Source organism: Micromonospora sp. NBC_01740 (assembly GCF_035920365.1).
Taxonomy (GTDB): Bacteria; Actinomycetota; Actinomycetes; order Mycobacteriales; family Micromonosporaceae; genus Micromonospora; species Micromonospora reichwaldensis.
The window spans coordinates 7027859-7256252 of record NZ_CP109150.1; the positions used below are offsets into that span (position 1 = coordinate 7027859).

202 protein-coding genes, 3 tRNA genes, 2 pseudogenes and 2 riboswitches (2 of these 209 cut by a window edge) are annotated in these 228394 nt (G+C 73.3%); of the genes and pseudogenes, 86 read left to right on the top strand and 121 right to left on the bottom strand.

Annotated features, from left to right (window positions below):
* The 3 genes in view from OG989_RS30575 to OG989_RS30585 are tightly spaced (at most 20 nt apart) and all read right to left on the bottom strand, a layout consistent with a single transcriptional unit that may run on beyond the window.
* Window positions 1-242: the start of a ferredoxin reductase family protein gene (locus OG989_RS30575; RefSeq protein ID WP_327029222.1), read on the bottom strand. The gene continues 1180 nt to the left of window position 1, outside the view; only the first 242 of its 1422 coding nucleotides appear in the window; its start codon is at window positions 240-242; its stop codon lies beyond the left edge, outside the window.
* Window positions 239-1606: a DUF1501 domain-containing protein gene (locus OG989_RS30580; protein WP_225852252.1), complete on the bottom strand. Its 1368-nt coding sequence runs from the start codon at window positions 1604-1606 to the stop codon at window positions 239-241. The genes OG989_RS30575 and OG989_RS30580 overlap by 4 nt, the downstream gene beginning before the upstream one ends.
* Before the next feature lie 20 nt (window positions 1607-1626).
* On the bottom strand, window positions 1627-3702 hold the full coding sequence (locus OG989_RS30585; protein WP_151455178.1) for a DUF1800 domain-containing protein: 2076 nt from the start codon (window positions 3700-3702) through the stop codon (window positions 1627-1629).
* 469 nt (window positions 3703-4171) lie between these two features.
* Between OG989_RS30585 and OG989_RS30590 the strand changes: the two genes are divergently transcribed.
* The gene (locus OG989_RS30590; RefSeq protein WP_121400370.1) at window positions 4172-4429 is read left to right on the top strand and encodes a DUF3040 domain-containing protein; all 258 of its coding nucleotides are present in this window, start codon (window positions 4172-4174) and stop codon (window positions 4427-4429) included.
* Between the two features lie 31 nt (window positions 4430-4460).
* On the opposite strand, the gene OG989_RS30595 is transcribed toward OG989_RS30590, so the two are convergent.
* Together OG989_RS30595 and OG989_RS30600 are read right to left on the bottom strand one after the other, a co-directional pair.
* The gene (locus tag OG989_RS30595; RefSeq protein ID WP_327029223.1) at window positions 4461-5573 is read right to left on the bottom strand and encodes an SWIM zinc finger family protein; all 1113 of its coding nucleotides are present in this window, start codon (window positions 5571-5573) and stop codon (window positions 4461-4463) included.
* Complete coding sequence (locus OG989_RS30600) at window positions 5570-8797, bottom strand: SNF2-related protein (protein WP_327029224.1); 3228 nt, start codon at window positions 8795-8797, stop codon at window positions 5570-5572. Before OG989_RS30600 ends, OG989_RS30595 begins: the two co-directional genes overlap by 4 nt.
* A gap of 145 nt (window positions 8798-8942) precedes the next feature.
* On the opposite strand from OG989_RS30600, the gene OG989_RS30605 reads away from it, so the two are divergent.
* Window positions 8943-9815 (top strand): carbohydrate kinase family protein, encoded by an 873-nt coding sequence (locus OG989_RS30605; protein ID WP_327029225.1) that lies wholly within the window; start codon window positions 8943-8945, stop codon window positions 9813-9815.
* A gap of 63 nt (window positions 9816-9878) precedes the next feature.
* Here OG989_RS30605 and OG989_RS30610 read toward each other — a convergent pair whose 3' ends face one another.
* Complete coding sequence (locus OG989_RS30610; protein ID WP_151455182.1) at window positions 9879-10400, bottom strand: DinB family protein; 522 nt, start codon at window positions 10398-10400, stop codon at window positions 9879-9881.
* An 83-nt stretch (window positions 10401-10483) separates the two neighbouring features.
* Here OG989_RS30610 and OG989_RS30615 point away from each other — a divergent pair, with 83 nt between their 5' ends.
* Complete coding sequence (locus tag OG989_RS30615) at window positions 10484-10690, top strand: hypothetical protein (protein WP_151455183.1); 207 nt, start codon at window positions 10484-10486, stop codon at window positions 10688-10690.
* A 9-nt stretch (window positions 10691-10699) separates the two neighbouring features.
* Here the strand turns inward: OG989_RS30615 and OG989_RS30620 are convergent, their stop codons facing one another.
* From OG989_RS30620 to OG989_RS30645, 6 genes are all read right to left on the bottom strand, one after another.
* On the bottom strand, window positions 10700-11845 hold the full coding sequence (locus tag OG989_RS30620; protein WP_151455184.1) for a polysaccharide pyruvyl transferase family protein: 1146 nt from the start codon (window positions 11843-11845) through the stop codon (window positions 10700-10702).
* 67 nt (window positions 11846-11912) lie between these two features.
* A complete protein-coding gene (locus OG989_RS30625; protein ID WP_327029226.1) occupies window positions 11913-12392 on the bottom strand; it encodes a GNAT family N-acetyltransferase in 480 nt (159 codons plus the stop codon).
* A 20-nt stretch (window positions 12393-12412) separates the two neighbouring features.
* Window positions 12413-12775: a hypothetical protein gene (locus tag OG989_RS30630; protein ID WP_327031272.1), complete on the bottom strand. Its 363-nt coding sequence runs from the start codon at window positions 12773-12775 to the stop codon at window positions 12413-12415.
* Window positions 12772-13569 (bottom strand): alpha/beta fold hydrolase, encoded by a 798-nt coding sequence (locus tag OG989_RS30635; protein ID WP_327029227.1) that lies wholly within the window; start codon window positions 13567-13569, stop codon window positions 12772-12774. Before OG989_RS30635 ends, OG989_RS30630 begins: the two co-directional genes overlap by 4 nt.
* Before the next feature lie 85 nt (window positions 13570-13654).
* Complete coding sequence (locus tag OG989_RS30640; RefSeq protein WP_327031273.1) at window positions 13655-14119, bottom strand: GNAT family N-acetyltransferase; 465 nt, start codon at window positions 14117-14119, stop codon at window positions 13655-13657.
* Between the two features lie 166 nt (window positions 14120-14285).
* On the bottom strand, window positions 14286-16262 hold the full coding sequence (locus OG989_RS30645; RefSeq protein ID WP_327029228.1) for a sigma-70 family RNA polymerase sigma factor: 1977 nt from the start codon (window positions 16260-16262) through the stop codon (window positions 14286-14288).
* A gap of 132 nt (window positions 16263-16394) precedes the next feature.
* On the opposite strand from OG989_RS30645, the gene OG989_RS30650 reads away from it, so the two are divergent.
* On the top strand, window positions 16395-17267 hold the full coding sequence (locus OG989_RS30650) for a hypothetical protein (protein WP_327029229.1): 873 nt from the start codon (window positions 16395-16397) through the stop codon (window positions 17265-17267).
* 172 nt (window positions 17268-17439) lie between these two features.
* Window positions 17440-17751, top strand: a complete 312-nt coding sequence (locus OG989_RS30655) for a hypothetical protein (RefSeq protein ID WP_151455190.1) — start codon at window positions 17440-17442, stop codon at window positions 17749-17751.
* Between the two features lie 21 nt (window positions 17752-17772).
* Here the strand turns inward: OG989_RS30655 and OG989_RS30660 are convergent, their stop codons facing one another.
* The 8 genes from OG989_RS30660 to OG989_RS30700 form a co-directional block, all read right to left on the bottom strand.
* A complete protein-coding gene (locus OG989_RS30660; protein ID WP_327029230.1) occupies window positions 17773-18330 on the bottom strand; it encodes a hypothetical protein in 558 nt (185 codons plus the stop codon).
* A gap of 204 nt (window positions 18331-18534) precedes the next feature.
* Window positions 18535-18606 (bottom strand) — tRNA-Val (locus tag OG989_RS30665).
* 79 nt (window positions 18607-18685) lie between these two features.
* Window positions 18686-19153: a peroxiredoxin gene (locus OG989_RS30670; protein ID WP_121400357.1), complete on the bottom strand. Its 468-nt coding sequence runs from the start codon at window positions 19151-19153 to the stop codon at window positions 18686-18688.
* Window positions 19154-19236: 83 nt separating this feature from the next.
* The gene (locus OG989_RS30675) at window positions 19237-19674 is read right to left on the bottom strand and encodes a DUF3052 domain-containing protein (protein WP_151457486.1); all 438 of its coding nucleotides are present in this window, start codon (window positions 19672-19674) and stop codon (window positions 19237-19239) included.
* Between the two features lie 112 nt (window positions 19675-19786).
* Complete coding sequence (locus OG989_RS30680) at window positions 19787-22378, bottom strand: transketolase C-terminal domain-containing protein (protein WP_442791896.1); 2592 nt, start codon at window positions 22376-22378, stop codon at window positions 19787-19789.
* A 51-nt stretch (window positions 22379-22429) separates the two neighbouring features.
* Window positions 22430-22912, bottom strand: a complete 483-nt coding sequence (locus OG989_RS30690) for a MarR family winged helix-turn-helix transcriptional regulator (protein ID WP_327029231.1) — start codon at window positions 22910-22912, stop codon at window positions 22430-22432.
* A 68-nt stretch (window positions 22913-22980) separates the two neighbouring features.
* Window positions 22981-23385: a YjbQ family protein gene (locus tag OG989_RS30695; protein WP_327029232.1), complete on the bottom strand. Its 405-nt coding sequence runs from the start codon at window positions 23383-23385 to the stop codon at window positions 22981-22983.
* Between the two features lie 23 nt (window positions 23386-23408).
* The gene (locus OG989_RS30700; protein ID WP_327029233.1) at window positions 23409-23792 is read right to left on the bottom strand and encodes a hypothetical protein; all 384 of its coding nucleotides are present in this window, start codon (window positions 23790-23792) and stop codon (window positions 23409-23411) included.
* 196 nt (window positions 23793-23988) lie between these two features.
* Between OG989_RS30700 and aceE the strand changes: the two genes are divergently transcribed.
* Window positions 23989-26733 carry a pyruvate dehydrogenase (acetyl-transferring), homodimeric type gene (gene aceE / locus OG989_RS30705; protein WP_151456530.1) on the top strand — a complete coding sequence of 915 codons (2745 nt, stop codon included), beginning with the start codon at window positions 23989-23991 and terminating at the stop codon, window positions 26731-26733.
* Window positions 26734-26867: 134 nt separating this feature from the next.
* Here the strand turns inward: aceE and OG989_RS30710 are convergent, their stop codons facing one another.
* Window positions 26868-27314: an SRPBCC family protein gene (locus tag OG989_RS30710; protein WP_151456531.1), complete on the bottom strand. Its 447-nt coding sequence runs from the start codon at window positions 27312-27314 to the stop codon at window positions 26868-26870.
* A gap of 186 nt (window positions 27315-27500) precedes the next feature.
* Between OG989_RS30710 and OG989_RS30715 the strand changes: the two genes are divergently transcribed.
* The 3 genes from OG989_RS30715 to gltX are packed head-to-tail and all read left to right on the top strand — an operon-like array spanning window position 27501 to window position 31564.
* Entirely contained in the window at window positions 27501-28832 is a 1332-nt protein-coding gene (locus tag OG989_RS30715; protein ID WP_327029234.1) for a GH1 family beta-glucosidase, read from the top strand.
* Window positions 28829-30106, top strand: coding sequence for an MFS transporter (locus tag OG989_RS30720; RefSeq protein ID WP_327029235.1), 1278 nt, complete (start codon window positions 28829-28831; stop codon window positions 30104-30106). The genes OG989_RS30715 and OG989_RS30720 overlap by 4 nt, the downstream gene beginning before the upstream one ends.
* A gap of 48 nt (window positions 30107-30154) precedes the next feature.
* Window positions 30155-31564, top strand: a complete 1410-nt coding sequence (gltX, locus tag OG989_RS30725) for a glutamate--tRNA ligase (protein ID WP_151456533.1) — start codon at window positions 30155-30157, stop codon at window positions 31562-31564.
* A gap of 208 nt (window positions 31565-31772) precedes the next feature.
* Here gltX and OG989_RS30730 read toward each other — a convergent pair whose 3' ends face one another.
* On the bottom strand, window positions 31773-32420 hold the full coding sequence (locus OG989_RS30730) for a copper resistance CopC family protein (protein ID WP_151456534.1): 648 nt from the start codon (window positions 32418-32420) through the stop codon (window positions 31773-31775).
* A 222-nt stretch (window positions 32421-32642) separates the two neighbouring features.
* On the opposite strand from OG989_RS30730, the gene OG989_RS30735 reads away from it, so the two are divergent.
* The gene (locus OG989_RS30735; protein WP_151456535.1) at window positions 32643-33293 is read left to right on the top strand and encodes a hypothetical protein; all 651 of its coding nucleotides are present in this window, start codon (window positions 32643-32645) and stop codon (window positions 33291-33293) included.
* A 79-nt stretch (window positions 33294-33372) separates the two neighbouring features.
* Here OG989_RS30735 and OG989_RS30740 read toward each other — a convergent pair whose 3' ends face one another.
* Both OG989_RS30740 and OG989_RS30745 read right to left on the bottom strand, forming a co-directional pair.
* Window positions 33373-34299, bottom strand: coding sequence for an NADP-dependent oxidoreductase (locus OG989_RS30740; protein ID WP_327029236.1), 927 nt, complete (start codon window positions 34297-34299; stop codon window positions 33373-33375).
* Between the two features lie 36 nt (window positions 34300-34335).
* A complete protein-coding gene (locus OG989_RS30745) occupies window positions 34336-34674 on the bottom strand; it encodes a hypothetical protein (RefSeq protein ID WP_151456536.1) in 339 nt (112 codons plus the stop codon).
* A 249-nt stretch (window positions 34675-34923) separates the two neighbouring features.
* Here OG989_RS30745 and OG989_RS30750 point away from each other — a divergent pair, with 249 nt between their 5' ends.
* From OG989_RS30750 to OG989_RS30785, 8 genes are all read left to right on the top strand, one after another.
* Window positions 34924-36108, top strand: coding sequence for a sensor histidine kinase (locus tag OG989_RS30750; protein WP_327029237.1), 1185 nt, complete (start codon window positions 34924-34926; stop codon window positions 36106-36108).
* Window positions 36109-36124: 16 nt separating this feature from the next.
* Window positions 36125-36793: a response regulator transcription factor gene (locus OG989_RS30755; RefSeq protein ID WP_327029238.1), complete on the top strand. Its 669-nt coding sequence runs from the start codon at window positions 36125-36127 to the stop codon at window positions 36791-36793.
* 37 nt (window positions 36794-36830) lie between these two features.
* Window positions 36831-38087: a PucR family transcriptional regulator gene (locus OG989_RS30760; RefSeq protein WP_327029239.1), complete on the top strand. Its 1257-nt coding sequence runs from the start codon at window positions 36831-36833 to the stop codon at window positions 38085-38087.
* A gap of 78 nt (window positions 38088-38165) precedes the next feature.
* On the top strand, window positions 38166-39335 hold the full coding sequence (locus OG989_RS30765; protein ID WP_151456434.1) for an acyltransferase domain-containing protein: 1170 nt from the start codon (window positions 38166-38168) through the stop codon (window positions 39333-39335).
* 58 nt (window positions 39336-39393) lie between these two features.
* The gene (locus OG989_RS30770) at window positions 39394-40338 is read left to right on the top strand and encodes a beta-ketoacyl-ACP synthase III (protein ID WP_151456435.1); all 945 of its coding nucleotides are present in this window, start codon (window positions 39394-39396) and stop codon (window positions 40336-40338) included.
* 83 nt (window positions 40339-40421) lie between these two features.
* A complete protein-coding gene (locus tag OG989_RS30775) occupies window positions 40422-40661 on the top strand; it encodes an acyl carrier protein (protein WP_007072348.1) in 240 nt (79 codons plus the stop codon).
* A 2-nt stretch (window positions 40662-40663) separates the two neighbouring features.
* Window positions 40664-41890 carry a beta-ketoacyl-ACP synthase II gene (fabF, locus tag OG989_RS30780; protein WP_327029240.1) on the top strand — a complete coding sequence of 409 codons (1227 nt, stop codon included), beginning with the start codon at window positions 40664-40666 and terminating at the stop codon, window positions 41888-41890.
* A 10-nt stretch (window positions 41891-41900) separates the two neighbouring features.
* On the top strand, window positions 41901-43340 hold the full coding sequence (locus tag OG989_RS30785; RefSeq protein ID WP_327029241.1) for an acyl-CoA carboxylase subunit beta: 1440 nt from the start codon (window positions 41901-41903) through the stop codon (window positions 43338-43340).
* Window positions 43341-43397: 57 nt separating this feature from the next.
* Here the strand turns inward: OG989_RS30785 and OG989_RS30790 are convergent, their stop codons facing one another.
* Window positions 43398-43616 carry a hypothetical protein gene (locus OG989_RS30790; RefSeq protein WP_151456438.1) on the bottom strand — a complete coding sequence of 73 codons (219 nt, stop codon included), beginning with the start codon at window positions 43614-43616 and terminating at the stop codon, window positions 43398-43400.
* An 89-nt stretch (window positions 43617-43705) separates the two neighbouring features.
* Here OG989_RS30790 and OG989_RS30795 point away from each other — a divergent pair, with 89 nt between their 5' ends.
* Together OG989_RS30795 and OG989_RS30800 are read left to right on the top strand one after the other, a co-directional pair.
* A complete protein-coding gene (locus OG989_RS30795) occupies window positions 43706-44605 on the top strand; it encodes a helix-turn-helix domain-containing protein (protein ID WP_327029242.1) in 900 nt (299 codons plus the stop codon).
* A gap of 74 nt (window positions 44606-44679) precedes the next feature.
* Window positions 44680-45330, top strand: coding sequence for a lipoprotein (locus OG989_RS30800; protein WP_151456440.1), 651 nt, complete (start codon window positions 44680-44682; stop codon window positions 45328-45330).
* Between the two features lie 6 nt (window positions 45331-45336).
* Here OG989_RS30800 and OG989_RS30805 read toward each other — a convergent pair whose 3' ends face one another.
* Window positions 45337-47076, bottom strand: a complete 1740-nt coding sequence (locus OG989_RS30805; protein ID WP_327029243.1) for a glycoside hydrolase family 3 protein — start codon at window positions 47074-47076, stop codon at window positions 45337-45339.
* Between the two features lie 77 nt (window positions 47077-47153).
* On the bottom strand, window positions 47154-47645 hold the full coding sequence (locus tag OG989_RS30810; protein ID WP_327029244.1) for a DUF3145 domain-containing protein: 492 nt from the start codon (window positions 47643-47645) through the stop codon (window positions 47154-47156).
* A gap of 307 nt (window positions 47646-47952) precedes the next feature.
* Here OG989_RS30810 and OG989_RS30815 point away from each other — a divergent pair, with 307 nt between their 5' ends.
* Complete coding sequence (locus OG989_RS30815) at window positions 47953-48282, top strand: hypothetical protein (protein WP_074313395.1); 330 nt, start codon at window positions 47953-47955, stop codon at window positions 48280-48282.
* A gap of 156 nt (window positions 48283-48438) precedes the next feature.
* Here OG989_RS30815 and OG989_RS30820 read toward each other — a convergent pair whose 3' ends face one another.
* Window positions 48439-49026: a carbonic anhydrase gene (locus OG989_RS30820; RefSeq protein WP_327029245.1), complete on the bottom strand. Its 588-nt coding sequence runs from the start codon at window positions 49024-49026 to the stop codon at window positions 48439-48441.
* 147 nt (window positions 49027-49173) lie between these two features.
* Here OG989_RS30820 and OG989_RS30825 point away from each other — a divergent pair.
* From OG989_RS30825 to OG989_RS30840, 4 genes and pseudogenes are all read left to right on the top strand, one after another.
* A pseudogene (locus tag OG989_RS30825) lies at window positions 49174-50079 on the top strand (alpha/beta fold hydrolase); the annotation flags it as partial.
* 250 nt (window positions 50080-50329) lie between these two features.
* On the top strand, window positions 50330-52447 hold the full coding sequence (locus OG989_RS30830; RefSeq protein ID WP_327029246.1) for a HelD family protein: 2118 nt from the start codon (window positions 50330-50332) through the stop codon (window positions 52445-52447).
* A 76-nt stretch (window positions 52448-52523) separates the two neighbouring features.
* Window positions 52524-53441: a cation diffusion facilitator family transporter gene (locus OG989_RS30835; RefSeq protein ID WP_151456406.1), complete on the top strand. Its 918-nt coding sequence runs from the start codon at window positions 52524-52526 to the stop codon at window positions 53439-53441.
* Between the two features lie 153 nt (window positions 53442-53594).
* Window positions 53595-53726: riboswitch (cyclic di-AMP (ydaO/yuaA leader) on the top strand.
* A gap of 13 nt (window positions 53727-53739) precedes the next feature.
* On the top strand, window positions 53740-54825 hold the full coding sequence (locus OG989_RS30840) for a coiled-coil domain-containing protein (RefSeq protein ID WP_327029247.1): 1086 nt from the start codon (window positions 53740-53742) through the stop codon (window positions 54823-54825).
* A 76-nt stretch (window positions 54826-54901) separates the two neighbouring features.
* Here OG989_RS30840 and OG989_RS30845 read toward each other — a convergent pair whose 3' ends face one another.
* On the bottom strand, window positions 54902-55369 hold the full coding sequence (locus tag OG989_RS30845) for an SRPBCC family protein (RefSeq protein ID WP_327029248.1): 468 nt from the start codon (window positions 55367-55369) through the stop codon (window positions 54902-54904).
* Between the two features lie 178 nt (window positions 55370-55547).
* Here OG989_RS30845 and OG989_RS30850 point away from each other — a divergent pair, with 178 nt between their 5' ends.
* On the top strand, window positions 55548-56525 hold the full coding sequence (locus OG989_RS30850) for a 1-phosphofructokinase family hexose kinase (RefSeq protein WP_192581522.1): 978 nt from the start codon (window positions 55548-55550) through the stop codon (window positions 56523-56525).
* Complete coding sequence (gene surE / locus OG989_RS30855; RefSeq protein ID WP_327029249.1) at window positions 56522-57346, top strand: 5'/3'-nucleotidase SurE; 825 nt, start codon at window positions 56522-56524, stop codon at window positions 57344-57346. Before OG989_RS30850 ends, surE begins: the two co-directional genes overlap by 4 nt.
* A gap of 58 nt (window positions 57347-57404) precedes the next feature.
* On the opposite strand, the gene OG989_RS30860 is transcribed toward surE, so the two are convergent.
* Window positions 57405-57767, bottom strand: coding sequence for an STAS domain-containing protein (locus OG989_RS30860; protein WP_088998998.1), 363 nt, complete (start codon window positions 57765-57767; stop codon window positions 57405-57407).
* 328 nt (window positions 57768-58095) lie between these two features.
* Here OG989_RS30860 and OG989_RS30865 point away from each other — a divergent pair, with 328 nt between their 5' ends.
* On the top strand, window positions 58096-58248 hold the full coding sequence (locus OG989_RS30865; RefSeq protein WP_192581635.1) for a hypothetical protein: 153 nt from the start codon (window positions 58096-58098) through the stop codon (window positions 58246-58248).
* A 170-nt stretch (window positions 58249-58418) separates the two neighbouring features.
* Window positions 58419-58826: a hypothetical protein gene (locus tag OG989_RS30870; RefSeq protein ID WP_121400322.1), complete on the top strand. Its 408-nt coding sequence runs from the start codon at window positions 58419-58421 to the stop codon at window positions 58824-58826.
* A gap of 264 nt (window positions 58827-59090) precedes the next feature.
* Here the strand turns inward: OG989_RS30870 and OG989_RS30875 are convergent, their stop codons facing one another.
* Both OG989_RS30875 and OG989_RS30880 read right to left on the bottom strand, forming a co-directional pair.
* Complete coding sequence (locus OG989_RS30875; RefSeq protein ID WP_327029250.1) at window positions 59091-59729, bottom strand: maleylpyruvate isomerase N-terminal domain-containing protein; 639 nt, start codon at window positions 59727-59729, stop codon at window positions 59091-59093.
* A 244-nt stretch (window positions 59730-59973) separates the two neighbouring features.
* Window positions 59974-62715 (bottom strand): cellulose binding domain-containing protein, encoded by a 2742-nt coding sequence (locus OG989_RS30880; protein ID WP_327029251.1) that lies wholly within the window; start codon window positions 62713-62715, stop codon window positions 59974-59976.
* 280 nt (window positions 62716-62995) lie between these two features.
* Between OG989_RS30880 and OG989_RS30885 the strand changes: the two genes are divergently transcribed.
* The gene (locus OG989_RS30885; RefSeq protein WP_151457639.1) at window positions 62996-63682 is read left to right on the top strand and encodes a BON domain-containing protein; all 687 of its coding nucleotides are present in this window, start codon (window positions 62996-62998) and stop codon (window positions 63680-63682) included.
* Window positions 63683-63765: 83 nt separating this feature from the next.
* Window positions 63766-64311 carry a DsbA family protein gene (locus OG989_RS30890; RefSeq protein ID WP_327029252.1) on the top strand — a complete coding sequence of 182 codons (546 nt, stop codon included), beginning with the start codon at window positions 63766-63768 and terminating at the stop codon, window positions 64309-64311.
* Between the two features lie 135 nt (window positions 64312-64446).
* On the opposite strand, the gene OG989_RS30895 is transcribed toward OG989_RS30890, so the two are convergent.
* Complete coding sequence (locus OG989_RS30895) at window positions 64447-67425, bottom strand: LuxR C-terminal-related transcriptional regulator (protein WP_327029253.1); 2979 nt, start codon at window positions 67423-67425, stop codon at window positions 64447-64449.
* Window positions 67426-67617: 192 nt separating this feature from the next.
* Between OG989_RS30895 and OG989_RS30900 the strand changes: the two genes are divergently transcribed.
* The 5 genes from OG989_RS30900 to serS all read left to right on the top strand — a co-directional run bounded on the left by OG989_RS30900 (window position 67618) and on the right by serS (window position 73104).
* Entirely contained in the window at window positions 67618-68067 is a 450-nt protein-coding gene (locus OG989_RS30900; protein ID WP_151457413.1) for a hypothetical protein, read from the top strand.
* Window positions 68064-69242, top strand: coding sequence for a zinc-dependent alcohol dehydrogenase (locus tag OG989_RS30905; RefSeq protein ID WP_151457412.1), 1179 nt, complete (start codon window positions 68064-68066; stop codon window positions 69240-69242). The genes OG989_RS30900 and OG989_RS30905 overlap by 4 nt, the downstream gene beginning before the upstream one ends.
* A gap of 44 nt (window positions 69243-69286) precedes the next feature.
* Complete coding sequence (locus tag OG989_RS30910) at window positions 69287-70468, top strand: saccharopine dehydrogenase family protein (protein WP_327029254.1); 1182 nt, start codon at window positions 69287-69289, stop codon at window positions 70466-70468.
* A gap of 90 nt (window positions 70469-70558) precedes the next feature.
* Entirely contained in the window at window positions 70559-71635 is a 1077-nt protein-coding gene (locus OG989_RS30915) for a DNA polymerase III subunit beta family protein (protein WP_327031274.1), read from the top strand.
* Between the two features lie 185 nt (window positions 71636-71820).
* Window positions 71821-73104, top strand: coding sequence for a serine--tRNA ligase (gene serS / locus OG989_RS30920; RefSeq protein WP_132237168.1), 1284 nt, complete (start codon window positions 71821-71823; stop codon window positions 73102-73104).
* A gap of 21 nt (window positions 73105-73125) precedes the next feature.
* On the opposite strand, the gene OG989_RS30925 is transcribed toward serS, so the two are convergent.
* The 3 genes from OG989_RS30925 to OG989_RS30935 all read right to left on the bottom strand — a co-directional run bounded on the left by OG989_RS30925 (window position 73126) and on the right by OG989_RS30935 (window position 76707).
* The gene (locus OG989_RS30925) at window positions 73126-74592 is read right to left on the bottom strand and encodes an NADH-ubiquinone oxidoreductase-F iron-sulfur binding region domain-containing protein (protein WP_327029255.1); all 1467 of its coding nucleotides are present in this window, start codon (window positions 74590-74592) and stop codon (window positions 73126-73128) included.
* A complete protein-coding gene (locus tag OG989_RS30930; protein ID WP_327029256.1) occupies window positions 74589-76157 on the bottom strand; it encodes a hypothetical protein in 1569 nt (522 codons plus the stop codon). The genes OG989_RS30925 and OG989_RS30930 overlap by 4 nt, the downstream gene beginning before the upstream one ends.
* A 124-nt stretch (window positions 76158-76281) precedes the next feature.
* Complete coding sequence (locus OG989_RS30935) at window positions 76282-76707, bottom strand: NUDIX hydrolase (RefSeq protein ID WP_327029257.1); 426 nt, start codon at window positions 76705-76707, stop codon at window positions 76282-76284.
* Between the two features lie 182 nt (window positions 76708-76889).
* On the opposite strand from OG989_RS30935, the gene OG989_RS30940 reads away from it, so the two are divergent.
* The 5 genes from OG989_RS30940 (at window position 76890) to OG989_RS30960 (ending at window position 81421) form a co-directional block, all read left to right on the top strand.
* Window positions 76890-77381, top strand: coding sequence for a YfbM family protein (locus OG989_RS30940; RefSeq protein WP_327031275.1), 492 nt, complete (start codon window positions 76890-76892; stop codon window positions 77379-77381).
* A gap of 122 nt (window positions 77382-77503) precedes the next feature.
* The gene (locus tag OG989_RS30945; protein WP_327029258.1) at window positions 77504-78004 is read left to right on the top strand and encodes a YcxB family protein; all 501 of its coding nucleotides are present in this window, start codon (window positions 77504-77506) and stop codon (window positions 78002-78004) included.
* 82 nt (window positions 78005-78086) lie between these two features.
* Window positions 78087-78782, top strand: coding sequence for a hypothetical protein (locus OG989_RS30950; protein WP_327029259.1), 696 nt, complete (start codon window positions 78087-78089; stop codon window positions 78780-78782).
* A gap of 197 nt (window positions 78783-78979) precedes the next feature.
* A complete protein-coding gene (locus tag OG989_RS30955; RefSeq protein WP_151456767.1) occupies window positions 78980-80428 on the top strand; it encodes an alpha-amylase in 1449 nt (482 codons plus the stop codon).
* An 84-nt stretch (window positions 80429-80512) separates the two neighbouring features.
* Window positions 80513-81421, top strand: coding sequence for a L,D-transpeptidase (locus OG989_RS30960; protein WP_327029260.1), 909 nt, complete (start codon window positions 80513-80515; stop codon window positions 81419-81421).
* Between the two features lie 62 nt (window positions 81422-81483).
* Here the strand turns inward: OG989_RS30960 and OG989_RS30965 are convergent, their stop codons facing one another.
* From OG989_RS30965 to OG989_RS30975, 3 genes are all read right to left on the bottom strand, one after another.
* Window positions 81484-83580: a prolyl oligopeptidase family serine peptidase gene (locus OG989_RS30965; RefSeq protein ID WP_327029261.1), complete on the bottom strand. Its 2097-nt coding sequence runs from the start codon at window positions 83578-83580 to the stop codon at window positions 81484-81486.
* Window positions 83581-83701: 121 nt separating this feature from the next.
* Window positions 83702-84112 (bottom strand): type II toxin-antitoxin system VapC family toxin, encoded by a 411-nt coding sequence (locus OG989_RS30970; RefSeq protein WP_151453715.1) that lies wholly within the window; start codon window positions 84110-84112, stop codon window positions 83702-83704.
* The gene (locus tag OG989_RS30975; protein ID WP_151453714.1) at window positions 84109-84390 is read right to left on the bottom strand and encodes a hypothetical protein; all 282 of its coding nucleotides are present in this window, start codon (window positions 84388-84390) and stop codon (window positions 84109-84111) included. Before OG989_RS30975 ends, OG989_RS30970 begins: the two co-directional genes overlap by 4 nt.
* Before the next feature lie 161 nt (window positions 84391-84551).
* Here OG989_RS30975 and OG989_RS30980 point away from each other — a divergent pair, with 161 nt between their 5' ends.
* On the top strand, window positions 84552-84848 hold the full coding sequence (locus tag OG989_RS30980) for a GYD domain-containing protein (protein WP_151453713.1): 297 nt from the start codon (window positions 84552-84554) through the stop codon (window positions 84846-84848).
* Between the two features lie 132 nt (window positions 84849-84980).
* Here the strand turns inward: OG989_RS30980 and OG989_RS30985 are convergent, their stop codons facing one another.
* Together OG989_RS30985 and OG989_RS30990 are read right to left on the bottom strand one after the other, a co-directional pair.
* Complete coding sequence (locus OG989_RS30985) at window positions 84981-85619, bottom strand: N-acetylmuramoyl-L-alanine amidase family protein (RefSeq protein ID WP_305069285.1); 639 nt, start codon at window positions 85617-85619, stop codon at window positions 84981-84983.
* Between the two features lie 146 nt (window positions 85620-85765).
* Entirely contained in the window at window positions 85766-86893 is a 1128-nt protein-coding gene (locus OG989_RS30990; protein ID WP_327029262.1) for a DUF3103 family protein, read from the bottom strand.
* A gap of 948 nt (window positions 86894-87841) precedes the next feature.
* On the opposite strand from OG989_RS30990, the gene OG989_RS30995 reads away from it, so the two are divergent.
* From OG989_RS30995 to OG989_RS31005, 3 genes are all read left to right on the top strand, one after another.
* A complete protein-coding gene (locus OG989_RS30995) occupies window positions 87842-88162 on the top strand; it encodes a MerR family transcriptional regulator (protein WP_132237156.1) in 321 nt (106 codons plus the stop codon).
* Between the two features lie 305 nt (window positions 88163-88467).
* Window positions 88468-88671 carry a cold-shock protein gene (locus OG989_RS31000; RefSeq protein WP_151453711.1) on the top strand — a complete coding sequence of 68 codons (204 nt, stop codon included), beginning with the start codon at window positions 88468-88470 and terminating at the stop codon, window positions 88669-88671.
* A gap of 206 nt (window positions 88672-88877) precedes the next feature.
* Window positions 88878-90026, top strand: coding sequence for a site-2 protease family protein (locus tag OG989_RS31005; protein ID WP_151453710.1), 1149 nt, complete (start codon window positions 88878-88880; stop codon window positions 90024-90026).
* Here OG989_RS31005 and OG989_RS31010 read toward each other — a convergent pair.
* Entirely contained in the window at window positions 90023-91282 is a 1260-nt protein-coding gene (locus tag OG989_RS31010; protein ID WP_327029263.1) for an FAD-binding protein, read from the bottom strand. The genes OG989_RS31005 and OG989_RS31010 overlap by 4 nt on opposite strands.
* Window positions 91279-91833 (bottom strand): hypothetical protein, encoded by a 555-nt coding sequence (locus OG989_RS31015; protein ID WP_151453709.1) that lies wholly within the window; start codon window positions 91831-91833, stop codon window positions 91279-91281. The genes OG989_RS31010 and OG989_RS31015 overlap by 4 nt, the downstream gene beginning before the upstream one ends.
* A 74-nt stretch (window positions 91834-91907) precedes the next feature.
* Between OG989_RS31015 and OG989_RS31020 the strand changes: the two genes are divergently transcribed.
* Complete coding sequence (locus OG989_RS31020) at window positions 91908-92111, top strand: hypothetical protein (RefSeq protein WP_225852064.1); 204 nt, start codon at window positions 91908-91910, stop codon at window positions 92109-92111.
* A 96-nt stretch (window positions 92112-92207) separates the two neighbouring features.
* Here OG989_RS31020 and OG989_RS31025 read toward each other — a convergent pair whose 3' ends face one another.
* Window positions 92208-93137 carry an LLM class F420-dependent oxidoreductase gene (locus OG989_RS31025; protein ID WP_151453708.1) on the bottom strand — a complete coding sequence of 310 codons (930 nt, stop codon included), beginning with the start codon at window positions 93135-93137 and terminating at the stop codon, window positions 92208-92210.
* A 173-nt stretch (window positions 93138-93310) separates the two neighbouring features.
* Between OG989_RS31025 and OG989_RS31030 the strand changes: the two genes are divergently transcribed.
* The gene (locus OG989_RS31030) at window positions 93311-94468 is read left to right on the top strand and encodes an acyl-CoA dehydrogenase family protein (protein ID WP_151453707.1); all 1158 of its coding nucleotides are present in this window, start codon (window positions 93311-93313) and stop codon (window positions 94466-94468) included.
* A gap of 63 nt (window positions 94469-94531) precedes the next feature.
* Here OG989_RS31030 and OG989_RS31035 read toward each other — a convergent pair whose 3' ends face one another.
* From OG989_RS31035 to OG989_RS31060, 6 genes are all read right to left on the bottom strand, one after another.
* Complete coding sequence (locus tag OG989_RS31035) at window positions 94532-95209, bottom strand: hypothetical protein (RefSeq protein WP_225852063.1); 678 nt, start codon at window positions 95207-95209, stop codon at window positions 94532-94534.
* A gap of 178 nt (window positions 95210-95387) precedes the next feature.
* Window positions 95388-96425, bottom strand: a complete 1038-nt coding sequence (locus tag OG989_RS31040; RefSeq protein ID WP_327029264.1) for a hypothetical protein — start codon at window positions 96423-96425, stop codon at window positions 95388-95390.
* A complete protein-coding gene (locus OG989_RS31045; protein ID WP_151453705.1) occupies window positions 96425-96694 on the bottom strand; it encodes a hypothetical protein in 270 nt (89 codons plus the stop codon). Before OG989_RS31045 ends, OG989_RS31040 begins: the two co-directional genes overlap by 1 nt.
* 443 nt (window positions 96695-97137) lie before the next feature.
* The gene (locus tag OG989_RS31050; protein ID WP_327029265.1) at window positions 97138-100392 is read right to left on the bottom strand and encodes an ATP-binding protein; all 3255 of its coding nucleotides are present in this window, start codon (window positions 100390-100392) and stop codon (window positions 97138-97140) included.
* Entirely contained in the window at window positions 100389-101084 is a 696-nt protein-coding gene (locus OG989_RS31055) for a hypothetical protein (RefSeq protein ID WP_327029266.1), read from the bottom strand. The genes OG989_RS31050 and OG989_RS31055 overlap by 4 nt, the downstream gene beginning before the upstream one ends.
* Window positions 101081-102166, bottom strand: coding sequence for an endonuclease domain-containing protein (locus tag OG989_RS31060; protein WP_327029267.1), 1086 nt, complete (start codon window positions 102164-102166; stop codon window positions 101081-101083). The genes OG989_RS31055 and OG989_RS31060 overlap by 4 nt, the downstream gene beginning before the upstream one ends.
* A gap of 188 nt (window positions 102167-102354) precedes the next feature.
* Between OG989_RS31060 and OG989_RS31065 the strand changes: the two genes are divergently transcribed.
* Window positions 102355-104610: a DUF4153 domain-containing protein gene (locus OG989_RS31065; protein ID WP_327029268.1), complete on the top strand. Its 2256-nt coding sequence runs from the start codon at window positions 102355-102357 to the stop codon at window positions 104608-104610.
* Between the two features lie 83 nt (window positions 104611-104693).
* Here the strand turns inward: OG989_RS31065 and OG989_RS31070 are convergent, their stop codons facing one another.
* Window positions 104694-105470 carry a hypothetical protein gene (locus OG989_RS31070; RefSeq protein ID WP_327029269.1) on the bottom strand — a complete coding sequence of 259 codons (777 nt, stop codon included), beginning with the start codon at window positions 105468-105470 and terminating at the stop codon, window positions 104694-104696.
* Between the two features lie 195 nt (window positions 105471-105665).
* Window positions 105666-106460 carry a class I SAM-dependent methyltransferase gene (locus OG989_RS31075; protein WP_327029270.1) on the bottom strand — a complete coding sequence of 265 codons (795 nt, stop codon included), beginning with the start codon at window positions 106458-106460 and terminating at the stop codon, window positions 105666-105668.
* Between the two features lie 165 nt (window positions 106461-106625).
* Between OG989_RS31075 and OG989_RS31080 the strand changes: the two genes are divergently transcribed.
* From OG989_RS31080 to OG989_RS31090, 3 genes are read left to right on the top strand one after another with little or no spacing between them, the layout of a single operon-like run.
* The gene (locus tag OG989_RS31080) at window positions 106626-106931 is read left to right on the top strand and encodes a DUF6403 family protein (protein WP_151453699.1); all 306 of its coding nucleotides are present in this window, start codon (window positions 106626-106628) and stop codon (window positions 106929-106931) included.
* A complete protein-coding gene (locus OG989_RS31085) occupies window positions 106928-108298 on the top strand; it encodes a hypothetical protein (protein ID WP_327029271.1) in 1371 nt (456 codons plus the stop codon). The genes OG989_RS31080 and OG989_RS31085 overlap by 4 nt, the downstream gene beginning before the upstream one ends.
* The gene (locus OG989_RS31090) at window positions 108295-109269 is read left to right on the top strand and encodes a hypothetical protein (RefSeq protein WP_327029272.1); all 975 of its coding nucleotides are present in this window, start codon (window positions 108295-108297) and stop codon (window positions 109267-109269) included. Before OG989_RS31085 ends, OG989_RS31090 begins: the two co-directional genes overlap by 4 nt.
* A 184-nt stretch (window positions 109270-109453) precedes the next feature.
* Here the strand turns inward: OG989_RS31090 and OG989_RS31095 are convergent, their stop codons facing one another.
* A complete protein-coding gene (locus tag OG989_RS31095; RefSeq protein WP_327029273.1) occupies window positions 109454-111715 on the bottom strand; it encodes a hypothetical protein in 2262 nt (753 codons plus the stop codon).
* 190 nt (window positions 111716-111905) lie between these two features.
* Between OG989_RS31095 and OG989_RS31100 the strand changes: the two genes are divergently transcribed.
* From OG989_RS31100 to OG989_RS31110, 3 genes are read left to right on the top strand one after another with little or no spacing between them, the layout of a single operon-like run.
* The gene (locus OG989_RS31100) at window positions 111906-114023 is read left to right on the top strand and encodes an N-6 DNA methylase (RefSeq protein ID WP_327029274.1); all 2118 of its coding nucleotides are present in this window, start codon (window positions 111906-111908) and stop codon (window positions 114021-114023) included.
* A complete protein-coding gene (locus OG989_RS31105) occupies window positions 114020-116068 on the top strand; it encodes a type I restriction-modification system subunit M (protein ID WP_327029275.1) in 2049 nt (682 codons plus the stop codon). Before OG989_RS31100 ends, OG989_RS31105 begins: the two co-directional genes overlap by 4 nt.
* 29 nt (window positions 116069-116097) lie before the next feature.
* Window positions 116098-117402 (top strand): restriction endonuclease subunit S, encoded by a 1305-nt coding sequence (locus tag OG989_RS31110; RefSeq protein WP_327029276.1) that lies wholly within the window; start codon window positions 116098-116100, stop codon window positions 117400-117402.
* A gap of 142 nt (window positions 117403-117544) precedes the next feature.
* On the opposite strand, the gene OG989_RS31115 is transcribed toward OG989_RS31110, so the two are convergent.
* Window positions 117545-118324 carry a GntR family transcriptional regulator gene (locus OG989_RS31115; RefSeq protein ID WP_327029277.1) on the bottom strand — a complete coding sequence of 260 codons (780 nt, stop codon included), beginning with the start codon at window positions 118322-118324 and terminating at the stop codon, window positions 117545-117547.
* A 195-nt stretch (window positions 118325-118519) separates the two neighbouring features.
* Between OG989_RS31115 and OG989_RS31120 the strand changes: the two genes are divergently transcribed.
* Genes OG989_RS31120 through OG989_RS31130 form a run of 3 tightly spaced genes read left to right on the top strand, consistent with a single transcriptional unit; the run spans window position 118520 to window position 119889 of the window.
* Complete coding sequence (locus OG989_RS31120) at window positions 118520-118666, top strand: hypothetical protein (RefSeq protein ID WP_327029278.1); 147 nt, start codon at window positions 118520-118522, stop codon at window positions 118664-118666.
* Window positions 118663-119220 carry a helix-turn-helix domain-containing protein gene (locus tag OG989_RS31125; RefSeq protein ID WP_327029279.1) on the top strand — a complete coding sequence of 186 codons (558 nt, stop codon included), beginning with the start codon at window positions 118663-118665 and terminating at the stop codon, window positions 119218-119220. The genes OG989_RS31120 and OG989_RS31125 overlap by 4 nt, the downstream gene beginning before the upstream one ends.
* 18 nt (window positions 119221-119238) lie before the next feature.
* Window positions 119239-119889: a hypothetical protein gene (locus OG989_RS31130; protein WP_327029280.1), complete on the top strand. Its 651-nt coding sequence runs from the start codon at window positions 119239-119241 to the stop codon at window positions 119887-119889.
* 68 nt (window positions 119890-119957) lie between these two features.
* Here OG989_RS31130 and OG989_RS31135 read toward each other — a convergent pair whose 3' ends face one another.
* The 3 genes from OG989_RS31135 to OG989_RS31145 all read right to left on the bottom strand — a co-directional run bounded on the left by OG989_RS31135 (window position 119958) and on the right by OG989_RS31145 (window position 120977).
* Window positions 119958-120398: a hypothetical protein gene (locus OG989_RS31135; protein WP_327029281.1), complete on the bottom strand. Its 441-nt coding sequence runs from the start codon at window positions 120396-120398 to the stop codon at window positions 119958-119960.
* Entirely contained in the window at window positions 120376-120504 is a 129-nt protein-coding gene (locus OG989_RS31140) for a hypothetical protein (RefSeq protein ID WP_327029282.1), read from the bottom strand. The genes OG989_RS31135 and OG989_RS31140 overlap by 23 nt, the downstream gene beginning before the upstream one ends.
* 212 nt (window positions 120505-120716) lie before the next feature.
* Complete coding sequence (locus tag OG989_RS31145) at window positions 120717-120977, bottom strand: DUF6244 family protein (RefSeq protein ID WP_327029283.1); 261 nt, start codon at window positions 120975-120977, stop codon at window positions 120717-120719.
* Window positions 120978-121490: 513 nt separating this feature from the next.
* Between OG989_RS31145 and OG989_RS31150 the strand changes: the two genes are divergently transcribed.
* The 3 genes from OG989_RS31150 to OG989_RS31160 are packed head-to-tail and all read left to right on the top strand — an operon-like array spanning window position 121491 to window position 128427.
* Window positions 121491-123605 carry an AIPR family protein gene (locus OG989_RS31150; RefSeq protein WP_327029284.1) on the top strand — a complete coding sequence of 705 codons (2115 nt, stop codon included), beginning with the start codon at window positions 121491-121493 and terminating at the stop codon, window positions 123603-123605.
* On the top strand, window positions 123602-126778 hold the full coding sequence (locus OG989_RS31155) for a type I restriction endonuclease subunit R (protein ID WP_327029285.1): 3177 nt from the start codon (window positions 123602-123604) through the stop codon (window positions 126776-126778). The genes OG989_RS31150 and OG989_RS31155 overlap by 4 nt, the downstream gene beginning before the upstream one ends.
* A gap of 20 nt (window positions 126779-126798) precedes the next feature.
* Window positions 126799-128427: a serine/threonine-protein kinase gene (locus OG989_RS31160; protein WP_327029286.1), complete on the top strand. Its 1629-nt coding sequence runs from the start codon at window positions 126799-126801 to the stop codon at window positions 128425-128427.
* A gap of 492 nt (window positions 128428-128919) precedes the next feature.
* Here OG989_RS31160 and OG989_RS31165 read toward each other — a convergent pair whose 3' ends face one another.
* The 7 genes from OG989_RS31165 to OG989_RS31195 form a co-directional block, all read right to left on the bottom strand.
* Entirely contained in the window at window positions 128920-130635 is a 1716-nt protein-coding gene (locus OG989_RS31165) for a GTPase (RefSeq protein WP_327029287.1), read from the bottom strand.
* The gene (locus tag OG989_RS31170; protein ID WP_327029288.1) at window positions 130632-132812 is read right to left on the bottom strand and encodes a GTPase; all 2181 of its coding nucleotides are present in this window, start codon (window positions 132810-132812) and stop codon (window positions 130632-130634) included. Before OG989_RS31170 ends, OG989_RS31165 begins: the two co-directional genes overlap by 4 nt.
* A gap of 366 nt (window positions 132813-133178) precedes the next feature.
* Window positions 133179-133255: transfer RNA gene (locus OG989_RS31175), tRNA-Ile, on the bottom strand.
* A gap of 63 nt (window positions 133256-133318) precedes the next feature.
* Window positions 133319-135010: a M16 family metallopeptidase gene (locus OG989_RS31180; RefSeq protein WP_327029289.1), complete on the bottom strand. Its 1692-nt coding sequence runs from the start codon at window positions 135008-135010 to the stop codon at window positions 133319-133321.
* On the bottom strand, window positions 135007-135960 hold the full coding sequence (locus OG989_RS31185; protein WP_327029290.1) for a hypothetical protein: 954 nt from the start codon (window positions 135958-135960) through the stop codon (window positions 135007-135009). Before OG989_RS31185 ends, OG989_RS31180 begins: the two co-directional genes overlap by 4 nt.
* A gap of 43 nt (window positions 135961-136003) precedes the next feature.
* Entirely contained in the window at window positions 136004-137242 is a 1239-nt protein-coding gene (locus OG989_RS31190; RefSeq protein ID WP_151455395.1) for an NAD(P)/FAD-dependent oxidoreductase, read from the bottom strand.
* A 282-nt stretch (window positions 137243-137524) separates the two neighbouring features.
* Window positions 137525-137597 (bottom strand) — tRNA-Asn (locus tag OG989_RS31195).
* A 269-nt stretch (window positions 137598-137866) separates the two neighbouring features.
* Between OG989_RS31195 and OG989_RS31200 the strand changes: the two genes are divergently transcribed.
* Window positions 137867-138271, top strand: a complete 405-nt coding sequence (locus OG989_RS31200) for a hypothetical protein (RefSeq protein ID WP_151455396.1) — start codon at window positions 137867-137869, stop codon at window positions 138269-138271.
* A 93-nt stretch (window positions 138272-138364) separates the two neighbouring features.
* On the opposite strand, the gene OG989_RS31205 is transcribed toward OG989_RS31200, so the two are convergent.
* The 21 genes from OG989_RS31205 to OG989_RS31305 form a co-directional block, all read right to left on the bottom strand.
* On the bottom strand, window positions 138365-139372 hold the full coding sequence (locus OG989_RS31205) for a sugar phosphate isomerase/epimerase family protein (protein ID WP_151455397.1): 1008 nt from the start codon (window positions 139370-139372) through the stop codon (window positions 138365-138367).
* A 399-nt stretch (window positions 139373-139771) separates the two neighbouring features.
* Entirely contained in the window at window positions 139772-141898 is a 2127-nt protein-coding gene (locus OG989_RS31210) for a ThuA domain-containing protein (RefSeq protein WP_327029291.1), read from the bottom strand.
* Window positions 141899-141972: 74 nt separating this feature from the next.
* Entirely contained in the window at window positions 141973-144840 is a 2868-nt protein-coding gene (locus OG989_RS31215; RefSeq protein WP_327029292.1) for a PQQ-dependent sugar dehydrogenase, read from the bottom strand.
* Window positions 144841-145153: 313 nt separating this feature from the next.
* On the bottom strand, window positions 145154-146221 hold the full coding sequence (locus OG989_RS31220; RefSeq protein ID WP_151455400.1) for a polyprenyl synthetase family protein: 1068 nt from the start codon (window positions 146219-146221) through the stop codon (window positions 145154-145156).
* Window positions 146218-147657, bottom strand: a complete 1440-nt coding sequence (locus OG989_RS31225) for an alkaline phosphatase family protein (protein WP_327029293.1) — start codon at window positions 147655-147657, stop codon at window positions 146218-146220. The genes OG989_RS31220 and OG989_RS31225 overlap by 4 nt, the downstream gene beginning before the upstream one ends.
* Before the next feature lie 46 nt (window positions 147658-147703).
* The gene (eboE, locus tag OG989_RS31230) at window positions 147704-148906 is read right to left on the bottom strand and encodes a metabolite traffic protein EboE (protein ID WP_151455401.1); all 1203 of its coding nucleotides are present in this window, start codon (window positions 148904-148906) and stop codon (window positions 147704-147706) included.
* On the bottom strand, window positions 148906-149772 hold the full coding sequence (locus OG989_RS31235) for a TatD family hydrolase (protein WP_151455402.1): 867 nt from the start codon (window positions 149770-149772) through the stop codon (window positions 148906-148908). Before OG989_RS31235 ends, eboE begins: the two co-directional genes overlap by 1 nt.
* The gene (locus OG989_RS31240; RefSeq protein WP_151455403.1) at window positions 149772-150374 is read right to left on the bottom strand and encodes an EboA domain-containing protein; all 603 of its coding nucleotides are present in this window, start codon (window positions 150372-150374) and stop codon (window positions 149772-149774) included. Before OG989_RS31240 ends, OG989_RS31235 begins: the two co-directional genes overlap by 1 nt.
* A 35-nt stretch (window positions 150375-150409) precedes the next feature.
* A complete protein-coding gene (locus tag OG989_RS31245; RefSeq protein WP_327029294.1) occupies window positions 150410-151396 on the bottom strand; it encodes a sugar phosphate isomerase/epimerase family protein in 987 nt (328 codons plus the stop codon).
* On the bottom strand, window positions 151393-152247 hold the full coding sequence (locus tag OG989_RS31250) for an SCO3242 family prenyltransferase (RefSeq protein ID WP_327029295.1): 855 nt from the start codon (window positions 152245-152247) through the stop codon (window positions 151393-151395). The genes OG989_RS31245 and OG989_RS31250 overlap by 4 nt, the downstream gene beginning before the upstream one ends.
* Window positions 152231-153391 carry an inositol-3-phosphate synthase gene (locus tag OG989_RS31255; RefSeq protein ID WP_327029296.1) on the bottom strand — a complete coding sequence of 387 codons (1161 nt, stop codon included), beginning with the start codon at window positions 153389-153391 and terminating at the stop codon, window positions 152231-152233. Before OG989_RS31255 ends, OG989_RS31250 begins: the two co-directional genes overlap by 17 nt.
* Window positions 153392-153879: 488 nt before the next feature.
* A complete protein-coding gene (locus OG989_RS31260; RefSeq protein WP_425856445.1) occupies window positions 153880-155085 on the bottom strand; it encodes a Gfo/Idh/MocA family protein in 1206 nt (401 codons plus the stop codon).
* Window positions 155086-155138: 53 nt separating this feature from the next.
* Window positions 155139-156194, bottom strand: a complete 1056-nt coding sequence (locus tag OG989_RS31265) for a substrate-binding domain-containing protein (protein WP_151456162.1) — start codon at window positions 156192-156194, stop codon at window positions 155139-155141.
* 121 nt (window positions 156195-156315) lie between these two features.
* On the bottom strand, window positions 156316-157440 hold the full coding sequence (locus tag OG989_RS31270; protein ID WP_192581501.1) for an ABC transporter permease: 1125 nt from the start codon (window positions 157438-157440) through the stop codon (window positions 156316-156318).
* Window positions 157437-158996 carry a sugar ABC transporter ATP-binding protein gene (locus tag OG989_RS31275; RefSeq protein ID WP_327029298.1) on the bottom strand — a complete coding sequence of 520 codons (1560 nt, stop codon included), beginning with the start codon at window positions 158994-158996 and terminating at the stop codon, window positions 157437-157439. Before OG989_RS31275 ends, OG989_RS31270 begins: the two co-directional genes overlap by 4 nt.
* A complete protein-coding gene (locus OG989_RS31280; protein WP_151456164.1) occupies window positions 158993-160171 on the bottom strand; it encodes an ROK family protein in 1179 nt (392 codons plus the stop codon). The genes OG989_RS31275 and OG989_RS31280 overlap by 4 nt, the downstream gene beginning before the upstream one ends.
* Window positions 160172-160418: 247 nt before the next feature.
* A complete protein-coding gene (locus OG989_RS31285; RefSeq protein WP_151456165.1) occupies window positions 160419-161531 on the bottom strand; it encodes a YihY/virulence factor BrkB family protein in 1113 nt (370 codons plus the stop codon).
* A 64-nt stretch (window positions 161532-161595) separates the two neighbouring features.
* Window positions 161596-162396: an ABC transporter permease gene (locus tag OG989_RS31290; RefSeq protein WP_327029299.1), complete on the bottom strand. Its 801-nt coding sequence runs from the start codon at window positions 162394-162396 to the stop codon at window positions 161596-161598.
* Between the two features lie 11 nt (window positions 162397-162407).
* A complete protein-coding gene (locus OG989_RS31295; RefSeq protein ID WP_327031276.1) occupies window positions 162408-163208 on the bottom strand; it encodes an ABC transporter permease in 801 nt (266 codons plus the stop codon).
* An 86-nt stretch (window positions 163209-163294) separates the two neighbouring features.
* Window positions 163295-163837, bottom strand: a complete 543-nt coding sequence (locus OG989_RS31300; RefSeq protein WP_327029300.1) for a hypothetical protein — start codon at window positions 163835-163837, stop codon at window positions 163295-163297.
* Window positions 163838-163983: 146 nt separating this feature from the next.
* On the bottom strand, window positions 163984-164916 hold the full coding sequence (locus OG989_RS31305) for an ABC transporter ATP-binding protein (RefSeq protein ID WP_132236952.1): 933 nt from the start codon (window positions 164914-164916) through the stop codon (window positions 163984-163986).
* Window positions 164917-165346: 430 nt separating this feature from the next.
* Here OG989_RS31305 and OG989_RS31310 point away from each other — a divergent pair, with 430 nt between their 5' ends.
* The 5 genes from OG989_RS31310 (at window position 165347) to OG989_RS31330 (ending at window position 172446) form a co-directional block, all read left to right on the top strand.
* Window positions 165347-167563 (top strand): TRAP transporter permease, encoded by a 2217-nt coding sequence (locus tag OG989_RS31310; protein WP_442791897.1) that lies wholly within the window; start codon window positions 165347-165349, stop codon window positions 167561-167563.
* On the top strand, window positions 167560-168579 hold the full coding sequence (locus OG989_RS31315; protein ID WP_151456933.1) for a TAXI family TRAP transporter solute-binding subunit: 1020 nt from the start codon (window positions 167560-167562) through the stop codon (window positions 168577-168579). Before OG989_RS31310 ends, OG989_RS31315 begins: the two co-directional genes overlap by 4 nt.
* A 68-nt stretch (window positions 168580-168647) precedes the next feature.
* Window positions 168648-171092 carry a sensor histidine kinase gene (locus tag OG989_RS31320; protein WP_327029301.1) on the top strand — a complete coding sequence of 815 codons (2445 nt, stop codon included), beginning with the start codon at window positions 168648-168650 and terminating at the stop codon, window positions 171090-171092.
* On the top strand, window positions 171089-171481 hold the full coding sequence (locus tag OG989_RS31325; protein ID WP_088998933.1) for a roadblock/LC7 domain-containing protein: 393 nt from the start codon (window positions 171089-171091) through the stop codon (window positions 171479-171481). The genes OG989_RS31320 and OG989_RS31325 overlap by 4 nt, the downstream gene beginning before the upstream one ends.
* Window positions 171478-172446 (top strand): TAXI family TRAP transporter solute-binding subunit, encoded by a 969-nt coding sequence (locus tag OG989_RS31330; protein ID WP_327029302.1) that lies wholly within the window; start codon window positions 171478-171480, stop codon window positions 172444-172446. The genes OG989_RS31325 and OG989_RS31330 overlap by 4 nt, the downstream gene beginning before the upstream one ends.
* Window positions 172447-172456: 10 nt before the next feature.
* On the opposite strand, the gene OG989_RS31335 is transcribed toward OG989_RS31330, so the two are convergent.
* The 6 genes from OG989_RS31335 to OG989_RS31360 form a co-directional block, all read right to left on the bottom strand.
* A complete protein-coding gene (locus OG989_RS31335) occupies window positions 172457-172993 on the bottom strand; it encodes a hypothetical protein (protein ID WP_327029303.1) in 537 nt (178 codons plus the stop codon).
* The gene (gene dnaG, locus OG989_RS31340; RefSeq protein ID WP_327029304.1) at window positions 172994-174886 is read right to left on the bottom strand and encodes a DNA primase; all 1893 of its coding nucleotides are present in this window, start codon (window positions 174884-174886) and stop codon (window positions 172994-172996) included.
* A gap of 137 nt (window positions 174887-175023) precedes the next feature.
* Window positions 175024-176658 carry a BCCT family transporter gene (locus OG989_RS31345; RefSeq protein WP_327029305.1) on the bottom strand — a complete coding sequence of 545 codons (1635 nt, stop codon included), beginning with the start codon at window positions 176656-176658 and terminating at the stop codon, window positions 175024-175026.
* Window positions 176659-176735: 77 nt separating this feature from the next.
* On the bottom strand, window positions 176736-177572 hold the full coding sequence (locus OG989_RS31350) for a siderophore-interacting protein (protein WP_327029306.1): 837 nt from the start codon (window positions 177570-177572) through the stop codon (window positions 176736-176738).
* Window positions 177573-177587: 15 nt separating this feature from the next.
* Entirely contained in the window at window positions 177588-178889 is a 1302-nt protein-coding gene (locus tag OG989_RS31355; protein ID WP_327029307.1) for a deoxyguanosinetriphosphate triphosphohydrolase, read from the bottom strand.
* Window positions 178879-179232 carry a VOC family protein gene (locus tag OG989_RS31360; RefSeq protein ID WP_327029308.1) on the bottom strand — a complete coding sequence of 118 codons (354 nt, stop codon included), beginning with the start codon at window positions 179230-179232 and terminating at the stop codon, window positions 178879-178881. Before OG989_RS31360 ends, OG989_RS31355 begins: the two co-directional genes overlap by 11 nt.
* Window positions 179233-179425: 193 nt before the next feature.
* Between OG989_RS31360 and OG989_RS31365 the strand changes: the two genes are divergently transcribed.
* The gene (locus tag OG989_RS31365) at window positions 179426-179911 is read left to right on the top strand and encodes a roadblock/LC7 domain-containing protein (protein WP_151456293.1); all 486 of its coding nucleotides are present in this window, start codon (window positions 179426-179428) and stop codon (window positions 179909-179911) included.
* 131 nt (window positions 179912-180042) lie between these two features.
* Here OG989_RS31365 and ppdK read toward each other — a convergent pair whose 3' ends face one another.
* Window positions 180043-182775 carry a pyruvate, phosphate dikinase gene (gene ppdK, locus OG989_RS31370; protein WP_327029309.1) on the bottom strand — a complete coding sequence of 911 codons (2733 nt, stop codon included), beginning with the start codon at window positions 182773-182775 and terminating at the stop codon, window positions 180043-180045.
* 372 nt (window positions 182776-183147) lie between these two features.
* Here ppdK and OG989_RS31375 point away from each other — a divergent pair.
* Both OG989_RS31375 and OG989_RS31380 read left to right on the top strand, forming a co-directional pair.
* A pseudogene (locus OG989_RS31375) lies at window positions 183148-184920 on the top strand (beta-N-acetylhexosaminidase); the annotation flags it as partial.
* Between the two features lie 1167 nt (window positions 184921-186087).
* Window positions 186088-186738, top strand: coding sequence for a C39 family peptidase (locus tag OG989_RS31380; RefSeq protein ID WP_327029310.1), 651 nt, complete (start codon window positions 186088-186090; stop codon window positions 186736-186738).
* A gap of 204 nt (window positions 186739-186942) precedes the next feature.
* Here the strand turns inward: OG989_RS31380 and dusB are convergent, their stop codons facing one another.
* The 4 genes from dusB to OG989_RS31400 form a co-directional block, all read right to left on the bottom strand.
* Window positions 186943-188115: a tRNA dihydrouridine synthase DusB gene (gene dusB, locus OG989_RS31385; protein ID WP_151456935.1), complete on the bottom strand. Its 1173-nt coding sequence runs from the start codon at window positions 188113-188115 to the stop codon at window positions 186943-186945.
* 60 nt (window positions 188116-188175) lie between these two features.
* Window positions 188176-189555: a glycine--tRNA ligase gene (locus tag OG989_RS31390; RefSeq protein ID WP_101412337.1), complete on the bottom strand. Its 1380-nt coding sequence runs from the start codon at window positions 189553-189555 to the stop codon at window positions 188176-188178.
* A gap of 114 nt (window positions 189556-189669) precedes the next feature.
* Window positions 189670-190143 carry an Rv0361 family membrane protein gene (locus OG989_RS31395; protein ID WP_132240457.1) on the bottom strand — a complete coding sequence of 158 codons (474 nt, stop codon included), beginning with the start codon at window positions 190141-190143 and terminating at the stop codon, window positions 189670-189672.
* Between the two features lie 126 nt (window positions 190144-190269).
* Window positions 190270-190611, bottom strand: a complete 342-nt coding sequence (locus OG989_RS31400; RefSeq protein ID WP_151456936.1) for an antibiotic biosynthesis monooxygenase family protein — start codon at window positions 190609-190611, stop codon at window positions 190270-190272.
* A gap of 27 nt (window positions 190612-190638) precedes the next feature.
* Here OG989_RS31400 and OG989_RS31405 point away from each other — a divergent pair, with 27 nt between their 5' ends.
* The 7 genes from OG989_RS31405 to OG989_RS31435 all read left to right on the top strand — a co-directional run bounded on the left by OG989_RS31405 (window position 190639) and on the right by OG989_RS31435 (window position 194999).
* On the top strand, window positions 190639-190896 hold the full coding sequence (locus OG989_RS31405; RefSeq protein ID WP_151456937.1) for a hypothetical protein: 258 nt from the start codon (window positions 190639-190641) through the stop codon (window positions 190894-190896).
* A gap of 54 nt (window positions 190897-190950) precedes the next feature.
* The gene (locus OG989_RS31410) at window positions 190951-191913 is read left to right on the top strand and encodes a metal ABC transporter substrate-binding protein (protein WP_327029311.1); all 963 of its coding nucleotides are present in this window, start codon (window positions 190951-190953) and stop codon (window positions 191911-191913) included.
* On the top strand, window positions 191910-192671 hold the full coding sequence (locus OG989_RS31415) for a metal ABC transporter ATP-binding protein (RefSeq protein ID WP_327029312.1): 762 nt from the start codon (window positions 191910-191912) through the stop codon (window positions 192669-192671). The genes OG989_RS31410 and OG989_RS31415 overlap by 4 nt, the downstream gene beginning before the upstream one ends.
* Window position 192672: 1 nt before the next feature.
* Entirely contained in the window at window positions 192673-193539 is an 867-nt protein-coding gene (locus tag OG989_RS31420; protein ID WP_151456940.1) for a metal ABC transporter permease, read from the top strand.
* A gap of 43 nt (window positions 193540-193582) precedes the next feature.
* The gene (locus OG989_RS31425; protein WP_088998913.1) at window positions 193583-193882 is read left to right on the top strand and encodes an ArsR/SmtB family transcription factor; all 300 of its coding nucleotides are present in this window, start codon (window positions 193583-193585) and stop codon (window positions 193880-193882) included.
* Window positions 193883-193884: 2 nt separating this feature from the next.
* A complete protein-coding gene (locus OG989_RS31430) occupies window positions 193885-194277 on the top strand; it encodes a Fur family transcriptional regulator (RefSeq protein WP_192581556.1) in 393 nt (130 codons plus the stop codon).
* Window positions 194278-194393: 116 nt separating this feature from the next.
* Window positions 194394-194999: a hypothetical protein gene (locus OG989_RS31435; protein WP_327029313.1), complete on the top strand. Its 606-nt coding sequence runs from the start codon at window positions 194394-194396 to the stop codon at window positions 194997-194999.
* 171 nt (window positions 195000-195170) lie between these two features.
* Here OG989_RS31435 and OG989_RS31440 read toward each other — a convergent pair whose 3' ends face one another.
* The 6 genes from OG989_RS31440 to OG989_RS31465 all read right to left on the bottom strand — a co-directional run bounded on the left by OG989_RS31440 (window position 195171) and on the right by OG989_RS31465 (window position 201555).
* The gene (locus OG989_RS31440) at window positions 195171-197105 is read right to left on the bottom strand and encodes an acyl-CoA dehydrogenase family protein (RefSeq protein ID WP_327031279.1); all 1935 of its coding nucleotides are present in this window, start codon (window positions 197103-197105) and stop codon (window positions 195171-195173) included.
* 280 nt (window positions 197106-197385) lie between these two features.
* Window positions 197386-197889, bottom strand: a complete 504-nt coding sequence (locus OG989_RS31445; RefSeq protein ID WP_327029314.1) for a DUF6328 family protein — start codon at window positions 197887-197889, stop codon at window positions 197386-197388.
* Between the two features lie 153 nt (window positions 197890-198042).
* Window positions 198043-198807 (bottom strand): sugar isomerase domain-containing protein, encoded by a 765-nt coding sequence (locus tag OG989_RS31450; RefSeq protein ID WP_151457136.1) that lies wholly within the window; start codon window positions 198805-198807, stop codon window positions 198043-198045.
* Window positions 198808-198863: 56 nt separating this feature from the next.
* Entirely contained in the window at window positions 198864-199694 is an 831-nt protein-coding gene (locus OG989_RS31455) for an alpha/beta fold hydrolase (protein WP_151457137.1), read from the bottom strand.
* A gap of 56 nt (window positions 199695-199750) precedes the next feature.
* A complete protein-coding gene (locus tag OG989_RS31460) occupies window positions 199751-200557 on the bottom strand; it encodes a TIGR03943 family putative permease subunit (protein ID WP_327029315.1) in 807 nt (268 codons plus the stop codon).
* Window positions 200554-201555 carry a permease gene (locus OG989_RS31465; RefSeq protein WP_192581572.1) on the bottom strand — a complete coding sequence of 334 codons (1002 nt, stop codon included), beginning with the start codon at window positions 201553-201555 and terminating at the stop codon, window positions 200554-200556. Before OG989_RS31465 ends, OG989_RS31460 begins: the two co-directional genes overlap by 4 nt.
* 200 nt (window positions 201556-201755) lie before the next feature.
* A riboswitch (TPP riboswitch) is annotated at window positions 201756-201861 on the top strand.
* Between the two features lie 73 nt (window positions 201862-201934).
* Between OG989_RS31465 and OG989_RS31470 the strand changes: the two genes are divergently transcribed.
* From OG989_RS31470 to OG989_RS31485, 4 genes are all read left to right on the top strand, one after another.
* Entirely contained in the window at window positions 201935-202528 is a 594-nt protein-coding gene (locus tag OG989_RS31470; protein ID WP_132240395.1) for an ECF transporter S component, read from the top strand.
* A gap of 157 nt (window positions 202529-202685) precedes the next feature.
* Window positions 202686-204101 carry an ABC transporter ATP-binding protein gene (locus tag OG989_RS31475; protein ID WP_327029316.1) on the top strand — a complete coding sequence of 472 codons (1416 nt, stop codon included), beginning with the start codon at window positions 202686-202688 and terminating at the stop codon, window positions 204099-204101.
* Window positions 204098-204229, top strand: coding sequence for a hypothetical protein (locus OG989_RS31480; RefSeq protein WP_327029317.1), 132 nt, complete (start codon window positions 204098-204100; stop codon window positions 204227-204229). Before OG989_RS31475 ends, OG989_RS31480 begins: the two co-directional genes overlap by 4 nt.
* Window positions 204226-205026 carry an energy-coupling factor transporter transmembrane component T family protein gene (locus tag OG989_RS31485; protein WP_151452832.1) on the top strand — a complete coding sequence of 267 codons (801 nt, stop codon included), beginning with the start codon at window positions 204226-204228 and terminating at the stop codon, window positions 205024-205026. The genes OG989_RS31480 and OG989_RS31485 overlap by 4 nt, the downstream gene beginning before the upstream one ends.
* A 164-nt stretch (window positions 205027-205190) precedes the next feature.
* On the opposite strand, the gene OG989_RS31490 is transcribed toward OG989_RS31485, so the two are convergent.
* The gene (locus OG989_RS31490; protein WP_151452831.1) at window positions 205191-205427 is read right to left on the bottom strand and encodes a hypothetical protein; all 237 of its coding nucleotides are present in this window, start codon (window positions 205425-205427) and stop codon (window positions 205191-205193) included.
* Between the two features lie 465 nt (window positions 205428-205892).
* Between OG989_RS31490 and gndA the strand changes: the two genes are divergently transcribed.
* On the top strand, window positions 205893-207335 hold the full coding sequence (gene gndA / locus OG989_RS31495; protein WP_327029318.1) for an NADP-dependent phosphogluconate dehydrogenase: 1443 nt from the start codon (window positions 205893-205895) through the stop codon (window positions 207333-207335).
* Window positions 207336-207484: 149 nt separating this feature from the next.
* Here gndA and OG989_RS31500 read toward each other — a convergent pair whose 3' ends face one another.
* The 3 genes from OG989_RS31500 to recO form a co-directional block, all read right to left on the bottom strand.
* A complete protein-coding gene (locus OG989_RS31500; protein ID WP_311413809.1) occupies window positions 207485-207670 on the bottom strand; it encodes a hypothetical protein in 186 nt (61 codons plus the stop codon).
* A 64-nt stretch (window positions 207671-207734) separates the two neighbouring features.
* Window positions 207735-208538 carry an isoprenyl transferase gene (locus tag OG989_RS31505; protein WP_327031280.1) on the bottom strand — a complete coding sequence of 268 codons (804 nt, stop codon included), beginning with the start codon at window positions 208536-208538 and terminating at the stop codon, window positions 207735-207737.
* Window positions 208539-208546: 8 nt separating this feature from the next.
* Window positions 208547-209389 carry a DNA repair protein RecO gene (recO, locus tag OG989_RS31510; RefSeq protein WP_327029319.1) on the bottom strand — a complete coding sequence of 281 codons (843 nt, stop codon included), beginning with the start codon at window positions 209387-209389 and terminating at the stop codon, window positions 208547-208549.
* Window positions 209390-209489: 100 nt separating this feature from the next.
* Here recO and OG989_RS31515 point away from each other — a divergent pair, with 100 nt between their 5' ends.
* A complete protein-coding gene (locus OG989_RS31515; protein WP_151452827.1) occupies window positions 209490-210320 on the top strand; it encodes a DUF4097 family beta strand repeat-containing protein in 831 nt (276 codons plus the stop codon).
* Here OG989_RS31515 and OG989_RS31520 read toward each other — a convergent pair.
* From OG989_RS31520 to OG989_RS31555, 8 genes are all read right to left on the bottom strand, one after another.
* On the bottom strand, window positions 210307-211473 hold the full coding sequence (locus tag OG989_RS31520) for an acyltransferase family protein (protein ID WP_151452826.1): 1167 nt from the start codon (window positions 211471-211473) through the stop codon (window positions 210307-210309). The two genes, OG989_RS31515 and OG989_RS31520, sit on opposite strands and share 14 nt — an antisense overlap.
* A gap of 175 nt (window positions 211474-211648) precedes the next feature.
* Entirely contained in the window at window positions 211649-212545 is an 897-nt protein-coding gene (gene era, locus OG989_RS31525; RefSeq protein ID WP_151452825.1) for a GTPase Era, read from the bottom strand.
* Window positions 212542-212928, bottom strand: a complete 387-nt coding sequence (locus tag OG989_RS31530; protein ID WP_101412356.1) for a cytidine deaminase — start codon at window positions 212926-212928, stop codon at window positions 212542-212544. Before OG989_RS31530 ends, era begins: the two co-directional genes overlap by 4 nt.
* Window positions 212921-214333 carry a hemolysin family protein gene (locus OG989_RS31535; protein WP_327031282.1) on the bottom strand — a complete coding sequence of 471 codons (1413 nt, stop codon included), beginning with the start codon at window positions 214331-214333 and terminating at the stop codon, window positions 212921-212923. The genes OG989_RS31530 and OG989_RS31535 overlap by 8 nt, the downstream gene beginning before the upstream one ends.
* The gene (ybeY, locus tag OG989_RS31540; RefSeq protein ID WP_132240405.1) at window positions 214309-214782 is read right to left on the bottom strand and encodes an rRNA maturation RNase YbeY; all 474 of its coding nucleotides are present in this window, start codon (window positions 214780-214782) and stop codon (window positions 214309-214311) included. Before ybeY ends, OG989_RS31535 begins: the two co-directional genes overlap by 25 nt.
* 15 nt (window positions 214783-214797) lie before the next feature.
* Entirely contained in the window at window positions 214798-215853 is a 1056-nt protein-coding gene (locus OG989_RS31545; protein WP_151452823.1) for a PhoH family protein, read from the bottom strand.
* A gap of 207 nt (window positions 215854-216060) precedes the next feature.
* Window positions 216061-217437, bottom strand: a complete 1377-nt coding sequence (locus tag OG989_RS31550) for a serine hydrolase domain-containing protein (RefSeq protein ID WP_151452822.1) — start codon at window positions 217435-217437, stop codon at window positions 216061-216063.
* Window positions 217434-217793 carry a histidine triad nucleotide-binding protein gene (locus OG989_RS31555; RefSeq protein WP_327029320.1) on the bottom strand — a complete coding sequence of 120 codons (360 nt, stop codon included), beginning with the start codon at window positions 217791-217793 and terminating at the stop codon, window positions 217434-217436. Before OG989_RS31555 ends, OG989_RS31550 begins: the two co-directional genes overlap by 4 nt.
* A gap of 93 nt (window positions 217794-217886) precedes the next feature.
* Here OG989_RS31555 and OG989_RS31560 point away from each other — a divergent pair, with 93 nt between their 5' ends.
* Window positions 217887-218648, top strand: a complete 762-nt coding sequence (locus OG989_RS31560; RefSeq protein ID WP_327029321.1) for an SDR family NAD(P)-dependent oxidoreductase — start codon at window positions 217887-217889, stop codon at window positions 218646-218648.
* 74 nt (window positions 218649-218722) lie between these two features.
* The gene (ppk2, locus tag OG989_RS31565; RefSeq protein WP_327029322.1) at window positions 218723-219631 is read left to right on the top strand and encodes a polyphosphate kinase 2; all 909 of its coding nucleotides are present in this window, start codon (window positions 218723-218725) and stop codon (window positions 219629-219631) included.
* A gap of 193 nt (window positions 219632-219824) precedes the next feature.
* On the opposite strand, the gene OG989_RS31570 is transcribed toward ppk2, so the two are convergent.
* The 6 genes from OG989_RS31570 to hrcA form a co-directional block, all read right to left on the bottom strand.
* Window positions 219825-220790 carry a hypothetical protein gene (locus tag OG989_RS31570; protein ID WP_327029323.1) on the bottom strand — a complete coding sequence of 322 codons (966 nt, stop codon included), beginning with the start codon at window positions 220788-220790 and terminating at the stop codon, window positions 219825-219827.
* Window positions 220791-220803: 13 nt separating this feature from the next.
* Entirely contained in the window at window positions 220804-221748 is a 945-nt protein-coding gene (locus tag OG989_RS31575) for an ABC transporter ATP-binding protein (RefSeq protein ID WP_151452837.1), read from the bottom strand.
* A 29-nt stretch (window positions 221749-221777) separates the two neighbouring features.
* Window positions 221778-222167, bottom strand: a complete 390-nt coding sequence (locus tag OG989_RS31580; protein ID WP_151452817.1) for a GntR family transcriptional regulator — start codon at window positions 222165-222167, stop codon at window positions 221778-221780.
* A 285-nt stretch (window positions 222168-222452) separates the two neighbouring features.
* Window positions 222453-223187, bottom strand: coding sequence for a 16S rRNA (uracil(1498)-N(3))-methyltransferase (locus OG989_RS31585; RefSeq protein ID WP_151452816.1), 735 nt, complete (start codon window positions 223185-223187; stop codon window positions 222453-222455).
* Window positions 223188-223234: 47 nt separating this feature from the next.
* Window positions 223235-224380 carry a molecular chaperone DnaJ gene (dnaJ, locus tag OG989_RS31590; protein WP_192581261.1) on the bottom strand — a complete coding sequence of 382 codons (1146 nt, stop codon included), beginning with the start codon at window positions 224378-224380 and terminating at the stop codon, window positions 223235-223237.
* A 73-nt stretch (window positions 224381-224453) separates the two neighbouring features.
* A complete protein-coding gene (hrcA, locus tag OG989_RS31595) occupies window positions 224454-225476 on the bottom strand; it encodes a heat-inducible transcriptional repressor HrcA (protein WP_151452815.1) in 1023 nt (340 codons plus the stop codon).
* Window positions 225477-225720: 244 nt separating this feature from the next.
* On the opposite strand from hrcA, the gene OG989_RS31600 reads away from it, so the two are divergent.
* Window positions 225721-226419 carry a DUF4870 domain-containing protein gene (locus OG989_RS31600; protein ID WP_327029324.1) on the top strand — a complete coding sequence of 233 codons (699 nt, stop codon included), beginning with the start codon at window positions 225721-225723 and terminating at the stop codon, window positions 226417-226419.
* Between the two features lie 40 nt (window positions 226420-226459).
* Here the strand turns inward: OG989_RS31600 and hemW are convergent, their stop codons facing one another.
* A complete protein-coding gene (gene hemW, locus OG989_RS31605; protein ID WP_192581260.1) occupies window positions 226460-227683 on the bottom strand; it encodes a radical SAM family heme chaperone HemW in 1224 nt (407 codons plus the stop codon).
* 19 nt (window positions 227684-227702) lie between these two features.
* On the opposite strand from hemW, the gene OG989_RS31610 reads away from it, so the two are divergent.
* Window positions 227703-228394, top strand: the 5' portion of a protein-coding gene (locus tag OG989_RS31610; protein WP_327029325.1) for an enoyl-CoA hydratase-related protein. The gene runs 112 nt beyond the window's last position; 692 of the gene's 804 nt are visible here — the first part of the coding sequence; the start codon lies at window positions 227703-227705; its stop codon lies beyond the right edge, outside the window.

Genomic DNA, 228394 nt, shown 5'->3' on the forward strand with positions numbered 1-228394 from the left:
ATCCGGCCGGCGGCGGTCACGGTGGCGGCCGTCGTCCGCAGCGATCCGGGCGGGGTGTCCAGCCACCAGGGCAGCACGCTGGCGAGCAGGCCGACGACGAGCAGCGCGGCCAGCAGCCGCCGGCCGCCGGGTCCGCGTCGCGGCGGCACCAGGAGGCGTACGTCCGCAGCCGGCCGGCCGCCGCGCCGGGACGGGGTCGTCCCGGCGCGGCGGCCGGCGGCGTGGGTGCGCGGGTACGTCACGCGTACAGCTTCATCGGGCGGTACTTCTGCCGGGGGAAGATCTTGTCCACCTCCGCGTTGGTGAGCCCGAAGCGGCCCTGCGCGACGGCCCCGTAGACGTTGAACATGTTGTTGTACTCGGGCACGTCGCCGGAGTCCAGGTCGGACAGCCCGTTCCAGGTGCCCAGCAGCGAGCCGGCGAGCTTGCGGCCGGAGAGCACGGTGACCACCCCGCCGTGGCCGTGGTCGGTGCCGCCGCCGTTGGAGGCGACCCGCCGGCCGAACTCGCTGGAGACCATGATGGTCACGTCGGCCGACTTCTCCCCCAGGTCGGTGAAGAACGCCGCCATGGCGCCGGCCAGCTCGTTGAGCCGCCGGTGCAGCTGACCGCCGTCGCGGGTGCCCTGGTTCTCGTGGGTGTCGTAGCCGCCCATCCCGACGGTGGCGACCCGGACGTTCGCCCCGCCCTTGATGAGCTGGGCGAGCTGCTGGAACGCGTAGCCGACACCCTTGTACTCGACGCCCTCGGCCGCCTGGTACGGCTTCGCGGCGAGGCGCTGCGCGGTGGCCAGCGCGCCCAGGCCGTCCTGCACGGCGTCCTGCACCGGGTGGTTGATCCCGGTGAAGAGCCCCTTGATCGCCTTCTCGGTCGCGGCCCGGTACCGGTCGTCGCCGTTGAGCCGCAGCGAGCCGACGCTGTTGAGCGAGAGCGCGCCGTTGTTGCCGACCAGGGACCGGGGCAGCGTGCTGCCGATGCCGACGCTGCGGAACGCGGTGCCCGTGCCGAGCGCGTCGACCAGGCTGTCCAGCCAGCCCCGGCCGCCGGTCTCGCTGGGCAGCCCGCCGAGGTTGCAGGCGTCCGCGGCCTGGAAGTGGCTGCGGGACAGCCGCTCGTCGGAGACCGCCGGGACGAAGCCCAGGTTGCCGCTCTTCAGCCACTTCTCCAGCGGCTTGAACGCGCTGGTCAGCTTGAAGCCGCGGCCCACGGCCAGGGAGTCGTCGCCGAGCAGCAGGTCGGGGCGGGCCTTGGCGAGCACCGGGTCGTCCGCCGGGGCGACCAGGCTCAGCCCGTCCAGCCCGCCGTAGAGGAAGACGTGGATCAGGGTGCCGGTCTTGGTGGCGGCGAACGAGGCCGAGGTGGTGACGAACTGGGCGGTCGCGAGGGCGGTGGCGGTGGCGGCGGCGCCGGCCACGAACGTCCGCCGGGTCACGCCCCGACCGTCCTGCTGGGCCTCCTCGAGGTCCTCCAGCCGCCGGTAGCGGTCGGCCTCGGCGGCGTTCTCGGCGGCGACGATGTCGGCCTCCGCCCGCAGCAGCGCCTCGGCCGGGTCGTCGGCCAGCCGCCGCAGGTCGGGGCATTCGGGGTGCAGGGGGAACGTGTGCACAGTCTTCTCCATCGGGTGCCTCACCGGAGGTGGTGCTGGGGGGAAGCGAGGATCGCCCGCGCTACGGCGGTGACGGCCCCGTCGAACGTGGCGTCGACCTTGTCGCCGGCAGCCACGCCGGCCACGCCGAGGATCAGGGACCGTTCCCTGGCGCTCAGCTTCTGACCCACCAGCCGCAGGGCCAGCGCGTCCACGTACGCCCCGGCGGTGGCCGGTGGCCGGGCCACCAGCTTCTCCGGCGGGGTGTAGGTGAAGACGGTGCGTCGGCCGGCGAGCAGCTCGCCCGCCTCGTTCCAGCCGTGGACCATGGTGCCGGCGGAGGTCCAGGCCACGTAGACGTCCGGGTAGCCGTCGGGGGTGGGCTGGCCCATCGGGTACTGGCCCAGCTCGCGCATCCGGTCGTGGATCTGCCGCAGCCCCCGGGCGTACGGGGTGCGCTTGTTGTCGCCGTTGTCGTGCTTCGGCGACGCCTCCGGGGACACCCCCAGGACCCGGTACGTGGCGACCAGGTACTCCATCGGCCGGCGCACCTTCTGGCCCACCGCCGCCCAGAACTCCGAGGAGCTGAACAGCGTCATCAGCACCGGCTTGATCATGCCCTTGTTCAGGCTGTACGACTTCGCCAGCCGCTCCACGAGGGACTTCGGCGGGGTGTCCGAGACGAACCGGGTGGCCAGGCTCTGCGCCACGTACTTCGCGGTGGACGGGTGCAGCGCGATGTACGTGATGTACGCGTCGATGGCCGCCTCGGCCTTCTTCGGGTCCTTCGAGGCGTTCGCGTGGGTGAAGCCGAGCACCTTCACCTTGCCGACGTAGTGCCGCTCGGGGCGGAACACGTACTTCCCGTCGTTGACGCCCCGGCCGGTCTGCAGCAGGGCCGCCTGCCGGACGTCCTTCTCGGTGTAGCCGCCGTCGACGCCGACCGAGTACAGCTCCAGGTTCTCGCGGGCCAGGTTCTCGTTGACCGCGTCGGCGCGGGAGTCGTTCTGATTGAGGTAGAGCAGCAGCGCCGGGTGCCGGTTCGCGGCGAGCAGCATCTCGGGGTAGCTGCCGAGGGCGTGCGCCCGGACGACGTCCCGGTCGAAGGACGCCCGGTAGACCTCGCCCCCGTCGAAGTCCGCGGCGACGTGCAGGAAGTCGTTCCAGAAGTCGACCATGACCTCGAACAGCTGCCGCTGCGACCAGATCTGCCGGGCGATGGTGGCGTCCACCATCTCCTTCTCCGGCTGCGCGCCGCGCTCGTTGAGCTGCTCGCGCTGCTCGCGCAGCTGCGCGGTGCCCAGCTTCAGCGTCGGCAGGTCGGCGAGCTTCAGCTCGGCCTTCGTCGGGGCGATCTTGTCGGGGTCGAGCTGCCAGCGCAGCCAGCCGTCGATGCCCCGCTCCTTGATGTCGGCGAGGACCTGCCTGGTGGCGCCGAAGGTGGCCCGGCGGGCCAGGTGCAGGATCGGGTCCTTGGCGAGCACCGTCTTGACGGTCACCTTGGTCTCCGCGGCGGCGGCGGCCGGCCCGGAGAAGGTCCGGCCGCCGGCCGGCGCGTTCTTCTTCAGCGCCTCGCCGGCCCGGGAGCCCATGTAGCTCTCGTTCTGCTCGGTGTAGGTGCGCACCGTGCTCGGCTGCTGGCCGCTCGGCCGGGCGGGGGTGCCGTCGGTGACCGTGGTGCCGGTGGCGTCGCCGGCCACCGCCTCGTCGCCGAGGAGGCTGCGGATCTGCGGGGTCATCGCCAGGGCGGCGCCACCGGCGACCACGGCCGCGGTGCCGCCGAGGGCCACGAGGGCCTTGCGCCGGCCGACCTTGGGGCCCGGCTCGTCGCCGTCGTCCAGGTTGGGCAGTCCCGGGCCGGCCGACGGCGCGGCGGCCTGCCGCGCGAAGCCCTCCGGGCCGACCCACTGCGGCCCGCGCGCGGCCGGGTGCCCGGCGTGCGCGTACTGGCCCTGCGTGTCTTCGGGGTGTCCGCCCTGGTGCGGGGCGCGCGCGTCGTGGCCGTACGGGGTGGGGGCGTAGGTGTCGCGGTGACCGTCGCCGGCGGCGGGGTACTGACGCCCGTCCCATCCGCGATCGTCCCGCGGTCGCCGTGGTGGCACATTCTGGTCGGCCATGTACCAATCCGTTTCTGCTGCGCCGCGACGACTGGCACCGGGCACGGGGGCAGGTGCGGCGACTGGTGCCTGAGGGGGTTGTCACCGGAAGGTAATGAAGCGTTCAGGTGCCTTCAAGCAGCACCGGAAGCCCCCAGGACGGCACTTAAGGCGCCGCTCAGCGCGGGTCGGCGACACCGGAACCCGGCGCCGCCCGGCACGGACCTCGCGAGCAGGGCGTACGCGGCACGGCACGGGCCGGACCCGGCCATCGCGGCCGACCCGGCGCGGGAGGGTCATTTCATCGCCACAGGCAAATTTAAGGTTCGGCTAAGCCTGCGCTGAGGCGCTCCCCGCGCACCCGGAGGGCCGGGGCGCGGCCGGACGGGCGTGGGCCGGGCGGGGCCGCAAAGTAGCAGCAGGACGGGAGCGTGAGCCGCCGCCGCAGCGGGTATGCCGCCGAACCGCTGAACACGTGAGGGGAAGGCACATGCTCAGCAAAGAGGATCAGCGCAGGTTCGAGCAGATCACCCGTCAGCTCCGGGAGAGCGATCCGGCGTTCTTCGCCCGGCTCGACAACCGGGCCCGGGCCCGTCGCGGCCGGTGGCTGATGCTGTTGACGATCGTGCTGTGGGCCTCGCTGCCGGCGATGACCGTGCTGGCCGGGCGACTGGCCGGGGCCGTCTGCGCGGTGGTCCTGGTGGCCAACGCCGCACTCATGTGGCGGTTCCGCCGCCGCTGGCTGTGAGCCGGGGCCGCGTACCGTTCCGCCGGCGGTCTCACCCGCCGAGGAGCCGGTACGCCCGCCGCAGCCGCTCCAGGAGACCGGGCCCGCCGATGGCGGGGGCCGGCGCGCCGAGCTGCCGCAGCAGCAGGTCCGGTCCGGTCGACAGGCTGGGTGGCCGGTCGGGCAACGGGACCGGCGGCAGCCAGAACCGGTCGACCGCCTCGGCCAGCGGCGCCGGCGGCAGGCCGGCGAGCGCCCGCGACGCCCCGACCGGCGGGGCGGCCACGGCGTCCCGCCCGGCACCCAAAACAGCGCCGTCCCGCGTGGACTCCGCCGTCGGCAGCAACGCACCGTCCGGGATGGACGGCGCGGGCTGCGGTCCGGCACCGTCCGCCACGGACGGCACGGCACCGTCCGACATGGACGGCGAGGCCGGCACGGCACCGTCCGAGCTGGACGGCGTGGTCGGCACCGCACCGTTCGGCAGGGACGGCGACGCCGGTGCGGCCTCCGTCGCGGCCGGCTGGTCGTCGGCGCCTGCGGCATCGGCCCGCAGGACGCGCAGCCGGTCGAGCAGCTGCGTCCGGCTCCGACCCCGCCAGTGCAGCAACTGGAACGGGTCGGCGTCGAACGCCTCCGCGAGCAGGTAGAACGTGGCCGCGAGATGCTTGCAGGGAACGGCGAAGTCGGGGCAGCTGCACCGTTGACGCAGCTCCGCCACGCCGGCGGGGAAGAGCGGGGCGCCGGCGGCCCCGAACAGCTCCTCCAGTTCCGGGGGCAGGTCGCCGGCGAGCAGCCGGGCGCTGAAGAACGCCTGGGCGGCCAGCTCCGCCTCCACGCGGGCCCAGATCGCCTCCGGAAACGGCGGCAGCGCGATGCTCACCTCGTACGGCTGCGCGCGGGAGCCCTGCACGACGGCGCCGACGGTGCCCGGGGCGACCTCCAGCCGGACCACCTGTCCGGCCCGCGCGTACGACCGGCCACGGGTCAGCCGGGTGCCGAGGGCGAACGACTCCAGCACCTCCAGGAAGCGTTGGGACCACCAGGACCGGCCGATGGCCCCCCGGGTGCTGCGGGCCCGCAGCCCGCCGTCGACCCGGCGCGGCCGGCCGTAGTCGGCGAACCGGCCGCTGGCGCCGCCGTCGCCCTGCGCCTGCCCGCTCACTCCACCACCGCCCCGGCCTCCAGGGTGAACAACTCGCGCAGCTGCGTCGTGGACAGCTCGGTGACCCACTGCTCGCCGGTGCCGACGACCGAGGCGGCGAGGCTGCGCTTGTCGGCGATCAGCGCCGCCACCTTCTCCTCCACCGTGCCGGCGCAGACGAACTTGCGGACCTGCACCCGGCGCCGCTGACCGATGCGGAACGCCCGGTCGGTGGCCTGGTCCTCGACGGCGGGGTTCCACCACCGGTCGACGTGCACCACGTGGTTGGCCTCGGTGAGGGTGAGTCCGGTGCCGCCGGCCTTGAGCGACAGGACGAAGATCGCCGGTCCCCCCGGGGACTGGAACCGGGTCACCATGGCGTCCCGGTCGGCCTTGCCGACCCCGCCGTGCAGGAAGAGCACCTCCCGGCCGAAGCGGGCCGACAGGTGCCCGCGCAGCATGCCACCGAACTCGGCGTACTGGGTGAAGAGCAAAGCCCGCTCCCCCGCCGCGAGGACCTCGTCCAGGATCTCCTCCAGGCGGGCCAGCTTGCCGGAGCGGCCGGGCAGCGCCGAGCCGTCGCGCAGCAGTTGCGCGGGGTGGTTGCAGACCTGCTTGAGCCGGGTCATGGCGGCGAGCACCAGCCCACGGCGCTCGATGCCGTCGCTGGACTCGATCCGCGCCATCATGTCGTCGACGATCGCCCGGTAGAGCGAGGCCTGCTCGGCGGTGAGGTTGCAGAGCACCTCCATCTCCAGCTTCTCCGGCAGGTCGGAGATGATCGAGGAGTCGGTCTTGAGCCGGCGCAGCACGAACGGGCCGGTGATCCGGCGCAGCCGCTCGGCCGTCTCGGCGTCGCCGTGCCGCTCGATCGGCTCGGCGTACTTCTTGCGGAAGGTCGCCGCCGGCCCGAGCAGGCCGGGGTTGGCGAACTGCATGATCGACCAGAGGTCCGCCAGCCGGTTCTCCACGGGCGTGCCGGTGACGGCGATCCGGTGCCGGGCGGGCAGCGCGCGGACCGCCTCGGCCTGCCGGGTGGCGGCGTTCTTGATGGCCTGGGCCTCGTCGACGACCACCCGCCGCCAGTCGATCCCGGCCAGCTCGACCGCGTCGCGGGCCGCGACCGAGTAGGTGGTGAGGACCAGGTCCGCGTCGTGCACGGCCGCGCCGAACGCCTCGCCCCGCGCCCGCTCCGCGCCGTGGTGCACATGTACGCGCAGCCCCGGCGTGAACCGCGCCGCCTCGCGCTGCCAGTTGCCCACCAGCGACATCGGGCAGACCAGCAGGGTCGGGCCGGCGTCCGGCGGGTCCCCGGCGAGCAGGGCGAGCAGCTGCACCGTCTTGCCCAGCCCCATGTCGTCGGCGAGCACCGCGCCGAGCCCCAGCGACTGGAGGAACGCCAACCAGGCCAACCCCCGCCGCTGGTACGGCCGCAGCGTGCCGTGGAACCCCGGCGGCGGGTCCAGCGGGGCGAGCCGGCGCTCCACCGCCCCGGCGAGCAGGTCGCCCAGCGCGCCGTCGGCGCCGACCTCCAGCACCGGCAGCGCGTCCGGCTGCTCGGCGTCGGCCAGGCCGAGCCGGAGCAGGTCGGCGACGGTCAGCTCGCCGGAGGACCGGAGCAGCCGCAGGCCGGCGGCGAGCCGCTTCGGGTCCAGTTCCACCCACTGCCCGCGCAGCCGCACCAGCGGGGTCTTCAGCGCGGCCAGCGACGCCAGTTCCTCGGCCGTGAGCGGCTGGTCGCCGAGGGACACCTCCCAGCGGTAGTCGACGAGGGCGTCCAGCCCGACGCCCCCGACGGTGGCGGTGACGGTGCCCGGGGCGGTCCGGCTGCGGGCCTGCAACCGGGCGCCGAGCCGGGACGACGGGCGCCGCCACCAGGACGGCAGCAGCACGGCGAACCCGGCGGCGTGCAGCACCGGCGCGCCCTCGCGGAGGAACCGGTGCGCCCCCTCGACGTCCAGCTCCAGGGCCTCCGGCGTGGCCGTACGCAGGGCGGTGTCCAGCTCGGGCCAGAGCCGGCTGGCGCGCCCCAGCTCGGCGAGCAGGGTCTCCTGCGGGTCGTCGCCGCGACCGGCCAGCCCGGCGACGCTGGCCGGCGCCCGCCAGACCTGCCCGGCGTCCACGTGCAGGCTCGGCTCGTCCGCCGCCTGGAGCCCGAACTCGATGCGCCACCGCCCGGCCGGTCGCGCCGTCGCCGCCGGGTCGGCGGGCACCACGGCGACCGGCTCGGTGAGTTCCTCGGCCGGCGGCTCGACCAGGCGGAAGCTGGCCCGCACGGCGCCGCCGGCCGCGTCGCGCTGCCAGGCGTCCAGTTCGGCGCGGAGGGTGTCCAGCGCGGCCGGGTCGGCGGCGAACTCCCGCACCGGCCCGGTGAGCGCCGCCAGCCAGGCCGGCACCGCGCCGTTCGGGCGTACGCCCCGGGCCAGCGCGGTCTCCGCCAGGGTCGCCCGGACGGCGGCGTCGGTGAGCGCGTCGAGCGCGTCGGCGACCAGCGCGCCCGGCGCGTCGACGGCGGCCGGCGCGGGCCGGTGGCGTCCGGCGGGCGGGCCGGATCGCGCGCGCCGAGCGGCACCCGGTCCGGACGGGGTGCCCGCCCCGGCCGCGGCACCGGGGTCGCCCGGTTCGTCCGGCCCGGTGGCGGCGCGGGCGGCCGGGGGCAGGGCCAGCGCCAGCGCCCGGGCCCAGGCGGCGTCCGTGCCGGTCAGCAGCGGCCGCCAGACCGCCCGGGCGCCGGCCTCCGCCCGCTTCCCGCCCGCCCGGGCGCGAGCCGTCGGGGGCGCCTCGGCGAGGCCGGGCAGGACCCGGCCCCGGGCCGCCAGGTCGACCGCGAAGTCGGCCAGCTCGGCGAGGTGGCGCAGGGTCGCGCCCGGCACGGCGGCCACCGCGTCGACGCCGCGCAGCAGGGCCAGGGCGGCGTCGGGGGCGTACCAGAGGACGGGCACCCGCCAGCCGGCGAGGGTGACCGGCCCGCGGACCGGCCCGGCGACGTCGGCGCGGACGAGTTCCGGGGAGTCCAGCGGTGCGCCGGCCCGGGTGGGGAGGGTGAGCAGGGCGGTGCCGAGGTGGGCCGGCTCGGCCGTCGCGGCCAGCGCGGCGACGAGCGCGGCCTGGTCGGCGGCGAACGGGTGCGGCCGTTCCCGGGGCGCCCGGCCAGGGCGGCGCGGCGCGTCGGCCGGCAGCGCGCTGTCCTCGGCCCAGACGGCGAGCCCCACGCCGGAGCGCCAGACCCCGTGGACGACCAGCACGCGTCCCCCTCCTCGCGACGACCCCGGCGAGGATATCGGTCCGGGCCCGGCGGCCCCGGCCAGCACACCGTCGGCCGTCCGGACGAGCGGGCGGCGGGCGGCCCGGGCCCCGTGGCCGCCGGGCGGCGGGGATAGGGTCGGGCGCGTGTACGACCTTCTCGTGATCGGCGGTCTCGGCGTCGACGTGCGGGTACGGGTGCCCGCGATCCCGCTGCCGGCCGCCGACTCCGTCACCGTCGACCCGATCGACCTGCGGATCGGCAACACCGGCGCGGGGGTGGCGCTCGCCGCGCACGCGCTCGGGCTCCGGGTGGCGGTGGTGGACGTCATCGGTGTCGACCCGGCCGGCGAGGTGGTCCGCGCCGCGCTGGCCCGCACCGGAGTGCACGCCGTGCTGGGCGACGCCCCGGCCGGCACCCGGCGGTCGGTGAACATGGTCGACCCGGCCGGCCGGCGGATGTCGCTCTACGACCCGCGCCCCTGGCACGGGCCGGCCCCGTTCCCGGCGGCCGAGGTGACCGCGCTCGTCCGGCAGGCGGCCCACGTACATCTGTCGATCATGGACTGGACGCTTCCCCTGCTGACCGCCCTGCGCGCGGGGCTGGCCGACGGGGCCGTCCTCTCCACCGACCTGCACGACTGGGACGGCGGGAACGCCTACCACCGGCCCTTCGCCGAGGTGGCCGACCTGGTCTTCGTCAGCGGGGTCCGCCTGGGCGCGGGGGCCGGCGCGCTCGCCGCCACGCTGGCGCCCCGCACGGTGCTGGTGACCCGGGGCGCGGACGGCGCCGAACTGCACACCGGCGGCGGCGCACCGACGGCGGTGCCCGCCGCCGCGCCGCCCGCACCGGTCGTCGACACCAACGGCGCGGGGGACGCCTTCGCGGCGGGCGTGATCGCCGCCCGGCTGCGCGGCGCGGCGCTGACCGACGCGGCGGCGTACGCGGCCCGGGTCGCCGCGGCGGCCTGCACCCACGACGGCATGGAGTATCCGCCCGACCTGCTGCCGCGTCGCTGAGCCCGCTGTGCGTCGGCGCGCGGGCGCGCCCGGGTCAGGGTCAGGTCGCCGCGCGGCCGGCGGTCAGAGCGCGCCGGTGGCGCCGTCGGTCAGCTCGCGGAGGATGTCGGCGTGCCCGACGTGCCGGGCGGTCTCCTCGATCATGTGCACGAGGATCCAGCGCAGCGAGACCTCACCGAGCTGCGGGTGCGGCACGACGTGGTCGAGGTCGAACCGGCCGGCGACCTCCCGGGACCGGGCGCAGGCCCGCTCGTACGCGGCGGCGAGCCGTTCGACGGTGTCGTCGTCGGTGAGCGTGAAGCTCGCCGCCGCGTCCTCCTCCGAGGTGAGGTAGACGTCGCCCGGGCCGGGGGCGAGCAGGCACGGGAACCAGTTCCGCTCCACCAGCGTCAGGTGTCTGACGAGGCCGGCGACGGTGGTGGCCGAGGGCACCAGCCGGCGGGCCGCGTCGGCGTCGGAGAGCCCGCGCACCTTGCGCAGCAGCACGCCCCGGTGGAAGTCGAGGAACGATTCGAGCACGGCGCGCTCGTCGCCGGTGCGCGCCAGCACCGGGCCGAGCGTGGGATCGATTGCCATCTCCGCCATCCACCGACCCTAGTGCCGTCCGCCCAGGCCCGCTGCCCCGCTATCCGCTGCGGGGTCCCCCCGGGCGGGGCAGGATGGGGCGCATGGCATCAACGGCAGAGATCCCCCTGGCCGGCGGCGTGGCCGACGGCGAGACCGTCACCGTGGAGCTGGACCCGAACGGCCGCCCGCCGCTGACCCATCACCACCTCGGCGCGAAGGGGCTGGCCGAGGCGGAGATCTACGAGCTGGAATCCGTGGACGCCGACGCCGACCGGTGGTGCTACCGCTGGCGGGGGCCGGCGGTCTGAGCCGGCGGGTCAGACCGCCGGGGCCAGGGTGCGGGCGCGCAGGCTGTCCAGCACGGCGCGGGTGACCTGGGAGGTTCCCCGGGCCTCGTCGCACACCTCGGCCACCCGTCGGGCGGTGGCCTCGGCCCGCTGCTCCCGCTCGTCCCAGAGCCGGTCGACCTCGGCCAGGAGCGGGCCCTCGACCTCCCGCTCCACGCCGCGCAGCGCCGGCACCCCGAGCCGCTGGGCGAGGTCGAAGACCTTGCCGGCGTACGGCAGCGGCAGGAACGGCGTGCCCGCCATCGCGGCGAAGATCAGGAAGTGCAGCCGCATGCCCACGGCCAGGTCGAAGTGGCGCATCAGCCCGAGCACCTGCTGGGGCGAGTAGGTGCCGTGCAGGATCCGGCCCCGCTCGGCGGCGACCATGTGCGACAGCACGCCGTGCGAGTGCCGGATGTCGTCGCGCTCCATCGGGACGAAGAGCACGTAGGCGTCGATCCGGTGCACCAGGAAGTCGCCGATCTGGGCGAGCAGGCGGTGGTAGCCGTCGACGTCGAGGCGCTCGGCGGCCCGGCCCGGTTCCCGCACGCTCATCCCCACCAGCCGCTTGCCGGCCGGCACCCCCTCCTCGCGGAGCAGCTCCGCCGGGAAGTCCTCGGGCTCGATCAGGAACGCGGGATCGGCGGTGACGGTGATCGGGTTGAGCAGCCCCGCCTCCTCCAGCACCATCCGGGACTCCTGGTCCCGTACGGTCACCTGGGTGGCGCTGGCGAGGGTCTCCCGCACCATGCCGGTGTCCACGTCCTCGCTGAGCGGCCCGACCCCCACCGCGTACGTCAGCAGCGGCAGGCCCCGCTCCTGGGCGACCCGGACCACCCGCAGGTAGCGGCGGGCCTCCCGGTCGTAGAGGATGCCGCCGCCGCCGAGGATCAGCACGTCGAGCTGGGCCAGGACCAGCGCCGAGTCGGTCCGGCTGATCCCCTCCCAGGGCACCGCCTCCACGTCGGGATGGGCGATCCTGGTGTGCTCCGGGTTCCGGGAGAAGACGATGATCCGCCCGTTCGGCTCCTGCTCGCGCAGATCGGCCAGCAGACCGCTCAGGATCGCCTCGTCACCGAGGTTGCGACCGCCGTACGAGCCGAGCACACCGATGGTCAGTCCGCCGCCATGCCTCATCCGTCGCTCCTCCCCAGGTGCGTCCGGGGCGGGGTTCCCGCTGCGCCGGGGAACACTCCTGACGGGCTCAGCCGGCCGGGGAGATCCGCTTCGTCATCTGCTGGGCGGCCACCCGGTAGCCGAGGTCGTGGTAGAGATGGATGGCCCCGGTGTTGGAGCCGAAGACGTTCAGCCCCAGCTCGGGCACCCCGAGGGCGGCGAGTTCCGCCTCGACGAGCTGGATCATCCGCCGCCCGTACCCCTGTCTGCGATGTCCGGGATGCACCTCGACGCTGTTGAGCCACGCGGTGTGGGGCCCGGCGGGGCCGCCGGGGAGCCCCACCCAGATCCACCCCACCTCGACGTCGCCCACCCGGGCCGTGCGGAGCAGGGCGCCGGCGCTGTCGACGCCGTCGGGGAGCTGTTCGCGCAGCTGGGTGGTGGCCCGCTCCAGGGCCGCGGCCGGCGCCAGGCCGCGGTCGGTGACCATCGCCTCGGCGTACGAGCGCACGAGCGGCTCCCGCACCCGCGCGAACTCCTCGGCCGTCATCGGTACCAGTTCCACCACGCCGCCTCCCTCTGTCGGAGTCACCGGTCGACACCGCCGACCAGCCGGGACACGAATGCCACGACCACGTCGTCGGGATCGAATCCCGCCTCGATGGACGTGCCGAGCAGATCGAGCAGCAGCCCGTCCACGGCGTAGTGCAGCAGAGCGACCTCGAACGCGCCACCCGGTAATCCGGCGGCGAGGTGGAACGCGACGTCGTCGCGGTAGGCGCGCCGCAGGGTGTCGCCGAGGATCCGGGCCAGGTCGGGGCGGCGGGCGGCCTCCAGCCGCAGCTCGATCAGCGCCCGGGTGAGATCGGGCTGCCGCGTGGTCCGCTCGACGATGTAGCGCAGGTAGTCCGTGAACAGCTCCAGGGACGGCTCGCGGGCGCCCAGCGTCAGCCGGGCGGCGACACCGGATGGGTGAGGAACGGCAGGACGGCGGCGGGCAGCGCCGGCGAGACGACGATGTCGTAGTGGGTGAGTCCCGGAAGCACGGCGAGCCGGGAGGCCGGGCGGTCGGTGCCGTCCCCGCCGGCGTCCCGGTGGCCGCCGCCGAGCAGCCCGAAGAACTCCACCACGTGCGCGGCGCTGATCGAGTCGGCGTCGGCGAAGACCAGCAGGGTGGGCATGGCGAGGGCGGCCACCTCAGCCGACCAGTCGTAGTCGCGGCGCAGCAGCTCGCCCGTCTTCGCCCAGAGCCGCGACCAGTCCCCCGGCCGGGGCGCGACGCGGGTGTAGAGCGCGTGCGACGGAGTGCCCCGCATCCGCTCGCCCGCCTCCTCGTCGGGCTCGGGCATGCCCGCCAGCACCTCCGGATACCAGCCCAACCGCCGGCACGGCGCGGAGACGACGACCAGCCGGCGCACCAGCGCCGGGTGCTGGATCGCGGTACGCAGCGCCACGCCGCCGCCGAGCGAGTAGCCCAGCACGTCGGCCTCGGCCAGGCCGAGGTGCCCGATCAGCGCCGCGACGTCGTCGGCCATCGACTCGTAGCGCAGCGGGCGGTCGACGTCGGCGGTGCGCCCGTGGCCCTGGAGGTCGACCGCGATCACCCGACGACGCGCGGCCAGCACCGGCAGGATCGGCGCGAACGTCTCCACCGACCCGAAGCCGCCGTGCAACAGCAGCAGCGGGCGGCCGGCGCCGTGCTCCTCGTGCCACAGGCGCAGCCCGGCGACCTCCGCGTAACTCATCGCCCCATCCAACCCCGGCCCGCACGACGTACGCGGCCGATCGGCCGCGCTCTCCCTGGGACGGGGCGGCCGAGCTGGCCGTGGGCTACAGCCGCTTGCGCATCTGGATGGCGGTCGCCTCGAAGCCCAGCTGCTCGTAGAGCCTGCGCGCGGGGAGGTTGAAACCGAAGACGCTCAGGCCGATCGAGACGACTCCCCACTCCCGGCACCGCTGTTCGACGGCCTGGAACATGGCCCGCCCGTAGCCCCTGCGCCGCACTTCCGGTCGCACCTCGACGTCGTAGCAGAAGGCGTGCGGCCCGTCCGACTTCTGTTCGACGTGCAGCCAGAACATGCCGACCTCGTCGTCACCGTCGTGGACCGTCCAGAGATGGTGCCCCGGCGTGGCCAGACCGTCGGGCAGGAGCGTCCCGTAATCCTCCTGGGCCTTCCGTTCGGCCTCCGGCGCCGGCAGCGCGCCGGACTCGGCGATGTGCTGCGCGTAGCTCGCCTCCGCCCGCCGCCGATACCGGAGGTACTGCTCGGCGGTCATCGGCTCAAGTCTCAGCATCGCCACCCCGACACCGTATTTCAGCCGTCCGGGCCGCAGCGTCCGACGAGGACAAACAGGACGGTCCGCAACCGTCCTGCTCCACGGCCGTCCCGACCGGCCCTGCCGTCCCGGCTACCTCGGCCGTCCTGCTCCACGGCCGTCCCGGCCAGCCCTGCCGTCCCGGCTAGCCCGGTCGCACGCACGGGTCGGTGACCGTGCGGGTCGCGCTCTGCGCCGTCCGGCCGTCCGTGGCCGTCGCCCGTACCGACCAGGTCAGCGTCGGTGCGCGCAGCCGCCCGACGCTCGCCCGCGCGGTCGTTCCGTCCACCGTCATCGCCCGGGTCGACGTCCTGCCCCCGACGGGTGTCCAGCGCACCTCGGCGCCGCCGAGCGCGGCACTGCCGGTGGCCTGCACCACCAGGGTGTACGTGTCCGAGCCGCACCGCACGTGGGCGGTGGCGGAGACCGTGAACGCCGCGGCGACCTGCGGTGTGGCGGTCGGCCGGGGCGCGGTCGGAGGCCTGGACGGCGCAGCGGTCGGCGACGGCGCGGGGCCACCCGGCACGGCGTCGGGCGCGTCAGTCCGGGTAACCCCGTCGCCGTCCGCCGGCGTGACCACGGGCCCGGACGTCGGACCGACGGCGCCGGCCGACGGCGGTTCGGCGGCCCGTGTACCGGTCACCGGGGCGGTGCCCGACGGCAGCGCGGAGGCGGGCGTCACCGGATCACCGGCCGCCGGTCCGTGCGTCTCCGACACCGGCTGGCCGGCGGCGTCCTGCGCGGCGGTCGGGCGCCCGGGTGCCAGCGCCCAGGTGCCGAGTGCGGCGAGGAGGATCAGCAGAGCCACGGACGCGGCCACCTGCCGGCGGTGCCGCCTGCGGTTAGCAGGCGAGGTCGTCCGCACGGGATGCGCCGCACCGCGCGACGCCACCGCGCCGCCCGGAGCGGCTGCCACATCGTCCGAGGACGCTGCCTCACCGGCCGAGGACGCTGCCGCCACACCGCCCGAGGGCCCCGCCGCCGCACCTTCCGGGGTCACCGGCCCGTTCGCCGCGGGCGTAGGCCCGTCGACCGCGTCATCCGCTGCGGGCGCGGGCCCCTCAGTGGCCCCCTGTGCCTGTCCGGTGTCCCCCATCCCGGGAAGTGCCTCGGCCGGCGGGTCGGCGGACGACGCCGGGCCGGTCGGCGAGGCCGGATCGGCGGACAGCGCCGGATCGGCCGACGAAGCCGGACCGACGGACGGTGCCGCATCGACCGTCGACACCGGGCCCGGCGCCGCCGGATCGGCGGCGAGCGCCGGATCGGCCGGCAGCGTCGGATCGGCCGTGACCGTGCCCGCCGGATCGGTCCCCGCGCCGGCTGCCGGATCGGCCGGGGCACCGGTCGCGGCCTCGGCCAGTCGCGGCCACACCGAGTCGGCGACGACCAGGAACACCGGAGCCGTGTACGCCGACAGCAGCGCGGCCGGGCTGAGCTGTTCGCGCCGGAGCAGCCCGCACACCGCACAGCTCTCGATGTGCCGCGACACCCGCTTGCGCAGCGTCGGGGTGAGCCGGCCCTGCCACCCGTCGATCAGGTCGGCGAGACCCGGGCAGTCCCGGGCTCCGGTGCGGGCCACCAGCAGCGCCCCCAGCGCCCGTTCGAGCTGCGAGCGGGCGCGCGACAGGCGGGCGTGCGCGTGGTTCGTGGGCACCCCGAGGGCCACGCCGATGTCGGCGGACGACAGGTCGTGGCGGATGGCCAGGTGGACCACCTCACGGTCACCCGGGTTCAGCGCCGCCACCGCGGTGTGCACCAGGTCGCGTACCTGATCGGCGTTGACGCCCGTGCCGGGGTCGGCGATGTCGGCCGCCGGCTCGCCGGCCTCCTCCAGCGGCAGGGAGCGGGACCGCTCCCGCAGCTGCCGGAGGCACTCGTTGCGCACGATCGCGTACAGCCAGGAGCGCAGCCGGTCGGGCTCGCGGAGCTGGTCGATGCGCTGGCTGGCGGTGAGGAACGCGTCGTGGACGGCGTCCGCGGCGGCCTCCGGCTCGCGCAGCATGGTCCGGGCGTACGTGTAGAGCCGGTCGGCGTAGCGCCGGTACATGCCCTCCAGCCCGGCCCGCTCGCCGCGGCGCACCGCCTCGACCAGCGTGGAGTCGTCCTGTGCCGCCGTGTCCATCGTGTCCCTCGCTGCTCGTCGACGGGTCCAGTAAAGCGGCGGAATATTTTTCTCCGAAGTTTCTGTTGGCATCCCGACCCGCCCCGACTCCTACCGGTGTCATCGCGACGAACAACCCGAAGGGAAGACACCATGCGAGAAGGATCGAAGCACATCCGGTGGGCGCGTCGGACGGCCACCGTGGGCGGGGCCGCGCTGAGCGCGCTCGTACTCGGCCAGCTGGCCCTCGCCGGGCCGGTGGCGGCGGTGCCCGGCCTGAGCGTCAAGACGACGACCGGCCCCAGCAACAGCAGCGCGAAGACGCAGAACGCGACCTGCCCGACCGGCACCAAGGTCATCGGCGGCGGCGGCGCGATCACCGGTTCCGGCCTCGGGCAGGTCGGCATGGACATCATGCGTCCGCTGATCGGCGGGGACGCGTACTCGGTCACCGGCCGCGAGGACGAGAACGGCGTCGGCGGCAACTGGGCGGTCACGGCGAACGCCATCTGCGCCACGCCGCCGGCCGGTCTGGTGATGGTGTCCGGCAGTTCGGCGCCGAGCTTCGGCACGTCGAACTGGTTCGAGAAGTCCTGCCCGGCCGGCAAGCACGCCATCGGGGTCGGTGGCGCGGTCGTCGGGGCGGCGAACAGCGAGGTTGTCCTGGAGGACCTGCGCATCCACCAGAACAGCGTCGTGGTGGCCGGCGCCGAGGACGGCACCGGCTTCGCCGACAGCTGGTGGCTGGACGCGGTCGCGATCTGCGCCGACCCGCTGCCCGGCGAGCAGCGCGTGATCGACGACAGCGTCTACAGCTCCGCCGCCACCCAGTCGGTCACCGCAACCTGCCCGCCCGGGACGCGGGTGCACGGGGTGGGCGGCGAGATCCTCGGCGGCGACGGGCAGGTGCGCCTGACCCAGATGCGGGCCACCACCTCGACCGTCGTCACCGTCTCCGCCGCCGAGGACGAGAACGGTTTCAGCAGCAACTGGAAGGTGCGCGCGTACGCCGTCTGCGCGAGCTGATCCACCACGACAGCGGGCCGCCGGACCAGCCGGCGGCCCGCTTCGCGTACGGGTTCCGCGCGTTGCCGTCGGGCACCGACAATCGTCACGGGGGCCCGGTGAACGGCTCTAGAATGGGGCGACGGCCAACCGCCCGACCTGCGAACAGTCCGCACGGCAAGGATGGGTGCCCATGGACTCGGATTCAGATGACGTGACCCTCAGCCCCGCGGAACAGGAAGTACAGAACAAGCTTCTGCGGGCTCTCGAAAAGGTGCAGACGATCTCGATGGCGCTCAACCATGTCGAGCATCTCCTGAATCCCGCCAACCCGTACACGCCAGCCATGAACACACCGCCGGTGAAGGCACTGTTGGCCGAGGTCGGCCCGGGCAGCACCGCCGATTCGCGGCGGGACGCCATGCTCAGCCTTCAGGAGAAACTCACCCTGGCCAGGAACGAGTACCAGAAGGTGATGCAGGAGGCGGCGAAGTTCTCGTCATGACCGGCGCGAGCCGACGGCGGTTCAGCACCGCACCACGTAGCTGGAGCTGTAGTTCCAGGTCAGGGTGGCGTAGGAGAACCACTCCCGGTGCCAGTACCGGATCGTGGCGGTCGGGGTGGTTCCCTGGGTGGGGACCCAGCGTTGCCCGACGTACCGCTCGGTGACCGACGAGGCCGGTGGCGTCATGTCGGCGCTACTGGTGCAGTGGGCGGTGCCGGAGGCACCGGTCGTCGCGAGCGTCGTGCTCAGGACCAGGGCGATGCCGTTGCACTTGGCCACCAGGCTGTTCCGGTAGTACAGGATGGACGACCCGCTCGGCTGCTGCGCCATCCAGTACCGGTAGGTGAAGCTTCCGTTGCTCCGGCTCCCGATGAACGTCCAGGTCGTACCGATCGACGGGTTGGCGGGGTTCGGCTCGAAGAAGCCGTTGGTGGAGCAGAACGCGTCGCCAGGCCCGGCGGAGGCGGGGGCCGCTACCACCGTGGGGGCGGCCAGGCCCAGGAGCAGCCCGAGGATCAGGAGCAGGGCCGGTGGACGACGGCGGGGGCGGGAAGCGAGCGGGACCTGGCGGGGGGACATGGGACCACCTCCAAGACGGGGTCGCCGGCTCGGCTTCGGCGGTGAGGTCGCCGGCTTCGCTTCGGCGCCGGGATCGCTCCCACGAGCGTAGGACTTTCGTGTCCTGGCGGGGCCCACTGACGGTGATCCGACAGCCGGCCGGACACCGTGAAACGAAGCGGGCCGCCGGTCATCCGGCGGCCCGTTCCCGTGCTGGTCAGAGTGTGGGCGCGGCAGGTTTCGAACCTGCGACCCCTCGCTTGTAAGGCGAGTGCTCTCCCACTGAGCTACGCGCCCGGAACGCCCGTACGGCGGGCCGGAGGGTGGCAAGCTTACCCTGCCCCCACCGGCCCGGTCGTGCGGCGTGCCCGGTCGGTCAGGCTGCGACGGCCTCGGCGAGGGCCTTGCGCCAGCCCTGCTGGTCGCGCGCCTCACCCGGCATGTTCATCTCGGCGAAGCGGACCACGCCCGCCTTGTCGATCACGAAGGTGCCCCGGTTGGCGATGCCGGCGACGTCGTTGAAGACGCCGTACGACTGGGCGACCGCGCCGTGCGGCCAGAAGTCGGCCAGCAGCGGGAACTGGTAGCCCTCCTTGTCGGCCCAGATCTTGTGGGCGTAGACCGAGTCGACGCTGACGGTCAGCACCTGGACGTCGTCGTTGACGTAGTCGTTGAGGTTATCCCGCACCTCGCACAGCTCACCCTGGCAGATCCCGGTGAAGGCGAGCGGGTAGAAGACCAGCAGCACGGTGCGCTTGCCACGGAAGTCCGAGAGCCGGACCTCCTGGTTGTTCTGGTCCTTGAGCACGAAGTCCGGCGCCTCGGCGCCAACCTCGATCGGCATGCGAGCTCCTCAGGATGGGGTCGGATGGGCAACAGCCTGCCACACCCGGCAGCGGGCGCCGCCGGGTGATCGCCGACGTCGGCCTACTTCTTGCCCTTGGCCCCGCGGCGCAGGACGAGGCGGGCGCCGCTCCAGTCCCGGCCGGCGTTGACGGTGGAGGTCTGCTGGAGGCCGGCGGTGGGCGCGGACTCGGCAACCTCGCTCGGCTCGACGTGCCCCTCGCGCCCCGCCTTGGGCGTGAGCAGCCACACGACACCGTTGTCGGCCAGCGGGCCGAGGGCGTCGACGAGAAGCTCGAAGAGATCACCGTCGCCGTCGCGGTACCAGACCAGCACCGCGTCGACCACCTCGTCGGTGTCCTCGTCGACCAGATCTCCACAGCGGTCGGTCAGGGCGTCACGGAGATCCTGGTCGACGTCTTCGTCGTACCCCATCTCCATGACGACCATCCCCGGTTCGATCCCGAACCGGTCCGCCAGGCTGCGTACCCCGTCGGCGGCCTGACCAGCGGTCGCGCTCACTGTCGCGTGCCTCCTCATCTCATCCCTGCCCGCGGCGTCGCGTCGACGCCGTCAGGCAAAGTCCACACAGTTGTGGCTCCCCGCGCAAGTGGCGCACCGGGTGGAACGGAATTTACCGTGCCAGAAGCGTGCGGGCACCCTGGGTAATTGCTTCCTCGGAGACCAGAACCTGACGGGCCGCCGGACCTAATGGTACAAAAGAGTCAACTCCGGCCACCCGCCGCGCCGCTCCGACATAGCCGGCATCCACCAGGGCCGCGATGACCCCCTCGCCGACCCCGCCGGAACGCCGGGTCTCGTCCACGACCAGCACCCGGCCGGTCGCCGCCGCCTCCCGGATGACGTCGGCCACCGGCAGCGGGGAGAGCCAGCGCAGGTCCACCACCCGGGTGCCGACCCCCTCGTCGGCGAGTGTCGCCGCCGCGCGCAACGACATCGGCACCCCGTTACCGAACGTGATGATCGTGACATCCTCGGCGGAGCCGACGCCGTAGACGCGGGCCCGCCCGATCGGCACATGACCGCCGGTCCACGCGCCGGGCTCGGCGTAGTGGGACAGCCACTCACCGTCACCGTCGGCGTACAGGTCGCGGGTGTGGTAGAGCGCGATCGGCTCCAAAAAGACGCAGACGCTGCCGTCCACCGCCGCGCTGGCCAGGCAGGTGCGCAGCATGGGCGCGGCGTCGTCCGGCCGCGCCGGCACCGCGATCACCAGGCCCGGCACGTCCCGGAGTACGGCCACCGAGTTGTCGTTGTGGAAGTGCCCGCCGAAGCCCTCCTGGTACGCCAGCCCGGCCACCCGCACCACCATCGGGTTGCGGAACGCACCCTGCGAGAAGAACTGCATCGTGGCGGCCTCGCCACGCAGCTGGTCCTCGGCGTTGTGCAGGTACGCCAGGTACTGGATCTCGGGCACGGGCAGCATCCCGGCCAGCCCGGCGCCGAGCCCCAGCCCGAGGACCGAGGTCTCGTCGAGCAGCGTGTCGAAGACCCGGGCCACGCCGAAGCGGTCCCGCAGCCCCTTGGTCACCCCGTACACGCCGCCCTTGGCGCCGACGTCCTCGCCGAACACCGCCATCTGCGGATGGTCGAGCATCCCGTCGGCGAGCGCGGCGTTGATGCTCTGCGCCAGCGTCAGCGGGCCGGTCAGCTCCGGCGGCTTCCCGCCGAACGCCTCCGTACGGGCGGCGGCGCCGGGGCCGCCGGCACGCGCCGCCGCGTCCGCCACCGCCCGGGCGAGGCGTGCCGGCCGGCGCGGGGCCAGCGGGGCGACCACGTCGGCCGGTGCGGTCAGCTTCGGCTCGTCCAGCACCTCCTCGGCGATCCGCCGCACCTGCCAGCCGATCTCGTCGTACCGGGCCAGCAGCTCCTCGCCGGTGGCGAGGCCCGCCCCCACCAGCAGCCGTGCCGTGGCGGTCAGCGGGTCCCGGGCGAGGTCGGCCGCGATCTCTCCGGGGCTCCGGTACGCGGTCTCGGCATCCGCGCCGGCGTGTCCCATCAGCCGTACGGTCGACAGGTGGAGCACGGCGGGGCGTCGGTGCCGGCGCACCCAGGCCGCCGCCTCGGCGGCCGCCTCGTACGCCCGCGGCAGGTCGCCGCCGTCGGCGGAGAAGTAACGGACCCCCGGCTTCGACCGCAGGGTGGTCTCCACCCAACCCTTCGGGGAGCGGACGCTGATGCCGAGGCCGTTGTCCTCGCAGACGAAGAGCACCGGGATGCGCAGGCCCGTGTGGTCGTACCAGCCGGCGGTGTTGAACGCGGCCGTGGCGCTGGCGTGGTTGACCGACGCGTCGCCGAACGAGCAGACCACGATGGCGTCCGGCGGCCAGGAGGTGTGCGTGGCACCCCCACCGCCGCTGGTCGGCACCCGGTCCCGCCGACCGGAGGTGTCCAGCCGGCGCAGCCGTTCCACGGCCAGCCCCATCCCGACGGCGCGGGGCAGGTGCGAGGCGATCGTGGAGGTGGTCGGGACGACGGCCAGGTCGGCCCGGCCGAAGACCTTGTGCCGACCGCCGGCGAGCGGCTCGCTGCTGGAGGCGACCATGCCCCGCAGCACGTCGCGGGCCGCCTCGGCGTACCCCGGGTGGAGCGGCCGGTCCACGGCGGACCCGGCGCCGCCGGTCGGCTCCCCCGGGTCGGCGGCGTCCGGCGCGGAACCGTCGCCGGGGCCGTCCGCGTCGGCCGGCGCGGCCTCGACGGGCCCGTCGGCCGCCGCCGGCAAGTCGGTGCCGCCCCGCTCGGCGTCGAACCGCCCGGCGTCGGACCGCTCGCCCGAGGGCTGGTCGGCCTCGGGTCGCTCGGCCCCGTCCCGCTCGGCCTCGGGTTGGTCGGCCTCGGGGCGCTCGGTCGGCGTCCACCCGGCGGCCTGGGCGGCGCGGACGCAGTAGAAGGCGCCCGAGCGGTAGTGCAGTAGCGCCGGGTCGGTGGCGCGCAGCGCGGCGGCGACCGCGGCGTTGCCCTCGTGGCCGGCGGAGCCGATCGTGTAGTAGCCCTCGCCGAAGCTGCGCAGCCACCGGCCGGCCAGGTCGAGCTGGCGGCTGGTGGCCTGCGCGTCGAAGAGGTCCAGCGCCCGCGCGCCGGTCAGCGTCGTGTCGTCGGTGACCGGCCGTGCGGGGTCGCGCCGCTGCGACGGGGTGGCCAGCGCGGCCAGCGTCTCCCGGAACCGGTCGTCGAGATCTTGCGGGGTGGTCACGTCGGACAGCATTACCGACGAGCGGCCTGTGCGCCCACTCGGACACGAACGACGCGGTGTGGGTCAGTCGTCGTCGCACCGCTCGGGGCAGCCGCCGTCGGAGACCTTCCAGACCAGCTCGCGCAGGGTCGCCAGCTCCTCGACGGTGAGCCCGGCGAGCAGTCGGGAGTCCGACATGACCTGGTGCACGCGGGCCCGCACCCGCCGCCCGGGCCCGGTCACCACCAGCGTCTTCTGCCGCCGGTCGGCGGGGTCGGCGTGCCGCTCGACCAGCCCGGCCCGCTCGAGCTTGTCGACCAGGGCGGTGACGTTGGAGCGGTCGCAGCCCAGCCCTTCGGCGAGGTCGCGGGCCGGCAGCGGCAGGTCGGGGTCCAGCTCGTGCAGCGCCCGGGCGGTCGCGGGGGTCAGCCCCAGCTCGGCGATCTCCCGGTCCTGGTGGTGGCGCAGCGCGGCGGCGACGTGCGTGATGCGGCGCACGACGTCGCCGGCCAGCGCCGCGCGGTCGGCGGGATCCGGCGGGACGGAGGGGACGGGCTGCGGCGCCATGCCTCATATCCTACGCGCGTCAAAAGTTGAGCAGCTCCACCATCGGCGGTTCGCGCGGAACCCCGCCGTCAGCCGGGGAGAAACGAGAAGCGGACGGTCCGGGTGGGGTTGTCGCCGTTGGAGTCGACCAGGCAGACCGACTGCCAGGTGCCCAACGCCAGCCGGCCGTCGACGACCGGCAGCGTCGCGTACGGGGGGACGAACGCCGGCAGGACGTGGTCGCGCCCGTGGCCGGGCGAGCCGTGCCGGTGCCGCCACCGGTCGTCGGTGGGAAGCAGGTCGTCGAGCGCGGCCAGCAGGTCGTCGTCGGACCCCGAGCCGGTCTCGATGATCGCCAACCCGGCGGTGGCGTGTGGCACGAAGACGTGCAGCAGGCCGTCGCCCTGCCCGGAGACGAACCGCTCGGCCTCCGCCGTGATGTCCCGGACGGTCGGCCGGGCCCCGGTCTGGACGGTGATCACCTCACTGCGCATACGACGCATTCTGCCCGAGGGGGTCAGCAACCACCGCCGGAGTCCCCGCCGCCGCCGGAATCCCCGCCGCTGGACCAGCCGCCGCCGGAATCCCCGCCACCCCACCAGCCGGAGCCCGAAGCGGCGTCGGAGCCGCAGTCGCGGTTGTCGTAGCTGGCCCCGATGTCCCCGGCGGGCCCGACCGGCGTGAAACCGACCCCCGCGTGCCGGCCGCCCGCTCCGCCGCGACGCCGGCCACGCCGGGCGCCGCGCAGCACCGCCACGCCGAACACCGCCAGCAGGCCCCCGCTCAGGACGATCGCCAGGAGGGCGGCGCGTCCCTCGCGCATCCCGATCCCGCCGGCGACCACCCCGGCCGTTCCGGCCGCCACCATGACCGCGCCGACGCGTGCCTTCCGCCTGTCCATGCCCGGCACCGTAGAGAGGCCGGGCAAGGGCCGCTCGTCCGCCGGTAACGGATGGGACGCGTTGCCGGTTGCGCAAAGTTACCGGCGGGTACCTGTGTCGCGCGTCGCGTCTCCGGGCGGTGGGCGTGACGACAGGTGCCACCAGGGGGCAGGATGGCGCTAGAGACCTATCCCACACAGAACCGAGGGAACGCCTGTGGCTACGGAACGCAAGCGCCCGGTGATCACCGCTGGTCTGCCGAGCCAGCTTCCGGACATCGACCCTGAAGAGACCAGCGAATGGGTCGAGTCGCTCGACGGTGTCATCGACGAGCGCGGGACAAAGCGCGCCCGCTACGTCATGCTGCGCCTGCTGGAGCGGGCCCGCGAGCGCCAGGTCGGGGTGCCGTCGCTGACCACCACCGACTACATCAACACCATCCCGCCGGAGCACGAGCCGTGGTTCCCGGGTGACGAGCACGTGGAACGGCGGATCCGGGCGTACGTCCGGTGGAACGCGGCCATGCTGGTGCACCGGGCGCAGCGCCCCGAGATCGGCGTCGGTGGGCACATCTCCACCTTCGCCAGCTCGGCCTCGCTCTACGAGGTGGGCTTCAACCACTTCTTCCGGGGCAAGAACCACCCGGGCGGCGGCGACCACATCTTCTACCAGGGCCACGCCTCGCCCGGCATGTACGCGCGGGCGTTCCTGGAGGGGCGGCTGACCGAGCACCAGCTCGACGGGTTCCGCCAGGAGCTGTCGCACCCGGGCGGCGGCCTGCCGTCGTACCCGCACCCGCGGCTCATGCCGGACTTCTGGGAGTTCCCCACGGTCTCGATGGGCCTGGGCGGGCTGAACGCGATCTACCAGGCGCGGTTCAACCGCTACCTGCACCACCGGGGCATCAAGGACACCTCGGACCAGCACGTGTGGGCCTACCTGGGCGACGGCGAGATGGACGAGCCGGAGACGCTCGGCGCGATCGGCGTGGCCGCCCGCGAGGAGCTGGACAACCTCACCTTCGTGATCAACTGCAACCTCCAGCGGCTCGACGGGCCGGTGCGCGGCAACGGCAAGGTCATGCAGGAGCTGGAGGCGTTCTTCCGGGGCGCCGGCTGGAACGTCATCAAGGTGGTCTGGGGCCGGGAGTGGGACCCGCTGCTCGCCGCGGACACCGACGGCGCGCTGGTCAACCTGATGAACACCACGCCCGACGGTGACTACCAGACCTACAAGGCGGAGTCCGGGGCGTACGTCCGGGAGCACTTCTTCGGCCGCGACCAGCGGACCCGCAAGATGGTCGAGGACCTCAGCGACGACGAGATCTGGAACCTCAAGCGGGGCGGGCACGACTACCGCAAGCTCTACGCGGCCTACAAGGCGGCGATGGAGCACACCGGTCAGCCGACCGTCATCCTGGCCAAGACGATCAAGGGCTGGACGCTGGGCTCGCACTTCGAGGGCCGCAACGCCACCCACCAGATGAAGAAGCTGACGCTGGAGGACCTCAAGACCTTCCGCGACCGGCTCTACCTGGACATCCCGGACAAGGCGCTGGAGGACAACCCCTACCTGCCGCCGTACTACACGCCGGGCGAGAAGTCCGACGAGATCGCGTACCTCAAGGAGCGGCGCCAGCAGCTCGGCGGCTACCTGCCGTCGCGGCGCTCGGGCCAGAAGCGGCTGGCCATCCCCGGCCCGGAGCGCTTCGCCGACGTCAAGCGCGGCTCGGGCAAGCAGAAGGTGGCCACCACGATGGCCTTCGTCCGCCTGCTCAAGGACGTGATGAAGGACAAGGAGTTCGGCAAGCGCTGGGTGCCGATCATCCCGGACGAGGCCCGCACCTTCGGCATGGACTCGCTCTTCCCCACGCAGAAGATCTACTCGCCGCACGGCCAGCGCTACACCTCGGTCGACCGGGAGCTGTTCCTGTCGTACAAGGAGTCCACCGGCGGGCAGATCCTGCACGAGGGGATCAACGAGGCCGGCTCGGTCGCCTCGTTCACGGCGGCGGGCTCGGCGTACGCCACGCACGACGAGCCGATGATCCCGATGTACATCTTCTACTCGATGTTCGGGTTCCAGCGCACCGCCGACGGGCTGTGGGCCGCCGCGGACCAGATGGCCCGGGGCTTCCTGCTCGGCGCCACCGCCGGCCGGACCACGCTCAACGGTGAGGGGCTCCAGCACGAGGACGGCCACTCGCTGTTGATCGCCGCCACCAATCCGGCGGTGGTCGCGTACGACCCGGCGTTCGCGTTCGAGATCGCGCACATCGTGGAGAACGGCCTGCACCGGATGTACGGCGAGGCGCAGGAGAACGTCTTCTACTACCTGACGATCTACAACGAGCCGATCCTCCAGCCAGCGGAGCCGGAGGGCGTGGACGTGGAGGGGCTGCTCAAGGGCATCTACCGCTACTCCCCCGCCCCGTCGGTGGGCGACGACGCGCCGAAGGCCAACGTGCTCGCCTCGGGCACGGGCATGCAGTGGGCGATCAAGGCGCAGCAGCTGCTGGCCCAGGACTGGGGCGTGGCCGCCGACGTCTGGTCGGTGACCTCCTGGACGGAGCTGCGCCGCGACGCGGTGCAGTGCGAGGAGCACAACCTGCTCAACCCGGGCGCGGAGCAGCGGGTGCCGTACATCCAGCAGAAGCTGGCCGACGCCGAGGGCCCGAAGGTCGCGGTCAGCGACTGGATGCGCGCGGTGCCGGACCTGATCGCCCGCTGGGTGCCCGGCGACTACACCTCGCTCGGCACGGACGGGTTCGGCATGTCCGACACCCGGCACGCCCTGCGCCGGCACTTCCACGTCGACGCCGAGTCGGTGGTGGTCGCGACGCTGCGGCAGCTCGCCCTGCGCGGCGCGGTACCGGCCAGCGTGCCGGCCGAGGCGGCCAAGAAGTACGCCATCGAGGACGTGAACGCGGCCCCGGTCGGCGAGACCGGCGGCGACAGCTAGGACGTACGAGACGAGGGCCCGGCGCACCCGCGCCGGGCCCTTGGTCGTCCGACGAGCGAAGCGGCGGTGGTCCGGAGTCCCTGGCGGGGACACCGGGCCACCGCCGTCGCGGGTGGCGCCAGGACGTGCCCGGCTCAGCCGACGGCGGCCAGATCGGTCAGCCGGGCGAGCGAGTCCTCCAGGTCGGCGCCGACCCTGCGCAGGCCGAGGCGGAGCAGGGCGGCCTTGACCGGACCGGCCGGCCAGCGTACGACGATGAGCCGCACGATCGTCCCGCCCTCCTCCTCGTCCACGGTGAGCTGGACGTAGATCTCGGTGCGCGCCTCCGCCCGGGCACCGGCGCCCTTGGCGCGTTCGCGCCAGCCGATCAGGGTCGGCGCCTGATAGGCGATCACCTCGGCCTCATGCGCGGCGCCACGTCCGGCCTGGACGAGTTGTCGGCGCCCGAAGCCCTCTCCCGAGAGCACCTCGGCCGCACGGACCCCCGCCAGCCAGGCCGGCAACTGCTCGGCCCGCTGCACGACGTCCCAGACCGCTTCCACTGGCGCCATCACGTGCGCACTGCGTTCCACGAGGATCATTTCCGTCTTTCCTCCAGTGAGGACATCCCACGATATCGGCACTCTATGCGCAAATTCGGACGTATACGGACGGGTTCGGAAAAGACGCGCCGAAAACTCTTGCGCTGCGGCGACGTACGACCTATGGCGCAACGGCCGGCCGCCCCCTAGAGTCCCGAACACGATTCACGTACGACGGGAGGGCGCATGTCGACCGCAGCGATGCCCGAGTTCCCCGCCGGATTCCGCTGGGGAGTGTCCACCTCCGCCTACCAGATCGAGGGCGGCGTCGACGAGAACGGGCGGGGAGCGTCCATCTGGGACACCTTCGCCCACACCCCCGGCCGGGTCGCCGACGGCAGCAGCGGCGACGTGGCCTGCGACCACTACCACCGGCACGCCGAGGACGTCGCGCTGCTGGCCGGGCTGGGCGTCTCCGCGTACCGCTTCTCGATCGCCTGGCCCCGGGTGCGGCCCACCGGCGACGGCCCGGTCGACGCGCGCGGGCTGGACTTCTACGACCGGCTCGTCGACGACCTGCTCGCCCACGGCGTCGACCCGGTCGCCACGCTCTTCCACTGGGACCTGCCGCAGGCCCTCGAGGACGCGGGCGGCTGGCTGAACCGGGACACCGCCCACCGCTTCGCCGAGTACGCCGATGCGACCGCCGCCCGCCTCGGCGACCGGGTGAAGCTCTGGATCACCCTCAACGAGCCCTTCATCCACATGAGCCTCGGCCACGGCACGGGCGAGCACGCCCCCGGCCGGACGCTGCTCTTCGACGCCTTCCCGGTGGCCCACCACCAACTGCTCGCCCACGGCCTCGCCGTCGCCGCGCTGCGGGCACGCACGACGAGCCCGGTCGCCATCGCGAACAACTACTCGCCCGTGCGGCCGGCCGGGGACACCGACGCCGACCGGGCGGCCGTCGCGGCGTACGAGGCGCTGCACAACCGCCTCTTCACGGACCCGCTGTTCGGCCGGGGCTACCCCGCCGAGCTGGGCTTCGACACCGCCGTGGTGCGCGCCGGCGATCTCGACGTGATCGCCGCGCCGATCGACGTGCTGGGGGTCAACTACTACAACCCCACCGGCGTACGCGCCCCGCAGGAGGGCTCGCCGCTGCCGTTCGAGTTCGTGCCGCTGGACGGATACCCGCGTACCGCCTTCGACTGGCCGGTCGCCCCCGACGGGCTGCGCGAGCTGCTCGGCTGGCTGCACCGCACGTACGCCGACGACCTGCCCCCGATCCAGGTCACCGAGAGCGGCTGCGCGTACGACGACACGCCCGACGCCGACGGCCGGGTGCACGACCCGGAGCGCATCGCCTACCTCGACGGGCACCTGCGCGCGGTACGCGCCGCGATGGCCGAGGGCGTCGACGTGACCGGCTACTTCGTCTGGTCGCTGCTGGACAACTGGGAGTGGGCGGAGGGCTTCACCAAGCGCTTCGGCCTCGTGCACGTCGACTTCGACACCCAGCTCCGTACGCCCAAGTCCTCGTACGCCTGGTTCCGTGACCTGATCGCCCGGCCGTGACCACCGTCGACCCGACGCCCGCGTCGCTGCCGGCGGCGCTCGCCGAGCCGACCGCGCCGGTGCGGCGGGGCTGGATCGCGCTGATCTTCGCGGCCAACCTCGGGGTCTGGATGGCGTTCTTCACGCCGATCCAGGTGCTGCTGCCGCAGCAGCTGGAACAGATCGCCCCGGCCGACAAGGAGACGGCGCTGGCCGTGGTCACCGGCCTCGGCGCGCTCGCCGCCGTGCTCGCCAACCCCCTCGCCGGGGCGCTGTCGGACCGCACCTGCCTGCGGCTGGCCGGGCGGGAGTTCGGCCGGCGGCACGTCTGGACCGCCGGCGGCGCGCTGCTCGGCGCGGCGGCCCTGGTGCTGCTGGCGCAGCAACGCACCGTCGCCGGGGTCGCGCTCGGCTGGGTGGCCGCCCAGGTCTGCTTCAACGCGATGCTGGCCAGCCTGACCGCCGCCGTGCCGGACCGGGTGCCGGTCGCCCAGCGGGGCGGCGTCTCCGGCTGGGTCGGCATCCCCCAGGCGCTGGGGTTGGTGCTCGGGGTGGTGCTGGTCACCGCCGTGGTGAGCGGCACCGCCGCCGGCTACCTGGCGATGGCCGCGGCGGTGCTGCTGCTGGCCCTGCCGTTCGCGCTGCTCACCGCCGACGACCCGCTGCCCCGGGCGCACCGGCCGGCGCTGCGGTGGCGCGCCCTGCTCGCGTCGATGTGGATCTCGCCGCGCCGCCACCCCGACTTCGGCTGGGCCTGGATCACCCGTTTCCTGGTGCAGCTCGGCAACGCGCTCGGCACGCTCTACCTGCTCTACTTCCTCACCGACGAGGTGCGCCACCCCGACCCCGAGGGCGGCCTGCTGGTGCTGATCCTGCTCTACACGGCCGGCCTGGCGGCCACCGCCGTGGTGGCCGGGCGGCTGTCGGACCGCTCCGGCAAGCGGAAGGTCTTCGTCATCACCGCCGGCGGCATCATCGCGGTCGCCGCGCTGCTGCTGGCCGTCGCGCCGGTCTGGCCGGTGGCCGTGGCCGCCGCGCTGCTGCTCGGCGCCGGCTACGGCGTCTACCTGTCGGTGGACGCCGCGCTCATCACCCAGGTGCTGCCCGCCGCGACCGACCGGGCCAAGGACCTGGGCGTCATCAACATCGCCAACTCCGCCCCGCAGGTGCTCGGCCCGGCGCTCTCCGCCCCGCTCGTGGTGCACCTCGGCGGCTACCCGGTGCTCTACGCGGTCACCGCGGCGGTCACCGTGCTGGGCAGCGTCCTGGTGCTGAAGATCCGCTCGGTGCCCTGAGCCGCACCCCTGACGGAATCCGGTCGCGCGCCGCCGTAGGCTGGAGACGTGACGGTACGTGTGCGCTTCGCCCCCTCCCCGACCGGTATGTTCCACGTCGGCGGTGCCCGCTCGGCGCTGCAGAACTGGATCTACGCCAAGCAGCAGGGCGGGGTGTTCGTGCTCCGCATCGAGGACACCGACGCGGCCCGCAACAAGCCGGAGTGGACCGAGGGCATCCTCTCCGCGCTGGACTGGATCGGCATCGAGCGCGGCGGCTACGAGGGCCCGTACTTCCAGTCGGAGTACGCCGGCGAGCACCGGGCCGCCGCCGCGCGGCTGCACGCGTCCGGCCGCGCCTACCACTGCGACTGCACCCGCGAGGCCGTGCAGGCCCGCACCGGCTCGCAGTACCAGGGCTACGACGGCTTCTGCCGGGACCGGGGCCTGCCGGCCGGCGAGGGGCGCGCCCTGCGCTTCCGTACGCCCGACGAGGGCGAGACCGTGGTGGTCGACCTGATCCGTGGCGAGCCGACCTTCGAGAACAAGCTGATCGAGGACTTCGTCATCGCCCGGGGCGACGGCTCGCCGGTCTTCCTGCTCGCCAACGTGGTCGACGACATGACCATGGGCATCACCCACGTGATCCGGGCCGAGGAGCACCTGCCCAACACCCCGAAGCAGCAGCTGCTCTGGGAGGCTCTCGGGGTCAAGCCGCCGATCTGGGCGCACGTGCCGGTGGTGGTCAACGAGAAGCGGCAGAAGCTCTCCAAGCGCCGCGACAAGGTGGCCCTGGAGGCGTTCCGGGACGAGGGTTACCTGGCCGCCGCGATGCGCAACTACCTGATGCTGCTCGGCTGGGCGCCGTCGGGCGACCGGGAGATCGTCGAGTGGTCGGTGATCGAGCAGGAGTACCGGCTGGAGGAGGTCAACCCCTCCCCGGCGTTCTTCGACGAGAAGAAGCTCCGCGCGTTCAACGGCGAGTACATCCGGGCGCTGCCCGTCGAGGAGTTCGTCGAGGCCTGCCGGCCGTGGCTGACGGGCACCGGCACCATCGCCCCGCCGCCGTGGCAGCCGGAGGAGTTCGACGCGGACGCCTTCGCGGCCGTGGCCCCGCTGGCGCAGACCCGGATCGCGCTGCTCAGCGAGATCGTGCCGAACGTCGACTTCCTCTTCCTCGCCGCGCCCCTGATCGACGAGGCCGCCTGGGCCAAGGCGATGAAGGAGGGCTCGGCGGAGCTGCTGGACGCCGCCACGGCGGCGTTCGAGGCGCTGGAGTCGTGGGACGCCGAGACGCTGAAGTCGACGTTGGAGGCGGTCGGCGCCGAGCGCGGGCTCAAGCTCGGCAAGGCCCAGGCGCCGGTCCGCGTCGCGGTCACCGGCCGTACCGTCGGACTGCCGCTGTTCGAGTCGCTGGAGGTACTCGGCCGCGAGCGCACCCTGAGCCGGCTGCGCGCCGCCCGGGTCCGCCTGTTCTGAGCCGGGCCCGTTCCGACGGCCACGACCGCCCTGCCGGGACGGCCCACCCGCGCCGGAAGGCGGCCTGCGACACCACCGCCACGTCGGCCCGTCGCCACGTCGGTCCGCGACCGCCGGCTCCGGCTCGGGGTGGTACCTGACGGCGGCGTACCCGCTCAGCGCCCGGACCCGTGGGTCCGGGCGCTGAGGCGTCCCGGGCTCGTGCCGCTCAGCGGCGGGCGGAGCGGCGACGCAGCAGCAGGCCGGCGGCGAGGGCGGCGAGGAGAAGCACGCCGCCGAGCGCCCACAGCCAGCCGCGCCCGGCCGCGTCGTCGCTCTCCTTCGCCGCGGGCACCGCGGACCCCGGCGTGCCCGCGCCCGTCGGACCGGGCGCGGCCGAGGTCGGCGCGGCGCCGGACGGAGGCGGTACGGCCGACGCCGGGGCGCTCGGGCCGGCGGTGCCCGCGCCGGTCGGCGACTCGGCGGGGGTGCCGGTGGTCAGGGTGAACCGCACCTCGCCGGAGACCGGGTGCCCGTCGCTGGACGCCAACTGATAGCCGACGATGTAGAGCCCCGCCCGGCCGGGCTTGAACGGGACGCTCACCCGCGAGCCGGAGAAGGCCGGCGCGCCGCCGAGCGCGGCCACGTTGTCCGGACCGGTCACTGTGATCTTCGTCGTATTCGGGTCCGCCTTCGCCAGGAAACGCAGCTCGATCCGGGACGGCGCCTCGGCCACCCGCGCGCCGTTGCGCGGATCGCTGCCGGTCAGCGAGTTGTGGGCGGCCGCCGGCGCGGCCGGCAACACCAACGACACACCGATCGCCACGCCGACCACCACTGGCCAGGTGAGCGCCACACGTGGGAACCTGCCCCCCATGAACCCCTCCGTAAAGGTACGATCCGCCCGCTGATCCACGGCTACCGTTCATTGGTCGGGCCGGGATCACAGATAGTTCCAATTACTGTTCCACGAGCTGCAACCGATCGACGTTCTGCGCAGTCTTGAGGGTGGCACCCTGCACGGGTTCGGTCACCCCCGTCAGCCAACCAACGCGTGACCTGCAGCAAGCCATCCATCGAACGGGGCGAGGAGGCGGCGATGGTCCGAACGATGCGGCGGCTGGTCGCGGTGTTGGCAGGCGGGCTCGCGGCGGCGGTCCTGTCGCTCGGTTTCGCCGGGACGGCGACGGCGGCGCCGAAGACCCCACCGGCCGGAGTGGAGATCACCGGGCATGGGCTGGCGGAACCGCTGCGGCTGCGCGCGGAGGCCCAGCCCGCGCACGTGGTGGCGGTCATCGACCAGGTCAACTTCCTCGGCCGTACGGGGCAGCCCAAGGGCCCGAAGGCGGCCGATCTCGGTCCGAAGTACACCGTCGTGGTGTTCGCCGGTGACGTGCCGAAGCAGACGTACGACCTCTACCCGAAGGCGGTCGGCGGGCCGCGCGTCTTCCGTCCGGCCAAGCAGCCGGACGCCCGCAAGACCGCCGCGGGCTGGTTCCTCGGCCGGCTCAGCATGTCGGAGACCCTCCGCACGGCGGGCGTGCCGCTGGAGCGGCAGTTCGACACCGTCAGCGGGGGCGTCGGCGGCGGCGAGCGCGTCATCCCGGAGGACGCCCTCAACCCGGCGAAGGACATCGACGAGGCGCTCGGCGAGTTGCAGCGGCTGCTGCTGCTCAACGTCGCGGTGGTGCTGGTCATCACGTCGGGGCTCGCCGGGATCGCGCTGCTGGTCCGCCGCCGCACCCGCTGAGCCCACACCCGCCGAGCCCGCGCCCGCCGGTCCCACCGTCACCCGGCGCCCCGCCGCACGACCCCGTCCCGCGCGGGGGTCAGACCTCCAGGACCACCTTGCCGCGGACGTGCCCCGCCTCCACCAGGCGCTGCGCGTCCGCCGCCTGGGCCAGCGGGAACGTCCGTTCGACGTGGACGGTCAGCCGGCCGGCGTCCACCAGCCCGGCGAGCATGCCCAGGTCCACGGTCGACGGCTTGACGAACAGATAGCTGCCGCCCAGCCGGGTGACGTGCTCCGGGTCGGCCGTCGAGATGAGCCGCGCGGGACGGGTGATCAGCTCGGCCGACACGTCGAGCGCGTCGCCGCCGAACAGGTCGAGCACCACGTCCACCCCGTCGGGCGCGACCGCCCGGACCCGGTCGGCCAGCCCGTCGCCGTACGCGACCGGCTCGGCGCCCAGCGACCGGACGAAGTCGTGGTTGGCCGCGCCGGCCGTGCCGATCACGCGGTCGGCGCCGAACGCGCGGGCGATCTGCACCGCCAGGTGGCCCACCCCGCCGGACGCCCCGTGCACCAGCACCGTGTCGCCGGCGCCGGTGCGGGCCGACTGGAGCGCCTGGTACGCCGTGAGTCCCGCCAGGGGCAGGCCGCCCGCCTCGGCCCAGGACGCCCGCACCGGCTTGGCTGCCAACGTCCGCTCGGGCGCCGGGACGAGTTCGGCGTACGTGCCGTACTGGACGTGGTCGCGTCGGACGTAGCCGACGACCTCGTCGCCGACGGCGAACCCGGTCACCGCCGGCCCGACCGCCTCGATCACCCCGGCCGCGTCCCAGCCGGGAACGAGCGGGAAGTGACCCGGGATCGCACCGGCCAGGTGCCCCTCGCGCACCTTCCAGTCGACCGGGTTCACCCCGGCCGCCCGCACCCGTACGAGCACCGTGTCCGGGCCGACCGGCGGGTCGGGCAGGTCCCGGACGGTCAGCAGGTCGGCCGGGCCGTACGTGTCGATCGCGATCGCCTTCACACCGGTCACGCTAGCCGCCGGGCGGCGCCGCCGTGGTCAGCACCAGCGGCGTGGCGGCCGCTCGCGGCGGGTGACGCGCTGCCGGGGGCGGACCGGGCCGTGCCGGTGCGCGCCGGCCCAGCCGGGCAGGTCGCTGCGGCAGCCCGGGAGCGCCGCCAACTCAGCCTCGCCGGCCGGAGCCGGTTCCGCGACGCGCTGCCGGGGCACCGTGACGTCGTCCTCGGGGCGCTCGGGCGCGCGGGTCGGGTGCTCCGGCGAGTGGGCCGGGAGCCCTCCGGGCAGCCGGCGGTGCTTTGCTGCCGCCTGCTGCTCGTGGTGGCCCGGCCGGCAGGGCTCGCCCTGGGCGCAGCCGTGCTCGGCCTCCCCGTGCGCCATCGGAGTCTCCTCACGCTCGCCCCGCCCGCCGGGGTCGCTCCGACGGGCCCTGTCACCGTACTGGCCGGCACCGACGCCCCACCCGACTCCCCCACCGCGCCCGCCTCCTCCCTCGCGATCATGCAGTCGTGGTGGGAATTTCGTACGCCGGTGCAGCTTTCGTCCCCCACCACGACTGCATGATCGGCGGAAACGGGCGGGGTGGGGGTGTGGTGGGATCGGGGGGTGGGGGCGGGTGGGTGGGTGAGGGTGGCTGGGTGGGTGGGGGCCGGGACGGGCGGGCGGGACGTCATGCTGGCGTGCGCCTCCCTGGTTGGCGGGGCGGTCCTGTACGGCCTGGGCACGCAGCCGCAACTGTCCTGGCACCCGGACCTGCCGGAACCGCTGTTCCTGCTGCCGCTGGCGGTGGTCTGCACGGCGGTGGGCCTGCGCCGGGTCGCCACCCGGGCCAGCCTGGCGCTCGGCACGGTGGCGGTGGTGGCCGACCTCGCGATGGGCGGCTCGCTGGCCACCGTCCTCGTCTACACCCAGGTGCTCTACGACGCGTGCGTGTTCGGCTCGGCCCGGACCTGGCGCCGGCTGCTCCAGGTCACGATCGGATTGAGCGTCCTCGGCACGGCGGTGGGGGTGCTGCTGAGGGGCGACTGGCGGGGCGTGGGCATCGGGGCGCCCGTGGTGCTGGCCGGGGTGCTGCCGGTGCTCACCGGGGTCAGCGTGCGGCAGTACCGGGACCAGGCGGTCGCCGAACGGGCCCGGGCCGAGCAGACGGCCCGGCTGGTGGAGCTGGACCGCCGGCAGGCCGTCGGCGCGGAGCGGGCCCGGATGGCCCGGGAGCTGCACGACGTGATCGCCAACCACCTGAGCGCGGTGGCCATCCACGCCACGGCCGCGCTCTCCGTGCCCGGGCTCGACCGGTCGCAGGTCGAGTCGGCGCTGCGGGTGATCCGGGAGAGCAGCGTGCAGGGGCTGGGCGAGATGCGGCAGATGATCGGCCTGCTGCGGGAACCGGCGGAGGGCGGGGCGGCCGTCGACGCCACCGACGAGACGACCCGGGCGCGGCTCAGCGAGGTCGACGCCCTCGTGGACCGGGTGCGCGCCGCCGGGCTGACCGTCCGGGCGACCCGACGCGGCGAGCCCCGCGCGCTGCCGGTCGGGGTGGACCTGGCCGCGTACCGGATCGTGCAGGAGTCGCTGACCAACGCGCTCAAGCACGGCGCCGGCGAGGCCGACCTGCTGGTCGCGTACGAGCCGGCAGGGGTGGTGGTGGGCGTGGAGAACCCGGTCGGCGCCGGCCGGGGCACCCTGACCGGCGCGGGCGCCGGCCTGATCGGGATGCGGGAGCGGGCGGCGCTGCTGAACGGCCGGTTCGCCGCCGGCCCGGCGGAGGGCCGCTGGCGGGTACGGGTGGAGCTGCCGACGGAGGTGGCGTCGTGAGGGGACGGGGCGTGGCATGGCCGAGGTGATCCGGGTGCTGCTCGCCGACGACCAGCCGGCGGTGCGGGCCGGGCTGGCGCTGATCCTGGCCGGTGCGGCCGGCGTCGAGGTGGTGGGTGAGGCCGAGGACGGCGCCGAGGCGGTCCGGCTGTGCCGGGAGCTGCGCCCGGACGTCGCGGTGCTGGACGTGCGGATGCCCCGGCTGGACGGCATCTCGGCCACCCGGGAGATCGCCGCCGACCGGCTCGCCGACGTGCTCGTGCTCACCACCTTCGACGTCGACGAGTACGTCTTCGGGGCGCTGCGGGCCGGCGCGGCGGGCTTCGTCCTCAAGGACATCGACGCGGCGGGGCTGGTGGCGGCGGTGCGGACGGTCGCCCGGGGCGAGGGGTTCATCGCCCCGGCGGTCACCCGCCGCCTGATCACCGAGTTCGCGGCGACCGCCCCCACCACCTCCGCCGCGGCCCGGCAGGCGGTCGACGCGCTGACCCCCCGGGAGCGCGACGTGCTGGCCTGCCTCGGGCTCGGCCTGTCCAACCAGCAGGTCGCCGACCGGTTGGCGATGGCCGAGAGCACCACCAAGACCCACGTCAGCCGGATCCTCGCCAAGCTGGACCTGCGCAGCCGGGTGCAGGCCGCCATCCTGGCCCAGGAGCTGGGACTGCCCGTCCCGCCGCCGGCCTGACCCACCGCCGCAGGTCGGGGCGTGTCAGGCTGGGGCGGTGAGCGAGCCGGGCGGGACGGAACTGTCGGCCACGCTGCGCCGGATCGAGCGGGCGGCGGGGGCGCTGGCCAGCGCCAGCGTGGCCCGGATGGACGAGACGCTGCCCTGGTTCCGCGACCTGCCGCCCGACCACCGCTCGTGGGTGATGCTGGTGGCCCAGGCCGGCGCCCGGTCGCTGGTGCAGTGGCTGCGCGACGGCGGCGGCACGGCGGACAGCACCCAGGAGGTCTCGGACGAGGTCTTCGCCACCGCGCCGCAGGCGCTCGCCCGCTCGATCAGCCTCCAGCAGACCGTCGCGCTGGTGAAGGTGATGATCGACGTCGTCGAGGAGCAGGTCTCGCACCTGGCGGCGAAGGGCGAGGAACAGCAGTTGCGCGAGGCGGTGCTGCGGTTCTCCCGGGAGATCGCCTTCGCCGCCGCCCGGGTGTACGCCCGGGCCGCCGAGTCGCGCGGCTCCTGGGACGCCCGGTTGCAGGCGTTGCTGGTGGACGCGCTGCTGCGGGGCGACTCGCCGGACGTGCTGGCGAGCCGGGCGGCGGCGCTCGGCTGGGCGGACGCCCCGCCGGTGGCGGTGGCGGTCGGCCGCTCCCCCGGCGGGGAGGTCTCCGCCGTGCTGCACACCGTCCACCGGCAGGCCCGGCGCATCGGCACGGAGGTGATCGGCGGGGTGCACGGCGATCGGCTGGTCATCGTGCTGGGCGGCGCCGCCGACCCGGTCGCGGCCACCGGCAAGCTGCTCGGCGCCTTCGGGGACGGGCCGGTGGTGGTCGGTCCGGCCGTGCCGAGCCTGGACGAGGCGACCGAGTCGGCGCGCGCCGCGCTGGCCGGCTTCCGGGCCGCACCGGCCTGGCCGACCGCGCCCCGGCCGGTGCCGGCGGACGACCTGCTGCCGGAGCGGGCGCTGGCCGGGGACGCGGAGGCGCGCCGGCGGCTGCGGCACGACGTCTACGCCGCGCTGGTGCGGGCCGGCGGGGAACTGCTGGAGACCCTCGACGCCTTCTTCGCGGCCGGCGGCACGCTGGAGAGCGCCGCGCGCTCCCTCTTCGTGCACCCGAACACCGTGCGCTACCGGCTGCGGCGGATCTCGGACGTCACCGGCTTCTCGCCGCTCGCCGCGCGGGACGCCTTCGCGCTCCAGGTGGCCCTCACCGTCGGTCGGCTCGACCCGGTGGTCCCGGTGGTACCAACTCAGACAATGACCCCGAACGCCAGCAAAACTCCACACACAGGTGATGATCGCCGCCGATTTTTGTAGGAACCCTCCAAAGGTTCTAGTGCGGTTTGGTCGAGGGCGGCACAGCGCTACCCGCGCGTATCCGGGAGAGTCATAGGAGTGCTCGCCGTACTCTCGCCCGGCCAGGGTTCCCAGAAACCCGGCTTCCTGACTCCCTGGCTGGACCTCACCGGCGCCGAAGCACGTCTGCGCTGGTGGTCGGCGCTGGCCGGGGTCGACCTGGTGCACCTCGGCACCGCCGCCGACGCGGACGAGATCAGGGACACCGCGCGGACCCAGCCGCTGCTGGTCGCCGCCGCGCTGCTGGCCGCCGAGCACCTGCCGATGTACGACGTCACGCTCACCGTCGGCCACAGCGTCGGCGAGCTGGGCGCGGCGGCGCTCGCCGGGGTGCTCCCGGCGGAGGCGGCGATCACCCTGGCCGGCGTACGCGGGCGGGAGATGGCCGCGGCCTGCGCCCTGGAGCCGACCGGGATGGCCGCCGTGCTGGGCGGGGACCCCGACGAGGTGCTCGCCTCGATCGTCGCGCACGGGCTGCACCCGGCCAACCGCAACGGCGCCGGCCAGTTCGTCGCCGCCGGCTCCGTCGAGGGGCTGGAGAAGCTCGCCGCCGAGCCGCCGGCCAAGGCCCGGGTGATCCGCCTGAAGGTGGCCGGCGCCTTCCACACGCCGTACATGGCCCCCGCCGAGACGGCGCTGGCCGCCGTGGCCGCCGGGATCACCCCGAGCGACCCGGCCCGGATCCTGCTGTCGAATCTCGACGGGGCCGCGGTCAACCACGGGCGCGACATGGTGCAGCGCCTGGTCCGCCAGGTCACCGCGCCGGTGCGCTGGGACCTCTGCATGCGCACCCTGGCCGACCTCGGGGTGACCGGCGTGATCGAGCTGCCCCCGGCCGGCACCCTCGCAGGCCTGGTCAAGCGGGAGCTGAAGGGGGCCGGGGCCCCCGAGGTGGTCACCCTGAACACCCCGGACGACCTGCCCGCCGCCCGGGACCTGATCGCCCGGCACGGCATGGCGCCGGGCCACGAGCCGACCATGCACTTCCGCGTGGTGGTGGCCCCGTCGGCCGGCACCTTCGAGCCGGCACGGGAGCTCACCGAGGGCGACACGCTCCGCGCCGGCCAGGTCGTCGGCCACGTGGCCACCCGGCAGGGCCCGGTCGAGGTGACCGCCCACGGCAGCGGTGTGCTCACCGAGTGGCTCGCCCACCACGACGACCCGGTCGCGCCGGGCCAACCGCTCGTCCGCATCGGAGGTCACGTGTGAGCGCGAGGAATGAGCCGGTCCTGCGAGTCCCGCAGTCGCGAACGGAAGGACAGCTCTGATGACCGGCAGTCGGATCGTCGCGATGGGGCACTACCAGCCCTCCCGCGTGGTCACCAACGACGACATCGCCCAACTGGTCGAGACCAGCGACGAGTGGATCCGGGACCGGGTCGGCATCGTCACCCGGCGGATCGCCGACGGTGAGACGGTCGCCGACATGGCCGCCGCCGCCGCCGGCAAGGCACTGGCCAACTCCGGGCTCACCGCCGCCGACATCGACCTGGTCGTGGTGGCGACGTGCAGCTCCGCCGATCGCAGCCCGAACGTGGCCTGCCGGGTCGCCGCCAAGCTCGGCATCACCGCGCCCGGGGCGTTCGACCTCAACACGGCCTGCTCCGGCTTCGCGTACGCGCTGGGCACCGTGGACCACGCCATCCGGGCCGGCGCCTCGCGCAACGCCCTGGTCATCGGCGCGGAGAAGCTGTCCGACATCGTCGACTGGACGGACCGCTCCACCTGCATCATCTTCGCCGACGGCGCCGGGGCCGCCGTGGTGTCGGCCGTCGGCGAGGGCGAGCCCGCCGGCGTCGGCCCGGTGGTCTGGGGCTCGGTGCCGGAAAAGGGCGACGCGGTACGCATCGAGGGCTGGCGCCCGTCCATCCAGCAGGAGGGGCAGTCGGTCTTCCGCTGGGCCACGACGGAGCTGGCGCCGCTGGCCCGGCAGGCGTGCGAGCGCGCCGGGGTGGACCCGTCGGAGCTGGCGGCCTTCGTGCCGCACCAGGCCAACGCCCGGATCATCGACGGCATCGCGAAGCGGCTCGGCATCCCGAACGCGATCATCGCCAAGGACATCGTCGAGTCCGGCAACACCTCGGCGGCGAGCGTGCCGCTGGCCCTGTCCAAGCTGGTCGAGCGGCGGGAGGTGCCCTCCGGCGCCCCGGTGCTGCTCTTCGGCTTCGGCGGTGGCCTGACCTATGCCGGTCAGGTCGTCCGCTGCCCCTGAAAGCCCCTCCGGCCGCTGCGCCGGGGAGTGACGGTCGGCGTCGTCGGCCGTCGAATGATCCACGATGAGAGGAACCAACCGCAATGACCCGTGACGAGATCACCGCCGGCCTCGCCGAGATCCTCGAAGAGGTTGCCGGGGTGAACCCGGACGACGTGGCCGAGGGGAAGTCCTTCACCGACGACCTGGACGTCGACTCGCTCTCCATGGTGGAGGTCGTGGTGGCGGCCGAGGAGAAGTTCGGCGTCAAGATCCCGGACAACGAGGTGCAGAACCTGAAGACCGTCGGGGACGCCGTCAGCTACATCGAGGCGCAGTCCTGATCATGGCTCACACCGACGTCGTCGTCACCGGGCTCGGCGCGACCACCCCGCTGGGCGGGGACGTCGCGTCGACCTGGGACGCCATGCTCGCCGGCCGCTCCGGGGTGGGTCCGCTCACCCAGGAGTGGGCCGAGCAACTGCCGGTCCGGATCGCCGCCCGGCTCGCGGTCGAGCCGACCGGCCTGATCGACCGGGTCAAGCTCCGCCGGCTCGACCGGTCCGAGGCGATCGCGATCATCGCGGCGCAGCAGGCCTGGGCGGACTCCGGCCTGGCCGACTCCGGGCTGGACCCGGAGCGGCTGGGCGTCAGCGTCGGCTCCGGCATCGGCGGCGCGCTGACGCTGCTCGCCCAGGACGACATCCTGGAGGCGTCGGGCCCGCGGCGGGTCTCCCCGCACACGATCCCGATGCTGATGCCGAACGGCCCCGCCGCCTGGGTGGGGCTGGAGCTGGGCGCGAAGGCCGGGGTGCACTCGGTGGCCAGCGCCTGCGCGACCGGCGCCGAGGCGATCGCGCTCGGCATGGACATGATCCGTGCCGGCCGGGCCGACGTCGTGGTGGCCGGCGGCACCGAGGCGGTCATCCACCAGCTGCCGATCGCCGGGTTCAGTTCGATGCGGGCGATGTCGACCCGCAACGACGAGCCGGAGCGGGCCTCCCGGCCGTGGGACAAGGGCCGCGACGGCTTCGTGCTGGGTGAGGGCGCGGGCATCGTGGTGCTGGAGCGGGCGGAGCACGCCGCCGCCCGGGGCGCCCGGGTCTACGCCCGGCTGGCCGGCGCCGGACTCACCTCCGACGGCTACGACATCGTCCAGCCGCACCCGGAGGGCGAGGGCGCGATCCGGGCGATCGCGAAGGCGATCGCGGACGCGGGCGTCGCCAGGGCGGACATCGTGCACGTCAACGCGCACGCCACGTCGACCCCGGTCGGGGACGTCGCGGAGATCACCGCGCTGCGCGCGGCGCTGGGTGACCACCCGGTGCTGACCTCGACCAAGTCGATGTCCGGTCACCTGCTGGGCGCGGCGGGCGCGCTGGAGTCGATCGCCACCATCCTGGCGATCCGCGACAGTGTCGTACCGCCGACGATCAACCTGGAGGACCCCGACGACGGGCTCACCCTGGACGTGGCCGCCAACGAGGCGCGCCACATGGACATCCCCGCCGCGCTGAACAACTCGTTCGGCTTCGGCGGGCACAACGTGGCTCTCGTCTTCACGCGGGCCTGAGACCACAGCCATGGAGGCTCACGTGACCACCACCGCCGTTGGCGTGGACACCTCGTCCGTCGCGGACCATCGGGATCCGGAGGTTCGGCTCCGGGCGTTGTTCGACGCCGGTTCGTTGCGGCTGTCGGTGCCACGGGACACCTCGGGTGTGCTGTGGGCGCGCGGTGAGGTCGAGGGCTCGCCGGTCGTCGCGTACGCCACGGACGCGACGCGGATGGGCGGGGCGATGGGCACCGAGGGGTGCCGGCACGTCGTGGACGCGATCGACACCGCGGTGCGGGAGCGGGTGCCGGTGATCGGGTTGTGGCACTCGGGTGGTGCGCGGTTGGCCGAGGGCGTGGTCGCCCTGGACGCGGTGGGTCAGGTGTTCGCGGCGATGGTGCGGGCCTCGGGGCGGGTGCCGCAGATCTCCACGGTGCTGGGCCCGGCGGCCGGTGGCGCCGCGTACGGGCCGGCGCTGACCGACATCGTGGTGATGAGCGGTGCGGGTCGGATCTTCGTGACCGGCCCGGAGGTGGTCCGCAGCGTCACCGGAGAGCAGGTCGACATGGCCCGCCTCGGTGGGCCCGAGCCGCACGGCCGCCGCTCCGGGGTGGTCCACGTGACCTGCGCCGACGACGAGACGGCGCTGGCCGAGACGCGCAAGCTCGCCGCGCTGCTCGGCCGGCAGGGGCGCCTGTCGCCCGACGACGTGTCCGCCCAGGACGAGGGGGGACACGACCTGACGGCGAAGATGCCGGTCGAGACGAACCGGGCGTACGACGTGAAGCCGGTGGTGAAGGCGCTGCTGGACGCCCCCGGGGTGGAACTGCACGCCAAGTGGGCGCCGAACGTCGTGACCACCCTGGGTCGCTTCGCCGGGCGTACCGTCGGGGTGATCGCGAACAACCCGCTGCGCCTGGGCGGCTGTCTGGACGCCTCCAGCGCCGAGAAGGCCGCCCGGTTCGTGCGCATGTGCGATTCCCTCGGCGTACCGCTGATCGTCCTGGTCGACGTCCCCGGCTACCTGCCCGGCCTGGGTCAGGAGTGGGACGGCGTCGTCCGCCGGGGCGCGAAGCTCCTGCACGCCTTCGCCGAGGCCGTCGTGCCCCGGGTCACCCTGGTCACCCGCAAGGCCTACGGCGGGGCGTACATCGCGATGAACTCCCGCTCCCTGGGTGCCACCGCGGTGTTCGCCTGGCCCAACGCGGAGGTCGCGGTGATGGGCGCCGGCGCCGCCGTCAACATCCTGCACCGCAAGAAGCTCGCCGCCGCCCCGGCCGAGGAGCGCGAGGCGCTGCGCGCGCAGCTCGTCGAGGAGCAGACCCGTATCGCCGGCGGCGTCAACCGGGCCCTCGAGATCGGCGTCGTCGACGACGTGATCACCCCGGCCGAGACCCGCCGCCGCATCGCCGAAGCCCTCGCCGCCGCCCCGGCGGCCCGGGGCGCGCACGGCAACATCCCGCTGTAGCCGCACAGACCGTCGTGGGGCCCGCGCTCAGCACGAGCGCGGGCCCTTGCGCGTCGTTCAGCCCCGGTTGCGGGGGTGCTGACGGGCGGTCCGCTCGTTGCCCCGGCGGTAGTTGCCGGTCCACCGGGCCATCACGAGCTGCGGGTCGCCGTCGACCTCGGCGAGGAACTCCGCCGCCCGGCCGCCGCGCAGGGTGCCCGCCGCCCGGCCGTGGTGGGTGATCACGACCGTGCCGTCCGGCCGCTCGACGTACGCGAAACCCTCTGCTGTCCCCATGGGCGCACAGGGTGCCAGGTGGGACGGCCGAGGGCGACCCGGTTTTCCCGCTTGACCCTCCAGCGGCTGGAGACAGGAGGCTTGTCGACGTGGCCGACCGCACCGACCTGTTCACCATCGGGCAACTCGCCCGCCGGACCGGCCTGTCCGTCCGGACGATCCGCTTCTGGTCCGACCTCGACCTGCTCCCGCCCACCGCCCGGTCCACCGGCGGCTACCGCCTCTACGACGCGGCGGCCGTGGCCCGGCTGGACCTCGTCCGGAGCCTGCGGGAGCTGGGGATCGGCCTGGACGACGTCCGCCGGATCCTCCAGCGGCGGACGAGCGTCCGGGAGGTGGCCCTGGCGCACAGCCGCGCCCTGGACGCGGAGATCCGCACCCTGCGGCTGCGCCGGGCGGTGTTGCGGTCGGTCGCCCGACGTGGCAGCACGACCGAGGAGTTGAGACTGATGAACGACCTGGCCCGCCTCTCCGCCCGCGAGCGGCAACGGATCATCGACGAGTTCGTCGCCGAGGTCTTCGGTGGCGTGGAGCCCGGTCCCGGCGGCGACGGGCTGGCCCGGGCGATGCGGACGCTCCCCGCCGACCTGCCCGACGAGCCCACCGACGAGGAGGTGGACGCCTGGGTCGAGCTGGCCGGGCTGGTCGCCGACCCCGCCTTCCGGCTTCGGGTACGGGCGATGGCGGTGGCCGGGGCGGCGGCGACGTCCCCGCCGCCGGCGATGCCCTCCGTCGAGCCGGCACGCGCCGCGCTCGCCGCCGGGATCGCCCCGGACTCCGGGCGGGCGCGGACGGTGCTCGACGAGATGGTGGACCCGGGGCTGTCCCGCGCCGAACGGCTCGCGCTCGCCGACGGCATCGCGACCTTCACCGACCGGCAGGTGGAGCGGTACTGGCAGCTGATCGGGGTGCTCAACCGGCGGCCCCCGTTCCCGCCCGCGGTGCCCGCCGTGGAGTGGCTGGTGGCCGCCCTGCGCGCGGCACCGTAGATCAACCGGATTGACGCCGCCGCCCCGCGCCGCTTTGATGAGCCGGCTCTCGTCGTCAACGGGGAATGGACACCATGCAACGTCGTACCCGCGCCGCCGTGCTCGCGGTGCTCACCATCGGACTGACCGGCGGCTGCGCCGACGGGAAGGAGGCGCCGTCGGCCGGTGGTTCCCCGTCGGCCTCGCCGAGCGTCACCGCCTCGACGGTGACCCCCGGCCCGCCCTGGCACGACGAGGTGGTGGCGGCTCCCGCCGGGACCACGGTGGGCGGCAAGGGTACGCCCTGCGAGCTGCCGGTCACCTTCTCGGTGCCGGCGAGGTGGAAGGTCGAGGCGGTGAAGGGCTCGGCGAAGTTCGGCGAGCCCCGCCTCGGCAAGGCCCTCATGCTGTGCGAGATCAACGCCCGGCCGACCGGCTCCACCGGGTTCCTGCGGGTGTGGCGGGTCGACGGGGTCGCCGGCGGCGCACAGGAGCACCTCAAGTACTTCCTCGACGCCTACTCGCCGGAGGCCGCGGACGCGGAGTACCGGCGGGTGAAGGCCGGCACCGTCGACGCCGTCGAGGCGAGCTACCCCAAGGAGGACGGCGGCACGGTCCACGACCGGGCCATCGCGATCTCCTCCCTCTACGGTCCGATCGTGCTGAGCCTGGACACCTCGGACCCCGTGGAGCTGCTGCCGGCGTACCAGCTGGTCAAGCAGTCGGCCCGGATCAACCGGGACTGACGCGGCTCAGGCGCCGCAGGTCGTGGCGGACAGGCCGGTCACCGGCACCGGGGACCGGCCGCCCGGTCGGGTCTTGCCGGCCAGCACCCCGGCGAGGGCGGTCATCGACACCCGGCTGGAGGAGTAGGTCGCCAGGAGGGTCGGCGACTTGGCCTTCGCCAGCACGTACGGGGTGTCCATGGCGACCGTGACGGCGGCGTCGGCGCGCAGGTCGCCGGCGCCGTCGCCGTACCCGACGAGGTGCACCACCGTGCCGCCGCCGGCCACCACCTTGACCCCGGCCGCCTTGAGCGCCTCGGTCAGCGCCGCCCGCGTGTGCTCGCGCCCGCCGGAGGCGGTCACGGTCACCGGCCCCCGTACGCCGCCGCCGCAGGCGCCCCGCAGCACCGTCACCGCCGCCGCGGCCAGGTCCTCCGCCGCCTTGCGGTGCGCCGGGCCGGCCAGCGTGGACAGCTCGGGCGTGGGCCGGTCGGCCAGCTTGAACTTCATCGTCAGCACCCGGGTCGCGGCCTCGACGAGGCGGGTCCGGGGCAGCGACTTGTCGCGGAGCGCGGCGAGCAGCCCGTCGTACGCCTGACGGACGTTCGGCGGCATGAGGATGAGGTCGTTGCCCGCCTTCAGCGCGCGCACGGCGGCCTCACCCGGCGACCAGCGCTTGGCCGGCGGCATGTTCATCCCGTCGGTGATCACCACGCCCTGGAAGCCCAGCTGGCCACGGAGCACGTCGGTGAGCAGCTTGTGCGAGAAGGTCGCCGCGGTGCCCGGGTCCACCGACCGCGCGTCGAGGTGGGCGGACATCACGGCCATCGTGCCCGCGTCGATGGCGGCGGAGAAGGGCGGCCACGCCCCGGTCTCCAGCGTCCGGCGGGGCTGGTCGAGCACCGGCAGTCCCTCGTGGGAGTCGGCGGCGCTGTGCCCGTGCCCCGGGAAGTGCTTGACGGTGGCCGCGACGCCCGCGGCCTGCAGGCCCCGGACCGCGCCCGCGACCTGCCCCGCCGTCACCTTCGGGTCCGCACCGTACGACCGGGAACCGATCACCGTGCTGCGGGTGGCGAGCACGTCGGCGACGGGGGCGAAGTCGAGGTTGATCCCCATCGCGGCGAGTTCGGTGCCGGCCGCCCGCCAGGCGGCCTCGGTCAGCTCCGGTCGTCCGGCGGCGCCGGCGGCGAGGGCGCTGGGCAGCAGGGTCACACCGTCGGTGATCCGGGTGACCACGCCGTGCTCCTGGTCGGTGCCGATCAGGAAGGGCGCCGGCCCGGCGGGCAGCCGACCGGCGGCCGCGCGCAGGCCGTCGGTGAGCGCGCGAACCTGCTTCGGGTTGTCGACGTTTGTCGTCTCCTGGTTGCCCTTGGTCGGGTCGTCGGCGCTGAAGCCGACCAGGATCAGCCCGCCGAGCCGGTACTTCTCGACCATCTGGGCGGGGGTGTCCACCCCGGCCAGTGCCTGGTTGCCGGCCGCCGAGCCGGGCGAGACCCGGGTGGCCGCGTCGCCGTAGGCGTACGGCATCAGCACCTGGCCGACGAGGTCCTCGTCGGCGAGCGAGGCCACGAGGGCGGCGGCGCGGGCGGCGGGGTCGGTGCCGGGGACGCTCGCGGCGGGTGTCGGGGTGGCCGTCGGGGCGGCGGCGCTCGTCGGTGCCGGGTCGGGGCGGCGGTCCGCCGGCCCGGAGCACCCGGAGACGAGCAGTGCGGTCAGAGCGGCGAACGCGACGCCGGCACGTCGCGGGGTAGTCGACACGCGGCCCATCCCACCAGTTCACCCCTTATCGGGGCAACTTGACCTTCACCCGCCAGGATGAGTCGGCCCCGGTCCGGGCCCCGGCGTCAGCCGACGCGGGTGAGCAGGGTCACCGGCGCGCCGTCGCCGGCGTACCGGTAGGGCTCCAGCTCGGCGTCCCACGCCGTGCCGAGCGCCTTGTCGAGGGCGTGCGCGAGGGCCTCGGGGGCCCGCGCGCCCGCCATGATGCTGCGCAGCCGGTCCTCGCCGAGCTGGATGTCGCCGGCCGCGCCGACGCCCGCCCGGAACAGGCCCCGTCCGGGCACGTACATGAAGCGCTCGCCGTCGGCGCCGGGGCTCGGTTCCTCGGTGACCTCGAAACGGATCATGGGCCACTGCCGGAGGGCAGCAGCCAGCTCGGCGCCCGTCCCCGGGCGACCGGTCCACCCGCACTCGGCCCGGCGTGCGCCGGGGTCGACGGGCTGAGCCGTCCACTGCAGGTTGACCGGCGCGGCGAGGACGCGCGCGATCGCCCACTCGACGTGTGAGCACACGGCGAGCGGGGTCGAGTGGACGTATACGACGCCACGCGTTGGCACGGTGACCTCCCGGAGAGCGAGGTGCGTCTTCCCCTACGACCTCGACCACCCGAGTGGTTGCTGGAACACATGATGACTGGTGTGACGGATGATGCGCCAGGGAATCGGAAAATTCGCGGGTCGGAATAGTCGGACGGGTACCCCGGTTGACCCCTCACGACGCGGTGACCAGCCAGGGACCGCGGTCGTGTACAGTTCCATCGGCGGCCTGTGCCGCGCACATCTTCCGCGGGCCCACCCACCAGGGTGTCGTCCGCACAGCCCCCGGACGTTCCGTCCTCCCGTACGTCTTGCAAGGAGTACCTCCGTGGCGAGCAACACCTCTAAGACCGCGCGCGCGTCAGTCCGGGCCGGCCAGGCTGGCCAGGGTGGCGCCCTCAGCGTGCTGGGCGAGTTCAAGTACCTCATCCCGCTCAACGGCGGCAAGCACGCCTACGTGCGGAACCTGACCAACGGCAAGACCGCGCACCTGCGCACCGACTCCGAGGCCTTCGTCGAGGAGATCCGGGTGCTGGCCGCCGCCGGCCACGCCGCGAAGATCCGCGCCGAGATCAACAACCTCAACACCACCCACCCGGGTGACGGCTGGGACGCCACCGAGAAGCGCCTCGTCGAGGCCGGCGTCTTCGAGGGCTGACCCTCCCCACCCACGCGACACCAGAACCGCCCGCCGGCACCCCCGGCGGGCGGTTCCGCGTTCCCGCCCCCTCCACCCTCGTTGATCATGAAGTTGTTGCGCTCCGCCCCGGCGTGTCGCGACAACAACTTCATGATCAACCGGGGTGGGGGGCTTCTACGGCTCCAGCAGGGTCACCTCGCCGGTGGTCAGGTCGTAGAGGGCGCCGACCACCGTCAGGCGGCCGGCGGCGACCGGGACGGCGAGCCGGCCGTCGGCGCGCAGGGCGGCGACCGTACGGAGCACGTGCCGGCGGACCGCCATCGGGTGCACCCGGGGGTCGTCGACGCCCACCTCGGTCACCGCCGGGGCGATCTGGTCGACGAGGTGGGCCAGCGCGCCGCCCGGCGACCGCCCGCCACGCAACGCGTCCACGGCGGAGGCCACCGCGCCGCACCGTTCGTGCCCGAGCACCATCACCAGCGGCACGCCCAGCTCACCGACCACGTACTCGATGGAGCCGAGCACCGCCCGGTCCAGTACGTGCCCACCGGTGCGGATCACGCAGATCGAGCCGAAGGTCTGGTCGAAGATCGCCTCCAGCGGCACCCGCGAGTCGATGCAGCCGAGCAGTACCGCGTACGGCTGCTGGTCGCCCGAGGCCGCCGCGGCGGCGGTGACGTCGTGGCCGTGCACCGGCTGGCCGCTGACGAAGCGGCGGTTGCCGGCGAGCAGCTCGGCCAGCGCGGCCCGGGGCGACCCCATGCCCTCAGCTTGGCGGGCCCGCCGGCCGCCCGGAGCGGGTTGCGAACCTTCTCACCGACACGGTTGCCGTGGTCTCATGACGGGTAGCCGGTGTTACCACCGGGTATCCCCGGTGTTGCGGATCCGTGCGGCCCTGGGGAGGTGACGATGCCGGAACACGTCGAGGTACGTCTTCCCGATGACGTACGCCTGCACGTCGAGGCGGTTGGACCGGCCGACGCCGAGGTTACCGTCGTGCTGCTGCACGGCTGGACGCTGGACGGGCGGGCCTGGCACCGGCAGCTCGCCGACCTGCGGCAACGCTTCGGCGACGCGGTGCGGGTGGTGACCTACGACGCCCGCGGCCACGGCCGGTCGAGCTGCATGGCGCTGCCCACCGCCACCGTGGCCCAGCTCGGCGACGACCTCGCCGCGGTGCTGGACGAGGTGGCCCCGGCCGGTCGTGTCGTGCTGGTCGGCCACTCGATGGGCGGCATGACGATCATGGAGTACGCGCACCGCCACCCCGCGCACTTCGCCGCCCGGACGGCCGGGCTGGTCTTCGTCTCCACCACCGCCGAGGGCCACACGCACACCGCGTACGGCCTCTCGCCCCGGATCGCCCGGCTGATCCGGCTCGCCGAGACCACCGGGGCCGGCGTGCTGGCCCGGTGCGGGGCCTGGCGACCGCCCCGGGCGCTGCTGCGCGCGCTGCGTCCCAGCATCCGCTGGATGCTCTTCGGCGACCGCTGCGACCCGCACGACATCCGCCTGGTCACCTCGGCGGTGGCCCGCGCCACCCTCCGCTCGATCGGCGGGTTCCGCGCGTCCATCGGGGCGCAGCACCGGCTGGACACCCTCGCCGGGCTGGCCCACCTGCCGGCCGCCGCCCTGGTCGGCGACCGGGACCGGCTCACCCCGCCGCCCTGCGCCGAGTCGATCGCCGGCGCGCTGCCGGCGACCGAGCTGACCGTCTGCCCGGGTGCCGGACACATGCTGATGATGGAACGCCCCGACGAGGTCAACGCGGCGCTCGGCGGCGTGCTCCGTCGCGTGCTCACCGCCCCCGGGGCCGGTGCCACCGCCGCCGCCCGGGCGGACTGGACCGGGCCCGGCGGAGAGCGCGGCACGGGCTGGACCGGGCCCGGCGGAGAGCGCGACACGGGCTGAACCGGGCCCGGTGGGGCCCCTGCGGGCGTGACGCGGGTTCCTTTCCCGCACCGGTGGCGCCGCTGGTTGCGTGCGGGCCGTACCCTCTTGCGGTTGGCCTGGCGCGGTTCGCACGGTTCGCGCCGCCCGCCGCCGACGTCAGGAGGAGCGAGCGGTGACCGACCAGACCACCCTGGAACAGGAGATCGCCGTCGAGCAGCGGCATCTCGACCGGGTGTACGCCCGACTGGCCGAGCTGCGCCGGTCGGCGGTCAGCGCCGAGAAGGAGGGCTACCGGCTCGCCCGGGTGGGCAACTTCGGGGCGCTGGTCGAACGGGACGCGATGGTGTTCCACGCCGCACGGCGGCGGCACATGCTGGACGCCGAGCACGAGGGCCTGGTCTTCGGCCGGCTGGACCTGCTCGACCGGCAGGTGCTGCACGTCGGGCGGCTCGGCATCCGCGACGACGACGCCTCCACCCTGGTGGTCGACTGGCGGGCCCCGGCCGCCGCCGCCTTCTACCAGGCCACTCCCGCGCAGCCGCTGGGCGTGGTGCGGCGACGCACGATCCAGTCCTCCGCCGAGCGGGTCACCCGGATCGAGGACGACCTGCTCGATCCGGTCGCCGCGCCCGCCGACATGGCGGTGGTCGGCGACGGCGCGCTGCTGGCCACGCTGTCGAAGGCCACCGGCCGGGGCATGCGGGACATCGTCGCCACCATCCAGCGGGAGCAGGACGAGGCCATCCGCTCCCCCGGCTCGGGCGTGACGATCGTGTCCGGCGGCCCGGGCACCGGGAAGACGGCCGTCGCCCTGCACCGGGCCGCGTACCTGCTCTATTCCGACCGCAGCCGGTTCGCCGGCGGCGGCATCCTGGTGGTGGGCCCGTCCTCGGTCTTCGTCGAGTACATCGCCTCGGTGCTGCCCTCGCTCGGCGAGGACACCGCCACCCTGCACTCGCTGGGCACGCTCTTCGCGGGCCTGACCGCCACCCGCACCGATCCGCCGGCGGTGGCGGCGGTGAAGGGCTCGCTGCGGATGCGGCGGGTGCTGGAGCGGGCGGCCCGGGACGCGGTGCCGGGCGGCCCGACCGAGCTGCGCCTGCTCTACCGGGGCGAGCTGCTCCGGCTGGAGCGCCGCGAGCTGGACGGCATCCGGGACCGGGCGATGCCCCGGGGCGCCCGCCGCAACGAGGTGCGCCGGGCCGGCTTCGACGGGGTCTTCGCGGCGCTGTGGGCGCAGGCCCGCAGGTTGGGCGTGGGCCGGCTGCCCGAGCAGCGCGCGTTCGAGGACGAGATCGCCGAGCGGCCGGAGTTCCGGGAGTTCCTGAAGGCGTGGTGGCCCCGGCTGCACCCCCGGCACGTGCTGGGCTGGCTGGCCCGTCCGGACCGGCTGCACCGCTACGCCGAGGGGATCCTCTCCCGCGCCGAGATCCGGCTGCTGACCGACGCGTACGGCAGCCTCGACGCCGCCGGGCTGACGATCGCCGACATCGCGCTGCTCGACGAGCTGGACGCGCTGCTCGGCAAGCCGATGAAGCCCGCCCGGGCGAAGCGGGACCCGTTCCAGCTGGCCGGCGGGGTCCGCGAGCTGAGCACCTTCGCCGACCGGCAGCGCGCCGCCCGCGAGGCGGCGCGGGAACGCCCGGACGACTACCGGGAGTACGCGCACGTGGTGGTCGACGAGTCGCAGGACGTCTCGCCGATGCAGTGGCGCATGATCGGCCGGCGGGGCCGGCTGGCCTCGTGGACGGTGGTGGGCGATCCGGCGCAGACGGCGTGGACGGGGGATCCGGAGGAGCTGAACCGGGCCCGGGACCAGGCGTTGGGCCGGCGCAAGCGGCACCACTTCACCCTCACCACGAACTACCGCAACTCGGCGGAGATCTTCGCGGTGGCGGCGGCCGAGATCCGCCGGCTGCACCCGGACCTGCCGCTGCCCCGGGCGGTGCGCTCCACCGGCGTCGACCCGGTCGCGCTGTCGGTGCCGCCGGCGGAGCTGGAGAGCGCCGTCGTGGCGGCGGCCGACGCGCTGCTCGCCGAGGTCGAGGGCACGGTCGGGGTGATCACGCCGGTGCCGCGCCGCGACGAGGTGGCCGGCTGGCTGGGCGGGCTCGGCGCGCCGCGTTTGCAGGTGGTGACCAGCCTGGAGGCCAAGGGCATGGAGTACGACGGGGTCGTCCTCGTCGCTCCGGGCGAGATCCGGGCCGACCCGGGGTCGGGGGTGCGGACGCTCTACGTGGCGCTGTCCCGGGCCACCCAGCGGCTGACCACCGTCGACCCGATCGGCTGAGCCGCCGTTACTTGCATACATAGCGATGTGAGCATAGATTGAACGCGAATCCGGACGCCTGACGGAGGGTGGGCGCGTGGGCGCAGGTCATGACCACCATCACGGGTCGGTGGCGAATGCCGCGCACCGCCACCGGGGCCGGCTCTGGGCGGCGTTCGGGCTGCTCGCCGGCCTCATGGTGGTGGAGGCGGTGGCGGCCTTCCGCACGGGCTCGCTGGCCCTGCTGAGCGATGCCGGGCACATGTTCACCGACGTGCTCGGGATCGGCATGGCGCTCGCGGCGATCGCCGCCACCCGGCGGGCGGGCGCCGACCCGCAGCGCACCTTCGGCCTCTACCGGCTGGAGGTGCTGGCCGCACTGGCCAACGCCATGCTGCTCTCCGGCGTCGCGGTCTACGTCGTGATCGAGGCGGTGCGCCGCTTCGGCGACCCGCCGGAGGTGCTGGCCGGCCCGATGCTGGTGGTCGCCGTGCTCGGCCTGCTCGCCAACATCGGCGCCTTCGCGCTGCTGCGCTCCGGGGCGAAGGAGAGCATCAACGTCCACGGCGCGTACCTGGAGGTGCTCGGCGACCTGCTGGGGTCACTCGGCGTGATCGGGGCCGCGCTGCTGATCGCCACCACCGGCTGGTGGTGGGCGGACCCGCTGGTGGCGGTCGCGATCGGGGTGTTCATCCTGCCGCGCACCTGGCGGCTCGGGCGGGCCGCGCTGCGCATCCTGGTGCAGGCCGCGCCGGAGCACCTCCAGGTGACCGCGGTGCACGACCGGCTGGCCGCCGTGCCCGGCGTCGCCGAGGTGCACGACCTGCACGTCTGGACGCTCACCTCCGGCATGGAGGTGGCCTCGGCCCACCTGACCATGGCACCCGGCGCGGAGGTCGGCGCGGTGCTGGGCGCCGCCCGGGCCGCGCTGCACGACGACTTCCACATCGAGCACGCCACGTTGCAGATCGAGCCCGGAGCGTCGCGCGGGGCCTGCGGGTCGGTTGAGTGGTAATGAGGACAACCTTAAATCTGGGAGAGTATTGTGCGCTTATGCCGGATTTGACTGCTAGTGGACGTACACCCTCCGTCACCTGCGCTGCATCAGTCACACCGGCACCGGTAGGCTCGGCTTCGGCCTCCGCCAGGCGGCACCCACCGGTGCCGGCGGTGGCCGCCGCCTAATCGCCCGGCGGGGCGAACCGGGGAACCATGTTCGTGGGGTGCATCCGCGTCAGCGGTAGGGATCTTCCGTCCCGAACCCGTCAGCTAACCCGGTCGGCGGCTGACGGAAGGACACGTGAATGCCAGTGATGGCACCTGTACGACGACGTGCCGCCCGGACGGCGGCCCTGATCGCCACGATGCTCGCCCTCGGCGCCGCGGTGGCCCCGGTCACCGCCGCCCCGGCGGCGGCCGCCACCCGGGCCGGCCTGCTCGCCGCGGCCCCCGGCCAGGACGAGGAGGGCGGCACCCCCGCCCTGCGGGCCCAGTTGGAGGCCGCCAGCAAGGGCTACCTCGACGCCAAGCGCGCCCTCGACACGTCGGCCAAGCGGCAACAGCAGCTCGCCGCGCAGCTCAAGACCACCGAGGTCGAGCTGGCCGCGCACACCGCCAAGGTCGGCGAGATCGCGGGGGCGGCCTACCGCACCGGCCGGCTCAGCGTGGCGTCCGCCCTGCTCAACAGCAGCTCGCCGGACGGCTTCATGGACCGCGCCGCCGCCCTCGACGCGGTGGCCGCCAAGGAGGACCGGGCCCTGCGCGAACTCCAGGAGACCCGGGACCAGGCCACCCGCACCAAGCTCGCCCTGGACGGCGAGATCCGGGAGCAGCGCAAGCAGGTCACCGTGATGGCCAAGCGCAAGGAACAGGCCGAGCGGGCGCTGACGGTCGCCAACCGCGAGCAGCAGCAACAGCGGCAGCAGTCCACGGGGGCGGGCACCTCGCCGGGCGGCACCTCCAGCAAGACGGCGAAGGCGGCCCCGCGCAACTCCGACGGCTCCTGGCCGCGCGAGTCGTGCAGCGTCAACGACCCCACCCCCGCCAACGGCTGCATCACCCCGCGCACCCTGCACGCGCTCAACCAGGCCAAGGCGGCGGGCTTCACCCGCTACGTCTCCTGCTACCGCCCCGGCGGCTCGGGCGAACACCCGAAGGGCCGGGCCTGCGACTTCGCGGCCCAGAAGGGCGGCTTCGGCGGCGACGCCACCGGCGGCGACCGGACGTACGGCAACAACGTGTCGGCGTACTTCGTGCGCAACGCCGACCGGCTCGCCGTGCTCTACGTGATCTGGTACAGGCAGATCTGGCTGCCCAGCAGCGGATGGAAGTCGTACAGCGGGGCCAACGGCGACCCGTCCAGCGACCACACCAACCACGTGCACCTGTCGGTCTACTGACGCCCGCGCCCCGGTGCCCCGCCCGTCGCGGGTCACCGGGGGCGCGACGGCCACCGCGGCCGGGACCGTCCGGCGGTCAGTCGGCCGGCGACCCGGGCGGGCCCGTGTCGAGGGCCGTGGCGAGGCGGGCGGCCAGCCCGAGGTGGGCGGCGCGGGCCTGGCGGAACGCGTAGCCGAAGAGCGGCGCAGGCGCGGCGAGGGTGATCTCGACCTCGATGCGGACCACGCCGTCGGGCTCCGCCCGCAGCCGGGTGTGGTTGCGCACCGTGGTGGCAGGCCACTGCCGGGCCACGGTGACGATCTCGTCGGCATCGTCGACGAGGACGTCGGCCCGGTAGGTGATCGGCAGGCGCACCGGCCCGGCGGCCAGTCGATCGGTGATGTCGTAGCTGGCCCGCGCGCCAGGACGGGGCGGCACCCGGCGGACCCGGACGATCAGCGGGTGCAGGTCCTCCTGCCGGGTGGGGTCGGCGAGCAGCGCCGCGGCGTCCGGGAGGGAGCAGCGCGCCTGGACGGTGTAGCTGAAGGAACTTCGCCTGAGCACGCCGTCTCCCCAGCGTCGGTGGTCGCCCGATCGTCGCGCATGCCGGGCGCCCTGGCAACGCCGCGCCGATCCCGCCCGGAGTCCGGACGCCCGGCCGCCGACCACACTACGGTCAGCTGGTGGATGGTCACGGCACGTGTCGACCGGCGGAGGATGGGCGCATGAACGGGTACGACGGATGAGCGGGCACGTGATGGTCTTCGCGCCCACGCCCCGGCTGACGGTGACCGTCGACCAGCCCAGCGAGGCGCCGGAGCTGCACCTGCACCCCGGCGGGCAGGGCGTCTGGCAGGCCCGGATGGTGATGTCGCTCGGGGTCGACGTGGTGCTCTGCGCCGCCCTCGGCGGCGAGATCGGCCAGGTGCTGGAGCCGCTGCTGGTCAGCGAGGGGGTGCACCTGAAGGTGGTGGTCCGCGACTCCGGCAGCGGCGGGTACGTGCACGATCGGCGCGAGGGCTCCCGGCAGGAGATCGTGGACGTGCCCGGCCAGCCGCTCAGCCGGCACGAGCTGGACGAGCTCTACAACCTGGCGCTCGGCGAGGGGCTGCGCGCCTCGGTCAGCGTGCTGAGCGGGCCGAACGAGCCGTCCCTGGTCCCGGCCGACCTCTACCGGCGGTTCGCCGCCGACCTGGGGGCCAACGGCAGCCGGGTGGTGGTCGACCTCTGCGGCGAGCACCTCGACGCCGTGCTGGACAGCGGCGTCTTCTTCCTCAAGGTCAGCCACGAGGAGCTGATCGCCGACGGCCGCGCCGACGGCGAGGACGAGGAGCAGCTCACCCGGGCCCTGTACGACCTGCACGCCGGCGGCGCCGAGAACGTGGTGGTGAGCCGGGCCGACAAGCCCGCCCTCGCCCTGGTCGACGGCGAGGTCTTCGAGGTCGAGATGCCCCGGCTGGAGGCGGCCGACCCGCGCGGGGCCGGCGACTCGATGACCGCCGGGGTGGCGGCAGTGGTGGCGCGCGGCGGCGACGTGCGCACCGCGATCCGTACCGGCGCGGCGGCCGGCGCGCTGAACGTGACCCGGCACGGCCTGGGCACCGGCCGGCTCGACTCGATCACCGGCCTGGTCGACCGGGTGCGTCTCGTACCGGCCGGCAGCCGGCCGCAGGAGCGGACCAGCCCCGACGAGCTGGCCGAACGGGCGGCCGAGCGATGACGCTGCGGATACTGGTCACCAACGACGACGGGATCGCCGCGCCCGGCATCCAGGCGCTGGCGCGGGCGGCGGCGGACCGGGGCCTGGACGTGGTCGTCGCCGCGCCGCTGGAGGAGGCGAGCGGCACCAGCGCCGCGATGACCGCCGTGGAGCGCGACGGGCGCGTGGTGGTCCACGAGCACCCGCTGCCGGAGGTGCCGGGGGTGCCGGCGTTCGCGGTCGGCGGCTCCCCCGGCTTCATCGCGCTGATCGCCGTGCACGGCGCCTTCGGGCCGCCGCCGGCGGTGGTGCTCTCCGGCATCAACCGGGGCGCGAACGCCGGACGCGCGGTGCTGCACTCGGGCACGGTGGGTGCGGCCTTCACCGCCGCCGCGAACGGCTGCCGGGCGATGGCCGTCTCGCTCGACGTGCTCTCGGCCGGGGAGGCCACGGCTGCCAGCGGGGGTGCCGCGGTGGCCGCCGCCGCCCGGGTACGCGACGCCGAGCGACACTGGCCGACCGCCGCCCGGGTCGCCCTGGACCTGCTGCCCCGGCTCACCGCCGGGCCGGTGGAGAGCGTGCTCAACGTGAACGCTCCGGACCTGCCGCACGGCCGGCTGCGCGGGGTGCGCCGGGGCACGCTGGCCACCTTCGGCCAGGTGCAGATGACGGTGGCGGAGGCCGGGCACGGCTTCGTCCGCACGTCGCTGGAGGAGCCGGGGCAGGCCGTGCAGCCCGGCACCGACCTGGCGCTGCTGGCCGAGGGGTACGCCTCGGTGACGGCGATCCGCGCGGTCACCGAGGTGGCGGACGTCGACCTGTCGGGCCTCGGCGACACCTGAGCGGCCCGCCTCCGACCTAGCGGCCGGAGCGGAACCGTCGACGACGGCGGGGGCGGGGTCAGGCGCCCGGGAGGACCTCGGGGGTGGGTGCGCCGGCGTAGTAGGGCTCGGGGGCGCCGAAGAGGCCGAGCAGGCCGGTCACCCAGAGCTGCCGGTGCACGAAGCGGCTCGGCTCGGTGACGACGAGCTTGACGCCGCTCACCTCGGCGGTCTGGAAGCCGGCGACCATCGCGCTGATGCCGACCGAGTCGATGAAGGTGACGAGCCGCATGTTCAGCTCGATCCGACCGGGGCGCCCCTTGGTCAGGACCTCGGCGATCGCCTCGCGCACCTCGTACGCGGTGTCGACGTCGATCTCACCCCGTGGGGCGATCTCGATGACACCACCGGGCAGGACCGACTTCACGATCGACAGGCTCACGCGAGCACCTCCACTCGCCCGTCCGACGGGCGCCTCATCAGTACGCGGGCCGCGACCGAGAGTATTCCTCTGACGGCCTCGGTCGCCACCCCTCGGGATGAGCAATTCGCGGATCAGGGCACAGCAAGTCGCCCTTATCCGAACTATTGACGTTTTGTCCGACCGACGATCAGCTGCCGCTGACACGTCGCGCCCCAGGGTAGCCGGCTCCCGCCGGCACCGCCCAACAGCCGGTCCCCCGGCGTGGCCCGTACCGCTTCGGCCCCGGGCCTTGCCCGTTCTGCCTAGCATCGGCTCGGAGACACGACTGCGACCGGGAGGACGATCGATGCTCAGGAGACTTGCCGCACTGGCCGGCGTCAGCGCGCTGTTGGCCCTCGTACTGGCCTGCGGGTTCGGCGGTGGCGGGGGCGACGATGACGACGACGACGGCGACGACGACTTCGCGCGGGGCGTGACCGTGGCGGTCGCCGTCCGCTGACACCGAGCCCGTGCGCCGCCCGCCGGCGTCACCTGGGCCGCCGCACCCGCAGCACGGGGGTTTGCGGAGCAGCCCCACGGGGCACAGGCGGAAACGAGCGAACCGTCACACGCCGGTGCGACGCCGAAGTCGAAATGGCCGCCGGCTTCGGCCCCGAGGAGGTAACCACCATGTTCGGAAGCAACCTGCTGGACCGCCGCAGCAAGCCCGAGCGGATCACGGACCAGGCGTGGCAGCACCTGGTCTCGGCGGTCAGCTCCGCCAGCGACAGCGTCCGGGACACCGCCCGTTCGGCCCGCCGAGGCGGCTCCGGTCTCGCCGACGAGGCCGGCGACCTGGTGGGCTCGGCGGCGGACGAGGCCCGGCGCCGGGCCACCCAGGCCTTCGACGCGCTGGCCGGCCGCCGGCCGGCGCTGCCCTGGACGCTGCTGATCGGCGCCACGCTGGTCGGCGCGGCGATCGGCTGGGCCGCCGGCACCGCCGCGCGGGCCGCCGGCAGCCGGGGCGACCGGGCGATGGACGACATCGAGTTCGTCGACGTCGACCGACCCAACTCCCCCGTCGGCCTCGACGGCTGACCGGTCCGGCACACGCTCGCGACGAACGGGCCCCGGTCGACCATCGAGGTCGGCCGGGGCCCGCGCCTGTCTCAGGTGACGTGCCGCGACAGGCGGCCCGCCGTCGAGCGGCCCACCGTCCCGCGGCCAGTCGTCGAGCGGCCCACCGACCTGCGGCTCACAGCCCTGATCAGAGGCTCGCGGCTCAACGGCCCGCGGCCGGCGGCTCACGGCCCGCGGCGAGCGGCCCTGCTTTGAAGGCTCGCGGCCCTTCGAAGAGCGGCTTCAGAGGGCGGCGACGCTCGCCGGAGCCCGCTCCGCCCGGCTCAGGGCGCGCAGCACCGCCGGTTGCCCGTGCCGGCGTACGGCGAGACGGGCCAGCAGCGTCAGCACCGGGTCAACCGTCTCGGCCGGCAGTTCCGGGGTGGGCACGCCGACGCTGACCGCGAGGTCGTCCGCGTGCACGACGAGTTCCATCAGCCGGGTGGCCAGGTAGTCGTCCAGGGTGAGCGACCACGGGCCACGGGCGACGTGCACCACCCGATCGGACGGCTCCGCCGCCAGCACGTCCGTCAACTCGTGCAGCGTGGCGGCGCACCGGTCGACCAGAGCGGCCGGGCCGTCGGCGGCGAGGCCGTCACCGGCGCGGCGGATGGCGACGTTCACCGTGGCGTCGACCGGGGCGCCGAGCCAGGTGCCGCGCGCGTAGTGGTCGAGCAGCCCCACGGGGTCGCCGGCGGGGACGGTTGCGGCCAGCACGGCGGGGACGCCGAGCACCTGGCTGGCGAGGTGGCCGGCCAGGCCCCCCACGCCGAACGCGGGCAGGGCGCTCGGTTCGTTCCAGCGGGTTGCTACGGCGGGGTCGGCGAGCAGGTCCACCGCCGAACGCGCGGCGGTGAGGTAGGCCGTCCTGATCGGACTCACGGAGGATCCCTCCTTCGACGGGCGAAGCTCCGAGCCTATGGCTTGCGGGGACACCGGCCCTCTCGGTGCGTGCCGGGTAACCCGCCTCCCCTCCCGGCCACGAACCGGAGGCGGTGCCGACCGGACCCGGGCAGCCGGAGCCCGTCCGCGCCGGTAGGAGACCCGGGCCGCCGGCCGCTCCGCACGACCGCGCACGTCCCGCCCCTGGTGGGGACGGGGGTGCGCGGTCGGCGGAGCGCGGCGGTCAGCGGGCGGTGCAGGTGACGGTGGCCGGGGCGGTGTTCGCGCCGGTCGTACTGCCCAGGAAGCCGGCGGTGGCGGTGGCGCCCGCACCGAGGGCGCCGTTCCAGCCGGCGTTCCGGACGGAGACGGTCGCCCCGGTCTGGGTGTGGGTGCCGCCCCAGAGCTGGGTGATCTGCTGACCGTCGGGGAAGGTCCAGCCCACCGTCCAGCCGGCGATCGCCGCGCTGCCGGCGTTGCGGACCACCAGCTCGCCCTGGAAGCCGCCCTGCCAGGAGCCGGTGACCCGGTACGTCGCCGTGCAACCGCTGGTCGGCGGCGGCGTCGTGGGAGGCGGGGTCGTGGGCGGCGGCGTCGTGGGAGGCGGGGTGGTCGGGGGTGGGCTGGTCGGAGGTGGCGTCGTCGGGGGCGGGGTGGAGGTGGTCGGCGTCGGGTCGGGCGTGCCGCCGAGCCGGTCCGCCACCAGGATGCCGCGGCCGTTGGTGCCGAGATAGACCCGGCCGTAGACCCGGGGGTCGCCGGTCAGTGCCTCGCCCGCGTTGCCGTACTGGTGCTGGTCGTCGTTGATCCGCACCCAGGTCGCGCCGGTGTCGTCCGAGCGGTGCACGCCGGGCCGGCCGTCGACGGTGCCGAACAGGTACAGCGCCGGGTACGTCCGGCCGGGCGCGGCCTTGCCGAAGCCGACGTTGCCGGCGGTGCTCACCCCGGCCTGCTTGGTGAAGGTGGCCCCGGAGTCGGTGGAGCGCCACAGCCCGCCCTCGCCGGCCAGCCACAGCTCGCCCTCCCTGCCGGGCAGTGCCTTGAACTTGACGTTTCCGGTGCTGGGCAGGCCGGCGGCGGCCGAGGCGGTGAAGCTCGCCCCGCCGTTGGTGCTGACGTAGAGCTTGCCGCCGCTGAAGCCGTAGAACTTGTTGGGGTCGACGCGGTCGGACTCGATCGTCGCGTTGGCCGGGATGCCCGTCGACGCGGTCCACGAGTTGCCGAACCCGACCGAGTGCACCACCTGCTGGCCGGCGTCTCCCGGCGCCCAGACGAAGCGGCTGCCGTCGGCCGACGCGGCGACCGTGCCGCCGCTGTTGACGCCGGACGGCTCGCTGCCCTGGAACCAGTTGGCGCCGCCGTCGGTGGAGAACGCGACGTGGCTGTCGTTGGGGCGGTCCGCGTCGGTGAAGTTGCCGGCGCGCACCATCACGGCCGGCTTCGTTTCGGCGTAGTCCAGGCTGGTGGTGCTGGTGAAGGTGGGCTGGGTGAACAGCATCGGCGGCACGGCGTCCAGGTCGGTGTGCCGGAAGCCGCCGATGTCGCCGAGCGCGCTGACCAGCGGCGCCCCGGAGGGCGGGCTGACCAGGTCGAGCACCGCGGTCTCCTCCAGGCCCCTGACCATGGGCTTGATGGTGAACTGGCCGCCGGTGTCCCACTTGGTGAGGTCGGTGCTGCCGTAGATGGTGGCGCCGGTGCCGTACATGAAGCGGTTGCTGTCGTGCGGGTCGATCTCGACCGACTCGTTCATCCAGCCCAGCTTCGGGGTCTCCTCCGGCGGGGCGGGGTTGCTGCCGAAGGTCAGCCACGGCACCGAGCTGACGTCCATGGTGTAGCGCTTGGACCTGTTGGGGTAGCTGGTGAAGTCCCAGATCCGGGTCCAGGTGGCTCCCCCGTCGGTGCTGCGCCAGAAGATCGCGTCCGGCCACCAGGAGATCTGGGTGGCCACCATGAGGGTGTTCGGCTTCTGCCGGTCGATGGTGAGGCCGCTGTAGCCGAAGTACGCGTCGGTGCTGGTGGACGGGACCGGGCTGATCCGCGTCCACGCGCCGGTGGCGCGGCTGAACTTCCAGACGTCGCCCTTACCGCCGTCGTACGGGCCGCCGGTGTCGCTGGTGGCGATGTAGAGGAAGCCGCCCACCGGGTCGACGACGCCCTTGTGCGCCAGGTAGCCGGTCGGCTGCCCCGCGATCCGCTCCCAGGTGGCGCCGCCGTTCGTGCTGCGGTAGACCGGGTTCTCCTTATCGGCCACACCGACGTAGATCGTCTGCGTGGCGGTGCTGGCCGTACCGGTGCTCTTGTCGAAGCTGACCCAGGTCAGGCCCTGGTTCTGGCCGTTGTAGCCGTTCGGGTCGCTCGGGTCGGCCCGGTAGTTGCCGACGTTGGGGAAGTTGGTCACCTTCGCCCAGGTCGCCCCGAAGTCGGTGCTGCGCCACAGGCCGTTGCCGCCCTCGGCGCCGTAGTACAGGATGCTGTTCCGGTTGGGGTCGACGGCGAGCCGCTCGCCCATGCCCCGGCCGGGCATGTTCCCGCCGTTCTTGAACGGCAGCTCGGTGACCTGCCAGGTGGCGCCCTTGTCGGCCGAGCGGAGGATGGCGCCGTTGTTCGGGTCCCAGTCGTTGGTGTACATCCCGACGGCCGCGTAGACGCGGTTGGTCTGCACCGGGTCCGTGGCGACGCTGACCACGCCGTTCCAGCCCCACTTGTCCTCGCCGACCCAGTCCAGCAGCGGCGTCCAGGACTGCGTGGCCTGCGTCCACCGGTACATCCCGCCGATGTCCGTGCGGGCGTAGATCAGGTTCTTCTCGGTGGGGTTGAAGACGATGCCGGGGACGAAGCCGCCGCCGTCGATCCGGACGTTCTTCCAGGTGTACGGCTCGGCGGCGGCTGCGGCGGTGGGCGCGCCGGCCGCGGTGAACGGTGCCGCCACGACGGCCGCGGCGACGATCAGCGCGGACACGACCGCGCCGGCGTAACTTCTGCGCATCTGCGGTTCCTTCCGGGTTCGGACGCCGGGAGCCGACGTGGAGACGGCCGGACCCGGCAACGGGTACGTGCGGAATCGCGCCGGAGCTGCCCTGGCTCCGGTCATCGGCGCGACGGCTCCCGCACCCGAGGAACGCGCTTACCCTAACCGATCCGACCGGCCGCCTGGAAGCGCTCCCAAGGGTCACCCGGGCGGGGTGAGGGGCCCTCACCCCGCCCGGCGCCAGGATCGGTCCCGGCGAACCCGTGCGCACCGGCAGCTATCCCGTGAGGAGTGACAGATGGCCATCGAAACGATCAGCCGTACCGACCAGGACATCCAGTCGGCCGTCCTCGACGAGCTGACCTGGGAACCCCGGGTACGGCCGCACGAGATCGGCGTGACGGTCGCCGAGGGCGTGGTCACCCTGACCGGCCGGGTGGACAGCTACGCCAAGAAGTGGGCCGCCGAGCGGGCGGCGCACCGGGTGGCGCGCGTCCGGGCGGTCGCCAACGACCTGGCGGTACGCCTGGGCACCGGCGCGGAACGCGCCGACCCGGACATCGCCGCCGCGGCCGGGCACACGCTGGAGTGGGACGCGTTCGTGCCCCTGGAGCAGCTCGACGTGACCGTCTCGCACGGCTGGGTCACGCTGCACGGCGAGGTGGACTGGGAGTACCAGCGTCGCGCCGCCGAGCGCGCCGTGGCCCGGCTGACCGGCGTACGCGGGGTCAGCAACGGCATCACCGTCCGCCCGGACACCCGGCCGGACGGGCACGACCTGGCGGTACGGATCGTCGACGCGCTGGCCCGCAACGGGGCCACCGAGGCGGAGCGGATCACCGTCCGGGTGCACGGCGACACCGTGCTGCTCGGCGGGCTGGTCCACTCGATGCCGGAGCGGGCCGAGGTGGAACGGACCGTCTGGTGCGCGCCGGGCATCCGCGAGGTGCAGAACCACATCGCGGTCGCCCCGGTGCTGGGCTGAGCCGGGCGCCGGACCACCCGGACGGGGTGAGCCACCCTCACCCCGTCACGGAGCAGGCTGGGAGACATGACTGAGGTGACCCGATGACCACTCCACTCCAGGTCACCGCCCGCCTGCGGACCCCGGTGACCGGGCACGACAACGTCCGCGGGCCGGTGGACGCGCCGGTGACCATCGTCGAGTACGCCGACTTCCAGTGCCGGTTCTGCGGAGCCGCGTACGCGAACCTGCGGGAGCTGCTGCGACAGCGGGCCGACACGGTGCGGCTGGTGTACCGGCACTTCCCCATCACCAACATGCACCCGTACGCGGAGCAGGCCGCCGAGGCGGCCGAGGCGGCCGGCCGGCGCGGGCAGTTCTGGGCGATGCACGACTGGCTCTACGAGCACCAGGACCAGCTCGACCCCGTGCACCTGTCGCTCGGCGTGGAGCAGCTCGGCCTGCCCGCCGACGAGGTCGCCGCGGAGGTGAAGCGGCAGGCGCACGGCGACCGGGTGCGGCGGGACTTCGTGGGCGGCATCCGCAGCGGCGTCCACGCCACCCCGACCCTGTTCGTCAACGGCACCCGCCACGACGGCGACTACGACCTGGCGGACCTCCTGACGGCCGTCGACGCCGCCACCCCGTAACCCCCCTCCCCGCCCGCTCCCGTCGATCATGCAGTTCTGGTGCCCCGCAAATGGGGCGGCAGAGGGCAGTTCGCCCACCACAACTGCATGATCGACGCGGTGGAGGGGCGGAGGGACGGGGCGAGGTGGGGTGGGTTAGATGAGGTGGAGGGCGCGGGCTCGGCGGACGGCCTCGCGGCGGCGGGTGGCGTCGAGCTTGCGGTAGATGTTGCGCACGTGGGTCTTGACCGTGTTGACCGACAGGGACAGCTCGGCCGCGATCTCCACGTTGGACAGGATGCTCTGCAGGTAGCGCAGGATCGTCAGTTCCCGCTCGGTCAGCGGCTCGTCCAGCGCCCCCGTGCCCCGCTCCGCCGGGGCCCGCTCGGCCGGCGCGTCGGCGCCCCGGACGAGGTCGCTGACCGTCGGCCAGTGCGCGGTACCGGCGTCCAGGTGCGCGGCGAGCAGGTCACGGACCCCGGGCTCGGCGCGGGTGAACGCCCGCCGGAACCCCTCCGGCCCGGCCAGGTCGAGAGCCCGCTCCAGCAGCCGTCCGGCCCGCCGGTCGTCGCCCGCGCGCCCGGCCAGCACCGCGTCGAGCACGGCGGCGTCCAGGCGTACGGGCAGCGGCCAGCCGGCCGCCTCCGGCGCCTCCCAGTCCGGCAGCGCGTACCCGGCGGCGCGCGGGTCGCCGGCACGCAACTCCACCCGGGCGAGGGCGACGGCCAGCGGCGGGGCGGCCGCGTCGGGTGCCCGCCCGAGCAGTTCCCGGGCGGCGCCCAGGTCACCTCGTGCCCCGCGTACGTCCGACTCGGCGGCCAGCAGCCAGTGCGTCAGCTCGCCGGCACGGGGGCGGTCGGCCAGCCGCTCCCGTGCCTCGGCCAGCACCCGGTGGCCCTCGGGCAGGTCACCGGCGTCCCGCAGCAGGTACGCCCGGCACAGCGCCGCCACCGCCCCCACCACGGGCTCGCCGGTGGCCGGCGCGGCCAGCGCCAGGTTCGCCTCCGCCTCCTCGGGCTGGTCCCGGTGCAGCGCGACCAGGGCCAGGGCCAGGTACGCGTGGGCGCAGTCCTCCCGGCAGGACCAGCCGTGGCAGGGCGGCATGGCGAGGGCGTCCCTGGCGAGGGTCTCGGCGGCCCGCAGCTCGCCCCGGACGGCGTGCAACAGGGCCGCCCGGCTGGCGCAGACCAGCTCCGTACGCGGTCGCCCCGCCTCTCGGGCCGCCGACAGCGACCGGGCGAAGGCGAGGCCGGCGGCGGGCAGGTCCCCGTCCGCGAGGTCGGCCAGACCCAGCGCGGTGCCGGCCACCGCCCGCACGTCGGCGTCCTCGGCGGCGCCGCGCGGCTCGGCAGGCATCGGCTCAGCGGGCATCGGCGCGGCGAGCAGCCCGTCGACGGCGCTCCCCGACGGCGCCGCGTCCCCCGCTGGCCCATCGGTCGCCGGGAACACGGACGGGTCGGGCGACGCCGGGGACACGGACGGGTCGGGGGACGCCGGGGACGGTGCGGGGCGGGTGGCGAGCAGCCGGGCTGCGGCGGCGCGTACCGCTTCGGGATCGTCGGCCAGCCGGGCCAGGGTGAGTTCCAGCGCGGTGACCAGCCGCCGGAACCGGTCCCGGCGCGGCGCCGGCAGCGTCCGGGCGGCCTCGACGGCGTCGCGCAGGTGCCCGGCGGCGGCGGTGGCGTCGCCGGCCCGGGCCCGCTCGGCGGCGCAGGCCAGCCCGAGCTCCGGATCGCGGCGCACGGCCTCCGGCGGCGGGGGCGCGGGCGGACGGCCGGCGGGCGTCTCGCCGTCGTACGGGACCAGCTCCGGCCAGCGGGCCACGAAGAGCGCGGCGGCCCGGTCGTGGTCGCCGCCGGCGAGCGCGTGCCGCAGCGCCTCGGCGGGCCGCCCGTTGTCGGCGTACCAGCCGGCCGCACGCAGGTGCAGGTCGCGCAGTTCGTCGGCGGGCAGCCGGCCCAGCTCGGCGTGCAGCAGGTCGGCCAGCAGCGGGGGGCAGCGGTACCAGGGCGGGCGGCTGTCGTCGCGGCGCAGCAGCCCACCGTCGCCGGCCAGGCCGGCCAGCGCCTGCTCGGCGTCGGTCCGGCCGGTCAGCGCGTCGGCGAGGCCGGCGCAGACCGCGTCGGCGACGGCGGAGCGGCGCAGCACGTCCCGCGCATCCGGGTCGAGCCCCGCGAGCACCTCCTCGCGCAGGTAGCCGGCCACGTCCGGCTGGTCGCCGCCGAACTGCTCGGCCCAGCGGGCCGGGTCCGGCTGCCCGCGTAGCGCCAGCGCGGCGAAGCGGAGCGCCGCCGGCCAGCCGCCGGTGCGTTCCCGCAGCCGGCGTACCCCGGCCGCCGGCAGCGCCACCCCGTGCGCGGTCAGCAGGTCGGCGACCTCGTCGTCGCCGAAGGCCAGTTCGTCGGGGCCGACCTCGGTCAGCTCGCCGGCCAGCCGCAGCCGGTGCACGGCCAGCGGCAGCCCGGCGCGGGCGCCGACCACCAGCCGCAGCCGCTGCTCGGCGTGGCGGAGCAGGAACTCCAGTCCGGCCAGTGCCTCGGGATCGGTGATCCGGTGCAGGTCGTCCAGGACCAGCAGCACCGGCCGTTCCCGGGCGGCGAGGGCCGCGGCCAGCACCTCCAACTGGTCGGGGCGGGGCGGCCGGTCGGGCACGGGGCCCGGTACGTCGTCGGCGGGATCCGTGGCCGCGCGCAGCGCCGCCGCGAGGTAGGACCAGAGCCGGTCCCCGTCGTCGCCGGTCTCCACCGAGACCCAGGCCGCCCGGGACCGGCCGGGTTCCGCCGGTACGCCCGCCGCCGCGCCGAAGTCGCCCGGCGCGGCACCGGTCGGCCCGTCGTCCCGGCGCCCCCGGGCGGCGTCGGTCACCGGCCCCTGCCCCACCCGGCCCCCGGGCGCGCCGGCCTCCCCGGCGGCCCGGAACCAGGAGGCGAGCAGCGTCGTCTTGCCCCACCCCGCGGGGGCGCGGACCAGGGTGACCGGCCCGGCGGTCCCCTCGTCGAGCGCCCGCAGCAGCCGGGGCCGCAGCACCAGCGGCTCCGGCGGCGGGGCGGGGCACAGCCGCGACGCCAGCAGCGGTGTGCCGGCCGGCCCGGGTGCGACCGCGACGACTCCCGTGTCCCGTACGTCCTCCGGCATCCGGCCCCGCCCTCCACCGACGCGTCCACTCCCCCAGGTCCCGCCGGCCGCGGTTACCCGGCGCGGGCCCGTTCACCCCTTCGGGGGGAGCCGGCTTCACCCCGCCCCGGCCGACCCTGGTCCTACGCGGGCGACCGGCCGCGCGCGCCGGTGCGCGTCCGGCGTGGGAGGGGACCGGGAGGCGGGGCCGAGGTGGATCGGAGACGACGGCTGGCGGGCGCGACCGCGGTGGCGCTCGCCGTCGCGGCGGCGGGCCGGGCGCTGGCCGTACGGCGGCGCGGGTCGGCCTGGCCACGCGCGGCCGGCGCCGACCCGCGACCCGCGCGCTGGCAGGTGGTGACCGTCGACCGCCCGCCCGGCGAGGTGCTGCCCGGCGGCCGCTGGCCGGAGCCCCTGCGCCGGCTCGGCGGCGCGGTGCAGGTCGAGCTGCGGCCGGCCCCCGGCTGCCGGGGCACGGAGCTGGCGGCCCGGCCGGTGCCCGGCGCGGCGGCCCCGGCGGGGCTCGCCGCCCACCTGGTCGGCGACGATCCCGGCCTGCTGGTCCGGCGGGCGTTGTGGGAGGTCAAGCAGCTCGCCGAGACCGGCGAGGTGCTCCGCGCGGACCGCTGGCCGGCCGACCGTCCGCCGGGACCGCCGCGGTGAGGGCGCTGTGCTGGGTGGGCGCGGGCGAGCTGGCGGTACGGCAGGTGCCCGACCCGGAGCTGCGCAACGGCCACGACGTCATCGTCCGGGTCCGGCAGAGCGCCACCTGCGGCGGGGACCTGCCGCTGCTGGCCGGTCGGGTGCCGTTCCTCGCCGTCGGGGACGTGCTCGGGCACGAGTTCCTCGGCGAGGTGGTGGAGGCCGGGCCGGAGGTACGCCGGCACCGGGTCGGCGACCGGGTGGTGGTCTGCTCGTCGGTGGCCTGCGGCAGCTGCTGGTACTGCCGGCGTGACCTGCCCTCCTGCTGCGACAACGGCAGCGCCGACCCGGCCGTCACCGAGGCGGCCTGGGGCCATCCCACCGGCGGGGCGTTCGGCCAGCCCCGGGCGATGGGCGGCTTCGCCGGCAGCCACGCGGAGTACGTCCGGGTGCCGTACGCGGACGTCGGCGCGTTCACCGTGCCGGAGGCGGTCAGCGACGACCGCGCCCTGTTCGCCTCCGACGCCGCGCCGGCCGGCTGGATGGGCGCGGACCTCGGCCAGGTGCGCCCCGGCGACGTGGTGGCGGTCTGGGGCGCGGGCGCGGTCGGGCAGCTCGCGGCCCGGGCGGCGTGGCTGCTCGGCGCGGAACGGGTGGTCGTCGTCGACGCGGAGGAGGAGCGGCTGCGGATGGCCGAACGGCACGCCGGCGCGGAGACGATCGACCACCGGCTCGCCGACGTCGTCGCCGAGCTGCGCGAGCGCACCGGCGGGCGGGGCCCGGACGTGTGCGTCGAGGCGGTCGGGGCGGCCTGGAACGGGCACGGCCCACGGTCGCTGGCCGAGCGGTTCACCGGCGGCGCCGAGCGACCGGCCGCCGTCCGCGAGGCCGTGCACGCCTGCCGCAAGGGCGGCTCGGTCTTCCTGCTCGGCGAGTTCACCGGCTTCGTCGACACCTTCCCGCTCGGGGCGGTCACCCAGAAGGGGCTGACGGTGCGGGGTGCGCGGCAGCACGGGCAGCGCTACATCCCGATGCTGCTGGAGCGGATGGCCCGCGACGAGCTGCGTACCGAGCACCTGGCCACCCACCGGCTGCCGTTGGAGCGGGGAGCGCAGGGGTACGCGCTGTTCCGGGACAGGGCCGACGGCTGCGTCCGCGCCGTACTCAGCCCCGATCTTCCGGCCGCCGCCGGCTGAGGCGGAACGCTGCGGCCCGCCGTGCCGGGTGGCAGACTCGGCGGATGCGTGAGCAGCGGACGTACGACGTCGTCCTCTTCGGGGCCACCGGCTTCACCGGGGGGCTGACCGCCGAGTACCTGGCCCGCAACGCCCCGCCGGGGCTGCGTTGGGCGCTCGCGGGGCGCAATCCCGGCAGGCTGGCCGCCGTACGGGACCGGCTGGCCGCCATCGACCCGGCGCTGGCCGGGCTGCCCCTGCTCACCGCCGACGTCACCGATGCGGAGTCGCTGCGGGCGGTCGCCGAGAGCGCCCGGGTGGTGGCCACCACCGTCGGCCCGTACGTGCACCACGGGGAGCCGCTGGTCGCCGCCTGCGCCCGCGCCGGCACCGACTACCTCGACATCACCGGCGAGCCCGAGTTCGTCGACCTGATGTACGTGCGCCACCACGCCGAGGCGGAGCGCACCGGGGCGCGGCTCGTGCACGCCTGCGGGTTCGACTCGATCCCCCACGACCTGGGCGTCTGGTTCACGCTCAAGCACCTGCCGGACGACGTACCGATCACCGTCGACGGCTTCGTCCGGGCCGGCGGGCGGTTCTCCGCCGGCACGTACCACTCGGCGCTCACCGCCTTCTCCCGTACCGCCGAGGCGTCCCGGGCGGCCCGCGAGCGGCGGCAGGTCGAGCCGCGACCGACCGGGCGGCGGGTCCGCGCGGTGCCCGGCCGCCTCGCCCGCTCGAAGGAGCTGGGCATGTGGATCGTGCCGCTGCCGACCATCGACCCGCAGGTGGTCCGCCGCTCGGCCGCCGCCCGCCCGGAGTACGGGCCGGACTTCCGCTACCGGCACTTCGCGGCCGTGAAGCGGCTGCCCACGGTGCTGGCCGGCGGCGTCGGGCTGGGCGGGCTGGTGGCGCTGGTGAAGCTGCCGCCGACCCGGCGCTGGCTGCTCGGCCGGCTCGCCTCCGGGCAGGGGCCGACGCCGCAGCAGAGAGCGAAGTCCTGGTTCCGGGTCCGGTTCGTCGCCACGGGCGGCGGGCGGCGGGTGCTGACCGAGGTGGCCGGCGGCGACCCCGGCTACGACGAGACGGCGAAGATGCTCGGCGAGTCGGCGCTCTGCCTGGCCGGCGACGAACTGCCGGCCACGGCGGGGCAGGTCACCCCGGTGACCGCGATGGGCGACGCGCTGCTGGACCGGCTGGTGCGGGCGGGGATGACCTTCCGGGTGCTGGACCGGCCCCGCTGAGCGCAGGGCCCGACCGTCGGGCCGCCCGGCCCGGCGCGGGTTGACCCTCGACCAGGTTGAGACGACAGGATCGGCGCCGTGGAGAGCGACCTGCGCAGCATCGGCGAGCTGGCCCGGGCCAGCGGGTTGACCGTGAGCGCCCTGCGGTTCTACGACTCGGCCGGGGTGCTGGCCCCGGCCCTGGTCGACCCGGTGACCGGCTACCGCTGGTACACGGGCGACCAGGTGGGCCCCGCCCGGCTGGTGGCCGGGCTGCGCCGGGTCGGCATGCCGGTCGCCGAGATCGCCGCCGCGCTGCGGTCCGAGCCGGCCCAGATCCACCGCCTGCTCGACGCGCACCTGCGCCGGTTGGAGGACGGTCTCGCCGACGCCCGTAGGGAGCTCTCCCGGATCCGTACGCTGATCGATCCCGGGGAGCCCGCCATGATCACCCGTCTCGTCCTGTCCCGCGCCGACCTGGCCGCCGCCGTGGACGCGGTCCGCTTCGCCGTCGGCGCCGACCCCGACCTGCCGGTGCTGGCCGGCGTGCTGTTCGAGTCCGACGTCGACGGCGTACGGCTGGTGGCGACCGACCGGCACCGGCTGGCCGTCGCGCGGGCGGACGCCCGGGTCGACGGGCCGGCGGTGCGGGTGCTCGCCCCGGTCGCCTTCGTCGACGAGGTGCGGGCCCTGCTCGACACCGGCGCGGGGAGCACCCCCGAGGCCCGGCTGACGGTGGCCGCCGGCACGATCTCCGTCTCCGTCGCCGGCCGCACGGTCGACGCCGCCGTCCTGCCGTACGACTTCCCGGACCACCGCCGGCTGCTCCGCCCGACGCCCGACGACGGGCCGGCGCACCGGCTGGCGGTCGACGCCGACGCCCTGCGGGCGGCCCTGACCAGCGCCGACGCCCCCGTCGTCACCCGGCGGCACGACGGCCTCCCGCTCGCGGTGACCGTGCTCGGCCCGGACGGCCGGGGCGGGGTGCGGCTGCTCGGGGCGGACGAGCTGGCCGGGGAGTCCGACGCGTTCCGCGTCGGGGTGAACGGCGGTTACCTGCTGGAGGCCCTCGACGCGGCCGGCCGGGGCCAGTTGCTGCTGGAGCTGGACGGGCCGATCGCTCCGCTGGCCGTGCGCCGGGCGGACGACGTCGAGGCGTTCTCCATCCTGATGCCCATCCGGCTCTGACCGCCGCGCCGGCTCCGACCCGCCGGCCGGCTCTGACCGCCGCGCCGGCCGTGGGCCGAGTGCCCGGCGTCGCGGGGGCGCGACGCCGGCCGGGCGGGGTCGTCGAGACCGGGCCGGGCGCGACCGGGCCGCGACGGTAGCATCGGTGGGTCCACCCGACGTCCGGACGGAGCGTACGGAGCAGCATGCTCGACATGGAGTTGATCCGGAAGGATCGCGAGGCGGTGGCGACCGCGCTGGCGAAGCGACTGGATCCCGCCGAGGTCAACCGCGCCCTGGACGAGATCCAGCGGCTCGACCAGGAACGCCGCGCCCTGATCAGTGGCATCGACGGCGAGCGGCAGCGCCGCAAGGCCGAGGCGCGCGCCTACGCGGCGGCGAAGCGCGCCGGCACCGAGCCGGAGGTCTCCACGCCGGAGGCGGGGCGCAAGCAGCTCGCCGAGCTGGAGTCCGAGCTGGACGAGGTGCAGGCGCGGCTGCGCACCGCGATGAGCGAGCTGCCCAACCTGCCGGCCGACGACGTGCTGCCGGGCGGCAAGGAGGCCAACCGGGTCGTCCGGGCCTTCGGCGAGCCGCCGGCGATCGAGAAGGTCCGCGACCACATCGAGCTGAGCCGGATGCTGGGCCTGGTCGACCACGAGCGCGGGGTCAAGCTCGGCGGCTCGGGCTTCTGGATGTACACGGGCATGGGCGCCCGGCTGGAGTGGGCGCTGCTCAACTTCTTCGTCGACGAGCACATCAGCGCCGGCTACGAGTTCCTGCTCCCGCCGCACCTGCTGCTGGACACCGCCGGCTTCGCCGCCGGGCAGTTCCCGAAGTTCTACGACGACGTCTACCACCTGGACCGGGAGTCCGCCCCGCGCGGGCAGTTCCTGCTGCCCACCTCGGAGACGGCGATCCTCGGGGCGTACCAGGACGAGATCCTGGAGACGGCGAAGCTGCCGCTGAAGGCGTTCGCGTACACCCCCTGCTACCGCCGCGAGGCGGCCGGGTCGCACTCCGACGAGCGGGGCACCGTCCGGGGCCACCAGTTCAACAAGGTGGAGATCTTCCAGTTCTGCCTGCCGGAGCAGGCCGACGCCGCGCTGGAGGAGATGCTCCTGCACGCGGAGAGCCTGGTCGAGAAGCTGGGCCTGCACTACCAGCGCACCCTGCTGTCGGCGGGCGACGCCAGCGCGTCGATGAAGAAGACCCTCGACATCGAGGTGTGGATGCCGAGCACCGGCAAGTACAAGGAGGTGTCGTCGGTCTCCTGGGCCGGCGACTACCAGGCGCGCCGGGCGGCCATCCGCTACCGCGAGCCGGGCGGCAAGCAGACCCGCTTCGTGCACACCCTCAACGGGTCGGCGCTGGCCACCAGCCGGCTCTTCCCGGCCATCCTGGAGCAGTTCCAGCAGCCCGACGGCTCGGTGCTGGTCCCCGAGGTCCTCCAGGCCCGCCTGGGCACCGACCGCCTCACCCCCCGCTGACCCGCCGGCCACCCCCGCCCCTCAGGGGGCGGGGGTGAGTCGCAGCGCGAGTTCGGGGCAGACCTTGACCGCCTTGCGCGCGCCCTCGCGCAGCCAGGTCGGCACGGGGGTGGGCGGGAAGGCGGGGTAGCCGTTCCCGTCGAGCCGGATGAAGTCCGGCACCACGTGCGCGCACAGCCCGTGCCCGTCGCAGCGGGACCAGTCCAGCGTGAGCCGCTGCGGGTTCGGGTCGGGGGCGCCCGGCAGGCCCATCACCGCCCGGACCCGCCGGCCACAACCCTCGCCGGTGGTGTGCAGCCGCAGGTCCTCGGCGAACACCTCCATCGCGGAGAGCGCGAACCGGGCCGTACCGTCGGGGTGGCTGCACGCCCCGCGGCCCTTCACGTCGCCGGCGGCGGCGCGGACCACCTCCACCGGGGCGCTGCCGGAGACCGCCAGGTCGACGGCGCGGGCCAGGTCGGGCAGGCCCATCCGGCACGGGCCGCACTGCCCCGCGGACTCGCCGGCCAGGTAGCGCACCACCTGGGCGGCCTCGCCGAGCGGGCAGGTGTCCGCGCCGAGCGGGACGAGGATGCCCGCGCCGAGGGTGCCGCCCACGGCGGCCAGCCCCTTGCGGGAGATCTCCGCCCGGTCGGCCGCCTCCCGGGTGATCCACCTGCCGTGGTAGCCGCCCGTCAGAATGCCCGGCCCGTCCGGCACCTCGCACAGGTCGAGGATCTCGCGCAGCGCGGTGCCGGCCGCGCACTCCACCACCGCCGGGCGTCCCGCCGCGCCGGTGACGGTGAGCAGCACGGTGCCCGGCTCGTCGTCGGTGCCGAGCGCCGCGTACTCGTACGGGCCGAGCCGGGCGGCGACCGCGAGTTGGGCGTACGTCTCGGCGTTGGAGAGCAGGGTGGGCAGGCCGCCGACGCCGGAGTCGCTGGAGCGGCGCTTGGTGCCCGGTGGGATGTGCGGCAGGCCGTTGATGCCGTTGACCAGGGCTCCGCCCTCGCCGGAGATGAACCGGTGCGGCACGGTGACGATGCTGGTCGGCGCCGGCATCCGGCGTTCCTCCAGCGCCTCGGTCAGGGAGTCGCGGCCCACCCCGTCGTCGGCCACCCCGACGACGATCTCCTCGGCGTCCAGCGCGTACGCGGCCAGCGCGGCGCCGTCGAGGACCAGGTGCGGGGCCCGGGTGAGCAGCACCTTGTCCTTCCAACTCGCCGGCTCTCCCTCGGTGGCGTTGACCACCACCGCCGCCGGGAGGTCCCGCCGCTCGCAGGACTCCAGCACCGCGCGGAGCTTCCTCGCGAACGGGAAGCCCGCGCCGCCCTTGCCCTTGAGCTGTACGCCCTCGGCGAGCCGGAGCAGGGTGGCCGGTTCCATCGGCCCGACCGGCCCGTGCACCTCCTCGTGGGCGGGCAGGTCGAGCCGGCCGAACTCGGCGAAGCCGGCGGTGAGCCGGGGCTCGCCGACGCAGGCCACCGGGGGCACGGTCGTCCGGATCACTTCGCCTCACCCCGCAGCCCGGCCCAGTACGCCCCGTCGACGGCGTCGGCGTTGACCCGGCGGCGGCGCACGGACCTGCTCTCGCCGGCGGCCCGGCGTGCCCGCCGGGACGCGAGGTCGACCAGGGTCGGCGTGTCGTCGGCCGGCAGCGGGACCTCCTCGGGGACGTACCGGACCGGGGGCCGCCAGTAGTCCGGTTCGAGGTCCCGGTCGTCCTCGACGCTGTGCCGACCGCCGCCGCTGCGCGGCCCCGCGGACACCGGACCCGCGGACACGGGCCCGGCGGAGATCGGGTCGCTCGGCTCCCAGCGGCGGGGGCTGTCCCAGGGTTCCTCGGCCTCCTCCCGGCGGCGGGGCGGCGCGGAGGGGCGCCGCACCCCGTCCCGCTCCGCCCGGTCCCGGCGAGTGCTCTCGCCGGCGCGGCGGCGGCCGGTGGGGACGGGTTCCTCCTCGCCCCGCCGCCGGCCGGTCGACGCAGGCTCCTCCTCGCGCCGGCGGCGGGTCGACGTGGGCGCCTCCTCGACTTGGCGCCGACCGGCCGGGGCGAGTTCCGCCGCACGTCGGCGCGGGCGTGCCGGGTCGTGGAGCGTGCCGGGCTCGGGCACGGCCGGCACGGTGAACCGCTCCGGGTCGCGGCGCCGCGCGGCGGGGGCGGACCAGGTGCCGGTGACCGTGGTACCGGCGATCGTGGTGCCGGCCCAGGTCCCCGCGCGCCTTTCCGGCTCCGCCGCCCGGTCGGCGCTTCGGGTCCGGCCCCGCAACAGCGACCGGCGCGGGGCGTCCTCGGCCGGCCGCCCGGCCAGGGCCTGGTTCATCGCGGCGGCCTGGTGCTGCTCCCGGCGGCGCCGTCCGAGGCTGACGGAGAGGCGGACCAGCAGCGCCAGCACGACCAGCAGGACGCAGGCGAGGTAGCTCAGCAGCACCCAGGGCTTCGCGGGCCGCCCGGCGTTGAGCCCGTGCACGATGGCGAACGGCCAGGAGAGGTACGCGGCCGAGTGCAGGGTCCGCCAGAGCCACTTCGGACCGACCCCGGCGAAGCGGGCCCGGACGACACCGGTCCAGAGCACGCTCACCATCAGCAGGGCGGCCACCGTGCCGAGGCCGACGTAGAGGCCCCGTCCACCGACGAAGGGGACCACCGCGTCGGTGCTCGCCGCCCGGCCGGTGGCGATCTTCGTGAGCACGTGGAAGACCAGCCCGGCGACGCCGAGGATGCCGGTGGCCCGGTGCGCGGACTGGAGCAGCACCCGGTGCCGGATCAGCAGCACCAGCCGGTCGGTGGCGAGCAGCCCCATCATCACGGTGAGGCTCAACGCCACGAGGGCGACGACCCCGGCGAAGAACTCGGTGAAGAAGAAGCCGTACGCGTACGCGGCCGAGCCGGCGCCGGTCAGCATGGTGGCGGCCCACAGCGCGGCGAGCGCCGAGAGGGTCAGCAGGGCCACCGCGGGCCGGGACCGGGTGCGGGCCCCCCGGCTGGTGCTGGTGGTCCGGACGGTGGGCGGCTTCTGGTTCCGTTGTGCCCGGGCCATCTGCTCCTCGATCGTCTCGCGGCGGCGCACCACCGGCCGGCCCTGTTCCCCATCGAGTACGGACGGGCAGGGCGGGCGGATCACCGGCGCGCGGAAATTCCGCGTACCGGCGCCGAAGCGGGGGCCCGCGTGTGATCTTCAGAGGGTCCGGTCGTGGTCAGGCTCGATGCTCGCCAAGGACCTTGCTGAACAAGGCGAGGTAACTGTCATGAGCCAGGGACAGTTCTCCGAGCGCGTCCCCGGTGAACCACGCGATGGCGTCGTGTTCGTCCGGCGCGGCGTTGACCGGAGACCCCGTCCACGCTTCGATCAGCCAGATCTGCATGTCGAACGTGTCGGCATGAACTTCGTGCACGGGCGGACCCGACGGCGCCGCGATGTCGATGCCCAGCTCCTCTCGAAGCTCCCGGGCAAGTGCCGCGCCGGGCAGTTCCCCGGGATCCACGTGCCCACCGGGCATGTCCCAGACGTCGGGATACCAACGGCGCCGGGGAGATCGGTGGCACAACAGCACCCGGTTGCCGTCCCGCAGCAACCCCGTGACGATGCGAGCCTTGGGAGAGCCTTTCGCGGAGATCGACACAGGCGCATTGTGCCACCCGTCGTGAGCCGATCCTGCTGCGACGAGGCAGGCGAGAAGGTCATTGCGAGTGCGGCCTGCTTTTCTTCTCAACGCTGATGGAGGCTGCGGTACGGTGCCGCCTGAGATCTGTCGGTCAGCGTGACAGCCCGCCGACGACAACGGGAAGGGGCCGGTCCTTGGGCATGGTGTTCATCGGGCGCCGGTTGTCGGTCGAAGAGATGGCTGCGGTGCTCGCCGACCCGACGGCGGTCGACGAACTGATCTACGGCGACCTCGACGACGAGGCCGAAATGCCCGAGCCGGAACTCGATCTGGACAAGTCGTGGCACGGCATCCATTACCTGCTCACCGGCACCGCCTGGGAGATCGGCGAGGGTGCCGGCGCGGCGATTCTCGGCGGCGACGAGATCGGTCAGGATGGCGGCTACGGTCCCGCCCGGCTGCTGGACCCGTACACCGTCCGGGTCATCGCCACCGGGCTCGACGCCGTGGACGTGGAGACGCTGCGCGCCCGCTTCGACCCGAGCGCCATGGCAGCCGCCGACATCTACCCGGCCATCTGGACCAACGGCATTGACGAGTTCGACCACCTCATGTTGCAGTTCACCGAACTGCGCCGCTTCTATCGCGCCGCAGCCGTGAACGGCCAGGCCGTGCTGTTGGCCATCACCTGACGCAGCCGCCCGGCTGTCTCCGGTTGCCAGCGTTCCAGGGACGAGGTGCCTCCTACCGCTGACGGCCAGCCGGTGCGAGTCAGGCGCTGCCGACGGACGGTAGGGGGCACTATCGTTCTGGCGTGCACATCCGTTTCGACGTCCCAGCTGATCCCGCCTACCCGGGCCGCGTGGCCGCTGCGCTCGGCAGTGTCCGGTTGCGCAAGTTCGGCTACATCGGTGCGGTACTGGCGGTGGTCGGGGCGATCGGGTTTGCCGTCTCGCGGGGGTTCTCGTGGGGTGACCGGGTCTCGTCGCTGTGCATGGCGATGGTCCTGGGTGGTTTGCTGTCGATGTTGTACTCGCCGTGGGTGCAGTGGCGGGCCCGTCGGCGCTCCGGTCGCTACGCCGTCGAGGGCGCCTACGACATCACCGACGACAACATCATGATGCGCAGCGGCTCGGAGTCCGGCGGTATCGCCTGGGACGGGGTGGCTCGGGTGCGGGACACCCCTGAGTTCTGGATCGTGTACGTCGGCCGGATGCCGGCGACCGTGATCCCACGCCGCTTGATGTCCGCTGAGGACGCGGAGACGTTGCGAGCCTTCATGGCCGATCGCGGGCTGCTCGTCGGCTCCGCCTGACGAGTTCTCAGGCGGAGCCGACACCTCTGCTGACGCCTGTCGGTGCCGCTGCTTCCTGGTTGGGCGGGGATGGCAAGCTGCCATGGTGTCTGCGGAGCCGCGCGGCGACTACTCCTGGCTGTTCGACCTGGTGGCGGTCGATCCGGTCGTGCGTCACCATGCGCTGGCTCGGCATCAGGCACTGCTCGCCGCGGCGAGTGAAGCGTTGCACCTGTCGAACGGTCTGTGGGCAGCGCACCACCGGTCGAGGTCCGGTCAGGCTCGGCTCGCCGCGAGGTTGGACCAGGCGCGCGCCGACTTCCGGTGGCATCAGGCGCAGACGATCCACGGACCTCTCGATGCCTTCCGGGACGCTTCGGACGACGACCGCGCCGGCCGCACACGGTGGGCGCCGATCGTGGCCCTCTACCTGCGGTGGGAGGCGGAGCATCCCGACGAGTGGGGAGCGCCGGAGTCGTGGATGTGGTCCCGCTGGGGAACGAAGGAGATGCTCCTTCGCCGGCTCGGTCGGGGCGGTCTCCCTGCGGCCATCAGGCCACAGATCGCTGAGCTGATCCTCGCGGCACTGAGGCGACCGTACCGGTGCAAGGACTGGCTGTACGCAAGCCTGGTCCGTCAGCTCCACGACTCGCCGTTCCTCCATGAGGTGGAGACGCTGACGTCCGCCGACGATCCCCTGGTCCGGCTCCGGGCACAGTTCGTCCTCCATGTGGCCGCGCATCCCGAGCAGACTCCCACCCGCACGAGCTGGCGACGCTGGCTCGACGCGGCCACCTGACCGCTCGATCGCAGGCGCCTGTCCGTCGCACGAGGCCGGCAGCGCGAAGACATCCATACATGGCCATGCATTGACAGCGCTTGCAATGCGCTTGTAACCTTTCGGAAATTTTCAAGCCGTACTGCAAGATCCCGGCACCACCGGGGCCTCCCGGCCTCGCCACCGTCCCGTCCCCCATCCCCCGTCAGGAGTCCTCCATGCAGAGACGTCGACGGTTGTCGGCGATCGTCGCCCTCGGCGTGATCGCCGGCCTGATCGTCCCCACCGCCGCGACCACTCCCCCGGCCGGCGCGGCCCCGGCAGGTGGCAAGAAGGTCATCGCCAACCTCTTCGAGTGGAACTGGTCGTCGGTGGCCACCGAGTGCCGCACCAATCTCGGCCCGAAGGGCTACGGCTGGGTGCAGGTCTCGCCGCCCCAGGAACACGTGCGGGGCTCGCAGTGGTGGCTGGCGTACCAGCCGGTCAGCTACCGGATCGAGTCCCGCAAGGGCACCCGCGCGCAGTTCAAGTCCATGGTCGACACCTGCCACGCCGCCGGGGTGAAGGTGGTCGTCGACGCGGTCGTCAACCACATGTCCGGGCAGGACAACGGCGGCACCGGCTGGGCCGGCTCGTCGTACGGGCACTACGACTACCCGGGGATCTACCAGACGCAGGACTTCCACCACTGCGGCCGCAACGGCGGCGACGACATCGCCAACTACAACGACCGGTGGGAGGTGCAGAACTGCGAGCTGGTCAACCTCGCCGACCTGAAGACCGAGTCGGACTACGTCCGGACGAAGATCGCCGGCTACCTCAACGACCTGCTCTCGCTGGGCGTCGACGGCTTCCGGATGGACGCCAGCAAGCACATGCCGGCCGCCGACATCGCCGCCATCAGGGGCAAGCTGTCCCGCTCGGCGTACATCGTGCAGGAGGTGATCCACGGCGCCGGCGAGCCCATCCAGCCGGGTGAGTACACCGGCAACGGCGACGTGCACGAGTTCCGCTACGGCAAGGACCTGGCCCGGGTCTTCCGCTCCGAGAAGCTGGCCTACCTGCGCAACTTCGGCGAGGGCTGGGGGCACCTGCCCAGCGGGTCGGCGGCCGTCTTCGTGGACAACCACGACACCCAGCGCGACGTCGGCGGGGTGTTGACGTACCGCGACCGGGGCATCTACGCGCTGGCCAACGCGTTCATGCTCGCCTGGCCGTACGGCTCCCCGACGGTGATGTCGAGCTACACGTTCAGCCAGCGCGACCAGGGCCCGCCCTCGGACAGCTCCGGACGGACCCTGAACGCCACCTGCTACTCCGGCTGGGAGTGCGAGCACCGCTGGCCGGTCATCGCCAACATGGTCGGCTTCCGCAACGCCACCGAGGGCGCCGGCGTCGTCAACTGGTACGACAACGGCAACAACCACATCGCCTTCGGCCGGTCCGGCAAGGGCTTCGTCACGATCAACGACGAGGACTCCGCGGTCAACGGCCGGTCATACCAGAGCGGGCTGCCGGCCGGTCGCTACTGCGACGTCGTCCACGGCACCTTCAGCAACGGCACGTGCAGCGGGCCGGTGATCACCGTGGACGGCGGCGGCTGGTTCGCCGCGAACGTGCCCGCCCACGACGCGATCGCCATCCACGTGGGCGCGCGGCTGAGCTGAGGCTCCACCCCTGCGAAACCCCGTCCCGACCGGCATTCCGGCCGGGACGGGGTTTCGCCGTCGTTCACCCGTTACAGTTAGTTTGTGCGTTTTGACCGAATGAACCGGCGACACGTCCGCGCGCTGGCCGCCGCCGTCGGCGTACCCCTGCTCCTGCTGGCCGGCGGGGCCACCGGCTGGGTGCTGACCCCCGGAGCCGAGCCCACCGCGCCGCCGGTCGTCGTCGGGCCGCCCGCGCCGACCGGCGCGGCCCCGACCAGCGCCGCGCCGGAGCGGGTGCCCGTCGCCGCGCCCGCGCCGGACGACCTGCCGGTGGTCGACTACGGCCCGGCGCCCACCGGCTTCCCGGCCGACCCGGACACGATGGACACCACGCCGCTGACCGAGGGCCTGCACCCGACCCGCCGCATCGCCGCCTACACCGCCCCCGGCGGCCGGCCGCTGGCGTTCCTCGACCCCACCATCAGCGGCGTCGAGCTGACCATGCCGATCGCCCAGCGGCGGGCCGGCTGGACGGCGGTGCTGCTCCCGTCGGCCAACCGCACGCTCGCCTGGCTGCCGCCCGGCGGCCACACCACCGTGGCGCTGACCGACCAGATCGTGATCGAACGCAAGCACCACCGCCTCACCTGGTACCGCGCCGGCCGGGCCGTGCGCAGCTGGGAGGTCAGCCTCGGCCAGCGCGGCCAGGAGACCCCGCTGGGCCGGACCTTCATCCTGGGCCGCACCCCGCCGCCGCAGAGCGTGTACGGGGGCGTCGACATCTACGCCCTCGGCTCGGTGCCCGACGACCCCGACTCGGTGCCGGCCGGCCTGCGCGGGGCGCACATCGGCATCCACAGCTGGTACCACGACGGCGAACTGGGCCGGAACACCACCAACGGCTGCGTCCGGCTGACGAAGAGCGGGCAGCGGGAACTGCTGGCGAAGGTCCGCCCCGGCACCGAGGTCGTGGTGGTCGACGAGCTACCCGCCCCGCCCCCGACGGCCTGACGGTTCCGTTCGCCGGCACCCACGGCCGGCCGGCAGCGTCCCCGGATCGCGTCGCGTCCGGGTCAGGGAGCGATCCGCTCGTCCAGGGCGGCCGGCGAGGGCCGGCGCGGCAGGGGCGGGCGCGTCTGCCCGGCCAGCTTTCGCCACAGGAACTCCAGCGTCAGCGCCCAGACGAACGCGCGCTGCTCGTTGTTGGCCGCCGCGCCGTGCCCGCCCTCGACGTTCTCGTAGTAGGCCACGTCGTGGCCGTGCGCGCGCAGCCGGGCCGCCATCTTGCGGGCGTGCCCGGGATGCACCCGGTCGTCGCGGGTCGAGGTGACGAGCAGGACCGGCGGGTACGCCCGGTCGCCGTCGACGTTGTGGTACGGCGAGTAGCCGCGCAGGAACTCCCAGTCGGCCGCCACGTCCGGGTCGCCGTACTCGGCCATCCACGAGGCGCCGGCCAGCATCCGATGGTAGCGCCGCATGTCCAGCAGCGGCACGTGCGCGACGACCGCCCCGAAGAGCGACGGGTGGCGGGTGAGCATCACCCCCGTCAGGAGGCCGCCGTTGCTGCCGCCCTCGACCCCGAGCCGCTGCGGCGTGGTGACGCCCCGGGTCACGAGGTCCGCCGCCACCGCCGCGAAGTCCTCGTACGCGCGGGGCCGGTCCTCCCGCAGCGCGGCGCGGTGCCACCCGGGGCCGTACTCCCCGCCGCCCCGGATGTTCGCCACCACGTAGGTGCCGCCCCGGGCCAGCCACCCCCGGCCGATCACCCCGCTGTAGTGCGGGGTCAGGGGGATCTCGAACCCGCCGTAGCCGGTGAGCAGCGTCGGACCGGCGGGCGCGTCCGGGTCTCCGACCACGAAGTACGGCACCCGCGTGCCGTCGGCCGAGGTGGCGAAGAACTGGCGTACCGCCAGGCCGTCCGCGTCGAAGGACGCCGGTGCCCGCTTGAGCGTCCCGACCGCGCCGCCGACCTGCCCGAGGCGCAGCGTCGCCGGCTGGAGGAACCCCTCCGAGGCGAGCAGGTAGGCGTCGTCGTTGTCCGGGTCGGTGTCCACGACCTCGCTGTGGTCGAACTCCGGCACCCCGGGCAGCGCCTCCCGCCGCCAACCCTCCCCGTCGGGCGTCAGCACCTCCAGCCGGCTCTTCACGTCGACGAGGGTGGCCAGCATCAGCCGGTTACGGGTCCAGGACCAGCCGCTGAGCGCCGTACGGTCGTCGGGGCGGAAGAGCACCGTCATCGCCCGCTCCCCGGCGAGGAACGCGGCGAACCGGGTCGCCAGCAGGGCGCCCGCGGGGTGGGTCACGCCGCCGGCCGCCCACGGCGAGCGCGGCCGGACGAGCAGCCACTCCCGGTGCACGTCCCACCCGGCGTCCTCCGGCACGGCCACAGGGATCCGCTCCCCCGTCGCGGTCAGCAGGTGCTGCTCCGAGCGGAAGAAGTCCAGCCGGCGGCCCACGAAGTCGCGCTCGAAGCCGGGCGTCGGGTCGTGCGAGGCCCAGACGGCGACGTCGTCGGCGTGCCCCTCGTGGACGGTCTCGGCCTCGGCCAGCGGCGTGCCCCGCCGCCACCGCTTGACCACGCGGGGATAGCCGGAGGAGGTCAGCGAGCCGGGCCCGAAGTCGGTGGCGACGTAGATCTGGTCGGCGTCGATCCAGCCCACGTCGCTCTTCGCCTCGGGCAGCGTGAAGCCGTCCTCGACGAAGACGCGGCGGTCGAGGTCGAACTCCCGCACCACGACCGCGTCGCCCCCGCCCCGGGAGAGGCTCACCAGGGCGCGCCCGTAGCCGGGCCGCAGCACTGTCGCCCCGCCCCAGACCCAGTTCTCGCCCTCCTCGGCGGCCAGCGCGTCCAGGTCGAGCAGCACGTCCCACTCCGGCTCCGGCCGGCGGTACTGCTCGAGCGTCGTCCGTCGCCAGACCCCGCGCGGGCGCGCCGCGTCGGTCCAGAAGTTGTAGTAGAGGTGGTCGCCGCGCCACCCGGGGTAGGGGATGCGGTCGTCCGCGTCGAGCACCTGGCGGAGCTCGGCGCGCAGGGCCTCGAACGCCTCTCCGCCGGTCAGGGCGGCCACGGTCTCCGCGTTGCGGTCCCGCACCCACCGCGCGGCGTCCGCGCCATCAAGATCTTCCAGCCAGAGGTACGCGTCGTCGCTCTCCACGGTCAACCCAGCCACCTCGCCACTATCCCCGACGGGGCGGACAGACTCGGACCCGGCCGGCTGTCGGCATGGCGACGAGAAGCGGCGGCAGTTCGCCGACTGGCTCAAGAGCGGAGGACCACCCGACCTGTGCGCGTCAGTCCCAGGTCTCGCCGATGTCGAAGACGTCCAAGCCGGGCGGCGCCGCCGCCTCGATGGACTTCCGGTCCCGGGTCACCAGATAACACCGGTAGAGGATCGCCGTGGCGATCGCGTGCGCGACGTCCAGTGACACGGTGAACGCGGCCGCGATACGGGCCACCCGCCGACTCGTCGCAGCGTCGTAGACCGCCACCTGGATGTCGCGGTCCTCCGTGAACAGCAGATCGAGCATGGCGGCGGCGGGCGTGCCCGCGAGTTCGAGCTGCGCCTGCCCGAGACAGAGCGCCGGAATCCACACCTGCTGGTCGGGATCCTCCTCGGCCAGGGTCAGCATGGCACCGGGCTCGACGCTCGTGCCCGACGCGTACGCCAGCAGGGCGGAGGTGTCGAGGACGAGACCGTTCACGCGGCGGCGGTCCCCTCGTTGTCGAACTGGCTGAGCCACTCGACGTTGCGGGCGTGCTGCTCGTCGCTGACGGGCGCGAGGGCCGCCAAGCGGTCGCGGGTCTGCTCGACGTCCTCGTCGGTGACCACGTAGCCGAGCTGCGCCCACTTCGCACGAAGACTGTCGGCACGCATCTTCCGCCGAAGGATCCCGGCGATGAAACCGGACGTGGTGCCCTGCGTGCGCTCGACGTACGCGGCCACGTCGTCGGGCAGGCTGATCGTGATGCGGCGAGTCATACTCCGACCATACCCGCTGCATACTGACGGAATGCCATCAGCTCGTCACGCCACACCGGTCGCGCTCCAGTCCACCACCGGCGCCGACTGGCTGGTCACTTTCGACCATTATGCCCCAGAAATTGCCTTACGATGAGATCTCTTCGTGGAGGTGGAGGGCCATGCCGACGTATGTCGCGTTGCTGAACTGGACCGATCAGGGGATCCAAGGCTTCAAGGACACCGCGAAGCGCGCCGAGGCCTTCGCCGCAGCGACACAGAAGCTCGGGGCGAATCTCCTGAACATCTGGTGGACCGCCGGCCCGTACGACCTCGTGGCCATCGTCGAGGCGCCGGACGACGAAACCGCCTCCGCGGCGCTCCTGCGGCTCGGCGGGGCGGGCAACGTCCGCACCACGACCATGCGGGCCTTCGGTCAGGAGGAGATCAGTCGCATCGTCGCCAAAGCCGCTGGCTGACTCCGTCACGGCCAGACATGGGGTGGCTGCCGACCTGAACGAGCAGCCACCCCCGTACGCACGGCCAGGACCACGGACGGGCGTCCTCGCCGGACCCGCCGCGGCGGGCAGGCGATTCAGCGACGCAGCACCCTAGAGGCCGAGGTAGGCGGCGATGCCGTTGGCATGCCCTCGGGCGGTGGCGGTGATGAAGGCGGCGCGCTTGAGCAGGTTCGCGTCGGCCACGGTGTCGATGAACAGGTTCTCGGTCAGGACGGCGGGCATGGCGGTCTCGCGCAGCACATGGAAGTTGGCGGTCTTCAGGCCGCGGTCGGTGACCGAGCCGACGGTGCGCATGCCCGACAGGACCCGGGAGTGCACCGGACTGTGCAGGGCGCTGGAGGTGCCCGGGTACCGGTAGCTCTCGAAACCCGTACCGCCGCCGGAGTTGATGTGGATGCTGACGAAGATCGTGGCGCCCCACGCGTTGGCGTCGCTCGTACGGTACGTGAGACTGCGGGTGATGTCCGAGGTGCGGGACATCCGTACGTCGACGCTGTAATTGGCCTTGAGGATGTCGCGGGTCTGAAGCGCGATGCTCAGGGTCAGGGCCTTCTCGGTCAGGCCGTTGCCGACGGCGCCGGGGTCGGTGCCGCCATGCCCGGGGTCGAGGTAGACCTTCGGGACCGCCGCGTGCGCAACGCCGGTCGCCGCCCACGGAGCCACGACGAAACCAGCGGCGGCAGCCAGCAGGGTGCGGCGGCGCGCTGAGGAGTTACTGATCACGAGCACCTCTCCACGGAAAGTAGGGGGTGCCGGGAGGCCGTCGTAGGCCGCCTGTACCCGTACGGGCTGGCACGGCGTCACTGTAATGCATGGAAATACGTAGATGGAAAGACCCGCTGCTCGAAGACGTCCAACGGGGTCGAGCGGGCCGGTCAGAACTGCGCGACCCAGTACGGGGTGACGTCCATCCAGCCGTTGGCGCCCGCGCCGTGCTTCCGGCCGCTGCTGGCGGTGCTCAGGGTGTACCAGGCGTCCACGAAGTCCGGGTCGTCGGTGTACCAGGAGGTGGGGATGGCGTCAAGGATCGCGTTGACCACCGGGGTGTACACGCCACCGTCCACGATCACCAGCAGGGCGCCCGCGATGGCCTTGACCAGGGCCGCGTAGTTGGTGTCCCCGTCGTCCTCCATCATCACCACGTCGGCCAGGTTGTACTTGTACGACGAGAAGTGCACCAGCAGCTGGTTCGGGTAGTAGGTGGTGCCGTCGTGGTCCAGGTACGGCATCTGCACGAGGTCGACCTTGACCTTGCCGTCCAACCCGAACCCGGCCACGAGGTTGTAGATCTCGGCGTCCCCCTTGATCCAGGGCTCCTCGTCGTCGCTCAGCCGGACGGCGTCGACCTTGGTGGCCCAGTAACCGGCCGACGCGGTCACCCCGGAGGCGCGGGTCGCCGGACGCGCCGGAGCCGCCCGGCCGATGCCCCTCTCGCCCAACTCCTGGCGCATCATCGCCAGTCCCGCGGTGAGCGCCCGCTCGGTGTCCACGTCCACCACGAGCACCGGCTGCCGCGGCACCCGCGTGGCATCCAGCACCACCGTGCCGCCGGAGCGGTCGTAGGCGGTCACGCTCGTCGCCGAGTCGTCGGGCGGGGTGGCGGCCACCAGCGGCGCTTCGCCGCGGGCGATCGCCGCGCGCATGTCCGGGTGGGCCAGCCGCAACCGCAACAGCGAGCCGGTGCCGCCCGGCAGGCCCTTGGCGACCAGCAGCCGCTGGTTGGCGGCGCGGAGGTCACCGGCGAGCCGGGCGTCGACGCCGGCGGCGAGCAGGTCGACCGGGCCGTTCACGGCGGAGCCGCCCAACCGGGTCAGCTCGGACCGACCGGTGAGGGCCACCTGACGGGCCACGCCGTCGGTGATGGCGAACACCGGGCTGGCGACCACTGGGGCCGGTGCGGGGTGGTCGGGCCGGGCGTACGCCGGGGTGCCGATCGCTGCGACCAGGGTGGTCGTCGCGATGCCGAGTGACAGGACGGCGCGGCGGAAGGTACGTCGGTTCACATGGACTCCTCTGCGTCTCCCGGCCATCGGCTCGTGGCGGCGACCGGGAAATTGACGACGATGACTACATAGGTATACGTCCACGGGGAAGCCGTCAACGTCGCCGTAAGCGGTTGATTACGTACCGCAGCTCAGACAGCCCCGAACCGGACCGGCCCGCCGAGCACTGTGGCGGCCCGGTCCAGACCCGCCAGGCGAGCGGCGAGTGTGGCCGATGCCAGACGCCCCCAGCAGGACCTCGCGTACCGCGCGGGTCACCTCGAAGCGCTGGCTGACCTGCGCGTCGCCGGGCGCACATCGCCACGGGCCGGCGGCACGGTGGGGAAACCCGCGATCAGCGGCCGAGAAAATCTGGTCTCCCGAGACTAGACATTCTTGGTGGGGCTGGGTAATGTTGCCTCCGTTGACGACAGAGATCGGTTAAAGACGCTGACGAGAGCAGGAGCGTCGAAGCAGGGCCCGGAACTTCTCGCGGCTCGCTCGGCAACTGCGGTGAAACCACATCACCGCACGCAACACGGCAAGTGCAGGACAAGACCTTGACGTAACTCCAGGTCAGGGCAGACCGCAGGCAGGGCCGATGCAAGGTTCGGGGCTCCGCCTGATGCAGCAAGGATCCGCCGCACATGTGCGGGGCCATGAAGTCGCGTGGGGCTCCGGCATCGGCGGATAGCAACCGTAGGCAATGCAAGAAGAGGAAAGGGAGGGCTGGACGCCGTTGGATCGCCCGCCGTCAGGACGTAGTGCAAGTTCTGAGGCGGACGCCGTAGTCCCATCGAACGTGAGGTGGTCTCCGGTCACGCTTATGCGATCCTCGCACCGCCTGCTGATAGCGGCACGGTGCGGAAACGAGAACCCGACGAACCTGTCGGTAGATGGTGTATTCAACCCGTAACCCTGGGCCCCGGCGCAACACGCGCCGGGGCCCTCGTTCACGAAGAGGAATGCATGGCCCAACCCGACGACATGCTCAACGACGACGACTACCCCGCCTACACCATGGGCCGCGCCGCCGAGATCGTGGGCGCCTCGCAGGATTTCCTGCGCCGCCTCGACGAGGCGAAGCTGATCATCCCGTTCCGCTCCGCCGGCGGACATCGCCGCTACTCCCGCTACCAGCTGCGCCTGGCCGCACGGGCCCGGGAGATGGTCGACCAGGGCACCGCCCTCGAAGCCGCCTGCCGGATCATCATTCTCGAAGACCAGCTGGAAGAAGCCCTCCAGCACAACCGCGACCACCAGTGCCGCCAGCAGGCCGGCGCTACCTGACCCCGCGCCGCACGGTCCTTCTCCACCACGAGAAGGACCGTCTGCCGCACCCCGAAGAACCTGCGGATGTCGCGCCGCCAGGACAGGGACACACGCAGGGAGACGAAGGGCTGTTACCCGCCTGTGCTACGGTCTCCTTGTTGCAGTTTTGATTTCCGTAGACGTTTCCGGCGCCTGATGGGGTTATCTGAAACCTCATCCAGGCGCTCTTTTCGTTTGTCGTGTCGGTTCGGCGCGGGCGATCAACGCGGCGGCGTAAGAGTCCGCACACCGTGCGGTCTCCAACAGCCTGCGAAGGAGCAGACATGGCTACAGGTACCGTGAAGTGGTTCAACGCCGACAAGGGCTTCGGCTTCATCGCCCAGGACGGCGGCGGCCCCGACGTCTTCGCCCACTTCTCCGCGATCGCATCGAGCGGCTTCCGCAGCCTCGATGAGAACCAGCGGGTGGAGTTCGACATCACCCAGGGCCAGAAGGGCCCGCAGGCGGAGAACATCCGCCCGCTCTGATCTCCATTCTGCGAACGGCGGCCCGACTGGTTCAGCGGGTCGCCGTCCGTCATTTCCGCTGGCGGTGGGCCTGAGCGCCGACCACGCCGGGTCCCGGCGCGGCTACCGGCCAGAACCTCGTCATCGACGGTCCGCCCGTCGCGGCATCGGCCAGCATGCCCCGCCGAACTGGCATGGGCGCGACGATCGCGGGTAGTACCCGAAACATGAGGGCGAGTTTCCGGCTCGGCCGGATCGCGGGCGTGCCGGTCGGGGTCAACTGGAGCGTCCTGGTCATCTTCGCGCTGATCGCCTGGGGGCTGTCGGCCAACCAGTTCCCCCGGGCCTACCCGGACCGGCCCGTCGCCGCGTACGTCCTGGCGGGGCTCGCGGCGGCGGTGGTCTTCTTCCTCGGCCTGCTCGCCCACGAGGTGTCGCACGCGATCGTCGCCAAGCGCAACGGGCTGGAGGTCGGCGGGATCACCCTCTGGCTCTTCGGCGGGGTGGCCGAGCTGCGCGGCGAGGCGCGCGACCCGGGCGCGGAGCTGCGCATCGCCGGCGTCGGCCCGCTGGTGAGCCTGCTGATCGGGCTCTTCTTCGGCGCGATCGCGGTGGTGCTCGCCGTGGCCGGGGTGGAGGGGCTACTGCTGGGCTCGCTGGCCTGGCTGGCCGGCATCAACGTGCTGCTGGCGGTCTTCAACGCGCTGCCGGCCGCCCCGCTCGACGGCGGGCGGCTGCTGCGCGCCGCCGTGTGGAAGGCGACCGGCGACCGGACGAAGGCGTCGGTCGTCGCCGCCCGGGCCGGCTGGGTGCTCGGCGCGGTGCTGATCGGGCTGGGACTGTGGCAGTTCCTGGCCGGCGTCGGCTTCGGCGGGCTGTGGCTTGCCCTGATCGGTTGGTTCCTGATCGGCGCCGCCGGCATGGAGGAGCGGCAGGCCCGGATGGGCAGCGCGCTTCAGGGCATCCGGGTGGCCGACGTGATGACGCCGCAGCCGCAGACCGCGTCGGGACAGATGACGGTGGGCGACTTCGTCGACCACTACCTCTTCGCGTACCGGCACACGGCGCTGCCGCTGACCGAGGACGACCGGCCCGTCGGCCTGGTCACCCTCGACCGGGTGCGCGGCATCCCGGCGGACCGTCGGGCCGGCACCACGCTGGCCGAGGTGGCCTGCCGCGCCGACGAGCTGGTGCTCGCCCGGCCGGACGAGCCGCTGAACGAGCTGCTCCCCCGGCTCAGCGAGTGCGCCGACGGCCGTGCGCTGGTGGTGGCCGACGGCCGCCTCGTCGGGATCGTCTCGCCGAGCGACATCAGCCGGGCGGTGCAGCGCGGCAGCCTCCGCGATCAGATGCAGGGCAGCCGGCCCGGTCGCTAGTCGCGGGGAAGGTAGTGGTCGAGCAGGTCGGTGCGGAACGTGCCGGCCGGGTCGAGCCGGCGCGCCAGGTCGAGGAAGTCGGCGTACCGGGGCAGGGCCGCGGCGACCGCCGCCGGGGCGAGGCCGAAGACCTTCCCCCAGTGCGGGCGCGGCGCGAACGGCGCGAGCCGCTCCTCCACCGCCGCCACCACCGGCAGCACCGCCGCCGCGTCGGCGGTCCAGGTGAAGTGGATGGCCAGGCTGTCCCGCCCGTGGTTCGGGCTGAGCCACAGCCCGTCGGCCGCCACCGTCCGCAGCTCGCAGACCTGGAGCACCGGCGCGATCAGGTGCGCCACCGGATCGAGCGCGGCCAGCGCCGCCGACGCCGAGCCGCGCGGCACGTGGTACTCCGACTGCAACTCCGCCCCGCTGCTGGGCGTGAACTCCAGCCGGAAGTGCGGCAGCCGTTCGTGCCACGGGCCCGGCTCGCCGAGCTGCGGGGTGCAGTTCCGCGCGGGCATGCCCGGCACCGGGTGCCGCGGCGCGTCGGCCGCCGTCGTGCCGAGCCAGTCCGCCGGGAGCGGGGCCGCGTCCGCGCGCTGCTTGACCCACACCTCCCGCAGCCGCGGCGACCGCCAGTCGGTGAAGACGCTGACGCTGTACGCCGAGGCGAACGCCGCGTCCAGCGCCGCGCGGGACAGGCCGAGGCGGACGTGCTGGCGGATCTCGAAGGTCGGCACCACGTCCAGGGTGACCCGGGTGACGACGCCCAGCGCGCCCAGCGACACGACCATCCCGGCGAAGGTGTCCCCGTCGGCCGCCCGGTCCACGGTCAGCAGGTCGCCGCCGGCGGTGACCAGTTCCAGCCCGGCGACCGCGCTGGCCAGGTTGCCGATCGTCTCCCCCGAGCCGTGGGTGCCGGTGGCGACCGCCCCGGCGACCGAGATGTGCGGCAGCGAGGCGAGGTTGGCCAGGGCGTACCCGCGCGCGTGCAGCCAGGACGCGAGGTCTCCGTACCGCATGGCGGCCGGCACGGTGACGGCCCGGCGGTCCGGGTCGAGCACGACGGTCGCGGGCAGCCCGGCCAGCGAGACCAGGTCGCCGGTGGTGTCGCCGAGGCGGTTGAACGAGTGCCCCGTGCCCACCACCCGGAGCCGGTCGCTGCCCGCCACCAGCCGGCGCAGCTCGTCGAGCGAGGAGGGGCGGTGGTGGCGGCGGGCGGCGTAGCGGACGTTGCCCGCCCAGTTGTGCCGCGGCCCGGCCCCGGCGGTGGTCACGGGGTGCGGTGGCGGTCGGCGGCAGGAGCCCCGCCGAGCGCGTCGACGAAACGGTCCCCGGCGTGCCGGGTCAGCGCCGCCGCCACCTCGGCGGGCCTCTCCCGGACCCGCGCCAGGTCCAGCAGTTCCACCGCGGCCCGGCCGTCGACCGGGTGGTGCGCGTCGGCCGGCAGGTCGGCCAGCGCGCCCGGCGCGGGGACCAGCAGCAGTCGCGGCGTCGACGGCAGCCCCTGCCGGGCGGGCGGCCGGGCCAGCGCCAGCGCCGCGACCTCCGCCCACGCGATCGTGCGGCGCAGCCCGGGGCGGCGGACGCTCAGGCCGTCGGCGCCGATGACGAACCGGAACGGGCGCAGCAGGCCGACCAGCACGCCCCCGCCCAGCAGCACGGCGCCGACGGCGACCAGCCGGCGCAGCAGCACGTGCTCCCCCGGCAGCGCCAGCAGCACCCCGCCCCCGATCACGCAGGCCAGGGGCAGCACCAACGCCCCCCGGTTGCGGTGCAGTTCCATGTCGTACCCCCGTTCGACACCGTGGTCGTCGGGACGCATCATCCGACGAGCAGGGCGGGACGGAAACCGGTCGATCGGGCACGGTTACGGCGCCCTCGGCGGGGAACCCTACGCCGATGAGCAGCTACCGCGATCCCGCCCCGCGGGGCGACGTGTTCCCCTCCGAGGAGGAGATCGACCCGACCGGCATCGGAGCGGTGTCGCCGGCCGGGGCGTACCCGGCGGGCACCACGCCCCGCCCCAAGCCGGCGCCGCCGCCGACGCCCCCGCCGCACCCGGTGCCCCATCCGGGGCCGGCGCCCCGGGTGGGCCGCGCCTGACGGCCGGCACGACGGGGCCGCCGCCCCGCGCGCGACTTGCCGCCGTCGCCGGCGCAGGACGTCGACGCGGTGCTGGGGCGGCGGTTGCCCGCCGGCTCAGAGCTGGGGCTTCACCTCGGCGGCGACCAGCTCCAGGTGGTCGAGGTCGGCCAGGTCGAGCACCTGGAGGTAGAGCCGCTCGCTGCCGATCTCGGCGTACCGGCCGATCTTGTCGACCACCTCGGCGGGGGTGCCCGCGAGGCCGTTCTCGCGCAGCTCGTCCGGCTCCCGGCCGATCGCGGCGGCCCGCCGGGCCACCTCGGCGTCGTCCCGCCCGCAGCAGAGCACCAGGGCGTTGGACCAGCGCAGCTCGCCCGGGTCGCGGCCGGTCTCGGCGCAGGCGGCCCGGACCCGGTCGAACTGGGCGGCGGAGTCCTCGACCGAGGCGAACGGCAGGTTGAACTCGTCGGCGTAGCGGGCGGCCAGGCGGGGCGTGCGCTTCGGGCCCATGCCGCCGAGCAGGATCGGCGGGCGCGGGTCCTGCACCGGCTTCGGCAGGGCGGGCGAGTCGCTGACCGGGTAGTACGTCCCGGCAAAGTCGAAGGTCGCGCCGGGCGGCGTCGCCCAGAGCCCCGTGACGACCGCGAGCTGTTCCTCCAGCCGGTCGAAGCGCTCCCCCAGCGACGGGAAGGGAATCCCGTACGCGGTGTGCTCCTCGGCGTACCAGCCGGTGCCGATGCCCAGCTCGACCCGGCCGCCGCTCATCTGGTCGACCTGCGCGACGGTGATGGCCAGCGGGCCGGGCAGCCGGAAGGTGGCAGCGGTCATCAGCGTGCCCAGCCGGATCCGCCGGGTGTCCCGGGCCAGGCCGGCGAGGGTCGTCCACGCGTCCGTCGGGCCGGGGTCACCGCTCACCGCGCCCATCTTCAGGTAGTGGTCGGAGCGGAAGAAGGCGCCGTAGCCGGTTTCCTCCGCGCAGCGGGCCACGGCGAGCAGGTCGTCGTACGTCGCGCCCTGCTGGGGTTCGGTGAAGATCCGCAGTTCCATGCTTCGAGCATAGGGAGCGGGCCGGGTCGGCGTGCCGTTCCGGCCCCTCCCCGGGCGGCGGCTCGGGCGGGCGCCCACCGCGCGAAGTGGCGGGCATCCGATAGCGGCGAGCCTGGCCCCGGGTCGTCCGCCGGTCCAGAGTGGAGGCCGAGCGACGAGGCGAGGAGGAACCCATGGAGGACCAGCACCGGGACGGGCTGACGGGGGCGGTGGACGCGCTGCTCCCGGAGGTGTCCCGCCGGGCCGGGGAGATCGAGGCGGCCCGGGGGCTGCCCGCCGATCTGCTCGACTCGCTGCGGGCGGCCGGCTGCTTCCGGATGTTCGTCCCCCGCAGCCACGGCGGGTACGAGGCGGACCTGCACACCGGGCTGCGGGTGCTGGAGTCGCTGGCCCGGGCCGACGGCTCCACCGGGTGGACGGTGATGATCGGCGCCGAGACGCCGCACCTGGTGGCGATGCTCTCCCGCGACCGGTTCGACAAGTTCTACGCCGACGGGCCGGACGTGGTCGTCGGGGGCGGGTTCGCCCCGCAGGGGCGCGCCGAGCCCGTCGACGGCGGCTTCCGGGTCACCGGCCGGTGGGCGTTCGCGAGCGGCGCCCGGCACGCCGACTGGATCTTCGGCAACTGCGTGCTGACCGGGGACGGCGGGCCGGCGGGGGCACCGCCGGCGATGCGCTCCATGCTCTTCCCGGCCTCCCGGGTCACCGTGCACGACACCTGGCACGTGCTCGGCCTGCGGGGCACCGGCAGCCACGACATCGAGGTGGCGGACGCCTTCTGCCCCACGGAGGAGAGCTTCGACCTGTTCACCGGCGTGCCCTGCGTACCGGGGCCGGGCTTCGTGGCGCCGCTGGTCCACTTCGTCCTGCACCTCGGCGCGGTGGCGGTCGGCATCGCGCAGGGCGCGCTGGACGACATGGTCGCGCTGCTCGAGGGCGGCCGGCAGCGGCTCTACGCCCGGCAGTCGCTCGCCGACTCGCCGGCCTTCCGCCTCCAGCTCGGCCGTGCCGACCTGGACGTACGGGCCGCCCGGGCGCTGCTGCGGGACCTGGCCGACGAGCTCTGGTCGGCCTGCGCCACCGATCCGGCGGCGATCCCCGCGCTGCACCCACGGATCTCCGCCGCGCTGCCCTGGGTGACGGAGCGGGCAGCCGCCGCGGTCGACACCTGCTACCGGGCGGCCGGCGGCGGGGCGGCCCGGGACTCGTCGCCGTTGCAGCGCCGGTTCCGCGACATCCACACGTTCAGCCAGCACGCGGCGGCGGCCGAGGGCTGGCTCGCCAACAACGGCGCGCGGGTGCTCGGCCGGCCGGTGGAGCTGGCCTACTGACCCCGGGCGGGTGTCCCGGCTTCCGACCGGAGCCGGGGCACCCGCCCGCCGTCCATCGACGGATCAGCAGCGCTGCCGCTGGCCCGTGTGGTGCACGCCGACCTTGCCCACCACGGTCAGGTCGGTCAGGGCGGTGTTCGCACCGCGGGACACGTAGCACGAGTAGCGGTGCTGGTTGATCACTTCGAGGTGGATGTGGGCCCCGCTGTCACCGTTGACCTGGTAGCAGCTGGACCAGCGGAAGCGGCCCGTCTCGCCGAGCTTGGTCCAGGGACCGACCGAGGCGCCGACGACGATGCCACCGGGCTTGTTGTTCACGTGCATCACGTCCGCGCGGCCGAGGATCTGCCCGGTCGTGGTGTCCCGGGCCTCGAGCCCGATGCGGTAACCGCCGTCGGCGAGATTGCGGGTCGCACAGCCGGCCTGGACGGTGACCACCTTGACGGCGACCGGGTGCCCGGAAGCGGTCTTGGTGCCGAACGGCGAGACGATCGTGGCACCCGGATTGCGGTAGATGTCGACGGCCCAGTCGTTCGGGTAGCCCCAGTGGCCGAAGACGATGTGGTGCGAGGTCGGACCGGAGAGACCGAAGCGGTCCCAGGTGGACGAACCCTGGATCGGCGGATAGACGTTTACCGTGTCCGCTGCCGGATGCGCCTGCGCGGCGCCGGCCGGGGCGACCACGGCGCCGACCGCGAGCACGAGGGCGGCCATCGCAGGGGCGAGACGACTGAACTTCACATGATCTCCATGGCTGTCCTGGCGCAGCGGGGCTCGGTGGACATCGCACCGGGAGGCGCACGAGCGGGCCTGCGCACGATCCGGCGGATCTTATACCACCATCGATGGATCTCATGATCGACGTCTATCCTTCGCCGACGGCTCTCCGGCCCCTCCTGGCGGACCTCCGGCCGGCCGCTCAGACGTACGGCCGGGTGGCGTACGCCGACTTCAGCGCGGCCAGCCCCGTCGACTTCGGCGACAGGGTGCCCCAGCCCGAGTTGAAGTAGTTGGTCCGCGCGATCCGCGGTCCCCGCTCGGCGTTGAGCTGGGCGATGGCGGCCGGGACGGTGGCGATCCAGCCCGCCTGGTCCGGCACCTCCGCCACCCGTACGCCCCACTCGGCGATGATCACCGGGCGGGAGAGGGCGACCGGGCCGAGGTCGGCCACCGCCCAGTCCTTCGCCCGGCGGAACCGGGCCAGCGCCGTGTGGGTGGGGCTGGTGGCGTAGGCGTTCCACTGGAGGAAGTCGAGCCTGGCCATCAGCGCCTCCGGATGGGTGCGCTGGAAACAGGCCCGGTCGAAGCCGCCCACCCCGACCGAGAACGTCGTGCCGGCGGGCAGTTGACGGGCCTTGAACCAGTTCACGATGTACGTCACCGCCTGCACCGCGCGGGCGTCGGACTGCCCCCAGTTGTAGCTGACGCCGGACTCCGTGGTGCCGAACTCGTGGTCCGTGTCGAGTTCCGAGGCGAGCTGGATGTTCACCCCGAAGCCCATGGTCCGGTACTGGGACAGGGCGCGGGCGAAGAGCCCGTCGCAGTGCCCGGCCAGGACCTGGCTGTAGCCGTACGCCCGGGGCCAGGTCGTGCCCGGGCGCTGCTGGATGGTCATCGCGGGCGCCGGGACGGTGTAGGTCACGCCGTCCACGGTGAACGTCTGCGGCCCGGCGTCGGGCGCGCCGTAGTGCTTCAGCTCCAGCACCATGTTCATCTGCACCCCGGCCCTGCCGAGCGTGATCAGCCACGGCCGTTGGTAGCCGGGGAAGATGTAGCCGTCGGCGAAGCTGCGGTACTGGGTCAGCGAGCGGAAGTTGCCGCCGGCCATGTCGGCCGTCGGGTCGGCGCCGCCGGAGAGGTAGTAGCCGCCCAGCACCGGCGGCGCGATCGTGTAGTCGGCGGTCGCGGTGGCGGTACGCCCGCCGTTGTCGCGCACCGTGACGGTGACCCGGGGCATCACGCCACCGCCCGGTAGACGGCGACGGACCCGTTGTCCGACGCCCTGGTCCAGGTGCGGCCGGAGTCGTCGGTGACGGTGAGGGTGAGCGGGTCGATGACGGCGGTGACCTTGACCGGCGCGCTGCTGTTGCCCTGCGCGTCGGTCACCACGATCGTGACGGTCACCGGCTTGGTGTCGGCGTCGCCGTAGGTGACCGTCAGGATCATCTGGTCGCCGGGTGAGTAGGTGGAGGCGTTCAGGGAGGCGGTGGCGGTGGGAGCGGCCATTGCCGGCTCCTCTCGTGCTCGGTGACCGGACCGACCGGCGCGTGGCCAGGGCCGGTTCCGGTGGGCAGGGTGGGACGGGCGACGACCGGCCGCCGGGCACGCGCCTGCGCGTGCCCGGGACGGCTCGTGGGTACGGCTCGCCGGCCGCGCTCGTCCCGGGGATGGCGCGCGGCTCCGGTGGCTGCCGGAATGGGGACGTCTGTGTCGGTGCGGCGGCTTCCGCCCGGGTACCCGGGACGTGACTGCCGGAGCGCGACCTCGCGCTGCGTGGGCGGCCGGCGCTGCGCTACGCCGTGGCCGTCGCGGGGTCGGGTTCGGTGATGGCGGTGTCGGCGGGGACGATGCTGTCCCCGCCGGGCCCGAGGAATGGGTTGTGGCCCGCCATCCTCACGCCTCTGACCTGCTACAACAGTGCGCCGGAAAGGCGATCGGCGTCCTGTCCGCTATCGGACGGCCGGCGCGTCCGGCAGGTGACTGCGCTCCGGCCGGAATTGTGCCGAAGCTGCCCTGGCGACGACCTCCTCCGGGCTGAGCGGCGCCTTCGGGTGGTGGGACAGGCAGATCGGCGTGTCCACCTTGACGAACGCGAAGCCCTCCCCGGCCACGTAGAACTGGCCGCTCTGCATGAGGCCGATGTCGGGCAGCCGCCCGCCCTTGGCCTCCGCCAACTGACGGGCCGCGTCGATCTGCGCGGGAGCGTTGAGCAGCCCGAAGAACTGCGTGGTGGCGTTGCCGGAGATCTGGTTGTGCAGCCCCTTCGGCGCCTGGGTGGCGAAGACCAACCCGAGCCCGTACTTGCGGGCCTGAGAGGCGAGGGCGATCGTGCTGGCCGTGCAGGCCGTCTGCCCGGACGACGGGGCGAGAGTCTGCGCCTCGTCCATCACGAAGAGCCCGCCCAGCGGTCGCTCGCCCGCCGGGTGCCGCTTGATCCAGGCGAACAGGGCCATCTGGAGCTGATTGACGAAGCCCTGCCGTTCCTGGTCCGACGTGAGCCCCACAAAGCTGATCACCGAAATGCGTGCGCGCCGGCCCGGCGAGGGGGTGAGCAGCAGGCCCGGATCGGCCGGGGCGCCGACGCCGCCGAACAACGGATCGGTGACCATGGCGGCCTTCAGAGTCTCGGCCAGATCCTGGGCCAGCTTGTCCGCCCGGCTCAGCCGGCTCACCCCGTCGGGCAGTTCGGCGAGGAACTCGGTGAAGCCGGGCAGGCCCACCATTCCGCTCCTCGCGTACGCCTGGAGGGCCTCGGTCAGCACGGCCTTGCCCTGCTGGGCCACCTTCGTCGGCCGGTCCACACCGGCGCGCGGGGCGAGTGCCTCCACCGCCGAGCGGATCGCCTGGTCGAACTCGTCCGGCGAGTCGCGTACGGGGGTGAAGTCCGGCAGCGGCTGGAAGCTCAGCGGTCGACCGGCGTTGACCCGGGGCGTCCAGACCACCACCTCGGTGTGTTCGAGGTGGTCGCGGGCCCGCTCGGCGTCACCGGGGCCCCATCCGGCCGGCGGCTGCGGCCAGGGATCGCCCAGGCGGGCGAGGTCGTTGTTGGGATCGAGCACGATCGCGGAGACGCCCTCTCGAGCGCACTCCTCGACCAGCCGCCGGATCAGCACGGTCTTGCCGGAGCCGGAGCCGGCGAAGATCACCGTGTGACGGCGCAGCGACTCCAGGTCCACCGCGAACGGCCGCGCCCCGTCGGTGGTCCGCCCCAACAGGATCGAAGTTCCGTCGACGGTGGCCCTCCCGCCGCCGACCCGCGCGTCGTCCTCGCCGCCCACCTCGGCGGTCGGCCCGACTGACCGGGCGACCGGTCCGGCCTCCGCATTGGCCGCCCCGGCGGAGTCGCCGAGGATCGTGGCGAACAGCTGCGTGGAGCCGGCCGGTCGGCGCGCGACCAGCCACTCCTGGAGAACCGAGGCCGGTTCGCCACTCAGCTCACGAAGCGCGGCGAACACCCGCAGGTCCGCCTCCGGGACGCCGCAGCGGACTCCGCCGGCCGCGTCGAAGGCCGCCAACACCTCGGCCGTACGCTTCCCGGTCGGCCACGGGCCGTTGCGCAACAGCACCAGCCGCCGCTGCGGCAGCGCACGGTCGAGGCCCGCCATGGTGCAGGCCGCCTTCACCCTGGCGGTCGCCGCGATCGCGTTCGGATGGGAGATCCCGCGGAAGCACCAGTGCGCCTCGTTCTCGGTGGCCTCGTCCAGCACCTCGATCAGCCGCCCGTGCAGCGCCGGTTTGCGGCCCGGCAGCGGGTCGTACCTGTAGCTGGCGCCGGTCGGGGACCGCTCGGCGATCCAGGCCGCCAGACCGGCGGCGAGGAGCGCCGGCATGTGCTCGTCCTCGGTCCGCGGATCGAGCGCACCCGCCACGTCCGCCCCCGCCACCAGCTCGGCGAAGCGGGCGTCGAGCTGCCGCAGGCGCACGTCGTCACCGGTGTCCGTGTCGCGGCACGACTTCGGGCCGACGGCGGCACTCCGGTCCGGCGGCTCGGACCCGCCGATGACGTGGTCGACGACCTCGATGAGACGGTCGAGCTCGGTCACCTCGTCCCGGTCCCGGCACCAGGCGACGTGACGATCCACCCGGCGCAGCAGCGCCCGGGGCGTCAACGCCGGGGCGTCCACGAACGCCTCGGGGCTGATCGGCCAGGTCGGGTACGGCGGTGCGAAACGCGGCCCGGCGAAGGCGGCGGTGAACCGCTTCGCGACGATGGCCCGCCCGATCTCGGGGGTGGGAATCCGGTCGGGGAGGATCGCCTGCCGGAACCGGTCGCCGACCGGAGTGGGCGCACTCCTGGTCAACAGCTCCCAGGTGTCCGGCAGGCACGACACCACGATCAGCGTCCGGCGGGTGACGTCACGCAGCTTCAGCAGCCCGTCGGCGATGGGCCCGATGACCTTCGCCTGGGCGTCCTCCAGCCCGGCGTACTGGTCGAACATGGCGGTGCTGGTCTGGGCGAAGAGCGTGTCGAGCTGGTCGACGGCTATCACCGTGGGGTCGAGCGTCAGCGCCATCAGCCGCGAGACGTCCTGGACGATCTGCTGCGGGGTACGGATCGCCGGGGTCAGCCCCCACGCCGCGCGACCGTCCGGGTCACCTGGCTCGGAGATCAGATGGGCGTAGCCGACGTCCTGTGCCTCGAAGTCCAGCGCGCCGTGCAGGACGAGTGCCCGGGCGGTGTCCTGGCAGTCCCGGCCGATCTCGCGATGGCGCGTCCGCAGGGCCCGCACGAAGGTGTCCAGGTGCTCCCGGGTGACCGGCTTCGTCCCGGCGACCGCGTCGCGTACCTCCGCCGGGATGCCGAGCTGGGCGGTGAGCCGACGCAGGAACGTGCGCAGCTGGGTGCCCCAGCCGATCGCGTCCCGTCCCATGCCTTCGACCAGGGCCAGCGCCACGCTCTCCCAGAACGTCTTCCCGCTGACCATGTCGACCAGGAAGAAGTAGCCGCCCTCACGCTGGATCCGATCCCGCACCGCCCCGAGCAGGTGGGTCTTGCCGGCGCCGGCCCGCCCCTGCATGGCCACGCCGAGGGGCACCGTGGTGTCGTCGGTGCGGGCCCTGCCCACGCCGCGCAGGATCTCCGCGACCACCTTCTCGTGCAGCTCCGGCACGTCGTGCGGGCTGGGCCGCCACACGTCGTCGGGAGTGACCGCAGGGTTGAGACTGACCGCCTCGAGCGCGGCCCGTACGTCCTCCGGGATCATGCCGAGCCGATCGCCAGGGTGTGGTTCTCCTCGTCCCCGATGCGCACCGCGGCCGCCCGGTCCCGCGCGGTCAACGACTTGGTGTTGGCGACCGGGATGATTCGGACGCCGTCCCGCTGGACCATCGCGCGCAACGTCGCGTCGACGGTAGCGCGGTCCTGCCTGCCGAGGCGTTCGCGCAGGTCGGCGAGCCCCACCCAGGCTCCCGGCTCCCGGGCCAGCTCGTGATAGGCGGCGCGGATCAGGGCCTCCACGGCGTCCGGCTCGGTGGCCGCCGGCGCTGGCGCGGCGCCGGGAGGCGTCGGGCCGGCCGCCGGACCTGAGGTGGCCGACGGCGGCGTGAAGAAGTCGGCGTGGCTGAGCCCCAACCGGCTCAGCGAGCGGTGCAGGTTGGCCAGCAGGGTGAAGAGCGAACGGGTGGCTGAGCCACTACGTGCGGGCGGGGCGCCGACGTGCAGCTGCCGCACCACCCGCCACCCCTCGTCGGTCAGCTCGTGGGAGAAGGGCCGGTGGGACCGGTCGGTCTCGACCAGGCCGAGCTTGACGAGTTTGGCGTTGTCGACGCCGGTGAGGCTGAACCCGGCCAACTCCTTCAGCTCGTTGTTGGTCAGTTCGCGGGCCTCGACCATGAGCACCACAAGCGCGTTGATCTGGTTGGGCGTCAGGTGGGGAAGGTCCGCCGTGCTCGTCATGGTGCCTCTTCTTCGTGGGGGTGCGCGCCGGCCAGGCGACGACGGGTCAGCAGTTGCCGGATCATGCCGACCACGGCCTGGACGTCGGACAGCACCTGCTCGTTGGTGAACCGGAGCACGTCCAGCCCGAGGAGTTGCAGCCGCACGTCACGCCGCCGGTCGTTGGCGAATCTGATTCGTCCCCGATGTTCCGGGCCGTCCACCTCGACCGCAAGTCCCTCGGCCGGCCAGAAGAGGTCCAGGCGGTAGGTCTCGCCGAGCAGGTGCCAGTCGTACGTGTGGTTCCAGCGCCTCCCCCGGGCCCACTCGTGTGGCGTCAGTGCCAGCTCCAGTGCCTGCTCGGCGGCGCTGTCGCCGCGTGGGACACCGGACAGCGGCGGAAACGTCAGTGCCGGCGGAGGCTCGCGGACGGTGTCGGGAACCCGACCCGCCTGCACCGCCAACTCGGTCAGGCTCGACGGCAGCGAAACCTGAACCGACCGGATCCGGTCGACCGTCCGCAGTTCCCGCCCGGCCAGCCAGACGGTGAGGCGGCCGTGCCGCACCAGCCATTCGGCGACGGCGACCAACGCGCGCTCGGTCTCCGTGGGCAGCTCGTCGGTCAGGCCGACCAGCAGGACGCACCCGTCACGGTCGTACGCGGAGGCCATGACCCGGGCCAGGCCGGCAGCCCGTACCTCTGCCGGAAAGCGCGGCCGGTGCTGCCGGTCCTCTCCGCGCAGCGCGCGCTCGGCGAGGTCGGCCAGGAACGGGCCGAAGTGCTCGGAGTGCGCAGCGGCCCGCATGGCAAGGGACCGCACCGCAGCGACGCCCAGCGTGCCGGAACCGTCGAGCCGTTCGGCACCGGGCAACCAGCGGGGGAACAGCGTGAGGGCTGCGCCGTCCAACTCGTCGAGGACGGCGGCGAGCAACTCGGTGAAGCCCCGTCGGGCCGGCACGCGGTACCGAACGACGACCGGGGCGGCGGCCGGTGCCGGATCGAGTCCCACATGGAGCAACTCGGCGTCGATGCCGGGCAGGTGGCTGACCTGCTGCGGAGGAAGGGCCTCCCACCACTCGGCGGGAGGTACGCCACTGGCCACGGCCGAGCACGTTACCGAGGATCGATCGAGCGCGCCGCCCGCCCGATCCGCTGGCCCGTGCCTGCACCGCTGTGACCGGGTACGGCCATCCGGCTGCGGCTGTCCAGCCCTTCTGCCGGTGTCGGGGGCGGCGGCGGGCCCGGAGTCGGCCGTACAGTGTGCCGACCGTTCTAACGAGGAGGGGTTCCTTGACCCAGCCACCACCGGTGTCGGGCCCCCCGGGTTCCGGCGAGGCGCCCGGCAGCACCGCCGGTGACGACCCCGGAAACGCGCCGCCGCACCTGCTCGTCATGCCGTCCATCGAGGGCGCGCCGCCCCCGATGGTGTGGCCCGGGGCGGAGGGCGCACCCGCCTGGGCGATCCCCGTCAGCATCCCGCCCGGGACGCGCGGTTACGCCGTGTTCATCCCGCTGGTGCCAACCACCGCCGCGGCGGCTCCGGTCGCCGCGGGCCCGCCGGCCCCGGCCTCGGTCGTCCCCGCCCCCAGGCCGGCCGAGGCGACCGCCGCGCCAGCCCCGACGGCCGTCGTCGAGCCGGGAGAGAGCATCCCGACGCGGACCGCCGCGGTGACGGCGGCGGACTCCGCGGCACCGGCTGCCGCGCCGTCACCGGACGCCGTCGGCGCGCCGCCGCGCGGCACCGACGCGGCACCTACCGCCTCCGCCCCCGCTACGCCCACCACGAGCGGACCCGCCGAGGCGGCGCCCAGCACGAAGGGACCCGCCGCCGAAGCGGCGCCCAGCACCGGGACGCCCGCGACCGCCGCGCCGGCCACCGGTGGTGCGCCGGCCGCCCCGTCGGCGGGCACCGGCGCATCCGCTGCCCGCCCGCCGGCGACCAACGTCCAACAGCCCGCCGCCGCGCCGCTGCCGGCGCCGTACCGGATCGGAGTGCCGTCCGGCGCGCCGGCGCCGTACCGCGGCTACCAGCCGGTCCCGCGCCCGCCGTCGTTCCTCGACACGCGCTGGCCGGGGCCGGCGCCCACCCAGGACCGGGCCGTACCGCTCGCGGTCCTCGCCGGAGCGCTGGGCCTGGCCTTCTTCGTACCGCTCACCCGCACCGGCATCGGCTGGTTCCTCGGCTGGCTCGCCCTGACCGTCGCGGTGGTCCTCGCGGTCCGGCGGACGGGCGCGGAACTGCCGCGCGCCGACCGGCGGATCCGCGCCGGCTGGGCGGTGGCGGCCCTGGCGCTGCTGTCGGTCCTGGCCTTCCGCAACGCCTGGTGGCTGGTGACGTTCTGCGTGCTCGGCGCGCTCTGCTGCGCGACCCTCGCGATCGTGGGCGGCCGGCTCGTCCGCTCCATCCTGTTCAGCCTGGTGGCGGCCCCCTTCGCGGCGTTGCGAGGGCTGCCGTGGGTGCGTGGGCACCTGCACGCCCCGGTGAACCCGCATCTGGCCCGCCGGGTCGTCGGGTCGGCCGCGGCCACCGTGGCCGCGCTGATCGTCTTCGGCGCGCTCCTGTCCTCGGCCGACGGCGCCTTCTCCGTGATGCTCGGCGAGCTGGTTCCCGAGGTCAACGGCGGCGCGACGTTCCGCTGGATCCTCCTCGCCGCCGTGGGCGGGCTCTGCGCCGTCGCCGCCCTCTACACGCTGGCCGCGCCGCCCGACCTGTCGACGATGGACCGGCCCGGCACGCGCCGCTTCGGCCTCGTGGAGTGGGCGCCGGTCATCAGCGCCCTGACGCTGCTCTTCGGCGGCTTCGTGGCGGTGCAGTTCACCGTCCTGTTCGGTGGGCAGCGGCACGTGCTGCGCACCGCCGGCCTCAGCTACGCGGAGTACGCGCGCAGCGGGTTCTGGCAGCTCGTCGTCGTCACCATGCTGACGCTGGCGGTGCTCGGCGGGGTGGCCCGCTGGGCGCGACGGGACCGGGCCGTCGAGCGCCACCTGCTGCGGGTCCTGCTGGGCCTGCTCAGCGTGCTCAGCTTCGTCATCGTGGGGTCGGCGCTGTCCCGGATGTACACGTACCAGAAGGCGTACAGCTTCACCGGCGAGCGGCTCTTCGTGATGGCGTTCGAGCTGCTGCTCGGCACCGTGTTCCTGATGATCCTGGTGGCCGGGCTCCGCTGGCGCGGTGCCTGGATCCCCGGCACGACGGTGGCGCTCGCCGTGGTGATGCTGCTGGGCCTGGCCGTGCTCAACCCGGAGGACTACGCCGCCCGCCGCAACATCGCCCGGTACGAGCAGACGGGGAAGATCGACGCCTGGTACCTGCGGGCGCTCTCCGCAGACGCGACGCCGGCGCTGGCGGGCCTGCCCGATCCGGTGCGCCGCTGCACGCTGAGCTGGGTCGCCAAGGACCTCGACGAGTCGGACCCCTGGTACGCCTGGAACCTGGGCCGGATCCGGGCGCGCGCGGCGCTCGACCGGGCCGGGCCGGGCGCGGTCGGCGGTCCACGCGACTGCCGGGCCGCCGACCAGTTCGACCTGCCGAAGCGCCGCCGCTGACGGATCCGCCGTCCCCGGGTCGGTCCGGGGACGGCGGGACCGCCGGGTCGGCGGGCCGGTGCGTCCAGCGGGTGCCGGTCGGGTCACCAGGGCTCGGGGATGCCCACCGCGAGGCAGCGCCGGGTGCCGGGGACCGGCTGGTAGCAGGCGGACGCCTCCAGGTTGTTGGTCAGGTCGGCGCGGGAGAAGGACGTGCTGCCGCCGTTGACGCAGGTGCCGCCGCTGGTGGACACACCGCCGGTGACCTTGGCCGTGGCGCAGCCGACCGTGGCGGCGGTCTTCTCCACCGTGTTCAGCGAGGAGCGCTGGTCCGCGTACTGGTGTGCGCCGTAGCCGGTCAGCCGCACGCCGGGACGGGTGACCGTGTACTGGAACGCCGCCGACGTGTAGTACGACCAGCTGGCGCCCGTACCCACGGTGCGCAGCTCCGGATCGGCGGACGAACCGGGAACGAACATGGCGAAGCCCTTGTCGTGGGTGGTGGTGCCCGAGACCATCCGGTAGACGATCACCAGCAGGCCCTGGCTGTAGCTGCCGGTGGAGTAGGTCAGGTAGCTGCCGCTGCCGCAGGTGGTCCGGTCGGCGACGTAGCCGACGCCGTTGGCGTAGAGCATCACCCTGGCGCAGCGGCCGTCGTCGGCGGTGTCCTCGATCGTGCCGACCGTGGTGCTGGTGCCGGAGTTGTCGGTGGCGTAGCCGGTCAGCCGGACGCCCGGCAGCGTGCCGGCGTACTGGTAGGCGGTGGGATGGTAGTAGCTCCACGAGGCCGACCAGCCGCTACCGGAGGGCAGCGCGAGCGCCGGCGAGGCGGGCAGCAGTGCGGCGACCAGCGCGGCGGCCAGGGCCGCGAACAGCGTCATCCGGGTCGACCGCCGTCGGAAACGGGCCTTCATCGGTCCTCCGATCTCCACGACGGGCGGGACACCCGGCGTCACGGATCAGGTTGACCGAGGACGTCGGCGGCGGGTACCGCTGGGTCTCGAAGCGGACAGCCGGACGGCCTCACCCGGCTGCGCGCCTCCGACCGCGAAGGCCCGGCGGGCGCCTGCGGGCGGTCAGGCCGGCGCCGCGCCCCGGACGGCCCAGGCCCGGGCGGTGAGCCGGATCGAGCCGTCCGGCGCCACGGGCAGGCGGGCCGCGAGCAGGTCACGCAGGCGGGTGCGCTGCGGCGCCGTCAGGGAGGCGACGTACGAGGGGGCGGGGCCCTGCCCGCCCAGGAACGGCGTCCAGTAGTCGTCGACGTCCGCGAACACCATGGGCACGTCGACGGGCCGGAGCGCCACCGCCGTCAGGCCCGCGTCGGTCCACATCCCGCGCAGGGAGTCCGGGTCGCACCCCGCGAACCGGCGCCCCTCGTCCCGTTCGGCCACGGCCGGGTCGAGCAGGGCGGCGGCGTCCCAGAAGTGCCGCAGCAGCGCCATGCCGCCGGCGTAGTCCCAGACGTAGGCGGCGGCCACCCCGCCGGGGCGGACGACCCGGGCGAACTCGGCGACGGCGCGCGCCGGCTCGGGCACGAAGTTGACCGCGAGTCCGCTGACGACGACGTCGACGCAGCGGTCGGGCAGGGGCAGCGCCCGGGCGTCGCCGACCTGGAAGGCCGCCCGTCCGTCGCGGACGGCCGCGCGGGCGTACGCGACGAAGCCCGGCGAACTGTCGACGCCCGAGACGTGCCTCGGGTCCCCCAGTGCCAGCACGGTCGACGTGAGCGCGCCCGTGCCGCAGCCCACGTCGAGCCAGCGGCGGCCCGGTGGCACGGCCAGCCACCGCAGGAACTCCCCCGCGACGGGGCGGCTCCACCGGCCCACGTACGCCTCGTAGGCCCTGCCGTCCGCCCAGACCGGGTGCGCCATGCGGAGACGATACGACGCCCCGGCGTGCCGGGCCGACCGCAGGCCAGAGCCGGTGAGGGCTGGTGCGCACCGATTCGCCTCGATGAGCCAGACTCGGTCGTACCCCTGCCTGCCCCGACAGCTCCCGAGCGCACCCCCGTACCCCTCGCCCGATGGTTGGAGCGCATGTCCCACACCCTCCTCGCCTGGTTGGTCGGCGGCGTCCTGCTCGTGGGCGCGGGCTTCGCGACGACCCTGCTGCCCCGGTGGCGGGCGCGGGGGCGGGAGCGCCGGACCGCCTGGTCCGCCGCCCGCGCGGCCATCGACAGCGCGGCCGTCAGCCGGGACGCGGCGGTGACCCGGGTGCCGCAGGCCGAGCAGTTGCTGGCCCGCGCCGAATCCATCGCCGCCGGGCGCGGCGGGGCGTCCGCCGCCCGGCAGGCGGCGCAACACGCGAGAGAGGCCGACCGGCTGTGGCGCACGCACCAGTGAAATCGCGCAGGCGATACCGGTACGAGCTGCTGCGCTGGGCGCTGCTCGGCGTCGCCGTGGTCGTCCTGGTCGTCTTCCTGCTCGCCCAGCGGCAGAGCGTCGACGTCAGCTACGGCCGGTCGCCGGCCGCCCCGGCGAAGATCGACGAGGGCTCGGCGGGTGAGCTGAGCGACGCGAGCGTGCCCTCGGTGGACGAGATGACCGCGCTGATGGCCGCCGAACCCGTGGTGCGGCTCCCCGGCGCGACCGCACGCTGGAACGAGCAGCGGGTCCGCGAGGCCGCCGGCGCCGAACCCGTCCGCATCCTGGTCGCGCCGCCCGGGCTCGACGAGGACGAACGCAAACGGGTACGGGACGTGAAGAACGCGACCGTCCGGGTGATCGGCACCGAGGTCAGCGGCGGCATCTACCAGGCCGTACCCGACACCCTGCCCGGCTGGCGCGCCCAGTTCGCCACCGCCGACGTGACAGGCCTGCTGGTGGCGTTGATCGCCGCGCTGCGGGAGGCGCCCGACCCGCCCGAGCACGACGAGCTGCGGTGGCGTGACCCGACCGACCGGGAGCTGGCCGCCGTCGCCGCCGACCTGCGGGCCACCGGCCTGCACCTCGGGGCCGGGGCCACACTGACCGGCATCCCCGACAAGGCCGCGCGCAACGCCTTCCCGGACGGCGCCCGGTACGTGGCGCTGCCCGCGCAGCCGTTCGGCGAGCCGGTGCCCCGGTACGGTCCGGCGCTGGCCGAGCTGTTCCCGGGCACGCCGATCGTCGTGATGTACGGCCTCTGGATCGAGTACCACGGCCCGGCGGCCGACGACTTCGCGGAGCTGGCCGGGGCGAGTTTCTACGGCCAGTTCGGCGGCCGGCTGAGCCGGTACGACTACCCCCAGGGCAACATCCTGACGGCGTACCTGAACCGGGTCACCGACCTGCGCTACTCGGGGCTGTTCGACCGCCCGCTGCCGTACCAGCCGGTCGACCCGCTGCGGGTGGCGCTGCCCGCCCTGCCGTGGCTCTTCGCGGGCTGCGTGGCGACGTTCCTGATCCTCTCGGTCCGGTCGCTGCGCCGGTCGGACGCCCTGGTGGTCCGGCGGGGCGACCCCGGGCGGGGTGGCACGCCCGCCCGGTTGGCCGGTCTCACCGCGCTCGCCGTCGAGATGTCCCTGCTCACCGACGCCCGCAGCGATCCGGCGCTGACCCGGGGCATCGTCAAGCTCCAGGCCGCCCGCGCCGCGCTGGACGAGGGGCTGCCGGACCGCCACGTGCGGACGTTGCTGGACGAGGCGGCCGACGAGCTGGACGACGGCGCCCGGACGTTGGGAGTCGCCAGCTACCGCCCGCACCTCTACCTCCGGGGCAGGTTGTCGTGAGCCAGTCCGTACGACGTCGGCTCGCCGACCTGTTCGGCACGCCCTTCGGCGTCGCCGTCCTGGCCTGCCTGGCGCTGGCCGGCTGGGCGTTGTGGACCGGCGGGGCGCTGGACGGCCCGGTCGCCCGCCACGTGCGCGCCTCCTCCGTGTACGTCGCGCCGGGCGTCGAGCTGGACCGCGCGGCGGCCGAACGGATCATCGGCAACCGCCGGCTGGTCGTGCTGATGTTGGCGCCGGGCGCCGACCTCAGGCAGGGCTGCCGCCAGGTCGAGCGCGCCGCCGACGGGACCGTCGTGCTGGTGATGAGCCGCGACGGCGACGAGTACGACACCTACGGGTGCGCGCTGCTGCCCGGGCGCGACGACGGGAACTTCGGCCGGGCCTTCGTGGCGGAGATGGCCGTCAGCCGGGGCGTCGACACCTTCGCCGACCGCCCCCTGGAGGCGCTGAAGGTCGTCACCGTCAACTACGACCTGCTGGTGAAGGCCGGCACCGTTCCCGACGGCGCGCGGACGATCAGCCCGTCGCTGCCCCGCTTCCTGCTCGCGGCCGCGGCCATCGTGGCCGTCGTCGCCGGGGCGACGGTGCTCTACGTCGGTGGCCGCCGCGCGGGCCGGCTCGCGGACGCCCGTCGCCGCCGCCGCGACGACAGCGCCGACGCCCGCAGCGCGCTCAGCGCCGCCGCCGCCGTGCTCGCCCAGCAGATCATCGACCTCGACCGGTGGTACGCCATGGCGGAGCGCCAGGCCCACGTCGACGGCGCCAAGGAGACGTTCGGCAGGAAGTACCTGACGCTGACGTCGGACTACGCCGCGCTGCTCGAACGCGTGACGGCCGTGGACGCGGACGACGAGGACGCCGTACGCCGACTCGTCGAACGCGTCGACGCGTTGAGCGGGCGCGCGTCGGCGCTCACCGAGGACGGGGCAGGGCCGAAGGCCGCCTGGAGTCGCAGCGCACGTGGTGACTGATTAGTGTCAGGGGACGGACGGGCTGGTGGCGACCCGCACCCCGGCAGAACTGCCGTCAGGTCGAGCGCGCACGGAGGGACCGTGGTGCTGGTGATGAGCCGCGACGGCGACGAGCACGACTGCACGGGTGCGCGCCGCTCGTCTCGACGACGTGCGGCAAGCACAACCCACTACGGTCAGACTCTCACTCCAGCACGATGTCGAATTCCTCGGTGGCCTCCGAAACGATCTCCGCGACATCCTTCAGGAAGCGGTTCTGGTCCGGCGATGCGCTGACAGTCGGCACCGGGGCGCCCTTGTCGTAGATGTCGGAGGCGATGATGCGGGCGCGGACGAACGTGGATCCCTTGCCGCTCTGGTTGTAGGCCGTCTGCCAGCTGCGCTGCACTTCGTGCTGGAGCCTGCGCCGGGCCAGATCGATCAGCTCCCCGGTCACGGCATTCGATACCTCGTCGATGATCGTCTGCCTCTCGTCGTCGCTCGGCTGGCCCCCGTCCCAGCGCACCGGCTGCTGCAGCATGAGATATACCTGCGCTTGCAGCGCATAGCGGAGATCAGCGACCGGCTTGAGGTTGTCGTATTCGTCCACCCACCCTTCCGCCAGGCGGCGACTCAACGCCTTGACGCGGGTCCAGTGCTCCTTCCGCGCGTCCGGGTTGAACTCGAACCCGAGCAGTCCCCGCCACCGCAGGTGGAAGCTCTTTGCCGCTTCGGTCACCGCGAGGGAGAGATTCATCCGGTCGTAGACCGGCCGGCTGGGGCCAGCTTCGACAGCCTGCTCCGGGTGGGCCAGGGCGTCGACCAGCCGTTGGAGCTCCTCGATCGACCGTCCTCCCATTCTCTTCTTCGCGTTGAGCGGCTCGTGGATCCCGCCGACGAAGAACCGTGCGCAGTCGAGGCGGCGACGCAGGACGCGCTCGGCGGCCGGGCCGAGTTCGTCGCCGATCGCCTTGAGCACGTTCTCCACGGAGGCGAGCACGTGCTCCTCCCGGGCGGAGAATGTCGGCAGGTTGTCGCCCTTGACCTGGTCGAAGTGAGTGAAGAGGAAGTGCAGTTTCATCGCGTTGCCCGAGACGGCGATGCCCTTGAGCGCCGCCACCGGGGCCGCCTGCATCGGCTGGGCCGCGTTGTCGACCAGGAGCACGGCGTCGACTTTCTCGAGCTGCAGGGCGACCCTGGTCGAGAGGGTGGCAACCGACTTCGGGGTGTGGCCGAGACCTTCGCCGTCGACCAGGACGAGCTTGGCCGGCTGGGCGGCCCACTGCGGTACGAACGGGCCACTGACGCGGATGCCGTTGACGAGCGGCGTGAGCAGGCGACCGAACAGCGGGGCGTAGTTGCTGGAGAATCTGGTGACGTTCTTGATGAACGCCGTTCTGTCGTCGGTGCTCCAGAACCAGCTGACCGGCCAGTCCTGCCGGTTCCGCCGTAGGTCACCGACTTCCAGCGTGGTGAAGCGCTTCTCGATCTCGTCGATCAGGGAATCCACGATGCCGTGGAACTCGTCGGACTGCCGCAACGCGGTGTCGAGGTTCTCCTCGATGTATTCGGCGACGGCCCGTTCGTCTTCCTCGCTGGGATCGAACGCGTCCCGGGTGTCGCTGGCATATCGCTCGACGATCGCCCGGACCGAGCGCACCGCCTTCTGGATCACCTGCTGGGTGAACTCGATGTCGACCTGGCCGTACTCGGTCGGGTCGACCTCCTCGCCGTCGTCGACGTCATCGTCCACAAGGTCGTCGGCGGCCGGCGCGGTGGCACGGCCCAATACGTAGCTGAAACGGAACCGCTGGTTGACGTGATCGAGAAGCTGCCGGACGACCTCGGCGTCGCCCTTGCCGTTGAAGGCGGCCAGCGCGGCGGCTGACACGTTGTCACTCAGGTAGTCGATCACTTCGTCGCGAGGCGTGAACGTCACGGCGGCGTGGTATGTCTCGTCCGTACTGGTGATCAGCTCCGTATCGGCGACGGTCGTCTTCGCCGTCGACGTGGACGGGAAACGCTCGGTCTCCGGATCGGTGCCGAGGAGCTGCCGCACCACCGTCGTCTTGCCTGCCCCGGTCGTGCCGAGCATCATCACGGTCTCGTAGCCGTCCGCCGCGGTGGGGAGCGGAAGAAGCTCTTCGCGTACGCCTGCGAAGTCGAGCTGCACAGCCTCCCCGTCCTCGTAGAAGATCTCCACGATCCGGGCGTCGAATCGCGCTTCGGCGCTCGCCCGTGCGGTCGGCTCCCAGAGGTCCGGGGTGCGCAGGATCTCGTTGAGCTGTTCGACCATCCGGGCGGCCTCGGCGTCATCGGCCGTCCCGAGCGCCCGACGAACCCGGCGGCCGGGCTCACCCGTACCCGCATCGATCCTGCTGGGGTGCCGAAAGATGACCGACCAGCTCTCCCGGCTCTGGTTTCGGCTCTTGGCGGCGGTGTAGGAACTCTGCACGGCGATGGACACGGAGGGTCCTCCTGGAGGGGGGTGGCAGGCCCGGGGGGGTCGAACGCGGGCAGGGGGAGATGAACGACCGGCCGCGCCTTGATGAAAGCGACCCTAGCACACTTTTCGCTGAAAGCGCCGTCAAACAGCCTAGGCGCGATCGGGCCCGTGTAGGGTGACGGCGAGACGCAGGACCACTGACAGGACGCCCATGCCGCAGCCCACCCAGGTGACCGCCGCCGAGATCTCCCGGCTGGCCGGGGTCACGCGCGCCACCGTGAGCAACTGGCGTCGGCGTCATCCCGACTTCCCCGCCCCGTCGGGCGGGACGGAGACCAGCCCGGCGTACGACCTGGACGCCGTCCGGGCCTGGCTTTCCGCGCGCGGGCAACTGCCTGCCAGCTCCCCCACCGACGATCTGCGCACGGCCCTACGGACCAGCGCAACCGACCTCGCCCACCGAAGCAGACTGTTGCCGCTCGTCGTCGCGGCGAGTCGCGTAGCCGACAGCGAGGTGGAAAAAGCCGTCGGGCTGCCCGATGACCAACTGTCCGCATGGGCTGCGAAGACAAGCCGGTCGTACGCGGTCGACATCCCCGGCGTCGGCAGTCTCACGGGTCAGCCCGACGCGGCCGAGGTGCTTCGTGCCGTGCTGCGTTGCGTCAACGAGGTGGGCGCGGCGCAGACGCTGGAGGTATTGGCCGAGGGCGACATCGGGGACGGCAAGGCCGGGGGCGCCTATCGCACGCCACCGCCCGTCGCCGATCTGATGGCGGAGCTTCTCGCCGGCCCGGGTGAGCCGTACCCGGATCGGGTCTTCGACCCGGCCTGCGGGGTGGGTGGGCTGCTGCTGGCCGCCGCCGGGCGGGGGGCACACGAGTTGTACGGCCAGGACGCGGTGGGGGTGTTCGCCGCGCAGGCTGCCGCCCGCCTCGCCGTGCAGGCTGGCGGGACGAAGGCACAGGTCCAGGTCGGTGACAGCATGCGCGACGACGCGTTCCCGACGTTGGCCGCTGACGCGGTGCTCTGCACCCCGCCCTACGGCCACCGCGAGTGGGGCCACGAGGACCTGGCGTACGACCCTCGGTGGCTGTTCGGGCTGCCGCCGAAGGGCGAGTCGGAACTGGCATGGCTGCAACACTGTCTCGCGCACCTGACCCCGGGTGGCCGTGCTGTCCTGCTGATGCCGCCGGGAGCCGCCTTCCGGCCGTCGGGGCGACGGATCAGGGCCGAGATGGTCCGCAGCGGTGCGCTACGTGCCGTCGTCGCCCTGCCTGTCGGGGTGGCCCAGCCGCTGCACATCGGCCTCCAGTTGTGGCTGCTCGAACGGCCGCACCCGCAGGCGACCCTGCCGCCGACGGTCCTGATGGTCGACAGCGCCGGCACCGGAACCACTGACACCCGCGACACGCCGGACAGGCGCTCCACGTTGGACTGGCCGGCGATCCGCAGCGCGGCGCTCGACGCCTGGCACGAATTCGACCGACACCCCGACAACTACGATCCCGTTGCGGGCGTGGCACGGGCCGTCCCGGTCGTCGACCTGCTCGACGAGGCGGTGGACCTGAGCCCGGCGCGTCACGTACGTGCCGCCCCGGTCGCGGCGAAGCCCGACGAACTCGCCGAGATGGCGTACGAGCTGAGGAGCCGGCTGCGGCTGGCGGCCAGCGGGCTGGTGGCCCTCAGCGGCGGTCACACCTGGCCTCCTGCCGGCGCCGATCCCCGATCCTGGCGGACCGCCACCGTCGCCGACCTGCTGCGGGGTGCCGCCCTCACGCTGCTCCGCGCGCCAGCGGCGATCCGCGGTTCGAGCCCTGCCCTACAGGACTCCGAGCTGCCCCGGACACTCACCGCGCGGGACGTGGTGTCCCGCCGCCCGGCCTCGGGTGCCGGCGAGGAGGAACGCTCGGACGAGGACGTCACCATCGAGGCGGGGGATGTCATCCTCCCCGAGATGCTGCACGAAGGCGTGAGCACCGCGCGCGTCGCCGACGCCCGCGACGCCGGCCACCTCCTCGGCCGGCACCTCCACCTCCTGCGTCCCGACCCGGCCCGCCTGGACCCGTGGTTCCTGGCCGGGTTCCTGGCCGCGGAGGACAATCTCAGCGCCGCGTCGTCCGGCACCACCGTGGTCCGGGTCGACCCCAGACGCCTGCGGATCCCCCTGCTCCCCCTCGACGAACAACAGCGGTACGGCAAGGCGTTCCGCCAGCTCCACGCGCTCCGAGTCGCGGCGGACATCGCCAACCGCCTCGCCGACGAGACCGCCCGCACCCTGGCCGCCGGCCTCACCGGCGGTGCACTGCTCCCACCGGAAGGATCACGTTGAACAGCAGTAAGCACACCGAGCTGGCGAATCACGCCTGGTCGGTCGCCGACCTCCTGCGCGGCGACTACAAGCAGTCCGACTACGGCAAGGTGATCCTGCCGTTCACGGTGCTGCGCCGGCTGGAGTGCGTCCTCGACCTCACCCGGGACAAGGTCCTGACGGAACACGACCGCTTCAGGGGCCAGGACGTGGACGTCTCCCGGTTCCTGCGCCGCGCGTCCGGGCACCGCTTCTACAACGTGAGCGGCTACACGCTGAAGTCGATCGCCAACGACTCCGGCCAGACGGCGAAGCACCTGCTCGCCTACATCGGCGCGTTCTCCGAGAACGCGCAGGAGGTGATGGAGCGCTACGAGTTCGCCCAGCAGGTCCGGCGGCTGGACAGCGCGAACCTGCTCTACCAGGTGGTCGGCCGTTTCGCGGACCTCGACCTGCATCCTCACCAGCGCGACAAGAAGACCGGGAAGGTGATTCTCGGCGAGGACGGCAAGCCGGTCCCGAACGTCACGAACCACCAGATGGGGTACGTCTTCGAGGAGCTGATCCGGCGCTTCGCCGAGCAGTCCAACGAGACCGCCGGTGAGCACTTCACCCCGCGCGAGGTCATCGAGCTGATGGTGAACCTGCTGGTCGCGCCCGACGACGACGCGCTCAGCATCCCGGGCACCTCGCGCACCGTCATGGACCCGGCGTGCGGCACCGGCGGCATGCTGTCCGCCGCCGAGGAGCACATCACCAGGCTCAACCCGTCCGCCACCGTCACTGTCTTCGGCCAGGAACTCAACCCGGAGTCCTGGGCGATCTGCCGGTCCGACATGATGATCAAGGATCAGGACCCGGACAACATCAAGTTCGGCAACTCGTTCAGCGACGACGGCCACCGCGGCGAACACTTCGACTACCTGCTGGCCAACCCGCCGTTCGGCGTGGAGTGGAAGAAGGTCAAGGACGAGGTCGAGAACGAGTACGAGACGCTCGGCGAGAGCGGTCGGTTCGGTGCCGGCCTGCCCCGGATCAACGACGGCTCGCTGCTCTTCCTCCAGCACATGATCTCGAAGATGAAGCCGGTCACCCTCGACGGCAAGGGCGGCAGCCGGATCGCCATCGTCTTCAACGGCTCCCCCCTCTTCACCGGGGCGGCCGAGTCGGGCGAGTCACGGATCCGGCAGTGGATCCTGGAGAACGACTGGCTCGAAGGCATCGTCGCTCTGCCCGACCAGCTCTTCTACAACACCGGCATCTCCACCTACTTCTGGATCCTGACCAATCGCAAGGCCAGGGGCCACCGGGGCAAGGTCGTCCTGCTCGACGCCCGCGACCAGTTCGCCAAGATGCGCAAGTCGCTCGGCGACAAGCGCAAGTACGTCACCCCGGACCAGATCAAGGACATCACCCGGCTGTACGCGGAGGCACTCGACGTCGCCCAGGACGGCGAGCACCCGCAGCACGGCAAGGTGAAGGTCTTCGCGAACGAGGACTTCGGCTACCGCCGGATCACCGTCGAACGCCCGTTGAAGCTCCGCTTCGAGGTCACCGACGAGACGCTGACCGCGCTGGCCGTCTCGAAGCCGATCCAGAAGGTGCCGGACGTCGAGGCGCTGACCACCGCGCTGAAGCCGCTGATCGGGCAGGTGTGGACGACGAAGCGGGCCGCATGGGACGCGCTGCGGAAGGCGATGGCCGAGGGCGGCGTGCCCTGGCCCACCGGCACGCCGTTCCAAAAGGCGATGCGGGACATCATCGGGGTACGCGACCCCGAGGGCGAGGTGCAGCTCGTCAAGGGCGAAACGGAGCCGGACACGGAGCTGCGCGACTACGAGAACGTGCCGCTGCACGAGGACGTCGAGGAGTACCTGCGCCGCGAGGTGCTCCCCCACGTCCCGGACGCCTGGATCGACCACGAGAAAACCAAGATCGGGTACGAGATCCCCTTCACCCGCCACTTCTACGTCTACAAGCCCCCGAGGCCGCTGGCGGAAATCGACGCGGAACTGAAGGCACTGGAGGCCGAGATCCAGGCGCTGCTGGGCGAGGTGACCGAGTGACTGCAACAGCGCCTACAACATACCCCCAGGTGCCACTTCGGCGCTTCATCAACGAGATCGTCGACGGCCCGTTTGGCAGCTCCTTGACAAGTAGCCATTATTCTGACGAGGGCGCACGCGTCGTCAGACTCGGGAACATTGGGTCCGCCTACTTCCGCAACACCGACGCCGCTTACATCCCGTTGGACTACTACACACACTTGCAGCGTCACACAGTAATTCCTGGCGACTTGCTCATAGCCGGCCTCGGCGACGAACGCCATCCGGTCGGGCGCGGTTGTATAGCCCCAGACAACATCGGCCCCGCGATAGTTAAGGCTGACTGCTTCCGCGCACGGCTAGACGAAAAGCGACTAACGCATCGGTTCGCCGCCTGGGCACTCAGCTCATCATTCGTTACCGATCAGGTAATTGCACTAACACGCGGCTCCACACGGTCTCGGATCAACCTCGATGTGGCGCGTGATATACGGCTCCCAATTCCCCCACCTCTGGAGCAACACCGCATTGCCGACTTCCTCGACGCCGAGACCGCGCACATTGACAGACTTGCGGCGGATCGGATGCGACAGCGCGCCATCCTGGAAGAGCGCTCGTATGCCGAAGTTTCCGAGACACTGATACCTGGTGTACTCACTGCAGGGAGGGGGACGTCGCCGTGGCCTTGGTTGCCCAACATGCCCGAAGACGTCCCCCTGGTGCGACTCGGTTACGTGTGTCGGTTGCAGAATGGTTTGACCGTAGACGGCAACCGCGACGTGAGCGGCGACGCCGTGACTCGTCCGTACCTACGGGTGGCGAACGTGCAAGCCGGTTACGTGGACCTTGCGAACGTCACTGAAGTGACTGTGCCGCGCGAGACTGCGAAGCGGTGCACGCTGCGCACTGGCGATGTTCTGATGACGGAGGGCGGAGATCTAGATAAGCTCGGCCGAGGCACCGTATGGAATGGCGAACTGCCCAACTGCCTGCACCAGAATCATGTCTTCGCACTTCGTCCTGAGTTGGACCGACTCGATGGCGACTACCTGGCGCTCATGACCCAGACGATGCACGGACGCTGCTATTTCGAGAGCACGGGTTCAAGAACAACCAACCTGGCCTCGACGAACAGCAGCAAGATCCTTAGTTTCCCCATTCCGCTGCCGCGTGTCATACGCCAACGCGAACTAGTGCGAAGTGTCCGCAACCGGCTCGACGCCATCGCCCGCCTGAGACGGGAACTGGATCAACAGCTTGCGCTACTCACCGAGCGTCGCCAAGCACTGATCACTGCCGCTGTCACTGGCCAGATCGATATCTCCACCGCCAGCGGACGAGGAATCGAGGCCTGAGCCGGCTGCTGGGACTGCATTTACGCGTTCTCGCCGTGCGACGGGGTTGCGAAAGGGGATTCATTTGGATTTGCGAGGAGAGCGCCCCATCGAAGCTTAGGAACTGAATCCGCCCAGCCCTCCGTCCGGAAACGAGGGATTCCTACCCGCCGGATGGCGTCCACGGGTCGATGGGCATCTCGTAGACGAGCCGGTACCTGCCGCCAGGGAACACGATGTCGGCGGTCTCGACGGCGGTTTGGCCGGCGTAGTACGTGCGCTCGACAGAGATCACCCACATGCCGCCGCGTCTGTCGAGTTCGAGGGCTTCGGCCTCGTCGGGCATCGCCGGTCGGGTGATGACCTCCTCGACGAAGCGGTCGATGGCCACGCCGATGGAGTCCATGCGGGCGACCACGCCGATAATCGGCCCTTGCTCGGGGTACTCAACGGGGGTGCCGCCCGTGATGGTCAACGGCTCGTACGAGTCAGCGAGTTGGATTGGGGTGTCGTCGGCGAGGTACCGGTACTTGGTGTGCATGACCATGTCGCCGGGCTGGATGCCGAGTCGTTCCGCGAGAGGGGCCGACGCCGGAATCTTCCGGCTGTCGGCCTCCCAACTCGGTTGTTTGCCTGCGGCTTCGCTGTCTCGGGCGAACGGCGACGTGCTGCCGATGCGCTTGCGCATGTCCCGGGAGTGGGCGCGGCGGACGAGCCTCGTCCGGTTGCGGACATAGTTCCCGGACCCGCGTCGACCCTCGATGAGCCCTTCGCTGCGAAGCAGCGTGAGGGCATGCTTGATGATCGTGGTGGAGAAGCCCCACCGCTTCTGGAGTTCCTTCTCTGTGGGGAGCTTGTCGCCGGGACCCAGTTCACCGGAGAGGATCCGCGCGCGCAGGTCGTCCACGACGCGCTGGTAGTTCGGCGGTTCCTTGCTGGTCATGGGTGACCCCTTCAACCCGACGCACTTGCTCACGTCAAGTCGACCACGCAGCTGTGGGCGCAGCAAACGGGATGCCTTCATCGGAACCGATGTTAGTGCATGTTCATGCTTCCGATCTTCTAAGTAAGTGCGCTAACTTTCCTCCAGCGCCACAGGCCCAGGTCGGCGATCGATCCAGGAAGGAGAAGGTTGCTCGTGATTCCCAAGGTCCTGTCCATCGTGTTCGGTGGCCTGATGCCTGGTTTCCTGCTCGGGCTGGTTGCGTTCAAGGTGAAGTCGCGGTGGTGTCCGCGCTGCGGCGAGTCCACCGAGGCCATGCGGCCGGCGGAGCGGGAGCGTTGACCGGGCCGGGCCGGCGTAACGGCTACGAGCAGCCGATCGGGCGGCGGGTGGCGGAGCTGCGGACGCGTCGGGGAATGACTCAGCAGGTCTTCGCCGACCGGATCCGCAAGTCGAAGAGCTGGGTGGACAAGGTGGAGCGCGGGGTACGTACCCTCGATCGCCTTTCGGTGATCGAGACGGTCGCCGGGGCCCTCGGCGTCGCCCCGACCGTCCTGCTGGCCGGCAAGGCCCAGCGGGCGCCGGCCGCCGACACCGGCGGCGTCGTGGAGCGGGTGCGGGCGGCGCTGGCCCGCTACGACACACCCGGCTCCGGCAACGACAGCCAGCCCCCACCATCGCTGCGGGAGCTTGACCACCAGGCGGGGTACGCGTGGACGGCGTACCGCAACGGCCACCTTCCCCAGGTGTTGCGGATGCTGCCCGACCTGCTCGACGGCAGTCGCCGGGCCTGCCATCCACAGCCGTGGGACGCGTCCGCCGCCGACCTGCTGGTGCGGGTGTACCGGCTCGCCGCCCAGGTGCTGGTCAAGCTCGGCGAGGCGGACCTGGCCTGACTGGCGGCCGACCGGGCGATGAGCGCCGCCACCGGCGACCCACGGCGTGCTGGCCTCGCGGCGGTCTCCCTCGCGCAGGCGCTGCGGGCCCTGCGGCGGGGCCGGCTGGCGATGACCGCCGCCCTCGACGCCGTACCCCATCTCGGCCTGGCAGCATCACCCGACTCCCTGCCGGAGGAGCCCGCTCTGACCGGAACCCTGCTGGTAGAAGCCGCTCTCGCGGCCGCCGCGTGCGGGGACGCCGCCGCTGCGGGCGATCTCACCGAGCGCGCGGCCCGCCTCGCCACCGCCCACGACGAACGGCACCATCGCGACCACGACGGCATCGGGTTCGGCCCCACCACCGTCGAACTCGCCCGCGCCCTGATCGCCATGCGCCTCGGCGACCACAGTCAGGCCGTCGCCATCCACCAGCGGGCCACCAGCGACGACGCCTGGCACCTGCTCCCCGCCGAACACCGGGCCGCCCACCTGATCGACATCACCCGCGCCCACCTCGACCTCGGCGACCCCCACGCCGCCGGCCGCGCCCTGGCCGCCGCCGATGCCATCGCCCCTGCCGAAACCCGCATCCGCCCCGCCGCCCGCACCGCACTGACCGCCGTGCTCCGCGCCGGCTTTCCCGCCGCCGACGTGACCCGCCTGGCCGCCACCGTCGGACTGACCTAGCCGAACCTGAACGGGGAGCGCCCCGCCAGTCGGCAGACGCCCCCGTCAGTACCGCACCGCGAGGCGGCTCATGCGCTCTCTAGTGCCGCTTCCAGCCGGTCCAGATGGTTCCACCACTCCTCATCATCGCGCCGGCACGACGACAGCAGGTTGGCTGCTGAGACGATCGCCAGGACGACGACGTTCTCCGTAGGTACCGCACCCGCGAAGGGCTCACCGTTGACAAGGCGCAAGAGGAAGGCGGAGACCTGCTCTTCAGTCGCACGTGCCCAAGCCTCGGCCCGCGCGATCTCGGCAGCGACGGCGAGGGTTTCCTCGTCGCTCGGCCTACCCTGATGGATCTCCCACATCGCAAGCTGCGTAACGGCGAGGGCAAGCTCGACTGTCTCTCGCGCCGCCTGGTCGTCGGGCAGCGCCTGCAATGCCGTCTCCAGCTTGGAGAGATCCTGCTGCACTGCCGCATGGATGGCGTTGCGTGTCAGCGGCTCAACTCGACTGCTGATCTTCATCCTTGCCCTTCTTCTCATCGAGCTTCGCCAGCCAGGCCCTGAGCGCGCCGCCCGCCGCACCGAGGGCGAGGAAGGTTCCAACGAGTGCCTTGGCAGTGATCGGCATAATTTCAGACACGCTAGCCCATAGCGCTGATCCGACTGCAGCACCAGCGCTGAGCGCCTCCGGGCTGACAAGCTCACGCCGCGGGTCGGGCCTGCCCTTGCCCTTGTCCGCTGCACGTCGCGCTCTCGCTGCCGTCGAGGCGTTGCGGGCAGGCGGCTTCCCTTGTGCCGATGTCGCGGGTGGCTGGCCTGATTTGCTGCCACCACCCCCGTCTAGTTTCCCAGCGCTTGTACCTTCGCGATCGTCTGCTTCACCTGTTCCCTGGTCGCTGCCGGACGGCTGGCGACCTGACCGAGCACCTCCACGAGGCCATCAATCTGCCCGACCAACTGCCCCGAACTGCCCTGCAACGCGCCGGCCACGAGCGTCCGCGCCTGGCTTGCGTCCTCCCTCGCCGCAAGCAACTTGGCCTGCGCTTCATCCAACTTCTGCGATGCAGCGGCCAACTGCGCGATGATCTGCGCCGCGCTCACATTCCCTCCCCTGGTGCCAACGTCCAGCACTCACCAGGCGTGATCAGTCGGAAGCAGCTTACGCAAGGTGGCCTCATGCATGCATGCCCGTGACTGCCTCCAGCGGCCAAGATCGAGCAGTGCAGCCCCACGCCTGACCGCCGAACCCCGACAGCGGTCACCGTGTGGGCGAGTAGCCATGGCGGTCCGGCCGACCCGATAGTCACCATGACGCAAGACAATCGGCCAATTCCCGACAGGGCCTTTCTGACGCGCAGGGAAATTGCCCCGGCCGCTACCATGGGTGGCGCACGCGCGCCAAGATCAGTTGTTTCGGTGATCGACGCGCAACACGCTGCGTGGGGCAGCCCAGCTTGACTGAAAAGGCCAGACTCATCCGCCCCACCGCAGTCCCGGCGCGCTCGGGCACGTCCAACGCGACGTGTGGCAATGACGGTGACCGGTCGGCAGTTAGGTAATCGAGTGAGCGGGAAGCCCGCGACGCCTGGCGCGTCGCCCTACGACACGGCCCCGATGACCCAGGTCCGGCAGGTGCGGGATGCGCTGCTACGAGAATTCGGCGGTCTGATAGACCTCGAGGATCTCGCCAACAAGTCAGTTGCGGATCGCGAGCAGGCATTTCTGTCGAGGGCCCTGGCCGCCCTGACGGTTCGCGACCTGACGGGCTGCGACTCGGCAGCCGCCGCCGAGGCGGTGATCGACGGCCGGGACGACATCGGCATCGACGCGGTGGCCATCGACAAGAACGCGTCGCATCTCTGGTTGGTGCAGTCGAAGTGGAGTGACAGCGGCAAGGGGAAGTTCGCCGTTGCCGACGCGCTCAAGTTCATTGAGGGGCTTCGCCTCATCGATGCGCGGAAGTTCGACCGCTTCAACGTCCGATTCCAGAACCTCGCGGACCAGGTCGCCGCCGTGCTCAGCAACCGAGGGTCGAGGATCACCCTGGTGCCGACCGTGATGCGGGCCGAGCCACTCGCGGACGATGTCGTGCAGCGGCTCTCCGACGCGCAGGACGAGTTCAACCAGTTCGGCAACATGCTCGACCAGCGCACCTACCTGGCCCGCGACATCTGGGGGGTGGTCTACAACGACTTCGCCGAACCGCCGATCCCGCTGACCGCCAGGATGCACGACTGGATCAGGGTCACCGAGCCCTACGAGGCATTCCAGGGGATCGTGTCGGTCGCCGACATCGCTGAGTGGTACGGCACTCACGAGGACCGCCTCTTCGACCGCAACATTCGCAAGCCGCTGGGCATCACGCAGGTCAACCAAGGCCTGATCGACACGCTGACCGCCGACCCGCACAACTTCTGGTTCTTCAACAACGGCATCACCGTGCTATGCGACACGGTGGATCCCGAGTACTTCCAGCGTGCGGCAAAGCGGGCGCCGGTCACGCTCAAGCTGGACGGGGCCAGCGTGGTGAACGGTGCGCAGACCGTCCACGCGATCCACCGGGCGTTCCGCAAGGATCCCGAGGCGATCACCGACGGCTATGTGACCGTCCGGGTCATCTCGCTCAAGAACTGCCCGCCGGGCTTCGCCGACGCGGTGACCACGGCCACGAACACCCAGAACCGCGTGGAGCGACGAGACTTCGTCGCGCTCGATGCCGTGCAGCGGCGCATCAAACAGGACTTCCTTCTCTCGCTCCAGAAGACCTACGCGGTGAAGCGCGGTGAGGAGCCCGCAGCCGAAAGCGGCTGCTCGGTGGAGGTCGCCGCCGTCGCGCTCGCCTGCGCGCACCGGAACTCCGATCTCGCGGTCCGCGCCAAACTCGGCGCGGAGCTACTGTGGGAGGAAGGCTCCCAGGGCGCCTACCACCTGCTGTTCAACGCCCAGGATCAACCTTCCGCCTACCAGATCTGGCGCAGCGTCCTCGTTCTGCGGGAGGTCGACGCCACGCTCTACCGCACAGCGAAGAACCGGCAGGCGCGGGCCGAGGCGATCGTGGAGCGCGGGAACCGGCTGATTGCACACATCGTCTTCCAACACTTGGACCTCGACGGCATCGACGAACCCGACACCGACTGGGACGCGATCCTGGCTCAGGTGCCGAGGGTGGTCGAGCGCGCCACGGACTGGCTCGTTCACCACGTCGACGCCGAATTCAAGAAGCAGCTGGTGTCCAGTACGCTTGCCGAGCCCGAGCCCTGTCGCACCCTCGCCGGCCTGGTGCTGAGAGATCTGCAGAGCGGCGCTTCGGTTCCCGACCTGCCACAGGAATACCGGCCGGTGAGGAGCATCCCCAGACAGCGCCGACGCAATGCCGTCCCCACCCTGGTCGATGCCAACCGACTTGCTGAGGGCACGCCACTGACGTTCCGGGCAATCGGGCAGCCCGAGCGGGACGCACTGGCCGCCTGGCTCGCGGCCGACTCGAATCGGGGGGCCGCGACCTGGGTCAACCAGCGGGTGCGACCGCTCCTTTGGGCCGCCGACGGGAAGCGCTACTCCCCATCCGGGCTGGTGCAGAAGATGTGGCGGTTGGCGGAGTGGAGCAAGGCGCCCGTCGCTGCCCAGGGAACTGCCCGATGGTGCGACGCGGAGGGGAGGTCCCTGTCGAGGCTGGCACTGGACACCCGGAACGACGACGACCTCGGCGACCTTGACGAGGACGCATGAGCCCCATCCATCACGAGTCCGCCTTCGGGGACGCGATCGTCGCCGCGCTCCTCGCCAACGGCTGGGAACGCGGCGACAACGCCGACTACCGCCCCGAACTCGGCCTCGACACCGCCCAGCTCCTCACCTTCATCGGCGCCACCCAGGCCGCCGAGTGGAAGGAACTGATCGCCTTCTACGGCGACGACCAGGCCGCCGCACAGCGCGGGTTCGTCAAGCGCCTCGACCAGGCCATCGCCACCGACGGGCTGCTCGACGTGCTCCGCAAGGGCGTGAAGGACCACGGGGTACGCATCCGGGTCGCCTACTTCAAGCCGTCCTTTGTCGAGTCCGACGCGATCCTCGCCGACTACCGGCACAACCGGCTCACCGTCGTGCGGGAGCTGGCGTACGCGACCAAGCAGGCCGACCGGGGCAACCGGCTGGACCTCGCGCTGTTCCTCAACGGCATCCCGGTGGCTACCGCGGAGCTGAAGAACCCACTGACCGGCTCGGGCGTCGAACACGCGAAGGAGCAGTACCGCACCGATCGCGACCCGACCGAGCTGATCTTCTCGCGTCGGGTGATCGCCAACTTCGCCGTCGACCCCGACCGGGTCTTCGTCACCACCCAGCTGCGCGACAAGTCGACCCGGTTCCTGCCCTTCGACACCGGCTCGGCGGGGCCGGGTCGGCCCGGCGGCAGGGGCAACCCGCCCGCCACGGAGCACGGGAAGTACGCCACCTCCTACCTGTGGGAGCAGATCTGGCAGCGGGACAACTGGCTCGAACTGCTGGAACGCTTCGTGCACCTGCACAAGGAGAAGGGCGCCGACGGGCGTACCCGAAAGTCTCTGATCTTCCCCCGCTACCACCAGTGGCACGCGGTGCGGAAGCTGGCGGCGCACGCGGCGCGGCACGGTGCCGGCCACAACTACCTGATCATGGCCTCGGCGGGCTCGGGCAAGTCGAACACCATCGCCTGGCTCAGCCACCGCCTGTCGTCCCTGCACGCCCACCGTGACGTGGCCGAACTGGACCCTGGCGCGGTCGCCGCCGGCCTCAAGCCGGGCTCCCCCGTCTTCGACAAGGTCGTCATCATCACCGACCGGCGGAACCTCGACGCCCAACTGCGCGCGACGGTCGGCAGCTTCGAGCAGACCGCCGGCCTGGTGGTGAAGATCGACGAGAGGCAGGGCTCGAAATCCGAGCAGCTCGCCAGGGCGCTCTCCCGCGGGACGGGCAAGATCGTCACCGTCACGCTGCACACCTTCCCGGCCCTGGTGGACTACCTCAAGCGCAACCCCACCGAGATCCAGGGCCGGCGCTTCGCGATCGTCATCGACGAGGCGCACTCCTCCCAGTCCGGCGAAGCGGCCGGCTCCGTCCGGGAAGTGCTGCGTGACCTGGGCCTCGACGCCGACTCCGACGACCCGGGAGCAACCAGTGTTCCCGCGCCGGCCGGCACCGAGGCCAAGCTGAAGGCCAAGGCGCGCAGGCGGCACCGGGCCGCCAACCTCTCCTACTTCGCGTTCACCGCCACGCCGAAGCACAAGACCCTCCTGGACTTCGGCACGCTGGGCGAGGACGGGATGTACCACCCGTTCCACACGTACTCGATGCGGCAGGCCATCGAGGAGAAGTTCATCCTCGACCCGCTGCGCAACTACGTCACCTACGACACCTACTGGAAGCTCGTCAACGGCAACCCCGACGAGCGGAAGGTCGACCGGGCCAAGGCAAACCCGCTGCTGGCCCGGTTCGCGCTCACCCACGACTCGACCGTCGCCCAGCACGCGCAGGTCATCGTCGAGCACTTCCGCACGCACACCGCCGGCAGGCTCGGCGGGCGGGCGAAGGCGATGGTGGTCACCGCAGGCAGGCAACAGGCCGTGCAGATGGCCCGCTCGATCAGGAAGTACCTCGGCGACCTCCGCTACCCCGACCCGGGCGTCCTGGTCGCGTTCTCGGGCACCCTGAAATACGACGGGGAGGAGCTCACCGAGGCGAAGGAGAACGGCGGGCTGGCCGAAAGCGCGCTCGAAAAGGCGTTCGCGTACACCCGGGCCGACGACAAGGCCGCCCAGGCCGGCGGCGCCGGGCAGCGCGAATACCGGATCCTGGTGGTCGCGGAGAAATACCAGACCGGCTTCGACCAGCCACTGCTCACCACGATGTACGTCAACAAGACGCTGACCGGCATCGCCGCCGTACAGACCCTGTCCCGGCTCAACCGCACCCACGAGCGCAAGAGCCAGTCCGACCTGGCGGTGCTGGACTTCGTCAACGACGCGGAGGACATCAAGGAAGCCTTCCGCCCGTACTTCGAGGAAGCCGCCACCCTGCCCTCGGACCCCAACCTGCTCTACACCGCGCAAAGCAGGGTGATGTCCGCGGCGCTCCTCGTCGACGACGAGATGCTCGCCTTCGCGGCGGCCTGGCTGGCCGCCGACGAGCAGGCCGCCGGCAACACGGCGAAGTGGGAGAAGCTGCACGCCGAGCTGTACCGGCACCTCGACCCGGCGGTCGCCCGCTTCACCGAGCTGCTCGACAGCGACGACGAGGAAGAGCAGGCCACGGCCGAGACCTTCCGCGCCGACCTGAACGACTACGCGCGCAAATACAGCTTCCTCTCCGGGATCGTCCCCTACGCCGACGCGGAGCTGGAACGCCTCTACCTCTACGGGCGGCACCTGCTCAACCGGCTGCCCCGCCGCGACGACGGCGGCGTGGACATCGGCGAGGTCGACCTCAGCCACCTGCGGGTCGAGAAGACCGGCGAGCACGACGTCAGCCTCGTACCGGAGGGGCCGGCCGACATGAAGGGCTTCGGCGACGGATCCGGCGGCGCGAAGGAGTCGGAGAAGTCGCTGCTGTCGGAACTCATCGACCGGTTCAACGCGAAGTACGGCACGGAGTTCACCGAGCAGGACGTCATCAAGCCCTTCCACGAGGCGCTCGCCGACCCGAAGGTGCGGCTGGCCGCCGTCGCCAACGACGAGGAGAACTTCGGCCACGTCTTCGACCCGGTCTTCGAGGACAAGATGATGGACCACTTCGACACCACCGCCGACCTGGGCCGCAAGTACTTCGACCCGCAGCAGAACTTCCGCAGCTCGCTAAACCGCAGCGCCCGCAGCGCCGCATGGCAGATGATCCGCCGCCAGGAAGGCGTCGTGGACGACGCCGCCTGAAAAGCCACTACCGTGCGGGGGTGACAGTGCGGGCAGAGCCGATCGCCGGCCGGTACGAACTGGTCGACGAAATCAACTCCGGCGGGATGGGGCAGGTCTGGCGCGGCTACGACGCCGTCCTCGACCGTGAGGTCGCCGTCAAGCTGATCCGCGCGGACGTCATCGCCTCCGCCGAGCAGGCCGAGGAGTTCGCCAGGCGCTTCCGCCGCGAGGCCCGCGTCACCGCCCGCATCCAACACCACGGCGTCCCCCAGGTGTACGACGCCGTGCTCGACAGCACCTACGACCAGGTCTACCTGGTCATGGAGCACGTGCGCGGCACCTCGCTGCGCGCCTACATCGACCCACTCCGACCGTTGCCCATCGACTGGGCGGCGGCGGTCGCGGCGCAGATCTGCACGGTCCTCTCCCACGCCCACGCCGTCCCTGTCGTACATCGGGACCTGAAGCCGGACAACGTCCTGGTGTCCGACGCCGGCGCGGTCAAGGTGCTCGACTTCGGCATCGCCGCCATGCTCCGCACCGACGTCACCCGCCTCACCGTCACCGGCAGTGTCATCGGAACGCACCACTACATGCCGCCGGAGCAGATCCAGGGCGCGCGGATCACCCCGCAGAGCGACCTGTACGCCCTCGGCTGCGTGCTCCACGAGTTGCTCGTCGGCAGGACCGTCTTCGCCGGCGGTAACGAGTTCGAGCTGATGCGGCAGCACGTCTCCGAGACGCCTCTGCCACTGCGCAAGCTGCGACCGGACGTACCGGAAGCCCTGGACGAGTTGGTTCTCCAGCTCACCGCCAAGGCGCCCGAGCACCGCCCCCGGGACGCGTACGACGTCTACGAACGGTTGCTGCCGTTCCTCCCCGCCCCGGGGTCCCATCCTCCGTCGGCCGGACACTGCCCGACCGGCGTGCCGGACCCCACGCTGCTGTACCGCCGCCCCAACGCGCCACGGCTGCGGCCGGAAGCCCCGTCCGTGCCAGACCCGCGTGAGCGCCCCGTCCCGTCGCAACCGTCCGCCGGTGGCCCTCCGACGGACCTGCGGGGAGCGATCCACGGCGCGGTGTCCCGCTCCAACGACCTGCTCGCCGAGGAGCGGTACACGCAGGCGGCGGAAGCGCTGCAACAGGTCATCGAACCGGCGGCAGCCGTGCTCGGCGTCGAGAGTCCCCGGGTCCTCGCCCTCCGTCAGCGGCGAGCGGCCATCCTCGTCATCGGCGGTGACTTCCGCCAGGCCCTGCCGGAGTTCGATGCCCTGTACTCGGCTTTCGCACGCACCGGAGGGCCGACCGGTGACGACGCGCTGGCCTGCCTACGCCAGGCCGCGCACTGCCGGGCGGAGCTGGGCCAGTCCACCGCCGCGCTGCGCCGGTTCCGGCAGGTGCTCACCCACGTCCGTGCCGCCGAGGGTGACGTGTCCTCCGACGCCCTGGAACTACGCCGCAACATCGGCATGCTGCTGCTCGCCGAGGGCAGCGTCGAACAGGCGGTGGCCGAGCTGGTGCCACTGCACGAGGACCTTTCGCTGGTCTACGGGCCGGACCACGAGGAGACCCAGGAGATCTCCGACCTTCTCACCCGGCTACGCCGCACCGGCGGTACGCGTCGGCGGACCCCTGACGACATCGGGCCAAGCGGGCTTAGCTGTTAGCTGAGCTGGGAGGTCGCGTCATGTCGGCGGCGGTTCCAACCGCTCGAAGCTCTCCATGCCGGCGAGTTCGAGCACCTTGGTCCGGGTCGCCGGGCAACCCTGCCAATCTGGTCGTCGATCTGACGGCCGGTCGGCACGGCACCCTGCTTCTCATACCAGGAGTAGAGGTTCACGGTGAGGTTGGCCATCGTGCCCGTCACGGAGCCGATCCCCTCAGCGTCGGCAACTGGCCGTCCAGGTAGGCACACACCTCCTTCGCCGACACCGGCGTCGAGCCACCGGCGTGCGGTGCTGCGCCGAGCAACGCCGCGGACATCCACGGGTTGACGCTGCCGTCGCGGAAGACGGTCGCGGCGAGGCTCCTCCCGGGCGCAGCGACCGCCGGATCGTGGTGCAGCCGGCGACCGGATCCGCCAACAGCACCATAGAAGGGCGTGTGGCGCGACGCATGATGGCATGCCGATCAGATGATGGCATCCGGGTGCGTCGCGGCTACCTGCCGCCTCCAGAACTTTCGGCGAGGAGGCGATCCGCTTCTGATGCGATCGCACTCAATTCGCGAGCGGCATTTCCGCGCGCGAGGTCAGCGCCGAGAACCTCGTCCTGCGCCGCTTCGACCCCGGCGAGGAACACATCCATGGGCGGGTCGATGATCTCCCAGAGCTGCCGGCGCGCATCGGCCGCGATCTTGTCAGCGTGCCCCATGATCTCAGTGACGAACGCCGCGTGCTGACGCTCGCTCTCGAGCTGAGCCCTACGCACTTCGCGTTCGCCTTTCCAGACCTCGTAGCCCGCCAGGCCGATCTGTATCGCGAAACCGCCGATCTTGGCGGCCTTGCCGATGTTGTCAGCGACCTTCAGCGCTTCCCAGGGCTTGAACTTCTTCCCGAACAGGTGGCCGACGTTCTTGACGACGTTGTGGCCGACCGACCCCGACGCGTTCTTGAGGCCGTCGCCTGCCCCCCACCAATTCTGACCCTTCGTGATCTGATCGGCGACCCCACGCCAGTCCACTGTCGACGTCAGTCGGTCCCGCGTGGCCTGGTCCGAGGGCATGACCCCCAGGCCGTCCGGCGTTCCCAGCGCGACGTTGCCCGAGGGATGAAGAAGGTGCTGAGCTCGATTGCTGTCGCCGATCTCCAGCAGCCGTTCCGACAACTTGTCGAGCTGCATCTCGGTCAGCCTGTTGATCGCGTGAGCGAATTGCTCGGCATGACGGTCGAGTGCCTCCACAAGCCTCGCCTCCGCCGCGTCGAGAGCATCTCCCGCCCGTGAGCCGTCAGCGGGAAGACTCGTCGCCGTATCGACGAACGCCGTCACGTTGACCAGGCACGCTGATTTGAACTCCGCCTCGGCCGCGAGGAAAGACCTCTCGATCATGTAGCGACGGTCGGAAACCGCGGAACGCTGCGCGGCGAGCAGGCCGAGCGCGTCCTGCGATTGGGGGTCTTCCGCGAACATCTGTTGTGCCTCGTCACACAGCTGGCGAATAAGGTGCAGTGGCTGCCGGAGCTGAGCGAGCTGCCCCCGGTCCTCACTGATCTTGTTGACCTGCAAGCGCAACTCGTCGATGCCGGAACGCGTTCGAAGCGCGTCGGCCCGGGGACCGCCATCCAGACTCCGCAGGTAATAGACGGAGTCCACTTCCGCGATCGGGAGATTGAACGCCGAGGTGCCGAGCGCGTCCTGTACAGCCTTGTCGCGCACGCCCTCAGCCGCCGCCTGCTTGCCGGCCTGCGTGATCACCACGATCATCTGCCCGAACAACTGGAGATCGTTCGCCAGGTGCCGCAGGTAGTCCCTGGATGCGTCGTCGAAGAGGTTCACGGTGATGACGAACAGGATGAAATCCGCCTCACCGATCGCACCGACGGCCAACTCGTCGTGGCTCCGCAGACCCGACTGGACACCTGGCGTGTCGACGAGCGCCACCGCGCCGTCCCACTCGTACTCGGTGACGGCGTCGGTAGCTATGTCCGCGTCAATGACGGGTTCCACATCCCCGTCGGTCAACGCTTTGATCAGGCTCGACTTACCACTGCTGAATTGACCGGTGAGAACCATCCGCGGCTTCTGCCGGGATTGCATGCGTGCGCGGGTGAGAAGCTCCCCAGCGAGCACGCCGGAATTAGATCTCAACACGTGCTGCAAGCGTGACATCAGCTCCTGCGCACGCGATGGCAGTTCATGCACGAGAACGTTCGTCACGAGGTGCCTCCTTCGTCCGTTTCCTTGATTCGCACGTCGACCCCGGTGTGCACGCGTGCAAGAGCGCGCCATGCTTCCCAGACACCCGGGGCGACGGGCTCGTTCAGGGCTATGTCCAGGCTGTCCGGGCCCGTCTCGTGGACAGTCACCTCGCGATCCGCCAGGTGCCGGATGATCTGGAGCGCGTTGGCGCTCGCCGATGAGTGCGCCGACGTGGGCACGATTCGTTCCACGCACTCCGCCGCCGGGGAGAGCGTGAGCTCACTGAGATTTGGCTCCGAGACCTCGACCGCGATGCCCGCACCCCGCCAGCGGGTCGCACGGACGACGGCCGACGCCACCCGCTCCCGGCCCGTGCAGCGCAGCAGCTCACGACCGAGTTCGGTGTCGATCCGGGTGATCGCCGGCTCGACCTCGTCCGACGCGACACGCTGCAGCACCGCGATGGACCGCTCGAGCACGGCACAGGCCGCGTACTGCCGGGCGACTTCGTCCTCGACCGCATCGAGCCAGTCTCGCCGCACCCGGTCGCCCTCCGGCACGAGATCCTCCCGGAGCTTCATGAGCAGCTCCGACATCTGGTCGCGGACCTTCCGGCGGCGGCGCTCACGAACTTCCGCGGCGCTTCGGAACACTTCGTCACCGATCCAGTCGATGAACCGGTCGAGCCCGAGGAAACTGACGGCGAGTCCGATGACGCCGCCGGCGACCATACCGATCGCGGTCCCGAGACCAGGCGTCAGAAAGGTGCCGGCGACCGCGCCGGCCTTCGCGCCGAGTGCGAGCCCGCCCAGTCCCACGGCGAGACGCCCACCAGCCTTGACCGCGCGATTGCCCCAGACCGCGCCTCTTCCCTCGAGGTCACGGAAGCCACTGACGCCGAGCCCCGCCCAGTCGTCGGCCACATCGATCGCGACGCCATTCAGGTCGGCATTCAGTCGCTGCCCGGCGTCAGCGACGGACCGCTCGACTTCCTTGCGGAGGACGGCGATCTCGCGGTTCAGCCGTTCGTTGATCTCGTCGAGATCCTGGTCGACGTCGACGCTCTCGGCCCAGCGCTCACGGGCGGTGATGGCTGCCGCGAAGGCCGCTTTGATCTCCTCGTGCGCATCGTCCACCCGCCGGAAGGCGCGCTTACGGAATTCGAGCTGCATCCCCATGCTCGCCGTGAGCGCCGAGGACGCCGTGACGTGTGCGTCCGCCAGGGCGCTGGCGGCGTCCAGGAGCGCGAGACGCAGGCTGTCGCAGATACTGACGATGCGCCGCTGTTCGACGGTGCGGTCCGATTGGAAGCGGAGCGCGCTGATCAGGGAGTCGATCCGGCTGTTGGCGTGCAGGGTGTGGGATTCGTCGGCGCCCAGCGAACCCGAGCGTGCCAGTTGGGCCGCCTGGGCGTGAATCGCCACCGCGTCGATGTAACGCCCACCGGCGCGCAGAAGGTGACGGCGGATCGGCGCCAGGTTCCCTTCCGCGTCACCTCCGAACACAAGTCCGGGTTCTTCGAGCATGTCCAGCAGCCCGATCTCTTTCGTGACGTCGGTGAGACAGTTCAGAGCCACGAGGATCGGCTTGCCAAGGTCCGACAGCCGTTCCAGCGCACGCCCGGTCTGTTCCTGCGTCGCTTGATCGGTGGCCACCCAGAGGATCAGATCCGCGTCGGCAACCTGACCGAACGCAACCTCGTAGTCCTCTCCTCCGTCCATGGCGCCGACACCCGGGGTATCGACGATCTCGACGCCGATCTCTTTCGCGACCCGGACACAGGAATCTCGGGAGTATCGCTGCCTACCATCGCCGACGCGCTCCCCATCGCCGGCCGACAGATACTCGAACAGAGTGCTCTTGCCGGCCATCGTCCGGCCCATCAGGACGACGCGGAACGGCCGTTCGACATCACGGTCCGCAAGGGACTCACAGACAGCTTCAAGGCGTACCGCGCTGTGGCGCAGAAACCCGACGGCATCCCCGAGCGACCGGCGATGTTCACTGGCGCCGAGCCACACATCGATCTCCTGCGATGCCCGTGTCAGCTCGCGAGACACCTCTCGCCCGCCGGTGACCAGGAACGCCCGGAACGCAGCGGGCACGGTCGACGACGACTCATCCGCCCCGAAGATCCGCTCTCGTGCCGAATCCTGACCCGACGTACTGGGCTGGCCGGAAATCCGCCAGGTCACGGGTAGACCTCCGCCTTGATGGACATTTGGGGCAGCGAGCGCAAGGTGCGAGCCTGCACCTCCCGCTGTGACCATGCAACCGCTGCGCGCAGGCCGGCTGTCGTCATTTCACGCAGCCGCCCGCGCTCCCGACTCCCAAAGAGCATGAGCTCCGAAATTGCGCACACCGACATGCGGGGTTCCAGGGGGTAAGGCACTGCCGGACCAGGCAAGCCAGAGGTAGCACCCTACGGATCCTCCCGCTGTCATTGTCGGCTCCGCCTGAAGACTGGTTCAGGCACAGATTCTGTGAGTTGTGCTCGCGGGTAGTTCGGGTTGGGTGCCGGGGTGGAGATCATCGTGGCGTTGCTGCCGCATCTGGTTGCCTGGTGGGGCGGGCGGGACTCGAACCCGCGACCGAGGGATTATGAGTCCCCTGCTCTAACCGGCTGAGCTACCGCCCCAATACCGCGCCGGATCTTATCCCGCCCGGTGGATCACCGGCCAGCACGAAACGGCGCCGTCGCTCATCGGCGTCGCCGGCGTAGCAGCACGATGGGCAACGCGAGGATAACAGTGAGCAGCCATCCCACCGCGATGACGCCCCACAGCCAGCCCTCGTCGCTCTCGGCCGTCTCGGTGATGAACATGCCGAGGGTCAGCAGGAAGGTCCCCCCGCCGATCGCCAGCGCGGCGAGGCCGCTGACGACCATCAGCGGGATCTCCCACCAGGAGCGCTTCGCCGGCTCCCGCCGTTCGGTGCCGGCAGCGGCCTGCGGCTGCGGGATGCGGTCCGGGTCGCGGGCCGGCATGGCCACCTGCCGGTCGGCCGGCACCTGGGAGTCGATCACCCGGATCGCCCCGGGGTGCAGGTCGAACATGGTCGGTTCGATCCGCATCGAGATGGCGTCGTCGCCGATGAGCTGCCGGGCGCCGTCGGGCCAGGTGAGCATGAGGGCGCATTCGGCGTACCGCACGGTGAGCGGGCCACCGCGGCCGAGCCAGCTCACCCCGTCCACGCCGACGTGCAGCTCGCCGTCGCCTTCCTTCTCCCGGTAGGGGGTGCCGGCGACCGTGTCGGGCGAGCGGGTGGGCGCTGCGACGAAGCCGGCCCAGTCGGCCCGGTGCCCCTCGGGAACCATCAGCAGCGCTCCGGCCAGCACCTCGCGGGCCACCTCGTGCACGTCGTCCGTGCTGACGTCCTTCAGCTCGGCGCGGTGCTCGTCGACCGTGAGGTTGCGCTCCCCGGTGAGCACGTTGAAGGCGTACGACGGCAGCCGCGCCGCGTCCACCTCGGCGGTGCCGAGGAAGTCCTGCCGCTTCGCCACGACGGCGTCGAGGTCGGCCTGTTCGATCCGGCCGACCCGGAGCTTGGCGAGCGTGTCGACGAAGCCGCCGAGCACGGCGTCCTGCTTCTCCGGCAGCGCGTCGGCCAGCGCCCGCAGCGTCGCGTGGCCGTCGCCGCGCGGCTCGTAGCCCGCCGTCGTCTGGTAGGAGAGCCCGGCGTCCTGGCGCAGCGCCCGGTACAGCTCGCGCTCCAGCACCCCGGCGAAGACGCTCGCGGCGGTCCGGCGCCGCACGACGGCGTCCAGCACCACCGCCCGCGAGCCGCCGACGAAGTACGCGGGGGTCTGCGGCAGCGCCGACGACGCCGCCGGCACCGGCTGCCGTACGCCCTGGGGCAGCGTCAGGCGCAGCCCGGCGGGGACGGCCTTCCCCGCGATCCAGAGCACCGCGTTCTCCCGGGTGAACCAGCGGGCCGCCCACTGCCGCAGGTCGTCGGCGGTCAGCGCGGAGAGCCCCCACTCCGGGTAGCTGGTGATGCCGAAGTCGCGGGCGCCGTGCCGCCACAGCGGGATGTCGTCGACGGCGGCCGTGCCCCGGCTGCTGTACTCGGTGCGCAGGATCTCCTTCTCCACGTCGAGCCGACCGGTCGGCAGCTCGGTCAGGTTGGCGCAGACCGAGGTGAGGAAGGTGGCGATGTCCTGCGCGGAGCCCTGCATGTGGAACGTGGTGAACACCGGCGCGGTGGCACCGTTGACGTGGTAGTCGGCCAGCCCGAGGGGGGCCAGCGCGAGGTGTTCCAGCAGGTGGGTGATGCCGCTGCGGGCGAGCGTCTCGTCGGCGGTGCCGACCCGGAAGGTCAGCCCGGCGCGCATCGGCCCGCCGGTGGGGGCGAGCAGCGTGGGCACCCCGTCCACGTCCAGTTCCTGGATCATGACCGCCCACCCTTCGCGTACGCCTTGTCGCGGAACCGCTGGAACTGCTTGGTCGCGTCGCCGTCGATGTAGCCGAACATCGCCTCGTCGCCGAGCGGCCCCATGGCCGCGAACTGCTGTGCCGCCGCCTGGTACTCGTCCAGCAGGCAGAAGGCCATCGCGAAGACGCTGCGCACCCAGACCCAGCCCCAGTCGTTGCGGAACTCGGGGTGCCAGACCGACTGCTGCGCCGCCTGGTGGATCTCGCGCTGCACGTGCGCGCCGCGCAGGTGGGCGCTCGCCTCGCGGAGGTCGTCGTGGTCGAGCGCCTCCTCCAGGTGGGCCTCGACCACCAGCACCGCGTTCGGGGCGCCGGGCGGGGCGGCGTCGGCGCACTCCCGGGCGAAGCCGTGCGCCCGCTCCCAGGTGCCACTCCACTTGGGACAGAACTGTTGCAGCAGCGAGGCCTGGGCCGGCAGGTGGTGCGGGTGGTGCTTGGCGAGCTGGTCGTAGCGGCGGCGGGCCTCCGCCTGGCCGAGCTCCAGCCCGCGCGCGTTGGTGATCCGCTGCGTCCAGGCCGCCGCGTCGTCCGGGTACCGGGCGGTGACGTCGATCAGCACCTGCTCGGCGCGCCGCAGGTGGGCGTGGAACTGGGCGAACTGGTCCCGGCTGACGTGCTGCGCCCGGTAGGACGAGCGGATCCGCCAGCCGGCGCGGATCAGGTGCGACCCCAGCAGGGCGCCGGCGAGCGCGTCGTCGGGCCGCTGCGCCAGCACCTCACGCAGGAACTCCTCGATGTCCTCGGCCTCGCCGGCCTCGCCGACGAGGAAGGTCCGGCCGTGCGGGTCCTGCCCGTCGACGAGCGCGCGCAGGGCCGGCCAGTCGCGCGCCGCGAGGGCCGCGCGCACCTGACCGACCTGGGGGTACGCCGCCGCAGCGTCGAAGTCGGGCGGCGGAAGGGGTGCGGGCATGGCGAGGAGCATAAGTGATCTTCAACGGGACGTGACCCTCCGTTCAGCCGGTACGCAGCTCCGACAGGACGGCCCCGGCGGCCCGCCAGCCGCTGGCGAGAGCGCCCTGGATGGAGGGGCTGTCCCGGTGGTCCCCGGCCACGAACAGGCCCTCCCCCAGCGCCACCGGCTTGCGCAGCCGCCCCTGCGGCGGGGGCGCGGCGGGCAGCGCGTCGGGGATGGACACCGTGGTCAGGTGGGTCCAGTCCGCCGTGGACCGGCCGTAGAGCCGGGTGAGTTCCGCCCGTACCGTCGGCTCGGGCGGGGCCGACGGGCCGACCACCGAGGTGGCGACCAGGTGCCGCCCTGCCGGCGCGTACGTGGGCGCGGCCCTGCTGACCACCACCGTGTTGGCGACGATCTCGCGCCGGTCGCCGTCGAGGAGCAGGATCGGCTCGTCAAGCGGCGGCTCCGGCGCGCTGTGGTAGTAGGTCGTGTAGGCGTGCGTGCGTACCGCCGGCAGACCCGGCAGCAGCGTGGCCGCCGCCGGCGGGTCCACGGCGACCACGACGGCGCGGCAGCGGAGGTCGCCGGCCTGGGTGCGGACCCGGCCGGGCGCGACCTCGGCGACCGGGGTGTCGAGGTCGATCAGCTCCGCCGGGAGCGGGTCGGCGACGGCGCGGGGCAGCGCGGCCATCCCCTCGGCGGGCAGGCCGATCCGGCCCCGGGCGAAGGAGCGCAGCACCATGGCGAGCACGTGGCTGGAGGTCTCCAGTTCGCGGTCGATGAGGACCCCGGACAGGAACGGCCGCAGCAGCTCCTCGACGATCGTGTCGGAGAGGCCGGCGCGGCGCAGCGCGGCCTCGGTGGTGGTCTCCTGGGCGGCGAGCAGCCGTTCCTTCGGCAGGGTGGCGCAGCCCGTGGCGAGCGCGGCGAACCGTAGCCGGTCGAGCAGGGAGCCCACGCCGGCCAGCGCGGTGCCGGGCGCGCCGGTGGGTTCGCGCAGCGGGTTCACCAGACGGGCCAACCGGTCGCCCCTGCGCACCAGCACGCCGGACGTGAAGTGTCCGAGGCGCAGCCGGTCGACGTCGAGCAGGGCGCCGATCCGGGGGTACGCGGTGTTGAGCACCTGGAAGCCCCGGTCCAGCAGGTAGCCGTCTACGGCGTCGGTGGCGACCCGGCCGCCGAGCCGGCCGCCGGCCTCCAGCAGCCGCCACGGCACACCCGCGCGGTGCAGCCGCCGGGCCGCGGCGAGCCCGGCCAGGCCGCCGCCGACCACGACGACATCGGTCTCGGCGAGCATCGCGCACCTCCCGCTCTCCGCCAGTCCGGGACAGCCGGCCCGGCCACTCACCTACCCACGAGTCGACGCACCGATCGACGCAGCGGGAGTCCAGGTCGACAGCGACCATCCTGCCGGGCGAGCGGCCCGGGGGTGGGCGAAACAGGTCGTCCCGCACCTGGCGGGCACGATCTTCGCCACGACGGATCCGGGCGACGGCCGGCAGGCGCGCGACGACCGGCAGACACGGGGCGGGAACGGCGAACGCCCGCCGGCGTGGCCGACGGGCGTCTGGTGTGGAAGCTCCCCCGTTTGGACTCGAACCAAAAACCTGCCGGTTAACAGCCGGCTGCTCTGCCAATTGAGCTACGGGGGACCGCTGTGTCGTCCGGTGCCGATCTCGCTGCGCCGTGCGACGGCACAAGAGTACAGGATTCCGGGGGGTGTTGGTCCAGGGGGTTACCGCTTCGATCGGCGCCCGCGCACACGACAATAAACCCGGACAAATCGTCATCCCGGCACAAGGAGGTATGAGCGGAGAGCAGGATGGGTAGTTAGCTGCAGACAGAGAAGGCAGGCGCGATTTGGTCGCCTCCGGCGGGGTAACCGTCGGTCGACGGCGCGTCAGGTACGGAAGGAGCCGCCATGCGCGGAAAGATGATGTTCCTTGGCGGGCTGGCTGCGGGATTCGTCCTGGGCGCCCGTGCCGGTCGGGAGAAGTACGAGGAGCTGGTGATCCGGGGCCGCAAGGTGCTCGACCACCCGACCGTCCAGGAGGCGGCCGGTGTCGCGCAGGCCCAGGCGACCCGCCTCTACAGCGAGGGCAAGGACAAGCTCGGCCAGTCGAAGCTGGGCGAGAAGCTCAACAGCAACGGCCACAAGCAGGAGCTGACCGCCGCCGACGACGCGTTCGCCGGCACGCCGGCCACGGTCGGCGCGAAGAGCTCCACCGGGTCGTCGAGCACGGCCTCGGCCTCCGGGTCGACGTCGACCACCGCCACGCCCCGTAGCAAGCCGTCCAGCTCGGGCACCAACGGCAGCACCCTCTGATCGCACCTTCGCGCGGGCCGGTCGCCTCCGGGCGACCGGCCCGTTCGTGTGCGGGCCCCGACTTCGGCCCGCCCGGGTGCTACCCCGGGGCGGTCAGTCCTTGCTGGTGAACGCGGCGTCGAAGGCCGCGGCCGGGGCGTCGAAGGCGAGCCGGCGGACGAACTGCAACGCCTCCGGGGCGCCGACGAGGCGGTCCATCCCGGCGTCCTCCCACTCGATCGAGATCGGGCCGGCGTAGCCGATCGCGTTCAGGGCCCGGAAGCAGTCCTCCCAGGGCACGTCGCCGTGGCCGGTGGAGACGAAGTCCCAGCCGCGCCGCATGTCCGCCCACGGCAGGTGCGAGGCGAGCCGGCCCCGCCGCCCGTCCCCGGTGCGCACCTTCGCGTCCTTGCAGTCGACGTGGTAGATCCGGTCGGCGAAGTCGAAGATGAAGTTCACCGGGTCCAGCTCCTGCCAGACGAAGTGCGACGGGTCCCAGTTCAGCCCGAACGCGGGCCGGTGCCCGACCGCCTCCAGCGCCCGCTTCGTCGTCCAGTAGTCGTACGCGATCTCGCTCGGGTGCACCTCGTGGGCGAAGCGCACGCCCACCTCGTCGAAGACGTCCAGGATCGGGTTCCACCGGTCGGCGAAGTCCTGGTAGCCGCGCTCGATCATCGACGGCGGCACCGGCGGGAACATCGCCAGCGTGTGCCAGATCGACGAGCCGGTGAAGCCGACGACGGTGTCCACCCCGAGCTTCGCCGCCGCCCGCGCGGTGTCCTTGATCTCCTCGGCGGCGCGGCGGCGTACGCCCTCGGGCTCGCCGTCGCCCCAGATCCGGGCGGGCAGGATGCCCTGGTGCCGCTCGTCGATCGGGTGGTCGCAGACGGCCTGGCCGACCAGGTGGTTGGAGATCGCGAAGACCTTCAGGTTGTGCTTCGCCAGGGTCTCGCGCTTCCGCTCGACGTACGAGTCGTCCGCGAGTGCCCTGTCGACCTCGAAGTGGTCGCCCCAGCAGGCGATCTCCAGCCCGTCGTAGCCCCACTCGGAGGCGAGGCGGCAGACCTCGTCGAACGGAAGATCGGCCCACTGGCCGGTGAAGAGCGTGATGGGTCGCGCCATGGTGCTTCTCCCCTGTGGTGATGGGGATTCCGTGGGTATGTGACCGGGGCGAGGGTGACCGGGCAGGGCCGGTGCGCGGCGGGCCACGGCGGGACACCGGTGGGTACGCGTGCGCACCTGGACCCGCCGGGTTGCGCCTCCCGCCGGTCACCGGCAACCGCCACGGTCGCCGCCCCCCACTCTAGTGCCTCGTCACGCAGCCTTGAACGGGTGATCCATGGCTCCGTGGGCGGTGGTGGCCGCCGGCGGTCCGCGGGCGAAGGAGTCGTACGGACGCTGTCGAGCTGAGTCGTCTGTGACGTCAGGTGGGGTGACGTCCGGGCCGCGCTGTGCACCGGACGGCGATGAATCGTCTACGACATCAGCTCGACAGCGTTCCGCGTGTGGATCCTCCGCTCGTCAGCGGATGCGGATGCCGACGGGCGGCAGGGTCCACTTCTGGTTGGCGTTGGTGTGACAGGTCCACAGGTGCACGGCCTGACCGTCCGCCGGGTTGTTGCCCGAGACGTCCAGGCACTTGCCGGTCTGCGGGTTCTTCAGGGTGCCGTCCGCCTGGGCCGACCAGTTCTGCGCCCCCGTGCCGTTGCACGTCCACAACTGGATCTTCGTACCGTCGGCCGACGCGCCGCCGGAGACGTCCAGGCACTTGCCCAGCGCCTTCACCGTCGAGTTCGGCGTCACCGTCCACGTCTGCGCGGCGGACCCGTTGCAGCCGTGGATCTGGATCTGGGTGCCGTCGGCCGTGGCGCCGTTGCGCACGTCCAGGCACTTGCCGCCCAGGCCACGGATCGGGCCGGTGCCGGTGCCGCCGCTCCCCTTGACCAGGGTGAAGTCGTCCACGTCGAAGAGCCCCGTGCCCGAGCCGGTGAAGGTCAGGTAGAGCGTGCCGGTGCCGGACGGCACACCGGAGAGGGCGGCCGTGACGTCGGCGAAGGTGTTCCAGCCGCCGGTGTTCGGCACCGCCACCGAGCCGAGGACGGTGCCGGTCGCGGAGCCCGTACGCACCTGGATGGTGCCGCCCGGCCCGCCGGAGACGACCCGCGCCCGCAGCGACGTCGTGCCGGTCAGGTCGAGCCCGGCGTACGCGGCCCAGTCCCCGGGGTCGATGTGGCCGAGGGTCTGCCCGCCGTTCGCGCCGGCCTTGGTGAACGGCGAGACCCCGGAGGCGGAGCTGAACGCCTCGGCCTGGACGGTGTTCCCGACCGGCGGGTTGACGCCGAGTTCCTTGATCCGGATGTTGCGGAACGAGGCGTCGTCGCCGGTGCCGTGGTTCTGGAGCCCGATGTGGCCGGCGAGCGAGCGGACCGGGTCGGTGTTGGTGAAGTCGTTGATCTTCACGCTGTTCAGGAAGACCTGGAGGCGCTCGCCCTCGACGAGCAGCTCGTAGGTGTTCCACTCCCCCGGCGGGTTCAGCGCCGCGTCCCGGGCGGCGATGTCGGCGGACTTGAAGGTGTAGACGGCGCCGGTCGTGCGGTCGGCCGCGTCCGTGGCGTCGATCTGCGCCTCGTAGCCGTTGTTCACGGCCGACCAGGGGTCGCTCGACGGCGGAAAGCCGATGAAGACGCCGGAGTTGTCGTCGCCGGCGAGCCGCCAGTCCAGCTTCAGCGAGTAGTTGGTGAACTGCTTCGCGCTGTACCAGTACAGGCCCATCCCGCCGACCGAGGTGAGGGTGGCGTCGGCGTTGCTGAAGCTGCCCGGCCCGGCCTGGGACCAGCCGGTGGTGGAGCCGTTGTAGAGCGGCGTGTAGCCGGTCTCGGGCCGGCAGTCGGCCTTGGCCCGGCCGGCCGCGTACCGGATGCCGCCGAGCAGGTGGGCACGGAAGGCCGGCTCGGCGTACGACGCCTGGGTGTGCCCGCCGCCCGTGTAGAAGGACCGGCCGCCGCTGTAGGTCTTGCACCAGGAGTGCGGGTGGTCGGCGCCCATCGAGCCGCCCGAGTAGGAGGACTCGTCGAGGGTGGCCAGCACCCGGGCCGTGGACCGGGCGTTGGTCTGGTAGTTGTACCACTCGTCGGTGCGGGGCCAGGTCTGCGGCAGGTGCGCGGTCGCCGGGTGCGCCCGGTTCTCCGCCTTCACGTTGGCCTGCTGGATGGCCGGGTGCGAGGCGAAGTACGCCCCGACGAGGTTGCCGTAGAAGGACCAGCCGTACTCGGTGTCGGCGGCGGCGTGCACGCCGACGTACCCGCCGCCGGCGCCGATGTAGGACTCGAAGGCGCTCTGCTGCGTGCCGTCGAGCACGTCGCCGGTGGTGTTGAGGAAGACCACCGCCTCGAAGCGGGACAGGTTGGCGGTCGTGAACTGGGCGGCGTCCTCGGTGGCGGTGACAGTGAAGTTGTTGGCCGCGCCGAGGTCGCGGATCGCCTGGGTGCCGACCGCGATGGAGTCGTGCCGGAAGCCGGCCGTCTTGGAGAAGACCAGCACGTCGTACGGGGCGTCGGCGGCGCTGGCCGGCGTGGCCGGGGTGGTGCAGGCGAGGACGGCGAGGACGGCGGTGGCCGCGCCGAGGAGGGGTCGGAGGAGTCTGCGCATGTCGCTCTCCAATGCCGGGGCTGTCAAGGGCCTGCCGGGGCGGGGAGGGGCGTCGTGCCCCTCCCCGCCTCAGGTCAGGGCAGGGTCCACTTCTGGTTGGCGCCGGTGTGGCAGGTCCACAGGTGCACGGCCTGGCCGTCGGTCGGGGTGTTGCCCGAGACGTCCAGGCACTTGCCGGTCTGCGGGTTCTTCAGGGTCCCGTCCGCCTGGGCCGACCAGTTCTGGGCGCCGGTGCCGTTGCAGCCGTACAGCTGGATCTTCGTGCCGTCGGCGGACCCGCCGCCGGAGATGTCCAGGCACTTGCCCAGCGCCTTCACCGTCGAGTTCGGCGTCACCGTCCACGTCTGCGCGGCGCTGCCGTTGCAGCCGTAGATCTGGATCTGGGTGCCGTCGGCGGTGGCCGCGTTGCGTACGTCCAGGCACTTGCCGCCGAGCCCGACGACCGGGCCGGTGCGGGCCCCCGCCGAGCCGGTGGTGAAGGCGAACGTGTCCACGTCGTAGAGCGCGCCGGTGCCCGTGCCGGCGAACGTGAGGTAGAGCGTGCCGGTGCTGGCCGGCGCCCCGGAGATGCTGCCGCTGACCGTGGTGAACGCGTCCCAGGCGCCGGTGACCGGCACGGTCGCGGAGCCGAGCACGGTGCCCGTCGGCGAGCCGAGCCGCACCTGGAGGGTGCCGCCGGCGCCGGCCGAGGAGACCCGGGCGCTGAACGAGGTCGCGTTGTCGATCCGGTACGGCTCGAACGCGATCCAGTCGCCGTTGTTGATGTCGCCGACGGTCCTGCCGCCCTCGGCGGTGCCCTTGTCGAAGGTGCCGACGCCGGAGGAGGTCTTGAAGTGCTCCGCCTGGCGCTTGCGCGGCTGGAGGGTGTGCTGCTTGTGCGTGGTCAGCCCGCCCGCGTCGGTGTACTCGGCGTCGAAGACGGCGAAGATGTTCGCCGCGTCGTCGTGTTCACCGTCGACGGGGATGGTGATCGAGCCGGAGCAGCCGTTCTTCGAGGTGATCTGGTGGCCGTGGTTGTCGTGGCCCAGCACGTACGTCATCTTGACCTTGGTGCAGTCGATGGCGGCGTCCTCGGGGTCGGTCACCGTGATGCTGAACGGCACGGTGTCGCCGTAGCTGAACAGCTTGCCGTTGGCCGGGCTGTTGATGGTGACCGTGGGCGCGGTGTTGCCGACGCCGATCTGCACGTTCGCCGTGCCGGTCGCGCCCTGGGGGTCGCGTACGGTCAGGGTGACCTGGTAGGTGCCGTTGGCGGTGTACGTCTTGCTGGGGTTGGCCGCCGTCGAACTGGTGCCGTCGCCGAACGCCCAGGAGTAGGTGAGCGCCCCGCCCTCCGGGTCGCTGGACCCGGCCGAGGAGAAGTTCACGGTCAGCGGGGCCGCGCCGGAGGTCTTGTCGGCCGCGGCGACGGCGGTCGGCGCCCGGTTGCCGCCGGCGATGTAGTCGTAGCGGTAGAGCGCCGAGTTGGCGTCGCCGTTGAAGTAGCCGGTGCCGTAGTCGAGGATGTAGAGCGCGCCCTCGGGCCCGAACGCCATGTCCATGATCTGCTTGCCGTTCCACGGGAACGTGTCGATGCCGCCCGGGCTGCCGTCGGCGTTGAGGTGGATCGGCTTGACCCAGCCCCGGCCGAGTTCGCCGGCGAAGAACTGCCCGTCGAAGGACTGCGGGAACTTGGTGGTGGAGTTCAGCGCGGCGTCGTAGCGGTAGACGGGGCCGCCCATCGGCGACTCGGAGCCGCCGCCGAACTCGGGCGGGGTGCCGGCGTCGCCGGCGTACCGGATCCAGGCCGGCTTCGCCCCCGGCAGGGTGGGCAGGCCGGTGTTGCGGAACGAGTTGTTGGTCGGCCCGCCGGAGCAGTTGTACTTCGCCCCGGCGGTCCCGGCGGCGAAGTCCCACTCGGCGTACGTCTCGGTGGCGGTGTTGGTGCCGGTGCAGTACGGCCAGCCGTAGTTGCCGGGCCCGGTGACCCGGTTGAACTCCACCTGGCCACTCGGCCCCCGGGCGCTGGTGGTGCCGGCGTCCGGGCCGTAGTCGCCCACGTAGACGATGCCGGTGGCCCGGTCCACGCTCATCCGGAACGGGTTGCGGAAGCCCATGGCGTAGATCTCGGGGCGGGTCCGTGCGTCCGAGTCGACGAACATGTTGCCCGCCGGGATCGAGTACGTGCCGTTGGCGTTCACCTTGATCCGCAGGATCTTGCCGCGCAGGTCGTTGGTGTTGGCCGCGCTGCGCTGCGCGTCGTACGCGGGGTTGCGGTTGGTGCGCTCGTCGATGGGCGCGTACCCGGCCGAGTCGAACGGGTTGGTGTCGTCGCCGGTGGAGAGGTAGAGGTTGCCGGCGGCGTCGAAGTCGATGTCGCCGCCGACGTGGCAGCACATGCCCCGGTCGGCGGGCACGTCGAGGATGTCGACCTTGCTGCCGGTGTTGATCGTGAAGTCGGCGTTGAGGGTGAACCGGGAGAGGCGGTTGACGCCCTGCCAGGCCGAGAAGTCGGTGCCGGTCGCCGGCGCGTCGCCGGCCGGTGTGGACAGCGGCGGGGCGTAGTAGAGGTAGATGTGCCGGTTGCTGGCGAAGTTCGGGTCGGCCCCGACGCCCTGCAACCCCTCCTCGTCGTGGGTGTAGACCGGCAGCGTGCCGATCACGGAGGTGGTGCCGGCGGAGTCCGTACGCCGGACGGTGCCGTTGCGGGCGGTGTGCAGGACCGACCGGTCGGGCAGCACCGCGATCGTCATGGGCTCGCCCACCTCGGCGACGCCCTTGGCGAGGGTGACCTGCTGGAAGTCGGTACCGACGATGGGGTGGGCCTGGGCCGGGCCGGGGCCGCCCAGCGTGGCCGGGCCGGCGCCGAGGGCGACCGTGCCGGCGGTGGCGGCCAGCAGCAGCGCCGAGGCGGCGGAGAACCGTCGTCGGAGCCGTGGGGTGGGGGCGTCCTGGGTGGACATGGGTGTGCCGTCCCTTCCTGACGAGTGACTGCCAGGGCGGGCGCGCGCCGTCGCGCCGGATGCCGTAGCGGGGGATGCGGTCGGCCCGCCGGGGTGCCGTGCCCGGCCGGCCGCGACCTGCGAGGGATGGAGTGGACCCCATCGATCGGAGGTCACCAGTCGATGGGTTCCCGCGCCGCCGGTTCACCTCGACGAAACAGATTCGTGATGGCCCGACATTAAATGGCGAGCATCGATGTGTCCATACCTTCCGCCGATTCGGCACCAACTTTCGTCGATCCCGTCAAAAGTCGCCGCCTGCCGGAGCCGCGACTCAATGGGGACGGTCGACGGCCTGGGCGGCGAGGGCGGTCAGGGCGGCACGGGCCTCGGCGGTCACCGGGGTGGACCCCAGGGCCGCCAGGGCGGCCTCCGCGCGTACCCGGATCATCTCCTCGATCCGCTCGCGGGCCCCGGTGCCTTCGATGATCTTCCGCAGCTCGCCGGCGCCGTCACTGTCGAGCGCCGGGTTGCCGAACAGCTCCCGCAGCCGCGCGGCCTGCGCCCGGTCGGCGGCGCCCCGGGCCAGCGCCATCATCACCGTCGGCTTGCCCTCCCGCAGGTCGTCCAGGATCGACTTGCCGGTGACCGTCGGGTCGCCGAAGACCCCCAGCACGTCGTCGCGCAGTTGGAACGCGTCGCCCAGCGGGTCGCCGAACTCGGCCAGCGCGGCCAGCAGCTCCGGCCCGGCCCCGGCCAGCGTCGCCCCGATCTGCAACGGCCGGGTGACCGTGTAGCGGGCCGCCTTCATCCGGACGACGGTCAGCGCGCTCGCCACCGACCCGTCGCCCACCCCGGAGACCAGGTCCAGGTACTCCCCCGCGATCACCTCGGTGCGCATCAGCGCGTAGACCGCGTACCCCCGGTGCACCCGCCCCGCGTCCAGGCCGCACTCGTGGAACATCTGGTCGGACCAGGCGGCGCAGAGGTCGCCGCAGAGCAGCGCGGTGTTGCGCCCGTACGCCTCGGGGTCGCCGCGCCAGGACGAGCGGGCGTGCAGGTCGGCGAAGAGCCGGTGCACCGACGGCCCGCCCCGGCGGCGGTCGCTGCCGTCCAGGATGTCGTCGTGGATCAGCGCGAACGCGTGGAACAGCTCCAACGCGGCGGCGGCCGTCACGATCGGGGCGCCGTCGGGGCCGCCCGCGCCCCGCCATCCCCAGTAGCAGAAGAGCGGGCGCAGCCGCTTGCCGCCGGCCAGCACGAACCGGTGCAGCGCGGTGAAGACGCCCCGGGGCGCGCCGTCCGGCCAGTCCCGGCCCTGCCGGTCGAGGAAGGCGGCGAGCGCGGCGTCGAACCGCGCCCGCAGCCCGCTCGTGTCGGTCGGGGCGACGACGGCGGTCACGCCTCCTCCCCGGACGGTCCCGCCGACGCCGGGGTGGGCGACCCGGCCGACGCCGGTGCCAGCCCCGCCAGCTCCAGCAGGAGTGCCTTGACCTCGGTCGCGGCGACCCGGTCCCGCGCGGCGGACGGATCGGAGCAGAGCAGCACCGGCCCGTCCGCCGGATCGGCCGGGAGCCGGCCGTGCGACCCGCGCACCGCCCGGGCGCCGGCGTCCAGCCCCACCACGCTCATCAGGTAGCGCATCCCGAGCTTCTTGCGCGCCAGCGCCACGGCGGCCCGCCGCTTCGCCGCCAACGGTGCGGCCGGGTCGAGAAACAGCTCCGCCGGGTCGTAACCCGGCTTGCGATGAATGTCCACCAGCCGGGCGAAGTCGGGCGCGCGGGCGTCGTCGAGCCAGTAGTAGTAGGTGAACCAGGCGTCCGGCTCGGCGACGAGCACCAGCTCCCCGGCGCGCGGGTGGTCCAGCCCGTGCGCGGCCCGGCCGTCGGCGTCGAGCACCTCGGCCACCCCGGGCAGCCCCGCGCAGAGCGCCGCCACCGCCGGCACGTCGGCCGGGTCGCGGACGTGGACGTGCGCCACCTGGTGGTCGGCCACCGCGAAGGCCCGCGAGGTCCACGGGTCGAGGTACTCCATGCCGGCCTGGGTGTGCACCCGCAGCAGCCCCTCGGCGCGCAGCAGCCGGTTGACGTCGACCGGCCGGGAGACGTCGGTGATGCCGTACTCGGAGAGCACCACCACGGTCGCGTCCCGGGCGCGGGCGGCGTCCAGCAGCGGCCCGAGCACCCCGTCCAGCTCGGCCGCCGCCGCGGCGGCCCGGGGCGACGACGGGCCAAAGCGTTGCAGGTCGTAGTCGAGGTGCGGGACGTAGACCAGGGTCAGGTCCGGCGCGTGGTCGGCGAGGATCCGCTCGGCGGCCCGGCAGATCCACGCCGACGACGCCAGCCCCGCGCCCGGCCCCCAGTAGCTGAACAGCGGGAAGGTGCCGAGCCGGTCGGTGAGGGCGTCGTGCAGCTCCGGCGGGTCGGTGTAGCAGTCCGGCTCCTTGCGCCCGTCCGCCCGGTAGACGGGGCGAGGGGTGACCGTCCAGTCCACGTCGGCGCCCATGGCGTACCACCAGCAGACGTTGGCCACAGTGAAGCCCGGCTCGACCCGGCGGGCCGCCTGCCACAGCTTCTCGCCGCCGACCAGGGCGTGGTGCTGGCGCCAGAGCAGCACCTCGCCGAGGTCCCGGAAGTACCAGCCGTTGCCGACGATCCCGTGCCCGGCCGGGAGCTCCCCGGTGAGGAACGTCGACTGCACCGGGCAGGTCAGCGCGGGCAGCACGGTGCCCAGCTCCGCGCGGAAGCCGGCGTCGGCGACCGCGCGCAGCCGGGGCATGTGCGCCAGCAGGCGCGGGGTCAGCCCCACCACGTCCAGCACCACCAGCCGCCGACTCATGCCGGCACCCCCGCGCCGTGTCGACGGTTCGCTCGCTGGCGCCCGCTCATCGCCGTACCTCCGCCGTCGCCGGGGCCGCCCGGCCCGCCGGCGCCAGGCCCAGGGCGACCAGCTCGGCGCGGGCGAAGGCCAGCTCCGCGGCGATGCCGGCGGCCAGCTCCGCGTCGGTGCGCGGGCGCCGCGCGGCCGGCAGCACCCCCCAGGTGTACGTCTCGACGTCGAGGTGGTCGCAGCCCGCCTCCGGCCCGGCGTAGAGCGTGGCCAGCGCGGCGCGCAGCACCGGCAGGGTCGAGCCCAGCGGCGGCTCGGGCGGGGCGTGCAGCGGCACGTGGTAGTGCACCCGCCACGGGCCGGGCAGCCGCGCGGCCAGGGCGGCGTCCAGGTCGTCGGCGGCGTGGGCGGGGTCGGCAGGGTCGGCCGCCCCCGCGCAGCCTGCCGCCCGGGTCTGGTGCAGGAAGCGCGGCTCCACCCAGCGTCGCAGCGCCGGCGTCGCCTCGGCGGGCGCCTCGATGGCGGCCGAGACCTGCACCTTCACCACCGGCAGCCCGGCCGTGCGCAGCCGGCCCAGCGCCTCGGCCGGCGCCTCCCAGGCGCAGGCGAGGTGGGCGAGGTCCAGGCAGACGCCGAGCCGGTCGGTGTCCACGCCGGCCAGGGCCGCGACGGCCTGCCCGGTGCTCTCCACCACGCAGCCCGGCTCCGGCTCGAACCCGACCCGCACGCTCCGGCCGGTCGCCCGCTCGACGGCCGCGAGACCGGCCGCGAGCTGGTCGAGCCGGTGGCGGGCGGCGTCCACGCGGGCGGCGTCCCAGGGCCGCCGCCAGGCCAGCGGCAGGGTGGAGACCGAGCCCCGGGCCGCGTCGTCGGGCAGCAGGTCGGCGAGCACCCGCGCCAGATCCAGGGTGTACGCGAGCCGCGCGGGCGTGGTCCAGTCCGGGTGGTAGACGTCGCCCTTGACCACGGGCGCCTGGAAGGCCGCGTACGGGAAGCCGTTGAGCGTGACCACCTCCAGCCCCCGGGCGGTCAGCGCGGCCCGCAGCCGGCGACGGGCGGCCGGGTCGGCGGCCAGCTCGGCGGCGACCGGGGCGGCCAGCCACAGCCCGAGGCCGAGCAGGTCGGCGCCGAGCGCCTCGCGTACGGGCACGGCGTGGGTGTCCAGCTGGCGCAGGATGCCGGCGAGGTCCTCGGCGGGGTGCACGTTGGTGCAGTAGCCGAGGTGGACGGTGTCGCCGCCGGCGTGCCGCAGCCGCATCAGCTGCCGCCGCGCAGGATCGAGTTGCCCGCCCAGGTGCCGATCGGCGGGTCGGCGGCGGCGTGCTCCAGGTCCGTCAGGTCGAGCCGACCGGACCGGCCGTAGAACTCGACCGGGTTGCGCCACAGCACCCGGTCCACGTCGTCGTCGGTGAAGCCGGCCAGCAGCATCGCCTCCCCGGTGGCCCGGGTGAGCAGCGGATCCGAGCGCCCCCAGTCGGCCGCCGAGTTGACCAGCACCCGCTCCGTCCCGTACGCCCGCAGCAGCTCCACCATGCGCGGCGGCGACATCTTGGTGTCGGGATAGATGGAGAAGCCCAGCCAGCAGCCGGTGTCCCGGACCAGCCCCACCGTCACCTCGTTGAGGTGGTCGAGCACCACCCGGCCCGGCTCGACGCCGGACTCGGCGACCACGGCGAGGCTGCGTTCGACGCCCCGCGCCTTGTCCCGGTGCGGGGTGTGCACCAGGGCCGGCAGGTCGTGGGCCACGGCCAGGGCGAGCTGGGCGGCGAACGCCTCGTCCTCCGCCGGCGTCATCGAGTCGTAGCCGATCTCGCCGACCGCCACCACGGCGTCCTTGTCGAGATAGCGCGGCAGCAGGTCGAGCACCGGGCGGCAGCGCGGGTCGTTGGCCTCCTTCGGGTTCAGCGCGACCGTGGCGTGGTGGCGGATCCCGAACTGCCCGGCCCGGAACGGCTCCCAGCCGACCAGCGAGTCGAAGTAGTCGGCGAAGGAGGCGGGGCTGGTGCGGGGCTGGCCGAGCCAGAACGCCGGCTCCACCACCGCCCGGACCCCGGCGGCGGCCATCCGCTCGTAGTCGTCGGTGGTCCGCGAGGTCATGTGGATGTGCGGGTCGAAGATGCGCATCAGGCCTCCTGGATTTCGCGCAGCCGGGTGAGCAGGTCGGTCGCGTCCGCCGGCATGGCGCGCCCGGCGGCCTGCCGCTCGGCGGCCAGCGACGCGAGCATCGCGGCGAGTTCGCCGTCGGCGCGGGCGTCGAGGTCGTGCACCACGGCCAGCGGCACGCCGGTGAAGACGCACTTGAGCACCGCCTGCCGCCAGGCGTCCGGGTCGAGGTGCCGGGCGTACGGGCCGAGGGCGGCGGCCAGCAGCCGGGTGTCGTTGGTGCGGATCGCGTCGTGCAGCAGTGGCGTCCCGGCCGCACCGACCGGCAGCAGCGGCAGCGCCTTGAGCACGGCCCGCTTCTCGGCGGCGTCGCCCTGCCGGTAGCGGGTCTCGGCGTGGGTCGCGTGGTCGGTCGGCAGCGCGGCCAGCAGCAGGGCCCGGGCCGCCTCGTCGGCGCTCCAGCCGGGTGCCCCGGGCAGCGGTGCCCGGCCGCAGCGCCGCCCGGCGGCAGCGAAGAACCGGTCGATCGTCGCCGGTTCGGCCGCCACCCGCCGCAGCGCCGTGTCGAGCCAGTCGGGTTCGGGTACGCCCCGCAGCGCGGCCCGCAGTGAATCCGGTGTCATCCCGTCTCCTCCCTCGTGCTGCCGACGTGGCCCCGTCACCGTTGCTGGCGTGCCGCCTCCTTCGCGGTGGCACCCGGTCCCGGGCGTGCCGCCTCCTTCGCGGCGGCACTCGTTTCGGGGCGTGCCGCCTCCTTCGCGGCGGCGCGCAGGAAGTCGAGCGAGCGGGCCGCGACGGCGGGGGCGGCGTGCGAGTGCCGGGGCAGCTCCACGGCGACCAGGCCCCGGTAGCCGGCGTCGCCCAGGGCCCGCAGCACGGGCGGGAAGTCGATCTCCCCCGCGCCGAACTCCAGGTGCTCGTGCACGCCCCGGCGCATGTCGTCGATCTGCACGTTGACCAGGTACGCGCCGACCTCGCGTACGCACTCGGGGACCGGCCGCGGCTCCAGGCAGCGGCAGTGCCCGATGTCGAGGGTGATGCCGAAGCGGTCCGGATCGCCGAGCGCGCCGCGCAGCCGGCGCCAGCCGGCGATGTCCTCGACCAGCATGCCCGGCTCCGGCTCGAAGCCGAGCGTCGTGCCGGCCGCCTCGGCGGCGTCGACCACCGTCGCGCAGCCGGCGACCAGCCGGTCCCAGGCGGTCTCCGGTGCGACAGCGTCGGGGCGTACGCCGGACCAGAGGGAGACGGCCTCCGCGCCCAGGTCGGCGCCGATCCGCACGGCCCGGCGCAGGAACTCGACGCGCCGCGCCGGGTCGTCGTGCAGCAGCGTCGGGGCGTGCTTGTGCCACGGGTCGAGCAGGTAACGGGCGCCGGTCTCGACGACCACGGCGAGGTCGAGCGCCGCGAGCCGGCGGGCCACGGCGGCCACCCGGCGGGCCAGCGCGGGCGCGAACGGGTCGAGGTGGTCGTGGTCCAGGGTGAGCGCGACGCCCCGGTAACCCAGGTCGGCGACGACGGCGAGCGCGTCGGTCAGCCGGTGGTTGGCGAACCCGTTGGTGCCGTAGCCGAACCGGAGCCCGCCGTCGGCCGCGCCGGCCACCACCGTGCCCCGGGGGCCCGGCGCGGGGCGGGTCGGGGCGGTCATGTCGGGGAGATCCTTCGGGCGAGCCGGCCGCCGAGCGGCGCGGCCGCCGCCACCGCCAGCCCCAGCAGCCCGGCCCCGGCGCGCGCGGTGAGGGCGCCCTGCAACGCGGGCAGCCCGGTGATGCCGGCTCCCACCGCCGCCCGCACCCGGCCGGCGCGGGGGTCGGCTACCGCCCGGGCCTGGGCCGCGCCGTAGCGGGCCACGTACCAGCCGGCCAGCAGCGCCGGCAGCGCGGCCCGCTCGGGGCGGGGTCGGACGACGGCGCCCGCCGCGACCAGGGCGGTGCCGGCGAGGGTACGCAGCGGCAGCGCGGCGTCGGCGCCGGTGACCTCGCGGCGGGAGAGCGCGGTGACCGTCCACGTGTGCGCGGCCACGGTGACCGCCGCCGGCACCGCCCGCAGCGCCCGTCCGCCGGTGGCGCCGAGCAGCACGTCCAGCCCTCGGCAGGCGGCCATCACGGCCGGCCCGGCGGCCGTCGACTTCGCCGCCAGGTCGTACCCCCAGACGGCGGCGGCGAGCGGGACCGCGACCGTCGCGGCGCGCCGGCCACCGGCGGCGGTGGCCAGCGCGACCCCGGCGGCGGTGAGCCCGGCGGCGAGGCCGAGCGCGGCCCCGGGGGCCACCCGGCCGCTGGGGATGGGCCGCTCGGGGCGTTCGACGGCGTCCAGCCGGCGGTCGGCCCAGTCGTTGGCGGCCATCCCCGCCCAGTAGAGCAGGACGGACGCGGCGGCCAGCGCGGGCGTACGCCGCCCGAGCGTGCCGGCGGCCGCCGCCCCGGCGACGACGTCCCCGGGCACCGAGAGCGCGGCCGGCGCCCGGACCAGTTCGGCGAGGTCAGCGAGGCGCGGCATCGGTGCCTCCCGCGTGCAGCCGGTGGGCGAAGCCGCACAGTCGGGTCCACTGGTCGGCCAGCGAGTGGGTGGGCGTGCCGAGCGGGTCCTTGAAGAAGAAGGCGAGGTCGGTCAGGGGGCCGGCGTGGCCGGCGGCGTGCGCGGCGGCGGTGAGCCGGGCCAGGTCGAGCACGAGGGGCGCGGCCAGGGCGGAGTCGCAGCCGTGCCAGGTGAACTCCATCCGCATCCCGGTGCCGAGGAACCCGGCGAACGTGATCAGGTCCCAGGCGGTCTTGAAGTCGCCCAGCGCCTCGACGTACTCGATGCGGGTGCCGCCCTGCGGCAGGTGGCCGAGGGTCTCGCCGAGCACGCGCTGCTTGCTCTCCACCTTGGCCGCGTTGGCCGCCGGGTCGGCGAGGGTGGCGCCGTCGCCGCCGCCGAGCAGGTTGACCCCGGACCAGGAGCGCACCGCCAGGTGCCGCATCGCGAACATCGGCGCGAGCACGGACTTGACCAGCGTCTCCCCCGTCTTGCCGTCGTGCCCGGCGTACGGGATCCCGCGCTCGGCGGCCAGCGCCACCAGGGCCGGCAGCCGCAGCCCGGTGGACGGGGTGAAGTCGACGTACGGGCAGCCCGCCCGCACCGCCGCGTACGCGTAGAGGGAGCTGGGTGGCAGCACCTCGTCGGGGCCGGCGAGCGCGGCGGCCAGCGCGCCCGGGTCGGCGTGGCCCGGGTGCGGGCGGGCGGCGGGTTCGGTGGCCGAGACGTTGACCACCACCACCCGGTCCAGCCCGTGCCGGCGGCGGAAGTCGGTGAGGTCGCGTACGGTCGCGGCGGCCCGGTCCGCCTGGCTGCCGCCGGCGGGGGCCGGACGCAGCTCGCGTTCGACGGCGGCCAGCTCGTCGGGGAGGGTGGCGACCAGCCGGCCGGGCAGCACGCCGGCGGCGGCCAGGGTCTCGGCCCGCTTCGCCAGCGGAGTGGTGACGACGTCGTGCCCGCCGAGGAACAGGTCGGTGAAGGCCGGCAGGGCGGGCCCGCGCAGGTCGGGCAGCTCGGTGACGCAGCCGGTCGGGCCGGTGAGCCCGGACCGCAGGGCGAGCGCCCCCACGATGCTGGTGGTCGCGACCGAGCCGCGTGCTCCCACCAGCCAGACACCCGTACGCATGGTGCTCCTTCCCGATCAGGAGGAACCAGCCGTGCATTGAGGTATATAGATATCAGAAGTTTGTTCAGAAAGATACGCATCTATGCGGATGGGCCCCGTCCGCCGGCCGCCCCGGGAGGAGCCCACCGGTCCGGTGTCGACGTCGGCGGCGACGACCCCGGTCCGGTTCCCGGCGCGGACACGGACGGACGGGGCTGGCAGGCAGGGCCGGTCGGCGTCCCGTCCCTGCCTCCCCCGCATCCGCCGGTCGGGACGACGGCGCGCGCCGACCGGACGTCGTGGGGGTGACACGGCCCCGGCAACGGTCGCCGGGTGGTGACGGTCCTCCGGTGCGACCGGGGAATCCCGGTCCGGCCGCACCGGACGACCGTTCTGCTCGTGCGTCACCGGGCCACGCCGGCCCGGCCGCACGTCCTCCGGCTCCGACCTCGTCCCGGCCGCGGGGCGCAACCGCGGCCGGTCCCTCGCCGGTCGGCGCCGGAGTCGGCTCAGGCGGCGACCGTGGCCAGGGCCGGCTCCACCTCGGTCCACGAGGAGCCGAGCTCCGCCGACCGGGTCACCGCGTCCAGCACCAGCTGGACCTGCAACCCGTCGACGAAGGAGGGCGCCGGGTCGACTCCGGTGGCGACCGCCTCGACGAAGTCCCGCGCCTGGTGGGTGAAGGAGTGCTCGTAGCCGATGAGGTGGCCGGGCGGCCACCACGCGGACATGTACGGGTGCTCCCCCTCGGTCACCAGGATGCGGCTGAAACCCTGCTCGGCGGCGGGTCGCGTCGCGTCGTAGAACTCCAGCTCGTTGAGGCGCTCCAGGTCGAAGGCCACCGTGCCCAGCGAGCCGTTGATCTCCACCCGGAGGGCGTTCTTGCGTCCCGTGGCGAAGCGGCTCGCCTCGTACGTCGCCAGCACGCCGCCGTCGAGGCGGGCCACGAAGACCGCCGCGTCGTCGACGGTGACCGCCCCGGTGGCCGGGCGGTGGCCGTCGGCGCCGTTGCCGTCGGCCGCCGCCCCGTCCACCGTCGCCGCCAGCCCGCTCGACCCGGCCGGCAGCGGCCGTTCCTTGACGAACGTCTCGGTGACCGCGCTGACCCCGGTGATCCGCCGGCCGGTGACGTACTGGGTCAGGTCGATGATGTGCGCGCCGATGTCGCCGAGCGCGCCGGAGCCGGCCTTGTCCCGCTGCAACCGCCACACCAGGGGGAACTGCGGGTCCACGATCCAGTCCTGCAGGTACGTCGCCCGGACGTGCCGGATCACCCCGAGCCGCCCGTCGGCGACGAGCTGGCGCATCATCGCGACCGCCGGCACCCGCCGGTAGTTGAACCCGCACATCGACCGCACCCCGGCGGCCTGCGCGGTGACCGCCGCGGCGGCCATCGCCCGGGCCTCGGAGACCGTGTTGGCCAACGGCTTCTCGCACAGCACGTGCTTGCCGGCGGCCAGCGCGGCGAGGGCGATCTCGGCGTGGCTGTCCCCGGGCGTGCAGACGTCGACCACGTCGATGTCGTCCCGGGCGATCAGGTCGCGCCAGTCGGTCGTGTGCGCGTCCCAGCCGAGCCGGTCGGCAGCGTCGGCCACCTTCCCGGCGTCCCGGCCGCAGATCAGCGACATCCGGGCCCGCGCCGGCAGGTCGAACACCCGGTTCACGGTGCGCCACGCCTGCGAGTGCGCGGCGCCCATGAACGCGTAGCCGACCATGCCGACCCGCAGTTCTCTGTCTGTCGTGGACAAGGTGGGTCTCCCCCCGTGTATCAGAACCCGAGCTTGAGGTAGCTGCCCGCGTTCTCCTTGGTGATCGTCTCGGAGGCGAGGATGATCTCCTTGGGCACCTGGAGTTCCACCAGGTCGGACATGCCCTTGCCCTGGCCGATCAGCCGGGCCAGGGAGATGGCCGAGGAGGCCATCGAGGGGCTGTAGGTCACCGTCGCCTTCAGCACCGTGTTGTCCGCCTGGATGTCCTCCATCGCCTTCTTCGAGCCGGCGCCCCCGACCATGAAGAACTCCTTGCGGCCGCTCTGGTTGACCGCGGCCAGCACGCCGATGCCCTGGTCGTCGTCGTGGTTCCAGAGCGCGTCGATCTTCGGCAGGGCCTGGAGCAGCTGCGCCGCCTCCTGCTGCCCCGAGTCGGCCGTGAACCGGGCCGCCCGGCGGTTGGCGACCTTGAAGCCGCTCGCCGTCAGGGTGTCGACGAAGCCCTTCGACCGCTCCTGGGTCAGCTCCAGCTCGTCCATGCCGGCGATCTCGCCGATCACCGGGTTGCTGACGCCCTTGGCCTTGAACTGCTCGATCATGTAGGTGGCGGCGGCCACGCCCATGCCGTAGTTGTCACCCTTGATCTGGAGCCGGTAGGCCCGCGCGTCGGGGAACGCCCGGTCCAGGTTGACCACCGGGACGCCGGCCTTCATCGCCTCCAGCCCGAACGCGTTGAGCTCCTTGCCGTCGTGCGGCAGCAGCACGATCACGTCCGGCTTCTGCGAGATCAGCGTGGACAGCGCCGCCCGCTGGGCCGCCGCGTCCGCGCCGGCCTCGACCGACTTGAACTCCACGTCGGAGTACGCCCCGGCCTGCGCCTTGGCGTTGTTGGTGATGGCGGCGATCCAGCCGTGGTCGGCGGCCGGCGCGGAGAAGCCGATGACGACCCGTTTGCCGGGCTCATTGTTGCCGCCCGGCGCGGCCGCCGCCTTGGTCTGCGCCTCGGTCGGCTTGGTCTCGTTGCTGGTGCAGCCGGCGAGCAGCACGCCGGCGCCGACGGCGGCCCCGCCGAAGAGCAGCCGGCGGCGCGACATGTCGCGACTGTGCTGGGTCATGACGACCTCCTGGGTTGACGGTGGTGGAGGAAATCTCGCGGTGCGGGACGGAAGAGCGCGTGCGGTGCCCGGCCACCCTCGCTCAGGTGGCCCGGATGCCGCGCGGTCGGTGCGGTGCGGGTCAGGTGCTGGTGAGCCGGTTGCGGCTCAGGAACTGGGTGAGGCTGCGGAACTGGACCTGCTGGACCAGGACGGCTGCGACGATGATGCCGCCCTTGACCATGTTCTGGGCCTCCGTGGAGAGGCCGTTGATGGCGAAGAGGTTGGTGATGGTGGCGAAGATGACCACGCCGAGCAGGGAGCCGATGATGGTGCCCCGCCCGCCGCTGAGCAGCGTGCCGCCGATGATCGCGGCGGCGATCGCGTCCAGCTCGTAGAGGTTCGCCATCGCCGCCTGCGCCGAGTTGGCCTGGGCGGTGAGCATGATGGCGGCGATCCCGCAGCAGAGCCCGGAGAGCGCGTAGAGCAGCACGGTGTGCCGCCGGACGTTGATGCCGGCGAGCCGGGCGGCCTCCGGGTTGCCGCCGACGGCGACCGTACGCCGGCCGAAGGTGGTGCGGTTGAGCAGCACCCAGCCGGCGGCCACCACGGCGGCGAGGATGTAGACCAGCAGCGGGATGCCCAGCAGGCTGTTGCTGGCGAGGCCGTTGATGAAGCCGTTGTCCGACACCTGGGTCTGCTTGTCGGAGATCTCGGCGGCCAGGCCCCGGGCCGCCACCAGCATCGCGAGGGTCGCGATGAACGGCACCAGCCGGCCGTACGAGATGAGCAGCCCGTTGACCAGGCCGACCGCCAGCCCGACGGTGAGCGCGCTGAAGATCATGCCGCCGGCGCCGTAGCTCTGGGTGGCCACCGTGGTGCACCAGACGCCGGCCAGCGCGACGATCGCGCCGACGGAGAGGTCGATGCCGCCGCCGATGATCACGAAGGTCATGCCGACGGTGACCACGCCGACCACGGCCGCCAGCTTGAGGATGCTCAGGACGTTGTCCCACACCCAGTCCGGGTTGGAGTAGAGGTCGGAGCGGGTGAGGGCGCCGATCACGACGAGCACCGCCAGCACCCCGATCAGGCCGAGGTTGCGGCGGGCGCCCTCGCCGCCGTCCCCCCGCCACCAGGAGATCCGGCCCGGTGCCGCCACCTTGTCGACGGCCGCCCCGGTCTGCGCCGGGTCCACCGGCGGCGACTGCGCCGGCAACTGCGCCGCCCGCTGGGGCGCCACGGTGGGAGTAGGACCCTCGGTCATGCCGGTGCGCCTTCCATCAGGGACCCCGCCATGACGAGGTCGAGCACGGTGTTCTCGTCGAGTTCGCGGGCCGGGGCCTCGTGGACGACCCGCCCCTCCCGCATCACCAGCACCCGGTCGGCCAGGCCGAGCACCTCGGGGACCTCGCTGGAGACCAGCAGCACCCCGACGCCGCGTGCGGCCAGCCCCCGGATCACCTGGTAGAGCTCCGCCCGGGCGCCGACGTCAACGCCCCGGGTCGGCTCGTCGAGCAGCAGCAGCCGGGTGTCGCCGAGCAGCCAGCGGCCGACCACCACCTTCTGCTGGTTGCCGCCGGAGAGGGTGCGCACCGGCCGGCGTACGTCGCGGGGGCGCAGCTCCAGGCTCTCGGCGATCCGGTCCGCCTCGTCCCGTTCCCGGCCGGCGTCGGTGAACCCGGCGCGGGCGTAGCGGGCGAAGGTCGCCAGGGTCACGTTGCGGTAGATCGGCTCGCCCAGCAGCAGCGCCTGGCTCTTGCGCTCCTCGGGGGCCATCCCCATCCCGGCCCGCACCGCCGCGCCGACGCTGCCGGGGCGCAGCGCCCGGCCGGCCATCCGCACCGAGCCGGCATCGGCACGGCGCGCGCCGTAGATGGTCTCCAGCAGCTCGGAACGACCCGAGCCGACCAGCCCGGCGATGCCGACGATCTCGCCGGCCCGGACGCCGAGCGAGACGTCGGCGAACTCGCCGGCCCGGGTCAGCCCCTCGACCGTGAGCAGCTCCGCGCCGCTGGCCACGCCGGCCGGGCGGTCCGGGAAGACGTACTCGATGGTGCGGCCGGTCATGCGGCTGACCAGGTCGCGGGTCGGGGTGTCGCGGGCCGACAGGTTCGCCGCGGTGGTCCGGCCGTCCTTGAGTACGGTGACCCGGTCGCCGATCTCGCGGATCTCCTCCAGCCGGTGCGAGATGTAGATGACGGCGATGCCCTGTGCGGTCAGCTCCCGGATGATCCGGAACAGGTTGCCCACCTCGTCGTGGGCCAGCACGGCGCTCGGCTCGTCCATGATGATCAGCCGTGCCTCGTGGGAGAGCGCGCGGGCCATGCTGACGATCTGCTTGCCGGCGGCGGGCAACGCGCGCACCATCCGCCCGGGCGGGATCTCGGCGTGGCCGAGCCGGCCGAGGATCTGCCGGGTGTGCCGGGCCATGGCGCCCCGCCGGACGAAACCGAGCCGGCGCGGCTCGTGGCCGAGGAAGGCGTTCTCCGCGACCGAGAGGTCCTCGACCAGGTCGAGTTCCTGGTAGATGGTGGCGATGCCGGCGCGCATGGCGGCCTGCGGGTTGGCGAAGGTGGTCGGCTCGCCCCGCCACTCGACGAGCCCCGAGTCGGGCCGGTGCACCCCGGCCAGCACCTTGATCAGGGTGGACTTGCCGGCGCCGTTCTGCCCGAGCAGGCAGTGCACCTCGCCGGCGCGCACCTCCAGCTGCACCCCGTCCAGGGCCCGTACGCCCGGGAAGGTCTTGACCACGTCGGTGAGGCGCAGCACCACCTCGCCCGCGACGGCGTCGGCGGGCGACTCGACCAGTTGCTCACTCATGATGCCTCCGCGAAGGCCACGTCGCTGGCCAGCACGGCGGCACCGGCGACGCCGGCGCGCGGGCCCAGCTCGGACAGGACGACGGGCAGGTTGCCGGTGGCCAGCGGCAGCGACCGGCGGTAGACGACGCTGCGGATCTCGGCGAGGAGGATGTGCCCGAGCTGGGCGAGCCCGCCGCCGATCACGATCATCGACGGATTGGTGAAGCTGACCAGCCCGGCCAGGACCCCACCCACCCGCCGACCCCCGTCGCGGATCAGCTGGATGCACGTCACGTCCCCCTCGACGGCGCCCCCGGCGACGTCCAGCGCGGTCACCGCGCCGCGTGCGGCGAGCCGTTCGGCCAGCGCCGGCGACACCCCGCTGCGCGCGGCGGCGGTCGCGTCCTTGGCCAGCGCGGCCCCACTGAACAGGGCCTCCAGGCAGCCGATGTTGCCGCAGGAACACATCGGGCCCTGCGCGTCGACCTGGATGTGGCCGATGTCCCCGGCGCAGCCGTCGGTGCCCCGGTAGACCTCGCCGCTGAGGTAGATCCCGCACCCTATTCCGGTGCCGATCTTCACGAAGAGGAAGTCGTCCACGGAGTGGGCGACCCCGCCGTGCCGCTCTCCGATGGCCATGATGTTGACGTCGTTGTCGACCACCGCCGGGCAGCCGTGCTCGCGGGTGAGCAGCTCGCGCACCGGGAACCGGTCCCACCCGGGCATGATCGGCGGGGAGACCGGCACGCCGTCGCGGAAGCTGACCGGGCCGGGCACCCCGATGCCGACGGCGTCGAGCCGCTCGTAGGCGCCGTCCACCCGGGCCTTGTGCAGCAGCTCGTTGACCCGCTGGAGGATCACCTTCGGGCCGGTGCGGATGTCGGCCGCCTCGGCGTACGCGGCGACCGGCTCCAGCCGGCCGTTGACCACCTCGACGTCGATGGAGCTGGCGCCGAGGTCGACGGCGGCGAAGCGCAGGCGCGGGCTCAGCTCGACCAGGGTGGAACGGCGACCGCCCCGGGAGGCCGCCAGCCCCGCCTCGGCGACGTAGCCGAGGGCGACGAGCCGTTCCAGCTCCGCCAGCAGCCGGGGACGGGGCATCTGCAACCGGTCGCCCAGCTCGGCCCGGGACACCGCGCCCTCGTCACGGAGCAGCCGCAGCAGCCGTACGTGCAGGGGGTCGACCGTCCGCACCGGACTCACCTCTTCGCGGGCTCGTTCACATCGACGCGATGCCGAGGTGTCGTGCCGACACAGTAGGAGTGTTCCGTGTCACGTGTCCAGAGCTTCGGCCGATTTGACGCGAACTTTTGTCCGATCGAACAAAAGCATCGGAAGGATCAGGAAAAGCGCGGGGCCCCGGAGCTGGCGGGAGCACGCCGCCGCCCCGCCACCGGGGACGGTGGCGGGGCGGCGGCGGGTGCGGACGGGCGACGCGCGGTCAGCTGCGGTTGGCGGCGTTGCGCTTCTTCTTGAGCTTGCGGTCGTCGCGCAGCTCGACGTACGGCTCCTCGTCCGGGGAGTGGCCCGCCTCGATGGCGCGGCTGCGCTCCAGCTCGGCGTCGAACTCCGCGCCGAGGAGGATCGCGATGTTGCTCAGCCACAGCCAGATCAGGAAGACGATCACACCGGCGAGCGCCCCGTACGTCTTGTTGTACGAGCCGAAGTTGCTGACGTAGAGCGCGAACAGGCCCGAGATCACCAACCAGATGACCACCGCCAGCACGCCTCCGGGGCTGACCCAGCGGAAGCCGCCGTGCCGCGCGTTCGGCGACGCCCAGTAGAGGATTGCGAACATCAGGCTCACCAGGAGCAGCAGCACCGGCCACTTGGCGATGTTCCACACGGTCACCGCCGTGGAGCCCAGCCCGATCGCCTCCCCGACCTGCTCGGCGAGGCCGCCGGTGAAGACCACGATCACCGCGCTGGCCAGCAGCATCACGCCGATCACCGCGGTCACCCCGACGCGGATCGGCAGCGTCTTCCAGATCGGCCGCCCCTCCGGCACGTCGTAGATGGTGTTGGAGGCGCGCATGAACGCGGCGACGTAACCCGACGCCGACCAGAACGCGGCGAGCAGACCGAGGATCGCGGCGAAGCCGGCGAAGCCGCCGCTCTGCTGCGCCTGGTCGATCGCCCCCTCGACGATCTGCCGGATGCTGTCCTGCGGGACGACGTCGTTGACCGTCTCCTTGACGCCCTCCGTGGCCCGTGGGCCGAGCAGGCCGAGGATCGAGACCAGCACCAGCAGGCCGGGGAAGATGGAGAGCACCCCGTAGTACGTCAGCGCCGCCGCCCAGTCGGTCAGGCTGTCGTCCTGGAACTCCCGCACCGTGCGGCGCAGCGCGGCCTTCCAACCGGCGCCCGGCAGCCCGGTCGGGCTGTCGGGACCCTCGTCGGGCCCGACCGGGCCGCGACCCGGGCGGTGCCGCTCGGCACGAACGGGGTCGGATCCCCGGTCCGCGCGGCCCGTCCGGCGGTCGCCCACCCGGCCGGCCGCCCCGGAATCGTCGCGGTCGCGTCCGCTGCGGGTGGAGGACTCGTCGGAGGCCATCGCCCCTCCTCGTGGTCGGTGTCAGTCCCCCTCGACATGCCCAGGCAGCGGCCACCGTTAACCACTAGCCGTAGAGCAACCTGCCCATCCGGCGCGAGGCGACCAGCAGCCCCAGGACCATCGCCGCGACCAGGTAGAGCACGTCGAGCACCCACTCCCAGCCGGCCGCGCCCACCGAGACGCCGCGGATGAGGTGCACCGCGCGGTAGAGCGGCGTCACCTCCACCGCCCAGCGCAGCGCGGCCGGGTAGGCCTCGGCGGGGACGAACGTGCCGGAGAAGAGGAAGAGGGTGAACTGGGCCGCCGACATCAGGTCGAAGTCGTGCCAGCTGCGCATGAAGGTGGTGATCGCCATGCCCAGCGCGCCGAAGGCGAAGCCGACCAGCACGGCCGCCGGGAAGGCGACCAGCGCCCGTGCCGCGGTGGTCAACTCCATCACCACCATCACCACCAGGAAGGCGGCCGAGTAAGCGCTGCCGCGCAGCATCGCCCAGAGCAGCTCCCCCAGCGCGATCTCGAACGGCTGCACCGGGGTGGCGATCACCCCGTCGTACAGCTTCATCTGCTTCATCTTGCCGAAGAAGTTGAAGGTCGTCTCCGACAGCGCGCCGGACATGGCCGACGACGCGAGCATGGCCGGCGCGACGAACGCCGCGTAGGTGACGACCTCGCCGCCGGGCAGCGTGAGGTCGCCGACCAGCGCGCCGACCCCGACGCCGATGGAGAGCAGGTAGAGCAGCGGCTCCACGAACCCGGAGACGAGCAGCAGCCAGTAGACGGCCTTCAGGGCCGCGACGTTGCGCTCGGCCACGGAGACCGACCGGCGGGACGCGGCGGCCAGCCGGGGCAGGACGAGAGCGACCACTGCGACTCCTCCTAGACGACCAGCCTGCGACGGAACGCGCGCCGGGCCAGCAGCCAGCCGCCGACCGCCCAGGCCGCGAGGTAGAGCAGGTGACCGGCGACCGACCACTGCGGAGCGACGCCGAGCGCCGCCGCCCGGCACAGGTCGACGCCGTGCCAGAGCGGGGTCGCGTACGCCAGCCAGCGCAGCGCCAGGGGCAGCGACTCGACGGGGAAGAACACGCCGGCGAAGAGCGTCATCGGGATCACCGCGAAGCGGAGCAGCATCGCGAGCCAACTGTCGACGGAGACCACCGACGCGTACGCGAAGGTCGGCGCGGCGACCGCCAGCCCGAGCAGCGCCGTCGCCGGCAGCGCGGCGAGCGCCCACGGAGAGCGCAGCGCCCCGAACAGGGCTGTCACCAGCAAAAACGCCGCGACGGTGGTGACCACCCGGAACACCACGAAGGCCAGGTGCCCGCCAAGGATGTCGCCCACCCGCAGCGGCGCCGCGCTCTGCGCGAAGTAGGTCCTGACCCACTGGAAGTTGCCGAACACGGGCCACGTCGACTCGCTGACGGCCGTCTGCAACGCGGTCGACGCGATCAGGCCGGGCACGATCCAGTCGAGGTAGCTCACCCCGTCGATGCCCTGGTCGATGTAGGAGCCGACGCCGACGCCGAAGCCGAGGACGGTCAGCACCGGCAACAGGAACGACGAGAAGATCCCCGCCCGCCAGGTGCGCCGGTAGCCGACGAGGTGGTGCGCCAGCACCGCGAGCGCCGGCACCCGCGGCAACCTCGGGCGCGCGCGTTCCCGCGCCGACTGCGCCACGCTCACGCGACCACCCCGTCTCGCTCCGCGTCCACCACGGCCTTCCTACCTCGCGGGTACGACAGGCCGGCGACTCCGTCGCCCTGTCAGCGCTTACGGGCCGCGCGCAGCAGCGCCTGCACCGCGTAGGCGAGCAGCAGCAGCCCGGTGCCGGTGCCGACGACGAGCCCCGCCGGCACCGCCGAGACGAGCGCGGTGACCAGCCCGGCCACGGCGACGGCGCACACCGCCACCCCGAGCGGCCACAGCAGCGGGTCGCGCAGCACCGGGACGAGGGGGAAGAAGTGCAGCCCCACGACGGCGCCGACCAGCACCGGGATGAACTCCGACCAGCCGACGAGGGCGAGCACGACGGCGCCGAGCCCGGCGGCGGCGAACTCGGCCAGGACGATCAGGAGGTAGCGGCGGTCGGCGGCAGAGTCGTGGGTGACGCCCCCTGCTCCCCGGCTGCGGGCCACGACGACGGCGCCGATCACCGCCGTGACCAGGGCCGCGCCGCTCGCGACCACCAGCAGGGCGCGCAGCGGCTGCTCGGCGGCCGGCACGCTGAACCAGATCGTCGCGAAGACGCCCAGGTAGAGCGCGGCGAGCCCGGCCTGGCGGCGGGACTGGAACTCCAACTCCGACATGACACCCCCGTGTGCGTCGCCGAGCGGTCGACGTGGCGCCGGCCCGCCGATGCTACGTAACGGCCGGCCCGCCGCACCCACCCGGTCGCGCCGGACGACCGGCACCGGATCGCGAACCACCGACGACGAGCGACCGGACGCCCCTGTCAGTCGACCAGGGTGCGGCCGGTGAGGTGGAGGAAGACGTCCTCCAGGCTGCTGCGCCGGACCAGCACGTTGGCCGGGTGCAGCCCCCGCTCGCCGACCTCGGCGACGGCCGCGTCGCCGTCGGGCACGTAGAGCAGGATCCGGTCGGGCAGCACCTCGACCCGCTCCCCCAGCCCGTCGAGCTTGCCGGCGAACGCCTCCTGTGACTCGGCGGCGAACCGCAGCTCGACGACCTCCCGGGTGGAGTGCCGGTCGATCAGCGCCCGGGGCGAGCCCTCGGCGACGATCCGCCCGCCGTCCATGACGACCAGGCGGTCGCAGAGCTGCTCCGCCTCGTCCATGTAGTGCGTGGTGAGGACCAACGTGACGCCCTGCTGCTTGAGCCGGAACAGCCGCTCCCACACCAGGTGCCGGGCCTGCGGGTCGAGGCCGGTCGTCGGCTCGTCGAGCAGGACGATCTCGGGCTCGTTGACCAGCGCGCGGGCGATGGTCAGCCGCCGCTTCATGCCGCCGGAGAGCGGCTCCACCCTGCTGTCGGCCCGCTCGGTGAGCTGGACGAAGTCGAGCAGCTCGGCGGCGCGCGCCCGGGCCACCCGGCGGGAGATGCCGAAGTAGCGCGCGTAGGTGGTCAGGTTCTCCTGGACGGTCAGCTCGGGATCCAGGTTGTCGAGCTGCGGGCAGACGCCGAGGCGGGCCCGGATCGCCGGCCCGTCGCGCACCGGATCCATGCCGAGGATGCGCAGCTCGCCGCCGCTGGGCGGGGAGGTGCAGCCGATCATCCGCATGGTGGAGGACTTGCCGGCGCCATTGGGCCCGAGGAAGCCGAACGCCTCGCCGGCCCGCACCTCGACGTCGATGCCGTCGACGGCGGTGAAGTCGCCGAACCGCTTCACCAGCGCCCGCGCCTGGATGAGTGGTGGAGCCGTGGTCATCGCCCGACCCTAACCTCCGGATCCGACACCTCCCACCGGGCCGGTTCCGACACCCCACCGGGTCCGGGCGGGTCCGTCGCCGGGGTGATAGGGGCCGGGGCGGTAGGGGTACAGGCGCCCTGGTCAGGGCCCATCCGGCAACGGAGAGCGACGAAAACTACCCTGCGTCATGGCCTGGTGCGGCGCCGACGGCACGGCGACGGCCGCACGCGGGCGGGACGGAAACGCGTTGCTACCGGACCAGAGTGGACGCATCGGATACGACCCGCTCCCGGCTTGCCGCATTCTTACCAATCAGGGCGCGCATCCTTCCGCATATCCGGACCCAATTACAGTCTCTCTGCGTAATCGCGAGTCCCAATTAATTACTGGCTGCAATCATGATCAGCAATGTTCCGCCCGGTATCTAATTCGCGTATCGTGCCCCCTCGTGCCACCAGTGCGTTCCTCCGGCGAACCCGCCCCGCAGCCGTCCACCGTGGGCCCCGAGTCCACCCCGGATGGCGGTCCGGTCCCGTTGCCGCCCGAGACCGACAATCGGTCCGATCCGGACGGTGCCGCGCCCGATCCACGGGAACTCGCCGCGCAGTTCGAGGACGAAAAGCCCGGGCGGGAACTCTCCGGGCCGATCGGCGTGCTGGTCACCGGAACGACGTTGGCGATCGCGCTGCTCGCCCTCTGGCAGGTGTTCTACCCGCTGCCGCAGGGGAGCAAGTTCTACCTGGTCATCTTCCTGGCCGGCATCCTGCCGATGGTCTTCCTGGCGTACCCGGCGGATCTGCGCCTGCCCCGGCGGCTGCGCCGCACCGGCGCGACCGGGCCGGACGACGCGGTCCCGGCGGAGCGCCCCGGGCGCCGGCGCCCCACCCTGCCGGACTGGATCCTGGCCGGCGCGGCGCTGGTCAGCTGCCTCTACCCGGTGCTGCCCGTCGACCTGGGCGACGGCGGCGGCGGGTACGACGCCTTCCTCGACCGGCAGGGCCTGCTCGTCGGCGTGGACGTGGCGATGGGCACCGTCCTGCTGCTCCTGCTGCTGGAGGCGTGCCGGCGCACCACCGGCTGGATCCTGCCGGCCGTCTGCGTGGTCTTCCTCGGCTACGGCTACTACGGCGGGCTGCTGCCCCAGTCCTGGCCGGTGGCCCACGCCGGCCTCGACTTCGGGCAGATCGTCGACGGCCTCTACAACTCCGACAGCGGCTTCTACGGCACCCCGCTCGACGTCGCGGCGACGTACATCGTGCTGTTCACCATCTACGGCGCGGTGCTGGACCTCTCCGGGGCCGGCCGGTTCTTCGTGGAGCTCTCCGCCGCCGCCTTCCGGCGCTCGCGCACGGCCGCCGGGCGCACCGCCGTCGCCTCCGGGTTCCTGCTCGGCACCGTCTCCGGCTCCGGCGCGGCGACGACCGTCAGCATCGGCGCGGTCACCTGGCCCGTGCTGCGCCGCGCCGGCTACCCGCCGGAGCGGGCGGGCGGCATGCTCGCCGCGGCCGGCGTCGGGGCGATCCTCTCCCCGCCCACCCTCGGCGCGGCAGCCTTCATCATCGCCGAGTACCTCGGTGTGTCGTACCTCCAGGTGCTCGGCTGGGCGACCGTCCCGACGGTGCTCTACTACCTCGGCATCCTCCTCGCGGTCGAGATCGACGCCCGCCGCTCGGGCGTGCGGCCGGTGGTCATCGACACGACCTCCGCCGGCCGGCTGCTGGCCCGGTTCGGCTACCACTTCCTCTCGCTCTTCGCGATCGTCGGGCTGCTGGCCGTCGGCTTCTCCGCGACGAAGGCCGTGGTGCTGGCCACCATCCTGGCCGCCGTGCTGTCCTTCCTCGACCGTCGGCACCGGCTCACCCCGCCCCGCCTGCTCGCCGCGCTCAGCGCCGGGGTGCGCGGGGTCCTCGCGGTGAGCGCGGTCTGCGCCGCCGCGGGCATCATCACCGCCACCACCACCAAGACCGGCCTCGGCCCCCAGGCGGCGGCGCTGCTGGTCAGCGGGGCCCAGGCCGTCAGCTCGGAGCCGGCCGTGGTGCTGGCGCTCACCGCGCTGCTCGCCGCCGTCGCCCTCACCCTCCTCGGGCTGGCCGTGCCGGTCACCGCGTCGTTCGTGATCGGCTGGGTGATCATCGGCCCGGCCCTGCTGGACCTGGGCGTCACCGCGCCCGCCGCGGCGATGTTCGTCTTCTACTTCGCGGTGCTGTCCGAGGCGTCCCCGCCGACCGCGCTCGCCGCGGTCGCCGCCGCCGCGGTGACCGGCGGCCGGCTGGTGCCGACCATGTGGCAGACCCTGCGGTACGCCCTGCCGGCCTACCTCATCCCGCTCGCCTTCGTGGTCACCCCGACCGGGCTCGGGCTGCTCGGCATCGGGGGCCCGCAGCGGATAGCCGTCGCCGCGACGGTCGCCGCCCTCAGCGTCGCCGTGCTCGCGGTCGCGGCGGGCGGCTGGCTGCCCGGCGTCGGCCCGGCCGGCGCGCCGGAGCGGATCGTCGGCGCGCTCGCCGGGCTCACGCTGCTCTGGCTCGAACCCGTGCCCGTCGCGATCGGCGCCGCCCTGGCTGCCGTCATGGTGGCGGGCGTGCTCGTCAGACGCGGATCCGCCGGCCGGAACGGCGGGCCGTCAGCAGTACCAACGGTGAACCATGGGGAGGAAAAACAGTGAGACGGATCAACATGCGGCTCGCCGCGGGGGTTGGCGCGCTGGCCCTCGTCGCCGCGGGCACCGCCGGCTGCGGAGGCCGTCAGGACGGCGCGACCAAGGACGACGCCGCCAGTGAGATCACCTGCAAGGTCACCGACAGCACCCGCGTCGGCATCGCCACCGGCAACGCCACCGGGGTCTACTACGTGGTCGGCAACGCCCTGGCCGGTCAGCTCTCCGGGGCGACCGAGGGCAAGCTGACCGGCACCGCCGCCGAGACCGGCGCCTCGGTGCAGAACATCGAACAGCTCGTCGGCGGGCAGTACGACGTCGCCTTCTCGCTGTTCGACACGGCGGTCAACGCGGTGCAGGGCAAGGGCAGCTTCACGGCCCCGCAGCCCGTCGAGGCGCTCGCCCGGATCTACGACAACTACACGCAGGTCGTCGTCCGGGCCGACTCGGGAATCAACTCGGTCGCCGACATGAAGGGCAAGAAGATCTCCACCGGCTCCCCGAAGTCCGGCACCGAGGTCATCGCCAACCGGCTGCTGGAGGCCGCCGGCCTCGACGCGGCCAAGGACGTCCAGGCGCAGCGGCTCGACCTGACCAAGAGCGTCGAGGGCGTCAAGGACGGCAGCGTCGACGGGCTGTTCTGGTCGGGCGGGGTGCCCACGGGCGGGCTGACCGACCTGTTCACCACCGCCGGGGACAAGGTGAAGTTCATCGACATCACCCCGCTGCTGCCCAAGATGACCGAGCTCAACCCGGCGTACCAGGCCGGGACCATCGGCGCGGACGTCTACAAGACCGCCGCGGACACCCCGACCATCGTGGTGCCGAACGTGCTGCTGGTCCGCAAGGACCTCAACGCGAACGTGGCCTGCGCGATCACCCGGACGGTGTTCGACAAGAAGGACGCCCTGGCCCAGGCGAACCCGGCCGCCAAGGGCATCAGCCTGGACAACGCCCGCAAGACCGACCCCGTACCGCTGCACCGCGGCGCGGACAAGGCGTTGCAGGACCTCGGCGCACGCTGATCCCCGGTGCCGGGTCCGGGCCTCGCGCCCGGGCCCGGCGCCTCCGACCCCCACCCCGGAGGGCCCGAGTGTCGCTCCCCACCCCCGGCCGCGTACGCCGGCACCACCGGCCCGCCGACCACACCGACCGGCTGTGGTCGGTACGCACCCAGCTGCTCGCGCCCATCCTGGTGGCCACGGTCGGCCTGGTGGTGCTGGGGGCGGCCCAGACCGCCACCGCCCTGGACGCCTCCGACGACGCGGACCGCGCCCGGGTGCTGGCCGGCACCGCGACGGCCACCGTGCGCCTGGTGCACGAGCTGGAACGGGAACTCGGCGAGACGGCGGCCCTCCGCCAGCGGGGCGGCAGCAGCGGACGGCCCCTCGTCGACGCGCAGCGGCGACGGGTCGACGCGTCCGTCGAGCGCTACCGCGGCGCCAGCCGGGACGCCCGCCGCGCCGCCCCCGACCTGCGCCAGGTGCTCGACGGCGCGGACGCGCAGCTCGGCCAGCTCGAACCGGCCCGCGGATCCGCGCTGGGCGGCACCACCGCCGACCCGGCCTACCTCTCGCTTGTCGAGTCGCTGCTCGCCGTCGCCGACGCGCTGCCGGCCCAGCTACGCGACCGCGAGCTGGCCAACGGGGCCCGGGAGGTGGCGGCCGTGGCCGCCCAGGAACACCTCGCCGCCGTGGAACGCGACCTGCTCCGCGCCGTCTTCGTGCGGGGCACGCTGGTGAACGGGGAACTGGTCCGCCTCGGCCAGTTGCGGGGCGCGCAGGAGCAGCGTCAGGCCGAGTTCTCCCGGATCGCCGGCCGGCCGGCGGCGGACGCGTACACCCGGCTGGTGGCCGGGACCGACGTCTCCACCGCCCGCCGGATGCGCGACAGCGCGCTCAACGTGGAGTCCGAGCCCGCCGGGCTGAGGACCGACGGCGACGCCTGGTACGTGGCCCAGAGCGGGGCCATCCGGCGGTACAACCTGCTCGGCCGGGAACTCTCCGAGGAGCTCGACCGCAAGGCCGCCGGGCTGGCCCGCGACGCCCAGCGGCGGGCCCTGGTCACCGGAGGCGCGACCACCGCCGTCGCGCTGGCGTCGTTGACCGCCGCCGTGCTGCTCGCCGTCCGCACCAGCCGTCGCCTGCGCCGGCTGCGGGTCGCGGCGCTCACCATGGCGCACCGCGAGCTGCCGGACCGGATCACCGCCATCGCCTCCGGTGACGGCGCGCCGACCGACGGCGCGGCCACCCGGCTGACCGCCGGCATCGGGCAGGGCCGGGACGAGATCGCGCAGGTCGCCCAGGCCTTCGACACGGTGAACCGGGCCGCCCTGCGCCTGGCCGGCGAACAGGCCGAGGTGCGGATGGACGTGACCCGGATGGCCGAGGCCCTGGCCCGGCGCATCCGTACCCTGATCACCCGGCAGCTGCGGCTGCTCGACGAGTTCGAACGCGAGGAGACCGACCCGGACGCGCTGGCCCGGCTCTTCGCGCTGGACCACCTCGCCGCCCGCATGCGGCGCAACGGCGAGAACCTCCTCGTCCTCGCCGGCGGGGAGCCCGGCCGTACGCACGACGGCGCCCACCTGCTCGCCGACGTGGTGCGGGCGGCCGCCTCGGAGATCGAGGACTACCCGCGGGTGGAGGTCGACGTGCCGACCGCCGCGGTGCACGGGGCCGCCGTGGGCAACCTGGTCCACCTCCTCGCCGAGCTGCTGGAGAACGCCACCGTCTACTCCCCGCCGAACTCCCCGGTGCACGTCGACGGCCGGCGCACGATCGACGGCCTCACGTTGCGCGTACACGACCAGGGCATCGGCATCAGCGACAGCCGCCTCGCCTCGATCAACGAGCGGCTGCTCGCCCCCGCGATGCTCTCCAGCGCCTCCGCCGGCAGCATGGGCCTGCACGTGGTGGCCCACCTGGCGGCCCGGCACGGGGTGCGGGTGCAGCTGCACAACAGCGGCGCGGGCACCGTCGCGCAGGTGGAGATCCCGGAGTCGGCGCTGACCCGCGTCGAGGACGTCGCCCCGCGCTCCGCCCCGGAGGGACGTGCTCCCGCGCAGGCTGCCCCGCAGGTGCGCGCACCTGCGCCGCCCGTGCGGACGGTGCCCGCGCCGGCGCCGCCCGTGCGTACGCACGCGCCGGTCGTCCCCGCCCAGACCGCCTGGTTCCGGCCCCGGACCGGGACCGGTGGTCCCGCCACCCTGCCCGACCTGACCAGCGTCCACCACGCGCCGACGATCACGCTCCCGGTGCTCGGCGCGCGCCCGACCGGGTCGGGTGGCGGGCCCGCGATGCCGCCGTCCCGTCCCGCGTCGGCCCCGCCCGCACCGCCTCCGCTCACCGGGGCCGGGCTGCCGCGCCGCACCCGGGGCGGCCAACTGCCGGCCGCGCTGCACGAGGCCCCGACGGCGCGGCCGGCGGGCGACCTGCTCGACCCCGAGGTCGTGCGGTCCCGGCTGTCCTCGCTCGCCGAGGGAGTGGCCGCGGCGACCCGACGTACCCAGACGACACCCCCCAGGAGAATCCCATGACCCCATCCGAGAGCGCCGGCCTGGACTGGCTCCTGGCCAACTTCGCCGAACAGGTGCCGGACGTGTCGCACGCCCTCGCGGTCTCCGGCGACGGGCTGCGGCTGGCGGCCTCGCCCCACCTCGCGCCCGACCAGGTGGACCAGCTCTCCGCCGTGATCAGCGGCCTGGCCAGCCTGACCGTCGGTGCCGCCCGGCTGATGTCGGCCGGCCGCGTACGCCAGCAGATCGTCGACATGGACGGCGGGGTGATGCTGGTGATGGCGGTCGGCGAGCGCGCGCTCGTCGGGGTGCTCGCCGCGCCCGGCTGCGACCTCGGCCAGATCGGCTACGAGACCGCCATGCTGGTCCAGCGGGTGGCGGAGGCCCTGGAGCCGGCGGTCCGGGCGTGATCGGACGGTCCTCCCGGTTGCTGGCGGCCCTGCTGGCGACCGTGCTCGCCACCGGTTGCGGCGCGGCCGAGGCCGGGCCGCAACCCTGGCACGGTGGCCGGATCTTCCTCGCCACCGGCAACACCACAGGCGTCTACTACCAGCTCGGCGGCGGCTACGCGGACGTGATCAGCCGGCACCTGCCCGGCTACGAGGCACGGGCCGAGCCGACCGGCGCGTCGGTGGAGAACGTCAACCGGCTGGCCAGCGGCGACATGGAGATCGCCTTCAGCCTCGCCGACACGGCGGCCGACGCCGTCGCGGGGCGCGGGGCCTTCGAGGGCCAGCCACAGCCGGTGCGGGCGTTGGCCCGGGTCTACAGCAACTACACCCACGTCATCGTCCGCGCCGACGCGAAGGTCACCAAGCTGTCGGGCCTGCGCGGGAAGCGGGTCTCCACCGGCTCGCCGAGGTCCGGCACGGACATCATCGCCGGGCGTCTGCTGACCGCCGCCGGCCTAGACCCGGACCGGGACGTCGTCCGGGCCACGCTCTCCCTGCCGGAGACCGTGAAGCGGATGCGGGCCGGCACGCTCGACGCGATGTTCTTCTCCGGCGGCCTGCCCACGCCGGGCATCGCCGACCTGCTGGCCAGCGCGCCCGGCAGATACGCGCTGCTGCCGATCGTCGACCTGATGGAGCCGCTCACCGCGCGCCACGGCTCGGTCTACACCACGGCGGAGCTGCCGAAGGAGGCCTACAAGACGAGGAGCGGCACGCCGACGGTCACGGTGGCGAACGTCATCCTGGTCAGCGCCGACATGCCCGACCAGCTGGCGTACGACCTGACCCGGCTGCTCTTCGCCTACCAGGCCGACCTGGTGAAGGTGCACCCCGAGGCCGGCAACTTCACCCAGCAGAGCGCCTCGGGCACCGACCCGATCCCGCTGCACCCCGGGGCCGCGCGGTTCTACCAGCGCGGGTGACCCGCGCCGGTCAGACGTCCGCCGGGGCGGTGGCGGCGCGGGCCTCCGCCACGAGGCGGTCGGTCTCGGCGAGCACCTCGGGGTCGTCGGCCGGGGTGCCGGGGTCGAGACGGACCGTCCACGTGAGGCCGTCCACCCCCGGCACCCGGCGCGCCGCGACCCGGCCGGCGCCGCCGGGCACCGGGCGGTGCTGCGTGTACGCCACCGACCGGGTGACCCGCTCCCGCACCTGGTGCGGCAGCTCCCCGGGGTCGAGCAGCAGGTGGCTCTCGGCGGGGCCGTCGGCCACCACCAGGTAACCGTCGCGCTCGGCGGACGACTCGGCCGGGGTCACCGTGAGCTGCCGGCCGGACCAGACCGCCTTGAGGATGTCGTGCCAGCCCAGCCTCTCCGCCCGGCCGGGCAGCCAGAGGCCGAGGTTGCTGGCCACGACGACCCCGTCGCCCTGACCGTCGCCGACGGCGGCCCAGGCGAGCACCCGCTCCTCGGCGGCGAGCGGCGGCCGCTGGGCCGCGGGCAGCTTCGGCTTGCGGCGGAACAGTCCCATCTACAGCCCTCCCGCGGCCTGCTCGCGCAACGCCCGGGCGTGCTGTTCCAGCGACAGCAGCTCCCCGAAGGCGGCGAAGTACTCGTCCTTGTTGTTGACCGGGTTGATCCGCTGGATCCGGGACTTGAGATCCCTGATCCGGCTGGTCACCGAGCCGAACTGCAACCGGGCCATGGTGACCGAGACGTAGCGCGGGTCGGGCTCGCCGTCGATGCGCAGCGGCTCCACCGCCAGTTCACCGACGAGCGCCCGGGCGGCCAGGTCCTCGCAGGCGTCGCGGACCGACTCGATCCAGACCGCACCGCCGGTGGCCGTGGCGACCCCGCCGACCGCCGCGACGGCCGCCCGCACCGCGACGTGCACGGGGTGCCGGTACTCCGACGCCTCGACCGCGTCGAACATCGGCCCGGCCAGCACCGGCTCCTGGAGGGCGAGCTTCAGCGCCTCCCGCTCGACCATCGACTGCGGGTTGTCGACGATCGGCTCCGCCGGGGCGGGCCGGGGCGCGGGCGGGGCGTCCCGGCCGGGTGCGGCCGAGGCGGCGGCGAGCACGGCCCGCTGCACCGGCTCGATCTCCATGCCGAGGTCGCCGGCGAGCTTGCGCACGTACTCCGGACGCTTCTCCCGGTCCTTGAGCTTGGCGACCAGCGGCGCGGCCCGGCGCATCGCCTCGACCCGGCCGTCGACGGTGTCGAGGTCGAAGCGGTTGATCACGTGCCGCAGCGCGAAGTCGACAAGCGGCTCGCGGCGGGCGACCAGGTCGCGAACGGCCAGGTCGCCCTTTGCCAGGCGCAGGTCGCAGGGATCCATGTTGTCGGGGCTGACCGCGATGAACGTACGCCCGACGAAGCGCTGGTCGTCCTCGAAGGCACGCAGGGCGGCCTTCTGGCCGGCGGCGTCCCCGTCGAAGGTGAAGATGATCTCGCCGGCCACGTCGTCGGTGTCCATCAGCAGCCGGCGCAGCACCCCGATGTGGTCCCCGCCGAACGCCGTGCCGCAGGTCGCCACGGCCGTCGGGACCCCGGCCAGGTGGCAGGCCATCACGTCGGTGTAGCCCTCGACCACGACCACCTTGCCCTGCTTGGCGATCTCCCGCTTGGCCTGGTCGATCCCGTAGAGGACGTGCGACTTCTTGTAGATCGGCGTCTCGGGGGTGTTCAGGTACTTCGGGCCGTCGTCGTCGTCGAAGAGCTTGCGGGCGCCGAAGCCGATCACGTCGCCGGTCAGGTCGCGGATCGGCCACATCAGCCGGCGGCGGAACCGGTCGATCAGCGTGCCGGAACGCGACGGGCGGGACAGCCCGGCGGTGACCAGCTCGTCGTGGCTGAAGCCCTGCTGGCGCAGGTGCTTGGTGAGCAGGTCCCAGGCGTCGGGCGCGAAGCCGCAGCCGTAGCGCTCGGCGGCGGCCCGGTCGAAGCCGCGCCGGGCCAGGAACTCCCGGGCCGGACGCGCGCCGGCGGTGGTGAGCTGGCCGCGGTAGAACTCCACGGCGGCGGCGTGCGCGGCGACGAGGCGCTGCCGCTGCCCCTGCTGGGGGCGCGGGCGCGGCGCGGCCGAGTCGTTCTCGACGTAGCGCAACTGGAGGCCGGCGCGGTCGGCGAGCCGCTCGACCGACTCGACGAAGCTGAGGTGCTCGGCGTCCATCAGGAACTTGATCGCGTCGCCGCCGGCGCCGCAGCCGAAGCAGTACCAGACGTTACGGGCGGGCGAGACGTTGAACGACGGGCTCTTCTCGTCGTGGAACGGGCACAGCCCCTTGAGGTTGCCGCTGCCGGCCGACCTCAGGGTCACCGTCTCGGAGATGACGTCGGCGATCGAGCTGCGTTCCCGGACCAGCGCGATGTCCTCGTCCCGGATCCGCCCAGCCATGTCCGCCACCCCCTCGGCGTACATCCTGCCCTGCCGCACCGACGCCGCGCCGCCGGGGGACGCCGCGTGTGGCGACCACCGCCGTCACCTCGGCGCTCGCGCCCGCGACGGCCGCCCCCGCCCGGCCGGGTCACGGCCACCCGGCGCGGTGCCACGCCGGGTCAGCGCGGGCGCCGCAGGTAGCGCCGCACCGGCGGCGGGTCCTCCTCGTCGTACGACCGGGCCGCCCGGACGGCGGCGGCCAGGCCGGAGCGGCGGACCCGCGGCGGCGGGTTGACCGCCGGGTCCCGGGCCATGTCCCGGACCAGCGCGACGGCCAGGCCGAGCATCACCACCACGAAGGGCAGGGCGACGAGGATGGTCGCCTGTTGCAGCGCGTCCAGCCCGCCCACCAGCAGCAGTACGGCGGCGACCGCGCCGATCAGCACGCCCCAGACCACCACCAGCGCGCGGTGCGGGCGCAGCGCGCCCCGGGAGGTCAGCGAGCCGAGCACCAGGGACGCCGAGTCGGCGCTGGTGACGAAGTACAGCGCGATCAGCACCATGGCCAGCACGCTGGTCAGCGTCGCCAGCGGCAGTGCCCCCAGCAGGCCGAAGAGGGCCTGCTCGGTGCCCGCCCCGACGTCGGCGACCAGGTCCCGGGCGCCGGTGGCCTGCGCCCGCAGCCCGCTTCCGCCCATCACCGCGAACCAGACCGCGCTGGCTCCGCTCGGCACCAGCAGCACCCCGACGACGAACTGCCGGACCGTGCGGCCCCGGGAGATGCGGGCGATGAAGGTGCCCACGAAGGGCGCCCAGGAGATCCACCACGCCCAGTAGAAGATCGTCCAGGAGCCGAGCCAGGACGGATCGGAGAAGGCGCCCGTGCGGGTCGACATGAAGACCAGGTTGCTGAGATAGTCGCCCACCGCGGCCGGCAGGACCTCCAGCGTGTAGATGGTCGGCCCGACCACGAAGACGAAGAGCATCAGCAGCACCGCCAGCAGCACGTTGGTGGTGGAGAGCCACTTGATGCCCCGGTGCAGCCCGGAGAAGGCGGAGATGACGAACGCCAGGGTGAGCGCGCCGATCACCACCAGTTCCACCGCGGTCGTGTCCGGAACACCCGCCACCAGGTCGAGACCGGCGGCGACCTGGAGCGCGCCGAGGCCGAGGCTCGTCGCCGAGCCGAACACGGTGGCGAAGACGGCCAGCAGGTCGATCGCCCGCCCGGCCGCGCCGTCGGCACGGTCCCCGAGCAGGGGGTGGAAGGCCGCCGAGATCCGGTTCTCCCGGCCCCTGCGGAAGGTCGAGTACGCCAGCGCGAGCGCGACGACGGCGTAGATCCCCCAGGGGTGCAGCGTCCAGTGGAAGAGGGTGTACTGCATCGCCGTGGCACCGGCCGCGCCGGTCTGCGGTGCGACGCCGGTGGCCGGCGGAGGCACGGCGTAGTGCTGGATGGGCTCGGCGACGGCGAAGAAGACCAGGCCGATCCCCATCCCGGCGCTGAACATCATGGCCACCCAGGCCAGCGTGCTGAACTCCGGTTCGTCGTCGTCGGCACCGAGCCGGATCCGGCCGAACCTCGTCGTCGCGATGATCACCGAGAGCACCAGGAAGGCGTCGGCGGCCACCACGAAGAACCAGCCGAAGGTGTCGATGACCCAGGCCAGGCCCGACTCGCCGAAGCCGGCCAGGGAGCCCCGGGCCAGCACGCCCCACGCCACCACGGCCAGTACGCCGCCGACGCTGAGCGCCAACACCGTCCGGTCGATCCGGCCCACGGCCTGCGCCCGGTCCCGTACCTGCCCGCTCATGGCCACCCCCTGCCCATCCTGCTGGGCAGGAGGGCGGCACACGGCGATATCGGGCGAACCTGCCCGGCAGTGGTTGGTCAGGCGGGGACGGCGGCGGCCTCCTCGGCCTCCACCTGCCGCTTCCAGTCGGACTTGCTGGCCCGCCAGCCCTCGTCGTCCATGCCCCGGCGCCAGTAGCCGGAGATGGAGAGCCGCTCGCGGGGAACGGCGTGCTCGACGCGGAGCAGGCGCCGCAGCTCCTTGACGAAGGTGGCCTCGCCGTGCACGAAGGCCTGCACGTCCCCGGGCGGGAACTCCAGGGCGCGGACGGCCGCGACCAGGGCCTCCCCGACCGGGCGGTCGCCCCGGTGCAGCCAGGTCAGGCGCACCGCGCCCGGGCTGGCCAGCGGCTGCTCCTCGGTCGGGTCGGCGACCTCGACGAAGACGGTGGCCGGGGCGCCGGCGGGCAGCCGCTCCAGGGCGGCGGCGATGGCCGGCAGCGCGCTCTCGTCGCCCACCAGCAGGTGCCAGTCGGCGTCGGGGCTGGGGGCGTACTCCCCGCCGGGGCCGACGAAGGGCACCGGGTCGCCGGGGCGCAGCGCGGCCGCCCACGGCCCGCCCAGCCCCACGTCACCGTGGTGCACGATGTCGACGGTCAGCTCGCCGGCCGACGCGTCCCAGGCCCGCACGGTGTACGCGCGCAGCCGGGGCCACTGCTCCCGGGGCAGGTCGCGGCGGAGCGCGTTGAGATCCGCCGGGATCGGGTACCGCGTCCCCGGCGCCGGGAAGACGATCTTGATGTAGTGGTCGGTGAACTCGCCCACCGGCAGGCCGGCCAGCTCCTCACCCCCGAGCACCAGCCGGACGACGTGGGGGGTGGGCCGCTCGGTGCGCAGTACCCGGGCGGTGGTGACCTTGATGGGGCGCTCCGTCATGCCGGTTAGGCTAGCCTAAGTTCGCGCGCCTGCCCATCCCTGATCCCCCGTCGGCGGGTGCCCGCGCCCACCGCGCACCACCCGCGCGTGCCAGGCGACAGCCGCCGGGTCGGTCAGCGAGGCCACCTGGTCGACCACCACCCGGAGCCGGGCCGCGTCGTCCGGCGCGGCCGACCAGAGCGGGGCGAAGACGGGATCCAGCCCGTCCGGTGCCCGGTCGGCCAGGGCGTGCACCAACTCCGCCAGCACCTCCCGCTGCCGCCGGTAGCGGTCCGCCGCGCCGGGGCGACGCATCACGTACCGCAGGGCGATGCCCTTGAGCAGCGCGCACTGCGCCCGGATCCGCCGGGGCACCACCAGGTCGGCGGCGTAGCGGCGGTGCGGCCGGGGACCGTACCGCGCCTGCGTGGCCGCCACCACCGTCGAGACGAAGCGGCCGGTCAGCACGCTGGTGGTGGCCTTCAGCGCCGCCTGCGCGCGGTGGCTGCCGTCGTAACCGGCCAGTGGGGCGAGCGCCGGGTCGTCGAGCAGCTCCAGCAGCACGTCGCCGAGGTCGGCCGGGGACTCGCCGGAGTACGCGGCGGCGACGTCGGCGCAGAGCGCGGCCCGCTCGTCGGGGTCGCGCAGCAGCGTACGCAGCGCCACGTACCCGCCGTGGATGCCGTCCTCGACGTCGTGCACCGAGTACGCGACGTCGTCGGCCCAGTCCATCACCTGCGCCTCCAGGCAGCGCCGGTCGTCACCCGGGCCGCCCGTACGCAGCCAGGCAAAGAGCGGGAGGTCGTCGTCGTACACCCCGAACTTGCGCTGCTCTTGGCGGCGGGGCCACGGGTACTTGCTGACCGCGTCGAGCGATGCCCGGGTCAGGTTGAGGCCGGCGGACCGCCCGCCCGGGGCCACCACCTTGGCCTCCAGGCGGGTCAGCACCCGCAGCGTCTGCGCGTTGCCCTCGAAGCCGCCGCACCCGGCCGCGAGGTCGTCCAGCGCGTCCTCGCCGTTGTGCCCGAACGGCGGGTGACCGAGATCGTGGGCGAGCCCCGCGGTGTCGACCACGTCCGGGTCGCAGCCCAGCCGGGCCCCCATCTCGCGGGCGATCTGCGCGACCTCCAGCGAGTGGGTCAGCCGGGTACGCAGGAAGTCGTCGGTGCCGGCCGTGTGCACCTGGGTCTTCGCGGCCAGCCGCCGGAACGCCGCCGAGTGCAGCACCCGGGCGCGGTCCCGCTCGTACGCCGACCGCCCGTGACCGGTGTCCTTCGGCGGCTCGGCGACCCAGCGGGCGACGTCCGGATCGTCCGGCCCGGGAGGCTCAGTCCTCACGCTGCCGCAGCACGCAGAACTCGTTGCCCTCCGGATCGGCCAGCACGGTCCACCCGCCGTCGCCCTGCCCCACGTCGACGTGCCGGGCCCCCATGTCGACCAGCCGCTCGACCTCGGCCTCCTGGTCGTCGGGACGCAGGTCGATGTGCAGCCGGTTCTTGGTCGTCTTGTCGTCGGTCACCGGCACGAAGACGATGCCCGGCAGCCGGTCGGCGGACCGGCGGATCTCCACCTCGTCCGGCTGCTCGGTGACCACCTGGTAGCCCAGCGCCTCGGCCCACCAGCGGGCGAGCCGGGCGGGGTCCCGGGCGTCGACGGTCAGGCTCTCCCAGGCGCTGCTCATGTCGATCAGGTTACGCCCGCGCGCCGCGAACGGCGCGCCGCCGGCGCGCGCCCGACGGCTACGCAACCTCCGAACAGTCGAGAGTTGTCGACCGATCGCCGTCGGTTACGGGATCGCGGTCCGGCATGGCCGCCGGTAGCGTTCCCAGCGCGGAACGTGACCAGACTGAGGGCCCGACGGTGGGGAGACGCCCGTGAACGCGGACACGATGATGGGAACGGAACTGTCGGAGCTGCGCCGGCGCCGCCCGGAGGTGGCGGGCACGGTGCTGGCCGGGACCGACGGCCTGCTGATCTCCAGCGACCTGCCGACGACGGACGCCACCCACCTGGCGGCGCTCGCGGCGGCGAGCTTCGGCCTCGGTCACCGGGTGGCCGACACCGTGCGGCACGGCGAGTTCCGGGAATCGGTGGTCCGCACCTCGACCGGCGCCGTCGTCACCTATCCCGCCGGGCGCAACGCCCTGTTGACGCTGGTCGCCGACGCCAGCGCCGACCTGGACGAGCTGCACGCCGACGCGCGGGCGGTGGCCCGGCGCACCGGCTCGGTGCTGGACACCAGCCGCCTGATCGGGGCGGCGACGGTGCCCGAGGCACACGCCCGGCTCGCGGCCCGCACCTCGGGCGGCAGGCTGCCCCGGCGCGTCACCCCCCACGCCTGGCGCCGCCCGCCGGTCTGAGCAACCCCCGGGAGTCGGTCCGCGACCGACTCCCGGCCCACGGTGCGGTCGCGCCGGCACGGGCCGCCCGCACGGCAGCGGCGGCGGATTCCGCTCCCCCGGGTCCGCCGCCGGCCTGTCGTCCTCGCGCGTCAGCGGCTGTCGGAGCCGTCCGTCTCCACCGCCGCGCGGCCGGCCTCCAGCCGGGCGACGGGCACCCGGAAGGGGGAGCAGGACACGTAGTCCAGGCCGACCTCGTGGAAGAAGTGCACCGACTCCGGGTCGCCCCCGTGCTCGCCGCAGACGCCGAGCTTCAGCTCCGGCCGGGCCGCCCGGCCCTCCTCCGCGGCGATGCGCACCAGCCGGCCCACGCCGTCGCGGTCGATCGACTCGAACGGCGAGATGCCGAAGATGCCCAGCTCCAGGTAGCGCCAGAAGAACGCGCCCTCGACGTCGTCGCGGGAGAACCCCCAGCCCATCTGGGTCAGGTCGTTGGTGCCGAAGGAGAAGAACTGCGCCGCCTCGGCGATCTGGCCGGCGGTCAGCGCCGCCCGGGGCACCTCGATCATCGTGCCGATCAGCACCTCGACGCCGCTGTCCCCGACCACCTCGGCGATGATCTTCTCGGCCTCGGCGCGGACCGTCTCCAGCTCCTGCACCGCGCCGACCAGGGGGACCATGATCTCCGGCCTGGCCACCGCGCCGCTGCGGGTGACGGTGACCGCGGCCTCCGCGATCGCCCGGACCTGCATGGCGAACAGACCGGGGATGACCAGGCCGAGGCGGACGCCACGCAGGCCCAGCATCGGGTTCTCCTCGTGCATCCGCCGGACGGCGGCGAGCAGCGCCTCCTCCTGCGCCACGTCCTCGCCGCGCTCCTGGGCGACCGCCACGTTGACCGCGAGCTGCTCCAGCGGGGGCAGGAACTCGTGCAGCGGCGGGTCGATCAGCCGGACGGTGACGGGCATCCCGTCCATCTCCCGGAAGATCTCCTCGAAGTCGGCCCGCTGCAACGGGAGCAGCGCCGCCAGCGCGGCCTCGCGCTCGGTGTTGTCGCGGGCCAGGATCAGCCGCTCGACCAGCTCGCGCCGGTCGCCGAGGAACATGTGCTCGGTGCGGCACAGCCCGATGCCCTCCGCGCCGAAGCGCCGGGCCCGGGCGGCGTCCGCGCCGGTGTCGGCGTTCGTGCGGACGGCCAGCCGCCGCCTGGCGTCGGCGTGCGACATGATCCGGTGTACGGCCCGGACCAGCGGATTGTCGACGTGCTCGGGGTCGAGGCTGCCCTCGAAGTACTGCACCACCTCCGACGGCATGACCGGCACCTCGCCGAGGTAGACCTTGCCGGTGGTGCCGTCGATGGAGACGACATCGCCCTCGACGACGGTCTGCCCGCCGACGACGAACCGGCGCTGCGGGACGTTGACCTCGATCTCGTCGGCGCCGGAGACGCAGGTCTTGCCCATCCCCCGCGCCACCACGGCGGCGTGGCTGGTCTTGCCGCCGCGCGAGGTGAGGATGCCCTGGGCGGCGATCATGCCGTTGAGGTCGTCGGGGTTGGTCTCGCGCCGGACCAGGATCACCGACTCCCCCTCGGCGGCCAGTTCGACCGCGCGGGCGGAGGTGAAGACCACCTTGCCCGACGCCGCGCCCGGCGACGCCCCGATGCCCTTCGCCACCGGCTGGAACTCGTGGTCGAGCCGGAACCGGGGGAACATCAGCTGGGCGAGCTGCGCGCCGTTGACCCGGTGCAGCGCCTCGTCGAGGTCGATCAGGCCCTCGTCGACGAGCTGCCCGGCGATGACGAACGCCGCGGCGGCGGTGCGCTTGCCGACGCGGGTCTGGAGCATCCAGAGCTTGCCGCGCTCGATGGTGAACTCGATGTCGCAGAGGTCCCTGTAGTGACCCTCCAGCCGGGCCATGATGCCGAGCAGTTCGTCGTAGGACTTCTTGTCCAGCCGCTCCAGCTCCTGCAACGGCACGGTGTTGCGGATGCCCGCGACCACGTCCTCGCCCTGGGCGTTGGCCAGGTAGTCGCCGTAGATGCCCTGGGCGCCGCTGGCGGGGTCGCGGGTGAACGCGACGCCGGTGCCGGAGTCCGGGCCGAGGTTGCCGAAGACCATCGCCACCACGTTGACCGCCGTGCCCAGGTCGGCCGGGATCCGCTCCTGGCGGCGGTAGAGCACCGCGCGCTCGGCGTTCCACGACTCGAAGACCGCGCGGATGGCGAGGTCGAGCTGCTCGCGCGGCTCCTGCGGGAACTCCCGGCCGGTGTGCTTGAAGAAGATCTTCTTGTACGCGTCGACCAGCCCCCGCAGGTCGTCGGCGTCGAGGTCGAGGTCGTCGTGGGTGCCCTTGGCCCGCTTGGCGTCGTCGAGCGCGTGCTCGAACTCCTCGCCCGGCACCTCGCACACCGTCTTGCCGAACATCTGGATCAGGCGGCGGTAGGAGTCCCAGGCGAACCGGTCCGCGCCGCCGGAGGTCTGCGCGTCCGCGCCGCTGGCCTGTCGCGCGAGCCCCTGGACGCTGCGGTCGTTGAGGCCGACGTTGAGGACGGTCTCCATCATGCCGGGCATGGAGAACTTGGCGCCGGAGCGGACGGACACCAGCAGCGGGTCCTCCGGGTCACCGAGGCGCTTGCCCATCGCCTGCTCCAGCGACGCGAGGTGCGCGGCGATCTGGTCGGCCAGGCCGTCCGGTTCCTCCCCGGTCGCGAGGTACGCCTTGCAGGCCTCCGTGGTGATCGTGAAGCCCGGTGGGACCGGCAGGCCGAGATTGGTCATCTCGGCCAGGTTGGCCCCCTTGCCACCGAGCAGTTCCTTGAGATCCTTGTTGCCCTCGGCGAAGGCGTACACGTACTTGTGTTCCACCGTCTCCTGCTTTGCCACCAGAGCCCTCCCACGCGCGCCGGTCCGACACTTAACGAAGGTTCAGTCGCTCTCATACCCCGGGACGGACCACCGGCAATCCCGGTGCCAAGCCGGCCGGTGGGCGAAGGCTAAGCGAACTTCGCGTGGCCCGGGACCGTTCGGTGACAATAGGCACAGCTATCACGACTATCCGCGTTCGTACCGGTTTTTGGGAACGCTTCCACGCGCACGATCACGCATTTCCGGCTCCGCCTCGTATTCTTGGCCGCACGCTTTTCGGTGAACCTCACCTTTGCCATAACCGCCGCAAATACACCCCTCGGAGCCGACGCCGTGCCAGCCGTTCCCACCGCCGCCCCGGAGCCGCTCGACCCGTCCCGCGCCGCCGGGGTGGACGAGCGGGAGCCCGGCCACCGCGCCCTACCGGTCCACGAACCGGCCGCCGCCGAGCTGGCCCGGGCGGCGACCCGGGCCGCCGACGACCTGCTCACCCCGCCGCCCGGGACCGCCGACGACCTGCCCGTCACGCCGCCCGCAACCACCGACGACCTACTCACCCCGCCGCCCGGGACCGCCGACGACCTGCCCGTCACGCCGGCCCGGGTCCGGCTGGGCGACGTCGTGCCCGCCCCGGAGCGGGTCACGCCGGTCCCGGGCGCCGACTTCGTCCTCACGCCCGACGCGGCGATCCGGGTGAACGGCGACGACGACGCCCGCGCCGTCGCCGGACAGCTGGCCGCCCTGCTCCGGCCGGCCACCGGCTACCCGCTGCCGGTGACCGACGCCACCCGACCGGAGCCGGCCGGCGGCATCACCCTGACGCTGGCCGTCTCCGCCGACCTCGGCCCGGAGGGCTACCGGCTCGACGTGACGCCCGACGGCGTACGGATCGAGGCCGCCACCCCGGCCGGGCTCTTCCACGGCGTGCAGACGCTGCGGCAACTCCTGCCCGCCGCCATCGAGAGCGCGGTGCCGGTCGCCGAGCACTGGGCGCTGCCCGGCGGTTCGATCACCGACCGGCCCCGGTTCCCCTACCGGGGGGCGATGCTCGACGTGGCCCGGCACTTCTTCGGCGTACCGGACGTGCTGCGGGTGATCGACCACCTGGCCCGCTACAAGCTCAACCACCTGCACCTGCACCTCACCGACGACCAGGGCTGGCGGATCGCGATCGACTCCTGGCCCCGGCTGGCGGAGGTCGGCGGGGCGGGCGAGGTGGGCGGCGGCCCGGGCGGGCACTACACGCGCGACGACTACCGGCGGATCGTCGCCTACGCCGCCGAGCGGCACGTCACCGTGGTGCCGGAGATCGACCTGCCGGGCCACACCAACGCCGCGCTGACCGCGTACGGCGAGTTGGCCCCGGACGGCACCGCGCCGCCGCCGTACACCGGCACCGAGGTCGGCTTCAGCTACGTCGACCCCACCAACGAGCGGACGTACGAGTTCGTCGCCGACGTGCTGGGCGAGATCGCGGCGCTCACCCCCGGGCCGTGGCTGCACATCGGGGGCGACGAGGCGTTCAAGGTACGTCCCGACGCGTACGCGGCCTTCGTCGAGCGGACCCAGCGCATCGTCGCCGGAACCGGCAAGACGGCGGTGGGCTGGCACCAGATCGCGCCCGTCGCGCACGCCGAGGGGCGGGTGCTCCAGTGGTGGGGCACCAAGGGCGAGGACCCGGTCACGGCGGACGCCGTCCACCGGGGGGCGCGGCTCGTCCTCTCCCCCGGCAACCACGCCTACCTCGACATGAAGTACGCCCCGGACACCCCCATCGGGCACGACTGGGCCGGCCTGATCGACGTGCGGCGGGCGTACGACTGGGATCCCGGCACCCACGTGGCCGGCGTGCCGGCCGACGCGGTGCTGGGCGTGGAGGCGCCGCTGTGGACCGAGTCGGTCACCTCGCGGGCCGAGGTCGAGTTCATGCTCTTCCCGCGCCTGCCCGCGATCGCCGAGCTGGGCTGGTCGCCCCGCGCGACGCACGACTGGGCCGGGTTCCGCGACCGGCTGGCAGGGCACGGCCCGCGCTGGGCCGCGGCCGGCATGGCCTTCCACCGCTCACCGGAGATCCCCTGGCCCGCCGAGCGGCCAGCTCCCGCCGAGCGGCAGGCGGCGATCCCCACCCAAGCCGCGCATCCGACTCCCACCGGGCCGCGCACGGCGGTCCCCACCCAGACCGACCAGCCAACTCCCACCAGGCCGCGCACGGCGGCCCCCATCCAAACCAACCCCGAGGAGGCCTCCGCGCCAGGCCCGTCCGCCTGACGCCCGCGCCCAACGCCCCCATCCCCGCCGCGGTGGCGGTCGCCGCCGCCATCGCGGTCGTCACCGGGTCACCTGGCTCACCCCGGTTACCGGATCACCCGGGTTCACGGGTCACCCAGGTCCACCGGATCAACGGATCAACGGATCAACGGATCACCGGTGGAGATCTTGGTACGAGATGGCCCCTGGAGGGGCGGTTTCTAACCAAGATCTCCGGTAGAAGCCCAGCGGACGGACGCGAGAGTGGGCACCGACGGGGTGTGGCCCGCCGTGCCCGGCGCAGGGACGGGGCGGTGGCGGTCGCCGCTGCCGTCGCGGTCGCGGTCACCGTGACGGTCACGGGTGCCGTGGCGGTCACGGGCGCCGCGACGGTCACGGGTGCCGTCGCCATCGCCGTCGCGGATGCCTCTCGATCTCGGGGTCAGGGCGGTTTCGCCTGACGCGTCACGCAGGGCACGTACCGCCGGTTGCCGGGGTGCCCATTGCTGGCGGGCGCGCGGACAGGCGGCACGGATGCGCTCCTCGGGGCGCTGTCGAGCTGATGTCGTAGACGATTCAGCGGTGCCGTCCGTTCCGGGCCGGAGAGGCGTGGGGATTGGGCGCGGAAAGAAGTCGCGGTTCGTGCCGTCGGGGCAGCGTGAGTCGTTTACGACATCAGCTCGACAGCGCGCTCGCCGCCCCATGCTGCACCCGACGACCGACGGCGGCAGACTGCGACGGGCTGCGACGGGCTGTGGAGTCGTGGGAGTTTTGTCCGCTTCGAAGTGTCCGAGTCCGTGCCTGGATGTCCGTCGCCGTCCGGTGCGTCCCGTGGCCGGCGCCACCTCAGCGGCGGAATCGTGGGCCGGTGCGGGCCGTTGAACATGGCATACCCACGGCGCCTCCCCCGCGCGCCACGGTGGCCCGACCGGCCGGCGGAATGACTGGCCGACCCGGGTCGTTGAGACATCCCGGACGCCCGAGCAGGCCCCCCACCGCCGGAGCGATCCGTTCTGACTTCCCCCTCGCGGCACGCCGCTCCCCCGCGCGTCCGCGTACCCCCGATCGAAAGGTGCTGCCATCATGCGTACCGACATCCTGCGTAAGACCGCTCTGACCGCTGCCGGGCTCGCCTTCACCGGCGGCGCCATCGCCGGCCCCGTCACCACCGCCCTCGCCGCCCCCACCACCCCCGTGTCGGCCTCGGTCGCACAGGACCGCAAGGGTGGCGAGCGCGAACTCGGCGTGCGCTACGAGGCACAGCCCAACTTCTACTACTGCGGCCCCGCCGCCGCCCGCAACGCCCTCAGCGTGCAGGGCAAGAACATCGACGTCGACGGCATGGCCCAGCGCATGGGCACCACCGAAGCCGGCACCAACTCCATCAACGACATCACCCCCGTCCTCAACAAGGAGACCGGCAAGGACGCCTACCAGTCGGTGGAGATCCCCGGCGCCAAGGCCGACGACAAGCAGACCGACAAGCTACGCGGCGACATCGTCACCGCCATCGACGAAGGCCACGCCATCGTCGCCAACATCGCCGGCACCGCCACCGACACCGACGGCACCACCCACTCCTTCGAGGGCGGGCACTACATCAGCGTCGTCGGCTACCGCGACAACGGCAACACCGTCACCATCGCCGACTCCGCCAACCCCAACCAGGCCTCCTACCGCATGAGCGTCGACAACCTCGCCGACTGGATCGCCACCCGCGGCTACACCGCCTGACCCCACAGCGACACACCAACACACCACCCAGCACCGCGCACCACCCAGCGACAGGCGCACCACACAGCGACAAGGGCCGACCCCCACAAGGGGCCGGCCCTTTCGTCGTCTTCACCTTCACCCAGCATCCGCAGCCGGGCAGGCCGGGGCCGAGCCGCAGCCGGGAGCGCCGAGGCAGCCGAGGCCCGGGTGGCGGCCGAGGGCTCAGCCGCCCGAGTCAGCCAGTTCGGCGCCCTCCGGGACGGTGTCGTCGTCGCGGCTGGCCAGCCAGCCGTCCGGCAGGAAGACCTTGCCGGGCGAGTTGGTGCGGCCGCGCGGCTGGCCCAAGGTGGCCACGGGAAAGGGCTCGGTCGGGTCCAGCTTGCCGAGCAGGTCGTCGAGCTGGGCCAGGCTCTCGATCATGGCCAGCTCGCGGCGCAGCTCGCTGCCGACCGGGAAGCCCTTGAGGTACCAGGCGACGTGCTTGCGGAAGTCGGTGCAGCCGTCCCGCTCGCCCCGGGCGGGGGTACGGGAGCCGGCGGTGAACTGGTCGACCAGCAGTTCGGCGTGACGGCGCATCGTCCGCGCCACCTCGCCGAGGGTGGGCAGGCGGCGTTCCGGGCGGCCGTCGAACGCGGCCTCCAGGTCGGCGAAGAGCCACGGTCGACCCAGGCAGCCCCGGCCGATCACCACCCCGTCGACGCCCGTGTGCGCCACCATCCGCAGCGCGTCGTCGGCCTCCCAGATGTCGCCGTTGCCGAGCACCGGCACGTCGAGGGCCTGCTTGAGCGTCGCGATGGCGTCCCAGTCCGCCGTGCCGGAGTAGCGCTGCGCGGCCGTACGCCCGTGCAGGGCGACCGACGCCACGCCCGCGTCCTGGGCGGCGAGGCCCGCTTCGACGTACGTCAGGTGGTCGTCGTCGATGCCCTTGCGCATCTTGACCGTGACCGGCACCCCGGCGGGCGACGCGGCGTCCACCGCGGCCCTGACCAGCCGCGCGAAGAGCCGGCGGCGCCACGGCAGCGCCGAGCCGCCGCCCTTGCGGGTGACCTTGGGAACCGGGCAGCCGAAGTTGAGGTCGATGTGGTCGGCGAGGTCCTTCTCCACCACGATCCGCACGGCGGCGGCGGTGATCTCGGGGTCGGTGCCGTAGAGCTGGAGGCTGCGGGGCCGCTCGTCGTCGCCGAACGCGATCATGCGCAGCGTCTTCGGGTTCCGCTCGACCAGCGCGACGGTGGTGATCATCTCGCAGACGTAGATGCCGCCGCCCTGCTCCCGGCAGAGCTGCCGGAAGCCGACGTTGGTGATGCCGGCCATCGGCGCGAGCACCACCGGCGGCCACACCTCGTGCCGCCCGATGGTCAACGGGCGCAGTGCGGGAACGGTCGGCGCGGTCACCGGACAAGTGTACGGGCCCCAGCCGGCGCAACTTCCGCACCGGCCGGGGCCCGCCGCAGCTCAGCAGCCGGGGAGGCGCTCGATCAGGTAGCGCTCGACCTGGTCCAGCGCGATGCGCTCCTGGGCCATGGTGTCCCGGTTCCGGACGGTCACCGCGTTGTCGTCCAGGGTGTCGAAGTCGACAGTCACGCAGAACGGGGTGCCGATCTCGTCCTGGCGGCGGTAGCGGCGGCCGATCGCCTGCGAGTCGTCGAACTCCACCACCCAGCGCTTGCGCAGGTCGGCGGCGAGGCCCTTCGCCTTCGGCGAGAGCGCCTCGTTGCGCGACAGCGGCAGCACGGCCACCTTGACGGGGGCCAGCCGCGGGTCGAAGCGCATCACCGTGCGCTTGTCCACGCCGCCCTTGGTGTTCGGCGCCTCGTCCTCGTCGTACGCCTCGAGCAGGAACGCGAGCACCGCGCGGGTGAGGCCGGCGGCCGGCTCGATGACGTACGGCATCCAGCGCTCGCCCTTGGCCTGGTCGAAGTAGGACAGGTCGACGCCGGAGTGCTTGCTGTGCGTGGTGAGGTCGAAGTCGGTGCGGTTGGCGATGCCCTCCAGCTCCGCGAACTCGGTCCCGCCGAACTGGAAGCGGTACTCGATGTCGACGGTGCGCTTCGAGTAGTGGGAGAGCTTCTCCTTCGGGTGCTCGTAGAAGCGCAGGTTGCTCTCCGACAGGCCCAGGTCGAGGTACCAGTTCCAGCGCTCGGAGAGCCAGTACTCGTGCCACTGCTCGTCCGAGCCCGGCTCGACGAAGAACTCCATCTCCATCTGCTCGAACTCGCGGGTGCGGAAGATGAAGTTGCCCGGGGTGATCTCGTTGCGGAACGACTTGCCGGTCTGGGCGATGCCGAACGGCGGCTTCTTGCGGGCGACCGTCTCCACGTTCTTGTAGTTCACGAAGATGCCCTGGGCGGTCTCGGGCCGCAGGTAGTGCATGCCCTCCTCGCTCTCGACCGGGCCGAGGAAGGTCTTCATCAGGCCGTTGAACATCTTCGGCTCGGTGAAGGTGCCCTTGTTGCCGCAGTTCGGGCAGTTCAGCTCGGTCAGCGAGGCCGGCGGCTTGCCGTGCTTGGCCTCGTACGCCTCCTCGAGGTGGTCGGCCCGGAACCGCTTGTGGCACGACTGGCACTCGGTCAGCGGGTCGACGAAGGCGTCCAGGTGGCCGGAGGCGGCCCAGACGTCGCGGGCCAGGATGACGGCGGAGTCGAGGCCGACCACGTCGTCGCGCTGCTGGACCATCGTCTTCCACCACTGCCGGCGGACGTTCTCCTTGAGCTCCACGCCGAGCGGACCGTAGTCCCACGCCGACCGGGTGCCTCCGTAGATCTCGCTGGAGGGGAAGACGAAGCCTCGGCGCTTGGCGAGGCTGACGACGGCGTCGATACGGTCGGCTGGCATGTTTCCTCCTACGCCGACTGGCGGTCGGCGGGGACGCGGTAAGGACGGAAGGAACAGTTCGGGACAACGGTACGACCCGTGCCGTCCCGGGCCCAGCAGAATACCGGGGGCGGGTCAGCTCACCCCGCACACCTCCATGCCGCCGGTCTGCTGGTCCTGCCCGAGGGTGACCTCCTGCCGGTCCTGCCGGCCGCCCGTGTAGGTGACGTCGACGGGCACGGTGAGGGAGACGGCGTCCACGTCGCCCACCCGGAAGGTCGCGATCTGCGGCTCGGCGGCCACCCGGCGCTCGAACTCGCGGCGTGACTCGCGCCGCTGCGCGTCGTCGCAGAGCTGGTCGTACGCCGCGCCGTACTTCCGCTCCACCAGTGCGCGGTAGTAGTCGGTGGAGACGGTGCGTCCCTGCTCGCGCACGGCCTGCACCCCGGTCACGGCCAGGCCCACCACGGCCGCGCCGCCACCGCCGCAGCAGAGCAGCACGGCGAGCGCCCCGGCGCCCAGCCCGAGCCAGAGCCGGGTGTTGCGCCCCTCGGTGGGGGGCGCCGCGAACGGCGGGGTGACCCCCGGCCCGGCCGGCGGGGCGGGCACGCCCGGGTCCGCCGGCGGGCCGGGCACGGCGGGCGGCTGCGCCCCCTGCTGGCCGGGCGACGGAGGGTACGCCGGCGGGGTCGCCGGTCCGGGAGCGGTCATGCAAGCAATGTAGTGCCCACGGGCTCAGCGGTAAGGACCAGCGGCCCGATCGCTGGCGGCCGCGACGACGTCCCCGCCCGGGGCGGCGGTGGCGAGCGCCTCGTACGCCGACGGTTCGTCGAGCGACTCGGCGAGCAGCGGCACAGCGGTGATCTTGACGTCGAAGCCGCCCAGGGCCCGCCGGTAGGTGCCGACCGACTCCCACTCGGTGACCAGGCACCAGTGCCGGGGGTCGTCCAGCGCCCGGACCAGTTGGCCGCGCAGGTAACCGGGGCGGGCCGCGAGGGCGGCGAGGGCGGCGTGCGCCCGCTCGGTGAACTCGTCGGCGACATCGACGTCCACCACGAACCGGTTCGTCACCAGCACGGGGTTCCTCCTCGTAGAGTCTGTGGGATGCAGCGTACGCAGAGCCGGATGCCGGCCCGGTTGGCCCGGGCGAACCCGACGACGGTGTTCCTGGTCACCCTCGTGCTGGTGCTTGTCGCGTTCTTCACCCCCGGCGTGGTCGGCGGGTTGTTGACCCTGCTGCTCGCCGCGGCCGTGGCCGCGCTGCTGGTCACCACCTGGTCGGTGCAGACGGCGCCGACCCGGGTGATCCGGCTGGTGGCGCTCACCCTGCTGGTCACCGCGGGCCTGGTGAAGCTGCTCTGACATGCAAGCATGCGTTTTTGACAATCATTATCGTTGTCGCGGAGAGTTCATGGCATGAACATCCGCTCCGCCCCGCGCACCCTGGCCGTCGCCGCCACCGCCCTGCTCGCCCTGGGTGGCGTCACGGCCTGTTCCGACGACGGCACGACCGGCGCCGATCCGCAGCGGGTCGACGTGGTGGCCGCCTTCTACCCGTTGCAGTTCCTCGCCGAGCGCATCGGCGGCGACGCGGTGAAGGTGAGCAACCTGGTCAAGCCCGGGGCGGAGCCGCACGACCTGGAACTGAACCCGGGCCAGGTCGGCCAGGTCGCCGAGGCGGAGCTGGTCGTGCTCCTCAAGGGCTTCCAGCCGGCGCTGGACGAGGCCGTCGAGCAGAACGCCAAGGAGCGCGCGTTCGACGTGTCGACCGTGCAGCCGCTGCTTGACGCCGCCGCGGGCGGCCACGACCACGAGGGCGGGGAGCACGCCCACCCCGAGGAGCCCGGCCACGAGGAGGGCGGCGCCAAGGACCCGCACCTCTGGCTGGACCCGACCCGCCTCGCCACGGTCGGCGACAAGCTCGCCGAGCGGCTCGGCCGGGCCGACCCGGACCGCGCCGCCGACTACACGGCCCGCGCCAAGGCGCTGCGCGTCGAGCTGGAGAAGCTGGACGCCGAGTTCACGGCCGGGCTGAAGACCTGCCAGCGGCGGGAGATCGTGGTGAGCCACACCGCCTTCGGCTACCTGACCGGGCGCTACCAGCTGGAGCAGATCGGTATCACCGGGCTCAGCCCCGACAACGAGCCGTCCCCGCAGCGCCTGGCCCAGGTCGCCCAGGAGGCCCGGGAGCACAAGGCCACCACGATCTTCTTCGAGACGCTGGTCAGCCCGAAGGTGGCCGAGACCATCGCCGCCGAGGTCGGCGCGAAGACCGCGGTGCTGGACCCCCTGGAGGGGCTGTCCACCGGCGGCGGCGACTACCTTTCGGTCATGCGCACCAACCTTGCCACCCTGCGAACGGCGCTGAGCTGCTCGTGACATCCCCAGTCATCACCGTCGCGCACGGAGTGGTCGGCTACGACGGCCGCCCCGTGCTGCGCGACGTCTCGCTGACCGTGACCGCCGGCGAGGTGGTCGCGGTGCTCGGCGCCAACGGCTCCGGCAAGTCCACCCTGATCCGCGCCGCGCTCGGCCTGGTGCCGCTCAGCTCCGGGTCGGTCACCCTCTTCGACCGTCCGTTGCGCCGCTTCCGGCAGTGGCACCGGATCGGGTACGTCCCGCAGCGCCTCGGCGCCGGCAGCGGCGTACCGGCCACCGTCCGCGAGGTGGTGGCCTCCGGCCGGCTCGCCCGGCGCGGGGTGCTGCGCCCGGCCGGGGCGGCGGACCGGGCGGCGGTGACCGCCGCGCTGGAGGCCGTCGGGCTCGCCGACCGGGCCCGCGATCCCGTGGCCACCCTCTCCGGCGGGCAGCAGCAGCGCACCCTGATCGCCCGGGCGCTGGCCGGCCAGCCGGAGCTGCTGGTCCTCGACGAGCCGACCGCCGGGGTCGACGCCGCCAGCCAGGAGGCGTTCGCCGGCGCGCTGCACGCCTTCGTCGCCGGTGGCGGCACGGTGCTGCTGGTGGCCCACGAGCTCGGGCCGCTGCGGCCGCTGATCAGCCGGGCGGTCGTCGTACACCAGGGTGGGATCTGCCACGACGGCGCGGTGCCCGAGCCCGCCGGCCACCACGCGGAGCCCGACCACGACCACGTGCACCCGCACGGTCCCGACGAGCCCGCCGGGCTGTGGAGCAGCTGAGATGGAACTCTTCCAGTACCCCTACATGCAGCGGGCCCTGATCGGCGCGCTGATCATCGGCCTGGCCGCCCCGGCGCTCGGCATCTACCTGGTGCAGCGGAAGCTCGCCCTGATCGGCGACGGGGTCGGGCACGTGGCGCTCACCGGCGTCGGCGCGGGCCTGCTGCTCAACCGCTCCCCCGTGCTCGTCGCGGTGGCCGTGGCGACCGCTGGCGCGATCACCATCGAGCTGGTCCGCGCCCGCGGGCGCACCTCCGGCGACCTGGCTCTGGCCCTGCTCTTCTACGGCGGCATCGCCGGCGGCGTGACGCTGGTCGGGCTCTCCGACAGCACCAGCGCCAACCTCAACGCCTACCTGTTCGGGTCGCTGACCACGATCTCCCCGCAGGACCTGACCACCATCGCGGTGCTCGGCATCGCGATCGGGGTGACCATGCTGGCGCTGCGCCCGGCCCTCTTCGCGGTCTGCCACGACGAGGAGTACGCCCGCGTCTCCGGCCTGCCGGTGCGCACGCTCAACCTGCTGCTCGCCGTGGCCACCGCCGTCACGGTGACGATCGCCATGCGGGCCGTCGGGGTGCTGCTGATCAGCGCGCTGATGGTGGTGCCGGTGGCCACCGCGCAGCAGGTGACCCGGGGGTTCCGCAGCACGATGGCGGCGGCGATGGCGCTCGGGCTCTTCGCCGCCGGCTCCGGGGTCTGGGTGGCCGCGAACGCCGACACCGCCCCCGGCGCCTCGGTGGTGCTGATGGCGATCGCCTCGTTCGGGGTGGTCGCGGTCCTCGGCGCGGCGTGGCGGATGCTGCGCCGGCGGCGCACCCCCGCCGCCGCGCCCACGCCGGAGCCGCACGAGGTCGTGCTCCACTGATCCTGGTCAGCGCCGTGTCAGTGGGATTGGTTACCGTTACACGGTGACCGACGGATCAGGCTACGACGCCTTCGAGGGCGCGAGCGAGCTGCTGCGTGCCCTCTCGGCACCGATCCGGCTGGCCATCGTCAGCGAGCTCGCCGAGGGCGAGCGCTGCGTGCACGAGCTGGTCGACAAGCTCGGCGCCGCCCAGCCGCTGGTCTCCCAGCACCTGCGGGTGCTGCGGGGCGCCGGCGTGGTGCGCGGTTCCCGGCGGGGTCGCGAGATCGCGTACGCGCTGGTCGACGAGCACGTCGCACACATCGTGGCCGACGCGGTGAGCCACGCCGGGGAGGGATCATGATCATGGCGGGTTCCACGGTCCGCAACACCCGGCAGCGCTCGGCGGTGAGCGCGCTGCTCGGCGAGCTGGAGGGCTTCCACAGCGCGCAGGAGCTGCACGCGATGCTGCGCGAGCGCGGCGAGCGGGTCGGGCTGACCACCGTCTACCGCACGCTCCAGGGGCTCGCCGACACGGGCGAGATCGACGTGATGCGCCCGCCGGGCGGCGAGCACCTCTACCGCCGGTGCAGCGAGGGCCACCACCACCACCTGGTCTGCCGGACCTGCGGCCGCACCGTGGAGGTGGCGGGGCCGACGGTGGAGAGCTGGGCCGAGCGGGTGGCGGCGAAGCACGGCTACGCCGACGTCAGCCACACCCTGGAGATCTTCGGCACCTGCCCGGCCTGCGCGAGCTGACCCCGCCCGTAGCGCCGTCCGCCGGGCCCCCGTTGCGTCGGCGCCCGCCGTCCGCCGGGCTGAGTGCCGTCGTTCGCGCCGTGCCAGGGGCCCGCGCACGTGGCACGCTGTCCGGCGTGAAGATCTACGCCGATCGTTTCCCGACCGCCGTCCGACAGTTGATCACCGACCTGCTCGTCGTCGCCTGGGTGTACGGCGCGATCCGTGGCGCGCTGTGGCTGCACGACCTGGTCCAGAAGCTCGCCGTACCCGGGCAGAAGCTGGAGGGGGCCGGCGGCGGCCTGGCCGACAACCTGGCCGACGCCGGCGGCAAGGTCGGCCGGGTGCCGCTGGTCGGTGACGAGCTGACCGCGCCGTTCGAGCGGGCCGCCACCGCCGCCCGCTCGCTGGCCGAGGCGGGGCGCGACCAGCAGGAACTGGTCGACCAGCTCGCCCTCGCGCTGGCCGTCGCCGTGCTGGTCTTCCCGCTCGGCCTGGTGCTCTTCGGCTGGCTGCCGCTACGGGTGCGCTGGATGCGCCGGGCCGGCTCGGCCGCGAAGCTGGCCGCCGCGCCCGCCGGCCGGGACCTGCTCGCCCTGCGCGCGCTGGCCACCCAGCCGCTGGGGCGACTGACCCGGATCGCCCCCGACGTGGCCGAGTCGTGGCGGCGCGGCGACGACGCCACCGTCGACGCCCTCGCCGCCCTGGAACTACGCCACCTCGGCCTACGCCCCGGTCGCTGACCCCCTGCCTCACCTCCCCCACCCCACCCCGGCCCCGCCCGCCCGGCCCGGCCCGCCCGGCCCGGCGATCATGCAGTTATGGTGACCGGAACGGCCGCTTTAGCCCCTTTTGTCAGGCACCACAACTGCATGATCGACGCCAGGGTGAGAGGGCGGGGCGGGGAGGGCTGGTCAGGAGGAGGGTGGGGGCGGGGGTGGGATGCGGCGGCGGGTGTCGGCGGCGGTGGACGGGCCGGGCGACCAAGGGGCCACCCAGGGGAGGTCGTCGGCGGGGGTGATCACGCCGTCCTCCAGGGCGGCGTAGCGCCCGGCCAGGATCCGCTTCGCGGCGGCCGTGTCGACGGAGTCGGTGTTGTCCCACAGGGCGGTGAAGAGCGCGTCGACGCGGACCCGGGCCTGCCGGCAGAACAGGTCGGCCAGCTCGACGTTCTCGGGGCGGGTGTCCCGCTCGGCGTAGGCGCGCACGCAGACCGCGGACATCGCGAACAGCTCCGCGCCGATGTCCACCACCCGGCCGAGGAACGCCTGCTTGCGCTCCATCTTGCCCTGCCAGCGGGACATCGCGTAGAACGTCGAGCGGGCCAGCTTGCGCGAGGCGCGCTCCACCTGCCGCAGGTGGCCGGCGAGCGGGCCGAACTCGGCGTACGCCGACGGGCGCTGTCCCCTGCCGACGGCGAGGGTCGGCAGCCACTTCGCGTAGAAGGCGCCGGCCCGCGCCCCGGCCTTCGCCTTGCGGCCGAGCCCGGCGTCCGGGTCGATGATGTCACCGGCGACGGACAGGTGCGCGTCGACCGCCTCCCGGGCGATGAGCAGGTGCATGATCTCGGTGGAGCCCTCGAAGATGCGGTTGATCCGCAGGTCGCGCAGCAGTTGCTCGACGGCGGCCGGTCGCTCGCCCCGCGCGGCGAGGGAGTCGGCCGTCTCGTAGCCGCGACCGCCCCGGATCTGCACCAGTTCGTCGGCGATCTTCCAGGCCATCTCACTGGCGTAGAGCTTGACCAGCGCCGCCTCGATCCGGATGTCGTTACGGTCGTCGTCGGCGAGCAGGCAGCAGAGGTCCAGCATGGTCTCCATGCCGTACGTCGTCGCGGCGATGAAGGACAGCTTCTGGGCCACCGCCTCGTGCTCGCCCACGGGCCGGCCCCACTGCACCCGGTCGACGGCCCACTCCCGGGCCACGTTCAGCGCCCACTTGCCGGCGCCGACACACATCGCCGGCAGCGACAGCCGCCCGGTGTTCAGGGTGGTCAGCGCGATCTTCAGGCCCTTGCCCTCGCCACCGATGACGTTCTCCTTCGGTACGAAGACGTCGTGGAAGCGGGTCAGGCTGTTCTCCAGGCCACGCAGGCCGATGAAGGCGTTGCGCCGTTCGACCGTGATGCCCTCGGTGTCGCCCTCGACGACGAAGGCGGTGATCCCGCCGCGCCGCCCCTCGGCGGCGGGCACCCGGGCCATCACCACGAGCAGGGAGGCGACGGTGCCGTTGGTGGCCCACAGCTTCACGCCGTTGAGGCGGTAGCCGGTGCCGTCGGGCGTGGGCTCGGCGGTGGTGGCCAGTCGGGCCGGGTCGGAGCCGACGTCCGGCTCGGTGAGCAGGAACGCGGAGACCTCACCGGCGGCGAGCCGGGGCAGGAAGCGCTGCTTCTGCTCGGCGGTGCCGAACATCTTCAGCGGTTGCGGCACCCCGATCGACTGGTGCGCCGAGAGCAGCGCGCCGATCGCCGGGCTGACCGAGCCGGCCAGCATGAGCGCCCGGCAGTAGTGCAGGTTGCTGAGCCCGAGCCCGCCGTACGACCGGTCGATCTTCATGCCGAACGCGCCGAGCCGGGCCATTCCTTGGAACACCTCGTCCGGGATGGACGCGTCCCGCTCGATCGCGGCACCGTCCACGTCGGAGGTGAGGAATTCTCGGAACCGGCCGAGGAACTCGTCGGCGCGGGCGACGTCCGCCGGGTCGGAGCGCGGCCAAGGGTTGATCAGGTCGAGCCGGAACCGGCCGAGGAAGAGTTCCTTGCCGAAGCTGGGACGATCCCAGGTGGACTCCCGGGCCGCCTCGGCGACCTGTCGGGCCTCCTTCTCGGAGACCTGACCGGCCTCGGTCGGCAGGGGCCCGGCCGCACCGGCCGCGGGCGGGGCGTCGGCGGCCGCAGGCGCATTGCCGGCGGTCGCGGGCGGGGTGTCGGCGGCGGCAGGCGGGGCGTCGGCCGACGGCGGCGGCTGGTCGGCGCCTGATCCGTCGGGCGCGGGTCGGCTGTTGTGTGTCGCGGTCACGGCGGCCCCCTCGAACCTCGGTCCGGATGCGTCAACGTGCTCGACGAACAGCACGCTACCCCCGGGTGTTACCCAGGGGTAGCGATTGGTAAATATCGAGCCGTGTCGACCTTCGTCAGTCGCTGAGGGACCGTGGCTCATTCTCGTCGTCGTCGTCGGTGTCGTCGTCGCCCCAGTTGCGGCGGGAGAACGGCAGGAACGCCCAGAAGGTGAGGAACCAGAGGCCGGTGAGGCCGCTGAGCACCAGGGCGATGCTCCGGTCCAGCACGAAGTCGGTGATCAGCAGCACCGCGCTGACCATCGAGATCAGCATGAAGGCGAGCCCGCCGCTGGCCATCCGGTGGGCGAACCGGACCAGCTCCGGCTTGCGGCCCTGCCGGAACAGCGCGCGGTGGAACGCCACCGGAGAGATGATCATCGCGGTGGCCGCGGCCGCGGCCAGCAACGCGACGATGTAGACGTCCTTCTGGAAGCCACTCGTACGGGTGAAGCCATTGCTGAACGGCAGGGTGAGCAGGAACGCGAAGAGGATCTGCACGCCGGTCTGGGCGACCCGAAGCTCCTGGAGCAGGTCGGCGAAGTTGCGCTGCCAGCGCTGCTTCTCGGTTTCCTTGGACACACGCTACCTCCGGTCAGACGGTACTGCCGGCGGGGGCGGCCGGCGGCAGCATCGCTGATGCCCCACCCGTCGACGCGCGAAACCGACTCACGTCACTGTCTGACGCGCCGGTTCCGTATCGACCATGATGCGGCCGACCGTAGCCACAACCCGTCAGGAGCCGCGGCGGATCCGGCCCGCGTACCGGGCCTCGAGGGCGTTGTTGTGCTCGTCGCCCCCGGCGATGTTGGCCGACAGGTAGACCGGGGGCCGCTCCCCCGCCGCCAGCAGCCGCGCCACCACCTCGACGGTGATCTGCTGCGCCAGTAGCGCCGCGGTGATCGACGAGACCGCGCCGACCGCACCGCCCCCGGGCAGTGGCAGCGTCGCGTCGCCGTACGGGGCGCCGTTGTCGAGCACCACGTCGGCGAAGTCGGCGAGCTTGCGTCCCGACGGGTGGCGCGAGGTCATCTGCCCGGAGTGCTGCGCCGAGGTGATCGCGACCAGCCCGTGGCCCTTCTCCCTGACCAGCGACGCGAACTCCACCATGGCGCCGTTCACGCCGGAGTTGGAGGCGAGCACGAAGACGTCCCGGGGGCTGACGGGAGCCAGCTCGTAGAGACGGTGCGCCACCGACGGGTCGCGCTCCAGCAGCGGCCCGAGCACGTCGGCCGGGGCGCCACCGCGCAGCACCAGGTCCCGCAGGGCGATGCGGTTCGTCGGGACCAGCCCGCCGGCCCGCCCGGCGATCTCCATGGCCAGCGCCTCGGAGTGGCCGGTGCCGAACGCGTGGACCACGCCGTCGGCGCGTACCGCCTCGGCGATCAGGTCGGCGGCCCGCCCCACCGCCTCGCGCTGGCTCTCGGCGACCCGGTGCATCGTGTCGGTCACCACGGCCAGGAAGTCCTCGGCCTTCACCGTCGTGTCTGCTCGGTCCATGTCGTACCTCCGTCAGGGGTGGGCCCGGCGTCCGCCGGCCGGTGTCGCGGGGAAGGTCAGACCGGGTCGTGCACCCGGGCCAGGATCGCCTCGGCCAGCGCGGCGGGCGCCTCGTCGGGGATCCAGTGGCTCACCCGGGGCAGCTCGACGAAGCGGTAGTCGGCGGTCACGTGCTCGGCGCACGCCTCGGCGGCGGTCCGGCCGATCGCGATGTCGCGACCGCTCCACACGTACGTGGTCGGCACCGCCACCGGCCCGGTGGCGGCCAGGTCCCGGCGGGACATCGCGCGGTACCAGTTCAGGGCGGCGGTCAGCGCGCCCGGCTCGCGCATCGGGTCCGCGTACGCGGCCACCCGCGCGTCGTCGCCGACCCCGTGCAGCATCCGGCGCAGCCCGGTCGCGCCCAGCACCAGCAGCGCCTTCTCCGCCGTGCCCGGCTTGCGGAACACCGTCATGTACGCCGAGCGCGCCTTCTGCCCCGCGTCCTCGGCCAGCGCCCACGCCATGGCGGCGGGGTGCGGCACGGAGACCGCGGTCAGCGTGCGGACCCGCTCGGGATGGTGGGCCGCGACGGCCCAGGCGACGACCGCGCCCCAGTCGTGCCCCACCAGGTGCGCCGCGTCGACGCCCAACGCGTCGAGTACGCCCACCGCGTCGGCGACCAGTTCCGGCAGCCGGTACGCCTCGACCGCCTCGGGCCGCGCGCCCGGCGAGTAGCCGCGCTGGTCCGGCGCGTACGTGCGCAGGCCCGCGGCGTGCAGCGCGGGCACCACGTCGTCGAACTCCCCGCCGTGCTGGGGGAAGCCGTGCAGCAGCAGGACGGGCGTGCCGCCCTCCGGTCCGCCGACACGGACGTCGAACGTGAACCCCCGGGCCTCGATCCGCATGATCGTGAGCCTACCCAGCGCCGCACCTGGCCGCCCGGGACTGCCGGGCCCACCTGTCACTCGTACTGTTGCCGGGGGACGGGCACCTGCCGCCAGGACTCCACGTCCAGGTAGGGAATCTCGGCGTCGTTGACCGGGTCGCGGGCGATGCGGTCGCTGTAGCGGCCCGTCACCTCGATCCAGGTGTCGTCGGCGAGCCCGTCGGGGGCCGCGCCGGTCAGGCCCAGCTTGACCGGCCGCCCGTCGGCGGCGCAGCAGGAGAGCACCATCCGGGCCAGCAGCGGCCGGCCGTCGGGGCCGGTGGTGACGAAGCCGGTCAGCTGGACCCGGCGCTCGCCGATCGAGGTGCCCCGGTCGAACAGGGCCCGGGAGGCGTAGTCGAGCACGGTCACCCGCACCGGGTCGCCGGCGGGCAGCGGCGGATAGTCGGACGGCTGCTGCCGGGTGGTGACGGCGGTGCCGGCCTGCCCGGCCGCGTACGAGCCCAGGGCCGGCGGGGCGACCAGCAGCAGGCCCAGCACGGGCAGGATCAGCAGCCAGCCGACCCGCGGCTCGTGGTGGCCGTGCCCGTCGTCACCGCCGTGCCCGTCGTAGCCGTCGCCGTGAGCCTCGGGGCCGGGTGTGCGCCGGGGCCGCCACCCACCGGCCGGGCCGTCGTGGTGGCCGGCGGGCGTGCGCCGCAGGAGCGGGCGCAGCTCGTAGAAGAGGGTCATGACCGCAGCGGCCACCAGCAGCAGGCCGGCGGCGATCAGGAAGGGCCGCAGCCCCTCCTTGACGTAGCGCAGGTGCAGGTCGGTGAGGCTGGCCCGGACCACCGCGCCGCCGAGCAGCAGCAGGACGACGGCCTGCGCCTGCCGGTTCACAGCAGCACCGCCCCGGTCACGGCGGCCACCGCGACGGCCACCGCGAAGGTGGTCGGGGCGAACCGCAGCGCGAACCGCCGGCCGAAGACTCCGGCCTGCATCGAGATGAGCTTGAGGTCGACCATCGGCCCCACCACCAGGAAGACCAGTCGGGAGGTCAGCGAGAACTGCGACAGCGAGGCGGCGACGAAGGCGTCCGCCTCGGAGCAGAGGGAGAGCAGCACGGCGAGCGCGGCCAGCGCGAGCACCGACAGCACCGGCTCGTCGGCGAGGGTCTGCAACCAGCGCTCCGGCACCACGACGTTGATCGTGGCGGCAGCCGCCGCGCCGATCACCAGGAACCCGCCGGCGTGCGTGACGTCGTGCCGGACCGCCCCCCAGAACGCCCGCCCGCGCGGGCCGCCGTCCAGCTCCGGCCGGCGCGGCAGCCGGATCCAGTCGGCCCGGCCGAGGCGCAGCCACAGCCAGCCCATGACCATCGCCACGAGCAGGCTCGCGACGGCCCGGCCGAGGACCATCGCCGGGTCGTCGGGGAAGGCCACGGCGGTGGCGGTCAGCACGATCGGGTTGATCGCCGGGGCGGCGAGCAGGAACGCCAACGCGGCGGCCGGGGTGACCCCGCGCCGGATCAGCGACCCGGCGATCGGCACCGCCCCGCACTCGCAGCCGGGCAGCACCACGCCGGCCGCGCTGGCCACCGGCACCGCGAGCGCGGGGTGACGCGGCAGCGCCCGGGCCCAGAACGACCGGGGCACGAAGACGGCGATCACCGCGGAGAGCAGCACCCCGAAGACCAGGAACGGCACCGCCTGCACCATGACCGAGACGAAGACGGTGGTCCAGGTCTGCAAGCGGGGCGCGGAGAGGGCCCGGGCGAGCGGCTCGCGGAAGACGACCAGCAGGATCAGCAGGCCGGCGAGGACCTCCACCGACCCGACCCGCCGGTCCGGGCCGCGGGGCGCCGCCGGCTTCTCCTCGCGTACGCCCGGGGCGGCCACGCCCACCGCGCCCGGGTGCGACCCGTCCGGCGCGCGGCGGTCAGCCTCGGATGTCACGTACGTGTCCCTCTGCCGGATTCCCAGTGGCCGCCCGAGAGTACCGGGCCGGAATCGACGCCGTCGATCGACTGCGCTGGTGAGCTGCGGAAAGATCACTTTGCCCGATGATCTTCAAAGGTGTTAGCGTCGGGCCACAACTTCACATCCGACAGGGGAGCGCACAGCGCTGAGAGTGCGGGCACCGCCCGCAGACCCTCGAACCTGATCTGGGTAATGCCAGCGCAGGGAGTTCGGTCGACCTCCAGCCGCGTCGACGTCCGGCACGTTCCGGGCGCGGCGTGCGTCTTCTCCTGGTTCTCGTTAGGGACTGGGAGCAATCATGCGAGACAACAACACCGCCACCCGGTGGCGTACCGTCGATGTCGTCGTCGCGGCCGTGATCGCGGTGGCCTTCGGCGTCATCTTCTGGGCCTGGGGCCTGCTGTGGCGGGCCGTCGACCCGGCGTTCGCGTTCTTCCCCGCCAGCCAGGCGATCATGTACGGCGTGTGGCTGGTCCCGGCCGTCCTCGGCGGTCTGGTGATCCGCAAGCCCGGCGCGGCGCTCTTCTGCGAGGCGGTGGCGGCGACGGTCTCCGCGCTGCTCGGCTCGGAGTGGGGCGGCGTCACCATCGTCCAGGGCCTGATCCAGGGGCTCGGCGCCGAGTTGGCCTTCGCCGCGTTCCGGTACCGCTCGTTCCGGCTGCCCACCGCGCTGATCGCGGGCGCGCTGACCGGCCTCGGCGCGGCCCTGTTCGACTTCTTCGTCTGGAACAGCGAGTACGCCCTGGGCAGCTACCGCATCCCGTACGCCCTCCTCACCATCGTCAGCGCCACGATCGTCGCGGGTGCCGGCGGCTGGGCCCTGACCCGCGCCCTGGCCACCACGGGCGCCCTGGACCGCTTCCCCGCCGCCCGAGACCGCACCCCAATCTGACCCACCCCCTCTCCCCACCCACCCCCCTCTCCCCACCCACCCACCCACCCCCACGACCCGGCGCGTTGATCATGAAGTTGTTGCCACGACACGCCGTGCCGAACGACAACAACCTCATGATCAACGCCCGCGGGCGGGCAGGAAGGAAGGGGGCGGCGTGGGGGCGGTGACGTTGCGGGGGTTCGGGTGGCGGCATGCCGGACGGCGGGCCTGGGCCGTGCGCGGGGTGGACCTGCGCGTCGAGGTTGGCGAGCGGGTGCTGCTGCTGGGGCCCTCCGGGGCCGGCAAGAGCACGCTGCTCGCCGCGCTGGCCGGGCTGCTGCCCGAGGACTCGGGCGAGCAGGAGGGCACCGTCGAGATCGACGGGCTCGACCCTCGCAAGGGCCGGGAGCGGGTCGGCATCGTCTTTCAGGACCCGCAGACCCAGCTCGTGATGGCCCGCAGCGGCGACGACGTGGCGTTCGGGTTGGAGAACCGCGGCACCCCCGCCGGGGAGATCTGGCCCCGCGTCGACGAGGCGCTGGCTCGGGTCGGTTTCCCGTACCCCCGGGACCGCCACACGGCCGCGCTCTCCGGCGGCGAGCAGCAGCGGCTCGCCCTGGCCGGGGTGCTGGCCCTGCGCCCCGGCCTGCTGCTGCTCGACGAGCCGACCGCCAACCTCGACCCGACCGGCGCGGCGCTGATCCGGGCGGCGGTGGCCGGCGCGCTCGACGCCGACACCACGCTGATCCTGGTCGAACACCGCGTCGCCGAGTCGTTGCCCCTGGTCGACCGGGTGGTCGTGCTCGAACCCGGCGGCGGCGTCCGCGCCGACGGCACGCCCGAGGCCGTCTTCGGTACGCACGGCGACGCGCTCGCCGACGAGGGCGTCTGGGTGCCCGGCCGCCCGGTACCGCCCCGCCACGCGACCGCGCCGCCCGGCGACGTGTTGCTCACCGCCGACCGGCTCGGCCTGCCGCCCCGGCTGGCCCCCGTCGACCTGGCGGTACGCGCCGGCGAGGCGCTCGCCGTCGTCGGGCCCAACGGGGCCGGCAAGTCGACCCTCGCCCTGCTGCTGGGCGGCCTGCTCAAGCCCGGGGCCGGCCGGATCGCGGCGACGACGGCACTGGCCGGTGGCGACGCCCGCACGCCCCCGCACCGCTGGCGCGCCCCGGCACTGGCCCGCCGGATCGGCTCGGTCTTCCAGGACCCGGAGCACCAGTTCGTCACCAACACCGTCTTCGACGAGCTGGCGCTCGGCCCGCGCCGCACCGGCCAGCCCGAGACGGCGGTCCGGACCACCGTCGACACCCTGCTGTCCCGGCTGCGGTTGACGAAACTCGCCGCCGCCAACCCGTACACCCTCTCCGGCGGGGAGGCGCGGCGGCTGAGCGTGGCGACCGCCCTGGCCACCGCGCCCCGCCTGCTCGTCTGCGACGAACCGACCTTCGGCCAGGACCGGCGGACCTGGCTGGAGCTGGTGGACCTCTTCGCCGAGCTGCGCGACGCCGGGCACGGCCTGGTCGCCGTCACCCACGACCCGGAGTTCGTCGCCGCCCTGGCAGATCGCCGCCTCACCCTGGAGCGCCCGTGACCAGCGACCGAACCGCCGCACCGGTCACCCACCCGGACCGTCGCCCCGCCCTGGGGGCGGGCGTGACCAGCCCGAACGCCGCACCGGTCACCCACCCGGATCGCCGCCGCGCCCTGGGGCGGGCGTGATCAGTTTCGAGCCGGTCGCCGCGCCGGAGGCGTTGCTGGCCCGGCGCAACCCGGTGGCCAAGCTCGCCGCGGCGCTGGTGTTCTCGTTCATCCTGATCGCCACCCTGGACCCGGTGGCCCCGGCCATCGCGATCGCCGTCGAGTTGGCCCTGCTGCCGCTGTTCGGGGTCCGTTTCCGGGTGTTGGCGCGGCGGGCCTGGCCGCTGCTCGTCGGCGCGGTCGGCGTGGTGGTGACGCTGGTGCTCTTCGCCGCCGAGCGCTCCGGCCGGGTCCTGGTCGAGGCCGGCCCGGTGGTGGTCACCTCCGGGGTGCTGCTCACCGCGCTCGGCCTGGTGCTGCGCATGTTCGCGGTGGCGCTGCCCGGCGTGATCGTCTTCGCCACCACCGACCCGACCGACCTGGCGGACGCGCTGATCCAGAACGCGAAGGCACCGGCCCGGTTCGCCATCGGGGCGCTGGCCGCGTTCCGGCTCGTGCCGCTGCTGGGGCAGGAGTGGCAGATGATCTCCATGGCGCGTCGCGCCCGGGGGGTCGAGGCCGGCCGCAACCCGCTGGCGAAACTTCGGCTGTTCGTGTCGACGGCCTTCGCGCTGCTCGTCGGGGCGATCCGCCGGGGCACCCGGCTGGCCGTGGCGATGGACGCCCGGGGCTTCGACGCCGGGGTCCCGCGCACCGTCGCCCGGCGACAGCGCTTCGTCGCCGCCGACGGCCTGCTGATCGCCGGCGCGGCGGTGCTCGCCGGGGCCGCGCTGACCGTCAGCGTGCTGCTCGGCACCTTCCGCCCGCTGATCGGCTGACGCCGCCCGTTGATCGGCGGGCGGGCCCGGGTGGAGGCGCCGACCGGGCGCGCAGCGGGCTGGTCGTCCGGCGAGCGGGCCGGGCGGAGGCGCATGCCCGGGTGGTCGGGCGCGGGCGGGCCGGGTGGAGTCGCCGGTGACGACGCTCCACCCGGCCGGCACCGTCAGCTGCGCCGGAAGGCGTACCGGCGGGCCTGCCCGGCCTTCTGGCCGCGCAGCGGGCCGGAGCGGCCGGCGCCGGAGACCGGCGGACCGGCCTTCGGCGCCGTCGGTCGGTCGACCGGCAGCGCCGGCACGACCGGCGCGACCGCCACCTCGTCGAGGTTGACGGGCGTCAGGTCCGCGACGGACGGCGTGGGGACGGTGGTACGGGACTTCTTCGGGTTGCGCCTGGCGGGCATCCGGTGCCTCCTCGGTCTGCGGGCCCTGCCGCACCGGAACGACGTCCGGTGACCGGGGCCCGCCTCGTTCGGCGACCGTCGCGCGACGGTCGGGCGGGATCGGGACAGCTGCCCGGGATCGGCCACGAGGAGCACCGCCGTTCGACGGCAGGTGCGGAATGCGGACGCCCGGGAGCACGCGGACCCGCGGCGATGCGGCGGCGGGTCGGCTCGGAAGTGGGGCGTCAGTTGCGCATGCCCACACGCTAGCCGCCCGACCGGTCGCGCGCACCCGAATTACCGGCGGGGATCCGCAGCCGGTCGGTAGGGCCCCGCGGAGGCCGCCCGGCGCCGGATCGTCGGCCGGCCCCCGCGCCCTTCAGGACGACAGCCACGTGGCGGTGACGGGGTGCCCGACACGCTCTCCGGGCCGCCCCGCAGGCGATACGGTCGCACCGGCGGGTGTCGACGGCGGAGGGTGGACGGATGGCCGGGCGGGCGACGGCACGGATCGGCGTGACCGGGCTGGCGGTGATGGGCCGGAACCTGGCCCGCAACCTGGCCCGCAACGGTTTCGCCGTGGCGGTGCACAACCGGTCGCCGGAGCGCACCCGCAGCCTCGTCGCGGAGCACGGGGACGAGGGGACGTTCCTGCCCGCCGAGTCGATGGCCGACTTCGTCGCGTCGCTGGAGCGGCCCCGGGCGGTCATCGTGATGGTCAAGGCGGGCGGCCCCACCGACGCCGTGGTCGACGAACTGGTCCCGCTGCTCGACGCGGGCGACATCGTCGTGGACTGCGGCAACGCGCACTTCGCCGACACCCGCCGGCGGGAGGAGGCGCTACGGGCCCACGGCCTGCACTTCGTCGGCACCGGCGTCTCCGGTGGCGAGGAGGGCGCCCTGCGCGGCCCGAGCATCATGCCGGGCGGATCCGCGGAGTCGTACCGCACGCTCGGGCCGATCTTCGAGCGGATCGCCGCCCAGGTGGACGGGGTGCCGTGCTGCCGGCACATCGGGCCGGACGGCGCCGGGCACTTCGTCAAGATGGTGCACAACGGCATCGAGTACGCCGACATGCAGCTCATCGCGGAGGCGTACGACCTGCTGCGGGCCGGACTGGGCGCGCAGCCGGCGGAGATCGCGGAAATCTTCCGTGGCTGGAACTCCGGCGAGCTGGAGTCCTTCCTGATCGAGATCACCGCCGACGTGCTGGCGCACACCGACGCGGCCACCGGGCGGGCGTTCGTGGACGTCGTGCTGGACCGCGCCGAGCAGAAGGGCACCGGCCGCTGGACGGTGCAGAGCGCGCTCGACCTGGGCATCCCCATCACCGGCATCGCCGAGGCGACCTTCGCCCGCTCGCTCTCCGGGCACGCCGACCAGCGCGAGGCGGCCCGGCGGGCGTTTCCGGACGCGGACGCGACCTGGCGGGTCGAGGACCCCGACGGCTTCGTCGAGGACGTCCGCCGCGCCCTGCTCGCCTCGAAGATCGTCGCGTACGCGCAGGGCTTCGACCACATCCGCGCCGGCTCCCGCGAGTACGACTGGGGCATCGACCTGGGCGGCACCGCGACGATCTGGCGGGGCGGCTGCATCATCCGGGCCCGCTTCCTCGACCGCATCCGCCAGGCGTACGACGAGCGGCCCGACCTGCCGACGCTGCTGGTGGCGCCGTGGTTCGCGGACACCGTGAACGACGGCGTGCCGAGCTGGCGGCGGGTGGTGGCCGACGCGGCGCGGGCGGGCGTGCCGGCTCCGGCGTTCGCCTCGTCGCTGGCGTACTTCGACGCGCTGCGCGCCCAGCGGCTGCCGGCCGCCCTGATCCAGGCGCTGCGGGACAACTTCGGGGCGCACACCTACCAGCGCGTGGACCACGAGGGCACCTTCCACACCCGCTGGCCCACCGACCGCACCGAAACCAAAACCTGACCCCCACCCAAACCCAAACCCCCGACCCGCGAGCCGATCATGCACTTCTGGTGGTCGGAACGCCCCGGTGTGGGGCTTTCGCGGGGCACCACGACTGCATGATCGACGAACGGGTCGGGGGTGGGGTCAGGTCACGACTGGGTTTTGGGTCAGAAGAAGCGGCGGCGCTTCGCCTTCTGGGGGCGGAGCATGTCGGCGCCCTTGGTGAGCAGGCGGCTCACCCCGGTCGGGCCGCGGCGGGCCTCCAGCGTGTGGCTGAGCCGGCGCGCGCCCGCCGCCGCCAACGGCACGGCGACGGCCATCATCGCCCACTGGGCAATACGCTTCTGGATCATGTGGGTTCACCTCCGTCGGTGGCTGCTGACCACCGTGGTACCCCGTACGACCGGGCGGTAAGCCTCAGGCGGGCGGCGGGGCGACCGGGTTGGGCAGCGCGCCGCCGAAGCGACGGTCCCGCTGCGCGTACAGCTCGCAGGCGTACCAGAGGTGGCGGCGGTCGAAGTCGGGCCAGAGCGTGTCGAGGAAGATCAGCTCGGCGTACGCGGTCTGCCAGAGCAGGAAGTTCGAGATCCGCTCCTCGCCGGAGGGACGCAGAAACAGGTCCACCTCGGGAATCTCCGGGTGGTAGAGGTACTTCGCGACGGTCTTCTCGTTGACCTTCCCGGGGTCCAGCCGGCCCGCCGCCACGTCGCGGGCGATGGCGGCGGCGGCATCGGCGATCTCGGCCTGACCGCCGTAGTTGACGCAGAACTGGAGGGTCAGCGTCGAGTTGCCCCGGGACATCTCCTCCGCCGTCTGCAACTCGGAGATGACGCTCTTCCAGAGCCGGCCGGCCCGGCCGGACCAGACCACCCGCACCCCCAGGTCGACCAGCTGGTCACGGCGGCGGCGGATGACGTCGCGGTTGAAGCCCATCAGGAACCGGACCTCGTCCGGCGAGCGCCGCCAGTTCTCGGTGGAGAAGGCGTACGCCGACAGGTAGGGGATGCCCAGCTCGATGGCGCCCTCGACCGTGTCGAAGAGGGAGAACTCCCCCGCCTCGTGGCCCTTGGTGCGGGGCAGCCCGCGATCCTTGGCCCACCGGCCGTTGCCGTCCATCACCACGGCGACGTGCTTCGGCACCGCGTCGGCGGGCAGCGCCGGCGGCCGGGCGCCCGACGGGTGCGGAGTCGGCGGCACCGGCTCGCGACGGCCGGCCCTCATCGATCGGATCACTCGGTTCTCCCCCTGTTCACGCCGTCCGCACCGGACCCGGCGCCAGGCGACGGCGGGACCGGGCCGGCCCCCGGGGCGCCCCGGTCGACCAGCGGCAGCGAGCGTAGCGCGCGCTCCAGGTGCCACTGCAGGTGTGCCGCGACCAGCCCGCTGCACTCCCGGCGTACGCCGGTCTCGGTGGCGTCGGCGACCCGCCAGTCGCCGCTGGTCAGCGCGGACATCAGGTCGATGGTGGCCGGGGCGGGATGGGCCGCGCCGGGCGGCCGGCAGTCCGGGCAGACCGCGCCACCCGCCGGTACGGAGAACGCCCGGTGCCGCCCCGGCGTGCCGCAGACGGCGCAGGCGGTCAGCGCCGGCGCCCAGCCGGCGAGCGTCATGCCCCGCAGCAGGTACGCGTCGAGCACCAGGGTGGTGGCGTGGCTGCCCTCGGCGAGCGCCCGCAGCGCGCCCAGGGTGAGCTGGAACAGCCGCAGCGAGGGCTCCCGTTCGACGGGGGTGAGCCGCTCGGCGGTCTCGGCGATCGCGTTGGCCGCCGTGTAGCGGGGATAGTCGCCGAGGAACCGCTTGCCGTAGAGGTCGATGCCCTCGACCTGGCTGACCGTGTGCAGCGAGCTGCCCAGGTTGCCCTTCGGGTCGCCGGCGAGCTGGAGGTCGACGTGACCGAACGGCTCCAGCCGGGCCCCGAACTTGCTGGTGGTGCGGCGGATCCCCCGGGCCACCGCGCGGAGCCGACCGTGCCGGCGGGTGAGCAGGGTGATGATCCGGTCGGACTCGCCGAGCTTCTGCGCACGCAGGACCACCGCGTCGTCGCGGTAGAGCTGTCGGCGGTACCCGGCCATCGGACCATTCTCTCTCGGGGTGCGGAATCAGGGTCAGCTCGGGGTGTCCGCGCGCGGAACCCCGATGCGCGGGGGCCGTCACGCCTCGTAGCGTGCTCGCATGGCTCTGCACCGCACCGCCGCCGCGCTCGCTGCGGCCACCACCCTGATCGTCGCCGCCGGGTGCGACAACCTGTCCTTCCGCCGGCTCGACTACGACAACACCGAGGCGGTCCGGATCAGCAGCATCCGGGTGCTCCCGGGGGCCGGCGACGTGACCGTCCGCGCCATCGGCGCGCAGGACGAGGTGCGGATCAAGCGGGTGGTGCGCTACCAGGGCGGTCAGCCCGACGCGACGTACGAGATCAAGGGCGGCGAACTGGTGCTGGACACCGACTGCGGTTCCCGGTGCAGCATCTCCTACGAGGTCACCGCCCCGGACGGGGTGAGCGTGAAGGGCGAGACCGGCTCCGGTGACGTCGACCTGAGCAGGGTGGGCCCGGTGGAGATGCGGCTCGGCTCGGGCAACATCCGGGTGACCGCCTCCAGCGGCCCCGTACGCGCGGAGACCGGCTCCGGCAACATCCAGGTGGCCGGCGCCGGCGGGCCCGTACGCGCCCAGACCGGCTCCGGCAACGTCGAGGTCGACGAGGTCGCCGCCGCGGTCACGCTGCGTACCTCGTCGGGCGACATCACCGGCCACCGCCTCGGCGGCGGGGTGGACGCGGAGACGGGCTCGGGGGACATCGCCGTCGACCTCACGACGCCCGCCTCGGCGCGGGTGCACGCCTCCAGCGGGAGCGTCGATCTGGTCGTGCCGGCGGGCCGCTACCGGGTCCGCTCCAACACCGACGGCGGCGACGCCGAACTGGGCGTCACCGACGACCCGTCCGCCACGCTGGTGCTCGACCTCTCCACCGGCAGCGGCGACATCAGGGTCACCCAGCGTTGATCTCGACGGTCTCCGGCTCCCGCGCGGCCCGGGGCGCCGGCACCACCGCCCGCCCGCTGACCGGTCCACCGGCCCTGCCGTCGACCCCGTGCCGGGTGGCCGGTCCGCCGGTCCTGCCGTCGGCGGCCGCGTCGACGGTGGCCGGGCCGGGGCGGGCACGGCCCGGGACCAGCTCCGGCGGCCTGCGGGCGGCCACGTCCTCCACCCAGCCGACGAGGGCGGTCACCGCCGCGACCAGCGCGAAGACCAGCGCCACCCGGATCGCCAGGCCGAGCGGGTCCTGGTGCGACCAGCCCACCACGTCGACCAGCGGGGTGAGCGCCACCACGAACGGCATGTGCCACAGGTAGACGGTGAGCGCCCGCCGGTTGAACATGGTCACCACCCGGCCGAACGCGGCGCTGCGGTCCACCCAGGGTGCGCTCGCCGGACCCCGACCGAGCAGCACGAGGACGAAGGCCGCCGACCAGAGGGCGTTGCCCAGGGGGTTGTCGTTCAGGTCGTACCCGCGCGGTCCGGGGTGGGTGACGATCCAGGCGGCCCCGGCGGCGGCGAGGGCCAGCGCGACCGGGACCAGCACCCGGTTGGCGAGGCGGCGCAGCATGCCGGCCTGGTGGGCGAAGCCGAGCAGCCAGGCCCCGAAGTAGAGCCCGAACTGGTGCAGCGCCACCGGCAGCGCCGGGAGCAGGCCCAGTTCGGCCGCCGCGAGCAGGGCGTACGGGGCGATCAGGGTGGGCACCGGGGCCCGCCGGAACAGCCAGAGGGCCACCGGCGAGGCGAGCACGAACCAGAGGTAGTCGCGCAGGTACCAGATCACGCTGAGTGCGATCGCGCCCCAGCCGTTGGCGGGCGGGTCGGCGATGGGGAAGAGCCAGAGCAGCACCTTAGGGCTCAGCGGCAACCCGGTGAGCAGCATGGCCGGCACGAAGACGGCGGCGAGCACCCACAGCGACGGCAGCAGGCGCCGCAGCCGGCGCACGACCGCTCCCGGCCCCCACCGGTGCAGTGAGGCCGCCATCAGCGAGCCGGCGAGCGCGAACATCACCGACATCGCCGGGAAGACGAGGGTCAGCGTGGCCCAACCGGTGACGTGGTAGACGACGACTCGAACGATGGCCAGGAAGCGGAGCAGGTCCAGGTATCGGTTTCGCATCAGCCTGCATCTATGTCCGGGGATACGGGGGCTGTCTTACCCCCTACCCTCCGGGCCGAGCACGCCAAACAGAAGAGAACCCACCAGAAGGTGACATCTTCCATACGTCCGACCGATACCGATCATGCGTCGGACGGGCTCTGGGCCGGGACGCGGCGCGTCCCGGCCCCTGGCGTCAGAAGCCCAGCTTGCGCAGCTGCTTCGGATCCCGCTGCCAGTCCTTCGCCACCCGGACGTGCAGGTCGAGGTAGACCCGGGTGCCGAGCAGCTCCTCGATCTGCCGGCGGGCGGTGGTGCCGACGTGCTTGAGCCGGCTCGCCCGGTGGCCGATCACGATCGCCTTCTGGCTGGGGCGCTCGACGTAGACATCGGCGTAGATCTTCATGAGCCGGCCCTCGGGGACCATCTCCTCGACGACCACCGCGATGGAGTGCGGCAGCTCGTCGCGGACGCCCTCCAGGGCGGCCTCCCGGATCAGCTCGGCGACCAGCACCTGCTCCGGGTCGTCGGTGAGCATGTCGTCGGGGTAGAGCTGCGGCGACTCGGGCAGGTAGCCGGTCATCACGTCGACCAGGGTGTCCACCTGGTGCCCGGAGACCGCGCTGACCGGCACCACCTCGGCGAACTCACCCAGCTCGCTGACCGCGAGCAGTTGCTCGGCCAGCCGCTTGCGGTCCACCAGGTCGGTCTTCGTGACCACCGCCAGCACGGTGGCCTTCAACTCGGCCAGCTCGCCGGTGATGAACCGGTCGCCCCGCCCGATCGGCTCGTCCGCCGGAATGCAGAGGCCGATCACGTCGACCTCGCTCCAGGTCTGCCGGACCAGGTCGTTGAGGCGCTCGCCGAGCAGCGTACGGGGGCGGTGCAGGCCCGGGGTGTCGACCAGCACGAGCTGGGACTCCGGGCGGTGCAGGACGGCCCGGATGATGTGCCTGGTCGTCTGCGGCTTGTTCGAGGTGATGGCGATCTTCTGCCCGACGATCGCGTTGGTCAGCGTCGACTTGCCGGCGTTCGGCCGGCCGACGAAACAGGCGAACCCGGCCCGGTAGGGGCGCGGCTGGAGATCGCTCACTCGACCACCGTGCCGAGGACGGACCCGTCCGGGGCGGCCACGTGGATCGGCGCGTCCGCGGCGAGGTCGCGTACCGCCGCGTGCCCCGCGCCGTCCAGCGTCGACGCCTCGGTGACCACCACGGCCGCCTCCAGCCGGGTCGCGCCGGCCGCCACCGCCGAGGCCACCGCGAGCTGGAGCGCGGTGATCGTCAACGACGGCAGCGACACGCTGGCCGCCGCGTACGTCCGACCGTCCTGGTCGCGGACCGCCGCGCCCTCCACGGCGCCCACCCGGCCACGCGCGCCCCGCGCCAGGACGACCAGCTTGCCGTCCTCGGCGCTCAGCTCGACCGGGTCGGACGGGGTGGGCCGGGCGGCCGGTACGGCGGGTGACTCAGGCATCGGCGGGTTGCCTCTCCTCGGATCGGTTCGTGTCGTCCCGGGGCTCGGCGTGCTCGCCACGCCCCGGGCCGTTCTGCGTGTCGGTCGACTCCGCCCGGTTCACCAGCACGGTGTCGATCCGGTTGCGTCGGCCGGTGGTGCCCTCGGCGACCAGCTGGAGCCCGGCGACCTCGACATGCGCCCCGGGGATCGGGACCCGGCCCAGGGACTGGGCCAGCAGGCCGCCGACGGTCTCCACCTCGTCGGTGGGGAGGTCGGTGTCGAACAGCTCGCCCAGATCCTCCACCGGGAGCCGCGCGGTCACCCGCACCGCCCCGTCGTCGAGGTGCTCGACCGGCGGGCGCTCGACATCGTACTCGTCGGTGATCTCACCGACGATCTCCTCCAGGATGTCCTCGATGGTGACCAGCCCGCCGGTGCCGCCGTACTCGTCGACGACGATGACCAGGTGGTTGCGGGCGGCCTGCATCTCCGAGAGCAGGTCGTCGACCGGCTTGGACTCGGGCACGAAGGTGGCGGGGCGCATCAGCTCGGCGACCGGGAGCTGCCGGTCCTCCGGGGCACCGCCCTGGGTCCGCCGGATCAGGTCCTTGAGGTAGAGCACGCCGAGCACGTCGTCGACGCTCTCGCCGATGACCGGGATGCGGGAGAAACCGGAGCGCAGGAAGAGCGCCAACGCCTGGGAGAGCGTCTTGCGCTCCTCGATCCACACCATCTCGGTACGCGGCACCATCACCTCCCGGGCGATGGTGTCGCCGAGCGCGAAGACCGAGTGGATCATCTGCCGCTCGCCGTGCTCCACGACACCGCGCTGCTCGGCCAGGTCGACCAGCTCGCGCAGCTCCACCTGGGTGGCGAACGGGCCCTCCCGGAAGCCCCGGCCCGGCGTGACCGCGTTGCCGATCAGGATCAGCAGCGAGGCGAGCGGGTTGAGCGCCCGGCCCAGCCAGCGGACCAGCGGGGCGACGGACCGCCCGACCACGTACGCGTGCTGCCGGCCGATGGTCCGGGGACCGACCCCGACCACCACGAAGCTGATCACGGTCATCGCGCCGGCGGTGACCAGCGCCGCGCGCCAGCCCGCGCCGAAGGTGTCGACCGCGACCAGCGCCACCAGGGTGGTGGCGGTCAGCTCGGCGAGCAGCCGCAGCAGGAGCAGGAGGTTGAGGTGGCGGACCACGTCCCCGGCGACGGCCTGGAGCGTGCGTGCGCCCCGCGCGCCGTCGCGGGCCAGCTCGGCGGCACGGGCGGGCGAGACCGCGGCGAGGGCCGCCTCGGTCATGGCGATGAGGCCGGCCAGCACCACCAGGCCGGCCGCGAAGACCAGCAGTTGCAGGTCGGGCAGGCCGGTGGCGGCGGCCGCCAGTGTCGGGGTGGCCATCACCGGGACCGGGTCGACCGCCAGCTCGCCAGCAGCCGGGCCTGGAGAGCGAACATCTCCCGTTCCTCCTCCGGCTCGGCGTGGTCGTAGCCGAGCAGGTGCAGCACCCCGTGCACGGTGAGCAGGTGCAGCTCGTCGGCGGCGGCGTGACCGGCGGTGGCCGCCTGCTTGGCCGCCACCTCCGGGCAGAGCACGATGTCGCCGAGCAGTGCGGGCTCGCCGCCGGCGGCGGACGTCTCACCGGGCCCGTGGTCGACGCTGCCCTCGTCCATGGGGAAGGCGAGCACGTCGGTGGGGCCGTCGCCGCCCATCCAGCGGTGGTTGAGCTCGGTCATGTAGTCGATGTCGACCAGCAGCACGGACAGCTCGGCGAGGGGGTTGACCCCCATCTCGTCGAGGGCGTGCCGGGCCACGGCGAGCACGGCGTCGGTGTCGACGTCGACACCCGACTCGTTGGCGATCTCGATGGACAACAGTCTTCCCTCGGTCTAGCGGCGCCGGCCGGCCCGGCCGCCCTGGGCGGACCGCCCCGGCACGGCGTGCACGCTCTGCGCCTGCTGGTTCTCCCGCTCGTCCCAGCGGGCGTACGCGTCGACGATCTCCCCGACCAGCCGGTGGCGGACCACGTCGGAGCTGGAGAGCTCGGCGAAGTGCACGTCCTCCACGTTCTCCAGGATCTCCCGGACCACCCGCAGGCCGCTGGTCGTGCCACCCGGGAGGTCCACCTGGGTGACGTCACCGGTGACGACGATCTTGGAATTGAAGCCGAGCCGGGTGAGGAACATCTTCATCTGCTCGGGCGTGGTGTTCTGCGCCTCGTCGAGGATGATGAACGCGTCATTTAGGGTTCTTCCCCGCATGTATGCCAGCGGCGCGACCTCGATCGTGCCCGCCGCCATCAGCTTGGGGATGGAGTCGGGGTCGAGCATGTCGTGCAGCGCGTCGTAGAGCGGGCGCAGGTAGGGGTCGATCTTCTCGTTGAGCGTGCCGGGCAGGAAGCCGAGCCGCTCGCCCGCTTCGACCGCCGGCCGGGTGAGAATGATCCGGCTGACCTGCTTGGCCTGCAACGCCTGGACGGCCTTCGCCATCGCCAGGTAGGTCTTGCCGGTGCCGGCGGGGCCGATGCCGAAGACGATGGTGTGCGCGTCGATCGCGTCGACGTAGCGCTTCTGCCCCAGCGTCTTGGGACGGATGGTGCGGCCGCGCCGGGAGAGGATGTTGAGCGTCAGGACCTCGGCGGGCCGCTCGGCGCCGCCCTGCTCGAGCATGCCGACGGTACGCCGCACGGCGTCAGTGGTCAGGGTCTCGCCTTTCTCGATGAGTTCCAGCAGCTCGCTGAAGATCCGCTCGGCGAGGGCGTTGTCGGCGGGGGCGCCGGTGATGGTGATCTCGTTGCCCCGGACGTGCACGTCGCTGTCGACCGAGCGCTCGACCAGTCGCAGGATCTCGTCACCCGCGCCGAGCAGGTTGACCATGATCTTGGAATCCGGGACGGTGATCCTGGTCTGCACCCGGGGCGGGCCGGGAGGTGGGGTGCCGGTCATAGGTCGGGCCGAGGGGCCCTGCGCACCTGCTCTCGATCTCGGCGCCGGCCTGCTGGCGCGACGCGCTGACGTTACTGCCATCTTATCTTTCCAACAGCGGTGGCACCCTGCCCATTTCCGCGCGTGGGGCACGAGCGGACCGGTCACCTCTTCCGCGGCCGGGGCGGACCGGACGGGGCGGGTCCTCGGCCCGTCCGGTCGCGCGCGTCAGGAGCCGGCTCGGAAGTCGTACCGCTCGAAGGTCTCCTGGTGCCGGGTGAACCGGTAGGTCGCCCAGTGCATCCGCACCACCGTGCCGTGCTCGTCCCGGGTCAGCCGGAGCAGCTCCCCCGCCTCCCGGCCGGAGACCGTGCGGAACACGTCCGGCCGGTCCGGCAGCGCGACGAAGACCGACGGCGGCTTGCCGGCCGGATCGTCCGCGCCCCGGGCCCGCAGCTCGCCGTCGTGCCAGGAGAAGACGTACTCGAAACCCTCCCCCCACCAGCGGCCGAGCAGCCCGCGTACGCCCTCGGGGGCGGGCGGGCCCGGCTGCCACGGTGTGACGTCGGCGGGGTCGTGCTCGACCGCAGCGGCCAGCAGCCGGTGCGGCAGGTCGAGGACCTCGCCGGCGGTGCCGGAGGAGCCCAGCACCGCGACGCCCATCGCGCCGGGGGTGCCTTCCCCGCCCCGCCGTCCGTAGACGCTGGCCAGGAAGCCGGGCATCGCGCCGTAGTGCCCGACGTGCATGATCCGTTCGCCCTGCGGCACCAGGATCAGGCCGAGCCCGAAGCCGTCGGCCCAGAGCGTCTCGTCGGTGACCGTCGCCGGCCAGCGCATCTCCTCCAGCGTGGCCGGGGCCAGCACCGCGCCGGCCGGGTCCAGCGCCGCCGGGTCGGCGAGGAAGGCCGCCCAGCGGGCCATGTCGGAGGCGGTGCTCCAGAGCTGCGCCGCCGGGCCGACCGCCCCGAAGTCGGTCGGCGGCTCGGGGCGTGCCTCGTCGGAGTAGGCGTCGACCAGGAACCCCGTCGCGGCGTGCGGCCCGGGTTCCGTCGAGGTCCCGGCCAGCCCCAGCGGGGTCAGCACCCGCTCGGCGAGCACCTCCGCCCAGGTGCCGCCCCGCAGGTGGCCGACGAGCCGGCCGAGCAGCGCCATGCCGAGGTTCGAGTAGTGGTAGCGGCGGCCCGGGGGCAGCACCCGCTCGGCCCGGGCCAGGTCGGCGACCAGCCCGTCGGCGTCCGGCATGCGCAGGGTGTCCCAGACGTCGCCGTACGGCTCGCGTTGCAGGCCGGCGGTGTGCGACAGCAGCCGGCGCACCGTCAGCTCGCCGTGAGCCGGCGGGTCCAGGTGCCGGCCCAGGGGGTCGTCGAGGTCCAGCAGGCCGTCGTCGCGGCACTGGAGGGTCAGCACGGCGGTGAGCGTCTTCGTGACCGACCCGATCCGGAACCGGGTGCCCGGCCCCAGCTCGGTGTCGTTGCCGGTCCCGCCGACGGCGCACGTCCAGAGCGGGCGGTCCGCCCGGTGCAGGGCCGCCGACACCGCCGGCACCCGGGCCTGCGCCTGGACCGTCCGGACCATCCGCGACAGGCGGTCGTCGACCACCGTCACGCGAGGTTCCGGGCCAGCATCGGGCCCAGTGGCGCCCCGCCGAGCACGTGCGCGTGCACGTGGAAGACCTCCTGGCCGCCGTACGCGCCGGTGTTGAACATCAGCCGGAAGCCGTCGCCGAGCAGTCCCTCGTCCTCGGCCACGGCGGCGGCCGTGGCGAGCACCTCCCCGGCCAGCGCCGGATCGCCCTGGGCGAGCGCCGCCACGTCGGCGTAGTGCTCCTTCGGGATGACCAGCACGTGCACCGGCGCCTTCGGGTCGATGTCGCGGAAGGCGAGCGTGGTGGCGGTTTCCCGGACGATCGTGGCCGGGATCTCCCCGGCGACGATGCGGCAGAAGAGGCAGTCGGTTCCCATGCGGGGCAGTGTAAGGAAGGGCACCTGTCAACGCCTTCGGTAGCGGAAGGGTCCCTTCCTCGCACCGGGGGTGGGCCAGGCATGATGGCCGGCGTGACTTCACGGGCGGTACTGGTGACGGGAGCCTCGCGCGGCATCGGGCGGGCGGTGGCGACCGCGTTCGCGGCAGGCGGCGACCGGGTGGCGATCCACCACCGGGACTCGGCGGAACTGGCCGGGGGGCTGCGCGCCGAACTGCCCGGCGAGGGGCACGTCGTGGTCCGCGCCGACCTCACCGACCCGGACGCCGTACGGGCCATGGTCGACGAGGCGGCCGGCCTGCTCGGCGGGCTCGACGTGCTGGTCAACAACGCCGGCGTGTACGGCGAGCGGGACGCCCCGCACCCGGTCTTCGGCGCCTCCTACGAGCAGTGGCGCGCGCAGTGGCGGCAGGTGCTGGAGACCAACCTGACCGGCGCGGGCAACGTCATCTGGTGCGCCGCGCAGCACATGCGCGACCGGGGCGGCCGGATCGTCAACGTCTCCTCCCGGGGTGCCTTCCGGGGCGAGCCGGAGCAGCCGGCGTACGGGGCGAGCAAGGCGGGGCTGAACGCGCTGGGGCAGTCGCTGGCGGTGGCCCTCGCCCCGTACGGCATCACGATCGCGACGGTCGCCCCGGGCTTCGTGGAGACCGACATGACCACCGGACACCTGAGCGGGGAGCGGGGCGCCGCGATCCGGGCGCAGAGCCCGTTCAACCGGGTGGCCCGCCCCGAGGAGATCGCCGCCGCCGTGCACTGGCTCGCCTCCCCGCAGGCGGAGTGGGCCTCCGGCACCATCGTCGACCTCAACGGCGCCTCCTACCTGCGCAGCTGACCGGCTTCGTTCCTCAACAAACTCCCAGCGTGGCGGGGGTGACGGTGGGCAGTGCCGGGGTAAGGGTTGCCGGCATGACGGACAGCGTGCTGGACCTCACCGACGACTACCAGGTGGTCGACGGTCACGACGACGATCCCGTACTGCTGCGCCCGGACGGCAGCCCGGTGGACACCTGGCGGGAGGACTACCCGTACGACGAGCGCATGGAGCGCACGGAGTACGACCACCACAAGCGGCTGCTCCAGATCGAGCTGCTGAAGCTCCAGGACTGGATCCGGGAGTCCGGCGAGCGGCTCGTGATCCTCTTCGAGGGGCGCGACGCGGCCGGCAAGGGCGGGACGATCAAGCGCTTCATGGAGCACCTCAATCCGCGCGGCGCGTCGGTGGTGGCCCTCGCCAAGCCGAACGAGCGGGAGTCCACCCAGTGGTACTTCCAGCGGTGGCTCGGGCACCTGCCGGCGGCCGGCGAGATCGTGCTGTTCGACCGGTCCTGGTACAACCGCGCCGGGGTGGAGCGGGTGATGGGCTTCTGCACCCGCAAGGAGTACCTCGAGTTCCTCCGCCAGGCCCCCGAACTGGAGAGGATGCTGGTGCGCTCGGGCATCCGCCTGGTCAAGTTCTGGTTCTCGGTGTCCCAGAACGAACAGCGCACCCGGTTCGCCGTCCGCCAGGTGGACCCGGTGCGGCAGTGGAAGCTCTCCGACATGGACATCGCCTCGCTCGACAAGTGGGACGAGTACACCGAGGCCAAGGAGGCGATGTTCTTCTACACGGACACCGCCGACGCACCGTGGACGGTGCTGAAGAGCAACGACAAGAAGCGGGCCCGGATCGAGGCGATGCGCCACGTGCTGAGCCGCTTCGACTACCACGACAAGGACCACGAGGTGGTCGGCGTACCGGACCCGCTGATCATCGGCCCGGCCGGGCTGGACCTGGACCCGGAGGAGCAGACGGTGCACGTCTTTCCCAGGCTCTGACCCCCGCCGGACGCGCGCCCCGACCACGCTGGCCGAGATGCCCTGGCCAGCGACGGTCAAGGACGAGGCCCGCACCGCTGGTGACCGACCCGTCGGGCCGCGGCCTCCGGGCCGGAGGTCACCGTCGTCGCGGTCAGCCCACAGCAGGGTACGAAAGGATCTGTCCTGTATCGAATACAGGCTGGCTCACGATTCAGTGCAGCCGGAGTGTCCGGCGCACCGTGACGACGAGCAGGACGACAGCGCCGCCGACCAGCAGGAGGGCCTGGAGCGACTGGAACAACCAGAATCGACTGGCTGGATGGACGTCGAAGGCCGCCTGGTATCCCTTGGCGAGCAGGCAGTCTTGTTCGGCGAGTTCGGCCCGGCTCGACGACGGGTCGACGCCGGCGGCGGGTGGGCACACGCTGGACAGCGAGCCGTCCGCCACCCGGCCGTCCGGGGCCACCCGCATCTCGGCGACGATGACGTCCCCGTTGGCGATGAGAGCGTCCCGGCTCACGCCGACCTGCCGGTCCGGCTTGGCGTAGAGGTCGTGACTGACGATGACCGCAGGGATGGCAACGGCGATCACCGCCACGGTGACCGCCATGGCCGGCACGGTGCGGCGCAGGATGGCGCTGGCGGCGGCGCCGACTGCGAATGCGAAGAGCCACCACGCGGCAGGCGCGAGGCCGACGATGTTGAACTTGCCGGGGTTGGTGAAGGAGGAGTCAGGGAAGGCACCCTCGAACACCGCGTTCCACCGACCGACCATCACCGCCAGGGCTGCCCCGGCGACCACGACGGCCACGCACAGCAGGCCGAGCTTGGCGAGGATCCAGCGTAGCGTCGTCACGGACTGGGTCCAGGCCATGCGGAACGTGCCGCGCTCCATCTCCCGAGCCACGAGGGGCGCACCCCAGAAGGCACCGATCAGTGCCGGTCCCACCAGGGGCAGGTAGCCGAAGACCTGGTAGACGGCGTGGTAACGGTCGAACATCCCGCGGTTGAAGTCGTGACACACCGGCGACGATCCCGGGCAGCCGTCGGGAGCGTGGCCTGCCGCCCACGAGGTGGCTTCGAGGGCGGAGACCAGGAGTATCCCGCCGAGCAGAATCAACGCCCCGAACGTGACCAGCAGCTGGGCGCGGTGCTGACGGTAGGTCAGCCAGACCATCTTGCTCTCCTTCTCAGTTCGCCCGGACGATGTTGGGGCGGGGCAGCGCTGCGGCGTCGGGGTCACGCAGGTAGGTCAGGACGAGGTCCTCGAGGGACAGGGGACGTTCGGTCCACCGCTGGTCCGCAACGGCACCGGCGCCGCGGACCAGCATCGTGGCCTGCCGGCCGGTGCTGCTACGGGCGACGACGGGCAACTGGGCGGCCACCGCCTCGGCGCTGTCCGCCGGACCGGTCAGTAGCCGGTGCTCGGAGAGCAGGTCGTCGATGTCCCCGCTGACCTGCACACGGCCGCCGTTGAGAACGACCAACCAGTCGCAGGTGCCCGCAAGGTCGGGCACCACGTGCGAGGAGAGCAGGACGGTCATGCCCGTCTCCGCCACGGCGGACATCAGGCTGCTCGTCACGTCGTGTCGGGCCAGGGGGTCCAGGTCGGCGAGCGGCTCGTCCAGCACCAGCAGGTCGGGCCGCTTGGCGATCGCCAGGGTGAGCGCCACCTGGGTCTGCTGGCCGCCGGAGAGCCTCGCCACCCGCCGGTCGAGCGGGATCCTCAACTCGTCGAGCCTGCCGCGGGCCAGGTCGTCGTCCCAGTTCGGATTCATCACCCGGCCGAACCGCATCATCTCCGCGACGGTGAAACCGTCGTAGAGAGGCTTCTCCTGGGCCAGGAACGCGATCCGGGACAGCGCGGCGCCGTCGCGTCCCACCGTCGTGCCGAAGACGCGGACCGACCCCCGAGTGGGTTGCAGCAATCCGACGATCATGTGGAGGAAGGTCGTCTTGCCCGCTCCGTTGGGGCCGACCAGCGCGGCGACCCGACCGGCCGGTACGGCCACCGAACACTCGCGCAGCGCCCAGGTACGGCGGTACTGCTTGCCGAGCCCGGTCGCCTCCAGCGCATTGCCCTCCCGTCGCGCATGGGCCGGATGCTCCTCCGGAGACCTGCCCAGTCCTGGCATGTTCACGACCACCGCATCCTCACTCGTCCTCACGCCGACCGCCGGAACGAATCCATCAACACCGACGCGAACAGCGCCTCCACGTCCTCCTGGTCCAGGCCGGCGCGGCGGGCCTGGCCGACCCAGGCGGACAGCTGGGCGGCGAGTCGGGCCTGCTCACCCGCGTCGGCGGTCCGCAGCGACCGACGGACGAACGTGCCCTGCCCCGGGCGGCCGATGGCGAGGCCCTCCCGCTCGAGCTCCCGGTATGCCTTGAGCACCGTGTTGGGGTTGATCGCCAACCGCGCCACCACCTCCTTGGCGGTGGGAAGCTTGTCGCCGGGTTGAAGAACCCCTAGCCGGAGCGCGTGTTTCACCTGGTGGACGAGCTGTAGATAGGTGGAGACCCCGGACCCACGATCCAGATGGAACTCGATCAACTCCGCCCCCTTTCACTATTTCAATAGTGAAAGGGTGAAGGGGTGAGGGGGCCCTGTCAAGCCACTCCGACGGATCGGCAGTGACTCGCCGCGATCACGCGGGCGTGACGCCTCCGCCGACCACCGGAATGCGCGACAGCCCTGGCACGATGGCGGTGCTGCGGCGCTGAGCCCCCGAGGCGTTCACGTCGCCGCCGAGAGCGGCCCGGCGCACGGGGATGAGCGCAGATCCGAGACAAGATGGGGCCGGCCGGCGCCCCCGATGCGGCTGCGGCGTACCGACGGTCACCAGTGGCCGAGGCGGGTGGCCAGGACACTGAGGGCGGCCACCCCGGCGGTGGACGTACGCAGCACCGAGGGCCCCAGCCGCACCGGCCGGGCGCCGGCCTCGGCGAAGGCGGTCAGCTCGGCCGGGGCGATGCCGCCCTCCGGGCCGACGACCAGCACGATCTCACCGGCGGCGGGCAGCTCGACGGTGGTCAGCCGCTCCCGCGCCTCCTCGTGCAGGACGAACGTCGCGGCGGCGCCCGCGATCCGGCGGGCCACCGTCGCGGTGGACTCGTCGGGGGCGCCGGCCACCACCGGCAGCCACGACCGGCGGGCCTGCTTCGCCGCCTCGCGGGCCGTCGCCACCCACTTCTCCCGGGCCCGGGCGCCCCGGTCGCCGCGCCACTGCGCCACCGAGCGTGACGCAGCCCAGGGCACGATCTCGTCCACCCCGACCTCGGTCATCGCCTGCACGGCCAGCTCGCCCCGGTCGCCCTTGGCGATGCCCTGCACCACGACGAGCCGGGGGACGGCCGCGTCGACGTACCCCCGGGAGATGACGTCGAGTTCGAGGCTGCCCCGGCCGACGGCCGTGACCACCGCGGACGCGGTGCCGCCCCGGCCGTCGGCGAGCAGGAGTTCCTCGCCGACGCGCAGTCGTTGCACCGTGGCGGCGTGGTGCCCCTCGGGGCCGCCCAGGGTGAGCTGGTCGGCGGTGGGCAGCGACTCGACCAGGAACAGCGGCGCGGACACGACGATCAGGCTAGCCGCCCCGGCGGACGCCGGGGCGGTCAGGCCGCTCAGGCGTGGCCGTTGAAGGCGTCGCGCATCCGGGAGAAGAAGCCGCCCTGCTTGGTGAGCTCGGCGACCTCCTCGCCCCGGGTCTTGGCGAAGTCGCGCAGCATCTTCTCCTGGTCGGCGTCGAGCTTGGTGGGGGTGCGCACGTCGAGGTGGACGTAGAGGTCGCCTCGGCCGGTGCCACGCAGGTGCGGCACGCCCCGGGCGCGCAGCCGCAGCGTGCTGCCCGGCTGGGTGCCGGCCTTGACGTCGACCGTCTCCTCGCTGTCCAGCGTCTTGATGGTCAGCCGGGTGCCGAGGGCCGCCGCGGTCATCGGCACCGTGACCCGGCAGTGCAGGTCGTCGCCCTTGCGGGAGTAGACGTCGTGCGGCCGCTCGTGGATCTCCACGTAGAGGTCGCCGGCCGTGCCGCCGCCCGGGCCGACCTCACCCTGCTGGGCGAGGCGGATGCGCATGCCGTCCTCGACACCGGCCGGGATCTTGACGGTCAGCGAACGGCGGGTGCGGACGCGGCCGTCGCCGGCGCAGGTCGGGCACGGGTGCGGGATGGTGGTGCCGTAGCCCTGGCAGACCGTGCACGGCCGGGCGGAGACCACCTGGCCGAGGAAGGTGCGCTGCACGGACTGCACCTCGCCCCGGCCGGCGCACGCCTCACAGGTGGCCAGGTGGGTGCCGGCCGCCGTGCCGGCGCCGGAGCAGGTGGTGCAGAGCACGGCGGTGTCGACGGTGATCGGCGCCTCGACGCCGAACGCGGTCTCGTGCAGGTCCAGCTCCAGCCGCAGGATGGCGTCGGCGCCGGGCCGGGTACGCGGTCGCGGACCCCGCGAACCGCCGGCCGCGCCGCCGAAGAACGCGTCCATGATGTCCTGGAAGCCGACGAACGGCCCGGCGCCGCCGGGGCCGCCCGGGCCACCCGCACCCCCGCCCCCGGGGGCGAGCGGGTCACCGCCCAGGTCGACGATCTGCCGTTTCCGGTCGTCCGAGAGGACCTCGTACGCGGCGTTGATGTCCTTGAACTTCTCCTGGGCCTCCGGATCCGGATTCACGTCCGGGTGGAACTGCCGCGCCAGCTTGCGGTAGGCGCGCTTGATCTCGTCGTCGGAGGCTTCCCGGCTCACGCCGAGAATGCCGTAGTAGTCCCTGGCCACTGCGTTCCGTGTCCTCATGTTCGTCTCGCGTTGCGCCGGTCGGCGGCCGGAGCCGGCCGTCGGCCCTGACTGGTCAGTTCTGGGCCAGCAGCTCGCCCACGTAGCGTGCCACGGCCCGCACCGTGGCGATGGTGCCGGGGTAGTCCATCCGGGTCGGCCCCAGCACGCCGAGGCCGCCGACGCTGGTCGCGCCCGGCCCGTAGCCGGTGCTGACCACCGAGGCGGCGCGCAGGTTGTCGATCTCGTTCTCGTCGCCGATCAGCACCCGCGTCGTGCTCGGCTCCGCCTCGCCGATGAGCTTGAGCATGACGACCTCCTCCTCCAGCGCCTCCAGGATGGGGCGCAGGGAGCCCTGGAAGTCGAGCAGGCCGCCGCGGGTGAGGTTGGCCGTCCCGGCCAGCGCGATCCGCTCCTCGTGCCGCTCGATCAGCGTCTCCAGCAGCACGGTGGAGAGGGTGGTCATGGCCGGGCGCAGGTGGGGCACCGACTCCTCGACGAGCGCCTGCACCAGCGGCGGGGTCTCCGACAGTCGGGTGCCGACCAGCTTCTCGTTGACCAGCCGGCGCAGGTCCGTGACGTCGTCGGCGGGGATCGGCGCGGGCAGCTCGACCAGCCGCTGCTCGACCCGGCCGGTGTCGGCGATCATGACCAGCATCAGCCGGGTGGTGGAGATCGGCACCAGCTCCAGGTGACGCACCGAGGAACGGGCCAGGCTCGGGTACTGCACGACGGCGACCTGCCGGGTGAGTTGCGCCAGCAGCCGGACGGTGCGGTGCACCACGTCGTCGAGGTCGACGGCGCCGACCAGGAAACGCTCGATCGCCCGGCGCTCGGCCGGGCTGAGCGGCTTCACCCGGGACAGCCGGTCCACGAAGAGCCGGTAGCCCCGGTCGGTGGGCACCCGGCCGGCACTGGTGTGCGGCTGGCGGATGTAGCCCTCCTCCTCCAGCACGGCCATGTCGTTGCGGACGGTCGCCGGTGAGACCCCCAGCTGGTGCCGCTCGACAAGCGCCTTGCTGCCGACGGGCTCCTGCGTGGCGACGTAGTCCTCGACGATCGCGCGCAGCACGGCGAGCTTGCGGTCGTCGAGACCCATCCTCCCCACCTCCTGTCGCACGTCGGCCCCGGCACGCGGGGGGCCGGGGCGGGCTGCTGGCACTCGACTGTAGCGAGTGCCAGTCTACGTCGGCGGGGCCGCCCGCGCGATGATCGACCTGGGGTGATCAGTCCGATCGGCGACCGCGCGGGCCCACCCGACGCCCCCGTGGGGCCGGTGTTCCGGGCGTCCCGGCCGGTGTCGCGCTGGTGCCGCCTTGCCGGCTGCCCCTACCGTGACCTTCATGACTGAACCACCTCGCCCTCCCGGAGCGGGGGACCCCGGCTTCCCGCCGGACCCGACCGCCCCGTCGGGGGTTCCCGGCCCCGCCGGCTCCGGCGACCCCACCGCACCACTGTCCGGGGCACCGGGCCCGGGCAGCCATCCTCCACCCGGTGGCTATCCGCCGCCCACCGGTGACCAGCCGCCGTCGGGCGGCTACCCTCCGCCCGGCGACTACCCACCGCCCGGTGGCTATCCCCCGCCCGGCGACTACCCGCCGCCCGGGGGCTACGGACCGCCCGGCGGCTACGGAGCGCCGGGGGCCGGCTATCCGACCGGTGGCGGCTACGGACCGCCGACGGGCGGCTACGCCAGCAACGAGGACAAGAACTGGGCCCTGATCGCCCACTTCGGCGGCGCGGCCGGCGTGATCGTCGGCGGCGGCATGCTCGGCTGGCTGGCGCCGCTCATCGCGCTGATGGTCCGGGGGCAGCAGTCGCCGACCGCCCGGGCGCACGCCGCCGCGGCGCTGAACTTCCAGCTCACCTGGACGATCGTCGGGGTGCTGAGCTGGGTGGTCACGCTGATCACCTGCGGGGTGCTGTTCTTCGTCCCCATGCTCGTCTGGCTGGTGCCGCTGATCTTCGGCATCATCGGCGGGCTCAAGGCCAACGAGGGCGTGCTCTACCGCTACCCGCTGACCTACACCTTCACCAAGTGACCCGGGTCGGCCGCTCCCCCGGCCGGCCCCGGCACGCGGCTCAGGGCAGCAGGTCGCGGACGACCGCGTCGGCGAGCAGCCGGCCCCGCAGGGTCAGCACGGCCCGGCCGGCCGCGTGCTCGTCGGCGGCCAGCAGCCCGTCGGCGAGGGCCCGCGCGGCGCCGGCCCGACCGGCGTCGTCGAGGGCGTCCAGGGGCAGCCCGGAGGCGAGGCGCAGTCGGAGCATGACGTCCTCCATGTGCGCCTCGTCGGCCGTGAGCACCTCGCGGGCCAGGCCGGGCGACTCGCCGCCGGCGAGCCGCTTCGCGTACGTCGTGGGGTGCTTGACGTTCCACCAGCGCACGCCGCCGACGTGGCTGTGCGCCCCCGGGCCGAGGCCCCACCAGTCGGCGCCGGTCCAGTAGAGCAGGTTGTGCCGGCACCGGGCCGCCTCGTCGCGGGCCCAGTTCGACACCTCGTACCAGGAGAGGCCGGCCGCGCCGAGGGCGGCCTCCGCGGCGAGGTAGCGGTCCGCGGCGACGTCGTCGGAGGGGTACGGCAGCTCGCCGCGCCGCATCCGGGCGGCCAGCCGCGTGCCGTCCTCCACGATCAGGGCGTACGCGCTGACGTGGTCCACCCCGGCGGCGACGACCTGGTCGAGGGAGGCGGCGAAGTCCGCCTCGGTCTCCCCCGGCGTGCCGTAGATCAGGTCCAGGTTGACGTGGTCGAACCCGGCGTCGCGGGCCTCGCGGGCGGCGGCGACGGCCCGGCCGGCGCTGTGCGTGCGGTCGAGGATCGCCAGCACCCCCGGCGCGGCGGACTGCATGCCCAGCGAGATCCGGGTGTAGCCGGCGGCCCGCAGCGCCTTCAGCGACTCGGGCGTGACCGATTCCGGATTGGCCTCGGTGGTCACCTCGGCGCCGGGCGCGAGCCCCCAGGTGCGGTCGATGCCGTCGAGGATCCGCGCCAGGTCGTCGGCGGGGAGCAGGGTCGGGGTGCCGCCGCCGACGAAGACCGTGTCCACCCGGGGCGGGGGCGCGTCGCCCAGCACCCGGCGGGCGAGCGCCAGCTCGGCCAGCACGGTGTCGGCGTAGTCCTCCCGGCCCGCCCCGCCGCCCAGTTCGGCGGCCGTGTACGTGTTGAAGTCGCAGTAGCCGCAGCGGCTGGCGCAGAACGGCACGTGCACGTACACGCCGAAGCCGCGCGCGCCGACGGCTCGGGTGGCGGTGGCGGGCAGCGAGCCGTCGACGGGGACGGTTTCGCCTTCTGGAAGGACGCCGGGCATGGCCACTAGTGTGCCCGGCATGACCTCTCCAGACGTGCTCGTGCGGGTCGCCACGGCCCGTGGGGTGACCACCCTCACCCTGGACAGCCCGCACAATCGCAACGCGCTCTCCACGCCGCTGATGACCCAGCTGCTGGCCGGCCTCGCCGAGGCGGTCGCCGACGACGCCGTACGCGTGGTCGTGCTCGACCACGCGGGCCCGGTCTTCTGTTCCGGCGCCGACCTGAAGGAGACGGCCGCCGCGTACGCCAGCGGGAGCGTGCCGGCCGGGATGCTCGGCGACGTGCTCGCGGCGGTCTGGGAGTGCCCGAAGCCGGTGGTGGCGAAGGTGGCCGGCCCGGCCCGGGCGGGCGGCCTCGGTCTCATCGCGGCGGCCGACCTGGCGGTGTGCGCGCGGGAGGCGACGTTCGCCTTCACCGAGGTGCGGATCGGCGTGGTGCCGGCGGTCATCTCCGCGACCGTGCTGCCCCGCCTGCACCCCCGCGCGGCGGCCGAGCTCTACCTGACCGGCGACACCTTCGACGGCCGGCGGGCGGCCGAGATCGGCCTGGTCACCGTCGCCGTGCCGGCGGACGGACTGGACGCGGCGGTTGCGGGGTACTGCGACTCTCTGGTGCGGGGGGCACCGGGCGCGCTGGCCGGGGCGAAGCAGCTGTTGCGCCGGCCGCCCGCCACGGACCTGCGGGCGGAGATCGCCGACCTGTCCACCCT

Excerpts from the sequence above, each read along its gene's own strand:
- OG989_RS30640 (WP_327031273.1), bottom strand. The coding sequence starts at position 14,119 with ATGCTGAGACTTGAGCCGATGACCGCCGAGCAGTACCTCCGGTATCGG.
- OG989_RS30890 (WP_327029252.1), top strand. The coding sequence starts at position 63,766 with ATGACCACTCCACTCCAGGTCACCGCCCGCCTGCGGACCCCGGTGACC.
- OG989_RS31265 (WP_151456162.1), bottom strand. The coding sequence starts at position 156,194 with ATGACCCAGCACAGTCGCGACATGTCGCGCCGCCGGCTGCTCTTCGGC.
- OG989_RS31100 (WP_327029274.1), top strand. The coding sequence starts at position 111,906 with ATGCCGCAGCCCACCCAGGTGACCGCCGCCGAGATCTCCCGGCTGGCC.
- OG989_RS30745 (WP_151456536.1), bottom strand. The coding sequence starts at position 34,674 with ATGGCGCACGGGGAGGCCGAGCACGGCTGCGCCCAGGGCGAGCCCTGC.
- OG989_RS30610 (WP_151455182.1), bottom strand. The coding sequence starts at position 10,400 with ATGGCGGAGATGGCAATCGATCCCACGCTCGGCCCGGTGCTGGCGCGC.
- OG989_RS30670 (WP_121400357.1), bottom strand. The coding sequence starts at position 19,153 with ATGCCGATCGAGGTTGGCGCCGAGGCGCCGGACTTCGTGCTCAAGGAC.
- OG989_RS30950 (WP_327029259.1), top strand. The coding sequence starts at position 78,087 with ATGGTGTCTGCGGAGCCGCGCGGCGACTACTCCTGGCTGTTCGACCTG.
- OG989_RS30735 (WP_151456535.1), top strand. The coding sequence starts at position 32,643 with ATGGTCCGAACGATGCGGCGGCTGGTCGCGGTGTTGGCAGGCGGGCTC.
- OG989_RS31130 (WP_327029280.1), top strand. The coding sequence starts at position 119,239 with ATGAGCGCCGCCACCGGCGACCCACGGCGTGCTGGCCTCGCGGCGGTC.
- OG989_RS30940 (WP_327031275.1), top strand. The coding sequence starts at position 76,890 with ATGGTGTTCATCGGGCGCCGGTTGTCGGTCGAAGAGATGGCTGCGGTG.
- OG989_RS31505 (WP_327031280.1), bottom strand. The coding sequence starts at position 208,538 with ATGAGGGCCGGCCGTCGCGAGCCGGTGCCGCCGACTCCGCACCCGTCG.
- OG989_RS31200 (WP_151455396.1), top strand. The coding sequence starts at position 137,867 with ATGCGCGGAAAGATGATGTTCCTTGGCGGGCTGGCTGCGGGATTCGTC.
- OG989_RS31115 (WP_327029277.1), bottom strand. The coding sequence starts at position 118,324 with ATGACCAGCAAGGAACCGCCGAACTACCAGCGCGTCGTGGACGACCTG.
- OG989_RS30785 (WP_327029241.1), top strand. The coding sequence starts at position 41,901 with ATGGAGGCTCACGTGACCACCACCGCCGTTGGCGTGGACACCTCGTCC.
- OG989_RS30650 (WP_327029229.1), top strand. The coding sequence starts at position 16,395 with ATGCGAGAAGGATCGAAGCACATCCGGTGGGCGCGTCGGACGGCCACC.
- OG989_RS31005 (WP_151453710.1), top strand. The coding sequence starts at position 88,878 with ATGAGGGCGAGTTTCCGGCTCGGCCGGATCGCGGGCGTGCCGGTCGGG.
- OG989_RS30695 (WP_327029232.1), bottom strand. The coding sequence starts at position 23,385 with ATGCGCAGTGAGGTGATCACCGTCCAGACCGGGGCCCGGCCGACCGTC.
- OG989_RS30615 (WP_151455183.1), top strand. The coding sequence starts at position 10,484 with ATGGCATCAACGGCAGAGATCCCCCTGGCCGGCGGCGTGGCCGACGGC.
- OG989_RS30645 (WP_327029228.1), bottom strand. The coding sequence starts at position 16,262 with ATGGACACGGCGGCACAGGACGACTCCACGCTGGTCGAGGCGGTGCGC.
- OG989_RS30800 (WP_151456440.1), top strand. The coding sequence starts at position 44,680 with ATGCAACGTCGTACCCGCGCCGCCGTGCTCGCGGTGCTCACCATCGGA.
- OG989_RS31500 (WP_311413809.1), bottom strand. The coding sequence starts at position 207,670 with ATGATCCAGAAGCGTATTGCCCAGTGGGCGATGATGGCCGTCGCCGTG.
- OG989_RS31450 (WP_151457136.1), bottom strand. The coding sequence starts at position 198,807 with ATGGACCGAGCAGACACGACGGTGAAGGCCGAGGACTTCCTGGCCGTG.
- OG989_RS31070 (WP_327029269.1), bottom strand. The coding sequence starts at position 105,470 with ATGACGCTGTTCGCGGCCCTGGCCGCCGCGCTGGTCGCCGCACTGCTG.
- OG989_RS31180 (WP_327029289.1), bottom strand. The coding sequence starts at position 135,010 with ATGATCCAGGAACTGGACGTGGACGGGGTGCCCACGCTGCTCGCCCCC.
- OG989_RS31210 (WP_327029291.1), bottom strand. The coding sequence starts at position 141,898 with ATGCGCAGACTCCTCCGACCCCTCCTCGGCGCGGCCACCGCCGTCCTC.
- OG989_RS31185 (WP_327029290.1), bottom strand. The coding sequence starts at position 135,960 with ATGCCCGCACCCCTTCCGCCGCCCGACTTCGACGCTGCGGCGGCGTAC.
- OG989_RS31575 (WP_151452837.1), bottom strand. The coding sequence starts at position 221,748 with ATGCCAGGACTGGGCAGGTCTCCGGAGGAGCATCCGGCCCATGCGCGA.
- OG989_RS30660 (WP_327029230.1), bottom strand. The coding sequence starts at position 18,330 with ATGTCCCCCCGCCAGGTCCCGCTCGCTTCCCGCCCCCGCCGTCGTCCA.
- OG989_RS30755 (WP_327029238.1), top strand. The coding sequence starts at position 36,125 with ATGGCCGAGGTGATCCGGGTGCTGCTCGCCGACGACCAGCCGGCGGTG.
- OG989_RS31215 (WP_327029292.1), bottom strand. The coding sequence starts at position 144,840 with ATGTCCACCCAGGACGCCCCCACCCCACGGCTCCGACGACGGTTCTCC.
- OG989_RS31455 (WP_151457137.1), bottom strand. The coding sequence starts at position 199,694 with ATGCGGATCGAGGCCCGGGGGTTCACGTTCGACGTCCGTGTCGGCGGA.
- OG989_RS30715 (WP_327029234.1), top strand. The coding sequence starts at position 27,501 with ATGTCGACCGCAGCGATGCCCGAGTTCCCCGCCGGATTCCGCTGGGGA.
- gndA (WP_327029318.1), top strand. The coding sequence starts at position 205,893 with ATGGCCGGGCGGGCGACGGCACGGATCGGCGTGACCGGGCTGGCGGTG.
- OG989_RS31555 (WP_327029320.1), bottom strand. The coding sequence starts at position 217,793 with ATGGGAACCGACTGCCTCTTCTGCCGCATCGTCGCCGGGGAGATCCCG.
- OG989_RS31600 (WP_327029324.1), top strand. The coding sequence starts at position 225,721 with ATGACTGAACCACCTCGCCCTCCCGGAGCGGGGGACCCCGGCTTCCCG.
- OG989_RS31285 (WP_151456165.1), bottom strand. The coding sequence starts at position 161,531 with ATGGCCTCCGACGAGTCCTCCACCCGCAGCGGACGCGACCGCGACGAT.
- OG989_RS31235 (WP_151455402.1), bottom strand. The coding sequence starts at position 149,772 with ATGCGCATCTTCGACCCGCACATCCACATGACCTCGCGGACCACCGAC.
- OG989_RS30955 (WP_151456767.1), top strand. The coding sequence starts at position 78,980 with ATGCAGAGACGTCGACGGTTGTCGGCGATCGTCGCCCTCGGCGTGATC.
- OG989_RS31430 (WP_192581556.1), top strand. The coding sequence starts at position 193,885 with ATGGCGGGTTCCACGGTCCGCAACACCCGGCAGCGCTCGGCGGTGAGC.
- OG989_RS31020 (WP_225852064.1), top strand. The coding sequence starts at position 91,908 with ATGAGCAGCTACCGCGATCCCGCCCCGCGGGGCGACGTGTTCCCCTCC.
- OG989_RS31245 (WP_327029294.1), bottom strand. The coding sequence starts at position 151,396 with ATGACCGCCCCGACCCGCCCCGCGCCGGGCCCCCGGGGCACGGTGGTG.
- OG989_RS31135 (WP_327029281.1), bottom strand. The coding sequence starts at position 120,398 with ATGAAGATCAGCAGTCGAGTTGAGCCGCTGACACGCAACGCCATCCAT.
- OG989_RS31040 (WP_327029264.1), bottom strand. The coding sequence starts at position 96,425 with ATGCCCCGGGTCACCGTCACGGTGCGCGACAACGGCGGGCGTACCGCC.
- OG989_RS30700 (WP_327029233.1), bottom strand. The coding sequence starts at position 23,792 with ATGGACAGGCGGAAGGCACGCGTCGGCGCGGTCATGGTGGCGGCCGGA.
- OG989_RS31015 (WP_151453709.1), bottom strand. The coding sequence starts at position 91,833 with ATGATGCGTCCCGACGACCACGGTGTCGAACGGGGGTACGACATGGAA.
- OG989_RS31360 (WP_327029308.1), bottom strand. The coding sequence starts at position 179,232 with ATGAGCAGCGCCTGGGAGAGCCTGACCGTCGACGCCCGGGACCCCGCC.
- hrcA (WP_151452815.1), bottom strand. The coding sequence starts at position 225,476 with ATGGGTCTCGACGACCGCAAGCTCGCCGTGCTGCGCGCGATCGTCGAG.
- OG989_RS30805 (WP_327029243.1), bottom strand. The coding sequence starts at position 47,076 with ATGGGCCGCGTGTCGACTACCCCGCGACGTGCCGGCGTCGCGTTCGCC.
- ppk2 (WP_327029322.1), top strand. The coding sequence starts at position 218,723 with ATGACGGACAGCGTGCTGGACCTCACCGACGACTACCAGGTGGTCGAC.
- OG989_RS31325 (WP_088998933.1), top strand. The coding sequence starts at position 171,089 with ATGACCCCATCCGAGAGCGCCGGCCTGGACTGGCTCCTGGCCAACTTC.
- OG989_RS31305 (WP_132236952.1), bottom strand. The coding sequence starts at position 164,916 with ATGACCACGGCTCCACCACTCATCCAGGCGCGGGCGCTGGTGAAGCGG.
- OG989_RS31270 (WP_192581501.1), bottom strand. The coding sequence starts at position 157,440 with ATGACCGAGGGTCCTACTCCCACCGTGGCGCCCCAGCGGGCGGCGCAG.
- OG989_RS30910 (WP_327029254.1), top strand. The coding sequence starts at position 69,287 with ATGCGTGAGCAGCGGACGTACGACGTCGTCCTCTTCGGGGCCACCGGC.
- OG989_RS31335 (WP_327029303.1), bottom strand. The coding sequence starts at position 172,993 with ATGGGACTGTTCCGCCGCAAGCCGAAGCTGCCCGCGGCCCAGCGGCCG.
- OG989_RS30870 (WP_121400322.1), top strand. The coding sequence starts at position 58,419 with ATGTTCGGAAGCAACCTGCTGGACCGCCGCAGCAAGCCCGAGCGGATC.
- OG989_RS31405 (WP_151456937.1), top strand. The coding sequence starts at position 190,639 with ATGCAGCGTACGCAGAGCCGGATGCCGGCCCGGTTGGCCCGGGCGAAC.
- OG989_RS30770 (WP_151456435.1), top strand. The coding sequence starts at position 39,394 with ATGACCGGCAGTCGGATCGTCGCGATGGGGCACTACCAGCCCTCCCGC.
- OG989_RS31275 (WP_327029298.1), bottom strand. The coding sequence starts at position 158,996 with ATGAGTGAGCAACTGGTCGAGTCGCCCGCCGACGCCGTCGCGGGCGAG.
- OG989_RS30710 (WP_151456531.1), bottom strand. The coding sequence starts at position 27,314 with ATGATCCTCGTGGAACGCAGTGCGCACGTGATGGCGCCAGTGGAAGCG.
- serS (WP_132237168.1), top strand. The coding sequence starts at position 71,821 with ATGCTCGACATGGAGTTGATCCGGAAGGATCGCGAGGCGGTGGCGACC.
- OG989_RS30690 (WP_327029231.1), bottom strand. The coding sequence starts at position 22,912 with ATGGCGCCGCAGCCCGTCCCCTCCGTCCCGCCGGATCCCGCCGACCGC.
- OG989_RS31240 (WP_151455403.1), bottom strand. The coding sequence starts at position 150,374 with ATGACACCGGATTCACTGCGGGCCGCGCTGCGGGGCGTACCCGAACCC.
- OG989_RS30635 (WP_327029227.1), bottom strand. The coding sequence starts at position 13,569 with ATGAGTTACGCGGAGGTCGCCGGGCTGCGCCTGTGGCACGAGGAGCAC.
- OG989_RS31570 (WP_327029323.1), bottom strand. The coding sequence starts at position 220,790 with ATGGTCTGGCTGACCTACCGTCAGCACCGCGCCCAGCTGCTGGTCACG.
- hemW (WP_192581260.1), bottom strand. The coding sequence starts at position 227,683 with ATGCCCGGCGTCCTTCCAGAAGGCGAAACCGTCCCCGTCGACGGCTCG.
- OG989_RS31470 (WP_132240395.1), top strand. The coding sequence starts at position 201,935 with ATGCGAGACAACAACACCGCCACCCGGTGGCGTACCGTCGATGTCGTC.
- OG989_RS31515 (WP_151452827.1), top strand. The coding sequence starts at position 209,490 with ATGGCTCTGCACCGCACCGCCGCCGCGCTCGCTGCGGCCACCACCCTG.
- OG989_RS30885 (WP_151457639.1), top strand. The coding sequence starts at position 62,996 with ATGGCCATCGAAACGATCAGCCGTACCGACCAGGACATCCAGTCGGCC.
- OG989_RS30655 (WP_151455190.1), top strand. The coding sequence starts at position 17,440 with ATGGACTCGGATTCAGATGACGTGACCCTCAGCCCCGCGGAACAGGAA.
- OG989_RS30680 (WP_442791896.1), bottom strand. The coding sequence starts at position 22,378 with ATGCTGTCCGACGTGACCACCCCGCAAGATCTCGACGACCGGTTCCGG.
- OG989_RS31140 (WP_327029282.1), bottom strand. The coding sequence starts at position 120,504 with ATGCCGATCACTGCCAAGGCACTCGTTGGAACCTTCCTCGCCCTCGGT.
- OG989_RS31380 (WP_327029310.1), top strand. The coding sequence starts at position 186,088 with ATGCGTACCGACATCCTGCGTAAGACCGCTCTGACCGCTGCCGGGCTC.
- OG989_RS31045 (WP_151453705.1), bottom strand. The coding sequence starts at position 96,694 with ATGGCCGCTCCCACCGCCACCGCCTCCCTGAACGCCTCCACCTACTCA.
- OG989_RS31205 (WP_151455397.1), bottom strand. The coding sequence starts at position 139,372 with ATGGCGCGACCCATCACGCTCTTCACCGGCCAGTGGGCCGATCTTCCG.
- surE (WP_327029249.1), top strand. The coding sequence starts at position 56,522 with ATGACGCTGCGGATACTGGTCACCAACGACGACGGGATCGCCGCGCCC.
- dnaG (WP_327029304.1), bottom strand. The coding sequence starts at position 174,886 with ATGTACGCCGAGGGGGTGGCGGACATGGCTGGGCGGATCCGGGACGAG.
- OG989_RS31150 (WP_327029284.1), top strand. The coding sequence starts at position 121,491 with ATGACCCAGGTCCGGCAGGTGCGGGATGCGCTGCTACGAGAATTCGGC.
- eboE (WP_151455401.1), bottom strand. The coding sequence starts at position 148,906 with ATGCGGCTGCGGCACGCCGGCGGCGACACCGTCCACCTCGGCTACTGC.
- OG989_RS31345 (WP_327029305.1), bottom strand. The coding sequence starts at position 176,658 with ATGAGCGGGCAGGTACGGGACCGGGCGCAGGCCGTGGGCCGGATCGAC.
- OG989_RS30820 (WP_327029245.1), bottom strand. The coding sequence starts at position 49,026 with ATGGGGTCGCCCCGGGCCGCGCTGGCCGAGCTGCTCGCCGGCAACCGC.
- OG989_RS31000 (WP_151453711.1), top strand. The coding sequence starts at position 88,468 with ATGGCTACAGGTACCGTGAAGTGGTTCAACGCCGACAAGGGCTTCGGC.
- OG989_RS30620 (WP_151455184.1), bottom strand. The coding sequence starts at position 11,845 with ATGAGGCATGGCGGCGGACTGACCATCGGTGTGCTCGGCTCGTACGGC.
- OG989_RS30840 (WP_327029247.1), top strand. The coding sequence starts at position 53,740 with ATGGCACCTGTACGACGACGTGCCGCCCGGACGGCGGCCCTGATCGCC.
- OG989_RS31520 (WP_151452826.1), bottom strand. The coding sequence starts at position 211,473 with ATGCGAAACCGATACCTGGACCTGCTCCGCTTCCTGGCCATCGTTCGA.
- OG989_RS31300 (WP_327029300.1), bottom strand. The coding sequence starts at position 163,837 with ATGTCGGAGTTGGAGTTCCAGTCCCGCCGCCAGGCCGGGCTCGCCGCG.
- OG989_RS31410 (WP_327029311.1), top strand. The coding sequence starts at position 190,951 with ATGAACATCCGCTCCGCCCCGCGCACCCTGGCCGTCGCCGCCACCGCC.
- OG989_RS31390 (WP_101412337.1), bottom strand. The coding sequence starts at position 189,555 with ATGCCAGCCGACCGTATCGACGCCGTCGTCAGCCTCGCCAAGCGCCGA.
- OG989_RS30585 (WP_151455178.1), bottom strand. The coding sequence starts at position 3,702 with ATGGCCGACCAGAATGTGCCACCACGGCGACCGCGGGACGATCGCGGA.
- OG989_RS31030 (WP_151453707.1), top strand. The coding sequence starts at position 93,311 with ATGGAGGACCAGCACCGGGACGGGCTGACGGGGGCGGTGGACGCGCTG.
- OG989_RS31250 (WP_327029295.1), bottom strand. The coding sequence starts at position 152,247 with ATGCCGCGCCTCGCTGACCTCGCCGAACTGGTCCGGGCGCCGGCCGCG.
- OG989_RS31490 (WP_151452831.1), bottom strand. The coding sequence starts at position 205,427 with ATGCCCGCCAGGCGCAACCCGAAGAAGTCCCGTACCACCGTCCCCACG.
- recO (WP_327029319.1), bottom strand. The coding sequence starts at position 209,389 with ATGGCCGGGTACCGCCGACAGCTCTACCGCGACGACGCGGTGGTCCTG.
- OG989_RS31155 (WP_327029285.1), top strand. The coding sequence starts at position 123,602 with ATGAGCCCCATCCATCACGAGTCCGCCTTCGGGGACGCGATCGTCGCC.
- OG989_RS31055 (WP_327029266.1), bottom strand. The coding sequence starts at position 101,084 with ATGACGAGCACGGCGGACCTTCCCCACCTGACGCCCAACCAGATCAAC.
- OG989_RS31080 (WP_151453699.1), top strand. The coding sequence starts at position 106,626 with ATGTCCCACACCCTCCTCGCCTGGTTGGTCGGCGGCGTCCTGCTCGTG.
- OG989_RS31420 (WP_151456940.1), top strand. The coding sequence starts at position 192,673 with ATGGAACTCTTCCAGTACCCCTACATGCAGCGGGCCCTGATCGGCGCG.
- OG989_RS30865 (WP_192581635.1), top strand. The coding sequence starts at position 58,096 with ATGCTCAGGAGACTTGCCGCACTGGCCGGCGTCAGCGCGCTGTTGGCC.
- OG989_RS31260 (WP_425856445.1), bottom strand. The coding sequence starts at position 155,085 with ATGGTCGGCTACGCGTTCATGGGCGCCGCGCACTCGCAGGCGTGGCGC.
- OG989_RS31025 (WP_151453708.1), bottom strand. The coding sequence starts at position 93,137 with ATGGAACTGCGGATCTTCACCGAACCCCAGCAGGGCGCGACGTACGAC.
- OG989_RS31225 (WP_327029293.1), bottom strand. The coding sequence starts at position 147,657 with ATGAGTCGGCGGCTGGTGGTGCTGGACGTGGTGGGGCTGACCCCGCGC.
- OG989_RS30895 (WP_327029253.1), bottom strand. The coding sequence starts at position 67,425 with ATGCCGGAGGACGTACGGGACACGGGAGTCGTCGCGGTCGCACCCGGG.
- OG989_RS30975 (WP_151453714.1), bottom strand. The coding sequence starts at position 84,390 with ATGACTCGCCGCATCACGATCAGCCTGCCCGACGACGTGGCCGCGTAC.
- OG989_RS31050 (WP_327029265.1), bottom strand. The coding sequence starts at position 100,392 with ATGATCCCGGAGGACGTACGGGCCGCGCTCGAGGCGGTCAGTCTCAAC.
- fabF (WP_327029240.1), top strand. The coding sequence starts at position 40,664 with ATGGCTCACACCGACGTCGTCGTCACCGGGCTCGGCGCGACCACCCCG.
- OG989_RS30730 (WP_151456534.1), bottom strand. The coding sequence starts at position 32,420 with ATGGGGGGCAGGTTCCCACGTGTGGCGCTCACCTGGCCAGTGGTGGTC.
- OG989_RS30850 (WP_192581522.1), top strand. The coding sequence starts at position 55,548 with ATGAGCGGGCACGTGATGGTCTTCGCGCCCACGCCCCGGCTGACGGTG.
- OG989_RS31075 (WP_327029270.1), bottom strand. The coding sequence starts at position 106,460 with ATGGCGCACCCGGTCTGGGCGGACGGCAGGGCCTACGAGGCGTACGTG.
- OG989_RS31255 (WP_327029296.1), bottom strand. The coding sequence starts at position 153,391 with ATGCGTACGGGTGTCTGGCTGGTGGGAGCACGCGGCTCGGTCGCGACC.
- OG989_RS30880 (WP_327029251.1), bottom strand. The coding sequence starts at position 62,715 with ATGCGCAGAAGTTACGCCGGCGCGGTCGTGTCCGCGCTGATCGTCGCC.
- OG989_RS30790 (WP_151456438.1), bottom strand. The coding sequence starts at position 43,616 with ATGGGGACAGCAGAGGGTTTCGCGTACGTCGAGCGGCCGGACGGCACG.
- OG989_RS31545 (WP_151452823.1), bottom strand. The coding sequence starts at position 215,853 with ATGACCGGCACCCCACCTCCCGGCCCGCCCCGGGTGCAGACCAGGATC.
- OG989_RS30775 (WP_007072348.1), top strand. The coding sequence starts at position 40,422 with ATGACCCGTGACGAGATCACCGCCGGCCTCGCCGAGATCCTCGAAGAG.
- OG989_RS31190 (WP_151455395.1), bottom strand. The coding sequence starts at position 137,242 with ATGCTCGCCGAGACCGATGTCGTCGTGGTCGGCGGCGGCCTGGCCGGG.
- OG989_RS31350 (WP_327029306.1), bottom strand. The coding sequence starts at position 177,572 with ATGACGGAGCGCCCCATCAAGGTCACCACCGCCCGGGTACTGCGCACC.
- OG989_RS30980 (WP_151453713.1), top strand. The coding sequence starts at position 84,552 with ATGCCGACGTATGTCGCGTTGCTGAACTGGACCGATCAGGGGATCCAA.
- OG989_RS30995 (WP_132237156.1), top strand. The coding sequence starts at position 87,842 with ATGGCCCAACCCGACGACATGCTCAACGACGACGACTACCCCGCCTAC.
- OG989_RS31530 (WP_101412356.1), bottom strand. The coding sequence starts at position 212,928 with ATGCCTGAGTCACCCGCCGTACCGGCCGCCCGGCCCACCCCGTCCGAC.
- OG989_RS30590 (WP_121400370.1), top strand. The coding sequence starts at position 4,172 with ATGCTCAGCAAAGAGGATCAGCGCAGGTTCGAGCAGATCACCCGTCAG.